Source organism: Microbacterium sp. Marseille-Q6648 (assembly GCF_943181415.1).
Taxonomy (GTDB): Bacteria; Actinomycetota; Actinomycetes; order Actinomycetales; family Microbacteriaceae; genus Microbacterium.
Window position 1 is genome coordinate 1 of record NZ_CALPBZ010000003.1, and the last position, 230,686, is coordinate 230,686.

At 70.6% G+C, this 230,686-nt stretch carries 200 protein-coding genes, 1 tRNA gene, 3 pseudogenes and 1 riboswitch (1 of these 205 cut by a window edge); of the genes and pseudogenes, 86 read left to right on the top strand and 118 right to left on the bottom strand.

All coding sequences use genetic code 11. The features are described 5' to 3' along the window. The 4 genes from NFR93_RS10250 to NFR93_RS10265 all read right to left on the bottom strand — a co-directional run. The coding region (locus tag NFR93_RS10250) for a translation initiation factor IF-2 N-terminal domain-containing protein (RefSeq protein WP_251453061.1) at window positions 1-233 on the bottom strand (233 nt) is incomplete at its 3' end. Between the two features lie 59 nt (window positions 234-292). After that, window positions 293-493, bottom strand: coding sequence for a YlxR family protein (locus tag NFR93_RS10255; RefSeq protein WP_251453063.1), 201 nt, complete (start codon window positions 491-493; stop codon window positions 293-295). 98 nt (window positions 494-591) lie between these two features. Next, window positions 592-1,581 carry a transcription termination factor NusA gene (gene nusA, locus NFR93_RS10260; protein WP_251453074.1) on the bottom strand — a complete coding sequence of 330 codons (990 nt, stop codon included), beginning with the start codon at window positions 1,579-1,581 and terminating at the stop codon, window positions 592-594. 77 nt (window positions 1,582-1,658) lie between these two features. Beyond that, window positions 1,659-3,497 (bottom strand): lipase family protein, encoded by a 1,839-nt coding sequence (locus NFR93_RS10265; RefSeq protein ID WP_251453075.1) that lies wholly within the window; start codon window positions 3,495-3,497, stop codon window positions 1,659-1,661. A 63-nt stretch (window positions 3,498-3,560) separates the two neighbouring features. Between NFR93_RS10265 and NFR93_RS10270 the strand changes: the two genes are divergently transcribed. After that, window positions 3,561-5,072, top strand: coding sequence for an alanine/glycine:cation symporter family protein (locus NFR93_RS10270; protein WP_251453077.1), 1,512 nt, complete (start codon window positions 3,561-3,563; stop codon window positions 5,070-5,072). Between the two features lie 102 nt (window positions 5,073-5,174). Then, window positions 5,175-5,975 (top strand): DUF1206 domain-containing protein, encoded by an 801-nt coding sequence (locus NFR93_RS10275; protein ID WP_251453079.1) that lies wholly within the window; start codon window positions 5,175-5,177, stop codon window positions 5,973-5,975. A 60-nt stretch (window positions 5,976-6,035) separates the two neighbouring features. On the opposite strand, the gene NFR93_RS10280 is transcribed toward NFR93_RS10275, so the two are convergent. Together NFR93_RS10280 and NFR93_RS10285 are read right to left on the bottom strand one after the other, a co-directional pair. Next, a complete protein-coding gene (locus NFR93_RS10280; protein WP_251453579.1) occupies window positions 6,036-8,066 on the bottom strand; it encodes a PhoX family protein in 2,031 nt (676 codons plus the stop codon). A 145-nt stretch (window positions 8,067-8,211) separates the two neighbouring features. Next, window positions 8,212-10,011, bottom strand: coding sequence for a proline--tRNA ligase (locus NFR93_RS10285; RefSeq protein ID WP_251453082.1), 1,800 nt, complete (start codon window positions 10,009-10,011; stop codon window positions 8,212-8,214). Window positions 10,012-10,063: 52 nt separating this feature from the next. On the opposite strand from NFR93_RS10285, the gene pcp reads away from it, so the two are divergent. Then, complete coding sequence (gene pcp, locus NFR93_RS10290) at window positions 10,064-10,699, top strand: pyroglutamyl-peptidase I (protein ID WP_251453083.1); 636 nt, start codon at window positions 10,064-10,066, stop codon at window positions 10,697-10,699. A gap of 2 nt (window positions 10,700-10,701) precedes the next feature. On the opposite strand, the gene NFR93_RS10295 is transcribed toward pcp, so the two are convergent. Then, on the bottom strand, window positions 10,702-11,892 hold the full coding sequence (locus NFR93_RS10295) for a benzoate/H(+) symporter BenE family transporter (RefSeq protein ID WP_502846289.1): 1,191 nt from the start codon (window positions 11,890-11,892) through the stop codon (window positions 10,702-10,704). Between the two features lie 45 nt (window positions 11,893-11,937). After that, complete coding sequence (gene ispG / locus NFR93_RS10300; protein ID WP_251453097.1) at window positions 11,938-13,089, bottom strand: flavodoxin-dependent (E)-4-hydroxy-3-methylbut-2-enyl-diphosphate synthase; 1,152 nt, start codon at window positions 13,087-13,089, stop codon at window positions 11,938-11,940. A gap of 106 nt (window positions 13,090-13,195) precedes the next feature. Here ispG and NFR93_RS10305 point away from each other — a divergent pair, with 106 nt between their 5' ends. After that, window positions 13,196-15,145: a chorismate-binding protein gene (locus tag NFR93_RS10305; RefSeq protein ID WP_251453106.1), complete on the top strand. Its 1,950-nt coding sequence runs from the start codon at window positions 13,196-13,198 to the stop codon at window positions 15,143-15,145. Window positions 15,146-15,159: 14 nt separating this feature from the next. Here the strand turns inward: NFR93_RS10305 and NFR93_RS10310 are convergent, their stop codons facing one another. After that, window positions 15,160-16,494: a M50 family metallopeptidase gene (locus NFR93_RS10310; protein ID WP_251453108.1), complete on the bottom strand. Its 1,335-nt coding sequence runs from the start codon at window positions 16,492-16,494 to the stop codon at window positions 15,160-15,162. Between the two features lie 109 nt (window positions 16,495-16,603). Here NFR93_RS10310 and NFR93_RS10315 point away from each other — a divergent pair, with 109 nt between their 5' ends. Beyond that, a complete protein-coding gene (locus NFR93_RS10315; protein ID WP_251453110.1) occupies window positions 16,604-18,253 on the top strand; it encodes a UDP-N-acetylmuramoyl-L-alanyl-D-glutamate--2,6-diaminopimelate ligase in 1,650 nt (549 codons plus the stop codon). Here the strand turns inward: NFR93_RS10315 and dxr are convergent, their stop codons facing one another. Continuing rightward, a complete protein-coding gene (gene dxr, locus NFR93_RS10320) occupies window positions 18,254-19,339 on the bottom strand; it encodes a 1-deoxy-D-xylulose-5-phosphate reductoisomerase (RefSeq protein WP_251453111.1) in 1,086 nt (361 codons plus the stop codon). It abuts the gene before it with no gap. A 19-nt stretch (window positions 19,340-19,358) separates the two neighbouring features. Then, a complete protein-coding gene (locus tag NFR93_RS10325) occupies window positions 19,359-20,303 on the bottom strand; it encodes an FKBP-type peptidyl-prolyl cis-trans isomerase (protein ID WP_251453112.1) in 945 nt (314 codons plus the stop codon). A 195-nt stretch (window positions 20,304-20,498) separates the two neighbouring features. Here NFR93_RS10325 and NFR93_RS10330 point away from each other — a divergent pair, with 195 nt between their 5' ends. After that, window positions 20,499-21,215 carry a lysophospholipid acyltransferase family protein gene (locus NFR93_RS10330; protein ID WP_251453580.1) on the top strand — a complete coding sequence of 239 codons (717 nt, stop codon included), beginning with the start codon at window positions 20,499-20,501 and terminating at the stop codon, window positions 21,213-21,215. Here NFR93_RS10330 and NFR93_RS10335 read toward each other — a convergent pair. Beyond that, on the bottom strand, window positions 21,184-21,678 hold the full coding sequence (locus NFR93_RS10335) for an OsmC family protein (RefSeq protein ID WP_251453113.1): 495 nt from the start codon (window positions 21,676-21,678) through the stop codon (window positions 21,184-21,186). The two genes, NFR93_RS10330 and NFR93_RS10335, sit on opposite strands and share 32 nt — an antisense overlap. Before the next feature lie 52 nt (window positions 21,679-21,730). On the opposite strand from NFR93_RS10335, the gene NFR93_RS10340 reads away from it, so the two are divergent. Both NFR93_RS10340 and ald read left to right on the top strand, forming a co-directional pair. Then, on the top strand, window positions 21,731-22,720 hold the full coding sequence (locus NFR93_RS10340) for an asparaginase (protein ID WP_251453114.1): 990 nt from the start codon (window positions 21,731-21,733) through the stop codon (window positions 22,718-22,720). A 55-nt stretch (window positions 22,721-22,775) separates the two neighbouring features. Beyond that, window positions 22,776-23,891, top strand: coding sequence for an alanine dehydrogenase (gene ald / locus NFR93_RS10345; RefSeq protein WP_251453115.1), 1,116 nt, complete (start codon window positions 22,776-22,778; stop codon window positions 23,889-23,891). Window positions 23,892-23,918: 27 nt separating this feature from the next. On the opposite strand, the gene NFR93_RS10350 is transcribed toward ald, so the two are convergent. From NFR93_RS10350 to prmC, 19 genes are all read right to left on the bottom strand, one after another. Then, a complete protein-coding gene (locus tag NFR93_RS10350) occupies window positions 23,919-25,148 on the bottom strand; it encodes a saccharopine dehydrogenase family protein (RefSeq protein ID WP_251453121.1) in 1,230 nt (409 codons plus the stop codon). A 55-nt stretch (window positions 25,149-25,203) separates the two neighbouring features. Next, the gene (locus NFR93_RS10355; protein ID WP_251453129.1) at window positions 25,204-28,056 is read right to left on the bottom strand and encodes an FtsK/SpoIIIE domain-containing protein; all 2,853 of its coding nucleotides are present in this window, start codon (window positions 28,054-28,056) and stop codon (window positions 25,204-25,206) included. 66 nt (window positions 28,057-28,122) lie between these two features. Continuing rightward, the gene (locus NFR93_RS10360) at window positions 28,123-28,947 is read right to left on the bottom strand and encodes a PP2C family protein-serine/threonine phosphatase (RefSeq protein ID WP_251453131.1); all 825 of its coding nucleotides are present in this window, start codon (window positions 28,945-28,947) and stop codon (window positions 28,123-28,125) included. A 73-nt stretch (window positions 28,948-29,020) separates the two neighbouring features. Beyond that, window positions 29,021-30,922, bottom strand: coding sequence for an ABC transporter ATP-binding protein (locus NFR93_RS10365; protein ID WP_502846281.1), 1,902 nt, complete (start codon window positions 30,920-30,922; stop codon window positions 29,021-29,023). Continuing rightward, complete coding sequence (locus NFR93_RS10370) at window positions 30,919-32,652, bottom strand: ABC transporter ATP-binding protein (RefSeq protein ID WP_251453139.1); 1,734 nt, start codon at window positions 32,650-32,652, stop codon at window positions 30,919-30,921. Before NFR93_RS10370 ends, NFR93_RS10365 begins: the two co-directional genes overlap by 4 nt. A gap of 4 nt (window positions 32,653-32,656) precedes the next feature. Further along, the gene (locus tag NFR93_RS10375; RefSeq protein WP_251453143.1) at window positions 32,657-33,652 is read right to left on the bottom strand and encodes an aldo/keto reductase; all 996 of its coding nucleotides are present in this window, start codon (window positions 33,650-33,652) and stop codon (window positions 32,657-32,659) included. A gap of 987 nt (window positions 33,653-34,639) precedes the next feature. Then, window positions 34,640-35,386: a YaaA family protein gene (locus NFR93_RS10380; protein ID WP_251453144.1), complete on the bottom strand. Its 747-nt coding sequence runs from the start codon at window positions 35,384-35,386 to the stop codon at window positions 34,640-34,642. A 75-nt stretch (window positions 35,387-35,461) separates the two neighbouring features. Further along, complete coding sequence (locus tag NFR93_RS10385; RefSeq protein ID WP_251453146.1) at window positions 35,462-35,722, bottom strand: F0F1 ATP synthase subunit epsilon; 261 nt, start codon at window positions 35,720-35,722, stop codon at window positions 35,462-35,464. Window positions 35,723-35,756: 34 nt separating this feature from the next. After that, window positions 35,757-37,205, bottom strand: a complete 1,449-nt coding sequence (atpD, locus tag NFR93_RS10390) for a F0F1 ATP synthase subunit beta (RefSeq protein WP_251453151.1) — start codon at window positions 37,203-37,205, stop codon at window positions 35,757-35,759. Window positions 37,206-37,227: 22 nt separating this feature from the next. Then, window positions 37,228-38,124 (bottom strand): F0F1 ATP synthase subunit gamma, encoded by an 897-nt coding sequence (locus NFR93_RS10395; protein ID WP_251453152.1) that lies wholly within the window; start codon window positions 38,122-38,124, stop codon window positions 37,228-37,230. 21 nt (window positions 38,125-38,145) lie between these two features. After that, window positions 38,146-39,783, bottom strand: coding sequence for a F0F1 ATP synthase subunit alpha (gene atpA / locus NFR93_RS10400; protein ID WP_251453155.1), 1,638 nt, complete (start codon window positions 39,781-39,783; stop codon window positions 38,146-38,148). A gap of 77 nt (window positions 39,784-39,860) precedes the next feature. Beyond that, window positions 39,861-40,652, bottom strand: a complete 792-nt coding sequence (locus NFR93_RS10405; protein ID WP_251453156.1) for a F0F1 ATP synthase subunit delta — start codon at window positions 40,650-40,652, stop codon at window positions 39,861-39,863. Continuing rightward, a complete protein-coding gene (locus tag NFR93_RS10410; RefSeq protein ID WP_251453158.1) occupies window positions 40,652-41,212 on the bottom strand; it encodes a F0F1 ATP synthase subunit B in 561 nt (186 codons plus the stop codon). Before NFR93_RS10410 ends, NFR93_RS10405 begins: the two co-directional genes overlap by 1 nt. A gap of 28 nt (window positions 41,213-41,240) precedes the next feature. Next, window positions 41,241-41,474 (bottom strand): ATP synthase F0 subunit C, encoded by a 234-nt coding sequence (gene atpE, locus NFR93_RS10415; protein WP_045274135.1) that lies wholly within the window; start codon window positions 41,472-41,474, stop codon window positions 41,241-41,243. 45 nt (window positions 41,475-41,519) lie between these two features. Beyond that, window positions 41,520-42,311 (bottom strand): F0F1 ATP synthase subunit A, encoded by a 792-nt coding sequence (gene atpB / locus NFR93_RS10420; RefSeq protein WP_251453582.1) that lies wholly within the window; start codon window positions 42,309-42,311, stop codon window positions 41,520-41,522. Window positions 42,312-42,439: 128 nt separating this feature from the next. Next, window positions 42,440-42,919, bottom strand: a complete 480-nt coding sequence (locus NFR93_RS10425; RefSeq protein ID WP_251453160.1) for a Cg1360 family ATP-synthase-associated protein — start codon at window positions 42,917-42,919, stop codon at window positions 42,440-42,442. Continuing rightward, window positions 42,916-44,076 carry an MraY family glycosyltransferase gene (locus NFR93_RS10430; RefSeq protein WP_251453162.1) on the bottom strand — a complete coding sequence of 387 codons (1,161 nt, stop codon included), beginning with the start codon at window positions 44,074-44,076 and terminating at the stop codon, window positions 42,916-42,918. The genes NFR93_RS10425 and NFR93_RS10430 overlap by 4 nt, the downstream gene beginning before the upstream one ends. Beyond that, window positions 44,073-44,858 carry an L-threonylcarbamoyladenylate synthase gene (locus tag NFR93_RS10435; protein WP_251453163.1) on the bottom strand — a complete coding sequence of 262 codons (786 nt, stop codon included), beginning with the start codon at window positions 44,856-44,858 and terminating at the stop codon, window positions 44,073-44,075. The genes NFR93_RS10430 and NFR93_RS10435 overlap by 4 nt, the downstream gene beginning before the upstream one ends. A 12-nt stretch (window positions 44,859-44,870) precedes the next feature. Then, on the bottom strand, window positions 44,871-45,782 hold the full coding sequence (gene prmC / locus NFR93_RS10440) for a peptide chain release factor N(5)-glutamine methyltransferase (protein ID WP_251453164.1): 912 nt from the start codon (window positions 45,780-45,782) through the stop codon (window positions 44,871-44,873). 126 nt (window positions 45,783-45,908) lie between these two features. Between prmC and cysK (NFR93_RS10445) the strand changes: the two genes are divergently transcribed. From cysK (NFR93_RS10445) to epsC, 3 genes are read left to right on the top strand one after another with little or no spacing between them, the layout of a single operon-like run. After that, window positions 45,909-46,847, top strand: coding sequence for a cysteine synthase A (gene cysK, locus NFR93_RS10445; protein ID WP_251453165.1), 939 nt, complete (start codon window positions 45,909-45,911; stop codon window positions 46,845-46,847). Window positions 46,848-46,866: 19 nt separating this feature from the next. Continuing rightward, complete coding sequence (gene cysK, locus NFR93_RS10450; protein ID WP_251453166.1) at window positions 46,867-47,814, top strand: cysteine synthase A; 948 nt, start codon at window positions 46,867-46,869, stop codon at window positions 47,812-47,814. A gap of 4 nt (window positions 47,815-47,818) precedes the next feature. Continuing rightward, window positions 47,819-48,397, top strand: coding sequence for a serine O-acetyltransferase EpsC (gene epsC, locus NFR93_RS10455; RefSeq protein WP_251453167.1), 579 nt, complete (start codon window positions 47,819-47,821; stop codon window positions 48,395-48,397). Between the two features lie 92 nt (window positions 48,398-48,489). On the opposite strand, the gene prfA is transcribed toward epsC, so the two are convergent. The 9 genes from prfA to NFR93_RS10500 form a co-directional block, all read right to left on the bottom strand. Then, a complete protein-coding gene (gene prfA / locus NFR93_RS10460; protein WP_251453583.1) occupies window positions 48,490-49,572 on the bottom strand; it encodes a peptide chain release factor 1 in 1,083 nt (360 codons plus the stop codon). A 29-nt stretch (window positions 49,573-49,601) separates the two neighbouring features. Beyond that, window positions 49,602-51,764, bottom strand: a complete 2,163-nt coding sequence (gene rho, locus NFR93_RS10465) for a transcription termination factor Rho (RefSeq protein ID WP_251453168.1) — start codon at window positions 51,762-51,764, stop codon at window positions 49,602-49,604. A gap of 190 nt (window positions 51,765-51,954) precedes the next feature. Beyond that, window positions 51,955-52,902, bottom strand: a complete 948-nt coding sequence (gene thrB, locus NFR93_RS10470; RefSeq protein ID WP_251453169.1) for a homoserine kinase — start codon at window positions 52,900-52,902, stop codon at window positions 51,955-51,957. Then, a complete protein-coding gene (gene thrC, locus NFR93_RS10475; protein ID WP_251453170.1) occupies window positions 52,899-53,987 on the bottom strand; it encodes a threonine synthase in 1,089 nt (362 codons plus the stop codon). Before thrC ends, thrB begins: the two co-directional genes overlap by 4 nt. 1 nt (window position 53,988) lies before the next feature. Then, window positions 53,989-55,302, bottom strand: a complete 1,314-nt coding sequence (locus NFR93_RS10480; protein WP_251453171.1) for a homoserine dehydrogenase — start codon at window positions 55,300-55,302, stop codon at window positions 53,989-53,991. Continuing rightward, window positions 55,299-56,723: a diaminopimelate decarboxylase gene (gene lysA / locus NFR93_RS10485; protein ID WP_251453172.1), complete on the bottom strand. Its 1,425-nt coding sequence runs from the start codon at window positions 56,721-56,723 to the stop codon at window positions 55,299-55,301. The genes NFR93_RS10480 and lysA overlap by 4 nt, the downstream gene beginning before the upstream one ends. A gap of 154 nt (window positions 56,724-56,877) precedes the next feature. Further along, a complete protein-coding gene (locus NFR93_RS10490; RefSeq protein ID WP_251453173.1) occupies window positions 56,878-57,639 on the bottom strand; it encodes an LmeA family phospholipid-binding protein in 762 nt (253 codons plus the stop codon). Window position 57,640: 1 nt separating this feature from the next. Then, window positions 57,641-59,308 (bottom strand): arginine--tRNA ligase, encoded by a 1,668-nt coding sequence (argS, locus tag NFR93_RS10495; RefSeq protein WP_251453174.1) that lies wholly within the window; start codon window positions 59,306-59,308, stop codon window positions 57,641-57,643. A gap of 56 nt (window positions 59,309-59,364) precedes the next feature. Continuing rightward, on the bottom strand, window positions 59,365-60,222 hold the full coding sequence (locus tag NFR93_RS10500) for a transglutaminase-like domain-containing protein (RefSeq protein ID WP_251453175.1): 858 nt from the start codon (window positions 60,220-60,222) through the stop codon (window positions 59,365-59,367). Window positions 60,223-60,359: 137 nt separating this feature from the next. Between NFR93_RS10500 and NFR93_RS10505 the strand changes: the two genes are divergently transcribed. From NFR93_RS10505 to NFR93_RS10520, 4 genes are all read left to right on the top strand, one after another. Next, window positions 60,360-61,172 carry an SGNH/GDSL hydrolase family protein gene (locus NFR93_RS10505; protein WP_251453176.1) on the top strand — a complete coding sequence of 271 codons (813 nt, stop codon included), beginning with the start codon at window positions 60,360-60,362 and terminating at the stop codon, window positions 61,170-61,172. A 53-nt stretch (window positions 61,173-61,225) separates the two neighbouring features. Beyond that, window positions 61,226-61,301 (top strand) — tRNA-Arg (locus tag NFR93_RS10510). Between the two features lie 143 nt (window positions 61,302-61,444). After that, window positions 61,445-62,719, top strand: coding sequence for an endo-1,4-beta-xylanase (locus NFR93_RS10515; protein WP_251453177.1), 1,275 nt, complete (start codon window positions 61,445-61,447; stop codon window positions 62,717-62,719). Window positions 62,720-62,823: 104 nt separating this feature from the next. Beyond that, the gene (locus NFR93_RS10520) at window positions 62,824-63,261 is read left to right on the top strand and encodes a hypothetical protein (RefSeq protein ID WP_251453178.1); all 438 of its coding nucleotides are present in this window, start codon (window positions 62,824-62,826) and stop codon (window positions 63,259-63,261) included. Between the two features lie 21 nt (window positions 63,262-63,282). On the opposite strand, the gene NFR93_RS10525 is transcribed toward NFR93_RS10520, so the two are convergent. From NFR93_RS10525 to NFR93_RS10535, 3 genes are all read right to left on the bottom strand, one after another. Continuing rightward, window positions 63,283-64,053, bottom strand: coding sequence for a CPBP family intramembrane glutamic endopeptidase (locus tag NFR93_RS10525; protein ID WP_251453584.1), 771 nt, complete (start codon window positions 64,051-64,053; stop codon window positions 63,283-63,285). Between the two features lie 104 nt (window positions 64,054-64,157). Beyond that, on the bottom strand, window positions 64,158-64,817 hold the full coding sequence (trmB, locus tag NFR93_RS10530; protein WP_251453585.1) for a tRNA (guanosine(46)-N7)-methyltransferase TrmB: 660 nt from the start codon (window positions 64,815-64,817) through the stop codon (window positions 64,158-64,160). 149 nt (window positions 64,818-64,966) lie between these two features. Beyond that, on the bottom strand, window positions 64,967-65,806 hold the full coding sequence (locus tag NFR93_RS10535) for a DUF3097 family protein (RefSeq protein WP_251453179.1): 840 nt from the start codon (window positions 65,804-65,806) through the stop codon (window positions 64,967-64,969). Between the two features lie 129 nt (window positions 65,807-65,935). Between NFR93_RS10535 and NFR93_RS10540 the strand changes: the two genes are divergently transcribed. The 4 genes from NFR93_RS10540 to NFR93_RS10555 all read left to right on the top strand — a co-directional run bounded on the left by NFR93_RS10540 (window position 65,936) and on the right by NFR93_RS10555 (window position 70,108). After that, window positions 65,936-67,984 carry a TPM domain-containing protein gene (locus NFR93_RS10540; protein ID WP_251453180.1) on the top strand — a complete coding sequence of 683 codons (2,049 nt, stop codon included), beginning with the start codon at window positions 65,936-65,938 and terminating at the stop codon, window positions 67,982-67,984. Between the two features lie 39 nt (window positions 67,985-68,023). Then, window positions 68,024-68,764: a PspA/IM30 family protein gene (locus NFR93_RS10545; RefSeq protein WP_251453181.1), complete on the top strand. Its 741-nt coding sequence runs from the start codon at window positions 68,024-68,026 to the stop codon at window positions 68,762-68,764. 67 nt (window positions 68,765-68,831) lie between these two features. Beyond that, window positions 68,832-69,653 (top strand): arginase family protein, encoded by an 822-nt coding sequence (locus NFR93_RS10550; protein WP_251453182.1) that lies wholly within the window; start codon window positions 68,832-68,834, stop codon window positions 69,651-69,653. Next, the gene (locus NFR93_RS10555; RefSeq protein ID WP_251453183.1) at window positions 69,650-70,108 is read left to right on the top strand and encodes a Fe-S oxidoreductase; all 459 of its coding nucleotides are present in this window, start codon (window positions 69,650-69,652) and stop codon (window positions 70,106-70,108) included. Before NFR93_RS10550 ends, NFR93_RS10555 begins: the two co-directional genes overlap by 4 nt. Window positions 70,109-70,115: 7 nt before the next feature. Here NFR93_RS10555 and NFR93_RS10560 read toward each other — a convergent pair whose 3' ends face one another. Genes NFR93_RS10560 through NFR93_RS10570 form a run of 3 tightly spaced genes read right to left on the bottom strand, consistent with a single transcriptional unit; the run spans window position 70,116 to window position 71,836 of the window. Further along, window positions 70,116-70,580, bottom strand: a complete 465-nt coding sequence (locus NFR93_RS10560) for an SIP domain-containing protein (protein ID WP_251453184.1) — start codon at window positions 70,578-70,580, stop codon at window positions 70,116-70,118. A gap of 48 nt (window positions 70,581-70,628) precedes the next feature. Beyond that, window positions 70,629-71,351 carry a tyrosine-protein phosphatase gene (locus NFR93_RS10565; RefSeq protein ID WP_251453185.1) on the bottom strand — a complete coding sequence of 241 codons (723 nt, stop codon included), beginning with the start codon at window positions 71,349-71,351 and terminating at the stop codon, window positions 70,629-70,631. Continuing rightward, window positions 71,348-71,836 carry a carboxymuconolactone decarboxylase family protein gene (locus tag NFR93_RS10570; protein WP_251453186.1) on the bottom strand — a complete coding sequence of 163 codons (489 nt, stop codon included), beginning with the start codon at window positions 71,834-71,836 and terminating at the stop codon, window positions 71,348-71,350. The genes NFR93_RS10565 and NFR93_RS10570 overlap by 4 nt, the downstream gene beginning before the upstream one ends. Before the next feature lie 57 nt (window positions 71,837-71,893). On the opposite strand from NFR93_RS10570, the gene NFR93_RS10575 reads away from it, so the two are divergent. The 8 genes from NFR93_RS10575 (at window position 71,894) to NFR93_RS10610 (ending at window position 79,372) form a co-directional block, all read left to right on the top strand. Then, complete coding sequence (locus NFR93_RS10575) at window positions 71,894-72,826, top strand: alpha/beta fold hydrolase (RefSeq protein WP_251453187.1); 933 nt, start codon at window positions 71,894-71,896, stop codon at window positions 72,824-72,826. A 134-nt stretch (window positions 72,827-72,960) separates the two neighbouring features. Further along, on the top strand, window positions 72,961-74,472 hold the full coding sequence (locus tag NFR93_RS10580; RefSeq protein WP_251453188.1) for an ABC transporter substrate-binding protein: 1,512 nt from the start codon (window positions 72,961-72,963) through the stop codon (window positions 74,470-74,472). After that, window positions 74,469-75,419, top strand: a complete 951-nt coding sequence (locus NFR93_RS10585; RefSeq protein ID WP_251453189.1) for an ABC transporter permease — start codon at window positions 74,469-74,471, stop codon at window positions 75,417-75,419. Before NFR93_RS10580 ends, NFR93_RS10585 begins: the two co-directional genes overlap by 4 nt. Then, a complete protein-coding gene (locus NFR93_RS10590) occupies window positions 75,416-76,303 on the top strand; it encodes an ABC transporter permease (RefSeq protein WP_251453190.1) in 888 nt (295 codons plus the stop codon). The genes NFR93_RS10585 and NFR93_RS10590 overlap by 4 nt, the downstream gene beginning before the upstream one ends. Next, window positions 76,300-77,088: an ABC transporter ATP-binding protein gene (locus NFR93_RS10595; protein ID WP_251453191.1), complete on the top strand. Its 789-nt coding sequence runs from the start codon at window positions 76,300-76,302 to the stop codon at window positions 77,086-77,088. Before NFR93_RS10590 ends, NFR93_RS10595 begins: the two co-directional genes overlap by 4 nt. Before the next feature lie 44 nt (window positions 77,089-77,132). After that, window positions 77,133-77,888, top strand: a complete 756-nt coding sequence (locus NFR93_RS10600; RefSeq protein ID WP_251453586.1) for an ABC transporter ATP-binding protein — start codon at window positions 77,133-77,135, stop codon at window positions 77,886-77,888. Window positions 77,889-77,958: 70 nt separating this feature from the next. Continuing rightward, complete coding sequence (locus NFR93_RS10605; protein ID WP_251453192.1) at window positions 77,959-79,032, top strand: M4 family metallopeptidase; 1,074 nt, start codon at window positions 77,959-77,961, stop codon at window positions 79,030-79,032. Between the two features lie 43 nt (window positions 79,033-79,075). Continuing rightward, window positions 79,076-79,372 carry a protealysin inhibitor emfourin gene (locus NFR93_RS10610; protein WP_311287335.1) on the top strand — a complete coding sequence of 99 codons (297 nt, stop codon included), beginning with the start codon at window positions 79,076-79,078 and terminating at the stop codon, window positions 79,370-79,372. Here NFR93_RS10610 and NFR93_RS10615 read toward each other — a convergent pair. From NFR93_RS10615 to NFR93_RS10625, 3 genes are read right to left on the bottom strand one after another with little or no spacing between them, the layout of a single operon-like run. Beyond that, window positions 79,362-79,979 (bottom strand): GNAT family N-acetyltransferase, encoded by a 618-nt coding sequence (locus tag NFR93_RS10615; protein ID WP_251453193.1) that lies wholly within the window; start codon window positions 79,977-79,979, stop codon window positions 79,362-79,364. The two genes, NFR93_RS10610 and NFR93_RS10615, sit on opposite strands and share 11 nt — an antisense overlap. A gap of 23 nt (window positions 79,980-80,002) precedes the next feature. Beyond that, a complete protein-coding gene (locus NFR93_RS10620; protein WP_251453194.1) occupies window positions 80,003-80,704 on the bottom strand; it encodes a uracil-DNA glycosylase in 702 nt (233 codons plus the stop codon). Beyond that, window positions 80,701-81,210, bottom strand: coding sequence for a phosphoribosyltransferase (locus tag NFR93_RS10625; RefSeq protein WP_251453195.1), 510 nt, complete (start codon window positions 81,208-81,210; stop codon window positions 80,701-80,703). The genes NFR93_RS10620 and NFR93_RS10625 overlap by 4 nt, the downstream gene beginning before the upstream one ends. Before the next feature lie 108 nt (window positions 81,211-81,318). Here NFR93_RS10625 and NFR93_RS10630 point away from each other — a divergent pair, with 108 nt between their 5' ends. After that, window positions 81,319-82,767 carry an MFS transporter gene (locus tag NFR93_RS10630; protein ID WP_251453588.1) on the top strand — a complete coding sequence of 483 codons (1,449 nt, stop codon included), beginning with the start codon at window positions 81,319-81,321 and terminating at the stop codon, window positions 82,765-82,767. Here NFR93_RS10630 and NFR93_RS10635 read toward each other — a convergent pair. Beyond that, a complete protein-coding gene (locus tag NFR93_RS10635) occupies window positions 82,760-83,554 on the bottom strand; it encodes an SDR family oxidoreductase (RefSeq protein WP_251453196.1) in 795 nt (264 codons plus the stop codon). The genes NFR93_RS10630 and NFR93_RS10635 overlap by 8 nt on opposite strands. 128 nt (window positions 83,555-83,682) lie before the next feature. Between NFR93_RS10635 and NFR93_RS10640 the strand changes: the two genes are divergently transcribed. Beyond that, complete coding sequence (locus tag NFR93_RS10640) at window positions 83,683-85,005, top strand: bifunctional o-acetylhomoserine/o-acetylserine sulfhydrylase (protein WP_251453197.1); 1,323 nt, start codon at window positions 83,683-83,685, stop codon at window positions 85,003-85,005. A gap of 72 nt (window positions 85,006-85,077) precedes the next feature. On the opposite strand, the gene NFR93_RS10645 is transcribed toward NFR93_RS10640, so the two are convergent. Continuing rightward, complete coding sequence (locus NFR93_RS10645) at window positions 85,078-85,776, bottom strand: SDR family oxidoreductase (protein WP_251453198.1); 699 nt, start codon at window positions 85,774-85,776, stop codon at window positions 85,078-85,080. Between the two features lie 113 nt (window positions 85,777-85,889). Here NFR93_RS10645 and metX point away from each other — a divergent pair, with 113 nt between their 5' ends. Next, complete coding sequence (gene metX / locus NFR93_RS10650) at window positions 85,890-87,095, top strand: homoserine O-acetyltransferase MetX (protein WP_251453199.1); 1,206 nt, start codon at window positions 85,890-85,892, stop codon at window positions 87,093-87,095. Between the two features lies 1 nt (window position 87,096). Here metX and NFR93_RS10655 read toward each other — a convergent pair whose 3' ends face one another. The 5 genes from NFR93_RS10655 to NFR93_RS10675 all read right to left on the bottom strand — a co-directional run bounded on the left by NFR93_RS10655 (window position 87,097) and on the right by NFR93_RS10675 (window position 91,625). After that, window positions 87,097-87,837, bottom strand: a complete 741-nt coding sequence (locus tag NFR93_RS10655; RefSeq protein WP_251453200.1) for an NUDIX hydrolase — start codon at window positions 87,835-87,837, stop codon at window positions 87,097-87,099. 9 nt (window positions 87,838-87,846) lie between these two features. Then, window positions 87,847-89,079: an MFS transporter gene (locus tag NFR93_RS10660; RefSeq protein WP_251453589.1), complete on the bottom strand. Its 1,233-nt coding sequence runs from the start codon at window positions 89,077-89,079 to the stop codon at window positions 87,847-87,849. A 94-nt stretch (window positions 89,080-89,173) separates the two neighbouring features. Next, complete coding sequence (locus NFR93_RS10665) at window positions 89,174-89,503, bottom strand: thiamine-binding protein (RefSeq protein ID WP_251453201.1); 330 nt, start codon at window positions 89,501-89,503, stop codon at window positions 89,174-89,176. A 25-nt stretch (window positions 89,504-89,528) separates the two neighbouring features. Beyond that, window positions 89,529-90,767, bottom strand: coding sequence for a glycosyltransferase 87 family protein (locus tag NFR93_RS10670; protein WP_251453202.1), 1,239 nt, complete (start codon window positions 90,765-90,767; stop codon window positions 89,529-89,531). 9 nt (window positions 90,768-90,776) lie between these two features. After that, the gene (locus tag NFR93_RS10675) at window positions 90,777-91,625 is read right to left on the bottom strand and encodes an ADP-dependent NAD(P)H-hydrate dehydratase (protein WP_251453203.1); all 849 of its coding nucleotides are present in this window, start codon (window positions 91,623-91,625) and stop codon (window positions 90,777-90,779) included. Window positions 91,626-91,660: 35 nt separating this feature from the next. Between NFR93_RS10675 and NFR93_RS10680 the strand changes: the two genes are divergently transcribed. Then, on the top strand, window positions 91,661-92,737 hold the full coding sequence (locus NFR93_RS10680) for an NADH:flavin oxidoreductase/NADH oxidase (protein WP_251453204.1): 1,077 nt from the start codon (window positions 91,661-91,663) through the stop codon (window positions 92,735-92,737). Window positions 92,738-92,796: 59 nt separating this feature from the next. Here the strand turns inward: NFR93_RS10680 and NFR93_RS10685 are convergent, their stop codons facing one another. Both NFR93_RS10685 and NFR93_RS10690 read right to left on the bottom strand, forming a co-directional pair. Continuing rightward, window positions 92,797-93,894, bottom strand: a complete 1,098-nt coding sequence (locus NFR93_RS10685; protein WP_251453205.1) for a hemolysin family protein — start codon at window positions 93,892-93,894, stop codon at window positions 92,797-92,799. After that, complete coding sequence (locus tag NFR93_RS10690; RefSeq protein WP_251453206.1) at window positions 93,891-95,225, bottom strand: hemolysin family protein; 1,335 nt, start codon at window positions 95,223-95,225, stop codon at window positions 93,891-93,893. The genes NFR93_RS10685 and NFR93_RS10690 overlap by 4 nt, the downstream gene beginning before the upstream one ends. Before the next feature lie 589 nt (window positions 95,226-95,814). On the opposite strand from NFR93_RS10690, the gene NFR93_RS10695 reads away from it, so the two are divergent. Further along, entirely contained in the window at window positions 95,815-96,768 is a 954-nt protein-coding gene (locus NFR93_RS10695) for a hypothetical protein (RefSeq protein WP_251453207.1), read from the top strand. A 311-nt stretch (window positions 96,769-97,079) separates the two neighbouring features. On the opposite strand, the gene guaB1 is transcribed toward NFR93_RS10695, so the two are convergent. Next, entirely contained in the window at window positions 97,080-98,546 is a 1,467-nt protein-coding gene (gene guaB1 / locus NFR93_RS10700) for a GMP reductase (RefSeq protein ID WP_251453208.1), read from the bottom strand. A 174-nt stretch (window positions 98,547-98,720) separates the two neighbouring features. Here guaB1 and NFR93_RS10705 point away from each other — a divergent pair, with 174 nt between their 5' ends. Both NFR93_RS10705 and NFR93_RS10710 read left to right on the top strand, forming a co-directional pair. After that, complete coding sequence (locus NFR93_RS10705; protein ID WP_251453209.1) at window positions 98,721-102,506, top strand: multifunctional oxoglutarate decarboxylase/oxoglutarate dehydrogenase thiamine pyrophosphate-binding subunit/dihydrolipoyllysine-residue succinyltransferase subunit; 3,786 nt, start codon at window positions 98,721-98,723, stop codon at window positions 102,504-102,506. Between the two features lie 82 nt (window positions 102,507-102,588). Next, window positions 102,589-103,506: a diacylglycerol kinase family protein gene (locus NFR93_RS10710; RefSeq protein ID WP_251453210.1), complete on the top strand. Its 918-nt coding sequence runs from the start codon at window positions 102,589-102,591 to the stop codon at window positions 103,504-103,506. A 12-nt stretch (window positions 103,507-103,518) separates the two neighbouring features. On the opposite strand, the gene NFR93_RS10715 is transcribed toward NFR93_RS10710, so the two are convergent. After that, window positions 103,519-103,761: a zf-HC2 domain-containing protein gene (locus tag NFR93_RS10715; protein ID WP_251453211.1), complete on the bottom strand. Its 243-nt coding sequence runs from the start codon at window positions 103,759-103,761 to the stop codon at window positions 103,519-103,521. Next, window positions 103,758-104,438: a sigma-70 family RNA polymerase sigma factor gene (locus NFR93_RS10720; protein WP_502846282.1), complete on the bottom strand. Its 681-nt coding sequence runs from the start codon at window positions 104,436-104,438 to the stop codon at window positions 103,758-103,760. The genes NFR93_RS10715 and NFR93_RS10720 overlap by 4 nt, the downstream gene beginning before the upstream one ends. Before the next feature lie 63 nt (window positions 104,439-104,501). Here NFR93_RS10720 and aroA point away from each other — a divergent pair, with 63 nt between their 5' ends. Genes aroA through bcp form a run of 3 tightly spaced genes read left to right on the top strand, consistent with a single transcriptional unit; the run spans window position 104,502 to window position 107,433 of the window. After that, the gene (gene aroA / locus NFR93_RS10725) at window positions 104,502-105,872 is read left to right on the top strand and encodes a 3-phosphoshikimate 1-carboxyvinyltransferase (RefSeq protein ID WP_251453212.1); all 1,371 of its coding nucleotides are present in this window, start codon (window positions 104,502-104,504) and stop codon (window positions 105,870-105,872) included. Then, the gene (gene rsgA, locus NFR93_RS10730) at window positions 105,869-106,936 is read left to right on the top strand and encodes a ribosome small subunit-dependent GTPase A (protein WP_251453213.1); all 1,068 of its coding nucleotides are present in this window, start codon (window positions 105,869-105,871) and stop codon (window positions 106,934-106,936) included. The genes aroA and rsgA overlap by 4 nt, the downstream gene beginning before the upstream one ends. Before the next feature lie 20 nt (window positions 106,937-106,956). Further along, the gene (gene bcp / locus NFR93_RS10735; RefSeq protein ID WP_251453214.1) at window positions 106,957-107,433 is read left to right on the top strand and encodes a thioredoxin-dependent thiol peroxidase; all 477 of its coding nucleotides are present in this window, start codon (window positions 106,957-106,959) and stop codon (window positions 107,431-107,433) included. A 7-nt stretch (window positions 107,434-107,440) separates the two neighbouring features. On the opposite strand, the gene NFR93_RS10740 is transcribed toward bcp, so the two are convergent. Beyond that, complete coding sequence (locus NFR93_RS10740) at window positions 107,441-107,839, bottom strand: histidine kinase (protein WP_251453215.1); 399 nt, start codon at window positions 107,837-107,839, stop codon at window positions 107,441-107,443. A 240-nt stretch (window positions 107,840-108,079) separates the two neighbouring features. On the opposite strand from NFR93_RS10740, the gene NFR93_RS10745 reads away from it, so the two are divergent. Further along, on the top strand, window positions 108,080-108,328 hold the full coding sequence (locus NFR93_RS10745; protein WP_251453216.1) for a WhiB family transcriptional regulator: 249 nt from the start codon (window positions 108,080-108,082) through the stop codon (window positions 108,326-108,328). Between the two features lie 54 nt (window positions 108,329-108,382). Here the strand turns inward: NFR93_RS10745 and NFR93_RS10750 are convergent, their stop codons facing one another. The 3 genes from NFR93_RS10750 to NFR93_RS10760 are packed head-to-tail and all read right to left on the bottom strand — an operon-like array spanning window position 108,383 to window position 111,726. Next, complete coding sequence (locus NFR93_RS10750; RefSeq protein ID WP_251453217.1) at window positions 108,383-109,870, bottom strand: sensor histidine kinase; 1,488 nt, start codon at window positions 109,868-109,870, stop codon at window positions 108,383-108,385. 9 nt (window positions 109,871-109,879) lie between these two features. Beyond that, entirely contained in the window at window positions 109,880-111,100 is a 1,221-nt protein-coding gene (locus NFR93_RS10755) for a CpaE/TadZ family protein (protein WP_251453218.1), read from the bottom strand. Then, window positions 111,097-111,726, bottom strand: coding sequence for an SAF domain-containing protein (locus NFR93_RS10760; RefSeq protein WP_251453219.1), 630 nt, complete (start codon window positions 111,724-111,726; stop codon window positions 111,097-111,099). Before NFR93_RS10760 ends, NFR93_RS10755 begins: the two co-directional genes overlap by 4 nt. Window positions 111,727-111,826: 100 nt before the next feature. On the opposite strand from NFR93_RS10760, the gene NFR93_RS10765 reads away from it, so the two are divergent. Beyond that, on the top strand, window positions 111,827-112,108 hold the full coding sequence (locus tag NFR93_RS10765) for a helix-turn-helix domain-containing protein (RefSeq protein WP_251453220.1): 282 nt from the start codon (window positions 111,827-111,829) through the stop codon (window positions 112,106-112,108). A 12-nt stretch (window positions 112,109-112,120) separates the two neighbouring features. Here NFR93_RS10765 and NFR93_RS10770 read toward each other — a convergent pair whose 3' ends face one another. Next, window positions 112,121-112,726 carry a hypothetical protein gene (locus tag NFR93_RS10770; protein ID WP_251453221.1) on the bottom strand — a complete coding sequence of 202 codons (606 nt, stop codon included), beginning with the start codon at window positions 112,724-112,726 and terminating at the stop codon, window positions 112,121-112,123. 128 nt (window positions 112,727-112,854) lie between these two features. Here NFR93_RS10770 and NFR93_RS10775 point away from each other — a divergent pair, with 128 nt between their 5' ends. After that, a complete protein-coding gene (locus NFR93_RS10775; protein ID WP_251453222.1) occupies window positions 112,855-113,298 on the top strand; it encodes an Rv3235 family protein in 444 nt (147 codons plus the stop codon). 66 nt (window positions 113,299-113,364) lie between these two features. On the opposite strand, the gene NFR93_RS10780 is transcribed toward NFR93_RS10775, so the two are convergent. Together NFR93_RS10780 and secA are read right to left on the bottom strand one after the other, a co-directional pair. Then, window positions 113,365-114,591, bottom strand: a complete 1,227-nt coding sequence (locus NFR93_RS10780) for a pyridoxal phosphate-dependent aminotransferase (RefSeq protein ID WP_285814580.1) — start codon at window positions 114,589-114,591, stop codon at window positions 113,365-113,367. Window positions 114,592-114,680: 89 nt separating this feature from the next. After that, window positions 114,681-117,482 carry a preprotein translocase subunit SecA gene (gene secA, locus NFR93_RS10785; protein ID WP_251453223.1) on the bottom strand — a complete coding sequence of 934 codons (2,802 nt, stop codon included), beginning with the start codon at window positions 117,480-117,482 and terminating at the stop codon, window positions 114,681-114,683. A 229-nt stretch (window positions 117,483-117,711) separates the two neighbouring features. On the opposite strand from secA, the gene NFR93_RS10790 reads away from it, so the two are divergent. From NFR93_RS10790 to NFR93_RS10800, 3 genes are read left to right on the top strand one after another with little or no spacing between them, the layout of a single operon-like run. Continuing rightward, window positions 117,712-118,332, top strand: coding sequence for a PadR family transcriptional regulator (locus tag NFR93_RS10790; protein WP_251453224.1), 621 nt, complete (start codon window positions 117,712-117,714; stop codon window positions 118,330-118,332). Window positions 118,333-118,389: 57 nt separating this feature from the next. Further along, a complete protein-coding gene (locus tag NFR93_RS10795; protein ID WP_251453592.1) occupies window positions 118,390-120,120 on the top strand; it encodes a DEAD/DEAH box helicase in 1,731 nt (576 codons plus the stop codon). A 38-nt stretch (window positions 120,121-120,158) separates the two neighbouring features. Then, entirely contained in the window at window positions 120,159-121,514 is a 1,356-nt protein-coding gene (locus tag NFR93_RS10800; RefSeq protein ID WP_251453225.1) for a hypothetical protein, read from the top strand. Between the two features lie 62 nt (window positions 121,515-121,576). Here the strand turns inward: NFR93_RS10800 and hpf are convergent, their stop codons facing one another. The 5 genes from hpf to mtrA all read right to left on the bottom strand — a co-directional run bounded on the left by hpf (window position 121,577) and on the right by mtrA (window position 127,181). Then, on the bottom strand, window positions 121,577-122,236 hold the full coding sequence (hpf, locus tag NFR93_RS10805) for a ribosome hibernation-promoting factor, HPF/YfiA family (protein ID WP_251453226.1): 660 nt from the start codon (window positions 122,234-122,236) through the stop codon (window positions 121,577-121,579). Between the two features lie 88 nt (window positions 122,237-122,324). Continuing rightward, window positions 122,325-123,026: a ComF family protein gene (locus NFR93_RS10810; protein ID WP_251453227.1), complete on the bottom strand. Its 702-nt coding sequence runs from the start codon at window positions 123,024-123,026 to the stop codon at window positions 122,325-122,327. An 87-nt stretch (window positions 123,027-123,113) separates the two neighbouring features. Further along, window positions 123,114-124,781 (bottom strand): LpqB family beta-propeller domain-containing protein, encoded by a 1,668-nt coding sequence (locus tag NFR93_RS10815; RefSeq protein ID WP_251453228.1) that lies wholly within the window; start codon window positions 124,779-124,781, stop codon window positions 123,114-123,116. Then, window positions 124,778-126,493, bottom strand: coding sequence for an MtrAB system histidine kinase MtrB (gene mtrB / locus NFR93_RS10820; protein WP_251453229.1), 1,716 nt, complete (start codon window positions 126,491-126,493; stop codon window positions 124,778-124,780). Before mtrB ends, NFR93_RS10815 begins: the two co-directional genes overlap by 4 nt. 7 nt (window positions 126,494-126,500) lie before the next feature. Next, window positions 126,501-127,181 carry an MtrAB system response regulator MtrA gene (mtrA, locus tag NFR93_RS10825; protein WP_251453230.1) on the bottom strand — a complete coding sequence of 227 codons (681 nt, stop codon included), beginning with the start codon at window positions 127,179-127,181 and terminating at the stop codon, window positions 126,501-126,503. A 181-nt stretch (window positions 127,182-127,362) separates the two neighbouring features. Between mtrA and NFR93_RS10830 the strand changes: the two genes are divergently transcribed. The 6 genes from NFR93_RS10830 (at window position 127,363) to aqpZ (ending at window position 133,688) form a co-directional block, all read left to right on the top strand. After that, window positions 127,363-128,649, top strand: a complete 1,287-nt coding sequence (locus NFR93_RS10830) for a DUF7847 domain-containing protein (RefSeq protein WP_251453231.1) — start codon at window positions 127,363-127,365, stop codon at window positions 128,647-128,649. After that, entirely contained in the window at window positions 128,646-129,302 is a 657-nt protein-coding gene (locus tag NFR93_RS10835) for a DUF4129 domain-containing protein (protein ID WP_251453232.1), read from the top strand. Before NFR93_RS10830 ends, NFR93_RS10835 begins: the two co-directional genes overlap by 4 nt. Continuing rightward, the gene (locus tag NFR93_RS10840) at window positions 129,299-130,480 is read left to right on the top strand and encodes a DUF4350 domain-containing protein (protein ID WP_251453233.1); all 1,182 of its coding nucleotides are present in this window, start codon (window positions 129,299-129,301) and stop codon (window positions 130,478-130,480) included. Before NFR93_RS10835 ends, NFR93_RS10840 begins: the two co-directional genes overlap by 4 nt. Then, window positions 130,477-131,463 (top strand): AAA family ATPase, encoded by a 987-nt coding sequence (locus tag NFR93_RS10845; RefSeq protein ID WP_251453234.1) that lies wholly within the window; start codon window positions 130,477-130,479, stop codon window positions 131,461-131,463. The genes NFR93_RS10840 and NFR93_RS10845 overlap by 4 nt, the downstream gene beginning before the upstream one ends. A gap of 11 nt (window positions 131,464-131,474) precedes the next feature. Beyond that, window positions 131,475-132,776: a DUF58 domain-containing protein gene (locus NFR93_RS10850; protein ID WP_251453235.1), complete on the top strand. Its 1,302-nt coding sequence runs from the start codon at window positions 131,475-131,477 to the stop codon at window positions 132,774-132,776. Between the two features lie 99 nt (window positions 132,777-132,875). Further along, complete coding sequence (gene aqpZ, locus NFR93_RS10855) at window positions 132,876-133,688, top strand: aquaporin Z (protein WP_251453236.1); 813 nt, start codon at window positions 132,876-132,878, stop codon at window positions 133,686-133,688. A 60-nt stretch (window positions 133,689-133,748) separates the two neighbouring features. On the opposite strand, the gene katG is transcribed toward aqpZ, so the two are convergent. From katG to NFR93_RS10870, 3 genes are read right to left on the bottom strand one after another with little or no spacing between them, the layout of a single operon-like run. After that, the gene (gene katG / locus NFR93_RS10860; protein WP_251453237.1) at window positions 133,749-136,097 is read right to left on the bottom strand and encodes a catalase/peroxidase HPI; all 2,349 of its coding nucleotides are present in this window, start codon (window positions 136,095-136,097) and stop codon (window positions 133,749-133,751) included. A 33-nt stretch (window positions 136,098-136,130) separates the two neighbouring features. Beyond that, window positions 136,131-136,607 (bottom strand): Fur family transcriptional regulator, encoded by a 477-nt coding sequence (locus NFR93_RS10865; protein WP_502846290.1) that lies wholly within the window; start codon window positions 136,605-136,607, stop codon window positions 136,131-136,133. Between the two features lie 27 nt (window positions 136,608-136,634). Next, complete coding sequence (locus NFR93_RS10870; protein ID WP_251453238.1) at window positions 136,635-137,630, bottom strand: stage II sporulation protein M; 996 nt, start codon at window positions 137,628-137,630, stop codon at window positions 136,635-136,637. A gap of 16 nt (window positions 137,631-137,646) precedes the next feature. Here NFR93_RS10870 and NFR93_RS10875 point away from each other — a divergent pair, with 16 nt between their 5' ends. After that, the gene (locus tag NFR93_RS10875) at window positions 137,647-138,513 is read left to right on the top strand and encodes an RDD family protein (RefSeq protein ID WP_251453239.1); all 867 of its coding nucleotides are present in this window, start codon (window positions 137,647-137,649) and stop codon (window positions 138,511-138,513) included. Window positions 138,514-138,522: 9 nt separating this feature from the next. On the opposite strand, the gene ahcY is transcribed toward NFR93_RS10875, so the two are convergent. Further along, entirely contained in the window at window positions 138,523-139,995 is a 1,473-nt protein-coding gene (gene ahcY, locus NFR93_RS10880) for an adenosylhomocysteinase (protein ID WP_251453240.1), read from the bottom strand. Between the two features lie 68 nt (window positions 139,996-140,063). Further along, window positions 140,064-140,270 (bottom strand): DUF3499 family protein, encoded by a 207-nt coding sequence (locus NFR93_RS10885; RefSeq protein ID WP_251453241.1) that lies wholly within the window; start codon window positions 140,268-140,270, stop codon window positions 140,064-140,066. Window positions 140,271-140,341: 71 nt separating this feature from the next. Here NFR93_RS10885 and NFR93_RS10890 point away from each other — a divergent pair, with 71 nt between their 5' ends. Continuing rightward, on the top strand, window positions 140,342-140,797 hold the full coding sequence (locus tag NFR93_RS10890) for a metallopeptidase family protein (RefSeq protein ID WP_251453242.1): 456 nt from the start codon (window positions 140,342-140,344) through the stop codon (window positions 140,795-140,797). A 9-nt stretch (window positions 140,798-140,806) separates the two neighbouring features. Here the strand turns inward: NFR93_RS10890 and NFR93_RS10895 are convergent, their stop codons facing one another. The 3 genes from NFR93_RS10895 to NFR93_RS15985 form a co-directional block, all read right to left on the bottom strand. After that, window positions 140,807-142,216, bottom strand: a complete 1,410-nt coding sequence (locus NFR93_RS10895) for a DUF5719 family protein (RefSeq protein WP_251453243.1) — start codon at window positions 142,214-142,216, stop codon at window positions 140,807-140,809. After that, on the bottom strand, window positions 142,213-145,062 hold the full coding sequence (locus NFR93_RS10900; RefSeq protein WP_251453244.1) for a glycosyltransferase: 2,850 nt from the start codon (window positions 145,060-145,062) through the stop codon (window positions 142,213-142,215). The genes NFR93_RS10895 and NFR93_RS10900 overlap by 4 nt, the downstream gene beginning before the upstream one ends. 74 nt (window positions 145,063-145,136) lie before the next feature. After that, complete coding sequence (locus tag NFR93_RS15985) at window positions 145,137-145,463, bottom strand: WhiB family transcriptional regulator (RefSeq protein WP_285814585.1); 327 nt, start codon at window positions 145,461-145,463, stop codon at window positions 145,137-145,139. A gap of 225 nt (window positions 145,464-145,688) precedes the next feature. Here NFR93_RS15985 and NFR93_RS10910 point away from each other — a divergent pair, with 225 nt between their 5' ends. From NFR93_RS10910 to NFR93_RS10925, 4 genes are all read left to right on the top strand, one after another. Continuing rightward, window positions 145,689-147,089: an O-antigen ligase family protein gene (locus tag NFR93_RS10910; protein ID WP_251453245.1), complete on the top strand. Its 1,401-nt coding sequence runs from the start codon at window positions 145,689-145,691 to the stop codon at window positions 147,087-147,089. Then, window positions 147,086-148,387 (top strand): O-antigen ligase family protein, encoded by a 1,302-nt coding sequence (locus tag NFR93_RS10915; protein WP_251453246.1) that lies wholly within the window; start codon window positions 147,086-147,088, stop codon window positions 148,385-148,387. Before NFR93_RS10910 ends, NFR93_RS10915 begins: the two co-directional genes overlap by 4 nt. A gap of 83 nt (window positions 148,388-148,470) precedes the next feature. After that, window positions 148,471-150,384, top strand: coding sequence for a glycosyltransferase (locus NFR93_RS10920; RefSeq protein ID WP_251453247.1), 1,914 nt, complete (start codon window positions 148,471-148,473; stop codon window positions 150,382-150,384). 2 nt (window positions 150,385-150,386) lie between these two features. Continuing rightward, window positions 150,387-151,352 (top strand): glycosyltransferase, encoded by a 966-nt coding sequence (locus NFR93_RS10925; RefSeq protein ID WP_251453248.1) that lies wholly within the window; start codon window positions 150,387-150,389, stop codon window positions 151,350-151,352. Between the two features lie 15 nt (window positions 151,353-151,367). Here the strand turns inward: NFR93_RS10925 and NFR93_RS10930 are convergent, their stop codons facing one another. The 10 genes from NFR93_RS10930 to NFR93_RS10975 all read right to left on the bottom strand — a co-directional run bounded on the left by NFR93_RS10930 (window position 151,368) and on the right by NFR93_RS10975 (window position 164,147). Beyond that, window positions 151,368-152,570, bottom strand: a complete 1,203-nt coding sequence (locus tag NFR93_RS10930) for a polysaccharide pyruvyl transferase family protein (protein WP_251453249.1) — start codon at window positions 152,568-152,570, stop codon at window positions 151,368-151,370. Between the two features lie 9 nt (window positions 152,571-152,579). Further along, complete coding sequence (locus tag NFR93_RS10935) at window positions 152,580-153,866, bottom strand: glycosyltransferase family 4 protein (RefSeq protein WP_251453250.1); 1,287 nt, start codon at window positions 153,864-153,866, stop codon at window positions 152,580-152,582. Further along, complete coding sequence (locus NFR93_RS10940) at window positions 153,863-154,855, bottom strand: lysylphosphatidylglycerol synthase domain-containing protein (protein ID WP_251453251.1); 993 nt, start codon at window positions 154,853-154,855, stop codon at window positions 153,863-153,865. Before NFR93_RS10940 ends, NFR93_RS10935 begins: the two co-directional genes overlap by 4 nt. Window positions 154,856-154,977: 122 nt before the next feature. Continuing rightward, window positions 154,978-157,077 carry an acyltransferase family protein gene (locus NFR93_RS10945; RefSeq protein WP_251453252.1) on the bottom strand — a complete coding sequence of 700 codons (2,100 nt, stop codon included), beginning with the start codon at window positions 157,075-157,077 and terminating at the stop codon, window positions 154,978-154,980. Next, entirely contained in the window at window positions 157,074-158,216 is a 1,143-nt protein-coding gene (locus tag NFR93_RS10950; RefSeq protein WP_251453253.1) for a polysaccharide pyruvyl transferase family protein, read from the bottom strand. The genes NFR93_RS10945 and NFR93_RS10950 overlap by 4 nt, the downstream gene beginning before the upstream one ends. 1 nt (window position 158,217) lies before the next feature. Continuing rightward, window positions 158,218-160,377, bottom strand: a complete 2,160-nt coding sequence (locus NFR93_RS10955) for an acyltransferase family protein (RefSeq protein ID WP_251453254.1) — start codon at window positions 160,375-160,377, stop codon at window positions 158,218-158,220. Next, on the bottom strand, window positions 160,374-161,129 hold the full coding sequence (locus NFR93_RS10960) for an ABC transporter ATP-binding protein (protein ID WP_251453255.1): 756 nt from the start codon (window positions 161,127-161,129) through the stop codon (window positions 160,374-160,376). The genes NFR93_RS10955 and NFR93_RS10960 overlap by 4 nt, the downstream gene beginning before the upstream one ends. Then, the gene (locus tag NFR93_RS10965; protein WP_251453595.1) at window positions 161,129-161,923 is read right to left on the bottom strand and encodes an ABC transporter permease; all 795 of its coding nucleotides are present in this window, start codon (window positions 161,921-161,923) and stop codon (window positions 161,129-161,131) included. The genes NFR93_RS10960 and NFR93_RS10965 overlap by 1 nt, the downstream gene beginning before the upstream one ends. Window positions 161,924-161,946: 23 nt before the next feature. Continuing rightward, complete coding sequence (gene glf, locus NFR93_RS10970; RefSeq protein ID WP_251453256.1) at window positions 161,947-163,089, bottom strand: UDP-galactopyranose mutase; 1,143 nt, start codon at window positions 163,087-163,089, stop codon at window positions 161,947-161,949. Further along, complete coding sequence (locus NFR93_RS10975) at window positions 163,086-164,147, bottom strand: glycosyltransferase family 2 protein (protein ID WP_251453257.1); 1,062 nt, start codon at window positions 164,145-164,147, stop codon at window positions 163,086-163,088. The genes glf and NFR93_RS10975 overlap by 4 nt, the downstream gene beginning before the upstream one ends. Window positions 164,148-164,378: 231 nt before the next feature. On the opposite strand from NFR93_RS10975, the gene NFR93_RS10980 reads away from it, so the two are divergent. Beyond that, complete coding sequence (locus tag NFR93_RS10980; protein ID WP_251453258.1) at window positions 164,379-166,238, top strand: hypothetical protein; 1,860 nt, start codon at window positions 164,379-164,381, stop codon at window positions 166,236-166,238. Window positions 166,239-166,247: 9 nt separating this feature from the next. Here the strand turns inward: NFR93_RS10980 and NFR93_RS10985 are convergent, their stop codons facing one another. The 3 genes from NFR93_RS10985 to NFR93_RS10995 are packed head-to-tail and all read right to left on the bottom strand — an operon-like array spanning window position 166,248 to window position 170,416. Then, complete coding sequence (locus NFR93_RS10985; RefSeq protein ID WP_251453259.1) at window positions 166,248-166,994, bottom strand: ABC transporter ATP-binding protein; 747 nt, start codon at window positions 166,992-166,994, stop codon at window positions 166,248-166,250. Further along, entirely contained in the window at window positions 166,991-167,899 is a 909-nt protein-coding gene (locus tag NFR93_RS10990; RefSeq protein WP_251453260.1) for an ABC transporter permease, read from the bottom strand. Before NFR93_RS10990 ends, NFR93_RS10985 begins: the two co-directional genes overlap by 4 nt. Window positions 167,900-167,950: 51 nt before the next feature. After that, window positions 167,951-170,416: an SH3 domain-containing protein gene (locus NFR93_RS10995; protein WP_251453261.1), complete on the bottom strand. Its 2,466-nt coding sequence runs from the start codon at window positions 170,414-170,416 to the stop codon at window positions 167,951-167,953. 145 nt (window positions 170,417-170,561) lie between these two features. Here NFR93_RS10995 and rfbA point away from each other — a divergent pair, with 145 nt between their 5' ends. The 3 genes and pseudogenes from rfbA to NFR93_RS11010 all read left to right on the top strand — a co-directional run bounded on the left by rfbA (window position 170,562) and on the right by NFR93_RS11010 (window position 173,857). Next, window positions 170,562-171,431 (top strand): glucose-1-phosphate thymidylyltransferase RfbA, encoded by an 870-nt coding sequence (rfbA, locus tag NFR93_RS11000; protein WP_251453262.1) that lies wholly within the window; start codon window positions 170,562-170,564, stop codon window positions 171,429-171,431. Beyond that, window positions 171,428-172,429 (top strand): dTDP-glucose 4,6-dehydratase, encoded by a 1,002-nt coding sequence (rfbB, locus tag NFR93_RS11005; RefSeq protein WP_251453263.1) that lies wholly within the window; start codon window positions 171,428-171,430, stop codon window positions 172,427-172,429. Before rfbA ends, rfbB begins: the two co-directional genes overlap by 4 nt. Then, a pseudogene (locus NFR93_RS11010) lies at window positions 172,410-173,857 on the top strand (sugar nucleotide-binding protein). The gene rfbB and the pseudogene NFR93_RS11010 overlap by 20 nt, the downstream one beginning before the upstream one ends. Before the next feature lie 32 nt (window positions 173,858-173,889). Here the strand turns inward: NFR93_RS11010 and NFR93_RS11015 are convergent. The 3 genes from NFR93_RS11015 to purE are packed head-to-tail and all read right to left on the bottom strand — an operon-like array spanning window position 173,890 to window position 176,920. Then, a complete protein-coding gene (locus NFR93_RS11015) occupies window positions 173,890-175,008 on the bottom strand; it encodes a glycosyltransferase family 4 protein (protein ID WP_251453264.1) in 1,119 nt (372 codons plus the stop codon). Then, on the bottom strand, window positions 175,005-176,456 hold the full coding sequence (locus tag NFR93_RS11020; protein ID WP_251453265.1) for an LCP family protein: 1,452 nt from the start codon (window positions 176,454-176,456) through the stop codon (window positions 175,005-175,007). Before NFR93_RS11020 ends, NFR93_RS11015 begins: the two co-directional genes overlap by 4 nt. Then, complete coding sequence (purE, locus tag NFR93_RS11025) at window positions 176,453-176,920, bottom strand: 5-(carboxyamino)imidazole ribonucleotide mutase (RefSeq protein WP_251453596.1); 468 nt, start codon at window positions 176,918-176,920, stop codon at window positions 176,453-176,455. Before purE ends, NFR93_RS11020 begins: the two co-directional genes overlap by 4 nt. Before the next feature lie 139 nt (window positions 176,921-177,059). Between purE and NFR93_RS11030 the strand changes: the two genes are divergently transcribed. Next, window positions 177,060-177,896, top strand: coding sequence for a nitroreductase family protein (locus NFR93_RS11030; RefSeq protein ID WP_251453266.1), 837 nt, complete (start codon window positions 177,060-177,062; stop codon window positions 177,894-177,896). A 5-nt stretch (window positions 177,897-177,901) separates the two neighbouring features. Here NFR93_RS11030 and NFR93_RS11035 read toward each other — a convergent pair whose 3' ends face one another. The 3 genes from NFR93_RS11035 to NFR93_RS11045 all read right to left on the bottom strand — a co-directional run bounded on the left by NFR93_RS11035 (window position 177,902) and on the right by NFR93_RS11045 (window position 180,527). Beyond that, window positions 177,902-179,038 (bottom strand): 5-(carboxyamino)imidazole ribonucleotide synthase, encoded by a 1,137-nt coding sequence (locus NFR93_RS11035; protein WP_251453267.1) that lies wholly within the window; start codon window positions 179,036-179,038, stop codon window positions 177,902-177,904. A 66-nt stretch (window positions 179,039-179,104) separates the two neighbouring features. Continuing rightward, window positions 179,105-179,659 (bottom strand): PH domain-containing protein, encoded by a 555-nt coding sequence (locus NFR93_RS11040; RefSeq protein WP_251453268.1) that lies wholly within the window; start codon window positions 179,657-179,659, stop codon window positions 179,105-179,107. A 70-nt stretch (window positions 179,660-179,729) separates the two neighbouring features. Then, a complete protein-coding gene (locus NFR93_RS11045) occupies window positions 179,730-180,527 on the bottom strand; it encodes a biotin--[acetyl-CoA-carboxylase] ligase (protein WP_251453269.1) in 798 nt (265 codons plus the stop codon). An 89-nt stretch (window positions 180,528-180,616) separates the two neighbouring features. Between NFR93_RS11045 and NFR93_RS11050 the strand changes: the two genes are divergently transcribed. Beyond that, entirely contained in the window at window positions 180,617-182,206 is a 1,590-nt protein-coding gene (locus NFR93_RS11050) for an acyl-CoA carboxylase subunit beta (RefSeq protein WP_251453270.1), read from the top strand. Then, complete coding sequence (locus NFR93_RS11055; protein WP_251453271.1) at window positions 182,203-182,439, top strand: acyl-CoA carboxylase subunit epsilon; 237 nt, start codon at window positions 182,203-182,205, stop codon at window positions 182,437-182,439. The genes NFR93_RS11050 and NFR93_RS11055 overlap by 4 nt, the downstream gene beginning before the upstream one ends. 253 nt (window positions 182,440-182,692) lie before the next feature. Here NFR93_RS11055 and NFR93_RS11060 read toward each other — a convergent pair whose 3' ends face one another. From NFR93_RS11060 to NFR93_RS11075, 4 genes are read right to left on the bottom strand one after another with little or no spacing between them, the layout of a single operon-like run. Beyond that, window positions 182,693-183,766 carry a DUF8320 family protein gene (locus NFR93_RS11060; protein ID WP_251453272.1) on the bottom strand — a complete coding sequence of 358 codons (1,074 nt, stop codon included), beginning with the start codon at window positions 183,764-183,766 and terminating at the stop codon, window positions 182,693-182,695. Continuing rightward, window positions 183,763-185,010, bottom strand: a complete 1,248-nt coding sequence (locus NFR93_RS11065) for a sensor histidine kinase (protein WP_251453273.1) — start codon at window positions 185,008-185,010, stop codon at window positions 183,763-183,765. The genes NFR93_RS11060 and NFR93_RS11065 overlap by 4 nt, the downstream gene beginning before the upstream one ends. Continuing rightward, the gene (locus NFR93_RS11070; RefSeq protein WP_251453274.1) at window positions 185,007-185,678 is read right to left on the bottom strand and encodes a response regulator transcription factor; all 672 of its coding nucleotides are present in this window, start codon (window positions 185,676-185,678) and stop codon (window positions 185,007-185,009) included. Before NFR93_RS11070 ends, NFR93_RS11065 begins: the two co-directional genes overlap by 4 nt. Window positions 185,679-185,688: 10 nt before the next feature. Beyond that, the gene (locus NFR93_RS11075) at window positions 185,689-187,008 is read right to left on the bottom strand and encodes a class I SAM-dependent RNA methyltransferase (RefSeq protein WP_251453275.1); all 1,320 of its coding nucleotides are present in this window, start codon (window positions 187,006-187,008) and stop codon (window positions 185,689-185,691) included. A 38-nt stretch (window positions 187,009-187,046) separates the two neighbouring features. Between NFR93_RS11075 and NFR93_RS11080 the strand changes: the two genes are divergently transcribed. After that, entirely contained in the window at window positions 187,047-187,772 is a 726-nt protein-coding gene (locus NFR93_RS11080) for a Maf family protein (protein ID WP_251453276.1), read from the top strand. 75 nt (window positions 187,773-187,847) lie between these two features. Then, window positions 187,848-189,614 carry an acetyl/propionyl/methylcrotonyl-CoA carboxylase subunit alpha gene (locus NFR93_RS11085; protein WP_251453277.1) on the top strand — a complete coding sequence of 589 codons (1,767 nt, stop codon included), beginning with the start codon at window positions 187,848-187,850 and terminating at the stop codon, window positions 189,612-189,614. Window positions 189,615-189,657: 43 nt separating this feature from the next. On the opposite strand, the gene NFR93_RS11090 is transcribed toward NFR93_RS11085, so the two are convergent. Continuing rightward, complete coding sequence (locus NFR93_RS11090; RefSeq protein ID WP_251453278.1) at window positions 189,658-191,106, bottom strand: NAD(P)H-quinone dehydrogenase; 1,449 nt, start codon at window positions 191,104-191,106, stop codon at window positions 189,658-189,660. Window positions 191,107-191,199: 93 nt separating this feature from the next. Here NFR93_RS11090 and NFR93_RS11095 point away from each other — a divergent pair, with 93 nt between their 5' ends. From NFR93_RS11095 to NFR93_RS11110, 4 genes are all read left to right on the top strand, one after another. Beyond that, window positions 191,200-192,033, top strand: coding sequence for a purine-nucleoside phosphorylase (locus tag NFR93_RS11095; protein WP_251453279.1), 834 nt, complete (start codon window positions 191,200-191,202; stop codon window positions 192,031-192,033). Further along, window positions 192,030-193,769 carry a phospho-sugar mutase gene (locus NFR93_RS11100; protein ID WP_251453280.1) on the top strand — a complete coding sequence of 580 codons (1,740 nt, stop codon included), beginning with the start codon at window positions 192,030-192,032 and terminating at the stop codon, window positions 193,767-193,769. Before NFR93_RS11095 ends, NFR93_RS11100 begins: the two co-directional genes overlap by 4 nt. 2 nt (window positions 193,770-193,771) lie before the next feature. After that, the gene (locus NFR93_RS11105) at window positions 193,772-194,356 is read left to right on the top strand and encodes a GNAT family N-acetyltransferase (protein WP_251453597.1); all 585 of its coding nucleotides are present in this window, start codon (window positions 193,772-193,774) and stop codon (window positions 194,354-194,356) included. 226 nt (window positions 194,357-194,582) lie between these two features. Next, a complete protein-coding gene (locus tag NFR93_RS11110; RefSeq protein WP_251453281.1) occupies window positions 194,583-195,539 on the top strand; it encodes a hypothetical protein in 957 nt (318 codons plus the stop codon). A gap of 282 nt (window positions 195,540-195,821) precedes the next feature. Here the strand turns inward: NFR93_RS11110 and NFR93_RS11115 are convergent, their stop codons facing one another. Then, on the bottom strand, window positions 195,822-197,747 hold the full coding sequence (locus NFR93_RS11115; protein ID WP_251453282.1) for a BglG family transcription antiterminator: 1,926 nt from the start codon (window positions 197,745-197,747) through the stop codon (window positions 195,822-195,824). A gap of 181 nt (window positions 197,748-197,928) precedes the next feature. On the opposite strand from NFR93_RS11115, the pseudogene NFR93_RS11120 reads away from it, so the two are divergent. From NFR93_RS11120 to NFR93_RS11150, 7 genes and pseudogenes are all read left to right on the top strand, one after another. After that, window positions 197,929-198,123, top strand: a pseudogene (locus NFR93_RS11120) (PTS sugar transporter subunit IIB); the annotation flags it as partial. Between the two features lie 183 nt (window positions 198,124-198,306). After that, window positions 198,307-198,582: an HPr family phosphocarrier protein gene (locus NFR93_RS11125; RefSeq protein WP_251453598.1), complete on the top strand. Its 276-nt coding sequence runs from the start codon at window positions 198,307-198,309 to the stop codon at window positions 198,580-198,582. A 3-nt stretch (window positions 198,583-198,585) separates the two neighbouring features. Next, window positions 198,586-200,259, top strand: a complete 1,674-nt coding sequence (ptsP, locus tag NFR93_RS11130) for a phosphoenolpyruvate--protein phosphotransferase (RefSeq protein WP_251453283.1) — start codon at window positions 198,586-198,588, stop codon at window positions 200,257-200,259. Beyond that, window positions 200,256-201,812: a PTS mannitol transporter subunit IIBC gene (locus NFR93_RS11135; RefSeq protein ID WP_251453284.1), complete on the top strand. Its 1,557-nt coding sequence runs from the start codon at window positions 200,256-200,258 to the stop codon at window positions 201,810-201,812. Before ptsP ends, NFR93_RS11135 begins: the two co-directional genes overlap by 4 nt. A 100-nt stretch (window positions 201,813-201,912) precedes the next feature. After that, window positions 201,913-202,350, top strand: coding sequence for a PTS mannitol transporter subunit IIA (locus NFR93_RS11140; RefSeq protein ID WP_251453285.1), 438 nt, complete (start codon window positions 201,913-201,915; stop codon window positions 202,348-202,350). Next, window positions 202,350-203,504 (top strand): mannitol-1-phosphate 5-dehydrogenase, encoded by a 1,155-nt coding sequence (locus NFR93_RS11145; RefSeq protein ID WP_251453286.1) that lies wholly within the window; start codon window positions 202,350-202,352, stop codon window positions 203,502-203,504. The genes NFR93_RS11140 and NFR93_RS11145 overlap by 1 nt, the downstream gene beginning before the upstream one ends. A 103-nt stretch (window positions 203,505-203,607) precedes the next feature. After that, a pseudogene (locus NFR93_RS11150) lies at window positions 203,608-203,847 on the top strand (alpha/beta hydrolase); the annotation flags it as partial. Window positions 203,848-203,880: 33 nt separating this feature from the next. Here the strand turns inward: NFR93_RS11150 and NFR93_RS11155 are convergent. The 8 genes from NFR93_RS11155 to NFR93_RS11190 all read right to left on the bottom strand — a co-directional run bounded on the left by NFR93_RS11155 (window position 203,881) and on the right by NFR93_RS11190 (window position 213,409). Further along, window positions 203,881-204,996 carry an adenosine deaminase gene (locus tag NFR93_RS11155; protein ID WP_251453287.1) on the bottom strand — a complete coding sequence of 372 codons (1,116 nt, stop codon included), beginning with the start codon at window positions 204,994-204,996 and terminating at the stop codon, window positions 203,881-203,883. Window positions 204,997-205,043: 47 nt separating this feature from the next. Next, the gene (locus tag NFR93_RS11160; RefSeq protein ID WP_251453288.1) at window positions 205,044-206,330 is read right to left on the bottom strand and encodes a thymidine phosphorylase; all 1,287 of its coding nucleotides are present in this window, start codon (window positions 206,328-206,330) and stop codon (window positions 205,044-205,046) included. Continuing rightward, complete coding sequence (locus NFR93_RS11165) at window positions 206,327-206,728, bottom strand: cytidine deaminase (RefSeq protein ID WP_251453289.1); 402 nt, start codon at window positions 206,726-206,728, stop codon at window positions 206,327-206,329. Before NFR93_RS11165 ends, NFR93_RS11160 begins: the two co-directional genes overlap by 4 nt. 68 nt (window positions 206,729-206,796) lie before the next feature. Further along, complete coding sequence (locus NFR93_RS11170) at window positions 206,797-208,101, bottom strand: ABC transporter permease (RefSeq protein ID WP_502846291.1); 1,305 nt, start codon at window positions 208,099-208,101, stop codon at window positions 206,797-206,799. Then, on the bottom strand, window positions 208,095-209,423 hold the full coding sequence (locus NFR93_RS11175; protein WP_502846283.1) for an ABC transporter permease: 1,329 nt from the start codon (window positions 209,421-209,423) through the stop codon (window positions 208,095-208,097). Before NFR93_RS11175 ends, NFR93_RS11170 begins: the two co-directional genes overlap by 7 nt. Next, window positions 209,420-210,949, bottom strand: a complete 1,530-nt coding sequence (locus tag NFR93_RS11180; RefSeq protein ID WP_251453290.1) for an ABC transporter ATP-binding protein — start codon at window positions 210,947-210,949, stop codon at window positions 209,420-209,422. The genes NFR93_RS11175 and NFR93_RS11180 overlap by 4 nt, the downstream gene beginning before the upstream one ends. Window positions 210,950-211,030: 81 nt before the next feature. Continuing rightward, the gene (locus tag NFR93_RS11185) at window positions 211,031-212,143 is read right to left on the bottom strand and encodes a BMP family lipoprotein (RefSeq protein WP_251453291.1); all 1,113 of its coding nucleotides are present in this window, start codon (window positions 212,141-212,143) and stop codon (window positions 211,031-211,033) included. A gap of 150 nt (window positions 212,144-212,293) precedes the next feature. Then, window positions 212,294-213,409, bottom strand: coding sequence for a mannose-1-phosphate guanylyltransferase (locus NFR93_RS11190; protein ID WP_251453292.1), 1,116 nt, complete (start codon window positions 213,407-213,409; stop codon window positions 212,294-212,296). Between the two features lie 254 nt (window positions 213,410-213,663). Between NFR93_RS11190 and sdhC the strand changes: the two genes are divergently transcribed. The 6 genes from sdhC to NFR93_RS11220 all read left to right on the top strand — a co-directional run bounded on the left by sdhC (window position 213,664) and on the right by NFR93_RS11220 (window position 219,340). Then, window positions 213,664-214,098: a succinate dehydrogenase, cytochrome b556 subunit gene (gene sdhC / locus NFR93_RS11195; RefSeq protein WP_251453293.1), complete on the top strand. Its 435-nt coding sequence runs from the start codon at window positions 213,664-213,666 to the stop codon at window positions 214,096-214,098. Continuing rightward, window positions 214,098-214,547 (top strand): succinate dehydrogenase hydrophobic membrane anchor subunit, encoded by a 450-nt coding sequence (locus NFR93_RS11200; RefSeq protein WP_251453294.1) that lies wholly within the window; start codon window positions 214,098-214,100, stop codon window positions 214,545-214,547. The genes sdhC and NFR93_RS11200 overlap by 1 nt, the downstream gene beginning before the upstream one ends. Window positions 214,548-214,616: 69 nt before the next feature. After that, on the top strand, window positions 214,617-216,443 hold the full coding sequence (sdhA, locus tag NFR93_RS11205) for a succinate dehydrogenase flavoprotein subunit (protein ID WP_251453295.1): 1,827 nt from the start codon (window positions 214,617-214,619) through the stop codon (window positions 216,441-216,443). Continuing rightward, on the top strand, window positions 216,443-217,237 hold the full coding sequence (locus NFR93_RS11210) for a succinate dehydrogenase iron-sulfur subunit (protein ID WP_251453296.1): 795 nt from the start codon (window positions 216,443-216,445) through the stop codon (window positions 217,235-217,237). The genes sdhA and NFR93_RS11210 overlap by 1 nt, the downstream gene beginning before the upstream one ends. A gap of 66 nt (window positions 217,238-217,303) precedes the next feature. After that, the gene (locus tag NFR93_RS11215; protein WP_251453297.1) at window positions 217,304-218,431 is read left to right on the top strand and encodes a YihY/virulence factor BrkB family protein; all 1,128 of its coding nucleotides are present in this window, start codon (window positions 217,304-217,306) and stop codon (window positions 218,429-218,431) included. A 48-nt stretch (window positions 218,432-218,479) separates the two neighbouring features. After that, window positions 218,480-219,340, top strand: coding sequence for an exodeoxyribonuclease III (locus tag NFR93_RS11220; protein ID WP_251453298.1), 861 nt, complete (start codon window positions 218,480-218,482; stop codon window positions 219,338-219,340). Here the strand turns inward: NFR93_RS11220 and ppsA are convergent. After that, window positions 219,325-221,721: a phosphoenolpyruvate synthase gene (ppsA, locus tag NFR93_RS11225; RefSeq protein ID WP_251453299.1), complete on the bottom strand. Its 2,397-nt coding sequence runs from the start codon at window positions 221,719-221,721 to the stop codon at window positions 219,325-219,327. The two genes, NFR93_RS11220 and ppsA, sit on opposite strands and share 16 nt — an antisense overlap. 22 nt (window positions 221,722-221,743) lie before the next feature. After that, window positions 221,744-222,601, bottom strand: a complete 858-nt coding sequence (locus tag NFR93_RS11230; protein ID WP_251453300.1) for a pyruvate, water dikinase regulatory protein — start codon at window positions 222,599-222,601, stop codon at window positions 221,744-221,746. Between the two features lie 166 nt (window positions 222,602-222,767). On the opposite strand from NFR93_RS11230, the gene trpS reads away from it, so the two are divergent. Together trpS and NFR93_RS11240 are read left to right on the top strand one after the other, a co-directional pair. Beyond that, window positions 222,768-223,772 carry a tryptophan--tRNA ligase gene (gene trpS, locus NFR93_RS11235; RefSeq protein WP_251453301.1) on the top strand — a complete coding sequence of 335 codons (1,005 nt, stop codon included), beginning with the start codon at window positions 222,768-222,770 and terminating at the stop codon, window positions 223,770-223,772. A 33-nt stretch (window positions 223,773-223,805) separates the two neighbouring features. Further along, window positions 223,806-224,666, top strand: a complete 861-nt coding sequence (locus tag NFR93_RS11240; RefSeq protein WP_251453302.1) for an Fpg/Nei family DNA glycosylase — start codon at window positions 223,806-223,808, stop codon at window positions 224,664-224,666. A gap of 12 nt (window positions 224,667-224,678) precedes the next feature. On the opposite strand, the gene glpK is transcribed toward NFR93_RS11240, so the two are convergent. Both glpK and NFR93_RS11250 read right to left on the bottom strand, forming a co-directional pair. Next, complete coding sequence (gene glpK, locus NFR93_RS11245; protein WP_251453303.1) at window positions 224,679-226,220, bottom strand: glycerol kinase GlpK; 1,542 nt, start codon at window positions 226,218-226,220, stop codon at window positions 224,679-224,681. Window positions 226,221-226,289: 69 nt separating this feature from the next. Then, window positions 226,290-228,008, bottom strand: a complete 1,719-nt coding sequence (locus tag NFR93_RS11250; RefSeq protein WP_251453304.1) for a glycerol-3-phosphate dehydrogenase/oxidase — start codon at window positions 228,006-228,008, stop codon at window positions 226,290-226,292. A gap of 87 nt (window positions 228,009-228,095) precedes the next feature. Between NFR93_RS11250 and NFR93_RS11255 the strand changes: the two genes are divergently transcribed. The 3 genes from NFR93_RS11255 to NFR93_RS11265 form a co-directional block, all read left to right on the top strand. After that, window positions 228,096-229,067: a sugar-binding transcriptional regulator gene (locus NFR93_RS11255; protein ID WP_251453305.1), complete on the top strand. Its 972-nt coding sequence runs from the start codon at window positions 228,096-228,098 to the stop codon at window positions 229,065-229,067. Window positions 229,068-229,103: 36 nt separating this feature from the next. Further along, window positions 229,104-229,263, top strand: a riboswitch (FMN riboswitch). 76 nt (window positions 229,264-229,339) lie between these two features. Continuing rightward, window positions 229,340-230,362: a bifunctional diaminohydroxyphosphoribosylaminopyrimidine deaminase/5-amino-6-(5-phosphoribosylamino)uracil reductase RibD gene (gene ribD / locus NFR93_RS11260; protein ID WP_251453306.1), complete on the top strand. Its 1,023-nt coding sequence runs from the start codon at window positions 229,340-229,342 to the stop codon at window positions 230,360-230,362. Further along, a protein-coding gene (locus NFR93_RS11265; RefSeq protein ID WP_251453307.1) for a riboflavin synthase crosses the window boundary here: on the top strand, window positions 230,362-230,686 show its 5' portion. It continues 320 nt past the right edge of the window; the window shows 325 of its 645 coding nt (coding positions 1-325); the start codon lies at window positions 230,362-230,364; the stop codon falls past the right edge of the window. Before ribD ends, NFR93_RS11265 begins: the two co-directional genes overlap by 1 nt.

A 230,686-nucleotide genomic window follows, 5' to 3' on the forward strand; every position in this document is an offset into this window, starting at 1 on the left:
GGGCCGGGGCGCGCGCCGGAGCGTGCGGGGGCCGCGGCCTTCTTCTCGGCCGGTGCCGCGGCACCCGCCGTGCCATCGGCTTCGAGGGCCGCGCGCAGCTTGCGGGCCACCGGGGGCTCGATGGTCGATGACGGGCTCTTGACGAACTCGCCGAGTTCCTTCAGCTTGGCCAGAGCGACCTTGCTGTCGACGCCGAGCTCGGAAGCGATCTCGTGTACGCGTGGTTTTGCCACAATTCTCCTGTCTTGGGGGCCTACCCCGGACAGGGCAGACCGTCAGTCGCGGACGGGTCTCATTTCGAGCCGTTCACTTCTTGTCCATAGCCGTTCAGCCGTTTCTCGATGGTCTGCGTGTTCAGCGGGCCCGATACACGCAATGCCCGCACGAACGCGCGGCGCCGCACCGCGGCGTTCACGCATTCGGACGTCTCGTGCACCCACGCGCCCCGCCCCGGCATCGATGCCCGCTCGTCGGGAATGACGGCGGAATCCACGCAGACCACCCTGAGGAGGGCGGATCGGGGGGCACGCGTGCGGCAACCGACGCACGTTCGTACGGGCTCCATGTTACACCCCGGACCCGCGTGGCCGGTCAGCCCTCGTCGAGGATGCTGTCGGGCTGGATGTCGATCTTCGCGCCCGTGAGCTTCGCCGCCAGGCGGGCGTTCTGCCCCTCCTTGCCGATCGCGAGGGAGAGCTGGTAGTCCGGCACGAGGGCGCGGACGGCCTTGGTACCGGCATCCAGGACGAAGCTGGACGTCACCTTCGCCGGTGAGAGCGCGTTCGCGACGAACTTGGGCAGTTCGGGGTCGTAGTCGACGATATCGATCTTCTCGCCGCCGAGCTCCTCGGTGACGGCGCGGACGCGTCGTCCGAGTTCGCCGATGCACGCGCCCTTGGCGTTGATGGCGGGATCGTTGGCCTTGACGGCGATCTTGGTGCGGTGGCCGGCCTCCCGCGCGAGCGAGACGATCTCGACAAGGCCCGCCGGGATCTCGGGCACCTCGAGGGCGAAGAGCTTGCGGACGAGTCCGGGGTGGGTGCGCGACACGGTGATCTGCGGGCCCTTCGTCCCCTTGGAGACACTCGTGACGTAAACACGCAGGCGCGAGCCGTGCGCGTAGTCCTCGCCCGGCACCTGCTCTTCGGGCGGCAGGATCGCCTCGACGGAGCCGAGGTCGACGTGGACCATGCGCGGGTTCGGACCCTGCTGCACGACCCCCGCGACGATGTCGCCCTCCTTGCCGCGGAACTCGCCCAGCACCGCGTCGTCGGCGATGTCTCGCAGCCGCTGGCTGATGACCTGCTTGGCGGCGAATGCGGCGATCCGCCCGAAGTCGTCGGGAGTGGTCTCCTCTTCGCCGATGACCGCACCGGTGTCGTCGACCAGGGGGACGAAGATCGCCACGTGCCCGGTCTTACGATCGACGGAGGCACGGGCGCCGTCGGCGAGTTCTCCGTCGGCGGAGCTGTGCTTCGCGTAGGCGGTCAGGATCGCCTGCTCGATGATCCGCACCAGTTCGTCGAGGGGAATCTCCTTCTCGCGCTCGATGGTCCTGAGAAGTCCGAGATCGATGTCCACGCTTGCCTCCGTATTCAGCTCTCACCGGCACGCCGAGCGCACCGGAACCCTACAACGTTACCCGATGCACGAGCGCCTCACGGCGTGATCCCGTAGCGCCCGCAGTCGTCGATCGGGGCTCCGCCGCCCTCGAACCGGTCCTCGGTCCAGCGCACCAGGAACGGCAGGAAGCGCGAGCCCGGCAGCAGGATCCCCTGATGATCGGTGTCGCGGTAGATGCCCCATGACACCTCCGCTCCGTCCGTGCACGCCCGGTCGACGAAGTCCTGCTGGAGCTGTGGGGGGATGACCTCGTCGGCGGCCCCCCACGCCACCAGGAGCGGTTCGTCGAAGGGGCCCGTCACGGCGTTCTGCGCGAGCCGCGCTCCCAGCGGCCCGCCCGTCAGATCGCCGACGTAGAGCGGCCGATCCTCGGACACGCCGAGCGCGGCCAGCACCGACACGATGACGCCGGGCTCGCTCGGGCAACGCGTGGTCATCTCGCGGACGATGGATCGCGCCCCGGGAGCGACGTAGTCCGTCAGTTCGACGTCCGGATACGTGTCGGCGTAGGGGACGAGCACCCACGAGATGAGCACGGTCAGCAGCGGCGAGGCATCGCCGTCGGTGAGCTCGCCGGCCAGGGCGAGGGGGTCGGTCACCGGGGCCAGCGCCGCGGTGCCGACGATGTCGAGCTCCGGGGTGTATTCGGCGGCGAGCTGCGCGGACCACAGCGCGGCATGGCCGCCCTGCGAATGACCCCACAGCGCGACCCGGTCGCTGAGCCAGACCCCGAAGGCCTCGTCGGCCGCTCTCACGGCATCCAGTGCCGACTGCGCCTCCCCCACTCCGATCAGGTACGGGAAGACGCCGGGTGCCCCCTGGCCTGTGTAGTCCGGGGCCACCACCACCCAGCCGCGTTCGATCGCCTCGTCGAGCGCGGGGATGGCCCAGCGCGTCGCCGAGGCCTCGCGCAGACTCGGCGCGCAGCCGCGCGCGACACCCGTCGTGCCGTGGTTCCACAGCACCACGTCCCGCGGCTGCCACGAGACACCGTCGGGGATGATCACCAGCGCGCTGCCGACGGCCGGCTGACTGCGTGCGTCGATCGTCGTGTACAGGATGCGGCTCACCGTCGCCCCCGGAGGCTGTCGCCCGTCGAAGTCGTCCTCTCGGATGAGCGCTCCGTGCTCTCTGGGAACCTCGGCCGGCGGATCGTAGAAGGAGCCCACGACGGGCGCGCCGTCGGAGAGCCACTCGTTGACCCACCACGCGCCCGACGCGGTCAGGACCAGCACCAGCGAGAGAGCGAACCGCCCGGCATCCGCCCATCTGGTCGCCGCGCGCGTCGGACGTCGTGGTCGTCCCGCGCTGTCGCGCCGGGCGACCAGGCGCCGGCCGCCGCGCACGGCGAGTGAGACGCCGAAGACGAACGTGCGGACCCCGAAGACGACGGCGACGACGAGGACCGTCACATCGGGCCAGGTGAGGGCCAGAACACCGAAGACCAGCTGGGCCGCCCCCCACGTGGCGGCGAGCACGCGCACGCTCGCACGACCGCGCGTGGTCGCGTCGCCGAGGGATGCCAGACCGCCCAGCACCAGGAGCACCGCCAGCGCGGCGGGTGCCAGATCCAGGCTGCGGCCGAACCAGACGATGACGGCGAGACCGACCAGCACCCAGGCCGAGGCGAGGGCGCGGTGCCACCAGGCGCGACCGGTGGGCGCGGCGAACTCCCAGATGCCCGAGACGATGGCGCTGACCCCCACGTACAGCGCGAGCACGAAGAGGGAGGTCAGGGGGCGCAGGGCGATGAGCGCCCCGAGTGTGGCGAGGGCGATGCCCACCAGCAGCACCACGCGGGGATGCGCGCCCTCGACCAGGCGCGGCAGCACGCTCCACCGCATCGGGCGCGAGCGTGGGCTGCGATGTGCCATCCCGCCCATGGTATGTCTCCGACGACGGTGGCCCGCCGACGCGGCCGCCGCCATACTGGGGCGATGGATGCGGCTAACGACTGGCTTCTGCTGTGGGGCGACAACCTGTGGACCTGGGCGGTGCTGCCGGTGGTGGTGCTGCTGGGGCTCTACTTCACGATCCGATCCGGAGTGGTGCAGTTCCGGCTGCTGCCCGAGATGTTCCGGACGCTCACAGACAAGACCCCGCGGACGACCGACGGCAAACCGCAATCGGTGTCGTCGTTCCAGGCCTTCACGATCTCCGCCGCCTCGCGGGTGGGCGTCGGCAACATCGCGGGCGTGGGCACCGCCATCGCCATCGGCGGACCCGGAGCGGTGTTCTGGATGTGGCTCATGGCCTTCATCGGCGGCGCGTCCGCCTTCATCGAGTCCTCGCTCGCGCAGCTCTACAAGACCCGAGACAAGGACGGCTTCCGCGGCGGTCCGGCGTACTACATGCAGCGAGGGCTGGGCGCTCGGTGGATGGGCATCCTCTTCGCGATCATCCTCATCATCTGCTTCCCGATCGCGTTCAGCTCGCTGCAGGCCAACACCATCCAGGCGACGATATCGGGAAGCTTCGGCGATGACGCCGTGGGCTGGCTCCCGTGGGTCATCGGCATCTCGCTCGCGGTGCTCATGGCGCTGGTCATCTTCGGCGGCGTCCGCCGCATCGCCTCGGTCACCCAGACGCTCGTCCCGGCCATGGCGCTGCTCTACCTGCTCCTCGGCCTGGTCATCGTGGCGATCCACATCGAGCGGCTCCCGGAGGTCTTCGCGACGATCTTCACGCAGGCCTTCGGTCCCAACGAGGTCGTCGGCGCGACCCTCGGGTACATCATCCTGACCGGCGTCAAACGGGGCATGTTCTCGAACGAGGCCGGGCTCGGCTCGGCGCCGAACGCCGGAGCCAGCGCCGCGGTCACCCACCCTGTGAAGCAGGGGCTCGTCCAGACGCTCGGCGTGTACTTCGACACGTTCCTGGTGTGCTCGATCACCGCGTTCATCGTGCTGGTGTCGGTGCCCGACCTCGCCGGGGCCGAGCGGGGCATATCGCTGACCCAGGGGGCGATCGTCGGCGCGCTCGGCGAATGGTCGAACGTGCTGCTGAGCATCATCATCTTCCTGCTGGCCTTCAGCTCGATCCTCGGCAACTACTACTACGGCGAGTCGAACATCGAGTTCATCACCCCGCGACCGGGCGTGCTGCTGGGCTACCGGATCCTCGCCGTGGTGGCGGTCCTCGTGGGCTCGATCGTCTCGGCCGACCTGGTGTGGAACTTCGCCGACGGGGCGATGGGCTTCATGGCGCTCGTGAACCTCGTCGCGATCGCCTTGCTCTCGGGTGTCGCCTTCCGCCTGCTGAAGGACTACACCCAGCAGCGGCGCGAGGGCCGCGACCCCGTGTTCACGCGCGACCGGCTGCCCGATGTCCGCAACATCGAGGTGTGGGAGGACGAGCTGTCGGTCACCGGCCCCATCGACCTTCCGGTCAAGCGCCGTCAGGCGGAGAAGCACCGCGACCACCTGCACCACGCGCCCCACCAGGAGTGACGGCGCGCACCTCGAGCCGGCGCCCGTCCCCGGCGAAGCATGCGGCGCGACTCGCGGTCAAGCCCTGTTCCTGTGAACGCCCTGTGCTTCTATCCTGAGCCCATGAACCAGACGCACAAGCAGGTGGCCAGATCGGCCTCCTCCTCCCCCGCCCTGCGTGTCCTCGCCCGGACCGGCTACGCCGCGAACGGCGTCGTCCACATCCTGATCGGCGCGATCGCGCTCACCATCGCCCTCGGGGGCGGCGGGTCGAGCGATCAGTCCGGCGCGATGAAGGCCATCGCCGGCGCACCCGCCGGCTTCGTCCTGCTGTGGATCCTGGCTCTCGGCCTCTTCGCCCTGGCGCTCTGGTACATCATCGAGGGCATCCTCGAGCCCGGCCAGGGCAAGGACAAGTGGACCGACCGTCTCGCCAGCTTCGGACGCGCGGCCGCGTACCTGTTCCTCGGCGGGATCGCCGTCACCTTCGCCCTCGGCGGAAGCGCCAACAGCGAGCAGAGCACCGAGGACGCCACCGCCGGCATCCTCCGCATGCCGGGTGGCGCGTTCATCGTGGGCCTCGGTGGACTCATCGTCCTCGGCATCGGCGGATACTTCGTCTACAAGGGCGTGAAGAAGAAGTTCCTCGAGAACCTCTCGCTCCCCGGCGGCAAGGTCTCGAACGGCATCACCAAGCTCGGCGTGGTCGGCTACGTCGCCAAGGGGATCGCGCTCGGCATCATCGGCATCCTGCTCATCGCCGCGGGGGTGACCTCCGACGCCGAGAAGGCTGCCGGCTTCGATGGTGCGCTCAAGAGCCTCCTCGACCTGCCGTACGGGCCGTGGCTCCTCGGCGCGGTCGGAGTCGGACTCATCGCCTACGGCGTCTTCCAGTTCGCTCGGGCACGCTACACCCGGCTCTGATCGATCCCGACCCTGCGGCGAACGGGGGCCTGCGGCGCGATGCCGCAGGCCCCCGTTCGGTCACACCCGGTGAACCTGCACGACCGAAGGCCGGGGCGCGTTGGGTGCGTCCCCCGGTCCGTCCGCGCCGTAGTCGGGGAACCGCGACCGCGGCTCGGCGAAGGTGCCGTCCTCACCGGGATGCTGCACCGCGACGAGCACGATCCCCTCGGCGTCGTGGATGACCGGACCGCATGTCTCGGCATCCCGGGGAACGGCGAGGAACTGCTGGACGCGTCCCCGCTCGGGACCCTCGAGCGGGACCTTGAACAGCCCGTCGTTGCGACCGATGGTGCTCGGCGCGCCGTCGGTCGAGATCCACAGGTTGCCCTCGGAGTCGAATGCGACGTTGTCGGGGCACGAGATCGGTGACACCTGGTCCTTCGGGAAGCCCGCGAAGTAGGCGTTGTCGAACGTCGCCGGGTCGCCGCACAGCAGCAGGATGCTCCAGCCGAACGTGTCGCCGGACTGCCCCGCCGTCTCAGTGAGCTCGATCACGTGACCGTAGCGGTTGCCGGTGACGGGGTTCGCCTCGTCCAGCGGCGCCGCGGAGCCGCGCTGGGTGTTGTTCGTGAGGGCGACGTACACCTTGCCGGTGAGGGGGTTCGGCTCGACGTCCTCGGGTCGATCCATCTTCGTCGCGCCGACGCGGTCGGCGGCCAGGCGGGTGAAGACCAGCACCTCCTCGATCGTCATCCCCGGCACGGCGCTCGCCCCGTCGCGGGTGAGCGGGATCCACTGGCCGCTGCCGTCGAACGCACCGTCCGAGGGCAGAGCTCCCGAGCCGGTGATCTCGGCTGCGGGCGAGTCGCCGAAGAACTTCGCGACGTACAGGTCCCCCTCGGCGAGGAGATCGAGGTTCTTCTTCCGCGAGCCCGAGATGCGGTTCTTCGAGACGAACTTGTAGAGGTAGTCGTTGCGTTCGTCATCGCCCATGTAAGCGACGACGCGCTTGTCCTCGGCGACGATGACGTTGGCGCCCTCGTGCTTCATCCGGCCCATCGCGGTGTGCTTGCGCGGCGTGGACGTCGGGTCCTCGGGGTCGACCTCGACGATCCAGCCGAACCGGTTGGGCTCGTTGACGTACCCGGGGTCGTGGCTGTTGAAGCGGGGGTCCCACGACTCCCACCCGGTCGAGGTCGAGAAGCTCGACGACCCCTGGTAGCGCCGCTGGCCCTCGGTGGCGGCGTTCCAGGCGAAGTAGCCGTTGAAGTTCTCCTCGCCCGACAGAACAGTGCCCCACGGCGTCGTGCCTCCCGCGCAGTTGCCGAGGGTGCCCTTGACCCGACGGCCGGTGGGGTCGCCCGCCGTCGTCATGAGGGCACTCCCGGCAGCGGGTCCGGTGATCTCGAAGGGCGTCTCGACGGTGATGCGCCGATTGCGGCGTCCGTCGATCTCGTACGTCCACGGGTCGCCCACGCGCGTGCGCCTGACCTCGACCACCGACAGGCCCTGCGCAGCCTTGAAGATCTCGCTGCGCCGACGGATCTCCGCGGGGTCGGACGTGGGAGGGAACATGATGCCGGGATTGACGTACTCGTGGTTCACCACCAGCGTCCCGCGCTTTCCGCTCGGGTCGGCCACGATGTCGAGGTAGTCGCAGTTGTAGCCGAACTGCCCGGCCTGGGCCTCGGGGCTCTGGGCGTCGATGTCGAACAGCGGCGCCGACGAGAAGAGCGGATCGCCCCATCGGATGATCGGACGCCAGGTGTAGCCCTGGGGGACGGTGAACGCATCCACCGAGCTCGCGACCGACTCGATCGGGTCGAAGGCGAGCGAGCCGGTGCCCGGCCGCGCGAACGCCACGCCGGCGCCGCCGGTTCCCGCCGCCACCGGACTCGACGCGGGCGCACCGGCGCGCAGCCCCGACACGGCGACGGCGACGGCGGCCGCGGCACCCATGCCCAGCAGCGCCCGACGGGACAGGGCCGCCGAGGCGACGTCGCGGAAGTGCTCGTTGGCGGAGGTGTTGCACTCGGGGCCGAGGCAGGCGTTCGCGCACTTGTACTGGCACGTGACGGCGGATCGCTTGCCGCGGACGTGGTCGAGCATGGGAAGCGATCGACGACGGTTCTCGATGGAAGACACCGGTCATCCTCTCTCTAGGGGTCGGATCGACCCTTTCGAGAGAGGGCGACGACGACCCCACGCGCAGATGAACGGCGTCCGTCAGCCAGCCGAACGGGTGGCGACGGCGTCAGCGCACCGCGAGCGCCGCCACAGCCTCGTCCACCGACAGCACCTCGCGCTCGCCCGTGCGACGGTTCCACAGCTCAACCTGGCCGTCGGCGGCGCCGCGACCGACGATCAGGATCCGCGGGACGCCGATGAGCTCGGCGTCGCCGAACTTCACCCCGGGCGACACCTTGGGCCGGTCGTCGTAGAGCACGTCGAGGCCCGCCGTCTGGAGGGCGTCGGACACCTCGGTGGCGAGCTCGAACGCCACCGTGTCGCGTCCGGTCGCCACCACGTGCACATCGAACGGCGCGACCGATTCCGGCCATACGAGGCCGCGCTCATCGTTGTTGAGCTCGGCGAGGATCGCCAGGATGCGGGTGACGCCGATCCCGTACGACCCCATGGTGACGGTCACCAGCTTGCCGTTCTCATCAAGGACCTTCAGCCCGAGCTTCTCGGCGAAGAACCGGCCGAGCTGGAAGACGTGACCGATCTCCATTCCGCGCGCGAGCTCGACGGGTCCGGACCCGTCGGGCGCCGGGTCTCCGGCGATCACCTCGGCGACCTCGACCACGCCGTCGGCGACGAAGTCACGGCCGGCGACGAGGCCGTGCACGTGCTTCTGGTCGATGTTCGCTCCGGTCACCCAGGCGGTCCCGTCCACGACCCGAGGGTCGACGAGATAACGGATGCCGGTGGCCGACTCCTCGCCGAGGACAGCACCGTCGGGCGCCCACGGGCCGATGTAGCCCTTCACCAGCGCAGGGTGGCGGGCGAAGTCGGCTTCGGTGGCGGCTTCGACGGCCGCCGGCGCGAAGGCCACCTCGGCCCGCTTGTCATCGACGTCGCGATCCCCGGGCAGGCCCACCACCACCAGCTCGCGCGTGGCGTCGGGGTGGGTCAGGGCGAGGACGACGTTCTTGAGGGTGTGCGCGGCGCTCCATGTGGTCGCGTCGGCCGTCGCCGGACCGGCCACACCGGGCTCCGGCGCGGGGAGGTGGGCCGCGCAGTGAGCCACGAGGGTCTGGATGGTCGGGGTGTCGGGCGAATCGAAGACCACGGGTGCCGGAAGCCCGTCGAACGGGATGGGAGCGGGAGCGGCCGTGGTGAAGGCCTCGACATTGGCGGCGTAGCCTCCGGCCGAGCGGACGAAGGTGTCTTCGCCGACCGTGGTCGGGTGCAGGAACTCCTCGCTGCGGGCGCCTCCCATGAGCCCGTTGTCGGCGGCGACGATCACGTACTCGAGTCCGAGGCGGGTGAAGATGCGCTCGTAGGCGTCGCGCTGGGCCTGGTACGAGGCTTCGAGTCCGGCGTCGGTGTAGTCGAAGGAGTAGGCGTCCTTCATCGTGAACTCGCGTCCGCGCAGGAGCCCCGCGCGGGGACGCGCTTCATCACGGTACTTGTCCTGGATCTGGTAGATCGCCAGCGGCAGATCCTTGTACGAGGCGTAGAGGTCCTTCACGAGGAGCGTGAAAAGCTCCTCGTGGGTCGGCGCGAGCAGATAGTCGGCCTCCTTGCGGTCCTTCAGCCGGAAGATGCCGTTGCCGTAGGCCTCCCAGCGCCCCGACTCGCGGTACGGCTCGGCGGGCACCAGGGCCGGGAAGTGCACCTCATAGGCTCCGGCGTCGGCCATCTCGTCGCGGATGATCGCCTCGATGCGCGCCTTGACCCGCAACCCGAGCGGCAGCCACGTGAAGATTCCGGGCGCGGTGCGGCGGATGTAGCCGGCGCGCACGAGCAGCCGATGACTGGTGACTTCCGCGTCGGCGGGGTCTTCGCGGAGCGTGCGGACGAAGTAGTGCGAGAGACGTGTGACCACGAGGCACAAGTCTAGGGCGGGCGGATGCCGCGTCCGGCCGTAGCCTGAACCGATGACGACTGTGCTTCTGACCGGGTTCGAGCCCTTTGGGGGCGACTCCTTCAATCCGTCGGGCGCGGCCGTGGGGCAGGTGGCGGCGTCGTGGACGGGATCCGCCGAGCTGGTCGTGGACGTGCTGCCGGTCGCGTTCGCGGGGGCGGCGAACCGGATGCGCGAGCTCATCGCCCGCCACTCCCCCGACGTCGTCCTCGCCGCCGGCCTGGCCGGCGGCCGCACCGCGGTCGGCGTGGAACGCATCGCGGTGAACCTTCTCGACGCCCGCATCCCCGACAACGACGGCGAGCAGCCGGTGGACGAGCCGAGCACTCCGGGCGCCCCTGCTGCCCGGTTCGCGTCCCTCCCGGTCAAGCGCATCGTGCAGGAACTCGGTGGTGCGGGAATTCCTGCGGAGCTGTCCCACTCGGCCGGCACCTACGTGTGCAACCACGTCTTCTTCACGGCGCTGGACGCCGCACCGGCCCCTTCCCGGTCAGGGTTCGTGCACGTGCCCTGGTCGCGGGAGCACGCCCCGACCGCCGACGCGGCATCCCTGCCCTTCGCGGACATCGTCCAGGCGATCGGGATCGTCATCGATGCCAGCCTCTCGGACGAGGACGATCTGCGTCTGCCGGGCGGTGCGGTGCACTGAGGTCAGCGCGGAGTCGCGCCCAGACGGAGCACTCCGCGGACGAGAAGTCCCGCCGCGAGCGCCCAGAACGCCGCACCGATGCCGGCGGCCTGCACTCCTGACGCCGCGACGAGCAGCGTCACCACCGCCGGAAGACGTTCACCGGGCTCGTCGACGGCCTGCTGCACCGCCGAGCCGAAGGCGGCGAGGAGCGCCACGCCCGCGACCGCCGGAACGACGCCGGCGGGTGCCACGAGGAGGAGGGCCGTGAGGACGGCGGACAGGCCGCCGAGGGCGATGGCCGTGACCCCGGTCGATACGCCCGCCACCCACCGTCGACGTGGGTCGGGGTCGGCGTCGGGCGCGGCGGCGAGGGCGGCGCTGATCGCCGCCAGGTTGATCGCGTGCCCACCGGCGGGCGCCCCCAGGGCGGTTCCGAGGCCGGTGACGAGCATCGCCGGCCGCCACGGCACGTGGTAGCCGTAGCTGCGCATGATGGCCACGCCCGGCACGTTCTGGGACGCCATCGTGACGAGGAAGAGCGGCAGCGCCAGGCCGAGCACCGAGCCGACCGTCAGAGACGGCGCGGTGAACTCGACGCGGGGCACCAGCGAGGACGACGCCACCGCCGCATCGGTGAGGGCGATGTCGATGCCGATGACCGATGCCGCGGCGACGAAGGCGAGCGGCACCGCCCACCGCGGGGCGAAGCGGACCGCGAGAAGCCATGTCGCCAGCACCGGCGCGACCGCCCACGGTGTCTGCATGAGCCCGCCGATCGGCGCGAGGCACAGCGGCAGCAGGACTCCCGCGAGCATCGCCTGCGCGATCGATGGCGGGATGCGGGCGATGAGGCGACCGAGCTGCGGCCACAGGGCGGTGAGGAGGATGAGGGCTGCCGTCACGAGGAACGCCCCGACCGCCGCCGACCATCCGCCGTCGACGCCGCCGCTCGCCGCGAGGACCGCCGCCCCCGGTGTCGACCACGCGACGGTGACCGGCATCCGCGTCCGCCACGCCAGGATGATCGAGGCGACCCCCATCGTGACGCACAGCACGAGCAGCCCGCTCGCGGCCTGGGCGGACGACGCTCCCACCGCCGCCAGCCCGGTCAGGACCACGGCGAAAGAGCTCGTCACCCCGACGAGCGCTGTCACGATGCCAGCGATGATGGGCCGGGACAGGGGGCCATTCGCCGGCGCGGGATCGGGCAGGGTCACCCGGTCACGGTAGCGCGTCGCCGCCGGGGCGGCGGACGGTCAACTCGTGACGACCTGGGCCGTTCCGATGCCGGCTTCAGGACCCATCTCGGCGGCGAGGCGGTTCGCCTCTTCGATGAGCGTCTGGACGATGTCGGCCTCGGGCACGGTCTTGATGACCTGCCCCTTGACGAAGATCTGGCCCTTGCCGTTGCCCGATGCCACGCCGAGGTCGGCTTCCCGCGCCTCCCCGGGACCGTTCACGACGCAGCCCATCACGGCGACCCGCAGCGGGACGGTCATGTCCTTCAGACCCTCGGTCACATCATCGGCCAGCGTGTACACATCGACCTGCGCGCGCCCGCACGAGGGACACGAGACGATCTCGAGCTTGCGCTCACGCAGGTTGAGCGACTGCAGGATCTGGTGTCCGACCTTGACCTCTTCGGCCGGGGGCGCCGACAGCGATACCCGGATCGTGTCGCCGATCCCCTCGCCGAGCAGGATCCCGAAGGCGGTCGCGCTCTTGATCGTGCCCTGGAAGGCGGGGCCGGCCTCGGTCACACCGAGGTGCAGCGGCCAGTCGCCCATCGCCGCGAGCAGACGGTAGGCCTGCACCATGATCACCGGGTCGTTGTGCTTGACCGAGATCTTGAAGTCGTGGAAGTCGTGCTCCTCGAACAGCGACGCCTCCCAGCGAGCGCTCTCGGCGAGCGCCTCGGGGGTCGCTTTGCCGTACTTCTGCAGCAGCCGCGGGTCGAGCGACCCTGCGTTCACGCCGATGCGCAGCGACACACCGGCATCCGATGCGGCCTTGGCGATCGCGCCGACCTGGTCGTCGAACTTCCGGATGTTCCCCGGATTGACCCGGACAGCGGCGCATCCGGCGTCGATGGCCTGGAAAACGTACTTGGGCTGGAAGTGGATGTCGGCGATGACCGGGATCTGGCTCTTCTTGGCGATGATGTGGAGCACATCGGCGTCGTCCTGCGACGGCACGGCGACGCGCACGATCTCGCAGCCGGAGGCGGTGAGCTCGGCGATCTGCTGCAGCGTCGCGTTGATGTTGGTCGTCGGAGTGGTCGTCATCGACTGGACGCTGACCGGGGCGTCTCCGCCCACCAGGACCTTGCCGACCTTGATCTGTCGGCTCTTGCGACGCGGAGCGAGGGTGTGGGGGACGTTCGGCATTCCGAGGTTCACGGCGGGCACGTCTCCCAGCCTACGCCGCGGCCCGGCGGGCGGCGCCGTCATCCGTCGCCTGCGCGCCCCGGCCCCCGACGGGGGCTTCCCCGCGCTGTGGTAGTTTCGGCGCGACATGACCCGGCCCGATCCCCCTTCCTCCGCCGACCGCGCCGACCTGGCCGCGCTGATCGCCGACGGAGCTCCGTTCGCGCTCATAGCGCGCACCCCCGACACCGTCGAGCTTCTGACCGGCGACGTCGTCGACGTTGAGCTGTTGGCCGACATCCCCCTCCAGGACGCGACCGGGCGTGCGCGCGAGGTGCTCGCCCTCGTTCCCTACCGTCAGGTGCGCGAACGCGGTTTCGCGTGCCACGACGACGGTGCGCCGCTGCGATGCCTCGTCGTGGCCGATCACCGCGAGGTCCCGCGCGCGGAGGTGATGGCGGGACTCCCCGCCCATCCGGTGCCGCTCATCGAGCCCGGGTTCGACATCTCGGACGAGGACTACGCGCAGATCGTGCGGACCGTCATCGCGGACGAGATCGGCCGCGGCGAAGGGGCGAACTTCGTCATCCGACGCGACTTCACCGCCGGGGTCGACGGCGACCCGGTCACGACGGCCCTCACCTGGTTCCGTGCGCTGCTCGAGCACGAACGGGGCGCCTATTGGACCTTCGCCGTGGTGACCGACGGGCACATCGCCGTCGGCGCGAGCCCGGAGGCGCACGTCAGCGCCCAGGACGGTGTGGTGACGATGAACCCCATCTCCGGGACCTTCCGCCACCCGGCCGGCGGCGCGACGGTCGAGACGCTCACCGCGTTCCTCGAGTCGACCAAGGAGACCGAGGAGCTCTTCATGGTCGTCGACGAAGAGCTCAAGATGATGAGCGCCGTGTGCTCGGACGGGGGGCGCATCACCGGGCCGCACCTGAAGGAGATGTCACGGCTCACGCACACCGAGTACGTGCTCCGGGGTCGCAGCCGGCTCGATCCGCGCGACATCCTCCGAGAGACCATGTTCGCCCCGACCGTGACGGGGTCGCCGATGCAGAACGCCTGCACCGTCATCGCCCGGCACGAGGCGACACCGCGCGGCTATTACTCGGGCGTCGCCGCGCTGTTCACGCCGCGGCCCGGGGCCACCGACACCGACGGCGGCGCGTCCCACGACCTCGACGCCCCCATCCTCATCCGAACGGCCTATCTGCAGGACGGTCGTCTGAGGGTCCCCGTCGGCGCCACGCTCGTCCGGCACTCCGACCCCTACGGCGAGGTGGGCGAGACCCACGGCAAGGCGGCGGGAGTCCTCGGCGCGATCGGCGCGATCCCGCGCGAGCTGGTCGCGACCACCGCGTCCGATGCCATCGACGAGGATGCTCCGGCGCCGGAGCCCCGTGCCCTCGCGGACGACCCCGGTATCGCCGCCTTGCTGGCCTCTCGCAACGGGCGCCTGGCGGCCTTCTGGCTGAATCCGCAGGACCCCGGTGAGGTCGGACCCTTCGCCGGCCGGTCGGCGATCGTGATCGACGCCGAGGACCGCTTCACCACGATGCTCGCCCATCAGCTGCGTCACCTCGGCCTGGACGTCGAGATCCTGCCCTGGCAGGACGTCGACGACCGGCGCGTGGACACCGCAGAGCTCGTGGTCGCCGGCCCCGGCCCGGGCGATCCGCGCGACGTCTCCAGCGAGCGGATTCGCCGCATGCGCGACATCGTCCGGCGCCGCACCGCGTCCGGGCGGCCGCTTCTGGCGGTCTGCCTCAGCCACCAGATCCTGGCCGACGCGGTGGGGGTCGGGCTCGCGCCGCTGTCAGCCCCCCATCAGGGTCTGCAGAAGACCGTCGACCTGTTCGGCACCGATGCGTCGATCGGGTTCTACAACACCTTCACCGCACGGGTTGCGCCCGGTGTCACCCGGATCGGCGACACCGAGATCGCGGCGGGACCCGACGGCGACGTCTTCGCTCTGCGCGGCCCCTCGTACGCGTCGGTCCAGGGACACCTCGAGTCGATCCTGTCCCGCGACGGCATGACGACGCTGGAACGCCTCGTCGGCCACGCGCTGGGATACAGCGCAGCCTGAGCCGTCCCGAGAGGTCAGCCGAAGATGGAGATCGGGTTGATCACGTCCGAGACGATCAGCACCGCACCCATCGCGATCAGGGCGATGACGACCACGAAGGTCACGGGGACGAGCTTGGTGGCGTCGACGGGTGCCGGAGCGGCCCTGCCGCGGAGCTTGGCCCACGCACGCTTGATGCCGTCCCACAGCGCTACGGCGACGTGTCCGCCGTCCAAGGGCAGCAGCGGCACGAGGTTGAACACGAAGAGCGCGATGTTCAGCGACGCCAGAAGCGAGAGGAAGCCGGCGACGCGGTTGAGCACGGGCGCGTCCGCCGCGGCGACCTCACCGGCGATGACGCCCGCGCCGACGACGCTGAGCGGGCCGTCGGGGTCGCGCTCCTGACCCGTGACGGTGGCGACCGCGGTCTCCCACACCAGCACCGGGAGCCGCCAGATCACCTGGGTGACCGCGCCGACGTTCTCGATGGCTGCCGCGGGTCCGGCCCAGAGAGGCTCGCGGAGATAGTCGACTTCCTGACGGATGCCGGCGAAGCCCACCTCGGTGATCTGCGGCTCCCCGTCTGGGCCGACGACGGGCCGGCCGCGGTCGTCGACCTCGGTCTGACTCACCGCCACCGGGGTCAGCTCGACGGTCTGCGCGGCGCCATCGCGCTCGAGGACGATCGCCAACTGCCGCCCGGGTGAGCTGCGGATGATCTCGGATGCTTCGGCGAAGGTCTCGACACGCTCGCCGTCGACGCTCACCAGCACGTCCCCGGGCTGCATCCCGGCGGCCGCGGCCGGGGCGACCGGGTCGTCCGCGGTGCACTCGGTGCGGCCGGCATCCGCCGGGATCACGCACTCGCTGACGCTCTGCACCGTGGTGGTGGCGGTCTGCACGCCGATGCCGCTGAGGAGGATGGCGAAGAGGACGATCGCGAAGAGCAGGTTCATGAACGGCCCGCCCAGCATGACCACGACCCGCTTCCACACCGGAAGCCGGTAGAACACGCGGCGATCCTCGACGCCGTCGACGGTCTCGTCGTTGGCGGAACGGGCGTCCTGGACCATCGTGGCGAAGAATCCGCCGCCGGCCCGCCCGCCGCGGTGGGCGTCTCGGTCGGCGGGACTGGGCGGGTACATTCCCGCCATCGAGATGTAGCCACCCAGGGGGATGGCCTTCACGCCGTACTCGGTCTCACCGTAGCGCCGAGACCAGAGGGTCGGGCCGAAGCCGATCATGTACTGCCCCACCCGGACGCCGAAACGCTTGGCGGGGACGAGGTGGCCGATCTCGTGGAGCGCGATCGACAGGGCGAGCCCCACGACCATGAGGGCGATGCCGATGATGAACGCGATCACTTCCACACGCCCCACGCTACCCGCGCGTCGCTTCGAGTTGGCCGCGAAGCGCGTCACCGCTCGGCGACGTCCTCACGCACGTTCCTCGGGCGCCGAGTGAGAGGATGGTCACGCTATGCCGACTGACGCCGCCTCGAATCTGCCTCCCGTGCTCCGCCCGGAGGCACCCCCCGTCCATTCGCTGGGGGATCTCGCCGCCCGCTTCGGCGGTGAGGTGCGCGGGGACGCCGCCGACGTCCGGCTGACCGGCCTCACCCTCGCCACGGCGGACCTGCGCGCCGGCGAAGCGTTCGTGGCCATCCGCGGTGTGAACCGCCACGGCGCCGAGTTCGCGGCGGCGGCAGCCGAGAAGGGCGCCGTCGCCGTCATCACGGATGCCGCCGGAGCGGACATCGCGGCCCGCGCCGGCCTGCCGATCGTCGTCGTGGACGACCCTCGCGCCGCGCTCGGCGATCTGTCGGCCTGGGTGTACGGCACCGGACCGGGCGACGACATCCCGCTGCTGTTCGGCACCACGGGCACGAACGGCAAGACGAGCGTGTCGCACCTGCTCGAGGGCATCCTGAATCAGCTCGGCGTCGTGACCGGACTGTCGTCGACGGCGGAGCGCCACATCGCCGGTGAGGTCATCGTCTCGCGCCTCACGACCCCCGAAGCCTCCGAGTTCCACGCCCTGCTGGCGCTGATGCGGGAACGTGGCGTACAGGCGGTCGCGGTCGAGGTCAGTGCACAGGCGCTCAGCCGTCACCGTGTGGACGGACTGCTGTTCGACGTCGCCGGATTCACCAACCTGTCGCACGACCACCTCGACGACTACGCCGACATGGACGAGTACTTCGAGGCGAAGCTGGCCCTGTTCCGCCCCGATCGCGCCCGCCGTGCCGTCATCTCACTGGACTCCGCCCCCGGCGCCGACGTCGCCGCGCGCAGCGAGATCCCGTTCGTGACCGTCGTGACCCCGGCCATCGCCGCGGATCCGGATGCGGACGCGGACTGGACCGTGGTGATCGACGACGAACGACAGGACGGCACCGCCTTCACCCTCACCGCCCGCGACGGGCGCTCCCTCACCACCGTCGTCCCCGTCATCGGACGGCACATGGCAGCCAATGCGGGACTTGCCATCGTCATGCTCCTCGAGGGCGGATACGCGTGGGACGACCTGTCTGCGGCGCTCGGCGGCGGCCGAATCGACGCGTACCTTCCGGGGCGCACGCAGCGCGTCTCGGGCGACCGCGGGCCGGCCGTGTACGTCGACTTCGGGCACTCCCCCGACGCGTTCGAGAAGACCCTCGCCGCCGTCCGCCATGTCACCCCCGGTCGTGTCCTCATGCTCGTCGGCGCTGACGGCGACCGTGATGCCACCAAGCGTCATGACATGGGCAGGACCGCTGTGGAGGGCAGTGACGTGCTCGTGATCACGGACCACCACCCTCGCTTCGAGGACCCGGACAGCATCCGCGCGACTCTCATCGACGGGGCTCGACGCGCACGCCCCGACGCCGAGATCCACGAGTACTCCCCTCCGGAGCGCGCCATCGTCGAGGCGGTGAAGCTCGTCGGCGACGGCGACGCGATCCTGTGGGCCGGCCCCGGACATCAGGACTATCGCGACGTCCGCGGAACCCGCGCCCCCTACTCCGCGCGAGAGCTGGCACGCCGCGCCCTGGCCGACGCCGGATGGCCGGTGCCGGAGCCGACGTGGCCGGTGCCCTACCCGCCGGACCGCATCATCGCGTCCGACCCCCTGCGCCCGGTCGACTGATCAGGCGGATGCCGCGATCGCGCGGTCCGCGGATTCCCGAGCCCAGCGCTCGGCCTCGATGAGGCTGTCGCGCGTGAGCGCCGCCGGCGCTTCGTGCGCGTCGACGACCCTCTCCACGGTCTCGAGGATCGAGAGGAAGCCGATGCGCCCCTCGTGGAAGGCGTCCACGGCCTGCTCGTTGGCGGCGTTGAACACGGCGGGGTACGTGGCTCCTGCCCGCCCCACACGCTTCGCCAGGCGCACGGAGGGGAAGGCCGCCTCGTCGAGCGGCTCGAACGTCCACGACGTCGCGGCGGTCCAGTCCAGCGGCCGGCCGACGCCGGCGACGCGGTGCGGCCAGTCCAGACCCAGCGAGATGGGCAGGCGCATGTCGGGTGGGGACGCCTGCGCGATGGTGGAGCCGTCGACGAACTCCACCATGGAGTGCACGATCGACTGCGGGTGCACGACGACGTCGATGTCGGCATAGGCGACCCCGAAGAGCAGATGCGCCTCGATGACCTCGAGACCCTTGTTCACCAGAGTGGCGGAGTTCGTCGTGACCACGCGACCCATGTCCCACGTGGGATGGGCGAGCGCTTCGGCGGGTGTGACCCCGGCGAGCGACGCCCGGCTCCGGCCGCGGAACGGGCCGCCGGACGCCGTCAGCACGAGCCGCCGCACTTCGGACCGGTCGCCGGAGCGCAGCGCCTGCGCGATGGCGGAGTGCTCGGAGTCCACGGGAACGATCTGGCCCGGCGCCGCGATCGCCGTCACCAGTTCCCCGCCCACGATGAGCGATTCCTTGTTGGCCAGCGCGAGCGTCCGACCCGACTCCAGCGCCGCGAGCGTCGGGCCCAGTCCCACGGAACCGGTGATGCCGTTGAGCACCACGTCGGCCTCGACGTCGCGCACGAGCTGCTCGGCCTCGGCGGCGCCGAGGGCGGTGTGCTCCACCCCGAACTCCGCCGCCTGGGCGTCGAGGCCCGAACGGTCGCGCCCCGCCGCGAGCCCGACCACCTCGAACCGGCGCGGATTGGCGCGGATGACGTCGAGCGCCTGCGTGCCGATCGAGCCGGTCGAGCCGAGGACGAGGATGCGGCGCATCCCGCCAGCCTAGTCCGCGCTATGCGGCAGGCTGGGTGCCGAGGATGTCGATGACGAACACCAGCGTCTGCCCGGTGAGGTCGCTGTCGTTGATCTCGCCCTCGCCGTACGCGACATCCGGGGGGAGGACGGCGATGACCTGCGAGCCGACGGTCTCTCCGATCACTGCGTCAGAGAAGCCCTGCACGACGCCGCCGCCGGTCGAGAAGGTGAAGGGGGTCTTGCCCCAGCTCTCGTCGAAGACCTCGCCGGTGTCCCATGAGACGCCGTGGTACTGCACCATCACGCCGTCGCCTGCTTCGACGACCTCGCCGTCGCCCTTCTTCAGGGTGGCCTTCTCGAACTCGGTCGGCGCGTCCCCGTCGGGGAGCGTCACCGTGGGCGCGCCGTCTTCGGCCAGCTCGACGGCGGGAAGCCCTTCCGCGGGATCCTGCGGCTCACCCCAGGCGGCGTTGGGCACGATCTCGAGCATGTCGACGACGTAGACCTCGCCCGGCGCGTCGGCCGTCGCCGGGAAGGCCCCGACGACGCGCGTGCCGGGTGCGGCGCAGCCGAGCAGCTGACCCAGAGGGTTGTCGGCCGAGATCTGCTGCGGAAGCACCGTGTTCTCGCCGTAGCCGAACGAACCGAGCAGCTCGCCGGTCTCGGCACTGTAGGCGCTCAGCGCGTAGGTCACCAGGTCGCCGGCCTCGGCGGCCTCGCCGGACCCCTCGGTGAGCACCGTGCTCTGCAGGTCTTCGATCTCGAGGGGCGCCTCGAAGGTGGCGGTGGATTCCTCCCCCACCTCGCCGTCGACCGTGACGGCCTCGGTCGCGGCGCCTGATTCGGCCCCCGCCGCGCACAGGTCGACCGTCGCGGAGCTCGACGGCGTGGGAGCGGCCTCGGTCCCTGAGCCCGTGCAGCCGGCGAGAAGGAACGCCGACACGGCGACGGTGGACAGGGCGACGAGCGGTCGAGAGCGCAAGAGGAATCCTCAGATCGACGAACGGGAGTCTCCCATCCTCCCCCATGTTTGCTCCACCCTCGCTGGGAACCGGCTATGCCATGCGTGGTATGGAAACGGGGGTAGCCTCGACGGGTGACTTCCGAGGAGACGACCGAACCCCGCGAAGATGACGCCACCGTCCCCGCCGTCGACACGCAGGAGCGGGTCACGCGCATGGGCGCGACGTACGTCCTGGGTCGCATGGTCATCACGGCGCTGGCCCGGGTGGTGTACCGACCGCACGTCGAAGGCCGCCACCTCGTCCCCCGGACCGGCCCGGTGATCTTCGCGAGCAACCATCTGTCGTTCATCGACTCGATCGCGATCCCGGTCGCGGCGCCCCGTCCCGTGCACTTCCTCGCCAAGTCGAGCTACTTCGAGGGCACAGGCGCGTCGGGATGGATCTCGCGGGAGTTCTTCACCGCCATCGGAGCGATCCCGGTCAAGCGCGGCGCCGGGCAGGCGGCTCTCGACGCCCTGGAGCAGCAGCGGATGCTCCTGGACCAGGACCGCGCAGTGGCGCTGTATCCGGAGGGCACACGCTCGCTGGACGGGCGGCTCTACAAGGGACGCACCGGGGTCGCCTTCCTCGCTCTGCAGACGGGGGCGCCGGTCGTGCCGGTGGGATTGATCGGCACCGACAAGGTCATGCCGGTCGGTGCCCGGATGCCGTCCACCAAGCACCGCATCACCGTGAAGTTCGGCGAGCCGCTCGAGCTGTCGCACCACGGACCGGCCACCTCGGGCCGTGCGCGGCGACTCGCGACCGACGACATCATGGCCGCCATCCACGCCCTCTCCGGCCAGGAGCTGGCGCACGCCTACAACGAGGCCCCCGCGCACAACCCCATCGATCGCATCAAGCAGGTCCTCCCTCACGAGCGCCGCTGATGACGATCACCGGTTCGTGGCGGACCGGGAAGTTGACGGAATTGGCGATGAAGCACCAGGCGTGAGCCTGCTCGTGCGCCGCCATCGCGGCATCCCGCATCGACTCCTCGGCGACGGTGACACGCGGGCGCAGCACGACCTCGCGGAAGGCGCCGGCGCCCCGTCCGTCCTCGACCATGAGCCCGCTCGCATCGTCCTCGTAGCCGGTGACGACGATGCCCGCCTGCACGCACGCGTGGAGGTACGACAGCAGGTGGCACTCGCTCAGCGCCGCGACCAGCAGATCCTCGGGGTTCCACCTCGCCGCGTCGCCCCGGAAGGGCTTGTCGGCCGACGCGAGCAGATCGGGCTTGCCGTCGATCTGGACCAGGACGGCCCGGTCGTAGTCCCGGTATCCGGTCGTTCCCGAGCCTCGGTTGCCGGTCCAGACCGACCGGACGGAGTATCGATGCTCGCCGAACATGAGCACAGTCTGTCATGGGGGTCGGCGGCGGCCTCCCCGGTAGGCTGACGTGGTGCCCCACACCTTCTCGGTCTCGGACGCCGTCGAACTCGCGGTCGTCGAGCGCAGCGGGTTCGTCGAATCCCGGCACGCGGGCGCGGCGATCGTGCTCGCCCCGGACGGCGCGGTCTCCGCCTCGCTGGGCGATACGTCGGCGCTGATCCTTCCGCGCTCGACGCTGAAGCCGCTGCAGGCACTGGCGATGCTGTCGGCGGGCGCACCCCTGGAGGGCGAGCACCTGGGGCTCGCGACCGCCAGCCACTCGGGCACCGACAGACACGTCGAGGTGGTCCGGCAGATCCTGCACTCCGCGGGTGTGACCGAGGACGCCCTCGGCTGTCCGCCCGCCTGGCCGGGCGACACGGCGACCCGCGACGCCCTCATCCGCGAGCACGGCGCGCCGGCCCGCCTGCGAATGAACTGCTCCGGCAAGCACGCCGCGATGCTCCTGACCTGCGTCGTCAACGGCTGGCCGACGGACGGCTACCTGGATCCCGCACACCCGCTCCAGGTGCATATCCGCGACGTGGTGGAGCGACTCGTCGGCGAGAAGTCCCCCACCGTCGCGGTCGACGGGTGCGGAGCCCCGGTCCTCGCGGTGACCCTCTTCGGCCTGGCCAAGGCGATCCACCGCATCGGAACCGCATCGTCGACGTCCCCGTTCGCGCTCCACCGCAGCGCGGGCGCTCTCGTTCAGGCGGTGCGCGCTCACCCGTGGACCATCGACGGACCCGGCCGTCCCGACACCGTCGCGATCGAGCAGCTCGGCGTCTTCGCCAAGACCGGCGCCGAGGGCGTGCTGGTGATGGTCGCGCCCGACGGCACCACGGTGGTGCTGAAGATGCTCGACGGCAGCACTCGCGCCACCACCGCCGTCGCGTTGCGGCTGCTCGAACGCGCAGGCGCGCTCGACGCCGCGGGCGTCGGCGAGGTCATGGCACGTCTTCCGCTGACCGTCACCGGCGGCGGACACGACGTCGGGGCCATCCGCCCCGCCTTCTGAGGCGCTCCCACGAGGAGCACGAACGCTCCAACGGCGGAGCGGAAAGGATCTGACGATGAGGATCAGCGTCCCCACCGAGGTGAAGAACAACGAGTACCGGGTGGCGCTCACACCCGCCGGCGTGCATGATCTCGTCGCCGCCGGTCACGAGGTGTTCGTGCAGCGCGGTGCCGGCATCGGTTCCTCGATGCCCGACAGCGAGTACGACGACGCCGGGGCCGTCCTGTTGGAGGATGCCGGCGACGTGTGGTCCCGGGCCGAGCTCCTCTTGAAGGTCAAAGAGCCGATCGCCGGCGAGTACGCGAACTTCCGCGACGACCTGGTGGTCTTCACCTACCTCCACCTGGCGGCGGACCGCGCGCTCACCGAACAGCTGGTGTCGGATCGGGTCACCGCGATCGCGTACGAGACGGTTCAGCTCGCCGGCGGCGGTCTGCCCCTTCTCGCGCCGATGAGCGAAGTGGCCGGCCGCCTGGCCCCCATGGTCGGCGCCTCCACGCTGATGAGGTCGGCGGGGGGCCTCGGGCTTCTGATGTCGGGCGTGCCGGGCACCAGGCCTGCGAAGGTCACGGTGATCGGCGGCGGCGTGGCCGGCGCGAACGCGGCGGTGATCGCCGTGGGCATGGGTGCCGACGTCACGGTCTTCGACACGAACGTGCAGCGCCTTCGCTACCTCGACGACCACTTCCAGGGGCGGGTGAAGACCGCCGCATCCAACCCGTTCGACCTCGATCGCGCGGTCGTCGACTCGGACCTCGTGATCGGTTCCGTGCTGATCCCCGGAGCGAAGGCACCCAAACTCGTCACCAACGAGATGGTCGGGCGGATGCGCCCGGGCTCCGTCCTGGTCGACATCGCCGTGGATCAGGGCGGCTGCTTCGAGGACACGCACCCGACCACCCACGCCGAACCCACCTTCCCCGTGCACGGGAGCGTGTTCTACTGCGTCGCCAACATGCCCGGCGCGGTGCCGCACACGTCCACCTCCGCTCTGACGAACGCGACGCTGCCCTACATCCGGCAGATCGCACGCCGGGGATGGAAGGACGCACTGCGGGCCGACGCCGCTCTGGCTGCGGGCCTCAATACGGTTGCGGGCTCCGTGGTGAACCCCGGGGTCGCCACCGCCCACGGACTCGAGGAGACCCCGCTCGCGGACGCGCTGGCCTGACGGGACGCTTTCGCCGAGGGTCGACGGTCAGGACAGCGCCTTCTCCTGGATCCCCCAGGGACTGCCGTAACCGGCCGGTGCGGGGGCGGCGAGCAGGTCGAGGAACGGGCGCGCGTCGAACGCCTCGGGCCCGAGCACGCCGCTCCCCTGCCAGGTGCCGCCGGCGAGGAGCTCCAGCGCGATGACGGGATTGATCGCCGTCTGCCACACCACGGCCTGCGAGTTGTACTCGGCCATCGTGTGCTCGTTGTCGGCGACGTGGTAGAGGTATGTCGAACGGGGGGCACCGTCCTTGCCGCGACCTCTCACCCACACCCCCGCGCAGGTCTTCCCCGACATGCGGTCGCCGAGGGTCGCCGGATCGGGCAGGCACGCGGCGACGACATCGCGCGGCGCGACCTGGACCCCCTTGACCGAGACCTTGTCGGTGCGGTCGAGGCCCAGCTTGTGCAGCACCTTGAGCACCTCGATGAACTCGTCACCGAGTCCGTACTTGAAGGTGACCCGGTCGGCGCCGGTCCATCGCGGCATGAGGAGGACCTCCTCGTGCTCGACGTTGACGCACTCGACCGGTCCGATCCCCTCGGGGAAGTCGAAGATCTCGGGCTCGCTGAAGGGAGCCGTGGTGAACCAGCCCCGGTCCCGCTCGAAGATCACGGGCGGGTTGAGGCACTCCTCGATCGTGGTCCAGATCGAGAACGACGGTGCGAAGTCGTATCCGGCGACGACGAGGTTCGCCCCGTCCCTCACACCGAGTTCGTCGATCTCGCTGAACAGCTCGTCCTCGGCATACCGCGCGAACACATCCGACAGGCCGGGTTCGACGCCGATTCCGACGAGCGCCAGGCGTCCGGCCAGGCGCCAGGCTTCGTCCTGGGCGAACTGCTCGTCGCCGAGCTTCACGCCGGGAAGCTCGAAGGGACGCTCCGGATGCGGTCGCGACAGACTCATCGCCATATCGAGATAGGTGGCGTCCGCAGCGGCGCAGCCGTCGAAGATCGGCATCACGAAACGCGGATCGACGGCGTTCAGCACATGCGTGACCCCGTGCTCACGGATGAGCGCAGCGACCGACTCCGCATCGGACGCGTCGATGCGGGCAGCCGAGAACCGGGCGTCGGCGAGTTCGGCGACGAGGCCCTCGGGCCGGGACGGGTCGTAGTCGGCGATCACCACGTGCTCGAAGAAGTCGCGCCGCGCGGCGATGCGCGCGGCGGCCGAGCCGACACCGCCGGCTCCGACGATGAGGATGCGCATGGGTTCTCCTGCCGATCGGGTGTTCCTGCGACGGTATGAGGACCACCCGGGCGGGTCAAGAACCGGTGCCGGTACGGATCGACCTGAACTGCACCGCCGGAAGGACGATGCGGACGGGGTCATCGCCGCTCGAGAAGAGCCACGCTCTCCCCCGCCCGGGCTCGGCGTAGGGCGGCAGGATGCGGCTTCCGGTGAGCAGGCGAAGGTCGGCGGCGCACGAGGCGTCGATCACGAGGTCGTGCTCGGAGCGCACCTGCGAGAGCACCCGCCAGTGCCGCTGCCATTCCTCCGGGTCGCCGACCACCACCGTCGGGGTCCCCGGATGCACGCCTTCGGCGTACTCGGCGACGGACCACACGTGCATCCCGCACTGCTGCCAGGTGCGCTGCGCCTCCCGCGCTGCCGGCGACCGCCGGGCGACGAACCCCGTGAGCATCGTGCTCGGCATCCATGCCGCCTCGTCCTCGCGCGGCAGGCGGCGGACCTCCGGTACGCGCGCGATCTGGATCGGCACGCCGTCCAGGGTGCCGCGTCCCGGGGGCGCATCGCCACGGAAGGCGACCGGGTCCCCGCCCAAGGCGATGTGCTCGAGGCGCGTGGTCGTGCGGAGAACGAGGCGGCGCGGGAGCAGATCCGCGATGCGGACGACGGGACCGCTGAGGCGCTGCACGGACGCAGCCACGAGGTAGCCCTGCTGCCCCGCACCCCGGCAGAGTGCATCGAGCAGCTCGAAGAACTCCTGCGCGTACTCGGGCGGGAACCTGCCCATCAGCGCGTCGAGATCGTCCGCGACGACGAGACTGCCTGCTCCCGGCGGCGTCCGCTGCAGCTCGATCGCGGCATCCCATGCGCTCTCGGCGTCGTCGGGGATGCGGACGACGTGGCGGGCCTGGGCGGCGAGGGTGTCCAGCGCCGTCGTGCGCCCCGACCCCGGGCCGCCGGCCACGAGCAGCCCGCGTTCGGCGACGGCGATGCACGCGGGCGCCTGGCGCTGCCACTCGGGCTCGTCGAGAAGTCCGAGCACCAGCGCACCGGGTGTCGCGTCGACCGCGGGGAGCTCTGCCAGATCGATGCACGCGGGAAGCTCGGGAAGCCAGGGCCGCCGCGGCTGGGGGCCGGTCGACGCCTCGATGACCGCGGCGACATCGGCAGCAGCCGACAACGCCACGCGGACGCGCAGCGGGAGGGCGTCGGCCGCGCGGCGCACCATGGCGATCCCCCGTCCGTCGTCGCCGCCGGGGATGTCGGCGGCGTCCTCGCTGCCGATGACCGCTCGGCTGTCCGCGCGATCGGTCACCCGCAGGCTCAGCCGGAGCGGACAGTTGGCCAGCAGGACCTCGCGGACGACCCCGGCGATGCGCTGTGTGCCGAGGATGAGGTGCATCCCCAGTGCACGCCCACGGGCGGCGACGTCGGCGAAGACCGCATGCAGCTCGGGCTGCTCCGAGAGCAGGGCGGCGAACTCGTCCACGACGATGACCAGTCGCGGCAGCTGCACCCGCGGATCCGCAACGTCTCGGGCTCCCGCCGCGGCCAGGGCGCCCTCGCGCCACCTCATCTCGGCGCGCAGGCTCTCGATGGCGCGCCGGGCGCCCGATCCGTCGAGATCGGTGAGCACGCCTGTCACGTGCGCGAGTCCGGTGAGGGCGTCGAAGGCGGTGCCGCCCTTGAAGTCGGCGAGCAGAAAGCTGAGCTCCCGCGTGGAGTGCGTGGCGCACAGGGAGAGGATCCAGGTGATGAGCAGTTCGCTCTTGCCCGCACCGGTGACCCCGGCCACGACGGCGTGCGGACCGTCGGCGACGAGATCGACCGTGAGAGGACCGGTGTCGGCCACACCGATGACGGCCGGCAGCCGTCCGGGAGCGCGGACCGGTCGGTGATCGGCCAGCAGCCGTCCCAGGGGAAGCGGTTCGATGCCCTCGCTGCGTCCGAAGGCGGTTCCCGCGCGGCGATCGAGCTGCGCGGCCAGCTCGAGCGCCTGGGCCTCGCCGACGGCCTCGAGCCGAAGGTCGCGCTCGTCCGCGTCCGAGGGCTCGTCCAGCCGTCCGGCGGTCAGTCCTCGCACGTGGATCGTGACGCCGCAGCGCGGCGAGGCGGGCAGGCCCGGCTGCCCGAGGGCCAGCACGAACTCCGCGTCGGCGGGAACCGGATCTCCGGCGTCGATGAGCGCCAGCGCCCGGCCAGAGGCGGCGCGGCGATGCGGGAGCTCCTCAGCCCACGCGTGCACGCCGCGCAGCGGGCCGGTGATCCGCAGCTCGCCCGGAGGAAGAGCGAGGCACAGTTGAAGCGCGAGTCCCCGCAGCACGGCGGCACAAGCCACCTCTCCGGAGCCGATGACCGTGACGCCGAGCGCGGCGGACACCACCACCGGCGCATCGGCGAGGCGGGCCGCGGTGCGGCGGAGGCGGGCGGCCGCGGGATCACCGTGGCCGCCGTTGACCTGCACCTCGCTGACCACATCGCCCGAGCCCACGACGATCACTCCGGCACGGCCCGGAACGCTGCGCCACACCTCGGCGTCGGCCCGGATGAAGCCCGCGACGTCCGGATGCCGCCCCCGGCGCTCTGCTCGCTCGATACCGTGTCTGCGGACGATCTCTTCGTACGCCGCCTCGTGGGCCTCGCGCGCGGCCCGCTCTGCGCGTCGACGATCCCGACGCGTCGTTCGCCCTGCGTCGAGGACGGACGCGCCGGCCAGCAGCGGGCCGAGCACCGCCAGCCACAGCGCGAGGACCGAACCGGTGACCAGCCATATGGCGACGGCGCCGACGACGGGCACGATCGCGGCGAGGACGGGGACGGGCGGCCGCGGCGGCGGCGCCCACGCATCCGGCAGGTTCAGCGGCTCGTCATGATGGAGTCGGTGCGCTGCAGGAGCGCGAAGGGCTGCGGCGACGGAATCGGACACCCCGCCACTGAACCGCACCTCGCCGAGCCCCGCGTCCGCGCGCGGCCACCTGTGGAGGGATCGAGCTCAGTTCGCCGCTGGGGAGGAGTCGGCGTCGGCGCCCGGCGCGTGGGATGCGCCGGCGTCGACGGGGCCGACGTTGAGCACGATGATCGAGATGTTGTCGCGCCCGCCGTTCTCGAGGGCGGCATCCAGCATCGCGTCCACTGCGGCGGCGGGATCGGCGTGCTCGGCCAGGAAGTGCTTGATGCCGTAGTCGGTCAGTTCCTTGGTGAGGCCGTCGGAGCAGATCACGAAACGGTCGCCGGCCGCCAGCTCGATGCGCACGTAGTCCGGTGTCACGCTCTCGCTCGGTCCGACCGCCCGGGTGATCACGTTTCCGTAGGGGTGGCTCTCGGCTTCCTCAGGGCTCAGCCGCCCGGCGGCTACGAGTTCCTGCACGACGGAGTGATCCGTCGTGATCTGGACGATGGTGCCCTCGCGCAGCAGGTACACCCGCGAGTCGCCGATGTTGAGGGTGACCCAGTGAGGCTCGTCACCCGCGGTCTCGAGGTACACGCCGGTGAGCGTCGTCCCGGTGCCCTCGTCGGTCGCCTCGGGGTGGGAGGCGATGTCCTTGACCGCTCGGCCGAGCGCCTTCTCGATGGTCTCGGGGGTGACGGATCCGGCATCCACCACCTCGCGCAGCCGTGTGATCGTGCTCGCGCTGGCGATCTCGCCGCCGATGTGCCCGCCCATGCCGTCGGCGACGACGAAGAGCGGGTAGCCGGCGAACACCGCGTCCTGATTGACATCGCGTCGTCTGCCGGTGTGCGTGACAGCGGCCCATTCCAGCGACAGCGCGCCGTCGGGCATCTCGACGTCGCGCGCCTGCGTGGTTACCTCGGGCACGCCCTGTCCTCCTGTGAGCCGGCGATCGGGGCCGTCCGGCTCGGACCGGTCGGCGTCATCACATCCTAGTGCGTCAAGACCGACCGCCTTCGGACATCGGCGGTGCGCCTGGCACCGCGGCCTCGGCGGTCTCATCCATCGGAGCCTCGAACTGGGCGTTGTACAGCCTCTCGTAGGCGCCGCCCGTCGCGAGGAGCTCCTCATGGCGGCCCTGTTCGACGATCGCGCCGTCCGCCATGACGAGGATGAGATCGGCATCCCGGATGGTCGACAGCCGATGCGCGATGACGAAAGCGGTCCTGTCGCGACGGAGCTTCGACATGGCGCGCTGGATCAGGAGCTCGGTGCGCGTGTCCACCGAGCTCGTGGCCTCGTCGAGGATGAGGATGCGCGGATCTGCGAGGAACGCGCGCGCGATCGTGATCAGCTGACGCTCCCCGACACTGAGGTTGGTGGCGTCGTCGTCGAGGAGCGTCTCGTACCCGTCGGGGAGGGCGTGGACGAAGCGGTCGACGTAGGCGGCGGTGGCGGCGGCGATGATCTCCTCCTCGGATGCCGCGGGTCGGCCGTACGCGATGTTCTCGCGGATCGTCCCCGCGAACAGCCAGGTGTCCTGCAGCACCATCCCGGTGCGGCTGCGCAGATCGTCCCGTGTGATGCGGCGGGTGTCGACGCCGTCGAGGGTGATGGACCCGTCGTCGACGTCGTAGAACCGCATGACGAGGTTGACCAGCGTGGTCTTCCCCGCACCGGTGGGCCCGACGATGGCGACGGTGCTGCCCGGTGCCGCGGCCAGGGACAGTCCCTCGATGAGCGGGACATCCGGCGCGTAGCGGAAGGAGACGTCGTGGAACTCGAGGTGACCGGCGTCCGCCGGCGGCGACTGCGCGGGGTCCTCATCGGGTTCCTGCTCGGGTTCATCGAGCAGCTCGAACACCCGCTCCGCGCTGGCGACCCCCGACTGCAGCAGAGCGGCCATGGAACCCAGCTGGCTGAGCGGCTGGGTGAACTGTCGCGAGTACTGGATGAACGCCTGCACATCGCCGATCGACATCGCCATCGCCGCGACCTGCAGACCGCCGACCACGGCGATGGCGACGTAGACGAGGTTGCCGATGAACATCATCGCCGGCATGATCAGGCCGGAGACGAACTGTGCCCCGAAGCTCGCCCGATACAGCTCCTCATTCTCGGACCGGAAGTCGGCCTCGACCTCGGCCTGGTGCCCGAAGGTCTTCACGAGCGCGTGTCCCGAGAACGTCTCCTCGACCCTCGCGTTGAGGACGCCCGTGGCCTTCCACTGCGCTGCGAAGAGCGTCTGGGACCGCCGAGCGACGAGCACGGTGATGGCGACCGTGAGCGGGATCGTCACCAGCGCGATGACGGCCAGCAGCGGGGAGAGGACGAACATCATCGCCAGCACGCCGATGACCGTCAGCAGCGAGACGACGACCTGCGACAGCGTCTGCTGCATCGTCTGGCCGATGTTGTCGACGTCGTTCGTCACCCGGCTGAGCAGCTCTCCTCGCTGCACACGGTCGAAGTAGGCCAGCGGCAGGCGGTGAATCTTGTCCTCGACCTGCATGCGCAGACGATGCACGGCCCGTTGGACGACGCCGTTCAGGATGCGCCCCTGCAACCAGCCGAAAGCGCTCGCCAGAACGTAGACCGCGAGGACGACGAGCAGGATGGCACCCAGCCGGCGGAAGTCGATACCGACCTGGGGCGCGAGGAACCCGGCGAAGACGACGTTGGTGCCTTCGCCGAGCAGCTTCGGTCCTGCGACGCTGAGGGCGACCGAGAGGGTCCCGAAGAGGAGCACCACGACGAGTCTCCCCCGCTCGCTGCGGAGAGTTCCCAGCAGACGTCGGGCGCTCGGGCCGAACGAGCGGGCCTTCTCCGCGGGCGCCTGGCCCGGTCCCCGACCCATCGGCCCCCGCCCCATCGGTCCTCCGAGCGGGCGTCCGCCGCTCATGCCGCCTCCTCCGCCGCCAGCTGCGACTCGACGATCTCGCGGTAGGTTCCGCAGGACTGAAGCAACGTCTCGTGCGTGCCGAGTCCCACGATGCGGCCGTGCTCGAGTACGACGATCTGATCGGCCCCGCGGATGGTCGACACGCGCTGGGCGACGACCAGCCGCGTCGTGTTCGGGAGTTCGCGGTCGAGAGCACGCCGCAGCGCGGCATCCGTGGCCAGATCCAGGGCGGAGAACGAATCGTCGAAGATGTGGATGGTCGGACGCTTGACCAGGGCGCGAGCGATGGCGAGCCGCTGGCGCTGACCGCCGGATACGTTGGTGCCGCCCTGCGCGATCGGCATCTCGAGTCCTTCGGCGGACGCGTCGACGAAGTCCCGGCCCTGGGCGATGGCGAGGGCGTGCCAGAGCTGCTCGTCGGTGGCCTCGGCGTCGCCGTAGCGCAGGTTGGAGGCGATGGTCCCCGAGAACAGGAAGGCGCGTTGGGGAACGAGCCCGATCCGCCGCCACAGTTCGTCGGGGTCGTACTCGCGCACGTCGATCCCGTCGACCCGGACGACACCCGCCGTCGCGTCGAAGAGTCGCGGGACCAGGCCCACGAGGGTGGTCTTGCCCGCCCCTGTCGAACCGATGATCGCGGTGGTGGTGCCGGGCTCGATCGCGAAGGTGATGTCGCGCAGCACCGGCTCATCCGCACCTGGGTAGGAGAATTCGACGCCGTCGAACTCGATGCGACCCGCCGCCCCGGGTGCGGCGACGGGGACGGCCGGAGGGACGACCGATGGCGCGATGTCGAGGACCTCGCCGATGCGGTCGGCGCACACGGCGGCGCGCGGGATCATGACGAACATGAACGTGGCCATCATGACGCCCATGAGGATCTGCATGAGGTACGTGAGGAAGGCAAAGAGGGTGCCGATCTGGACGTCGCCCGACTGCACCTGGAAAGCTCCGAACCAGATGACCGCGACGCTCGACAGATTGAGCACCAGCATGACCGCCGGGAACATGAGTGCCATGAGGTTCCCGGCACGCAGTGCCGTCGCCATGACGTCCTGGCTGGCTCGGCCGAACCTCTCGCGCTCCTCGCGCTCGCGGACGAACGCCCGCACCACCCGGATCCCCGTGAGCTGCTCGCGGAGGATCTGGTTGACGCGGTCGATGCGCTTCTGCATGAGGGTGAAAGCCGGCACCATGCGCCACACGATGAGACCCACCACGACGAGCAGCACGGGGATCGCGACGCCCATGAGCCACGACAGCCCCGCGTCCTGGCGGATCGCCATGACAACACCGCCGATGGCGAGCATCGGCGCCGAGACCATGAGGGTCGCCGACACCTGCACGAGCATCTGCACCTGCTGGACGTCGTTCGTGTTGCGGGTGATCAGGGATGCCGGACCGAACACCCCCACCTCGCGCTGCGAGAAGGCGACGACACGGTGGAAGAGGTCGGCGCGGAGATCACGTCCCAGGCCCATCGCGAGGCGCGAGCCGAAGTAGACCGCGATGATCGCGCAGACGATCTGCACCAGACTGATCCCCAGCATCACCGCGCCGGTGGACCAGATGAACGGGATGTCGCCGGTCACCACCCCGCGGTCGATGATGTCGGCGTTGAGCGTGGGCAGCAGCAGCGCCGCGACGGACTGCGCCAGCTGGAACACCACGACCGCCGCGGCCAGCGGCCATGCGGGGCGCAGGTAGCGTGCGAGAAGCGTGCCCAGCACCGGGTCAGACCTGCGCGCCGGGGTCCGCCGGGAGCGGGAAGATCTCGTCGATACGCGCGAGGTCGGCGGTGCTCGGCACCCACGCCGTCGCCGCGGCTGCGTTCGCGCGCACCTGGTCGGCGCTGGTGGCGCCGGCGATGACGCTCGACAGAGCCGGCTGGGCGAGAAGCCAGCCGAACGTCGCTTCGAGCATCGTGAGGCCGCGCTCGTCGCAGAAGGCACGGTACTCCTCCAGTGCGTCCCACGGAGCATCCCGCCACACGTGCTGCCGCTGCCGCATGATGCGGGTGTCGGCGGGCGCGTTGTCGCGGCTGAACTTGCCGGTCAGCAGGCCGTTGTGCAGCGGGAAGTACGGCAGGAAGCCGAGGCCGAATCGCCGCACCGCGGGCAGGACCTCCCGTTCGGCCGAACGGGCCAGCAGGCTGTAGTGATTCTGCGCCGAGATGAACGGGATGCCCGCCCGGGCCGCTGCCACGAAATGGGCCTCGGCGATCTGCCATCCCGCGAGGTTCGAGTGACCCACATAGCGGACCTTGCCCTCGCGGACGAGGTCACCGAGCACGTCGAGGGTCTCTTCGATCGGGGTGCCGGGATCAGGGGTGTGCAGCTGGTAGAGGTCGATCCAGTCGGTTCGCAGGCGCTGGAGGGAGCCTTCCACCGCCCGCCGGACGTACGAGCGCGATGCTTTCGCGCCCACCGCGCCGTAGCCGATGTCGCGTCCCGAGTGCCCGAACTTGGTGGCCAGCACGACGCGGTCCCGCCGCCCCTCGAGGGCCTGACCCATGAGCGTCTCGGACTGACCCGGATCGGCGCCGTACATGTCCGCGGTGTCGAGGAAGGTGACGCCGGCGTCGAGGGCGGCATCGAGGACCTCCCGGGTCCCCTCGAGCGACTCGCTGCGCGTGCCGGCCCGGCCGAAATTGTTGCAGCCGAGGCCGACGGCGGATACGAGGAGGCCGGAGTCGCCGAGTCGGCGGAGCGGAACAGTCGTCGTCGTCATGGGACAACGCTAGCCCCCGCGACGTGCTCCCGGACGCACGACGACCCCCTCCGAGGAGGGGGTCGTCGTGGTCGGGCTCAGGGCCGCGGCGGCTCGGGCGAGGCCGGCGGTTCGGTCGGCGGCTGCGTCGCCGCAGGCGGAGTCGTCGGCGGTGTCGCAGGCGGGGGGGGCGGGGGGGCCGCGGGGGGCGGCACCGGGGGGGGCTGGCTGCGGCCGGCGGGGCCGGCTGCGTCGTCCCGGCGGACGGCGCGGGCGGCGGGGCGTACCCGGCCGGAGCCTGGTAGCCGGCGGGCGGGTACGCGGCGGGGGCAGCGCCGGCCGCACCGACGGATCCCGCGGCTTCCGGCTGCACCGGGATGCCCTGCCACACCGTGGTGTCCTTCAGGAAGGTGTTCCGCCAGGGGGACGGCGCGATCGCGGGGTTCCACGTCGTGTTGCCGAAGGCGAGGACGCCGAGCCAGATGAGACCGCCGACGCCGGGGATCAGCCACAGCAGCAGCAGCGGCCAGTCGCGCCCGAGCTTCAGCCCGACGCGCCAGCCGGCCATGACGGCAGCGGCGATCGATACGAGCGACAGCAGCCAGCCGATGACGGGGATCTGTCCGAGGAACGCCGACACCGCGATGGCGCCGAGCATCACCCACGGGGACAGATCTCCGAGCTTCGCGAACACGAGCATGTTGTAGACGGGCACCCAGGCGCGCCACTTGCCCTCCACACCCGCCTTCTCGAAGATCTTCATCAGCAGGAAGGAGCCGATGATGTAGCCCGCCAGCGCGAGGATGAGCAGAATCGGCAGGAGCACCAGCCAGAAGGCCAGCAGAGCTCCGTAGCCGTCGTAGTCGTTGTTCATGAAGCGACCTCCAGAGTGGTGGACGCGGAGACCGCGCCCGCGAGGACCACCCCCCGCTGCGATCATGCTAGCGATGCCGCGTGCGGCATGTCAGTATCCGCGCCGCCGCATCGTCGTCTCCGTCCCCGTCGGCGTCAGGCGAACAGGAGGACCTCGCGGCCGTTCTCCTCGGCGCGCAGGCCCGCCGTCGCCGCCCACGCGACGAAGCCCCGGGCGGAGGCGATGCGGGGCCGGGTGACGGCGAGGCGTCGCACGAGGTCGCCCTTGGCGTGCTTGTTGAAGTGGTTGAGCGCGCGCACTGCACCACCGGCCCCTTCGGTCACCACGCGCACGTAAGCCGATGCCGCTTCCCCGTCGAGGGGGCCCAGCGCGACGTACGCCTCCGAGCGCAGATCCAGGACGAAGCGCTCATCGGCGGCGGCGAGGGCGGCGGTGACCGGTGCCGCCCACACCCGGCGCAGCGGCGCGAGCCCCGGGAGCGAGGCGGTGGCGCCGAGCCGGTAGGCGGGGATCGCATCCAGCGCCCCGACGGGACCGAACGGCGCGGAGTGGATGAGGACGTGCCGACCGAGCCAGCGCCGGGCGGCACTGTCGAGGGATGCCGCGTCCACAGCGTCGTACAGCACACCCGTGTACCGGTCGACGGCCGGAAGGGTCGGCGCCGTGCGGACCGCGGCGTTCACCGCGACCTCGCCCAGCTGCGTGGCCCCGAGCTTCAGCACCCGGGCAGCCGTCGCGGGATCGACGGACAGCGACACCAGCGCGGCTACCACCGCTTCGCGCTGTGGTCGCAGTTCCGGCAGCGCCAGCTCGTCCAGTCGGACCGCCGCGCCGAGGCCACCGGGACGCTTGGTCTCGGACGGGGGCAGCAGGATGAGCATCGCGAGGACTTTCGAGGGGTGGGAAACGCGAATGCGCCGCCCGGCGGACCGGACGGCGCATGTCGCGACGGAGTGTCAGGAGATCAGCGCGGCGTTTCCGGCCACGATCGTCAGGTCGTCGCCCTCCATCGAGAGGAACCCGTCCTGCGCGTTCGCGATGATCTTCGATCCCGAGGTCTGCGTGATCCGCACCTGCCCCTCGGCGAGGATCGCCAGCACGGGTTCGTGTCCCGTCATGAAGCCGATCTCGCCCTCGACGGTCTTCGCGACGACGAGCGATGCTTCACCCGACCACACCTCGGCGTCGGCAGAGACCAGACTCACCTTCAGCGGCACTTCGACCCCCTACGGTCGCTCAGTACGAGCATGATCAGCCGTTCTCCTTCTGGATCTGCGCCCAGCGCTCTTCGACGTCCGAGATGCCGCCGACGTTGAAGAACGCCTGCTCGGCGACGTGGTCGTAGTCGCCCTTGACGATCGCGTCGAACGACTCGATGGTCTCCTTGATCGGAACGGTCGAGCCCTCGACACCGGTGAACTTCTTCGCCATGTAGGTGTTCTGCGACAGGAACTGCTGGATGCGGCGTGCACGCGACACGACGACCTTGTCCTCTTCGGAGAGCTCGTCGACGCCGAGGATCGCGATGATCTCCTGCAGCTCCTTGTTCTTCTGCAGGATCTGCTTCACGGCCGTGGCCACGCGGTAGTGGTCCTCGCCGATGTAGCGCGGGTCGAGGATACGGCTCGTCGAAGCGAGCGGGTCGACGGCCGGGTACAGGCCCTTCGACGCGATCTCTCGGGAGAGCTCGGTGGTGGCGTCGAGGTGGGCGAAGGTGGTCGCCGGCGCCGGGTCGGTGTAGTCGTCGGCGGGCACGTAGATCGCCTGCAGCGAGGTGATCGAGTGACCACGGGTCGAGGTGATGCGCTCCTGGAGGACACCCATCTCGTCGGCGAGGTTCGGCTGGTAGCCGACGGCCGAAGGCATGCGGCCCAGCAGCGTCGAGACCTCGGAACCGGCCTGCGTGAAGCGGAAGATGTTGTCGATGAACAGCAGCACGTCCTGCTTCTGAACGTCGCGGAAGTACTCCGCCATCGTCAGCGCCGACAGCGCCACGCGCAGACGGGTCCCCGGCGGCTCGTCCATCTGGCCGAACACCAGCGCCGTCTTGTCGAAGACTCCGGCCTCCTCCATCTCGTGGATGAGGTCGTTGCCCTCACGGGTGCGCTCTCCGACACCGGCGAACACCGACACACCGCCGTGGTCCTGCGCGACGCGCTGGATCATCTCCTGGATGAGGACGGTCTTGCCGACGCCGGCGCCGCCGAACAGGCCGATCTTCCCACCCTGGACGTACGGGGTCAGCAGGTCGATGACCTTGATGCCGGTCTCGAACATCTGGGTCTTGGACTCCAGCTGATCGAAGTTCGGCGCCTTGCGGTGGATGGGCCAGCGCTCGGTGATCTCGATCTGCTCGCCGGGCTCGGCGTTGAGGATCTCGCCCGTGACGTTGAACACCTTGCCCTTGGTGACATCGCCCACCGGCACGGTGATCTGAGCACCGGTGTCGCGGACTTCCTGACCGCGCACGACGCCGTCCGTCGGCTTGAGCGCAATGGCCCGGACGAGATCGTCACCGAGGTGCTGTGCGACCTCGAGGGTGATCTCGGTCGACTCGCCGTCGATCGTGATCGTCGTCTTGAGCGCGTTGTAGATGTCGGGGATCGAGTCGTGCGGGAACTCGATGTCGACGACCGGGCCCGTGACGCGGGCGACGCGCCCGACGGTCGCGGCTTCCGTCTTCTCAGCGGTGAGGCTCATGGCTTCTTCTCTTTCGTGTGGTCTATTTGCCCGACGCGAGAGCGTCGGCGCCGCCGACGATCTCGGCGATCTGCTGCGTGATCTCGGCCTGGCGCGCGTTGTTGCGCAGGCGGGTGTAGTCGGTGATGAGCTTGTCGGCGTTGTCGCTGGCCGACTTCATCGCCTTCTGGGTCGCGGCGTGCTTGGCCGCCGACGACTGCAGAAGAGCGTTGAAGACACGGCTCTGGATGTACACCGGAAGGAGCGCGTCCAGCACGGTCTCGGCGTCCGGCTCGAACTCGTACAGGGGGTAGACCTGCGCGCTCGAGGACTCCTCGGCCTCGACGACCTCGAGCGGAAGCAGGCGGACCCGCTCCGGCGACTGGGTCATCATGCTGACGAAGCGGTTGTAGACGAGGTGGATCTCGTCGACGCCACCGTCCTCGCCGCCGCGGTCGTACGCGTCGAGCAGCGCCGCCGCGATCTCCTCGGCCGTGTGGAAGTGCGGCGTGTCGGTGTCACCCGTCCACTCCGCCGCGCTCTGCATGCGGCGGAACTGGAAGTAGCCGACGGCCTTGCGGCCGACGAGGTAGTACACCGGCTCCTTGCCCTGACGTCGCAGCAGTTCGCCGACCTCGAGGCCCTCACGGAGGATCTGCGAGTTGAACGCGCCGGCGAGGCCGCGGTCCGACGAGAAGATCACGACGGCGGAGCGGCGGATCGTCTCTCGTTCGACGGTCAGCGGGTGATCCACGTTGGAGTGCGTCGCCACAGCGGAGACGGCCCGCGTCACGGCACGCGCGAAGGGAGACGACGCGCGCACGCGCGCCATCGCCTTCTGGATGCGCGAAGCCGCGATGAGCTCCATCGCCTTCGTGATCTTCTTGGTCGTCTGAGCAGAAGAGATCTTCTGCTTGTAGACCCGCAGTTGTGCGCCCATGGTCCCTGTCCGACCGCGCCGTTAGCGGCGGCCCTTGACGATCTTCTCCTGGTTGACGTCCTCGGCCTCGGCCGCGGCGACCTCCTCGTGCCCGGGCTTGCCGATGGCCTGCCCCTTTCCGGCACGGAATTCCAGGATGAAGTCATCCGTCTTCTTGCTGAGCTCGGCCGCCGTGTCGTCGTCCAGCACGTTGGTCTCGCGCAGCGTGTCGAGGATCGAGGTGTTGCGACGCAGGTAGTCGATGAGCTCGCGCTCGAACGACAGGACGTCCTCCACCTCGATGCTGTCGAGCTTGCCGTTGGTGCCCGCCCAGATCGACACGACCTGCTCCTCCACCGGGTACGGCGAGTACTGCGGCTGCTTGAGCAGCTCGGTCAGCCGCGCTCCACGAGCCAGCTGGCGGCGGGATGCGGCATCCAGGTCGCTGGCGAACATGGCGAACGCCTCGAGCGAGCGGTACTGGGCCAGCTCGAGCTTGAGCGTTCCCGACACCTTCTTGATGGACTTCACCTGGGCGTCACCACCCACGCGCGACACCGAGATGCCGACGTCGACGGCGGGGCGCTGGTTGGCGTTGAACAGATCGGACTGCAGGAAGATCTGGCCGTCCGTGATCGAGATCACGTTCGTGGGGATGTAGGCCGAGACGTCGTTGGCCTTCGTCTCGATGATCGGCAGACCCGTCATCGACCCTGCGCCCAGCTCGTCCGACAGCTTCGCGCAACGCTCGAGCAGACGCGAGTGCAGGTAGAAGACGTCACCCGGGTAGGCCTCGCGGCCCGGCGGGCGGCGCAGCAGGAGCGACACGGCGCGGTAGGCCTCAGCCTGCTTCGACAGGTCGTCGAAGATGATGAGGACGTGCTTGCCGCCGTACATCCAGTGCTGGCCGATGGCCGAACCGGTGTACGGGGCGAGGTACTTGAAGCCCGCGGGGTCGGATGCCGGCGCCGCGACGATCGTGGTGTACTCCATCGCGCCGGCGTCCTCGAGCGCGCCCTTGACGGCGGCGATCGTGGAGCCCTTCTGGCCGATGGCGACGTAGATGCAGCGAACCTGCTTCTCGACGTCGCCGGACTCCCAGTTGGACTTCTGGTTGATGATCGTGTCGATCGCGATCGCGGTCTTGCCGGTCTGACGGTCGCCGATGATGAGCTGACGCTGACCACGGCCGACGGGGATCATGGCGTCGATGGCCTTGATGCCGGTCTGCAGGGGCTCGTGCACGCTCTTGCGCTGCATGACGCCGGGCGCCTGGAGCTCCAGGGCGCGGCGGCCCTCGGTCGCGATCTCACCGAGGCCGTCGATCGGGTTCCCGAGCGGGTCGACCACGCGGCCGAGGTACCCGTCGCCGACGGCGACCGAGAGCACCTCACCCGTGCGGGTGACCTGCTGGCCGGCCTCGACACCCGAGAACTCGCCGAGGACGACGACGCCGATCTCGTGCTCGTCGAGGTTCAGCGCGAGTCCTTCGGTTCCGTCCTGGAACCGCACGAGCTCGTTCGCCATGACGCCGGGCAGACCCTCGACGTGTGCGATGCCGTCCGCGGTGTCGATGACGGTGCCGGTCTCGGTGGCCGCTGCGCCCGTGGGCTCGTAGGCGGCGACGAAGTCCTTCAGCGCGTCACGGATGACGTCGGGGCTGATAGAGAGTTCTGCCATTGTCTTCCCTTTGTATTCAATGCTTCTGGGTGGGGCTTCGGGCCCCGAGATCTCCGCCGTCGGCGGCACGTCTGCTGTCAACCGGCCAGGCGCTGCCGCAGGTCGGCCAGACGCGAGGACACACTCGCGTCGATCACGTCGTCGCCGATCTGCACCCGCAGTCCGCCGACCACGTCCGGGTCGATGACGGTGTTGAGCGAGACGCCGGTGCCGTACCGCTTGGCCAGTGCGCCGACCAGACGGTCGGTCTGCGCGGCGCTGAGCGGCGTGGCCGTGAAGACCGTCGCCACGGTGCGACCGCGCTGGTCGGCGACGATGCCCATCGCACGCGTGAGCAGCTGGCGCACGCGACGCTCGCGCGGCTGCTGCACGAACGAGGACGCGATGAGCGCGGTCGCCGAACTTGTCCGCGAGCCCAGCAGCGACTGGACGAGCTCGGCCTTGATGGCCGGGTCGCCCTGCCGGCTGCCGAGGGCGAGCTCGAGCTCGGGGTTCTGCGACACGGTGCGCGAGAAGCCGAACAGCTCCCCCTCGACGTCGGCGTTCGGCTCGGCGATGGCGGCGGCGCGGACCGCGAGCTCTTCGACACCGTCGACGAGGTCGGACGACGATGACCAGCGATGCGCGACCACGTCGGTCAGCAGCGCGCGGGTGACCGGGCGGACGGCGCCGCCGAACACGTCGGCCACGACCTTCGCCCGGGCCTCGCCCGGCGCGGCCGAGTCCGCCAGCGCGCCGCTCAGCTGCGGCGAGCCGCCGATGGCGCGCGCCGCGGCGAACAGCTCGCGGGCGACATCGAGGTCGACCCCGGACGCCGCAGACAGCGCCGCGGTGGACGCGGCCTGCGCCTGAGTGGTCGCGCTGCCCATCAGTTGGAGGCCTTCTGCGCTTCGGCGGACTCGAGGTCGGCGAGGAAGCGATCCACGACCGCCTGAGCCTTCGCGTCGTCCGAGAGCGTCTCGCCGATCACGTTGCCCGCGAGATCCAGGGCCAGTGTGCCGACCTCGCTGCGCAGCGAGACCAGCGCCGACTGACGCTCGGCCTCGATCTGCGCGTGGGCGGACGCGGTGAGACGTGCTGCCTCGGCGGATGCGGCATCCTTCGCCTCGGCGACGATCTTGCGGCCGTCCTCACGGGCGGCGTCGCGGATCTCACCGGCTTCCTTGCGGGCGTCGGCGAGCTGGGCGGTGTACTCCTCGAGAGCAGCCTCCGCCTTGCGCTGAGCCTCGTCGGCCTTGGCGATGTTGCCCTCGATGGCCGCCGAGCGCTCGTCGAGCATCTTCTTCATCCGCGGAAGGGCGACCTTCCAGAACACGAAGAGGATGACGACGAAGCAGACCGCCGACCAGATGATGTCGTACCACGCGGGGATGAGGGGATTGTAGGTCTCCCCCTCTTCCGCGGCGTACGCGACAAGAGCGTTCAGCATCCTGTCTCCTTAGGGCTGGATGAGGCGATCAGACGAAGATGAAGTAGGTCGCGATGCCGATGAAGGCGAGCGCCTCGGTGAAGGCGATACCGATCCACATGAGCACCTGCAGGCGACCGGCGAGCTCGGGCTGGCGGGCGACGCCCTCGATCGTCTTGCCGACGACGATGCCGACGCCGATGGCCGGGCCGATCGCGGCGAGGCCGTAGCCCATCGTCGCGACGTTTCCGCTGAGCTCGGCGAGAACCGTAGTTGCGTCCACGGGGTGTTTTCCTTTCGGTTGGTGGGCGGCTGGCAGCCGACCCGCTTAGTGCTCTTCCGCCACCGCGAGCTGGATGTAGACCGCGGTGAGGAGGGCGAAGACATAGGCCTGGAGGACGGCCACCAGGATCTCGAACAGGGTGAAGACGAAGCCGAAGGCGAGGCTGCCGGCAGCCAGCGCCGACCACCATCCGCCCAGGTCGAGCAGGAAGAACTGCGTCGCGGCGAAGAAGAGCACGAGCAGCAGGTGACCGACCATCATGTTCATGAGGAGTCGCAGGGTCAGCGTCACCGGGCGGATCACGAAGGTCGAGATGAGCTCGATCGGGGTGACGATGATGTAGATCGGCCACGGCACGCCCGAGGGGAAGAGCGCGTTCTTGAAGAAGTTCTTGGGGCTCTTCTTGAGGCCGGCGTAGATGAAGGTCACGTAGCTGATCACCGCGAGCATGAGCGGGACGGCGACGATCGAGGTGCCGGCGATGTTCATGAACGGGATGATGCCCGTGATGTTCATGAACAGGACCATGAAGAAGATGGTCGTGAGGATCGGCAGGAAGCGGTCGCCGTCCTTCTTGCCGAGCAGGTCGTGCGCGATGTTGACGCGGACGAAGTCCAGGCCCATCTCGACCAGGCTCTGGAACCGACCAGGGACGACCGTCATGCGGCGCGTGCCGAGCCAGAAGATCAGCACGATCGCGAGCGTCGCGATGAACTGGATCAGGTGGATGCGGTTGATGACCAGATCGCCGATCTGGAAGACCGCGGCGGGGAAGAACTCACTGATCGAGGGGCCGTGGAACTCCGGCGGCGCGTCGGCGGCGAGGGGGGCGATCAGGGTCGCAGCTTGAGTAAACAGCGCTGACTCCAGCTTCGGGGCATCGGTGCAGGACCGTTGCGACGATGGTCGGTGAGCGTCACTCCGCAGTGCTCAGGATGCAAGCTGGCGGGCGCTCGGTAAGCCTATCAAACCTGGCGGGGCCCCAAGTCCCCGGCGTCGGGATCGGTCGGCAGCGTCACGTCGCTCGCGTGGGGGATGCGCATGCGCAGCATGACGATGACGTCCACGGCGAGCGAGGCCAGCACGCTCACCACGAGGGCGACGAAGAACACCGTCGGATTCACCCAGGGCTGGTCGCGCAGGATCAGCAGCGCGATGATGAAGATCACGAACTTCAGGATCCAGCCGCCCAGCACGATGCCGAAGAACAGCGGCACGTACAGCGGGTCGCCGTACCAGCGGTTCGCGACCAGGATGCTCGCTCCCGTGATCGCCAGGAACACCGCCGCCACGAGCACGCCGACGAGCGCCGACCACATGCCCTCCGTCCCGCCGACGAGGAAGCCGATCACTCCCCCGAGCACGACGAGCCCGGCCGTGACCGCCCCCGACCAGACGAGCGTGGTGCGCAGCACCGGGTTGCTCGAAACGGGACTCGTGGTCATGGCGTTACCTCCAGGTGGGGCGCGGCGACGGCGGCGCGGCGCGAGGGCATGAGCGTGACGATGAGGCAGGCGGCGACGCCGACGACGCCGAAGACGACGCCGGCGATGTACTGTCCGGGCCAGTCCTCCTGCGTGCCGACGTACATCAGCAGCACGGCGAGTCCGACGACCGCCGTCCAGGCGTAGAAGATCAGGACGGCGTCGCGGTCGCTGTGCCCCATGTCGAGCATCCGGTGATGCAGATGCTTGCGATCGGGCGAGAACGGCGACTTCCCCGCGCGCATGCGCCGGATGACGGCGAGCCCGAAGTCCAGCAGCGGCAGGAACACGATGACGACGGGCAGCAGGATCGGGATGAACGCACCGAGCAGCTGCGAGCGCCCGAACTCGTCGTTGTCGCCGATGATGGCGGGATCGAGCTGACCGGTGATGGCGATGGCCGAGCAGGCCATGAGCAGCCCCAGCATGAGCGCGCCGGAGTCGCCCATGAAGAGCTTCGCCGGGCTCCAGTTCATCGGGAGGAATCCGACGCATGCGCCGATGAGCATCGCGGCGATGAACGAAGCGAGGTTGAAGTAGGTGCTGGCGCCGGTGTCGCGCACGAGCAGGTAGGAGTACGCGAAGAAGATCCCGTTGGCGATCAGGGCGACGCCGGCGACGAGGCCGTCCAGCCCGTCGATGAAGTTCACCGCGTTCATCACGACGACGATGGCGAAGACCGTGAGGATGAAGCTGACCCAGCCCGACCACACCGTCATGCCGCCGATGGGCAGCGCGTAGATCTGCAGCTCGCCGAACCACGCGATGATCCCGGCGGCGAGGAACTGCGCGCCGAGCTTGATCATCCAGTCCAGATCCCACAGGTCATCGGCGACGCCGACGAGCACGATCAGGGACGTGGCGCCCAACAGCGCCAGCGGCTGCTGCGGATTGGTCCAGATGATCGAGAAGAACGGATGCTGCGCCGACACCGCGAATGCCGCGCACACCCCGAGGAACATCGCGATGCCGCCCAGGCGCGGGGTCGGGGTCGTGTGGACATCCCTCTCGCGGATGCCGGGATAGAGCTTGAAGCGCATGCTGAGCCGCCAGATCGCCCAGGCCAGCGCGAGGGTGATCGTCGCGGTGAACAGGACGATGAAGACGTACTGCTTCACGCGCTTCCGCCGGACGCCGCCCGGTCCTCGAGTCCCGGCTCGACCTGGGGCTCCGGCGCACGCTCGGTCTGAGCATCCGGCGCGGGGGTCTGGGGATCCGATTCGGCCGCGGCGGCGCTGTCGTCCTCGAGGAGGTCGCCGAGAACGCGCGCGATCTCCTCGCGGCTGACCGCCCCGTCTCTCAGGATCCGGACGCGTCCGGCCGCGTCGCCGACGAGTCCGGTGGCATCCACGATCGTGGACGAGACCCCGGTCAGCGACGGGCCCCCGTCGAGGTACACCGCGACGCTGTCGCCCAGCATCCCCTCGGCGTCGGGGGCCGTGACGGCGGGCGACTGCCCGGTGAGGTTCGCGCTCGACACGGCGAGCGGACCGGTGTCTTCGAGCAGCTCGAGGGCGATGCGATCGGCCGGCATGCGGACGGCGACGGTGCCGTGCGTCTCGCCCAGGTCCCACGACAGCGACGGCTGCGACGGGAGGATGATGGTGAGCCCCCCGGGCCAGAACTCCTCGACCAGGCGCTCCACGGCTTCGGGCACTTCGGCCACGAGAGCGCGGAGGGTGGTCGCGCCGGCGACGAGCACGGGCGGCGGCGACTGGCGGCCCCGCCCCTTGGCGTCGAGGAGACGCTGCACGGCCTTGGGATCGAAGGCGTCGGCGGCCACACCGTAGACGGTGTCGGTGGGCAGCACGACCAGCTCGCCGCGCCCGATCGCATGGCGAGCCGCGCGCATGGCGGGAAGCAGCTGGGCCTCGTCACGGCAGTCGAAGAGGGATGACATGTCGCCGACAGTCTAGTCGCGGCGCGTGTGCGCATCCGCTTCGGACGGCGGCCTCACGGCGGTGGTGACCCGATCCCGCGTGGTCAGGTCGGCATGCGTCGCCGCGGCGAGCCACCCGTCGGCCGCGAGCAGGTCGCGGATGGGCTCGCCCTGCCACTCGCCGTGCTCGATGGCGATGATCCCCCCGGGATGCGCGAGCCGCATTCCCACGCCGCTGAGGACGCGCACGACGTCCAGGCCGTCTTCTCCGCCGTAGAGGGCGGCGGGCGGGTCGAAGAACCGCACCTCGGGGTCGCGCGGGATCGCGGCGTCGGGCACGTACGGGGGGTTCGACGCCACCACCGACACCGTCCCGTCGAGCTCGGGGAACGCCCGCTCGAGGTCGATGAACGCCAGTCGTGCGTTGCCGGCCCCCACCGCGGCGAAGTTCTCCTTCGCCCACACGAAGGCGTCGACCGAGTTCTCGGCCGCGTACACGCGGGCGTGCGGGACCTCGGTGGCCATCGCGAGGGCGATCGCCCCGCTTCCGGTGCCGAGGTCGACCGCCACGGGCGAGGGTGCGGCCGCCGCGGTGAGCGCGTCGATGGCGATCTGCGCGAGGATCTCCGTCTCCGGCCGGGGCACGAAGACACCGGGACCGACGCGCAGATCCAGGTGGCGGAAGGGCGCGGTGCCGGTGATGTGCTGCAGCGGCTCGCGGCTCGCTCGTCGCCGGACGAGGGCGTCCAGCTGGGCCACCGTCTGCTCGTCTGCGGCATCGCCGCGCACCGCCGCTGCTTGGACGGCACCGCGACCGGTGCCGAGGACGTGGGCGGCCAGCAGCTCGGCGTCGACGGCGGCGTCGGCGATGCCGGCGTGCGACAGCTGCGCGGCGGCACGGCGGAGCACGTCGCCGAGACGCGGAGAGGATGGGGAAGGAGCCATGAGCGGGCACCAGCATAGAGGTACGCACCGCGCACTCCCGTGCCGCACAGCGTCACAATGAGCCCCGGGAATACGCTCTCGCATAGGCTGGTTGGCCGTCAGCACACCCTTTTCGAAAGGCCCGACATGCCCGGTATCTACTCCGACATCACCGCCGCTTTCGGCAACACCCCGCTCGTCCGGCTCAACCGCGTCACCGAAGGCCTGGGCGGCAACGTGCTGGCCAAGCTCGAGTTCTACAACCCCGCGTCGAGCGTCAAGGACCGTCTGGGCATCGCGATCGTCGACGCGGCCGAGGCCTCGGGCGAACTCAAGCCCGGCGGCACGATCGTCGAGGCCACCAGCGGGAACACCGGAATCGCCCTGGCGATGGTCGGCGCCGCACGCGGGTACCGCGTCGTGCTGGCCATGCCCTCCTCGATGAGCGTCGAGCGCCGCCTGCTCCTCAAGGCCTACGGCGCGGAGCTGGTGCTCACCGACCCCGCAGGCGGCATGAAGGGCGCCGTCGCCAAGGCTCAGGAGCTCGTCGCCGACATCCCGGGAGCCGTTCTCGCCCGTCAGTTCGAGAACGAGGCCAACCCTGCGATCCACCGCAAGACCACCGCGGAGGAGATCCTCCGCGACACCGACGGCAAGGTCGACTACTTCGTCGCCGGCATCGGCACCGGCGGCACCATCACCGGTGTCGGGCAGGTCCTGAAGGAGCGCGTGCCCGGCGCCAAGGTCGTCGCGGTCGAGCCCGCCGACTCGCCCCTGCTGACCAAGGGCACCCCCGGCCCGCACAAGATCCAGGGCATCGGCCCGAACTTCATCCCCGAGATCCTCGACCAGGGGGTCATCGACGAGGTCATCGACGTCGAGTTCTCGGACTCGATCACCACCGCCCGCGCGGTCGGCGCGAAGGACGGCATCCTCGTCGGCATCTCGTCCGGTGCGGCGGTGTGGGCGGCGCTGCAGATCGCCGCGCGTCCCGAGGCTGCGGGCAAGAACATCGTCGTGATCATCCCGTCCTTCGGTGAGCGCTACCTCTCGACCGCGCTCTTCGAGGATCTCCGCGAGGACTGATCCGACGGGAAGCTCCGCCGTGCCCGGCATCCACTCCGACATCACCTCCGCGTTCGGCGGCACTCCTCTGGTGCGCCTGAACGCGCTCACCCGCGGGCTGAACGCGGAGGTGCTGGCGAAGCTGGAGTTCTACAACCCTGGCGCGAGCGTCAAGTGCCGTCTCGGCATAGCGCTCGTCGATGCCGCAGAGGCGGCCGGCGCGCTCCAGCCCGGCGGGACGATCGTCGAGAGCACCAGCGGCAACACCGGGATCGCGCTCGCTCTCGTCGGCGCGGCCCGAGGATACCGCGTCGTGCTCACGATGCCGGCGTCGATGTCGAAGGAGCGCCGGACCCTGCTGAAGGCCTATGGCGCGGAGGTCGTCCTGACCGACCCCCGCAAGGGCATGACCGAGGCGGTCGCCACGGCCGAGCGGATCGTCGCCGAGACCCCCGGCGCGGTTTTGGCCCACCAGTTCGACAGCGAGGCCAACCCGCAGATCCACCGCCGCACCACGGCGGAGGAGATCTGGGCCGACACCGACGGTCGGGTCGACTACTTCGTCGCCGGCTCGGGAACAGGAGGCACGATCACCGGTGTCGGGCAGGTGCTCAAGGAGCGGAACCCCGACGTCAGGATCGTCGTCGTGGAGCCCAAGGACTCCCCCATGCTGAGCGAGGGCCGCGCCGGCGGCCACCGCATCCAGGGGATCGGCCCGAACTTCGTCCCGGCCGTTCTGGACAGATCCGTCCTGGACGAGATCATCGACGTGGAGTTCGACGACGCCATCCGCGTCGCACGGGCCCTCGCCACCGATGAAGGGATCCTCGCGGGGATGAGCGCGGGCGCCGCCGTCTGGGCAGCACTCGAGATCGCCCGCCGCCCCGAGGCTGCGGGCACGCGCATCGTCGTCATCGTCCCGGACGCCGGTGAGCGTTATCTCTCCACAGCGCTGTACGCTCATCTGCGCGACCCCCAGGAGGCCTGACCCCGTGACCGAGCTCCACCCGATAGCCCGCATCCGCGAAGATCTCGCGGCGGCGAAGCTGTGCGACCCCGCAGCGAGGTCCTCCCTCGAGATCGCCGTCCTCTACCCGGGCCTGCACGCCATCTGGGCGCACCGCGTATGGCACGCGCTGTGGGTGCGTCGCATCCGTTTCCTCGCCCGTGCCGGGTCGCAGGTGACCCGCTGGCTGACCGGCATCGAGATCCACCCCGGCGCCACCATCGGGCGGCGCTTCTTCATCGACCACGGCATGGGCGTCGTCATCGGCGAGACCGCCGAGATCGGTGACGACGTCATGCTTTACCACGGCGTGACGCTCGGTGGTCGGCAGCGTGAGGGCGGCAAGCGCCACCCCACCCTCGGTGACGGCGTGGCCGTCGGCGCGGGTGCGAAGGTCCTCGGGCCGATCACGATCGGCGCCGGATCGGTCGTCGGCGCCAATGCCGTCGTGACACGCGACGCGCCGCCGGACAGTGTGCTGGTCGGCGTGCCCGCGAAACCGCGGACGCGCCGAGCCGGCGAGGACACCCGCGCCCTGCTCACCGCACCGGAGTACGTGATCTGACCCCGGTGCGGCTGCTCAGGCTGCGTCGCGGCGCGCGTCGGCGCGCCTGCGGATGAGGAGCAGGGAGAGACCCCCGCCGGGCCGGTCGCGGATCAGGCGTCGGGACCGGCGAGGGCGGACAGACGCGCCTCTTCGTCGGCGGCGATCGCCGACTCGACGATCGGCCCGAGGGCGCCGTCCATGACCTGGTCGAGGTTGTACGCCTTGTACCCCGTCCGATGATCGGCGATGCGGTTCTCGGGGAAGTTGTAGGTGCGGATCCGCTCCGAGCGGTCCATGCCGCGGATCTGCGACTTGCGAGCATCGGATGCCGCGGCGTCCAGCTCTTCCTGCTGGCGCGCCAGCAGGCGGGCGCGCAGGACGCGCATGCCGGCCTCGCGGTTCTGCAGCTGCGACTTCTCGTTCTGCATCGACACGACGATGCCGGTCGGGAGGTGCGTGATGCGCACGGCGGAGTCGGTGGTGTTCACCGACTGCCCCCCGGGACCAGAGGAGCGGAACACGTCGATCTTGAGGTCGTTGGGGTTGATCTCGATCTCGTCGGGCTCGTCCACCTCGGGGAAGACCAGCACACCGGTGGTCGAGGTGTGGATGCGACCCTGCGACTCGGTGGCCGGGACGCGCTGGACACGGTGCACGCCGCCCTCGTACTTCAGGTGCGCCCACACGCCCTGCGCGGGGTCGCTGGAGGATCCCTTGATGGCGACCTGGACGTCCTTGTACCCGCCGAGGTCGGACTCGTTGCGCTCGAGCAGCTCCGTCTTCCACCCCTTCGAGGCGGCGTACTGCAGATACATGCGCAGCAGATCGGCGGCGAAGAGGGCGCTTTCGGCGCCGCCCTCCCCCGCCTTGATCTCCATGATCACGTCTCTGGCGTCGTCGGGGTCTCGCGGGATCAGCAGCCTCCGGAGGCGCTCCTGCGTGTCCGAGAGCCGCTCTTCCAGAGCGGGCACCTCGGCCGCGAAGGCCTCATCCTCTTTGGCGAGCTCGCGCGCCGCGACGAGGTCGTCGGATGCCGCCGCCCACGCGTCGTGGGCGGCGACGATCCGCGACAGCTCGGCGTACCGACGGTTCACGCGCTTCGCGCGCGCCGCGTCGGCATGCACCGCCGGGTCGGAGAGCTCTTCCTGGACGGCTCGGTGCTCGTCGATCAGGGTCCTGACCGACTCGAACATCGCAGGCTCGGACACGCGATCCCCGCCGATCAGCGGATGCTGTTGTCGTGCGCGTGTCCGCTGCCGCCGCCGTGCCCGTCGCGCGAGGGCGCCGGGATCGACTTCTGCATCTGCACGAGGAACTCGACGTTGGACTGCGTCTCTTTGAGCTTGCCGAGGACGACTTCGAGCGCCTGCTGCGGATCGAGGCCGGCGAGGGCGCGACGAAGCTTCCAGGTGATCTTCACCTCGTCGGGCGAGAGCAGCATCTCTTCGCGACGCGTGCTCGAGGCGTTGACGTCGACGGCGGGGAAGATGCGCTTGTCGGCGAGCTGGCGCGACAGTCGCAGCTCGCTGTTGCCGGTGCCCTTGAACTCCTCGAAGATGACGTCGTCCATCTTGGACCCGGTCTCGACGAGGGCCGTGGCGAGGATCGTGAGGGATCCGCCGTTCTCGATGTTGCGGGCGGCGCCGAAGAAGCGCTTGGGCGGGTACAGCGCCGAGGCGTCCACCCCACCGGTGAGCACGCGACCGGAGGTGGGTGCCGAGATGTTGTACGCGCGCCCCAGGCGGGTGATCGAGTCGAGCAGCACGACGACGTCGCGGCCGAGCTCGACCAGACGCTTCGCCCGCTCGATGGCGAGCTCCGCGACCGTGGTGTGGTCTTCGGCGGGACGGTCGAAGGTCGACGCGATGACCTCGCCCTTGACGGTGCGCTGCATGTCGGTGACCTCTTCGGGCCGCTCATCGACCAGCACCACCATGAGGTGGACCTCGGGGTTGTTCTGCGCGATCGCGTTCGCGATCTGCTGCAGGACGATCGTCTTGCCGGCCTTGGGGGGCGCGACGATGAGACCGCGCTGACCCTTGCCGATGGGAGCGACCAGATCGATGATGCGCTGGGTCAGCTTCTCGGGCGCCGTCTCGAGCCGCAGGCGCTCCTGCGGGTAGAGCGGGGTGAGCTTGCCGAACTCGACGCGGGTGGCGGCATCCTCGACGGACAGGCCGTTGATGGCGTCGACCTTCACCAGCGCGTTGTACTTCTGGCGGCTGGACTGCTCGCCCTCGCGCGGCTGCTTGATCGCGCCGACGACGGCGTCGCCCTTGCGCAGGTTGTACTTCTTCACCTGGCCGAGCGAGACGTAGACGTCGCTCTGGCCGGGGAGGTAGCCGGTGGTGCGCACGAACGCGTAGTTGTCGAGCACGTCCAGGATGCCGGCGATCGGAATGAGGACGTCGTCCTCGCCGATCTCGGTGTCGAACTCGTCGCCCGGAGTCGTGGTGCGGCGCTTGTTGCGGCCGCGGCCGCGTGCACCCTGGCCTTCGTCATCGTCGGATGCCGCAGCGGCCGCCGGCTGCGGTGCGCCGTTCTGCGCGTTCTGCCCCTGGCCGTTCTGCCCGCCCTGACCGTTCTGCCCGCCCTGGCCGTTCTGGGTGGTGCCCTGGCCGGAGCGGCTGCGGTTGCGGTTGCGGTTGCGGCCACGGCCACGGCCGGTGCCGCCCTCGCCGTCGGCGTTCTGACCGTCGGTGTTCTGACCGTCGGCGTTCTGGCCGTCGGTGTTCTGGCCGTCGGCGCCCGTCGTCTCGCCGGACGAGCCTTCGGCGTTCCGACCGTCGGCGGCGTCACCCGCCGTCGCGTCGGCGGAGGCCGGGGCGTCCTCGACGGCCGGCGCTGCGTCGGCGTTCGGGGAGTCCGCGGGGGTCTGCTCGGCGGAAGCGTCCGCGGGAGCGGCGTCGGCAGCCTTCGCGCCCCGCTTGCTCGTGCGCTTCGGACGCGTCCGTGCGGGCGCCTCCGCGGCGGGAGCGTCGGTCGAGGCGGGCTCGGCGTCCACCGCAGGCGCGTCGGGCGCAGCGGTCTCGGCGTTCTCCGCGGCAGGCGCGGTGGTGTCGGCGTTCTCCGCGGCAGCCGGCACGTCGGTGCTCTTGGCCCGGCGGGGCGCGCGCTTGCGCGGCGCCTTGGCGGGCGCCTCCGCGACGGGCGCCTCTGCCGGAGCGGCGTCCTCAGCGGGCGCCGGCGCATCGGCGACCGGCGCCTCTGCAGCCGGCGCCTCGGCAGCCGGCGCCTCGTCGGCGGGCTGCTCGGGGGCGGGTGCCTGCTCCACCGAGGCGTCCTCGGCGGCGGGGTCGGTGGTCGGAACGCCTTCAGCCTGATCGAGCGCGTCCACGCGCTCTTCGGTCTGGGCGTCGCTGTGGATCTCGGAGATGGACTCCACGAGTTCTCCCTTGTGAAACGAAATGGTTATGCACGATCGCACGGGCGCTGCACGGCAGACGCCTTCCCGGGCTCGCTGCCGATTGAGGAGCGCTGGGCGGCTCGAAGACCGCCTGGATGCTCGAAGTCCCTCAGCAGGAGGGGGCTGTGCGGTGGATTCGCAGAATTGCGACGGAGGCCAGATTCACGGTTTACGTGGAACCCTCCGCGTACTCCCTCACTGTACCACCCTTGACATCGACGGCGAGCATGAGGGATTCCCACGGGGTGTCGACGGCGTCCGACACCAGCGCCGCCGCCTCGAGGCGGCGGCCGGGCCCGTCCGCGAGGACCAGCACGCTCGGCCCGGCGCCTGAGACGACCGCCGCGAACCCGCGGGCGCGGAGGGCCTGCACGAGGCGATCGGTGTCGGGCATCGCCTGCGCGCGGTAGCTCTGGTGGAGCTTGTCCTCGGTCGCCGCCAGGAGCAGCTCCGGGCTCTGCGTGAGAGCGGCGATCAGCAGCGCCGAGCGCGAGACGTTGAAGACCGCGTCCTCGCGAGGGACCTGCAGGGGCTGCAGACTCCGGGCGACGCTGGTGGACATCGTGGACTCGGGGACGAAGACCAGCGGCGACACGCCGCGGTGGACGGTGAGCTTCTTGTGCTGCGGCCCGGTCTCGTCCACCCACGCGATCGTGAGTCCGCCGAACAGCGCCGGCGCGACGTTGTCGGGATGGCCCTCCAGCTCGGTGGCCAGGCGCAGGAGCGTCTCGGGTCCCAACTCGACGTCGCCGGACAGCAGACCCTTCGCGGCGAGCAGCCCCGAGACCACGGCGGCACCGGAGGAGCCCATGCCGCGCCCGTGGGGGATGACGTTGTGCGCCTGCAGCCGGAGACCCGGCATCCGTCGACCCGCCGCCTCGAACGCGTAGGCGATCGAGCGGACCACGAGGTTGGATCCGTCCCGCGGGACGTCGCCCATCCCCTCGCCGTCCACGTCGACCTCGAGCTGCCCGGGGGGAAGAGCCGTGACCACGAGTTCGTCGTAGACGCTGAGCGCCAGGCCGAGCGTGTCGAAGCCGGGACCGAGGTTCGCGCTGGTGGCGGGTACCCGAACCTGGACACTGCGCCCGGGCTCGGGAAGGGGGGCTGCGGTCACGTGGTCGCCTCCACCGGAGCCAGGTCGAGCACGGACGCCACTTCGGACGTGGTGGCGTCGACCACGGTGGGCTCGACCTGCGAGCCGTCCGCATTGCGCAGCGCCCACTGCGGGTCCTTGAGGCCGTGGCCCGTCACGGTCAGGACCACGCGCGAACCGCGCGGGACCACCCCGGCCTCGACGCGATCGAGCAGACCCGCGACGCTGATGGCCGAGGCCGGCTCGACGAAGATGCCGACCGACCCGGCGAGGAGCTTCTGCGCCGCGAGGATGCGCTCGTCGTCGATGGCGCCGAAGTACCCGTCGGTCGCGGCGCGGGCCTCGAGGGCGAGCTCCCACGACGCGGGGTTGCCGATGCGGATCGCGCTGGCGACGGTCTCGGGGTTCTTCACGACCTCGCCGCGCACGAGCGGTGCCGAGCCCTCGGCCTGGAACCCGAACATGCGGGGCACGCGCGTGGAGACGCCGCGATCGGCCTCTTCACGGTAGCCGCGGGAGTAGGCGGTGTAGTTGCCGGCGTTGCCGACGGGGATGAAGTGGAAGTCCGGCGCGTCGCCGAGGACCTCGACGATCTCGTAGGCGGCGGTCTTCTGCCCCTCGATGCGGTCGGGATTGACGGAGTTGACCAGGTGCACCGGATAGTGGTCGGCGAGTTCGCGGGCGATCTCGAGGCAGTCGTCGAAGTTCCCGCGGATCTGGATCAGCCGGCCGTCGTGGGCGACCGCCTGGCTGAGCTTGCCCATCGCGATCTTGCCCTCGGGCACGAGCACCGCGGCGGTGATGCCCGCGTGCGCCGCGTACGCCGCGGCCGAGGCGGAGGTGTTGCCCGTCGACGCGCAGATGACCGCCTTCGCACCGTGCTCGACGGCGCGCGAGAGCGCGACGGTCATGCCGCGGTCCTTGAAGGACCCGGTCGGGTTCATGCCCTCGAACTTGACCCAGACGTCGCAGCCCGTCTGCTGGGACAGCGCGGGCGCCGGCAGCAAGGGCGTCCCGCCCTCACCCAGGGTTACGACCGTGGAGGCGTCGGTGACACCCAGCCGATCGGCGTATTCGCGGAGGACTCCGCGCCAGACATGTGCCATTTCAGTCTCCTTCCACGCGCAGGACGGACACGACGCGTTCGACGACGCCGCTCGCCGCGAGACGCTCGACGGTCTCGCTCAGGTCCTGCTCTCGTGCTTTGTGCGTTCCGATGACCAGACGCGCGATGTCGGCGTCCTCACCGGCGACGGTCTGCTCGACGGTCGCGATCGACACGCGCCCGTCGCTGAGGATGCCGGCGACCGTGGCCAGCACACCGGCCTGGTCGTCCACCTCGAGGGTGATCTGGTAGCGCGTGGTGACGCGCCCGATGTCGACGACCGGCAGGTTGGCACGGGTCGACTCCCCCACTCCGACGCCGCCGGCGATGTGACGGCGTGCGGCCGAGACGACGTCTCCGAGGACCGCCGACGCGGTCTGCACGCCACCGGCCCCGGCTCCGTAGAACATGAGATTTCCGGCGGCTTCGGCCTGGACGAACACGGCGTTGTTGGCACCGTGGACGGTGGCGAGGGGATGCTCGCTGTCCACCAGGGCGGGGTACACCCGCACCGAGATCGCCTCTCCCGCCGCGCCGCCGTTGTCCGCGATGCGTTCGCACACGGCGAGCAGTTTGACGACGTAGCCGGCGTGGCGCGCGGCATCCATCATCGCCTTGTCGATCCGGGTGATGCCCTCGCGGTGGACGGCATCCAGCGGAACGGCGGTGTGGAAGGCGAGGCTGGCGAGGATCGCGGCCTTCTGCGCGGCGTCGTAGCCCTCGACGTCCGCGGTCGGGTCGGCCTCGGCGTAGCCGAGCGCCTGCGCGTCGGCGAGGACGTCGGCGAACTCGGCTCCCTCCTTGTCCATGCGGTCGAGGATGTAGTTGGTCGTGCCGTTGACGATGCCCATGATGCGCTGCACGCGGTCGCCGGCCAGGGAATCGCGCAGCGGGCGGATGATGGGGATCGCTCCCGCCGCCGCGGCCTCGTAGTAGACCTGGGCGCCGACCTGGTCCGCGGCGTCGAAGATCTCGGGGCCGTGGGTGGCCAGCAGCGCCTTGTTCGCGGTCACGACGTCCGCACCGGAGTTGATCGCCTGGAGCAGGTAGGTGCGCGCGGGCTCGATGCCGCCCATGAGCTCGATCACGATGTCGGCGCCCACGATGAGCGACTCCGCATCGGTGGTGAACAGCTCTTTGGGCAGGTCGGTCTCGCGGGGTGCGTCGAGATCGCGCACCGCGATGCCGACGAGCTCGAGGGTGGCACCCGCCCGGTCCGCGAGCTCGTCGCCGTGCCGCCGCAGCAGCGAGGCGACCTGCGAGCCGACGGCTCCGGCGCCCAGGAGGGCGACCCGTAGGCGGCGGTAGTCGGTCACGTCGTCTGTCCTTCCGTCGGGGGTGTGGCAAGACCCGCGTCGCGGGCGAGGAGATCGTCGATCGTCTCGCCCCGCACGATGACGCGGGCCTGTCCCCCGCGCACGGCCACGACGGCCGGACGCGGGAGGAAGTTGTAATTGCTCGAAAGCGAGAAGCAGTAGGCCCCGGTCGCCGGGACGGCGAGCAGGTCGCCGGGGGCGACGTCGGCGGGCAGGTACTCGTGGTCGACGACGATGTCGCCGGACTCGCAGTGCTTGCCCACGACCCGGACGAGCGCTGGACGAGCGGTGCTCGTGCGCGAGGCGATCCGCGCCGAGTACTGCGCGCCGTACAGGGCGGGGCGGGCGTTGTCGCTCATGCCTCCGTCGACGCTCACGTACAGCCGGGTGGCGCCGCCGTCGAGGCGGACCGGCTTGGTGGTGCCGACCTCGTACAGCGTGACCCCTGCGGGTCCGACGACGGATCGTCCCGGCTCGAAGGCGAGGATCGGCAGGCGGATGCCGCGCTCACGGCACTCGCGGGCAACCGCGTCGACGATTCCGGCGGCCAGCTCTTCGATCGGGGTGGGGTCATCGGCCGCGGTGTAGGCGATCCCGAAGCCTCCCCCGAGGTTGAGGACCGGGATGTCGCCGCCGGCGAGCAGTTCCGCGTGAAGCGCGACGACGCGCGCTGCCGACTCGGCGAAGCCTGCGGTGCCGAAGATCTGCGAGCCGATATGGCAGTGCAGCCCCGCGAAGACGAGACCGGGAAGCTCGCGGATGCGCGCCACCGCGGCAGCAGCGGCGCTGAGCGCGAAGCCGAACTTCTGATCCTCGTGGGCGGTGGCCAGGAAGTCGTGCGTCTCGGCGTGAACGCCGCTGTTGACCCTCACGAGCACCGACTGGGTCCCGCCGCGACGGGCGACGATCCCGGCGAGACGCTCGATCTCGATCAGGCTGTCGACGACGATCGACCCGACGCCCGCGGCCACGGCGCTCTCGAGCTCGCCGACGCTCTTGTTGTTGCCGTGGAACCCCAGACGTGCAGGGTCGGCCCCCGCGGCGAGGGCGACGGCGAGCTCGCCGCCGGACGCGACGTCGACCGACAGCCCCTCGGCGGTCACCCATCTCACGATCTCGGTGCTGAGGAAGGCCTTGCCCGCGTAGTAGACGCGGGCGGTCGTGCCATGGCGCTCCGCGGCGACGGCGAAGGCGTCGCGCGCCCGACGAGCCCGCGTGCGGACCTCGTCCTCGTCGAGGATGTAGAGGGGTGTGCCGAACTGCTCGCGCAGCGCGGTGACCGGGACTCCCGCGAGCGCCAGCACGCCGGCCGCGTCGCGCGCGGCATCCGTCGGCCACACGCCGTCGACGAGGGCGTTGGCGTCCTCGGGCTCGACGAGCCAGGCCGGGGCCGGCGGGCGGGACTGCGAGGCGGCGGACACGGGTGGGACCAATCGGTGGGGATCAAGACGCGTGGCCGGCCGGACGACGCCGGGCGGCTCATGCCGCGGCCGGTGCACTCACGTGCCGGGCAGTGATTGCAGTCTAGGGCACCGGGCCTCAGCGCCCCGTCGACATGTCACGCGAGGACGCGGATCACTCGCACGTGCCGTTCTCGAGCAGTGCGGGATCCACCGCGATCGCTCCGTCGACGTCGACGTCGGCGACGAGGGTGTCGCCGTCGATGGCCACATCGGCGAGGGTCAGCCCCGCCGGAAGGTACTGCGCGATGCAGACCGGCCAGTCGCGGGCCACGCTGTCTGCGAGCCCGCCGAAGCGCGCGCGCAGTTCGTCGGCACCCACCTCGGCCCCGGCGATCTGCAGCGCGGAAGGAGTCAGGACGAGGTCGCCGTCCACCGCCGAAGGAGTGAGCGCCACCCCCACCGGAACCGCCGCGCCGAACACCGACAGCTCCACGGTCATGGTGACGTCGGGAGCATCGAAGGCGAGGCTGTCGACCGGGAAGTCCTCGACCGCGGCCAGCAGGCCGCGCACCTGCTCCACGTCCATACGGACGGTCCCCTCCGCCGCCTCGAGCGGCGCCTCGCCGCGCAGGGGGATCCCCTGGGCCTGCACGGTGACGTCACCGGCGAACACATCGACGACGACGTCCTCGGACGAGATGGTCACGTCGTTTAGGCGCCCTGCGACGAGCTGCGGGAGGACGAGACCCTCGACCTGGACGTCGACGGGCTGGTCGGCAGGCAGATCCAGGCTGCTCACCACGCGATCGCGGATGCCGGAGACGACCAGATCACGCGAGACGGCCTCGGCGATGACCACGGCGCCCGCCAGAAGTCCTCCGACCGCGACCATCGCGATGATCCACGGCCAGACCCGGCGGCGCGAACCGGCCACGCTACATCCGCTCCGGAGCGTCGACGCCCAGCAGGTCCAGGCCGTTGCGCAGCACCTGGCCGGTGGCGTCGTTGAGCCACAGTCGCGTGCGGTGCACGGACTCGACCGGGTCGTCGCCCTGCGGGATGACGCGGCAGTTGTCGTACCACCGGTGGTAGAGCGCTGCGAGCTCTTCGAGGTAACGGGCCACGCGGTGGGGCTCGCGCACTTCGGCGGCGAAGGCGACCGTGCGGGGGAACTCCTGCAGCGCGCCGAGAAGAGCGGACTCGGTGTCGTGCTGCAGCAGCGCCGGCTCGAACTCCGACCGGTCGACTCCGCTGTCCGCGGCATTGCGCGCGACGTTGTGGGTTCGCGCGTGGGCGTACTGCACGTAGAACACGGGGTTGTCGTTCGTGCGCTTGCGCAGCAGCTCGGGATCCAGCGTGAGCGGCGAGTCCGCGGGGTACCGGGCGAGCGAGTACCGCAGCGCGTCGGTGCCGAGCCACTCGCGCAGGTCGTCCATCTCGATGATGTTGCCCGCGCGCTTGCTCAGCCGGGCGCCGTTGATCGAGACGAGCTGGCCGATGAGCACCTCGATGTCCTTGTCCGGGTCGTCGCCGGCCGCGCCCGCGAGCGCCTTGAGGCGGTGGACGTAGCCGTGATGGTCGGCGCCCAGAAGGTAGATCTTGTGGGCGAACCCGCGATCGCCCTTGTTGAGGTAGTAGGCGGCGTCGGCGGCGAAGTAGGTGTACTCCCCGTTGGAGCGCCGGATGACCCGGTCCTTGTCGTCACCGAAGTCGGTCGTGCGCACCCACACCGCGTCGTCCTCGTCGAACACGTGACCCTGGGCGCGCAGGCGCTCGACGGCCTCGTCGACCAGGCTCGGCTCGCCGTCGGATCCGGGGGCGTGCAGCGCCCGCTCCGAGAACCACACGTCGAAGGCGACGTTGAACTTCGCCAGCGACGCCTGGATCTCGCCCAGCTGGAAGCCGTAGGCGAGGTCGCGCGTGACGATCACCTGCTCGTCGGGGTCGAGGTCGACGATGTCCGGCCGGGTATCGCGCACGCGGCGGGCGAGCTCGTCGATGTAGGAGCCGACGTACCCGTCCTCGGGGGTGGGCTCGTCCTTCACCGCCGCGAGCACCGAGCGGCCGAAGCGCTCCATCTGGGCGCCGGCGTCGTTGATGTAGAACTCGCGGGCGACGGTGGCGCCGCTGGCCTGCAGGAGGCGGGCGATCGAGTCGCCGAGCGCGGCCCACCGGGTGTGGCCGATGTGCAGCGGCCCGGTGGGGTTGGCGCTGACGAACTCCACATTGATCGTCCGGCCCTGCTGCGACTCGTTCGACCCGAACGCGGCGCCCGCCTCGACGATGGCCCGCGCCAGCGCCCCGGCGGCGGCGGCTTCGAGACGGATGTTGATGAAGCCGGGCCCGGCCACCTCGACGGCGGCGATCCCGTCGACCGCCTCGAGACCGGCGGCGATCTCACCGGCGAACTCTCGCGGATTCGCTCCGACCGCCTTCGCGAGCTTGAGGGCCGCATTCGAGGCCCAGTCGCCGTGGTCGCGGTTGCGCGGGCGCTCCAGCGGCAGGTCCGCGGGGGTGAGCCCCTCGGCGGCGCCGGCGCGTCGCGCCTCGGCGAGCGGGGCGATGACGGCGAGCAGGGCGGCGGAAAGGGCGTCGGGGTTCATAACCCGTCGATTCTAGTTGTCCGTCGTCAGCGCCTCACGCCGTCACGAGGGACCGATCAGGCGATCTGCACCAGCTCGGTGAAATCGTCCGCCGCCGGGTGAGCGGCAGGATCCGCGGATGCCGCGCTCCCGGCATCCGTCGATGTGAACTCCTGCGCCTCGGGCATGAGCCATGCGTCCACCCGCATGCGCTGCAGCCCGACATAGCCGCCGTGGTAGCTCAGGAATGCGCAGTCGGCCGCATCGCGACCGGTCGCAATGCGCACGAGCGACCGGCGGTTGGCGAGCCGGGTGGCGTCGATGACGTACCACGCGCCGTCGTGGTACGCCTCGGCGACGGCGTGGAAGTCCATCGGCTGCAGACCCGGCGCGTAGCAGGCGGCGTAGCGGGCGGGCATGTCCATGGCCCGCAGGAGGGCGATCACGACGTGGGCGTAGTCGCGGCAGACGCCCTGCCCGGTCATGAGGGTCGTCACGGCGCTGTCGGTGCCGTGGCTGAGGCCCGGGGTATAGGTGGTGCTGGTGGCGACGAAGTCCGAGACGGCCGCGATGAGCTCGGTGCCGTGAAGGCCCTTGAACTGCCGGCGCGCCTGCTGGAAGACCTCGTCGGACTGGCAGTAGCGGCTCGGGCGCAGGTAGGTGATGGCCTCGAGGTCGCTGGTGCGTCCCATCGGAGTGGGACCGTCGATGCGGGCCTCGTAGCGGATCTCGAGGACGCCCGCCTCGCCGGTGAAGCGGTGAAGACGACTGCCGGACTGGTCGATGATCTCGGTCGGCGTGTAGACGCGGTCGCCCTGCGTGAAGGTCAGCTGCTCGTCCGCGACCGGCACCTGCTGGGCGGCGGCGACCTGCAGGATGAGGTCGACGGAGGACCCCAGTTCAAGGTCGAGTTCGGCGGTCACGAGGCGTTGCACCGAAGTATCCTCGCACGCCCGGACGACCCCTCGGCTCGGGCCGTGGGAGCAGAGGAAGCGGCGTCCCCCCGCGCATGTGCGGCATGCGGCATCCGGCCCGTGCAGGCGCAGCCGGGATGATGACGTACCCTCTATCCATGCCCGCGTCAGGACGCCGTCGTCCACGGCGTTCGTGGGCGGCACTGGGGGCCGTCGCACTCGCCGTGGCGCTCGTGTGCGCCCTCGCCGCATGGCGGCCCTGGATCACCCCGACGGTGGATGCCGCCTCGCCCACCCAGGCCCCGATCGCCGCCGTGGCTCCTGCCGCTCTGGCGCTGCCCGAGAACGCCCGCGTGCTCATCTTCGGCGACTCGTGGGTGTACGGGTCGGCGGCGATCGTGCCCACCCTGGGCTTCGCGTACCGGCTGGGCCCGATGCTGGACGCCGACGTCGTCGTCGACGGCGTGCGCGGCAGCGGTTACCTCAAGCCGGGGATCGACGGTCCCGCCTACGGCGAGCGCGTCGCGGCGCTGGACCCCGCGCTGGATCCCGACCTCGTGATCATCGAGGGCACGATCAACGATCGACGACTGCCCGCAGAGGGGTACCGCGACGCGGTCACGGCGGTGTGGGATGCCCTGGCAGCGCTGTACCCCGAGGCGACGATCGTGGTGATGGGCCCTGCGCCGCACGTCCTGCCTGTCGAGGACGCGATCGCCCGCATCGACGCCGACCTCGCCGAGCTCGCCGCCGCGCGCGGCTGGTGGTACATCTCCCCCCTCGCCGAGAACTGGATCGTGGCGGAGAACTACCTGTCGGTGATCGACACGGGTCTCGGACGCAATCACCCCTCCACCGAGGGTCACCGCTACCTCGCCGCGCGGGTCGCGGAGTCGCTCGCCGCGATGAGCCAGGGCACGGACGTCGCCGCGGACGCACCGGTGGGCACCGAGGTCGGCGTCGAGCGCTGACCGCCCGGCACGGCACGGGGAGCCCCGCCGGCAGTGGTAATCTCGACCGGTACGCCTCCGTAGCTCAGGGGATAGAGCGTTGGTTTCCGGTACCAAAGGTCGCAGGTTCGATTCCTGTCGGGGGCACCAGTCGGGACAAGGGATCGCGGGCCATTCAGGCCTTGCGGTCCCTTTCTTGTACAACGGCGTGCTTCAGACGCGGGATGGCAGACGTGCATGCGAATATGTCGGGAAGAGAAACAAATCGCATCGCCCTATCTGAAGGAGAGCGGATGTCGGCACCCGACCTCTCGCATCGGTTCCAGGAGATCTCCCTCAAGCTGATCGCCCCCGACGGCACCCCCCTCACCGACGGACCCGTCACCGTGGAGCAGACACGGCACGCGTTCGGCTTCGGGAACATCGGTTTCGACTTCGTCGAGCTGCTCGGTGGGCCGCCTCAAGGTGAACGTGGCGCTTCACGGGTCTTCGGTGGCGCAGACGCCGACCGGGCGGTGCCGCTCCTGGACGCCTGGCTCGATCTGTTCGACAGCGTCACCCTCCCGTTCTACTGGCGAGGCTTCGAGCCGCAGCCAGGGCATCCCGACACCGCTCGGCTCCTCACAACGGCTCGCTGGTTCGCGGACCGAGGCGTTCGGGTCAAGGGGCATCCGCTCGTCTGGCACACGCTCGCCCCGCGCTGGCTGCAGGAGCGGACCGATGCGGAGGTCGAGGCCACGATCCGCGACCGCATCACCCGGGAGGTCACTGCCTTCGCCGGGGTCATCGACCTGTGGGACGCGATCAACGAGGCGGTGATCCTGCCGGTTTTCACGGCGGAGGACAACGCGGTGACCCGACTCGCTCAGGTGAAGGGTCGCGTGGGGATGGTGCGCCTGGCGTTCGAGACGGCGCGTGAAGCGAATCCGTCCGCCCGGCTCGTGCTGAACGACTTCGACCTCAGCGCGGACTACGAGCGGCTGATCGAGGAATGCCTCGACGCCGGGGTGCAGATCGACGCCATCGGTCTGCAGACACATATGCACCAGGGCTTCCGAGGCGAGGAGAACATCTGGAACATCCTCGAGCGATTCGCCCGCTTCGGCCTGCCGCTCCAGCTCACCGAGACGACATTGCTCTCGGGCGACCTCATGCCGGCGGAGATCGTCGACCTGAACGACTATGTCATCGACTCATGGCCCTCCACGCCCGACGGTGAGGCCCGACAGGCCGACGAGCTCGTGCGGCACTACCGCACCGTCGTGGCGCACCCCGCCGTGGAGTCGCTCACCTATTGGGGGCTGACCGACGAGGGGTCATGGCTGGGGGCACCGTCGGGGCTCCTCCGTTCCGACGCATCGCCCAAGCCGGCCTACGGTGCCCTGCGCGGCCTCATCCGCGGGGACTGGTGGCACGCTCCCCGGACGCTGCGTCCCGACGCGGACGGGCTCGTCCGGGTGCGCGGGTTCGCGGGAGATTATCGCGTGACGACACCCCAGGGCTCCGCGCACTTCGCGGTTCCGGGCGCGGCCGACGGCTCTCCCGTGGAGACTCGCCTGCGCGGCTGACACGCCACGAGATCCGGCATACCGCGAGCCGTCACGTGTGTCCGTCCGGATGCCGCCATGCGGACATCCGTGACGTCTCGACGCCCGCGTGGCACCATCGAGGCATGAGCGAGAACACCGACGGATTCAGCGACGCCGAGCGCGCGGCCATGAAGCAGCGCGCGGCCGAGCTCCGGGCGCAGAAGGGCGTCAAGGGCGCCGCGAAGAAGGAGAAGGAGCTCGCGGCCTGCCTCGAGGCCATCCAGGAGCTCACCGGGACGGATCGCACCATCGCCGAGCGGTTCCACGTCGTGGTGAGCGAGGAGGCGCCGCAGCTGGACCCGAAGACCTGGTACGGCTTCCCTTCCTACGCCCGCGACGGCAAGGTCGTGACCTTCGTGCAGCCGGCCGCGAAGTTCGACACCCGCTACGCCTCGATCGGCTTCAACGAAGATGCCCTCCTCGACGACGGGGCAATGTGGCCGACCGCGTTCGCCGTCGTGGAATGGACGGATGCGGTCGAGGCGACCCTCCGCGACGTCGTGCGCCGCGCCGCCGGCTGACCCTCCCCGCTCACCCGCGCGTCACACCAGGAACAGCCCGTCCAGCACGCCGGGGTTGTGGGCGTGGACGAGAACCAGGAAGACCACGGCGTCGAACAGCAGGTGCACCGTCACGACGTAGGTGAGCGACCGGGTGCGCATGAAGATGAAGCCCTGCAGCAGCGCGAACGGGATCGTCAGCAGCGGGCCCCAGGCCTGGTAGCCCAGCTCCCACAGGAACGACACGAACACGATCGCCTGCAGCAGATTGGCCTGCCAGAAGGGGAAGTGGCGCCGCAGCAGCGCCAGGCAGGTGCAGATGAAGAACAGCTCGTCCCAGATGCCCACGGCGCCGACGCCGACGAAGAGTCGCGCGATGAGGTCGGGGGTGTCCACGACCGGCCAGTTCTGATAGACCCCCGAGGTGATGAAGTAGAACGGCAGGATCAGCCACCCGAGCACCAGCACGGCCACCAGCCACGTCCACTGGAAGGTCGTCCAGCGTCCTCCCCCGCGCCACGGGAACCGGATGGCGTGGTCGCGGTACACCCAGCGTGAGATCGCGTAGGGCACGACGACCGCGCCGCCGAGGGCGAGGGCGAAGCGGAGGATGGCGAGGTTGTCGAGCTCGGCCTTCAGCGGGATGACGCTGACGATCAGCAGGCCGACCGCGACGAGCGAGAGGTCGCGTACGAGTGACGGGGCACGCCGCCCTGTCTCATCGGGGTCGGATGCGGGACGACCGCGCTCGATCAGCCACGCGGTGACGAGGCCGGCCGCCAGCAGGCCCCAGCCGAGCCACGGCAGCAGCATGACGAAGAACGCGGGCGCGGCCAGGCACACCAGGATCGCGGGAGCGAGGTCCCACGACCACGCCGGGACGGTGCGGGTGGGAGCGAGGGCGGGGGGCGGGCATGTCAGGCCACCCGTCGGTAGGCGAGGTCGCGGATGTCACGGCCGGCGCGGGAGCCCTTTCGCTCGAAGGCCGTGAGCACGCGGCCGTCGAACCGCGGCGCCCAGTCCCCTTCGAACGCACGCTCGAACCCGTCCGCCTCGTCGAGCACGTCGCGCATCTGCAGCGCGTAGTCCTGCCAATCGGTCGCCAGGCGCAGTATCCCGCGCTCGCGCAGTGCCGTTCGGGCGGTTTCGGCGAACTCCGCCGTGACCAGACGGCGCTTGGTGTGCTTCTTCTTGTGCCACGGGTCGGGGAAGAAGACCCAGAGCTCGTCGAGGGATGCCGCCGGCAGAAGATGCTGCAGGACTTCGGGCGCGTTGGCCTCGACCAGCCGCAGGTTGCCGACCCCCGCGCGCTCGGCATCGAGCATCGTCCGCGCCAGTCCCGCCCGGAAGACCTCGATGGCGAGGAAGTCGGTGTCGGGGGCGCCGGACGCGGCGTGCACGATGGCATGCCCCTGTCCCGATCCGATCTCGGCGATCAGCGGCGCGTGCCGACCCCACACCTGGTGCGGGTCGATGGCTGCGCCCGGGCGGATGCTGGTGGCGGCGGCATCCCTCGGCGCAGCGATCACGAAGCGCGGGGCCAGCTCGCTCCACGCGCGCTCCTGCGCCTCGGACATGCGGCCGCTTCTGCGGACGAACGAGACGGGCCGCTCGCGAAAGCGGGGATGGGCCTCGCGGGCGGGAGTGTCGGTCACTCCCCCAGGCTACCCAGCCGCCGTCTTCTCCCGGCCCGGTCGAGGCCGTTCGGCCCGGTTCACGGCCCGGTTCACGGCTCGGTGACGAAGTCGATGAGCTCTTCCACCCGGCCCAGAAGAGCAGGTTCCAGGTCGCGGTAGCTCTTCACGGACGCCAGGATCCGCTGCCATGCTCGTGCGAGGTCGGCCTGGTCGCGGGCCGGCCACCCCAGGGCCCGGCACACCCCGGTCTTGTAGTCGATTCCCCGCGGCACGTCCGGCCACCGCGGGATCCCGACCGCGCGCGGTGTGACGCACTGCCAGACATCCACCCACGGGTGCCCCACGATCCGCACGTGCGCGCCGTGGGGCCCCCGGGCGACGGCATCGGAGATGCGCGACTCCTTGGACCCGGCGACGAGGTGGTCGACGAGCACACCGTAGCGGCGCTCCCGCGACGGGGGCTCGGCGTCGAGGGTCTCCGCGAGCAGGTCGATCCCCTGCAGGTACTCCACGACGACGCCTTCTGCCCGCAGATCGTCTCCCCACACCTTCTCGACGAGCTCGGCGTCGTGCCGCCCCTCGACGAGGATGCGGCTGGCGCGCGCCACCCGTGCGCGCGCGTCGGGCGCGGCGAACGAGCCCGAGGCGGTGCGTCTGGGGGCGGCGGGCGCGGCCCGCTTCTCGGGGGGATCGAGGATCACGTCGCGCCCGTCGATCAGGAAGCCGGGTCCGAGGGGGAACAATCGCCGCCTGCCGCGCCGGTCCTCGAGTTCGACCAGGCCCGCTGCGACGCCCACGACGGCGCCGCAGAAGCCGTCGTCGGCGACCTCAACGACCAGGTCGACGGATGCCGCAACCCGCGGCACCTGCTTCGCCGACCGCTCGCGCCACCCTGCTGCCAGCACGTCCGTTCCGTACCGATCGTCCATGTGTGCCTCCGGGTCGGAAAGGCTACCTTCCCGCCCCGGCCTGCCGGCGCAGACCCGCCGCCCCTACCCGTGGGCGACCGTGGCTGAATAGACTCGCCAGGGGCGGGAACGCCGCGAAGGGGGAGACGGATGCGCAAAGGGTGGACGACCGCGTTGACCCTGAGCGCGTGCGCGCTCATCGCGGGCGTCGGTGCAAGCGCGGCGGCGGCGACCGCACCCGTCCAGCTCGGCGCCGGGTACATCCTCGATGACGCCGGCGTCATGGACTCTTCGGGCGCGGCCGAGGCTCAGGAGCGCCTCGAGCAGCTGTACGCCGACACCGGCGTCGACCTCTACGCCGTGTTCGTCGACGAGTTCACCGACCCGGCTGACAGCGAGTCGTGGGCGAACACCGTGGCCGAGCAGAACGGGCTCGGTCCTTCCCAGTATCTGCTCGCGGTGGCCGTCGACTCCCGCCAGTACTACCTCTCGGCCGACAGCGCCGGTCCCCTCGCCGAGGACCAGGTCGTCCGGATCGAGGCGGACATCCGACCCGACCTGAGTGCGGAGGACTATTCGGGCGCCGTCATCGCCGCCGCCGACAGCATGTCGGCGGCGCTCGGAGACGACGCCGGAGCGCCCGGCGCGGCGCCGGGCGGGGGGTCCGGTTTCGGGACCGTCCTCATCCTCGCCGTGGTGCTCGGCGGCATCGCCCTCGTGGCATGGCTGTTCATCCGCCGTCGCCGGGCGAAGGCTGCTCCGGCCCCCGGCGGGCCCGGGCAGGCTCCTGTCGAGCAGGTGCCGACCGAGGAACTGCGTCGCCGCGCCGCGTCCGCCCTCGTCGAGACCGACGACGCCATCAAGACCAGCGAGCAGGAGCTCGGCTTCGCCCGCGCCCAGTTCGGCGACGAAGCCACCGCCGCCTTCGTGGAGGCCCTGGCAGCCGCGCGGACCGACCTTGACGAGGCGTTCTCGCTGCAGCAGAAGCTCGATGACGGCGAGCCCGACACCGAGGAGCAGGTGCGGGCGTGGAACAGCCGCATCGTCGAGCTGTGCGAGCGCGCCAATACCCGCCTCGACGAGCGGGCCGCGGAGTTCGACGAGCTGCGCAAGCTCGAGCAGAACGCTCCCGAGGCCCTCGCGCGGGTCCAGGAGGCGCGGCAGCGAGCCGCGGCGACGGTCGAGCCGGCGCGCGAGCGCCTGGCGGGCCTGACGGAGCAGTACGCCCCGGAAGCGCTCGTCACCGTCGCCGACAACCCCGACCAGGCCGCCGACAGGCTGGAGTTCGCCGCCGCCGAACTCGCCGAGGCACAGCAGGCGCTCGGCGGTGGGGATGGCGGAGAGGCCGCCGTCAGCATCCGCGCGGCCGAGGATGCCGTCGCGCAGGCAGAGCAGCTGAGCGCTGCCGTCGACACGCTGGCGGTCGATCTCGCTCTGGCCGAGAAGAACGCCACGGCGCTCATCGCCGAACTCGAGCAGGACGTCGCCGCCGCGAACGCGCTCCCCGACGCCGACGGGCGGCTCGCCGCCGCGGTGACCGCCGCCCGCCAGCAGATCGACACCGCGCGCGGACAGCTCACCGGCGCCAAGCGGCCGCTCGCCGCACTCCAAGGTCTGGAAGCCGTCGACGACCAGATCGACGCCCTCATCCGCGCCGTGCGCGATGAGCAGTCCCAGGCTCAGCGAGCACGCCAGCTGCTCGCTCAGGTCATGACCCAGGCCCACGCCCAGGTGCGCGCGGCGGAGGACTTCATCACCGCGCGCCGCGGTGCCGTCGGCGCCGAGGCCCGCACTCGGCTGGCCGAGGCCGGCGCGAGCCTGGTGCGCGCACGGCAGCTCGAGGCCTCCGACCCGCAGCAGGCGCTCGCACAGGCGCAGCGGGCCGAGCAGCTGGCCGCACAGGCGATCCAGTCCGCACAGAACGACGTCGGCGCCTTCGGAGGAATGGGAGGCGGCGGGATGTCCGGAGGAGGATCAGGCGGCATGCTGGGCGCGGTCTTCGGAGGCATCGTCTTGAACTCCGTCCTCGGCGGCGGCCGATCCTCCGGCGGAATGGGCGGGCTGGGCGGGCTCGGCGGGCTCGCGGGAGGCATGGGCGGGTTCGGCAGCACCGGCGGCGGTCGAAGCCGCGGCCGCATCAGCCCCGGCTCGTTCGGCGGCGGCGGCACGCGTGGCCGCCGCGGCGGCGGCAGGTTCTGAAACGGTCACAATCACTTCTCGGAAAGGAAGGGAAACCCGATGGCAAAACAGTCCATCTTCGGTCGCATCTCCACACTCATCAAGGCGAACGTCAACGCCCTGATCGACCAAGCCGAAGACCCGCAGAAGATGCTCGACCAACTGGTTCGGGACTACACCAACAGCATCGCCGACGCCGAGGCGGCGATCGCCGAGACGATCGGCAACCTCCGCCTGCTCGAGCGGGACCACCAGGAGGACGTGCGTGCGGCCGCCGAGTGGGGCAACAAGGCGCTCGCCGCCAGCCGTCGCGCCGATCAGCTGCGCGCGTCCGGCGACGCCGTCGACGCCGACAAGTTCGACAATCTCGCCAAGATCGCGCTGCAGCGTCAGATCAGCGAGGAGAACGAGGCGCGTGCGATTGCTCCGACGATCGCCACGCAGACCGAGGTCGTCGAGAAGCTCAAGGACGGCCTCAACGGCATGAAGCAGAAGCTCGAGCAGCTGCGTTCCAAGCGCAGCGAACTGCTCGCGCGCGCCAAGACCGCCGAAGCGCAGGTCAAGGTGCACGACGCGGTCAAGTCGATCGACGTCCTCGACCCCACGAGCGAACTCGGCCGTTTCGAAGACAAGGTCCGTCGCCAGGAGGCACTGGCCGCGGGCAAGCAGGAACTGGCCGCCTCCTCGCTGGATGCCCAGTTCAATCAGCTCGAGGACATGGGGGAGCTCACCGAGGTGGAGGCGCGCCTGGCCGCGCTGAAGTCCGGCGGCACCGGCTCCGCCGGGCAGCTGACGTCCTGATCCTGTCGACCTCCCGCGTCACGCTCGACGGGCGCGGGAGGTCGCCGTCTGCCGAGAGGTGTCGCGCATGACCCGGTTCATCGTCGTTCCGCAGTGGCAGGGGTCGCCCTCCTCCCGTGCGATGCAGCTGGTCGACGGCGCCGAGGCGATCGCAGGCGATCTGCCCCGATCCGCCTGCACACGGGTCGCGGTTCCGCTCGAAGCCGGGGAATCCCTCGACACGCGCGTGAACCGATACAGCGCGCTTCGACGCACCAGCGAGCTGCTCGCGCTCGAACTGGCTCCGCCCGGCGAGCCGGCCCTCGTGGTGGGCGGCGACTGCGGTGTCGGCGTGGCCGCGGTCGCGCACTCCCTCGCCCGTGAACCCGACCTCGCGGTGGTGTGGCTCGACGCCCATCCCGACCTGCACACGCCGGACTCGAGCGAGTCCGGGGCGTTCGCGGGGATGGCCCTGCGAGCCGTGCTCGGCGAAGGTGCGCCTGGCCTGTCGCTGACCCCCGACGCCGTGCCGGCCGCACGGGTGGTCCTCGCCGGGGCGCGATCCTTCGACCCCGCTGAAGAGGGGGTCGTGGAGCAGCTGGGGATCACGTGGCTCACCATCGACGCGCTCGCAGACGTCGAGGCCCTGGCCGACGCGGTCGTCGCCACCGGCGCGGCGGGGGTGCACATCCACGTCGACCTCGACGTCCTCGACCCCAGCGCCCTCTCGCACGTCACCTCGGCGGAGCCGTTCGGCGTCGACGTGGCGTCACTGGTCTCCCTCATCGGGGCCGTGCGTGCACGGGTGCCTCTCGCCGGCGCGAGCCTTGCGGGCTTCGCCCCGTCATCCCCCGACGCCGCCGTGGACGACCTGGGCGCCATCCTGCGCATCATCGGCGCCCTCGCATGAGGTCCGGCTCCTCAGGGCACCGCGAGACGGTCCCCGCCATCGGGGCGGCCGATCGGCTCGACCGTTTCATCCCCGGCATCCTCCTGGACTCCCCGGTGAGCCATGCGGGCTACCTGTACGGCACTGCCGTGGGCTGGGTATGGGGCTCGCTGTGGAGCACCGGCCGCATCGAACGACGACAGGGTCTGTGGGTCTTCCGCGGCATGCCGTCCTGGACGTATCCACGGGGCGGCGTGTGCGCCGGCGGCTGCTTCCTCACCGGCGACGGGGAGATCGACGACCGCCTGCTGCGCCATGAGGCCATCCATCGCCGGCAGTGGCGACGGTACGGCCTGCTCATGCCGATCCTGTACTGGGCCGCCGGACGCGACCCGCTCCGCAACCGCTTCGAGATCGAGGCCGGACTCGAAGACGGCAACTACCTGCCGCGCCGGCGGTCGCGCGCCCCGCGATGACGACGGGTCAGCGGGCGGAGGTGATGCCGAACCGCGTCGGGGCCTGGATGCGATCGGTCGCGACTCCGAGTCGCGATGCGAGGTGATCGACGATGTCTGCGGTCCCGAGGTAGCCGCCCAGCAGGTGGATCCGCGTCTCGTCGTCGTCGGCGCAGAGCATCTCGTCCGCCCAGGCGGTCACCGCGCGCGACAGCGCCTGGCCCGGGGCGCACGCGCGTCCGGTGCCCGGATCGCCCGAGCGTGACGCGCGGTCGAGCCAGGTCAGCACCATGCGCGCCGGAATGCCGAGCTCGACGACCCACGTCGCGTCGGGAACTTCGATGAACACACGGCCGGTCGAGCAGATCGGAAGCGTCGCCAGCAGCGCCTCGAGGTCGGCGAGAGACGTCTCGTCGGCCGTGATCAGGTGCTGCACCCGCGTATGCCGCGAAGAGCGGCAGGCCGCCGCGTTGTGCTCGAGGGAAGTGCTCATGACGATCCCACTATACCTCGCACCAAGGGTTGCCTAACCTCACTCCCGTCATTCGGGGGTGGTGAGGAGCACCCGCCGCAGCTCGGCGACCTCGTCGTCGGTCATGCCGTGCGCGAGGAGGTAGTCGGCAGCTGAGCCGTAACGGGCATCGACGTCGTCGAGCAGCTCCCGCATGACCGACGCGGGCGATCGGGTCGCGAGGTCCTCCAGATGCCGGGCCTCGGGGTGAAGCGACCGCAAGTAGGCGACGACCTGTCGATTCCGCTCGACCGGAAGAAGGCTCTCGGTGCGCGCGTAGTCGGCGACGACGGCATCGCGCTCCACACCCGCCGCGGCGAGCGCGACCGCGACCGTCACCCCCGTGCGGTCCTTGCCGACGGTGCAGTGGACGAGGACCGGCTGATCCGTGATCACGCCCCGCACCACGTCGACGAGACCGGCGGCAGAGTGCTCGATGATCCTGCGGTACATCTCTGCAAGTCCGATGTCCTCGGCGAAGAACGAGGCGACGGACCCGAGGAAGAGCGGCACCCGCGTGGTCCGCACCTGCGACGGGACCCGGCTGGGCTCGTGCATCACCTCGTCGTCGGCGCGCAGATCGATGATCCGCCGGATGCCGAGGGCGCTCAGTGCCGCCACGCCCGTGTCATCGAGCCGGGCCAGATTCCCGGATCGGTACAGCATGCCGGGCCGCGTCCGCGCCGCCCCGGCGAGAAGGCCACCGGTATCGCGGAAGTTCAGCGCGCCCGGGACGAGCGGCGACCCGGTCACGCGCCGTCGCCCGCGTCCTCACCGGTGCGCGGCGGGACCGGGTAGCGCCCCGCGATGGCGACGCGGTTGAAGGCGTTGATGGACACGAGCACCCAGCTGAGTGCGACGTACTCCGCCTCGCTGAGGATGGCCCCCACGCGGTCGTACACGTCGTCGGGTATGCCGTCCTCGTGGATGAAGGTGAAGCACTCCGCCAGTTCCAGGCCCGCGCGCTCGCGCTCGCTGAAGACGCCGGAGTCGCGCCACGTCGCCAGCTGCGCGATGGTGTCGGCGTCGATGCCCGCGGTCACCGCGCGGTCGACGTGGACGCGGACGCAGTAGGCGCAGCCGTTGAGCTGCGAGACGTGGATCTGCACCAGCTCCTTGAGCCGGTCGTCGATTCCGGCCCCGTCCGAGATGCCGCCGACGGCCTTCGAGAACGCGGCGAGCGCCTGATACGCCGGCGGCGCCGACCGCGAGAGGTGGACGCGTCGTTCTTCGGTCATGCGCTTCAGCGTATCGAGTCGCCGGGCGCCCTCGATCGGATGCGTGAGAATGGGCGCGTGAGCGACATCACCGACGAGTTCTCGTTCCTTCCCGACCAGGCGGCCGACATCGGCGTCGAGGGCCCCCTCCCCCCGGTCGAACGCCTGCGGCTGCGGCTGGAGGACGGTCGGACCGTGAGCGCGCTGCGCTACGGCGAGGGTGAGCCGCGGGTGACGTTCCTGCACGGAGCCGGGCTCAACGCCCACACATGGGACACCACCGTGCTCGCTCTGGGCCTGGATGCGCTCGCCGTCGACCTTCCCGGTCACGGCGAATCGTCCTGGCGGGACGACGCCGCCTACGTGGCACGGACCCTCGCCCCCGACGTCCATGCGGCCATGGCCGCATGGACCGATCGCCCGCAGCTCCTCGTGGGGCAGTCTCTCGGCGGCCTGACGGCAGCGGCCGTCGCTGCCCGCGATCCGGACCTGGTCCACGCGCTCATCGTCATCGACATCACGCCGGGGATCGACCCCGCGGCCGGGCCCTCGCAGATCCGGGAGTTCTTCGCCGGCCCCACGCACTGGGCCAGCCGCGACGAGATGGTCGATCGCGCCCTCGCCTTCGGTCTCGGCGGATCTCGGTCGGCCGCCGAGCGGGGGGTCTTCCTGAATTCGCGCGAGCGGCCCGACGGACGCTTCGAGTGGCGTCATCACTTCGCCCACCTCGCCGCCCGCGCCGCGGCCGCGCCGCCCGGATCGGGCGACGGCGACCGGGACGCGGTCTCGAGCGTGCTGGCCGCATCCGGCTGGGAGGACCTCGCAGCCGTGCGCGTCCCGGTGACCCTGGTGCGCGGCACGCGGGGTTATGTCACCCCCGGGGATGCCGCAGATTTCACCCGCCGTCTGCCGGCGGCATCCGTGATCGAACTCGACAGCGGCCACAATGTGCACGAGGAGCAGCCCCGCGGGCTCGCCGAGCTCATCCGCGCCCGCGCCGGGAACGATTGACCACGCGACGACGTTGCAGACGGGGAGTTCGTCGCCGACCGCCCCGAATCTCTAGAGTTGACTGCGCACCGGCCGATCGCATCCCCCCGCTTCCGGCCCGCGCGCGTGACGCGCCTCCCGCCGAAAGGACCCCCATGCCCCGCCGCACCGCCCTCGCCGCGACCGCGCTGCTCGCCGCCGGCGTCCTCGCGCTGACGTCGTGCACCGCCGCTGATGCCCCCACCCCGACGGTCACCGGCGAACCGGACCCCGACGCCTCGGTGGGGATCCGGCTGGTGCTCGAGCCGGGCAACCTGGACATCCGCGAGACGGCGGGCGCCGCGCTGGATCAGATCCTCGTCGACAACGTCTATCAGGGGCTGATCTCGCGAACAGCCGAGCAGGACATCGAGCCGGCGCTCGCGAGCGACTACGACGTGTCGCCGGACGGGCTCACCTACACGTTCACCCTGCGGGAGGGCGTCGTCTTCCATGACGGCCAGGAGCTCACCCCGGAAGACGTCGTGTGGTCGCTGCAGACCCGCAAGGACACCCCCGCGTGGCGCGATTCGGCCCGCCTCTCCGCCGTCGAGACGATCGAGGCGGACGGCCAGACGATCACGCTCGGCCTCAGCCGGCCCGACTCCAGCCTGCTGTGGAATCTCACCGGCCGCGCCGGGATCATCCTCAAAGAGGACGACGGCGTGGACTACGCCACCGCGGCCAACGGCACAGGACCGTTCGTGCTGTCCGACTGGCGTCAGGGCGACAGCATCCTCTTCACGCGTTTCGACGACTACTGGGGCGATCCCGCTCAGGTCGCCGAGGTGGTCTTCTCGTACATCCCCGACAACCAGGCCGCACTCGGCGCGGCCCTCGCCGGCGAAGTCGACGTGCTGACGGGATTCGACGCGAACCTGCAGGAGCAGGTCGAGGCCGGCGGCGACTTCGCCCTCGTCCTCGGCGAATCGACCGACAAGGGCACTCTGGCGTTCAACCAGAACGAGGGAAGCCCCCTTGCCGACGAGCGCGTGCGACAGGCGATCCGGCAGGCGATCGATCACCAGGCCTTCATCGACGCCGCCTCCTCGGGCCAGACCCAGTACGGCCCGATCCCCTCGCTCGACCCCGGCTACGAGGACCTGTCCGATGTCGCCCCGTACGACCCCGAAGCGGCGCGGGCGCTCCTGGAGGAGGCCGGCGCCGACGACCTCGAGCTGACCCTCACCATTCCGAGCTTCTACTCCACCACGATCCCGCAGATCCTGGTGTCGGACCTCAACGAGGTCGGCATCTCGCTCGAGGTCGAGTCCGTGGACTTCTCGACCTGGCTGAACGACGTCTACGTCAACCAGGACTACGAGCTGAGCTTCGTGCTGCACACCGAGGCGCGGGACTTCGAGAACTGGGCTGATCCGGAGTACTACTTCACCTACGACAACCCCGAGGTGCAGGAGCTCCACCAGCAGGCTCTCGCCGCCACCGACGAGGATGCCGCCGCCGAACTGCTGGCCGAGGCCGCCCGCATCGTCTCCGAAGACCACGCCGCGGACTGGCTCTACAACGGCGCTTCCGTGCTGGCGGTCGCCACGAGCGTCACGGGGATGCCGTCGGTCAACGTCAACGAACGTCTCGACCTCGCCGAGCTGGCCAAGAGCGACGGGTGATCCGGTACGCGCTGACGCGACTGGCCCTGCTGCTGCTCGGCCTGTTCGTCGCCAGTGCGCTCATCTTCGTCACACTCCGGGTGCTCCCCGGCGACGTCGCGCAGCTGATCGCGGGAGTCAACTCCACCCCCGCACAGGTCGCGGCCATCCGGGAGCGCCTCGGCTTGGACCAGCCGCTGCCGGCGCAGTACGCCGAGTGGATCGGGGGCGTCCTCCGCGGCGATCTCGGATCCTCGCTGCTGACCGGATCCACGGTCGCCTCGGAACTTGCCGAGAAGGCCGAGGTCACGATCCCGCTCGGGCTGATGTCGCTCACGATCGCCATCGTGCTGAGCGTTCCGCTCGGGGTGCTGTCGGCACTTCGCCGCGGCCGAGCGGACGGCACCGCCCTGAACGTGGGCGCGCAGGCGCTCGCCGCCGTCCCGGTGGTCTGGGCGGGCATGATGCTGGTCGTCGTGTTCGCCGTGTGGCTGGGCTGGCTGCCCGCGCAGGGTTTCCCGCGGGCGGGCTGGGGCGATCCCGGGGCCGCCTTCCGCGCCCTCCTCCTCCCCGCTCTCACGATCGGCGTCGTGGAGGGCGCGATGCTGCTGCGGTTCGTCCGCAGCGCGACCCTGCAGGCGGTGGGTCAGGACTACGTCCGCACCGCGGCGGCGAAGGGCCTCACCCGCACCGCCGCCCTCATCCGCCACGGTCTCCCCAACGTCGGGCTGTCCGTCATCACCGTGCTGGGGCTCCAGGTCGCGGGCATCATCGTCGGCGCGGTCGTGATCGAGCAGCTGTTCACCCTGCCGGGCATCGGCCGGATGCTGGTGGCCGACGTGGGCGCCCGGGATCTGCCGAAGGTGCAGGGCGAACTCCTGGTGCTGACCGGCTTCGTCCTCATCGTCGGATTCGTCGTCGACCTCGTCCACCGGGTCATCGATCCGCGGCAGAGGGAGGCGTCGTGAGCCGGCGGGGCACGTGGCTGCGACGCCTGTGGCAGCTGTCGACGGGACGCTTCGGGGTCATCGTGGTGATCGTCGTGCTCACGACCGCCCTGGTGTCGATCGTGTGGACGCCGTTCGACCCCCGACAGGTCGAGATCTCGCAGCGCTGGGCACCTCCGGGCTGGCCGCACGTCCTCGGCACCGACGGCTCGGGGCGCGACATCCTCTCTCTTGTCATGGCGGGGGCGCGCACGACCGTGCTCGTCGCCGTCGGGGCCGGCGTCGTGGCGACCGCGGTCGGCATCCTCCTGGCGTCCCTCGGCGCCCTGACAGCGCGCTGGGTGCGCGAGTCGGTCGCGGTGCTGGTGGACATCCTCATCGCCTTCCCCGTGCTCATCATCGCCATGATGATCTCGGCGGTGTGGGGCGGTTCGCTGTGGGTGGTGATCTGGTCGGTGGGCATCGGCTTCGGCGTCAACATCGCCCGCGTCGCGCGGCCGGAGCTCAGGCGGGTGCTGCACAGCGACTTCGTGCTGGCCGGCCGCGCGTACGGACTCACCCCCGCGCAGAACCTGTGGCGCCACCTGCTGCCCAACGTCGCCCCCGTCTTCATCGTGCAGCTGTCGTGGGGCATGGCGGTGGCGGTCCTCGCCGAAGCGGGTCTGTCGTATCTCGGGTTCGGGGCGCCGGTGACCGAGCCGTCGTGGGGGCTGGTGCTGGACGAGCTGCAGCAGTTCATCACGGTGCATCCGCTGTCGGTGCTGTGGCCCGGGCTGGCCATCACCCTCACCGTCCTCGGCCTGAACCTCCTCGGCGACGCGTTGCGCGAGGCGACCGATCCGACACTCGGCCGTCGTGCCCGCAGCGCCCCGGCCCGCACGCACGTGCCCGAGGTCGTCGCATGAGCCTGGTGGTGCGCGACCTCGTCGTCGAGATCGCCGGACGCCGGGTGGTGGACGGCGTGTCGTTCGACGTGCCGGACGGCGCCCGCGTCGGACTCATCGGCGAGTCCGGGTCGGGAAAGTCGCTCACGGCCCTGGCCGTCCTCGGACTCCTCCCGGACGGCGCCACCGCGACCGGCAGCATCCGGTGGGACGACCGCGAACTCGTCGGTATGGACGACCGCGAGCTGGCTCGACTGCGCGGCGACGAGATCGGCATCGTCTTCCAGGAGCCCCGCACCGCGCTCAACCCCATCCGCACCGTCGGCCGGCAGATCGCCGAATCGATCCGCATCCACCAGACCGCGACCAGGAAGGATGCCGCTCACCGCGCCGTCGAAGAGGCGCGCCGCGTCTCGCTTCCCGACCCCGAGTTCATCGTCGATCGCTACCCGCACCAGCTCTCCGGCGGCCAGCGTCAGCGCGTGGCCATCGCGATGGCGCTGGCCTGCCGCCCCCGCCTGCTGATCGCCGATGAGCCCACGACGGCCCTGGACGTCACGATCCAGGCCGAGATCCTGGCGCTGCTGCGCGCGCTGGTGCAGGACGCCGGCATGGGCCTGGTCTTCATCACCCACGACCTGGCGGTGCTCTCGCAGATCGCCACCCACGGGATCGTGCTCGAAGGCGGTCGCGTCGTCGAGCAGGCACCCGTCCCCACACTGCTGACATCGCCGGCGTCGCCCGTGACGCGGGGACTGCTGCGCGACGCGACGGCGACCCTCTGGCGGCCGGGTGGTGACGAGTGAGCGACGTGCTGCTGAGCGGTCGCGGTCTCGGACGCCGCTTCCCGATGCCCCGACGGACCCTCTTCGAGCGAGCGGGCCACACCGTGGCGCTCGACGACGTCGACGTCGACGTGCGCGAGGGCAGCGCGCTGGGCATCATCGGCGAGTCCGGTTCGGGCAAGTCGACCCTCGTTCGCCTGCTGCTGGCACTGGATGCCCCGACGTCGGGGACGGTCGAGTTCGCGGGCCGCGGGGTGGACGCGCGGGCGTCCGCCCGCGACCTGCACTGGCTGCGCCGCGAGACGGGCATCGTCTTCCAGGACCCGTATGCATCGCTGGACCCCCGCATGAGCGTGGGGCGCATCGTGGGCGAGCCGCTGTGGGCGCTGGGGGTCGATGGGGATCGCCGCGCGCGGGTGCGGGAGGTGCTCGCCGAGGTCGGGCTGGAGCCGGACATGGCCGAGCGCTTCCCGCACGAGTTCTCGGGCGGTCAGCGCCAGCGGATCGCCCTGGCACGGGCGATCGTGCATCGTCCGCGGCTGCTGGTCGGCGACGAGCCGCTGTCGGCGCTCGATGTGACCGTCCGTTCCCAGATCCTCGAACTGCTGACCACCCTGCGCGCGCGCGACGGTCTCACGCTCGTGATGGTCTCGCATGACATCGGCGTGGTGCAGAACCTGTGCGACGAGGTCGTGGTGATGAAGGACGGCCGCATCGTCGAGGAGGGGCCGACGGAGAAGGTGCTGCAGCAGCCGCAGGTGGCCTACACCCGCCGGCTGCTCGCCTCGATCCCGGCGATCGACCCCGACACGAGCCGATGACGCCCCGGCCGTGACCTCCCCCCGGGTGTCCCGGGCGGGCGTTAGCCTCGGAGTCCGACCGAGGAGACCCATGGCCCACGCGATCATCCCCCCGTACCTGCTGGCACGCATCGCCTCCGTGCAGGAGCCCGCGTGGGCGCGCGCGGCGCATGCGGCCCGCGCCACCCTCGCCGCACCACGCGACTACCGCCCGGGGCGGACCCGCATCCGCCTGTCCGTGGAGGAGTCCGGCACCCTCGTGGCCGAGTCGGCCCCCGGTCCCGAACGGATCGTGTGGGACGCCCAGCAGCGCGAGGAGCTGCCGGGGATGCGCGTCCGCGGCGAAGACGACGCGGTGACCGGCGACGCCGCCGTGGACGAGGCGTTCGACGGGCTGGGGGTGACGTTCGACTTCCTGTGGGACGCCTTCGGCCGGACGTCGCTGGACGGCGCCGGCGGCGAGCTCCGGGCGACGGTGCATTACGGGCTGGACTACGACAACGCCTTCTGGAACGGCGAGCGCATGGTCTTCGGCGATGGCGACGGCGAGATCTTCACCGGTTTCACGCGCTCGCTCAGTGTCATCGCCCATGAGCTCGCCCACGGGGTCATCGAAGACGAGGGCGGCTTGGTCTACCGCGACCAGTCCGGGGCCCTGAACGAGTCGATCGCCGACGTGCTGGGCGCGCTGGCCGAGCAGCACCACCTCGGACAGCGCGCCGACGAGGCGTCATGGCTCATCGGCGAGGGCATCTTCACCGATCAGGTGCAGGGCTCGGCGCTGCGGTCGCTCGAGGCTCCCGGCACGGCCTACGACGACGACGTGCTCGGCCGCGATCCGCAACCGGCGCACATGCGCGACTTCGTGCGCACGATCGACGACAACGGCGGAGTGCACATCAACTCCGGCATCCCCAATCACGCGTTCTACCTGGTCGCGACCGCCCTGGGCGGCCGCGCTTGGGAGCGCGCCGGCCTCATCTGGTACCGCACCCTCACCGCCGGGACGCTGTCGCCCACCGCGGATTTCGCCGCGTTCGCACGGGCGACGCGCTTCGCCGCCGAGTCGGAGTACGGTGAGGGATCGGAGGAGGTCGCCGCGGTCCGCTCCGCATGGGAGGGCGTCGGCGTGCACGAGGATGGACGCGAACGACCCGGGGCCTGACGTCCCCGTCCCACCCCCGTCCGCTGCGCCCCCGCGGGTGGAAGTGGCGGTCATCCGCTCCGGCGGGTTCGCCGGCCTGCAGCGCGAGTGGCGGGTCGAACCGGATCCCGTCGACGTCCCGCACTGGACCGAACTCATCGAGAAGTGCCCGTGGGACGAGCCGGTCGACGGACGGGCGCCGGAGGCGGACCGCTTCACCTGGCGCATCCGCGCCCGCTGCGAGCCGGGACCGACCCGCCGGGCGGAGCTGCCCGAGAGCAGTCTCATCGGCGCCTGGCGCCGGCTGGTCGACGAGGCCCGCGCGTGGAGCCCGCCGGCATCCGACGACGTCAGCGGGTGAAGAGCCCGCGCTTGGCCTTCTTGGCCGGTTTCAGCGACTTCTGCAGGTAGATCGTCCCGAGCCAGCGTCCGAACTTGAACCCGACCCGCCCCATGCGTCCGACCTCGGTGAAGCCGAGCTTCTCGTGGAGGGCGACCGAGGACTCGGCGCCCTTGTCGCTGATCACCGCGACGATCTCGCGGATGCCCTTCTCCTCGCACGCGGCGATGAGCGCTTCGAGCAGAGCGCGCCCCAGCCCTTTGCCGGCGGCTGCTTGCCCGAGGTAGATGGAGTTCTCGACGGTGTAGCGGTAGCTGGACTTGCCCGACCACGGCGACACGTACGCGTAGCCGAGCACCTGCCCGCTCGGAGACTCCGCGACCAGGAACGGCAGGTCGAGCTTCCGCAGGTGGGCGAGCTTGTCACGCCACTGCGCGACGGTCCACTTCTTCTCGTCGAAGGTCACCACCGAGTTGGTGACGTAGTAGTTGTAGATCTCGCGGATGTCGGGGACGTCCCGCTCCTCGACCGGGCGGATGGAGTACGAGAACGGCCGCTCCGGCTCGGGACGCCGCCGCAGATGACGCGGCAGACGCCGGCGGTCGCGGTCGTACTCCTCCTCCAGCATGCGCCCAGCCTAGAGGCTGATGATCACCCCGCTTCCGGCACGCGCCAGTCCACGGGCGCGGCGCCCTGCGCGCGCAGCAGGTCGTTCGTGCGCGAGAAGGGGCGGGATCCGAAGAACCCCCTGGCGGCCGACAACGGCGACGGATGCGGCGACGCCACGACGGGCGTGTCGCCGAGCAGCGGCGCAAGGCCCGCGGCGTCCTTGCCCCACAGCACGGCGACCAGCGGCCGGCCGCGGGCGGCCAGCACGCGGATCGCGTGCTCGGTGACCGTTTCCCAGCCCCAGCGCCGATGCGAGCCGGGCACGCCGGGCGCGACGGTGAGGACGCGGTTGAGCAGCATCACGCCCTGTGCGGCCCACGCCGACAGATCGCCGTGAGCGACGGGCTCGAAGCCGAGGTCGGTCTCGAGCTCGCGGTAGATGTTCGCCAGGCTTCGGGGCAGCGGGCGCACGTGCGCGTCCACGGCGAAGGACAGTCCGATCGGATGCCCCGGGGTCGGGTAGGGGTCCTGTCCCACGATCAGCACGCGCACCTCATCGAGAGGGCGTGCGAAGGCGCGGAGGACCAGCTCGCCGGCGGGAAGGTAGCCCCGACCGGCGGCCGTCTCGTGACGGAGGCGCTCCCCCAGCCGGGCGATGTCGTCGGCCACGGGCTCCAGCGCCACGGCCCACCCCGGGTCCAGGCGGCCGGTGGCGGCGAGCTCGGGCAGCGACAGCGGGCTCATGCGCTCGGTGCCAGCCCCGAGTCCTGCTCGATGACCGAGCCCTGCGCCGACCACGGGAAATCGATCCACAGGTCGGTGTCCTTGAACGCGTAGTCCGGCTGGATGATGGTCGTCGGCTTGGTGTAGATGGTTGCCGAGCGGACGTCCGCGCCCCGGTCCCGCAGCAGTGCGACAGCCAGCGCGAGCGTGCGGCCGCTGTCGGCGACGTCGTCGACCAGCAGCACACGGCGGCCGTCGAGGTAGGTCATGTCGAGCTCGGGAGGAAGCACGGCCGGAGCGTCCAGGACCGTGCCGACTCCGGTGTAGAACTCGACGTTGATCGCGCCGCAGTTCTTCACGCCCAGACCGTATGCGATGGCCCCCGCGGGCAGCAGCCCGCCGCGCGCGATCGCCACGACCACCTCGGGGACGAACCCGTCCGCCAGGACGGCGCGGGCTATCTCGCGCGATGCCTCACCGAACCCGTCCCACGTGAGAGTCTCCCGCCGACCGCCCGCATCGCCCACGGCGCCTCCTTCTGCTCGGGAATCCACCCTACGGGCGCGAGCGTGCGCCTGTAGTCTCACCACGTGTCACGCCTCTCCTCCGGCCGTCGGCGCCTGAGCGGCTCCGCGATGGGAATCACCGCCGGCCTCATCGGGTGGTTCGTCCTGGTCGAGGTCGCCAGCGGCATCCTGCAGGGGTACTACGTCCCCCTGTTCAGCGACATCGTCGAGCACCTCGGCATCCGCGACGCCGACGTCAACTGGTTCGAGGCGGCCCAGCTGCTGCTGTCGTCCCTCGTGGTGCCGGTCCTCGCGAAGCTCGGCGACATGTACGGCCACAAGCGCATCCTGCTGATCGCCGCCGTCCTCACCGCGGGCGCCAGCTGGTGGCTGGCTTTCGCGGGATCGTTCTGGACCTTCCTGCTGGCATGGGCGCTGCAGGGCTTCTACGTGGTGTGGCTCCCTCTCGAGATCGCCCTCATCTTCGAGCGCGGTCGCCGGCAGAACCGGGGCGTGTCGACCACGCGGCGCGCGGCCGGCCTTCTGGTCGTCGGGTTGCAGGTCGGCGCCATCGCCGGCGCGCTCGCAGCCGGACGGATCTTCGCCGCCACCGGCGGCGATCTGACCCTCACGCTGATCGTCCCGGCGATCGCCGTGTCGCTCGTGGCCGTGGTCATCTGGCTCGCCGTTCCCGAGTCCGAGCCGACACCCGACCGCTCTCTCGACACGGGAGGCTTCGTGATCCTGGCGCTGGGGCTGCTGCTGGTCACCAGCGCGCTGACCTTCCTGCGGCTGAACGGGCCGGACTTCGTCGTGGTCTGGCTGCTGCTGTCGCTCGGCGTGGGCGCGTTCGCGTGGTTCGTCCGCTACGAGCTCGGCCAGGACGATCCCGCGATCGACATCCGGGTGCTCCGCCGGCCCGAGATGTGGCCGGTCCAGGCGACCGCTTTTCTGATCGGGATCAGTCTTCTGGGTGCCCAGGGGCCGCTGTCCACCTACGCCGGCACCGACACGTCGCTGGGGTACGGCCTCGGCCTCGACGCGACCGGAAGGTCCAATGTCATCGGGGTCTACCTCGTGTCCCTCATCGTCGGGGCGGTGCTCTTCGCCGTCACGAGTCGCCGGGCGCCTCCTCGCGCGATCCTGATCGTCGCCGCAGGACTGGTCGGGGTGGGATACGCCCTGTTCGTGCCGTTCCACCAGGAGCTCTGGCAGGTGCTCCTCAACCTCTCGATCGCAGGCCTCGGCTCCGGCGCCCTCGTAGGTGCCATGCCGGCGGCGGCTGCCGCCGCAGCCCCCCGGGGCCAGACGGGAGTCGCCTCGGCGCTGACCAACACCACGAAGACCATCGGCGGCACGTTCGCCTCGGCGCTGTTCGGCGTCGTGCTGGCGGTCGGGGCAGGCACGCTCGCCAGCGAGACGGCCGCATCGCTCGGCGGCTACCAGCTGGTGTGGGCGGTGTGCGCGGCCGGCGGCTTCCTCGCGGCGGCGCTCCTGTTCGTCGTGCCGAAGGTCGCCTTCGCGGACGACGCGCCCGCGCCGGCGGACGCGGCCGCAGGAGAGTCTCAGATCATCTGACGGGGCCGTCGAGCACGCGCGCCCGCAGCGGTCCGCGCGCGAGCAGATGCTGTGCCGACTGCGCCACCGGGCGCATCGTGACCAGGTCGAGGTTGACGTGTCCGGGCGCGTCCAGCGCGTAGGCGATCACGTCCGCGACATCCTCAGCGACCAGCGGTGCCGGCACATCGTCGTAGACCCGCTCGGCGGCGTTGCGGTCCCCGCCCAGCCGGTTGAGGGTGAACTCCTCGGTGTGCACCATTCCGGGAGCGATCTCGACCACCCGGATCGGCTCGCCGTTGAGCTCCAGCCGCAGCGCGTGCGCCAGCATCGCCTCGCCCGCTTTGGCGGCGTTGTATCCCGCGCCGCCCGGGTAGGCCGTCTGGGCTGCGGTCGAGGTGACGAACAGGGTGTCGGCGTGGCCGTCCACGGCGGCGGCTTCGCGGAGCAGCGGCAGCAGCGCGGCGACGAGACGCTGGCCCGACAGGACGTTGACCTCGAACATCCAGCGCCAGTCCTCCGGATCGCCGTCCTCCACGCGATCGGCACCGCGCGCGCCTCCGGCGACATGGACGAGGGCATGGACAGGCCCGGTCTCGGCGAGCCACTCGGCGAGGGCATCGACGTCGACGCCGCTCGTCAGGTCGGCGGCGTAGGCCACCGCGCCCGTCTCGGCCTGCAGCTGCTCCAGCCGTGCGGCGCGCCGAGCTACGGCGACGACCCCCCAGCCGCGCTGTCGCAGCAGCCGCACCGTCGCCGCTCCGATCCCCGAGCTCGCACCTGTCACCACTGCACGCCGCGTCGTCATGAGCTCCACGCTACCCCCGCGAACACGTTACGCCGCGTGTCCCCGTCGTTGAGCGGAAGAGGGGGTGTCCGTAGCCTCGAACCGGCCGGTCGCATTCGCTCCGGCCCGAAGACCCACAGGAGTGAGCCATGTCCGCACCCGAGAACTGGCGTTTCGAGACCAAGCAGGTCCATTCGGGCGCCCAGCCCGACCCGGTCACCAAGGCCCGTGCGACGCCGATCTATCAGACGACGTCCTACGTCTTCGACAGCACGACCCACGCGGCGAACCTGTTCGCCCTGTCGGAGTTCGGCAACATCTACACCCGCATCCAGAACCCCACCCAGGATGTCCTCGAACAGCGCATAGCGGCGCTCGAGGGCGGCACGGGGGCACTCGTGGTCGCCAGTGGCCAGGCGGCCGAGACGTTCGCGGTGCTCAACATCGCGCAAGCCGGCGACCACATCGTGTCGTCGAGCTCGATCTACGGCGGCACCTACAACCTCTTCAAGTACACGCTCGCCAAGCTCGGCATCGAAACCACGTTCGTCGAGAACCAGGACGACGCCGACGAGTGGCGCGCCGCGGTCCGCCCGAACACCAAGCTGTTCTTCGCCGAGACGATCGGCAACCCCAAGATCAACGTGCTCGACATCCGCACGGTCGCCGACGTCGCCCACGATTCCGGAGTCCCGCTCATCGTCGACAACACCATCGCGACGCCCTACCTCATCCGCCCGTTCGAGCACGGCGCCGACATCGTCATCCACTCCGCCACGAAGTTCCTCGGCGGCCACGGCACGACCATCGGCGGCGTGATCGTCGACGGCGGCTCGTTCGCGTGGTCGAAGAACGTCGACCGCTTCCCCGGCCTCACCGAGCCCGACCCCTCGTACCACGGTGCGAGCTACACGACCGCGGTCGGCGACGGGCTCGCCTACATCATCAAGGCGCGCGTCCAGCTGCTCCGCGACCTCGGCTCGGCCATCTCGCCGCAGAGCGCGTGGCTGCTCATCCAGGGCGTCGAGACGCTCTCGCTGCGCATGGAGCGTCACGTTCAGAACGCACAGGAGATCGCGGAGTGGCTCGAGAACCACGATGACGTCGCCGCCGTCAACTACTCGGGACTGCCCACCTCGCCGTGGTACGCCGCCGCCAACACCTACGCGCCGAAGGGCGTGGGAGCCGTGCTCTCGTTCGAGCTGAAGGGCGGAGTCGAGGCAGGACGCGAGTTCGTCAACTCGCTCGCCCTCTTCAGCCACCTCGCCAACATCGGCGACGTCCGCTCGCTGGTCATCCACCCGGCCTCCACGACGCACTCGCAGCTGACCCCCGAGCAGCAGCTGACCGCGGGCGTCACGCCCGGCCTGGTGCGCCTCTCGGTGGGTATCGAGAACGTCGACGACCTCAAGGGCGACCTCGCCCAGGCTCTGGCCGCCGCGCGTCGCGTCTCGGAGGCCGCCCGCGCCTGATCGACCTCGTGCAAGGGGAAAGCGATGCCCCCGGCCGCATGGCCGGGGGCATCCGTCGTCATCGGGAGCCGATCAGCCGCGCGCCTTCGGACGGACGTGACCGAGACCGCCGTCGACTCCGAGCACCTGCCCGGTGATCCAATCGTTCTCGGGGTCGAGGAGGAAGGCGACCGCGCGGGCGACGTCGTCGGGCTCCCCCAGCCGGCCGAGGGCGTGCATCGACTCCGACACCTTCCGCGACGTCTCGGAGGCTGTGAGCGATGCCGTCAGCGGCGTGCGCGTCAGGCCCGGGGCCACGGCATTGACACGCAGGTTCTGCGAGGCGTAGCTCGCGGCGGCGGAGAGGGTCAGCCCGATCACGCCGGCCTTGGCCGCGGCGATCGCGTCGTGATTCGACAGCCCGGCGAGGGCCGCTGCGGAGGACACGAGCACCACCGACCCGCCGCGGCGCATGTGTCGCCCGGCGGCGCGCACCGTCGCGAAGGCTGTCGTCAGCGACGCGGCGATGACGTCGTCGAACTGCTCGCGCGAGGTGAGGTGCGCGGGTTTGAGGAGCATCGACCCGGCGAACGCCGCGACCCCGTCGAGATCGCCCGCCTGCGAGAAGACCTGATCGACCGCTGCGAAGTCCGTCGCATCGAGAGAGAAGTCCGTGCCGCCCGCAGCATCGCGGCGCCCGGTCGTCACGACCTCGTGACCGGCGGCCCGCAAGCGCGAGGTCGTCGCCGCGCCGATCGCACTGGTTGCCGCGATCACCAGGTATCTCGCCATGCGCACCATTGTGGCCCCGGCAACCCGAGGTGAGGGCCGTCCTGGCGAGCTTTCCGGCGAGACAGCGCGTAACACGCGTCCGCATCCCTCACCGGGATGGAGAGAATGGTCCGATGGACTGGCAGACCTCCGAAGACACCGTGCCCTCGGCACCGGTGACGGAGGCCGACGCGCGCCTGCTGCTCGGCCGCCCGCCCGCCACCGGCGGATGGCGCGACGGAGATCCGGTCGGAGAACGGCACTTCGCCGCGTTCGGCGCCTTCCACACCGAGGGTGGGCGGGAGCTTCCCGGCTACCGCCTGGCGTACGAGACGTGGGGCGAGCTGAATCCGGCGCGCGACAACGCCGTCCTGATCCTCCACGCCCTCACCGGCGACAGCCACGTCCGCGGTCCCGCGGGCCCCGGGCACCCGACGTCGGGTTGGTGGGACGACATCGTCGGGCCCGGCGCTCCCATCGACACCGACCGCTGGTTCGTGATCGCCCCCAACATGCTCGGCGGCTGCCAGGGCTCGACGGGCCCGGCGAGCATCGGACCCGACGGATACGAATGGGCATCCCGTTTCCCCTACCTCACGATCCGCGATCAGGTGGCCGCCCAGGTCCGCCTCGCCGACGCACTCGGGATCGATGTGTGGGCCGCTGTCGTCGGCGGCTCGATGGGCGGTATGCATGCACTGGAGTGGGCGGTCGGGTTCCCCGAGAGGGTGGCCCGTGTGGGCATCCTGTCCTCACCGCCCACCAACACCGCCGACCAGATCGCCCTCAACTCGGTGCAGATAGAAGCGATCCGCATCGATCCGCGCTTCGCCGGCGGCGAGTACTACGACGCGCCGGACGGCGACGGTCCCACGCGCGGTCTCGCCCTCGCACGGCGCATGGCCCTGCTGAACTACCGCTCCCCCACCGAGCTGAACCAGCGCTTCCAGCGCTCATGGCAGTCGGGTGTGAGCCCCCTCGGCCGCGGCGGACGCTTCGCGGTGGAGTCGTATCTGGACTTCCACGGCAACAAGTTCACGCGGCGCTTCGACGCCAACAGCTACATCGCCCTGGTCGAGGCGATGAACTCCCACGACGTGGGCCGCGACCGCGGCGGTGTCGAGGAGGCGCTCCGGCGGGTCTCGGCGACGGCGCTCGTCCTCGGCGTCGACAGCGACCGCCTGTTCCCCATCGACGGCCAGCACCGTATCGCCCGCAGCATCCCGACGACGCTCGACGGAGACCGCGCAGTCGTGCTCTCGAGCGACTTCGGGCATGACGGATTCCTCATCGAGACCGCCGTCGTCGGCGGGCACGTGCGCCGTCTGCTGGAGACCTGACTCAGAACTCCCGCTCGTAGACCCACGGCAGCGCGCCCGTGCGGAGGCGATGGCGACGACCGTCGCTGCCCGCGTCGTCGGCCCGCGCAGCTGCCGCGACCCCGGCATCCGCGCCATAGTCCGCGTCCTCGCGCCACAGCATGACCGGGCCCCCGGCACCCGCCAGCACGCGTGTCTCGAAGAGCTCGACGCCGCGCCGATCGGCGAACGCGAGAAGAGAGCGCGCGTCGCTGTGACCGCGGAGGCCGTGGAGGGTCACCCACGTCGGCGGGAACAGCGTCCGCTCGCCGCGACCGTGCTCGGCCAGTGCCTGCGCGGGCGTCCGCCACTGCGCGGCCGCGATCTCGTCGGGCGCGAGCACCAGGTCGCCCCGGGGCGCCGGGGCCAGGAAGAACCACGTCCGGATACGCACGGGGATTCCGGGCGGCGGGTGCCATCGCGACAGCGCGACGAGCGCACGCGGGTCCACGGCGAGCCCGGTCTCCTCCGACGTCTCGCGCACCGCCGCCCGGCGCGCGGCGCGCTCCTCATCCTCGGCGGGCGCACCGTCGACGGGCTCGAGCCTGCCGCCGGGGAAGACCCACGCGCCCGGGAACGAGCCCGTCTTGGGCCGCTCGACCAGTAGCACCTCGGGACCGGGGGTCCCGTCGCGGACCAGGACGACCGTCGCCGCGATCGGGAGGCCCTCGTCCGTGTGCTCCGCAGGGGGCGGATCGTCGCGGGCGGCGGTGCGGTCGGACACCCCGCCAGCCTAGGCGGCGGACACCTCTTGCGGCTCGCGCGCGGCCGGGGCGTCCGCGGCGTCCGCCCGGGAAGTCCGGCGCCGCTCGAGTGCGAGGCTGGCTCCGGCGATCGCCAGGCCGGCGAGGGCGAGCGCGACTCCCGCCCACGCGGGCGCGACGAATCCCCATCCGGCGGCGATGACGGCACCTCCCAGGATCGCCCCGACGCTGTTGCCGATGTTCAGGGCCGAGTGGTTCAGCGCTGCGGCGATGGACTGGTTGTCACCCGCGACGTCCATCAGCCGGGTCTGGATCGTGGGGCTCAGCACCGACGCGACGACGCCGGTGGCGAAGACGAGGAGCGCGAGGGCCCACACCGACGCCGCGGTCACGGCGAGCAGGGCGAGGACGCCGGCGAGCGCGATCAACCCGCCGATGAGGGTGCGTCGCAGGTCGAGGTCGGCGAGGTAGCCGCCGGCGATGTTCCCCGCGGTCATTCCGACACCCATCACGACGAGGACGATCGGCACCGCCCAGGCGGGGCTTCCGGCGACCTCGGTGACCATCGGGGCGACATAGCTGTACACCGCGAAGAATCCGCCGAAACCGACCGCTCCGATGCCGAGGGTCAGCCACACCTGGCCGATGCGGAAGACCGCGAGTTCGGCACGGAGGGTGCGCCCGGCGTCGCCGGGATGGGCGGGCACCGACGTGAAGATCGCCAGCGCCGCCAGGGCGAAGATCCCGACCACGACGAGGTACGCGGCGCGCCAGCCGAACTGCTGCCCGAGGAAGGTGCCGAGCGGCACGCCGATCACGTTGGCGATGGTGAGGCCGGTGAGGACGAAGGCGACGCCCTTCGCGCGCTTGCCCGGCCCGAGCACGTCGGCGGCGACGAGGGCGCCGATGCCGAAGTAGGCCCCGTGCGGCAGTCCGGCCAGCAGCCGCGACAGCGCGACCGTCTCGAACGTGGGCATGACCAGGGTGAGCGCGTTGAAGAGGGTCAGCGCCAGGGCGAGGGCGACCATCACGCGGTGCCGCGGGAATCGGGCGACCGCGCCGGCGATCGTCGGTGCGCCGATCACGACGCCCAGCGCGTACAAGCTGATGAGCCAGCCCGCCTGGGCGATGGCGTCCTCGGGCCTGGTCGCCCAGGCCTGCGGCAGCAGGTCCTGTGCGATGTCGGGGAGCAGGCCCATGACGACGAACTCGGTCATGCCGATGCCGAAGCTGCCGATGGCGAGCGAGAGGAGCGCCCTCATCGCCGCACCCCTCGACGAGGTCGAGGTGGTCACGCGGTCATGCTAGCGCGCGGCGCGGCATCCGTCGAATCGATTCGGATGCCGCGACCGCGCCTCACGCCGGATCGGCCTCGTCGACCGCACCCTCGCCGAGGGCCGACTCGAGCCGGTCGATCTTCGCTTCCAGTTCGCCGGTGTAGCCGGGCCGGATGTCAGCCTTCAGCACGAGCGAGACTCGGGACCCGAAGGGCATGACCGCCTCGGTGGCGCGGCGGACGACGTCGAAGACCTCGTCCCACTCCCCCTCGATCTCGGTGAACATCGAGGTGGTGCGGTGCGGCAGTCCGCTGTCGCGGACGATGCGCACAGCGGCGGCGACGGCGTCGTGGACCGAGCCGTCCGAACGGCCGGTGCCGCTGGGAGCGACGGAGAAGGCGACGAGCATGGAACCCTCCAGTGGTAGGTGCGGATCAGGGTGTCGAGGGGTCGACGAGGGAAGGACGAAGGCGGCGCGCAGACCGGCGCGCGCCGGCGCGGGCGACGCCGACGAGGCGGACGACGGCCCACAGCAGCAGGGCGGCCAGGGCCGCGTTGCGCAGCGTCAGGACGACGACCATCGCCGGCGAAAGCGCGAGCAGAGCGTCGTAGAACCAGGGGAAGATCACCTGCGTCGTCGCCAGCAGCACGGCGACCACGATCGCCGGTGTCCGCCACCGCCGGCGATCGACGACCAGGCCGACCACCACGGGCGGGATGAGCCACGTCATGTACTGCGGCGACCCCACCTTGTTGAGGACGACGAACGCCAGCACGAGGGCCAGTGACAGCATCGGGAAGAGGCGGACGAACCCCGCGGCCCGCCACGCGGCGACGGCCCCCACCCCGGCGATGACCGCCATCGCGACGGCCATGAGCGGCGTCATCGCCGCGATCACGGTGTCGACCCCAGGGCCTGTGACCTGGAACGTGATCATGTCCTGGTCGTAGTAGACCCACGCGTCGGGATCTCCGAGGACGGCGAGCCAGAGGTACACCGTGCTGACGGGGGCTTCGATCTGGAGCCCCCGTGCGGTCTGGTCGCCGACGAACGAAAACAGATACGCGCCGCCGCCGAGCGCGATGACCGCCAGCATTATCACGAGCGAGACGCCCACCGCTCCCCCGACCACCGCCCAGCGCCGGCGGACCGCGACGAAAGCGGCCACCAGCATGGCGGCGGGCCACACCTTGAGCCACGCGGCGGCGGCCAGGAGCCCGGCGCCCAGCCACGGGCGTCCCACCAGCCACAGTCCGCCGGCGATCCCCGCCGGCACGGTGAGCGCGTCGAGTCGGAACATCCCCACACCGCCGAGCGCGGCCGCACCGGCCAGCCAGAACCAGGCTGCGGCCAGGCGGCCTCGCGATCGGCCCCGGCCCAGGAGCATGGCGAACGCGAGCGCGTCGACGGCGGTGACCAGCAGTCCCCACGACAGGGTGTAGTCGACGAACGGGATGACGCGCGCGAGAAGCATCGGCACGAGAGCGAAGGCCGGGTACACCCACTCCTGGGTGACTCCGGGCACGCCGGCACCCACGATGACGGTGTCGGCCCACCACCGGTACATCTGATCCACATCCCACGATGCGGCTTTGCCGAAGACGAACTCCCCCGCGATCAGCAGCACATGGACGACGACGAACGCGACCCACGACCACGCCCGCTTCGACACGGTCCCATGCTAGGTGCGCGCGGCCGATGCGACCGCGCCGGCGACAGCGTGGGGCAGGGCGGCGGCCACATCCATCGCCGTGATGGGCCCGCCGGCGGCTCCGAGGTCGCCGGCGGCGAGCGAGGCCGCACGCCCGTGCAGCCAGACGCCCGTCGCGACCGCGTGGGCCAGGGGCGCGCCGTGTTCGGCGGTCGCCGCCACCACGGCCCCGATGGCGCCCGCCAGCACATCGCCCGTGCCCGCCGTCGCCAACCACGGCGTGCCCGAGCCGACCTGCGCACACCACCCGTCGGGGGCGGCGACGATCGTCGGCGAGCCCTTGAGCACGACGACGCCGCCGAGGGCGCGCGCCGTCTCGGCTGCGGCGGCCGAACGGGCCTCGACATCGGTGAGCTCGGCGACCGGCGCCAGCCGCAGCAGGCTTCGCAGACGGTCGTGCTCACGGGCGTGCGGGGTCACCACCAGCCGAGCGGCGGCTCCGTGGACCAGGTCGAGGGCGCCGGCGTCCACGACGACGGGATGATCCCCCGACAGCACTTCGCGCAGCGCCGCGGTCTCGGCATCCGATCGATCGGACGGGTCCGTACCCGAGCCGATCACCCACGCCTGCACCCGACCCGCCGCGGCGACGGTTTCGGGGCGTGCCGCGAGGACCAGCGCGGTGGGGCGATCGTCGCCGACGTAGCGCACCATGCCGATGCCGGTGCGCCACGCCGCCTCGACGCCCAGCACCGCCGCCCCGGGGTACCGATCGGACCCCGTGCGCATCCCGACGACACCGCGGGAATACTTGTCGTCGGCGGCGGTTGGCACCCGCAGGACACCCAAGGCGTCCGCCGCCGTCCATGTCACCGGCATGGCGCCACCCTATCCGTCAGGAGCGACACCACACGATGAGCCTGCTGTTCGAACCCCTGTCCATCCGCGGGATCACCGCCCGGAACCGGCTGTGGGTGGCGCCGATGTGCCAGTACAGCGCCGTCGACGGCGTGCCGCAGGAGTGGCACCACACGCATCTGGCGCAGTTCGCGTCCGGTGGCGCGGGCATCGTCATCGCCGAGGCGACCGCGGTCACTCCCGAGGGACGGATCTCGCCCGAGGACACGGGCCTGTGGAACGACGCCCAGCGCGACGCGTGGAGTCCGATCGTCGCCGCCGTCCACGCGCGCGGAGCCCTCGCGGGGGTGCAGCTCGCGCATGCCGGACGCAAGGCGTCGACGTGGTCGCCGCTCACCGGGCGACGCGGGTCGGTGCCGCACGACCGGGGCGGGTGGACGACCGTCGCCCCGTCGGCGGTGGCGTTCGACGGGTTCGCCGATCCGGTCGCCTTGGACACCCCCGGCATCGAGCGCACCGTGTCGGCCTTCGCCGACGCGGCCGTCCGCGCCGTCGCGGCCGGCTTCGACGTCCTCGAGGTGCACGCCGCGCACGGGTATCTGCTGCACCAGTTCCTCTCGCCGCTGTCGAACCGACGCGACGACGAGTACGGCGGTGAGCTCGAAGGCCGCGCGCGCCTGCTGCTGCGCGTCGTGACGGCGATCCGGGATGCCGCGCCCGACACCGCGGTCTTCGTGCGCTTCTCGGCCACAGACTGGGCCGACGGCGGGCTGAGCGTCGACAAGGTGGCCACGGTCGCCGCCTGGGCCGCCGAGCGCGGCGCCGACCTCTTCGACATCTCCAGCGGCGGGCTCGTCGCGCACCAGTCGATCACGGTGGGTCCGGGCTACCAGGTCCCGCTCGCCGCCCACGTACGCCGCACCACCGGGGCGCTCGTCAACGCCGTGGGGATGATCGACGACGCCGCACAGGCCGAGGCGGTCCTGGCCGACGGCGCCGCCGACGCCGTCATGGCCGGGCGCGAGTGGCTGCGCGACCCGCACTACGCGTTGCGGGCGGCGTGGGAGCTCGGCCACGACATCGACTACTGGCCGGCGCAGTACGTCCGGGCGCGGCCGCACGCCCGCAGCTGAGCACCAGGGGGTGCGCCCGATCGGGCGCACCCCCTGGTGTCTTGGGCTCTGTGTCCTCCTCAGCGCAGACCGCGTCGGGTGGCGTCCTGCACCTCGCCGACGAGCTCCTCGAGGATGTCCTCGAGGAACAGCACCGCCGTGACCCGGCCGGTCTCGTCGCGCACCTGCGCGAGGTGCCGGCCGGCGCGGCGCATGAGCGCAAGCGCGTCCTCGAGGTCGGTCGTCTCCTGCACGGGCACCATGTGGTGGATGCGCTTGGCGGCGATGCGACGCGACCACACCGGCTCGACCGGCGCGCCACCGCTTCCCGCCGCGGCCGCCGCATCGGCATCCGGGTCCTCCGCCGCGCGCAGCACGTCCTTCAGGTGGACGTAACCGGCTGGGAGGCCCTCGTCGTCGACGATCACGTACCGCGAGAAGCCGTGCTTCGCGACGGCGCGCTCGATGCGGTGCGGCGTGGTCGTGGCGGGCAGGGTCACCAGGTCGGCGAGCGGCACGGCGATGTCGGCCGCCTTCTTGTCGGTGAACTCCATCACCGCCGCCACCGTTCCGGCGCTGTCGTCCAGCACGCCCTCGATGCGAGACTGGTTCACGATCGTCGCCACCTCTTCGAGGGTGAACGTCGACGCGGCCTCATCCTTCGGCTCCACGCGGAACAGACGGACGATGTGGTTCGCGATCCAGTTGAGCGTCACGATCACCGGGTGGAACAGCTTCGACACCCATACCAGCGGCGTGGCGAGCATGAGCACCGAGCGGTCGGGGAGCGAGAACGCCAGGTTCTTCGGCACCATCTCGCCGAACACCACGTGCAGGTACGACACGATCAGCAGCGCGATGACGAAGGCGATCGTGTCGACCGCTCCCTCGCCGAGTCCGGTCAGCTTGAGCGGCTCGGCGAGCAGGTGGTGGATCGCCGGCTCCGAGACGTTCAGGATCAGCAGCGAGCAGATCGTGATGCCCAGCTGCGAGGTCGCGAGCATGAGCGTGGCGTGCTCCATGGCGTACAGCGCCGTCTTGGCCGACTTCATCCCCCGTTCCGCCAGGGGCTCGATCTGAGATCGGCGAGCCGAGATCACGGCGAACTCGGCGCCGACGAAGAATGCGTTCGCGACGAGGAGCACGAACAGCCAGGCCAGTCCTGCCCAATCGTTCATCGCGCACCCCCCTTCTGAGCGGCGGCCGCGTCGTCCTGGTGCACCATCGTCGGAGTGAATCGGACGCGGTCGACGCGGCGACCGTCCATGCGCTGGACTTCGATGGTGCCGTCCTCGATCTCGACGGTGTCGCCCACCACGGGGATGCGCTCGAGCACGCTCATGACGAATCCGCCCACCGTGTCGTACACCTCGTCTTCGGGGATGCGGATGCCGGTGCGGTCGCGCACCTCGTCCGGGCGCAGGTCGCCGGGGAACAGCACGCTGTCCTGCGCGCGCACGATTCCCGCGCGACGCCGGTCGTGCTCGTCGAGCACCTCGCCGACGATCTCCTCGACGAGGTCTTCGAGCGTCACCACGCCTGCGGTCCCGCCGTACTCGTCGACGACGACCGCCATCTGGTAGCCGCGAGCGCGCAGCTCCTCCATGAGCGAGTCGAGGTGGACCGCCTCGGGGAACCGCAGAGGCTCGGTCGCGAGGGCTCCGGCCGGAACGTCGGCGCGACGGTTGCGGGGAACACTGACGGCGGCTTTGAGGTGGACGATGCCGGTTATGTCGTCCATCGACTCGTCGTAGACGGGGAACCGGCTGTGTCCGGTGCGCCGTGCGAGCTGGATGACGTCCTCGGCGCTGTCGGACGCGGCGAGCGCGTGCACGCTCGGGCGCGGCGTCATGACATCGGCGGCGGTGAGGCGTGAGAACGTGAGGCTGCGATCGAGCAGCGACGCGGTGTCCTTCTCCAGAACGCCCGCGCTGGCGGAGCGGCGGACCAGGCTCGACAGCTCCTCGGCCGTGCGGGCGCCAGAGAGCTCCTCCTTAGGCTCGACGCCCATCGCCCGCAGCACGCCGTTGGCGCTGCCGTTGAGCACCGAGATGGCGGGGCGGAAGACGGTGGTGAACGCGACCTGGAAGGGCATGACGAGCTTGGCGGTCTGGCGGGGCACCGCGAGGGCGAAGTTCTTGGGCACGAGTTCGCCCAGGATCATCGAGAAGATCGTGGCGACGGTGATGCCGATGACGGCCGACACCGGAGAAACCAGCCCTGTCGGCATCCCCCACCCCTCGAACACCGGACGCAGCAGGTTCGAGATGGCCGGCTCCATCGTGTAGCCGGTGAGGAGCGTGGTCAGGGTGATGCCCAGCTGCGCGCTCGAGAGGTGGGTCGAGGTGATGCGCAGCGCGCTGATGGTGAGGGACAGCCGCGATTCGCCCGCGGCCATCCGCGATTCCAGGTCGGCCCGGTCCAGGTTCACCAGCGCGAACTCGCTGGCGACGAACAGGCCGGTGCCGATCGTGAGCAGAAGCCCCACGCCCAACATGACGTAATCCATCACACGTCACCCCCGATCACACGGGAGGAGGGTCGGTGGGGCGAGCGTCTGCAACTGGGAGGGTCGTCCATCGTGCGAAACAGTGTACGGCAGGCGGCCTCGCGCGCGGCCGTGGGCCCTGTCCCGAGAGCCCGCTTGGTCCGACCCGGGGTCCCTGTCGCCCTACCGCGCCATGTCGCGGCATCCGCGCCAGGTTGCGGCATCCGCGCCACCTTCCGATACAGCGGATGCCGGAACGGGCCGCGGTCCGACACGTTCGCCCCACCACCGCACCACCTCGCGGCATCCGCGCCACCGGTCGATACAGCGGATGCCGGAACGTGCCGCGGTCCGACACGTTCGCCCCACCACCGCGCCACCTCGCGGCATCCGCGCCACCCTCCGACACGTTCGCCACACCACCGCGCCATGTCGCGGCATCCGCGCCGTCAATCGGTACAGCGGATGCCGGAACGTGCCGCGGCGGAGTGACGGGACCGCCCTCCGGCCCTTGCACGCCGGCTCCTCCCCAGGAGGGATGCCTGGGGCAACCACCCACCGACCGGTCACCGAGCGCACAACACGGCCGTGTCGCGGCGAGAGTGTCGGGGTGGCCCCGAACGACGCCCTTCCCCTCGAGGTGATCCGCCGATGCGAGCGCGACGATCCGATCGACGACCGAAGGCTCCGTGCGCTTCTGGCGGCCGGCGCGTGGGCGAAGATCGCGCCCGGATCGTTCGCCGTCTCGAGCGACTGGGACGGGCTGGCGCCGATCGAGCAACACCGGGTCCGGGTGCTCGAGGCGTGCCGGCGCATGCGACCCGGTGCCGTGGTCTCGCATCTCGCCGCCGCTGCCGTCTGGGGGATGGACATCCTCGGCGCGTGGCCGTCGACGGTGGATGTGACCGTCGCCCCCGCCCGGGGAGGGCGTTCGAGTGGACTGATCCGGCGCCATCCCGCATCGTCCGTGACGCCGCACACCGTGGATCTCGGCGCACACCGCATCACCACGCCTGCGCAGACGGCCCTCGATCTCGCGCGTGTGCTCCCTTTCGCTCAGGGCGTCGCGGTCGTGGACCAGGCGATCTGGCAGGACCGCGACGGCGGTCGGCTGACCACGCGCGACGACATCCTGGCCCGGCTGGACGGCCCCGGACATCGACGCGACCCTCGCGCGCTCCGCGCCATCGGGTTCGCCGGTGGCCGGTCGGAGAACCCCCGCGAGTCGCAGAGCCTCGTTGTGCTCGTCCGGCTCGGCTTCCCGCGCCCCCGCCAGCAGGAGCGCCGGGTCCTCCGGAGCGGCCGCCTCGTCTTCGGGGACTTCTACTTCCCCGAGCACGACCACTGGTGCGAGCTCGACGGAAGGGGGAAGTACCTGAGCCCGCAGTTCGGCACGGACCGCACGGCGGCCGAGATCGTCATCGACGAGAAGAACCGCGAGAACGAGATTCGCCGCGAGGTGCGCGGCTTCTCGCGCTGGGAGCCGGCCGACGCCGACCACCCGCGACGCCTCTACGACATCCTGACCTCGGACGGCCTGCCCAGTTCTCTCCCCCGTCCGTAGCCACCCTCGACGCCGCCGTCGCCCTCCCGCGGCAGATCGCGGTGTCCGCGCCAGGTCGCGGCATCCGCGCCACCTTCCGACGCGTTCACCACATGGCCGCGCCACCTTCCGACGTTCGTCGCCCATCCGCGCCAGCTCGCGGCATCCGCGCCACCTTCCGACGCGTTCACCACATGGCCGCGCCACGTTTGCGGCATCCGCGCCACCTTCCGACGCGTTCGCCACACTGCCGCGCCAGGTTGCGGCATCCGCGGCGCCGATCGATACCGCGGATGCCGCGATGTGCCGCGCCGGTGTGAAACCGCCACGGGTCACCAGCTGACGGGGAGCGCCTTCCCCTCCTCGTAGCCGGCGGCCGACTGAAGTCCGACGCGGGCGCGCTCGCGGAACTCGGGCACGGACGCGGCCCCGGCGTAGGTGAACGACGAGCGGACGCCCGAGGTGATCATGTCGATCAGGTCCTCGATGCCGGGGCGCAGCGGGTCGAGGTAGATGCGCGACGACGAGATCCCCTCGGCGAACAGCTCTTTGCGGGCCAGCTCGTACGGGTCGAGGCGCCCGAACCGGTCGTGCACCGCCTTCGTCGAGGCCATCCCCCACGACTCCTTGTATGCCCGGCCGTCCGCGTCGAGCTGCAGCTCGCCGGGAGCTTCGATGGTTCCGGCGAACCACGACCCGATCATGACGGATGCCGCACCCGCCGCCAGGGCCAGAGCGACGTCGCGGGGGTAGCGGACTCCCCCGTCCGCCCAGACGTGCGCACCATGGCCGCGCGCGGCCTCGGCGGTCTCGAGGACGGCGGAGAACTGGGGACGCCCGACAGCCGTCATCATGCGGGTCGTGCACATCGCGCCCGGGCCCACACCGACCTTGAGGATGCCGGCCCCGGCGGCCACGAGGTCGTCGACGCCGTCGGCGGTGACGATGTTGCCCGCGGCGACGGGTATGTCCAGGCCCGCGCCGGCGACGGCCTGGAGCGCGCGCAGCATCCCCTCCTGGTGACCGTGCGCGGTGTCGACCACGAGGACATCGACGCCGGCCGCGGCGAGCGCGGTCGCCTTGGCCGCGACATCGCCGTTGATCCCGACCGCAGCGGCGACGATGAGGCGACCCGACGCGTCGACCGCGGGCCGGTAGAGGGTGGAGCGCAGGGCGCTGCGGCGCGAGAGCGTGCCGACGAGGTGGCCGCGGTGGAGCACGCACACGGTGTCGGCGCCGGTGGCGACGATGAGGTCGAATGCCGTGCGCGCACTGTCGACGTCGTCGGCGTCGATCGAGGCCGACCTGCCGCGGGCGAGATCCCCGAGGCGGGCGTCGGGGAGTGCTGTGCCGAGGCGCAGCGCGGGGACGATGCCGAGGATGTCGTCGACGGCGATGCCCTCGGCGGGTGCGTGCGACGCGTCGGCGACGACGATGCCGTGCCCCTCCGTGGCGGGCAGGAGGCGGGCGGCGTCGGCCACCGTCGCCTCGGGAGGAAGCACGAGGGCGGTGTCCCATGTGACGGGCTGGGACTTGACCCATCGGATGGCCGCATCGAGCTCTTGGAGGGGCATGTCCTGCGGCAGCACGCCGAGTCCGCCGCGTCGGGCGAGGGTGGCGGCGAGCCGCGCCCCGGTGACCGAGTTCATGTTCGCCGAGACCAGCGGGATCGTCGCCGCCGTGCCGTCTCGAGGCGACAGGTCGACGTCCAGGCGGCTGGCGACGCCGGAGCGTCGCGGCACCAGGAAGACGTCCGAGTAGGTCAGGTCGACGACGGGCCGCTCTCCGTAGAACTCCACCCATCAAGATTAGTGATTCTTTCCCCCACGGATGATGATGGCGATCCGACGGCTCGCGGCCCCGCGTTTCCGAAACCCCGAGACGCAGTCTGGGATACGCTTAACCTTCGTGCGTGCCGGCGCGAAGCGCCCCGCACTTTCTTGATCTTCACCGATGAAAGCAGGCGATCGAGCGTGTCGAGCCAGGTGACGGGCGTCGGGGTTTCGAACGAAGGCGAGTTCGGAGCGAACGAGTGGCTCGTCGACGAGTTGTACGAGCAGTTCCAGAAAGACAAGAACTCCGTCGACAAGGCGTGGTGGCCGATCCTCGAGTCCTACCACCCGGTGGACTCGTCGGCTTCGCGCGTGCCGTCGGCTCCGACGCAGCCCGCGTCCGAGGCCGCGAAGCCCAGCGCCGCGGCGCCGGCGACGCGGATGCCCGCAGTGCCCGCCGCTGACGCGCCCGCGGCGGCCGCCCCCGCAGCCGGGGCCGCCCCGGCATCCGCCCCGACGACCGATCCCAACGGGAACGGCAACGGCTCGCAGCCCGTGGCTCGAACGACGGCGCGCCCGGCGTCGCCGCAGCCCATCCCCGCGCAGGCGCCCAAGGTCGCTCCGCCGACGTCCGAGGAGGCCGCGGAGGACAAGGTCACGGTCCTCAAGGGCATGACGAAGGCCCTCGCGGCGAACATGGACGAGTCGCTCACGGTGCCCACCGCGACGAGCGTTCGCACCGTCCCGGCGAAGCTCATGATCGACAACCGCATCGTGGTCAACAACCACATGTCGCGCACGCGCGGCGGCAAGGTGAGCTTCACCCACCTCATCGGGTGGGCGATCATCCGGGCGCTCAAGGAGTTCCCGAGCCAGAACGTCTTCTACGCCGAGATGGACGGCAAGCCGTCCGTCGTGGCACCGGCCCACGTGAACCTGGGCATCGCCATCGACCTCCCGAAGCCCGACGGCACCCGGGCGCTCATGGTCCCCAGCATCAAGCGCGCCGACACGCTCAGCTTCGGCGAGTACCTCGCCGCGTACGAGGATCTCGTCACCCGCGCCCGCGGCGGCAAGCTGACCGCCACGGACTTCCAGGGCACGACCATCTCGCTGACCAACCCCGGCGGCATCGGCACGGTCCACTCCGTGCCCCGTCTCATGAAGGGGCAGGGCTGCATCGTCGGAGCGGGGGCGCTGGAGTACCCGGCGGAGTTCCAGGGCGCGAGCGACAAGACCCTGCACGAGCTGGCGATCGGCAAGACGATCACCCTCACCAGCACCTACGACCACCGCGTCATCCAGGGTGCGGGCTCGGGCGAGTTCCTCAAGAAGGTCCACGAGCTCCTCATCGGCGAGCGCGGCTTCTACGACGACATCTTCTCGGCGCTGCGCATTCCGTACGCCCCGATCCACTGGGCCAACGACATCAACGTCGATCTGGCAGAGCGCGTCGACAAGACCGCTCGCGTCCAGGAGCTCATCAACTCGTTCCGCGTCCGCGGGCACCTGATGGCCGACACCGATCCGCTGGAGTACATGCAGCGGACGCATCCCGACCTCGAGATCGAGAACCACGGCCTGTCGTTCTGGGACCTCGACCGCGAATTCGTCACCGGCGGGTTCGGGGGCAAGCGCCTGATGAAGCTGCGCGACATCCTGGGCGTCCTGCGCGACTCGTACTGCCGCACGATCGGCATCGAGTACATGCACATCCAGGACCCGGGCCAGCGCGCCTGGTTCCAGCAGAACGTCGAGGTCAAGTACCAGAAGCCCAGCCACGACGAGCAGCTGCGGATCCTCGAGAAGCTCAACCAGGCCGAGGCGTTCGAGACCTTCCTGCAGACCAAGTACGTGGGCCAGAAGCGATTCAGCCTGGAAGGCGGAGAATCGCTGATCCCGCTCCTCGACGAGATCCTGCAGGGCGCAGCGGAGGCCGGTCTCGACGGCGCCGCGATCGGCATGGCCCACCGCGGGCGCCTCAACGTGCTGACCAACATCGCCGGGAAGACGTACGGACAGGTCTTCCGCGAGTTCGAGGGATCCGTCGCCATCGGATCGAAGAGCGGGTCCGGCGACGTGAAGTACCACCTCGGCACCGAGGGCACCTTCATCGCCGACGGCGGCGAAGAGCTGCCGGTCTACCTCGCCGCCAACCCCTCCCACCTCGAGACCGTCGACGGCGTGCTCGAGGGGATCGTGCGCGCCAAGCAGGATCGGATGCCGATCGGCTCGTTCTCGTGGCTGCCGGTCCTGGTGCACGGCGACGCCGCGTTCGCCGGCCAGGGGGTCGTCGTCGAGACCCTCCAGATGTCGCAGCTGCGCGGCTACCGCACCGGCGGCACGGTCCACGTGGTGGTCAACAACCAGGTCGGCTTCACCACGACGCCGCAGGACGGCCGCTCGTCGGTGTACGCCACCGATGTCGCCAAGACCATCCAGGCGCCGATCTTCCACGTCAACGGCGACGACCCCGAAGCGGTGACCCGGGTCGCGCAGCTGGCTTTCGCCTACCGCGAGCGCTTCCACCGCGATGTCGTGATCGACCTGATCTGCTACCGCCGTCGCGGTCACAACGAGGGCGACGACCCGTCGATGACGCAGCCGCTCATGACCAACCTCATCGAGGCGAAGCGATCGGTGCGCCGGCTCTACACGGAGGCCCTCGTCGGTCGCGGCGACATCACCGAGGAAGAGTACGAGCAGGCCAAACGCGACTTCCAGGACCGCCTCGAGATCGCCTTCGCCGAGACGCACGCCGCCGAGACCGGTGCGTCGGCGGTCGTGGAGCCCGACGACGACGCGGCCGAGCCCGCCGTCGGCGAGCCCGAGACCACCGGCGTGTCCCGCGACGTCGTCGAGGCCATCGGCGACGCCTTCGTCAACAAGCCCGAGGGCTTCACCGTCCACACCAAGCTCCAGCAGCTGCTCGACAAGCGGCATGACATGAGCCGTAAGGGCGGTATCGACTGGGCGTTCGGCGAGCTGCTGGCGTTCGGATCGCTCCTCCTCGAGAAGACCAACGTCCGCCTCGCCGGGCAGGACTCCCGGCGCGGCACCTTCGTGCAGCGCCACTCGGTGCTGCACGATCGCGCGAACGGCCAGGAGTGGATCCCGCTCACCAACCTCAGCGAGGATCAGGGCCGCTTCTGGGTCTACGACTCGCTGCTGAGCGAGTACGCGACCATGGCCTTCGAGTACGGGTACTCGGTCGAGCGGCCCGACGCCCTCGTGCTGTGGGAGGCGCAGTTCGGCGACTTCGCCAACGGCGCCCAGTCGGTGGTGGACGAGTTCATCTCCTCCGCGGAACAGAAGTGGAGCCAGCAGTCCAGCCTCACGCTCCTGCTCCCCCACGGCTACGAAGGCCAGGGGCCGGACCACTCCTCGGCCCGCATCGAGCGATACCTGCAGATGTGCGCGCAGGACAACATGACCGTCGCGCGTCCTTCCACGCCCGCGTCGTACTTCCACCTGCTGCGCCGTCAGGCCTACCAGCGCCCGCGGCGACCGCTCATCGTCTTCACGCCCAAGGCCATGCTGCGCCTGCGCGGTGCGACGAGCCCCGTCGAGGACTTCGTCGAGGGCCGGTTCCAGCCGGTGCTCGATGACACGCGATCGCTCGACAGGAACGCGGTGAAGCGGGTGCTGCTGCACTCCGGCAAGATTCACTGGGATCTGAAGGCGGAGCTGGAGAAGAACCCGAACCCCGAGGTCGCGCTGGTCCGGGTGGAGCAGTTCTACCCCGCGCCGATCGACGAGCTCAACGCCGTGATCGACACCTACCCGAACGCACACCTGGTCTGGGTTCAGGACGAGCCCGAGAACCAGGGCGCCTGGCCGTTCATCGCGCTCGAGGTCGTCAAGCACCTGCACGGGCGCACGATCCGCCGCGTCTCGCGCCCGGCTGCCGCGTCCACAGCCACGGGCTCGCCCAAGGTGCACGCGCTGGAGCAGGCCACCATCATGCAGAAGGCCCTCACGCTGTAATCTCGGACCACGACAGCGCGATGGCGGCGGGGCTCCGGCTCCGCCGCCATCGCGCTTCCTCCCTTTCGCGAACGGAGCGCGCGTGGATCTGCTGCTGCTGGTCAACCCGACCGCCCGCTCCGGGACCGCCCGCCAGATCGCCGCACACGCGGCGCGGCTGCTCCGCGAGCGCGGCGTCGCCACCAGGGTGGTCGCAGGCGGGGACGCCGACGAGTCCCGCGCCCTCTTGCGCGAGGCTCTCTCCTCCGGCGCGGACGCCATCGCCGTGTGCGGTGGCGACGGCACGGTGCGGCTGGCGATCGAGCAGATGGCCGGCAGCGGCATCCCTCTCGGGATCATCCCCGCAGGGACCGGCAACGATGTCGCGGCCTGCCTCGGAATCCCCCACCGGGATGCCGCAGCCGCCGTCTCGGCGATCGTCGACGGCACCACCCGGCACATCGATCTCGGCGTCGTGACGTCCACGCCGGCCGGGAGCGACCGGGTGTCGCGGACGCTGTACGCGAGCGTCCTGGCCTGCGGCTTCGATGCGCGGGTCAACGACCGCGCGAATCGCATGCGGTGGCCGAGGGGACCCGCTCGCTACACCCTGGCGATCCTCCGCGAGTTCCTGACGCTGCGCGCCACGCGGTTCGCCCTCGACCTCGAACTGCCCGACGGCACGTGGGAACGCCGGGAAGAGGAGCTGCTGATGGCGACCGTCGCGAACGGTCCGACGTACGGAGGCGGCATCCCCATCTGCCCGGTCGCCGATGTCGGCGACGGGCTGCTGGACGTCGTGCTGATCCGTCCGATGACGAGGATCCGGCTGCTGCGACTGCTTCCCCGCCTGTACGCCGGAAGACACCTCGATGCGCCCGAGGTGCGGATGACGCGTGTGCGCTCGGTTCGCGTGTCCGCCGAGGGCCAGCGCGCCTATGCCGACGGTGACATCGCCGGTGAGCTGCCGGTCACCGTGACCGCGATGCCGAGGGCGGTGGAGGTCTTCGTCGCGACGTGACGCCCGCGCCGATCAGTGGGCGGGGTGCGCCTCGCGCAGCTTCGCGAGCACCTGTGCGCGCAGCTCTTCGGGAGCCGTCTCTTTGCACGCGCGCGCCAGCACGTCGGTCAGCGTGCGGGCCACGAGCGCCTCGTCACGGCATCCCGGACAGTTGTCCAGGTGCTCGGTGATGTCGGAGTGCTTCGTCTTGCAGACCTCGTCGCGCAGGTACTCCTCGAGGTCGCGGCGCGCCTTCTCACAGCCGCAGTCGGTCATTTCTTGCTCCTCGTGGCGGCGGTGAAGCCGCGCTCAGTGGCGTAATCGGCGAGCAGTTCGCGAAGCATCCGTCTGCCGCGGTGCAGCCGGCTCATCACGGTGCCGATCGGGGTTTTCATGATGTCGGCGATCTCCTGGTACGCGAAGCCCTCCACGTCCGCCAGGTACACCGCCAGACGGAAGTCCTCGGGGATCGCCTGGAGGGCGTCCTTCACTGCGGATGCCGGCATGTGGTCGATCGCCTCGGCCTCAGCGGAACGGCTGCTCGAAGCGGTCGTGGACTCCGCCCCGCCCAGCTGCCAGTCCTCGAGCTCGTCGATCGTGCCCTGGAAGGGCTCGCGCTGCTTCTTGCGGTACGTGTTGATGTAGGTGTTGGTGAGGATCCGGTACAGCCACGCCTTCAGATTCGTCCCCTGCGTGAAGGTCGCCCATGAGGCGAACGCCTTCACGAACGTCTCCTGGACGAGGTCGGCGGCGTCGGCGGGGTTGCGGGTCATGCGCATCGCCGCGGCGTACAGCTGGTCCATGAAGGGCAGAGCCTGCTCTTCGAACTGCGCGCTCGCGTCCTGCTCCTGCTGGGGCTGCTCGATCATCACGCGCCAGTCTACGGCGGGCTGTGTCGAATACCCGAGGACGGGATCGTCGACGGTGTTGGCACGCTCCAGGGTGGCGATCATGCGGCTCCGTTCACGGCGAGTATGCGAGGGCCCGGACTTCCGGGTTCAGTAGGGTAGGAACCGATGACAGTCAACGGGTATTCCCCCGCACGCGCACACGACTCGCGCCCGGCGTGGCGTGCGCCGCGCGCGGAGCGTCCGGTGCACGCCACCGTGACCGTCCCCGGCTCGAAGTCGCTCACGAATCGCGAGCTGATCCTGGCGGCGCTGGCCGACGGTCCGAGCCGGCTGACCGCTCCCCTCCACTCCGACGATTCCGCGCGGATGCTGGCCGCCCTGAAGGCACTGGGCGTCGAGATCACCCGCGAACCCGGCTCCGGCCCGTTCGGCGACGACCTCCACATCACCCCGCACTTCCCGCTCCGCGGCTCGACCGAGGTCGACTGCGGTCAGGCCGGAACGGTCATGCGCTTCGTCGCCGCCCTGGGCGGCTTCGCCGCGGGCGATGTGACCCTGACCGCTCACGAGAGCGCCCTGCACCGCCCCATGGGTGCGATGATCTCGGCGCTGCGGGATGTCGGTGTCGACATCGACGACGGCGGGCACTGGTCGCTGCCGTTCACGGTGCGCGGGCACGGTCATGTCCGTGGCGGCGAGGTCACGATCGACGCCAGCGCGTCGAGCCAGTTCGTCTCCGGCCTCCTCCTCGCGGCACCGCGCTTCGACGTGGGGCTGCACCTGGTGCACCGGGGCGCACGACTGCCCAGCATGCCGCACATCGACATGACCGTCGAGGCCCTCGCCCACCGGGGCGTGCACGTGGAGCGGCCGCGGGTCGGGGAATGGATCGTCCCGGCCGGGCCCCTCCGAGGCAAGGACGTCGCGATCGAACCCGATCTGTCCAACGCCGCGCCGTTCCTGGCGGCGGCCATGGTCACCGGCGGCGCCGTGACCGTGACAGGCTGGCCGGCCCGCTCGACCCAGCCGGGGGCGATGCTCAGCGACATCCTCTCGCTCATGGGCGCCAAGGTCTCCCGGCGCGGCGGCGCCCTCACCGTCACGGCGGGTTCCGGCATCCACGGGGTGGATCTCGATCTCTCGGCGGCGGGCGAGCTCACGCCGACGATCTTCGCGCTGGCCGCTCTGGCGGACGCCCCGACCACGCTCTACGGCATCGGTCACATCCGCGGTCACGAGACCGACCGGATCGCCGCGCTCGCGGGCGAGCTGCGGCGTCTGGGCGGCGAGGCGCACGAGCTCGAGGACGGCATCCGGATCGTTCCCCGCGACCTGAGCGGCGGACTCTGGCGCGCCCACCACGATCACCGCATGGCCACCACCGGGGCGCTGCTCGGACTCGTCGTCCCGGACATCCTCGTCGACGACATCGGCACGACCGCCAAGACGATGCCCGAGTTCCCCCAGCTGTGGCAGGCCATGCTCGACGGCTCCCCCGAACACGGCCCGGCGCCGGAGGCCCTGCACGCATCGTGAGCTGGCTCGACGATCTGGACGACGACGACGAACCCGAGTTCGACGAGGCCGACGTGCGGGTGAGACCCAATCCGAAGGCGAACCGCCCGCGCACCAAGCGGCGCCCCGCACACGCCGACGCCCGCACGGCCCGCGTCCTGGGCGTGGACCGCGGCCGCTACACCGTGCTGGTCGACGAGGACGGCCCCGACGAGCACTCGGTGCTGGCGGTCCGTGCGAGAGAGCTGCGGAAGATGCCCATCGTGACGGGCGACCGGGCCCGCGTCGTCGGCGACTCCTCCGGCGACCAGGGCACCCTCGCTCGACTTATCGGCATCGAGGATCGCACGTCGCTGCTGCGCCGCAGCGCCGACGACACCGATCAGGTCGAGCGCATCGTCGTCGCCAACGCCGATCAGATGCTCGTGGTCGTCGCCGCTGCGGACCCCGAGCCGAGGGCGCGGCTCGTCGACCGCTATCTCATCGCCGCCCTGGATGCCGGCATCCGCCCCCTCCTCGTGGTGACCAAGACCGACCTCGCCGACCCGGCACGCTTCCTCACCCACTTCGAGGGCCTCGATCTCCAGGTGTTCACCAGTGCCCGCGAAGACATGCCCGTCGATCGCATCGGCGCCGCCCTGGTCGGTCACTCCACCGTCTTCGTCGGCCACTCCGGCGTCGGCAAGTCCACCCTCGTCAACGCCCTCGTCCCGAGCGCGCAGCGCGCGACAGGCCACGTCAACGTCGTCACGGGCCGCGGGCGCCACACGTCCAGCTCGACGGTTTCGCTGCGCTACCACGGTCACGGGGGCCGCGGATGGGTGATCGACACGCCCGGCGTGCGCTCGTTCGGTCTCGGTCACGTCGACCCGGCGAACATCCTTCGCGCGTACACGGACCTCGCCGAGATCGCCGAGGAGTGCCCGCGCGGCTGCACGCACCTGCCGGACGCGCCGGACTGCGCGATCGCCGACGCACTCCAGCAGGGGCGCCTGGGCCCGCGCGGAGCCGAGCGGCTGGACTCGCTCCAGCGACTGCTCGGGACCTTCGCCGACCGCCCCGCAACCCGCGGATCGGACACGTGACCGGCCGTTAGGGTGGTCGGATGAGCGATGTGAAACTCGAGCCCGGCGACACCGCCCCCGCCTTCTCTCTGCGCAACCAGGACGATCAGCTCGTCGAGCTGTCGTCGTTGCGCGGACGGAACGTCATCGTCTTCTTCTACCCTGCGGCGATGACCCCGGGGTGCACGACCGAAGCGTGCGACTTCCGGGACAGCCTCGCCCCGCTGCAGTCCGCCGGGTACGAGGTCGTCGGCATCTCGCGAGACGACACCGCGAAGCTGCGCGAGTTCCGCGAGCGCGACGCGCTCACCTACGACCTGCTGAGCGACCCCGACCACGCCGTCCACGACGCGTACGGCGCGTGGGGCGAGAAGACCAACTACGGCAAGGTGGTCGAGGGCGTCCTGCGTTCGACCTTCGTCATCGACGGTGACGGCCGCGTGGCCCACGCGCTGTACAACGTCAAGGCCACCGGGCACGTCGCGCGCATCCGCAAGCTCGTCGGACTGGACGCCTGACGCGGGCTCAGCCGTCGGCGCTTGGGCGCTCGCGCGCCGGAGCGGCACGTCGGACGGCGAGCACCAGCAGAGCCAGGACGACGAGGGCGGGCACGGCGAGGGCCACCGCTGTCGTCGGGGCCGCGTAGGCGCCTGTCGCAGCCCCGAGCGCGACCGCCAGGATCAGCAGCTGCGTCACGATCCCGCCCGATCTCCCCCACGAGAGTCCGCGCCACACCGCGACAGCGAAGGCGAGGATCGCCACCCCTCCCAGGGCGGTGAGCACGAGCAACGCGATCGCGCTGCTGAGCGACCCGGTGTCACCGGCCGCCAGCGCGGCGATCTCCCACGCCGCCAGTCCCAGCACTCCCAGGCCTTCGGCGGCGAGGAGCACCGCTGCCAGCCGGCTGACGACATCCGTGGCCATCGATCACCGATCCCTTTCGTTCCAGGCCCGATCGCGTCTCGGCGCGGGGGCGGAAGCACGCGAATCCCGCACGCGAGTGGCGATTCGCCCTTGATCCAGGTAAACGGCTGTGGGACGATGGGTGAAGCCGTGTGCTCCCACAGTGCCGTGGGGCGAGCAGAAGCTCGCACATCCCACCAGGGTATCGGACCCGAACCGGGCCCTCGACACTCGATCATCATCGTCACAAGGAGCATCACCATGGATTGGCGCGACAAGGCAGCCTGCCTGACCGTCGACCCGGAACTCTTCTTCCCCGTGGGGAATACAGGGCCGGCCGTCGACCAGATCGAGAAGGCGAAGGCCGTGTGCGCCACGTGCACCGTCACCGAGGTCTGCTTGCAGTACGCCCTGGAGTCCGGTCAGGATTCGGGCGTGTGGGGCGGCCTGTCCGAGGACGAGCGCCGCGCGCTCAAGCGTCGCGCAGCCCGCGCACGCCGCGCTTCCTGAGCATCGCCGACGAAGCCTGAGCGGATGCCGGGGCCCGAGGCCCCGTCGATCCGCTCAGGCTTCTCCGCGTCCGATGTAGCGCATCGGGATCTCGATCGTCACTTCTGTTCCGCTGCCCATGATGGTGTGCCAGTCGATGGTGCCGCCCAGTTCACCCTGGATGAGCGTCCGGACGATCTGGGTGCCCAGGCCCCGGCCCACCTGCCCTTCGGGCAGACCCGAGCCGGTGTCGCGCACGCGCACCTCGAGGCGCTCGTCGGAGCGGTCGGCGACGATCTCGACGTCCCCCTCCTGACCCGCCAGGCCGTGTTCGACGGCATTGGTGACGAGTTCGGTCAGGGCGAGCGCGAGAGGCGTCGCGTACTCGCTCGGGAGGGTGCCGAAGCGCCCGGTCGAGCGCGTTCGCGCGCGGGTGTTGGGAGCGGCCGCGACCTCGGCGACGAGCTTGAGCACGCGGGCGAAGACGTCGTCGAAGTCGACGTTCTGCGCCAGTCCCTCCGACAGGGTGTCGTGGACGACGGCGATGGCCGACACGCGTCGCATCGCCTGGGTCAGCGCCTCACGCGCCTCGTCGGAGTGGGAGCGCCGCGCCTGGATGCGCAGCAGCGACGCCACCGTCTGCAGATTGTTCTTGACGCGATGGTGGATCTCGCGGATCGTGGCGTCCTTGGTGATGAGCTCCTGCTCCTGATGGCGGATCTCCGTCACGTCGCGGCAGAGCACGAGCGCACCGATGCGGCGACCGTGATCGCGCAGGGGGATGGTGCGCAGCGACACCGTGACGCCGCGGGACTCCAGATCGGCCCGCCAGGGCGCACGTCCGGTGACGACGACGGGAAGCGACTCGTCGAACTGGCGTTTGACGGGGAGGATCGAGGTCACCACCTCGACCAGGGACTCCCCCTCGAGCTCGTCCTCGAATCCCAGGCGGTTGAACGCCGAGAGCGCGTTGGGGCTGGCGAACGTCGCCACGCCGTCGACGTCCAGCCGGATGAGACCGTCCGACGCGCGCGGCGCACCCCTTCGAGGAGACGTCGGTGCGGTCATGTCCGGGAACTCCCCCGACGCCATCATCGCGAACAGATCGTCGGCGCACTCGTTGAAGGTCGTCTGCTGACGGGAGGGGATGCGGGCCTCGCCGAGATTGGTGTGACGGGTCACGACACCGATCGTCTGGGAGGCCTCGCCGTTGCCGGATCGGACGATCGGCACCGCGCGCACCCGAGTGGGGGTCTCTTCGAACCAGTCCGGCGACGCCGAGTCCACGATGCGGGCCGACATGAACGCGTCCCGCACCTGGGTCCGCCACTGCGGACGCACCCGATCGCCGACGATGTCGCGATAGAACAGCGTGGCGGCGCCGCTGGGCCGGGTGTGTGCGATCGCGATGAAGGAGTCGTCCTCCGTCGGCACCCAGATGACGATGTCGGCGAAGGCCAGATCGGCCAGGAGCTGGCCGTCCCCCGCGAGGCGGTGGAGCCATTCCACATCGGCCGCGCTGGAGCGGCCCTGGGCGTAGACGAGATCGCTGAGGGTCGACACCCGTCAAGGCTAGCGGCGTGACGGGACGGGAACGACCGCGTCGCCGACGAACCGCCGCACCGCGGTCGTCAGCGCGGACCGCGGTGCGACGTCCGCGACCGGGCGGGCCGCCAGCAGCGCGGCGTCCACGGCCCGCAGATCGTGGGGCACGAACCAGACGTCCTCGATCCCCCCGAACCGGTCGAGCGTGCGTCGGATCTGGCCGCGTGCGTCGATGCCCAGGGAGCCGGGACGGAGCGAGTTGGCCACGACCGCCACGGGGGTGGAGCCGATGGTCGCACGAAGCTCGGGGTAGGCGCGCAGGAACCTGCTCACCCCGAGCGGGTCCGCCCGCACGACGGCGACCACGAGCTCCGCCGAGCGCAGGGCGGCCAGCGTCGCGGCGTTGCGTCGCGGACCGGCGAGGTCGCTGACGATCTCCTCATCCCGTTCGAGGGATGCCGCCACGTCGACGACGGTGTAGTCGACCCACTCCCGGCACACCTCGAGCGCCGCTCCGACGCGGGCGTCGGAGAGCTCGGGCCACCGCGACGGGCGGTTGAGACCGGTCAGCACGTCCACACCGGTGCGGGCCAGCGGCAGGCTGATGCGGTGGAGCTCGCGCACGTCCAGGCCGCCGAGTTCGGCCTGCCGGCAGGCGGCGGCGAAGCCCGGCCCCTCGTCGGGGAGCCCGAGCGCCAGCGCGATCGACGGCGCGTGCGTGTCGGCATCGACGAGTCCGACGTGGCGTCCGCCTCGGGCCAGCTCCACGGCGAGCTCGACGGCGACGGTGGAACGGCCGGGCGAGCCCTGCGCGCCCCACACCGCGATCGTGCGCGGGCCGAGACCCTCGGGCGCGAGCGGTGCGGCCATCGGGCGGGGCGGCTCGGCGAGTACTTCCACGATGCGCCAGGGCTCGGTTCCGTCGGCCAGCGGCCGCTCGAGCCCGAACGACGCCGCCAGGCGCACGTCCTCGGGCGTCGACGCCCACGGCACGATGCGCGCACCCGCTCGGTCGCACAGCGCCACAGCGGACGCCGTGAGCGACGACCGCGAGACCCCGAGGACGACGGCATCGCTCTCGATCAGCGCACGCACCACGAGGTCGGCGTCGTCTCCCGGCACGTCGTCCGCTGCCGCGGCGGCGATCGCGTCCGGGGCGATGACCGCGGGCACGACGACACCCTCGCGCTCGAGACCGGCCGCGACGGACGTCGCACGTGCGCCCTCCAGTGCGACGACGACGTTCATCGGCCGGACCCCGCGGCAGGAACCACCGACAGCGCTGAGCCGTCGGCCATGGCCGCCAGCGTCGCGGCGACATCGGCCCGCGGAATGACGATCTCGAGCGCCGCCGCTCCCCCGCCCATCATCGTGTCGTCGCGCTCCACCGCGACGACCGTCGCGTCTGCGACCAGGATGCGCGGTGCGTCGTACTCGCCGGCTTCGATGAGCGGCGCCGACCACACCTCCACCACGGCGCCGGCTCCCACCGACGCCGGCACGTCGATGGAGCTGCGCACGACCAACGTGGTCGTGCGCACCTTGCGATCGTCCCCGAGTGCGCTCCGGGCGACGAGCTCCCCGGCCTCGATGGTGCGGGTCGCCACCGCGCCCGACTCCAGCTCATCGGCGGCGAGGTACACCTCGGCGACGGTCCCGAGCCCGACGTCCACCGTTCGCAGGTCGGCGGCGGTCACGGCCTCGCCCGGGACGATCGTGCGGGAAGCGGCGTAGACCGGCTCGGTCTGCCGCGATGCGGCGACGACGAGCCACACGCCGGCGACCGACCCGACCACGAGCGCGATGCCGAGGAGGAACCGGAGGTCGCCCCAGAACGGACGGCGGGAGGAGCGGACGGCGGCGGAGGCGGTCATGCCACCATGGTGGCGCACGGCGCGCGAGGCCTCCGTTCGTTATCCACAGCACGCCGCGCGCCCCGCGCGACACCGCCCACCCGGGTCGATAATGGAGTCCATGCCCGATTCCCCGACGTCGGACCTCCGGCTCCTCGCACCCTCCCAGGTGGGTGAGATCCTCGGCGTGAGCGTCGACGAGGTCATGAGCCTGGTCGGCGAGGGGCGCCTTCGCGGCGTGCGAGTGGGATCCCCGGCATCCTGGCGGGTGGACGAGGCGAGTGTGGCCGACTACTTGGACGATCAGGCCGAAGAGGCGCGGCGCATGGCGCTGTGGCGTCAGTCGAACGCCGCCAGCTTCCCGGAGCTGTGGGGCACCGGGGTCGTTCGCCGACCCGATTGACCGATCCTGGTCTCACAGGACCGGCGGACGACCGTCCACACGGATGCGGGAGACGGCGGCGAACGCGATGACCCGGTACCCCGAGACCGCTTCCGCCCGACGGGGCGCACCCTGCTCGTGGACGGCCAGATCGAAGTGGTCGGCGCCGGCTCGATCGATCGTCCCCGACAGCGCGCGTCCGTTCGAGAGGTGCACCATCACCGGAGAGCGGCGCCGCACGAGGTCGCGCAGGGCGAATCCGAACGTCAGACGCTCGGCCAGGGGCGACCGCGCGGGAGCAGGGCGAGCACTCCGCAGCAGATCGGCGTGCGGCATCCCCACCCCGGCGATGCCGGTGAAGGGCGCGACGACGGCGGCCCGAGGCTGCGACGGCGCGTCGAGGGCCACCCAGTCGGCCCCGACACCGGTCACCTCCGCGGCGAGCGTGCCGCCGTCGGTGAAGTCGAACGTCGGCGCGGACATCCCCCGTTCGCGCTCGGCGAGCATGAGGAGCCGCTCGCGCAGCGACACCCTCGACAGGCGCAGTCGCTCCGCCTCGGTGTCGAGTGCGGCGCGCTCGGCCTCCCACTCGGACGCGAGCTGATCTTCGAGATCGTCGAAGAACCGTTCCCACCGCATCCCGCGAGCGTAGGACATGGGTGCCGTCCGTCCGGCGAACTTATCCACAGTCCGCGGAGCGGCTTCTCCTGGGAGTTGGCTGTGTGCTGTACTGGCAGGAGGAAGACACCTACCAGAGAGGGCTCCTCATGGCAGCGAAGCCCGCGGGCGCGACCCGCGCGTATTCCTCGGCGATCGAGGCGGAAGAGGAGCTGTCGGCGCTCTTCGCGCCTCAGCGGACCTCCTCCCACGCGCTGCCGGACCCCGAGCCGCTGCTGCGCAACCTCACCCTCGGCGTGCTGGAGGTCTTCGCCGGCGTCCGCGAGGTCGATCAACTCGCACGATGGCTCACCGAGGAGCCGTACCGCAAGCTGGTGGTCCGCGCCAATCTGGCCGCCCGGGCGCGCAGCGCCCGCGGACTCCCCGCCAAGCGACCGGTCCACGCCATCCTGTCGCTGCGTCACTCGTCACCTGCGGACGGCGTCGTCGAGGGGGTCGTCGTGGTGCAGGGCCCGGCCCGCACCCGCGCGATCGCGCTCCGACTCGAAGGCATGGACGGACGGTGGCGCGCGACGTCGCTCGCGTTGCTCTGACCCACCTCGCCTCACCAGGCTCGGGCCGTCCCCGACGATGTGGTCGGCCCGATCAACCCACCGGCGTCACTGCGAATACGACGCCAGGAAGTTGCCGAGCCGCTCGACCGCCTCGGACAGAACGCGCGCTTCGGGCAGGGTCACGATACGCACGTGATCGGGCGTCGCCCAGTTGAACCCGGTCCCCTGCACGAGCAGCACGTGCTCGGCCACGAGGAAGTCGTACACGAACTTCGCGTCGTCCCGGATGTCGTACACCTCGGGATCGAACCGGGGGAAGGCGTAGAGCGCGCCCGCCGGCTTGACACACGTCACCCCGGGGATCGCCAGCAGACCCTCCCATGCGGCGTCCCGCTGCTCGTGCAGGCGACCCGCGGGGCCGATGAGGGCGTCGATGGACTGCACACCCGACAGCGCCGCCTGCACCGCGTGCTGCGCGGGGACGTTCGGGCACAGCCGCGTCGAGGCCAGGAGCGTGATGCCCTCGAGGAAGCCCGAGGCGTGCGACTTCGGGCCGGTGATCACGAGCCACCCGGACCGGTAGCCGGCCACCCGATAGGTCTTCGACAGCCCGTTGAAGGTCAGGCACAGCAGGTCGGGGGCGACCGAGGCCATCGGGATGTGCTGCGCGTCGTCGAACAGGATGCGGTCGTAGATCTCGTCGGAGAGCAGCAGCAGCGAGTGCTCGCGCGCGATCGCGGCGATCCCCTCGAGCACGTCGCGCGAATAGACCGCGCCGGTGGGGTTGTTCGGGTTGATCACGACGATCGCCTTGGTGCGCGGAGTCACCTTCGCCCGGATGTCCTCGAGGTCGGGCTGCCATCCGTTCTGCTCGTCGCACACGTAGTGCACGGGCGTCCCGCCGCCGAGGCTGGTCATCGCCGTCCACAGCGGGTAGTCGGGAGCGGGGATCAGCACTTCGTCGCCGTCGTCGAGCAGAGCCTGCATCACCATCGTGATGAGCTCGGACACTCCGTTGCCGAGGTAGACGTCGTCCGGCTCGAACGCGGGGAACGACTCGTCCTGCTCGTACCGGTAGACCACGGCGCGACGGGCCGACATGATGCCGCGGCTGTCGCTGTAGCCGTGGGCGTGCGGCACCGCCTCGATCATGTCCCGCACGATCTGATACGGAGCCTCGAATCCGAACGCGGCGGGGTTGCCGGTGTTGAGCTTCAGGATCGTGTGACCCTCGGCCTCGAGCCGATCGGCCTCGACGAGTGCCTTCCCCCGGATCTCGTAGAGGACGTCCTTCAGCTTCGTGGACTGGTCGAGGGGGCGCAGCGGGCTCATCGGATCAGGATATCCGGGGGTCGGCAGAGCCAATGGCGCATGCGTGGCCCGCTACCGCCCGACTGCGCATCCCGACGCGCTCGTCGGCGTCACTTGCGCTTGTCGGCCGCCCGGCGCTCGGCCCGGTTGGATGCCGGAGCGGAAGGGGCGGCATCATGCCGCTGGCCGAAAGCCCCGCGCGGAGCCTCTGCCCCGGCCGGCTCCTCGCCGGCGGATGCCGCGGCCGCAGCCTGCCGCAGCTTCGACGTGGCCGCCTGCTGCACCTGACCGCGTTCGTTGCGGACTTCGACCTCGCCGGCGTCGTTGGGGGCGGTGTACTGCAGTCGCTGCCCCTCGACGGCGGGGGTCGACAGGCCCTTGGCCTCGACCTCGGCCTGGTCGCCGTCCGCACGGCGGACCTCGACTTCGAGGTTGTAGAGGTACCCGACGGTCTCTTCCTTGATCTGACCCATCATCGACTGGAACATCTGGTAGCCCTCGCGCTGGTACTCGATCAGCGGATCGCGCTGGGCCATCGCGCGCAGGCCGATGCCGTCCTTCAGGTAGTCCATCTCGTAGAGGTGGTCGCGCCAGCGGCGGTCGAGCACCTGCAGCACGACGCGGCGCTCCAGCTCGCGCATGGCCGGCGAGCCGAGCGACTCCTCGCGCTTCTGATACGCGATGCGCGCGTCCGAGAGGATCTCGCGCTTGAGACCCTCGGCGGTGATCCGTCCCTTCGTGCCCGCATCGGCCACGACCTCGTCGATCGTGACGCCGACCGGGTAGAGCGTCTTGAGCTCGGTCCAGAGCGCGTCGAAGTCCCAGCTCTCGTTGTGACCCGACCCGGTGTGGTCGTCGATGACGGCCTCGATGGCGTCCTCGACGAAGTGCTGCACCCGGTCGGCGATGTCATCGCCGTGCAGGATGTGGCGGCGGTCGGAGTAGATCGCCTCGCGCTGGCGGTTGAGGACGTCGTCGTACTTCAGCACGTTCTTGCGGATCTCGGCGTTGCGCGCCTCGACCTGGCTCTGCGCGCTCTTGATCGCGCGCGACACCATGCCCGACTCGATCGCGACGTCGTCGGGGAAGTTGGTGCGGGCGAGGATCGCCTCGGCCGCGCCCGACTGGAACAGGCGCATCAGGTCGTCGGTGAGCGACAGGTAGAAGCGGCTCTCGCCGGGGTCGCCCTGGCGGCCGGAGCGGCCGCGCAGCTGGTTGTCGATGCGACGCGACTCGTGCCGCTCGGTGCCGAGGACGTAGAGGCCTCCGGCGGCGATGACCTTCTCGGCCTCCTCGTTCACCACGTCCCTGGTGGACTGGTAGACGTCGTCCCACGCGGCTTCGTAGTCGTCCGGCGTCTCGACCGGATCCAGACCCTTGGCCTTCATCTCCTGGACGGCCAGGAACTCGGCGTTGCCGCCGAGCATGATGTCGGTACCGCGGCCTGCCATGTTGGTGGCGACGGTGACGGCGCCCACGCGCCCCGCGCGTGCGACGATCTCTGCTTCTCGCGCGTGGTTCTTGGCGTTGAGGACCTCGTGCTTGATGCCCTTCTTGGCCAGCAGCCGCGAGAGGTACTCGCTCTTCTCCACGCTCACCGTGCCCACGAGCACGGGCTGGCCCGCTCTGTTGCGCTCCACGATGTCTTCGACGACCTGCGCGAACTTCGCCTGCTCGTTCTTGTAGACCAGATCGGACTGGTCCTTGCGGACCATCGGCTTGTTCGTCGGGATCGGGACGACGCCCAGCTGATAGGTCGACATGAACTCGGCGGCCTCGGTCTCGGCCGTGCCGGTCATGCCCGAGAGCTTGTCGTACAGGCGGAAGTAGTTCTGCAGCGTCACCGTGGCGAGGGTCTGGTTCTCGGCTTTGACCGGCACCGCCTCTTTGGCCTCGATGGCCTGGTGGATGCCCTCGTTGTAGCGCCGGCCGACGAGGATGCGGCCGGTGTGCTCGTCGACGATCATCACCTCGTCGTTCATCACGACGTAGTCGGTGTCGCGCTTGAACAACGCGAGCGCCTTGATCGAGTTGTTGAGGAAGGAGATGAGCGGAGTGTTGGCCGACTCGTAGAGGTTGTCGATGCCGAGGTAGTCCTCGACCTTCTCGATGCCGGGCTCGAGGACGCCGATCGTGCGCTTCTTCTCATCGACCTCGTAGTCGACGCCGGGCTCGAGCGTCCGGGCGACCTTCGCGAACTCGACGAACCAGCGGTTCGCCTCCCCCGAGGACGGGCCCGAGATGATGAGGGGGGTGCGGGCCTCGTCGATGAGGATCGAGTCCACCTCGTCGACGATGGCGAAGAAGTGGCCGCGCTGGACGAGATCCTCGCGGCGCCAGGCCATGTTGTCGCGCAGGTAGTCGAACCCGAACTCGTTGTTCGTGCCGTACGTGATGTCGCACTCGTACTGGGCGCGGCGGACCTCGGGCGTCTGCCCCGACACGATGGTGCCGGTGGTCATGCCGAGGGCCCGGTAGATGCGGCCCATGAGCTCGGACTGGTAGGACGCCAGGAAGTCGTTGACCGTGACGATGTGGACCCCCTCGCCGGCGATGGCGTTGAGGTAGGCGGGGAAGGCCGCGGTGAGGGTCTTGCCCTCACCGGTCTTCATCTCGGCGATGTTGCCGAGATGAAGTGCGGCACCGCCCATGATCTGCACGTCGTAGGGGCGCTGGCCGAGTGTGCGCTTGGCGGCTTCGCGAACGGCTGCGAACGCCTCGGGCATCAGGCGTTCCAGCGTCTCGCCGCCCACGTGCCGCGCCCGCAGTTCGGCGGTCTCGCTGCGCAGTTCCTCGTCGGTGAGCTGCGCGTAGTCCTCTTCGAGCGCGTTGACGGCCTTCACGACCTGCTGCAGCCGTCGCAGGATGCGCCCCTCGCCGGCACGAAGCAGTTTCTCGAGAGGGTTTGCCACGAAGTGTCTCCATCTGTCGGATCCGGCGCGGGCCGCGCCGCCGCGCACGGGCGACCTGCGCCCGGGCATACCTGCCCCATGTTATCGGGCTGTGACCTCGGCGTGCGCTGGGTGGGATGCTGCGACGTGCGGATCGGACACGCCGAGAGTCGGCATCCGAGGGCCCCTGCCGGGTATGCATATGCTCGGAATCCACATACCGGGTATGCAGAAACAGGGCGGAGAGCACATGTCGGTGAGGCAGAGCCTGCTGGCCATCCTCGACCAGGGGCCGTGCTACGGCTACCAGCTCCGGGCGGAATTCGAGCGTCGCACAGGCTCGACCTGGCCGCTGAACGTCGGCCAGATCTACAACACGCTCGACCGGCTGGAGCGAGACGGGCTCGTCGTGAAGGGTGCGACCGACGACCACGGTCACGTCTATTACGAGATCACGGATGCCGGGACCGCGGAGGCCCGGCGCTGGCTCGCCTCCCCCGTGGACCGACCGTCCGGCACCCGGGACGAGCTCGCGATCAAGCTCGCCCTCGCCGCCACTCTTCCCGGAGCCGATGCGGGCGCCATCCTCTCGGCACAACGCCGCGCAGGCACCGAGCGACTGGCGCGGCTGCGCGCGTCGGCTCCGATGGACCCCGAGGGGCCCGAGGCCCTCGCCCGGGCCATCGTGATCGACGGCCTGGTGCTTGCCGCCGAGTCGGAGCTGCGGTGGCTCGATCGGATCGCCGAACGCCTGTCGCGGCATCCGGGTGAGCGCTCCGGGCTCGAGCTCTCGGCGGCGCGGCCGCGCCGCGGACGCCCCGCCCGGGCGCGGGGCGCTCTGGCTCCTCCCAGCCCCGTCGCACTACCCTGAACTGTGTCCACTGACGAGAACCCGATCGAGGCCGAGGCTCCCGCCGAGCCCGCCGCGATGACATTCGCCGACCTGGGGCTGGGCGACGCCGTCCTGAAGGCCCTGCGCGACGTCGGATACGAGACCCCGTCGGCGATCCAGGCCGCCACCATCCCGACCCTCCTCCAGGGGCGCGACGTCGTCGGCCTGGCGCAGACCGGAACGGGCAAGACCGCAGCCTTCGCCCTGCCGATCCTCGACCGGCTGGACGTGTCGCAGAAGACGCCGCAGGCCCTCGTGCTCGCCCCCACGCGCGAGCTCGCGCTTCAGGTGTGCGAGGCCTTCGAGAAGTACGCCTCCCACGTCAAGGGCGTCCACGTCCTGCCCGTGTACGGCGGCCAGGGCTACGGCGTCCAGCTGTCGGCGCTGCGGCGCGGCGTCCACATCGTCGTGGGAACCCCCGGCCGCATCATGGACCATCTCGACAAGGGCACGCTCGATCTGTCTCAGCTGACGTACCTCGTGCTGGACGAGGCCGACGAGATGCTGAAGATGGGCTTCGCAGAGGACGTCGAGACGATCCTCGCCGAGACGCCCGACACCAAGCAGGTCGCCCTCTTCTCAGCAACCATGCCGGCCGCGATCCGCCGGATGTCGCAGCAGTACCTGCACGACCCCGAAGAGATCACCGTCAAGACCAAGACGACCACGTCGGCCACGATCACCCAGCGCTACCTGATCGTGTCGTTCCAGCAGAAGATGGACGCCCTGACCCGCATCCTCGAGGTCGAGAACTTCGACGGGATGATCGTGTTCGGTCGCACCAAGAGCGTGACCGAGGAGATCGCCGAGAAGCTGCGCGCCCGGGGTTACTCGGCCGCGGCCATCAACGGCGACGTCGCCCAGCCCGTCCGCGAGAAGACCGTGAACCAGCTGAAGTCCGGCAAGCTCGACATCCTCGTCGCGACCGACGTCGCCGCGCGGGGCCTGGATGTCGAGCGGATCTCGCACGTGGTCAACTTCGACATCCCCACCGACACCGAGTCCTACGTCCACCGCATCGGCCGCACCGGCCGGGCCGGCCGCAGCGGCGACGCGATCAGCTTCGTCACCCCCCGCGAGCGCGGCCTCGTCCGCGCGATCGAACGGGCGACGCGCCAGGATCTCACCGAGATGCGCCTGCCGAGCGTCGACGAGGTGAACGTGACGCGCCTCTCGCGCTTCGACGACCGCATCACCGCCGCACTGGCCGAGACGGAGCGCATCGACGGCTTCCGCGACATCGTCGCCCACTACGTGCGCAACCACGACGTGCCCGAGGTCGACGTCGCTGCCGCTCTCGCGGTCGTCGCCCAGGGCGAGTCGCCGCTGCTGCTGGAGCCCGAGCCCGAACGTCCCGTCCGCGAGCACCGCGACCGTGACGACCGCGACCGCGGCCGCGACGACCGGGGCACGCGACCGGAGCGTCGCCCGCGCGAGGGCATGGCCACGTATCGCATCGCTGTCGGCAAGCGCCATCGCGTCGAGCCCCGGCAGATCGTGGGAGCCCTCGCCAACGAGGGGGGCCTGCGCCGCGACGACTTCGGTGCGATCCAGATCCGCCCCGACTTCTCGCTCGTCGAGCTGCCCGCAGACCTGCCGCGCGGCACGATGGAGCGCCTCTCGGACACGCGCATCTCGGGACGCCTCATCGAACTGCGACCGGACACCGGCGGACCGGGCAGACGACGCGAGAGCGACCGCGGACCCCGCGAGGAGCGCCCCGCACGAGATGCGCGACGGCCGCGCCATTCGCGCGGCGACGGCTGACGCGGTCCTCGGGCGGAGTCGACGCATAGGATCGGTTCATGGCCGGTTTCTGGGGCAAGCGCAAGCGCGACGATGAACAGCTGCAGGCGCAGGACGCCGATCTGGCGCGTCGTGCGCGGACGGCGCTGGTCGCGGCCGATGAGCGCATCCGACTGACCACGGACGAGCTCGCGTTCGCCGAGGCGGAGCTCGGCTCCGGCGCAACCGGCGACCTGCGCGAGGCACTGGACGCCGTCCGCACGCACCTCGCCGAGGCGTTCCACCTCCATCAGCTGAACCACGACGAGATCCCCGACACCCCCGAAGAGCTGCGCACCCGCAACGCGCGCATCGTGCAGCTGTGCGAGTGGGCCGAAGACCTGCTCGACGACCGCACGTCGACCCTCGCCGAGGCCATCGAACGCGCACGGCGCGCACCCGAGATCATCGCCGGCGTCCGACGCGATGCCGACCTGCTGCGGTCGCGTCTGCCCCAGGCTCGTGAGACCGTGCAGCGCCTCGCAGCCCGGTACTCGCCGCACGCCCTGTCGCAGATCGAGTCCAATCCGGGCGAAGCCGACCAGCTGCTCGGCTTCGCCGAGCACAGCGCCGGGATCGCGGAACGGCGACGGGACGCCGGTCACCGCGAGCAGGCGAACCTCGCCCTCGAAGCCGCGACGGAATCCGTGCGGCGCGCCGAGACGCTCATCGACGCCGTCGAGACGTTCGAGATCGAGGCCCTGCGCGCCGAGTCGACGCTGGCCGCCGTCGTCGAGGACTCGCGCGACGATCTCGTGGTCGCGCTGCGCGAGCCCCACACCCCTGCCGTCAGCGCCGCGATCGCAGACCTGCAGCACGCGCTGGCCGCCCTTCCCGCCGCGGGGGTCAACACCGATCCTTTCGCGCAGCTCACACGGCTGCGCGAGGCCAACGCCGCACTGGATGCCGCGATCGCCAAGGCGCGGGAACGAGCGGCGCGCCCGATCCCCGACCTCGCGCACGTCCGGCACGCGATAGACGACGCCGACCGGCAGCTCGCCGTCGCGCGGGACGTCATCGCCGGACACCGCGGGTGGATCGGCGCCGACGCCCGCACGCGTCTGGCCGAGGCCGAGCGGACGCGCCTGGACATCGACCGCTACGTGGGCACCTCGGCTGCCGCGGCGGCGACGATCGAGGAGGACCATCGCGAGCAGGTGTTCGCCCTCGCCCGCCGCGCCGCCTTCCTCGCCAGCGAAGCGCTGCAGCTCGCGCAGCGCGACATCGACCGCTCCCGCCCGCAGGGCGGACCTGATCAGTGGGGCGGCCCGCAGCAGGGCTGGGGCGGCGGACGACGCGGCGGCGGCGGCGATGTCATGGGCGGCATCCTCGGTGGCCTCGTCATCGGCGGCCTCCTCGACGGCATGTTCGACTGACGTCTCGCTCCGACGACGACGATGCCCCGGATCCGCGGATCCGGGGCATCGTCGTCAATTCGTCAGGAAGCCAGCTCGGCGGGGGCCGCCTGGGTCGTCAGGGAGATGACACCGTAGTCCCACCCCTTGCGCCGGTAGACGACGCTCGGGTGATCGGTGCGCGCGTCCACGAAGAGGAAGAAGTCGTGCCCGACCAGCTCCATGCGGTCGACCGCCTCCTCGACGGTCATCCATTCGGGATCGAACTCCTTCGTGCGGATGACGACGGGGGTGTAATCCTCCTCCTCATCCGCGGCGGAGACGATCGGCACCTCGCCCGTGGCCAGTGCACGCAGCACCTCGACCGAAGCCGGCTCGACGTCGATGCCCTCGAGCGTGCCCTTCTCCTTCTCGAACTTCGCCCCCCGCGGGTGATTGCGGGCGTCGACGCGCTTGTCCTTCGCCCTGCGGAGCTGCTCGCACAGCTTGTCGACGGCGAGGTCGAGCGCGGTGAACTTGTCACCGTCCGTGGCCTCGGCCCGCACGATGGGGCCCTTGCCGTTGACGGTCAGTTCGACGGTCTCGTCCTCCATGCGACCGTTGTGGTAGGTGCGATGCGTCACCTTCACGTCGACCCGCTGCGCGCGCGGGGCGAGGTGCTCGATGCGAATGGCCTTCTCTTCGACAACCGAGCGGAATCGATCGGTGATCCCCACTCCCACGCCGACGATGCTGGTTTCCATCCTTGACCTCCTTGTTCCGGTCCGCCCGGTCAAGGGCGGACCATCAGTCGCCTTGTACCCCCCACGCTAGCCCGGTGACAGACGCCTGTCACGCATGAAAACGGGTTGTGTCCGGCGGGTGTACGCTGTGCGCGAAGCGACGCCCGGTCGCGGCGATCGTGACCGCTCCGACGACCTCCGCGCCACCCTCACGCAGGGCGCGTGCCGCTTCCGCGAGGGTGGCCCCGGTGGTCACCACGTCATCCAGGAGGAGCACCCGCAGCCCTTGGGCGCGGGACGCGCGCATGCTCCCCGCGACGTTGCGCCGTCTGCCGTCGCGATCGAGCCCGCGCTGGTCGGCCGTACGTCGCGTGAGCCGCAGCAGCCGTGCGACCGGGATGCCGGCGCGAGCCGCCACCGTCTCGGGAACGCGGTACCCGCGGCGCCGGTAGGCCGCCCGAGAGGTGGGCACCGGCACGACGACCGCGCCGCTGTGCCCGAACGCCGCGACGGCAGCGGTCAGCGCGGGGGCCAGCGCGTTCGCCAGTGAGGTGCGGCCGTCCTCCTTCAGGGCGCGGATCACGCGCGCGGCGACTCCGTCGAAGTCCAGCCCGCTGACGATGACGATGTCGTCCGTCATCGTCCGTCGCGGACGCGGGCGCAGCGCGCTCCGGCAGGACGCGCACAACGCGCGGTCGGGTTCATCGCACCCGGCGCAGGCCACCGGAAGAAGCAGCGCCACCGCGTCTGCGAGGGCGTCGGCGACACGCTCTCGGATCCAGCGGGGCCAGGGCACGGAGGAGGCGCTCATGTCGTCAGCGTGCCGGACGCCCGGTCACCGGCGCCGTCGCGCGGCCCGGCTGTGGACCGTTGCGACGGGGCGACGGGGTGGGGAGGGCTACTGCGGAGCGCCCTGCTGCGTGGCCAGCACGGCGATCCCGGTCGCCGACTCCTGCCAGTTCGCGCCACGACGGACCAGGAGGGTGCCGTCCTCGGTTCGGAGGCGGACATTGGACACCGTGGCTCCCCCGGCGATGTCGGCGACGTCGACCGGCGCCGAGGTGGTCGACGCCGGCCCCCCGACGACCTGCTCGTAGACCGTGCTCGCATCGTCCTCGGCGGTGAGGACGCCGACAGCGGCCTCGTCGAGCCACGCGAGTCCGCCGGGCACGCCGGTCACGGCGCCGAGGATGCGCGGCTCGGCCAGCCGGACGGGTATCCCCTCGTCGCGGACGACACCGGCTGCCCAGATCTCGAATCGCGCACCGGTCGTCACGACGGCCGCCATCCGGGTGCCGTCCCTCGACACCGACAGGGCGGCGATGCGGCTCGCACCGGGGAACGCATCGGCGACCTGCGCGACCGCGCCGTCGGGCATCACCGCCACCAGCGCCGAAGGATCGGTGGCCGGGACGCTCCATACCGCCCCGTACCCGTCGATCGTGGGATCCACCAGTCGGTCCCGCTCGTCGACCGGAACGGCGGTGTCGTCCGCCACCCGGTAGACCCTGCCGTCGTCCGCGTGCACGGCGGCGGCGTCGCGGTCGGGGCCCACCTGCACGGCCCGCGGCGCGAGTGCGGGGATGACCGACGACAGCCCCTCCAGGGCGGTGAGCTCGTCGCCGCTGAGGAAGCCGAAGCCCTCTTCGACGAGGACGAGCGGCGGTCCCGACACCCGGGCGGAGCGTGTGGAGACGGCATCCGCGTCGATCGGCGCCTGCGCGACCGACATCTCCACGCGCGTCACCCCGGCGGTGGCGAGACTCGCCTGGAGCTGGGTGTACATGCGGTCGAGGGTGTCGGCGTCCACGTCGAGCGCCTCGGCGCTCAGTTCAACCTGGGCGATCCCCGACTCGACGGGGACGGCGGCGCGAACGGTCACCTCCTCCGGGAAGGACGTGACGACGGAATCAGCCAGCCATTCGGCCACGGGCCGGTTCACGAGGGCGTCGGCCACGCGGGTGGCGGCGTTCGTCGTCGGGAACCACCGCAGATCCGGGACGAGGTACTGCCACGTCGGGTCGAAGTAGGCGACCGAGTACCGCTGGTACACGCTCGGGAAGACGTCGCGGTCCAGCACGATCCCGTCGGGCGCGTCGGTGATGCGCCACTCGCCGTCGGACTGCTGAGCCAGCCGGTACGACAGCACGGTGGTGCCGGCCGCCACCGGCTCGTAGGCCCCACCGTCATCGACCGTCGCGATCGCGACGACCGACAGGGTCACGGTGCCGTCCTCCCCCACGTCGTAGATGCGGTCTCCCGGAAGGACCACGGTGACGCCCGCCTCGGGACGCCAGTCGGTGAACTCGGGTGCAAGGAACTCTCGGGCTCGCGCCCAGCTGTCGGTGGGCCCGGAACCGGCGCGGATGAATCCCTCCACGATGTCCTCGGGCGCAGCGCCGGGCTGCGGACGATCGGGCAGGAAGATCGTGTCCTGCGGGGCACCGGTGTCCTCCGCCTCCTGGCCCGGATAGACCGGACCGCTCGTGGGCAGGCCGGCGCATGCGGCGAGCGCGACTGCGAGGATCATGGCGAGCAGGGCGGCGAGGCCGCGACGAACCGTCATGCGGAGCCTCCTGCCGGGGCGGCCCGGCGCGCGTCCTGAGCGAGATCGGCCGGCGGCACCTCGATCGGCTGGGTCAGTCCGAGGGCGTCGATCCCGGCGGCGGCGTCGTCGGCGGGATGCACGTCGATGGGGGACGTCACCTCGCCTGTGCCGCTTCCTCTCGGGAGCGTCAGGACGAAATGGGTGCCGCGGCCGGGTTCGCTCCACACCGCCAGCTCGCCGCCGTGCAGGCGCGCGTCGCCGAGGGCGATGGACAGTCCGAGCCCGGTGCCGCCGATCGTTCTGGTGCGTGACGGGTCCGCACGCCAGAAGCGGTCGAACACCCGCTCAGCGTCCTCCGGTCGCATCCCCAGACCGTAGTCCCGCACGCCGATAGCGACGGCCTGCTGGCTGCTGTCGACCGTGACCACGATCGGTCGTCCCTCGCCGTGCTCGATGGCGTTGCCCAGCAGATTGCGCACGATCCGCCGCACGCGCCGCGGGTCCATGTCGACCGGAGAATACCCGCCCGGGGCCACCAATCTCACGTCCGTGCCGTGCTGCTCGGCGAGCTGGTGCATCGAGGCGATGACATCCTCGGCGAGGTGGGCGAGGCTCGTCGGCTCGAGCTCGAGCTGCACCGAGCCGGCGTCGTAGCGGCTGATCTCCAACAGGTCGGTCAGCAGGGTCTCGAATCGCTGCACCTGCGCGTTGAGGAGTTCCGCGGCGCGTCCGGTGGTCGGATCGAAGTCCTCGCGCTGGTCGTAGATCATGTCGGCGGCGAGGCGGATCGTGGTCAACGGGGTGCGCAGCTCGTGCGACACGTCCGACACGAAGCGCTGCTGGACGAGCGACAGGTCCGCAAGTTCTTTGATCTGCGACTCGATGCTGTCGGCCATGGCGTTGAAGGATCGACCGAGGGTGGCCAGCTCATCCTCTCCCCGCACCGGGAGACGGACGCCCAGACGACCCGCGGCGAGCTTCGCGCTCGTCTCCGCCGCCTCGGCGATCGGGATCGTCACCGAGCGCAGCACGAACCACGAGATGCCGCCGATGAGAACGACCAGGGCGATACCCGAGAACCACAGCGTGCCGTGCACGAAGCCGAGCGTCTGAGCGGCGCCGGCCAGGTCGTAGGCGAAGTACAGCTCGTACGGACCCACATCCGGCACCTGCAGCTGCTGCCCGATCATGATGCCCGGCACCTCGCCGCCCTCGGCGGGGAGGGCGACGGACTGCCACCACTGCTGGTCCGCGCCGAGCTGAACCCGATCGCGCAGCCCGTCCGAGATGATCTCCTCCGCCCACGGGGCGGTGGCGAAATCCTGGGGGGCGTTGTCGGTCGGCGGTCCGATGCGGAAGACGGCGAACATATCCGCGGCCGACTGCTGACGCAGCTCGGTGTTGACCGCGGTCATGACGTTCTGCAGCCGCACCTGATCTCCCTGCGGCGCCGCACTGTCGAGGGTCGTCTGAGCTGTCGCGGTCGCCCGCTGGGCATCGGTGAGGACTTGGCGCAGCCGTGAGTCGAACAGGTCGTTCTGAATCGCCAGCGCCATCCACACGCACGCGACGGCGACCGCGAGCGAGGTCAGGCCGAGCGTCACCACGAGCGTCCGGAACCGCAGCGACCGCCGCCAGAGGCTGGCGACCCGCCGCGGCCACGTGCGCCACTCGCGCCAGGTGTCCAGCGACGCCGTCGTCGCCGTCACGCCCGTGCCGGTGGAGACCACAGCAGGCTCACACGACGGCGCCGGCGCGGTACCCGACGCCGCGGACCGTCGTGACGATCTTGGGGTTGTCGGGGTCGCGCTCGACCTTCGCCCGCAGCCGCTGCACGTGCACGTTCACCAGCCGCGTGTCCGCCTTGTAGTGGTAGCCCCACACCTGCTCGAGGAGCATCTCGCGCGAGAACACCTGCTGCGGTTTGGACGCCAGGGCGACCAGGAGCTCGAACTCCAGCGGCGTCAGCCCGATCGGCGCGTCCCCGCGGCGGACCTCGTGGGCCGAGACGTCGACGATGAGGTCCCCGATGCGCAGGACGTCGCCCGTGGGGCTGCCCGCGGGGCGCAAGCGCGTCTTGATGCGGGCGACGAGCTCTTTCGGGTTGAAGGGCTTGACGATGTAGTCATCGGCCCCCGACTCCAGTCCCTTGACGACGTCGGCGGTGTCCGTGCGGGCCGTGAGCATGATGATCGGGATGCCGGACTCGGCGCGCACGCGGGTGCAGATCTCGATCCCGTCCATCCCCGGCAGCATGAGGTCGAGCAGGATGAGGTCGGGCCTCTCGGAACGCCAGGTCTCGACCGCCTGCGCGCCGTCGGCGCAGAAGACCGTGTCGAACCCCTCGGTGCGCAGGACGATGCCGATCATCTCAGCCAGGGCGGTGTCGTCATCGACCACCAGGATGCGTGATGTCATCTGCCGCGTCGTCCTTTGCGTCGGGATGGGGGCACGGCGATGAGTGCACCGGTCCCCGTGCGCTTCCCACAGAGTAGTCGACCTCACGCGCGGTGCCGCCCAGCGCGCGCCGTGGGTTCGCCCAGCATCGCCCGCCCTGTGTGCCACGATAGGGATGGCCACGACGCACGAGGGGGAAACCGTGACCGCCTATCCCGCCTGGACGCCGGCATCCCGGCCGGGCATCATCCCGCTGCATCCGCTGTCGTTCGGGACGATCCTCGGCCGCTCGTTCGCCGCGCTGCGGCAGAATCCTCGCGTCCTGCTCGGCTTCGCGCTCCTCGTCCAGACCGTGGGATACCTGGTGGTGCTCGCCGCCGTGGGCGGGATCGCCATCGCGTCGTTCTCGCGACTGGACACGGTGCGTCCGGGCACCGAGGAGTTCGATCAGATCACCGCGGGTTCCGTGGCGATCACCCTCGTGGCGGGGCTGGTGCTCGGCCTCGCCGCCGGCGCGCTCGGGGTCATCGTCCAGGGCATCGTGGTCACCGAGGTCTCGCACGCCGCTGTCGCCGAGAAGCTGTCGCTCGGGGCCCTGTGGCGTCGAGTCAGGCCGGTCGCCCTGCGTCTGATCGGCTACGCGTTCCTCGTGGCGCTCGCCGTCCTGGCGGTGATCGCGATCGTCGTCGCGCTGCTGTTCGCGATAGGGATGGCCGCGCCCCCCGCCGCCATCGGGCTGGCGGTGCTGGTCTTCTTCGCGGCGCTGCCCCTCAGCCTGTGGCTGTCGACGAAGCTGCTGCTGGCCCCCGCGGCGATCATCATCGAGCGCGCGACGATCCGCGCAGCCGTGGTCCGGGCGTGGACCCTCGTGCGCGGACGCTTCTGGTCCACACTCGGGATCATCGTCGTGATCTCCCTGGTCTTCGGCGCCGTAGCCCAGGTCGTCACGCTCCCCTTCTCCTTCCTCTCGGCAGGACTGTCCTCCATCATCGCCCCGACCGGCGCCCCCGACGCGGCGGCGGTGATCGGGATGATCGTGACCCTCCTGCTCGCGCAGGCGGTGACGCTCCTCATCCAGTCGGTCGCCGTCGTGGTGCAGTCCACGGCGACGGCCATCGTGTACATCGACTGCCGCATGCGGCGCGAGGGCCTCGATCTGGACCTGCTCTCGTACGTCGAGAAGAGGGATGCCGGGACAGCGGATCTCCCCGATCCCTACCTCGTCGGCATCGGCCGCCTCGCCGCCCCGCGCTTCCCCGCTCCGTACGGCGCCCCGCCCTACCCCGGGGTGCCGTCGTACCCGGCCGCGTCCCACGGCGCGCCACCACGCTATGCGCCGCCTCCGACCGCGCCCCGTCGCACCCCGGCCGCGCCGCCGAGCGTTCCGCCCTACGCCGGCGGGCCGGGCGTCCCGCCCGCTCCGCCGCATCCGACGCAGTGGGCCGCGCCGGGTGCCGCTCCTGACGACCGCGGCGCATCGGCGTCGTGACCGCGACGCCGGCCGCAGCCCCGCCGCTCATCCCCGACGGGGAAGAAGGGCGCGAGTGGGCGCGGCGCGAGCTCGCCGATCCCGCGTACGACGCCGCCGAGCCGACGTTCCTCGACCGTGCGGCGAGCGCCGTCGGCGAATTCTTCGCCGATCTCTTCTCCGCGGATGTGCCCCCCGCGATCGGGTCCACTTTCGCGCTGGTGGCGGCGGTCGTCGTCGCGGCGGTCATCCTCGCCGCCTTCCTCATCTGGGGGCTCCCGCGCGCCACTCATCGAGCGCACGGCACGACGCGGACCCTCTTCGACGAGGACGATGAGCGGACGGCGGATGAGCTCCGCCGCGACGCCGCCGTTCACGCCGATCGCGGTGAGTGGGCCGCCGCGATCGTCCTGCGGTTCCGGGCACTGGCGCGCGGCACGGTAGAGCGCGGGGTCGTCCACACGCCGCCCGGCACGACGGTGCACGGCTTCGCGCGCGCCGCCGCTCGCGCCTTCCCGGGCTGTGCTGGCGCACTCGAAGACGCCGCCGCCGCCTTCGACGACGTCCGCTACCTGCGCCGACCGGGCACCGAGGCCCTGTACCGGGTCGTCGTGACGGCCGACGAGGCGGTCGTCTCCCAGCGTGTGGCGACCGCCTCGGCGGTGCCGGCGTGACGCCGGCGGCGACCGACGCGGTCGCGGCGACGCCGTCGCGTCGTCGCCGCATCGCGGCGTGGACGGCGATCGGCATCGTGCTCCTGGTGGTCGGCGGCGCAGGAGCGTGGATCTCGGGCCTCGGCGACTGGACTCAGCGCGGTGCGCTCGATCCCGAGTCGGCCGGCCCCGCAGGCACCCGCGCCATCGCCCGGATCCTCGAGCAGAACGGCGTGGAGGTCATGGTGACCCGGGATCGACTCGCCGCCGCCGAAGCCCTCGCACAGCGCTCCGCCACCCTCGCCCTGCCCGATGCGCCGGCGCTCTCGGACGACGGTCTGCGCGCGCTGACGGCCGGCGCCGCGGACGTCGTGCTCCTGGACCCGCGCTCCCGCACTCTCGAACTTCTCCTGCCGGGGTCGTCCCCCGCCGGCGAGGCGGACGGCGCACTCGTCGATCCGGCCTGCCCGCGGGACGAGGCGCAGCGCGCGGGCGCGGTGATGCCGGGAGCGGTCTACCTCGCCGGCGACGAGGTCACCGCGTGCTACCCGTCGGGGGCGGGAGCCGGCCTGCTCGTGGCCGAAGACGGCGGCACGCGTGTCTCCGCGCTGGACGCGCGTGCGCTCCTCGCCAACGACGTCCTCGCCGATGAGGGCAACGCCGCACTCGGTCTGAACCTGCTGGGGCGCCACGCCGTCGTCGTCTGGTATCTGCCCACCCTGGCCGACAGCGACATCGAGGACACCGACGTCACCCTCGGCGAACTGACACCGCCGTGGGTGAGCCCGGCCATCGTGCTGCTGCTCGCGGCAGGCGTCGCCGCCGGCGTCTGGCGCGGCCGCCGATTCGGGCCCCTGGTGGCCGAGCGCCTTCCCGTGACCGTCCGTGCGGCCGAGACGGCGGAGGGCCGCGCGCGCCTGTACTCACGGGCGCGCGACGCGGGGCACGCCGCCGATCAGCTGCGGCTGGACACGCTCGATCGGCTGGCGCGGCTCGTCGGACTCGGCCCGAGCGCGAGCGCGCTCGAGGTGTCGGATGCCGCGGCAGCGGTCTCGGGACGGGATCCCCGTGCGGTGCGCGCCGTCCTCGTCGACGGGGTCCCCGCCTCCGACGCCGACCTCGTCGCCCTCAGCGTGACTCTTCGCGATCTGGAGCGGGCCGTGCACGCGGCCGCCCGACAGGAAAGGACCAACCGATGACCGACTCCCCCGCGCGCCCCGGCGCCCCGGACGATGCCGCCCTGCGCGACGCGATGAACCGCGTCCGCGTCGAGGTGGGGAAGGCGGTCGTCGGACAGGACGGAACGGTGACCGGGCTCCTCATCGCGCTGCTCGCCCGTGGCCACGTGCTGCTGGAAGGTGTGCCGGGGGTCGCCAAGACTCTCCTCGTGCGCGCGCTCAGCACCGCCCTGGGACTCGAGACGCGGCGCGTGCAGTTCACGCCCGATCTCATGCCCGGGGACGTCTCCGGGTCGCTCGTGTACGACGCGCGGACGGGTGAGTTCGAGTTCCGCGAGGGCCCGGTGTTCACGCACGTGCTGCTCGCCGACGAGATCAATCGCACCCCGCCGAAGACCCAGGCCGCCCTGCTCGAGGCGATGGAGGAGCGGCAGGTCTCGACGGACGGCGTCACGCGCCCGCTCCCGGATCCGTTCCTGGTAGCCGCGACCCAGAACCCCATCGAGCACGAGGGCACGTACACGCTGCCCGAGGCGCAGCTCGACCGCTTCCTGCTGAAGCTCGTCGTCGATCTTCCGGCGCGCGACGCCGAGTTCGCGGTCCTTCGTCGCCACGCCGCCGGCTTCGACCCCCGCGATCTGGCGGCCGCGGGCCTGGGACGGGTCGTCACCGCGGACGAGATCCGCGCAGCACAGCGCGCCGCGGCATCCGTCACCGTGTCGGACGACGTGCTCGGCTACGTCGTCGACCTCGCCCACGCGACGCGGCGGAGCCCCTCGGTGCAGTTGGGGGTGAGCCCGCGCGCTTCGACCGCGCTGCTGGCGGCGGCGAAGGCGTGGGCCTGGCTCGGCGGCTATCCGGCGATCACACCCGACCATGTCCAGACGATGGTGGTGCCCACGTGGCGGCACCGCATCCGGCTGCGCCCCGATGCGGAACTCGAGGGCGTCTCGGTCGACGCCGTGCTCGGCTCGGTCCTGCAGCAGACGCGCGTGCCGATCTGACCCCGCACCGCATGTTCCTCTCCGCTCGTTCCCCGCTCCTGGTCGCCGCCGGCGTCGTTCCGGTGGTGCTGCTCTCGCTCGCGGGCATCGACGCGTGGCTTGCCGCGGCCGGCTGGCTCGGGCTGTGTCTCGTCGTGATCGCTGCCGACGTCGCACTCGCCGCCGACCCGCGCCGCGTCGAGATCACCCGCGACGTGCCCCGGCGGGTGCGCCGCGGCGAGCCGGCACGGGCGAGCGTCACCGTGCGGAACACCGGAACGCGTCTGCTGCGCGGGCGCGTGCGCGATGCATGGCAGCCCACGGCGGGAGCCGATCCGTCGCGACCCCGCGTCCTCATCCCCCCGGGCGAGGCGCGCACGGTCGGCGTCGCCCTCCTCCCCCGACGTCGCGGCGAGCTGTCCAGCGAGTTCGTGGTCGTGCGCTCGCTCGGGCCCCTCGGCTTCGCGGGCCGGCAGGCGTCGATCCCCTCGCGTGGCGCCGTGCGCGTCCTGCCCCCGTTCACCTCGCGGCGCCACCTCCCTTCCCGGCTCGCCAGGCTGCGAGAGCTCGACGGCAACACCAGCCTGCAGGTGCGGGGGCAGGGCACCGAGTTCGACAGCCTGCGCGAGTACGTGCGGGGCGACGACGTGCGCTCCATCGATTGGCGGGCCACCGCCCGCTCGGCCACCACGATGCTGCGAACCTGGCGTCCCGAGCGGGACCGGCATGTCGTGATCGTCATCGACACCGGCCGGACGGCCGCCGCGCGCGTCGGCGACGGGGTGAGACTGGATGCCGCGATGGAGGCGGCGCTGCTGCTGGCGGCACTGGCCTCTCGCGCCGGCGACCACACCCACCTGCTCATGTTCGACCGCGTCGTGCGCGCCCGGGTCACGCGCGTGGACGGGCCCGGCCTCCTCCCCGCGCTGGTCGACGCGATGGCGCCCGTCGAAGCCCAGCTGATCGACACCGACTGGACTGCGGGGTTCGCCGCCGCACGCGCCCTGACATCGCGACCCTCGCTCGTGGTGCTGCTCACGGCCCAGGACGCACCCGACGCCGCCCGGAGTTTCCTCGGGTCCCTCCCCTCGCTGGCTGCGCGGACCCGCGTCCTCGTCGGCACGGTCACCGACGAGACGCCCGAGCTCCCCGACCGGCCCGAAGCCGAGGACGTCTATCGCGCCGCCGCCTACGCACGCAGCGCCCGCGACGCCGACGCGGTCGCCCGCGCCATCGGTCGCGCCGGAGGCGAGGCGATCGCCGCCGGTCCGGACGACCTGCCACCGCGCATCGCGGACCGCTACCTGGCGCTCAAGGCGGCCGGGCGTCTGTGAACCCCCTCCCGCGCCGCGCGGACACGCCGGCCCCCGGGTCGTGATCCTGCGCGCGGACCCCGAGCGGCGATATCCTCACCGCGAGAGAAGGAGCTCGCCATGCCCTCGTCCAAAACCCCGCGCGACACCGTCGCCTCCGCCCCCGCCTACACCACCACCGAACGCCTCGTCGCTGAAGCGCTCGGCACCTTCCTGCTCGTCTTCGGCTCGATCGGCACGGCGCTGTTCGCCGCCGACTTCGGCGCGAGCGACGCCGGCACGTCTCTGGGCGTCGGCTTCGTCGGCGTCGCCCTCGCCTTCGGTCTCACCCTCTTGGCCGGCATCTACACGTGGGGCCCGATCTCGGGCGGCCATTTCAACCCCGCCGTCACGGTGGGCCTCGCCGCGTCCGGGCGCTTCGCGTGGAAGGACGCACCGGGCTACATCGCCGCCCAGCTCGTCGGTGGCGCGGTCGGAACGACGCTGATCGTGCTCATCGGCATCTTCGGCCCCGGAACCTGGCTGAGCGATGCGCAGAACGCCGGCTTCGCAAGCAACGGCTGGGACGAGCTGTCGCCGGGCGGCTTCGGATTCGGCGCCGCGGTCATCGCAGAGATCCTCTTCACGGCGATCTTCCTCATGGTGATCCTGGGCGTCACCCATCCCCAGCGCGGTACCGCGGGCTTCGCGGGGATCTCGATCGGGCTCACACTGACGTTCATCCACCTGGCCTCGATTCCCATCGACAACACCTCGGTCAACCCCGCACGCTCGATCGCCACGGCGATCTACGGCGGGGGCATGGCGCTGGGGCAGCTGTGGGTGTTCATCGTGTTCCCGCTCGTGGGCGGTCTGCTCGGTGGCCTCATCCACCGCGCCCTGTTCGAGCGCGGCGGCGTGGCCCCGGCTCCGAAGGTCGCGCGCGTGCGCTGAACCGCCGTCGCGACGGCAGAAGGCCCGCCCCCGGACGGGGACGGGCCTTCTGCCGTGTCGTCAGACGAGATCGAAGCGGTCCAGCTCCGTGACCTTGCCCCACGCCGCGGCGAAGTCGCGCACGAACTTCTCCCGGGCATCGTCCGCCGCGTACACCTCGGCGAGGGCGCGCAGTTCGGAGTTCGACCCGAACAGCAGATCGACGCGGGTGCCGACGCCGACCCGCTCGCCCGAGCCGTCCTTGGTGCCGAGGAAGGCGTGCGAACCCGGGTCGACCGGCTTCCAGGTGGTGCCGAGGTCGAGCAGGTTCACGAAGAAGTCGTTCGTCAGCACGCCCTTCCGGTCGGTGAACACCCCGTGGTCCGACTCGTCCCAGTTCGCACCGAGCACCCGCAGGCCTCCCACGAGCACCGTCATCTCGGGCGCGCTGAGGGTCAGCAGGTTCGCCTTATCGATGAGGTGGTGCTCCTGGGGCAGCGTGGCGTCCGGTCCGTAGTAGTTCCGGAAGCCGTCCGCGACCGGCTCGAGGTACGAGAACGACAGCTCGTCGGTCTGCTCCTGCGTGGCGTCGGTGCGCCCGGGGTGGAAGACCACCTCGACGTCGTGACCGGCATCCTTCGCCGCCTTCTCGACCGCGGCGTTGCCGGCGAGCACGATGAGATCGGCCAGCGACACCTTCTTGCCGTCCGCGCGTCCCTCGTTGAACTCGGCCTGGATCTTCTCGAGCTCTGCGAGGACGGTCGCCAGACGTGCGGGGTTGTTGGCCTGCCAGTCCTTCTGCGGCGCCAGGCGGATACGCGCGCCGTTGACTCCGCCGCGCTTGTCGCTGCCGCGGAAAGAGGATGCCGCGGCCCACGTGGTGGCCACCAGCTGCGACACCGTGAGACCGCTGTCGAGGACCCGGGCCTTCAGCGCTGCGGCATCCGCGGGGTCGATGAGGTCGTGGTCGACAGCCGGCACGGGATCCTGCCAGATGAGCTCCTCGGCCGGTACCTCGGGCCCGAGGTACCGATCGATCGGTCCCATGTCGCGGTGGGTCAGCTTGAACCATGCCCGGGCGAACGCGTCGCCGAAGGCCACCGGGTCGTCCTTGAAGCGGCGCGAGACCCGGTCGTAGTCGGGATCGACGCGCAGGGCGAGGTCGCTCGTGAGCATGCGGGGCTCGCGACGGCCGTCGGAGTGGGCCAGCGGCACCATGTCGGCGCCCGCGCCGTTGACCGGCCGCCACTGGTGGCCGCCGCCCGGGCTGCGCATGAGCTCCCACTCGTAGGCGTAGAGGATGTGGAAGTACTCGTTGTCCCAGCGGGTGGGGTGGTAGGTCCACGTGACCTCGAGCCCGGAGGTGATGGTGTCGTCGCCCTTGCCCGTGCCGAAGTTGTTCTTCCAGCCGAGCCCCTGCATCTCGAGACCGGCGGCTTCGGGGTTGTTCTCGAGGTGGGTGTCGGGAGCGGCGCCGTGGGTCTTGCCGAAGGTGTGGCCGCCCGCGATGAGCGCGACCGTCTCTTCGTCGTTCATGCCCATGCGACCGAACGTCTCGCGGATGTCGCGTGCCGACGCGAGCGGGTCGGGGTTGCCGTTGGGTCCCTCGGGGTTGACGTAGATGAGACCCATCTGGACCGCCGCGAGCGGGCGCTCCAGCTCACGGTCGCCGGTGTAGCGCTCGTCGCCCAGCCACGTGGTCTCGGGGCCCCAGTACACGTCGTCGTCGGGCTCCCACACGTCGGGGCGCCCGCCGCCGAAGCCGAAGGTGTTGAACCCCATCGACTCCAGCGCGACGTTGCCCGCGAGGATCATGAGGTCCGCCCACGACAGGCTCTGGCCGTACTTCTTCTTCACCGGCCACAGCAGACGGCGGGCCTTGTCGAGACTGACGTTGTCGGGCCAGCTGTTGAGGGGCGCGAAGCGCTGCATGCCGGCTCCGCCGCCGCCCCGGCCGTCGGTCACGCGATAGGTGCCCGCACTGTGCCACGCCATCCGGATCATGAAGGGTCCGTAGTGGCCGAAGTCGGCCGGCCACCAGTCCTGCGAGTCGGTCATGAGCGACTCGATGTCGCGCTTGACCTCGGCCAGATCCAGGCTCTCGAAGGCGGCCTTGTAGTCGAAACCCTCTCCCAGGGGGTTGGAAACGGCCGGGTTCTTGGCCAGGACCTTCAGGTTGAGCTGGTTGGGCCACCACACGCGATTGGCCGACCCCACGGTCGGGTGCGGCTGCGGACCGGTCCAGGTGGCCGCCGCCGGGCGGGACTCGCCGTGGATGACGGGGCACGAGCCGGCGTCGTCGGGGTTGGACCGGGGGCGGTCCTCGCCGTCGAGACGCTCGTCGACAGGCGTGTCGATGTCGGTGACGGACTGGTCGATGCCGGTCGGGTTCTCACCGATCTCGGGCACGACGTTCTCTTTGTCGGTCATGGATGTCCTTCCATTCGGGCGGTCAGGGGTGGTTCAGGCGATGCGGGAGGGCTGGTCGACGGCGCACGCGGCGCAGACGCCCCAGAAGGTGACCTCGGCAGTGGCGACGCGGAAGCCGTGATCGTCGGACGGGGCCAGGCAGGGAGCCGCGCCGACGGCGCAGTCGACGTCCTCGACCCGGCCGCACGTCGTGCACACCAGGTGGTGATGGTTGTCGTCGACGCGCAGCTCGAAGAGACCCGGGCGGCCGGCGGGCTCGATGCGCCGGACGAGCCCCGCGTCGGCGAAGTCGGTGAGCGCGTTGTACACCGACTGCAGGCTCGTGGCGGGGAGCACCGACGCCACCCTGCGGTAGACGTCGTCCGCGCTCGCGTGGGGAGCCGCCGCGAGCGCATCGAGGACCGCGCGACGGGAGTCCGTCACCCGCAGCCCGGCGGACCGCAGCACCGCTGCGGTGTCGACCGCGTCGGCTGACGCGCGGGTGCGGGCGGGGCTGGTCACGCCGGCCAGTCTAGCCTTGTTTTGATCGGATCAAAACTACCCGGAGACGACCGTCGGCGTGCCGGCTTCGTACTCGGTCAGGTCTCCGGTCTCGCCCAGCCGGTGGGCTCGGCGACCGACCACCAGCATGTAGACGAGGAAGAGCGCGAGCGCGAGCGCGCCGATGCCGATCTTCACCGGCCACGGCCAGGGCTGGCCGGTGACGAACCCCTCGATCGCGCCCGCGACGGCGAGGACGAGCACGAGGCCGATCGCCACAGCCGCCAGCGCGCGGCCCTCCGTCGCGAGGGCCTCGCCGCGACGGCGTGGTCCCGGCGCCACCCACGCCCAGAAGATGTGGAGGCCGGCCGCAGCCGCGACGAAGATGCTCGTGAGCTCCAGCAGGCCGTGCGGGAGGATGTAGAGGACGAAGACGTCCCCGCGGTCGAACGCGAGCATGACAGCCGCCGCCGTCCCCACGCCGACGGCGTTCTGCACGAGGACCATGAGCGGCCAGATGCCCGTGATCCCGAACATCACGCACTGCGCCGCGATCCACGCGTTGTTCGTCCAGACCGTGCCGGCGAAGACGGCGGCCGGGTTCTCGCTGTAGTACTGCGTGAAGTCGTTCTCGGCGTACTGCTCGAGCTGCGCCTGCGGACCGAGGCTCGCCACGAGCGCGTCATCGCCCGAGATCCACATCGCCACGAGCACCAGCACCAGCAGGAAGCCGGCGGCGACCGCGCCGGTGGTCCACCGGATGCGGTACAGGGCGGCGGGGAGTTGCAGCGCGAAGAAGCGCGGGATCTGCCGCAGCACGTTCTCGGGCGCGCCGGTCAGCTGCAGCCGGGCCCGTCCGAGCATGGTGGAGACGTGATCACCATGGGGCGTCCGGCCGGCCGCGGTCTTCATGCCCGCCAGGTCCGCAGAGGCGGCTCGGTAGCGCGTCACGAGCTCGTCGACGTCGGATCCGCTCAGCCGTCGTGCACGGCTGAGGTCGTCCAGCCGCTGCCATTCCTCGCGCCGGGCGGCGGCGAGCGCGTCGAGATCCATTTGCTTTACTGTACCCATGCCCCGCCCCGCAGCACCCGTCGCGACGCCGGCGCGCGCGGTCGTCGAGATCCACCAGGACGAGGTCCTCACCGGCGAGGCGGTCGCCCTCGACGTCCAGCCACTCGGCTTCTTCCTGCGCGGGCTCGGCGCTCTCATCGACTTCGCCCTGGGGGTGGCGGCCCTCGTCCTCTTCGCCTACGTCGCCATCAACCTGGTGGCCGCCGGCCTGCTGGACGAAGCCGTCGCCCCCATCCTCACCATCGTCGTGCTCGTCCTCATCACGGTCGTCATCCCGACCGTGATCGAGACCGTGACGCGCGGGCGCAGCCTCGGGCGGCTCGCGGTCGGCGGCCGGATCGTCCGCGTCGACGGCGGAGCGGCCGGGTTCCGGCACGCCTTCATCCGCGCACTGGTGGGGGTTTTCGAGCTGTGGTTCACGCTGGGTGCGGTGGCCGCGCTCGTGGGCGCCTTCACCCCCCGCTCGCAGCGGCTGGGGGATCTCGTCGCCGGAACGTATTCAGAGCGCACGCGAACCCCGCGGCTGCCCGCACCCGCTCCGGGCGTTCCGGCGGCGCTGCACGCCTGGTCTCAGACGGCGGACGTCGCGCGGCTCCCCGACCCGCTCGCCCGTCGTCTCGCCCAGTTCACCGCCAGCGCGGAGCGGATGGAGCCCTCGGCACGCATCCGGCTCGCGGCGTCGCTGGCCCGCGAGGCGTCGGACTTCGTCTCGCCGACCCCGGCCTCGGACCCCGAGACCTTCGTGCGCGCGGTCGTCGCCGTCCGGCGTGACCGAGAACTGCAGGCGCTCACGCTCGAAGAGCAGCGCGTCGCAGCCCTCGTCGGTGCGCGCGCCGATCGGCGCCGAGGCTTCCCGGAGCGCTGACCAGAAGGATCAGTAGCGGTAGTGGTCCAGCTTGTACGGGCCTTCGACCGGCACACCGAGGTATCCCGCCTGCTCGTCGGTCAGCGTCGTCAGCTCCACACCGAGCGCACCCAGGTGCAGGCGAGCCACCTTCTCGTCCAGCGTCTTGGGCAGGGTGTAGACCCCGGTCGGGTACTCCGAGGTGCGGGTGAACAGTTCGATCTGTGCGAGGACCTGGTTCGAGAACGACGCACTCATGACGAACGAGGGGTGACCCGTGGCGTTGCCGAGATTCATCAGGCGACCCTCGCTGAGCACCAGGACGCTCCGCCCCGTGGGCAGCCGCCATTCGTGCACCTGCGGCTTGATCTCGATGCGCTCGGCACCCGGGATCGCCGCGAGCCCCGCCATGTCGATCTCATCGTCGAAGTGGCCGACGTTCGCCACGATCGCCAGGTGCTTGAGGCCGAGGAGGTGCTCCGCGGTGACGACGCGGGTGTTGCCGGTGCCGGTGATGACGATGTCGACGTCGCCGATCACCGACTCCAGCCGTGCGACCTGGAAACCATCCATCGCGGCCTGCAGAGCGCAGATGGGGTCGACCTCGCCGACGATCACACGGGCGCCCTGTCCGCGCAGCGCCTCGGCGGCGCCCTTGCCGACATCGCCGTAGCCTGCGACGAACGCGACCTTGCCGCCCATCAGCACGTCCGTGGCGCGGTTGATGCCGTCGGGAAGGGAGTGGCGGATGCCGTAGATGTTGTCGAACTTGGACTTCGTGACCGAGTCGTTGACGTTGATCGCCGGGAACAGCAGGCGTTCGGATGCCGCGAGCTCGTACAGGCGGTGGACACCGGTCGTGGTCTCTTCGGTGACGCCGATCAGGCCGTCCGCGATGCGCGTGAAGCGCTGCGGATCCCGGGCGAGGCTCTCGCGAAGGGTGTCCAGCACGATGCGGTACTCGGCCGAGGTGCTCGCGTCAGCCGCCGGCACCGCACCGTCCCGCTCGAACTCGACGCCGCGGTGGACCAGCAGTGTCGCGTCCCCGCCGTCGTCGAGGATGAGGTTGGGGCCGTCGAAGCCCTCGGCGGACCAGTCGAAGATGCGATCGGCCAGGCGCCAGTACTCCTCGAGCGTCTCGCCCTTCCACGCGAACACCGGGACTCCGGCGGGCGCATCGGGCGAGCCGTGGGGACCGACCACGACGGCGGCGGCCGCCTCGTCCTGCGTGGAGAAGATGTTGCAGCTCGCCCACCGCACCTGCGCACCGAGAGCGGTGAGGGTCTCGATGAGCACCGCGGTCTGCACCGTCATGTGCAGCGACCCCGCGATCCGCGCGCCGCGCAGCGGCTGGGTGGGGCCGTACTCCTCACGGAGGGCCATGAGTCCCGGCATCTCGTTCTCGGCGAGGCGGATCTGGTGACGCCCGACGGCGGCGAGGGTCAGGTCGGCGACCTCGTGGTCGAGCGTGCGCGGGCGTGCGTCGGCGGTATCGATCGGCATCCGGCCATTCTTCCACCTCAGCCCGGAGCGGGGCTCCCCGACGACTTCGGACGACTCGCGGGACGTCCTCAGGCGCGCATCGTCTCGTGCCGGACCACGACCCAGCCGCGCGGCACCGACAGGCGGTCGGTGTGGATCGCGCAGAGGTCGTGGGCGTGCGGGTCCGCCGCCCGGCCGAGCGGGCCGAGCGCAGCCATCTGGTCGCCGTAGTCGTACGTCAGGGTCGACACCGCCTCGCGGGCGCACCCGACCTTGGAGCAGAGTCTCTCGCGCATTGCCCCAACGCTACTCACCACCGGGTGATGCGCCGCGGTGCCGCGCCGAAGCGAGCGCCTAGGATGGGCCCATGGCGTGGCGTCGGACCAAGACCTCCCCGAGCGAGCCTGCGGCGGCGCGCCCGCCACGGCCGGGACGACACGGCCGCCACGGCCGCGAGGGCCGCAGTCCCGTCGTCCGGCCTCCGCTGCCGCCGCTGGAGACACGAATCGATCGCTTCGATCTCGCGGTCGGAACGGCGGCGGAGTTCCTGCGATCGGCGTGGCCCGAGCTGCGCGACGTGAGCTTCGAGATCGCCGACATGCCGCCCGGGACCGGCGCCGACGGCATCCCTCGGTGGACGGTCATGTCCGAGACCCGCCGGATCGTCCTGTATCGGCTGCCGATCGAGCGCCTGAGCCATCTGCACCGCAACGACGATCTGCACCGGCGCATGATGGTCGAGAGCTCGGTGTTCCGCGCAGCCGCCGAGTACCTCGACCGCGACCCCTGGGACCTCGGACCGGAGCGGTTCCGGTTCCTCTGAGCCGGCGGACTACGGATAGACCGTGATCGGGGGCGCCGCCGCGTCGGCGGGCCACACCGGGTAGCCGGCGAGCGCGCCGTCTTCGGCGAGCGAGACGCCCGCGCGGACACTCGCCTCTCCCGGGTCGAGGAGGTACAGGGCCTGCGTCCGCAGACGCACGGCGGCGCTCCCGCCGCCGGGCACGGCCACCTCGCGCGCGTCGCCGCCGATCCGCTCGAGGGTGACGACGATGTCCTCGTCCGAGAGGTTGCTGAGCACCAACGAGGCGGGCGCACCCGCGGGCACGGCGAACAGGCTGGGAGACGCGACCGCCGGGGCGGGCGCGTACCACGCGAAGTCGTCCCCGGCGTCGAAGCCGGTGACCTGCCACGCGCCCGACACGACCGGCGCATCGGCCTCGATCCGCACGGTGTAGAGCCCCTCCGGCAGATCGCCCAGTGCAACCTCGGTGGGGACGCCCGCCGTGAGCGGGACGTCCTGCGCCGAGTGCGCGGCGACGGTCTCCCCCACCGCGGTCACGGTGACGGCGGCGACGGCGTCGCGGGAGGGCGAGACGACGCGCACCACTCCGGCGGCGTCCGTCCCGGCTTCGGAGGCGGCGGTCACGCGCAGGCCCTCGACGACCTGCACGGTCTCGGGCCCGACCACCGGGCCCACCTGGTCGGCACCCCCGGGCTCGAGCACCCGCGTGATGCTGGCCTGCAGGGACGCCTGCACCGGCGCACCTGCGGCTGTCACCCGCAGCACGGGCCTCTCCTCGCCGAGCGCCAGGCCCGAGAGCGGGATCACCCTCTGGGTGCCGGGCGCGACCACGACCGCCTCGCCCCCGGCCGGCACCGCGGCGCCCTCGGCGCCGTAGACGGTGATCTGCACGGTCGCAGCCACCGAACCGGGGTTGGCGAGGACGACCAGATCCGCCGCCCCGGTCGCCCCCGACCCGCCCACCAGCCATGACTCCAGCAGCGGCGGGCGGCACGCCGACGCGGCATAGCCGGCGATGTCGTCGGCGCGCACGCTCGACGAACCGGCGGCGGCGACGTCCGTGCGAGATCGCCCGTCCGGCGCAGCGGTGAGAGCCACGGGGCCCTCCCCTTCGTCGACGGATGCCGCCACGAGGCGCACCTCGTCGGGCTGCGGTGCCCCGTCAACGACCCCGGACACGACGCTCTGCTGCGTGGCCGAGGCGATGCCGGCGGCGTCTTCGAGATCGCGTCCGATGATCATGAGCCCACCGGTGCAGGCCAGGACCGACGCCGACGGCGCGGGCACGGCCGACACGCTGAGAGGCTCGCGCTCGAGGGTCGGCCAGGGCACCGAGATGGAGGTGACCGTCGCGATCACCGCGACCGCCGACACCACCGTGCCGGCCAGCATCCGGGTGCTCGTCGGCGCCCAGCGGAATCCGCGTCCCTCGCTCATCGGACCTCCCTCCAGTGCGGCCCGACGATGCGCGGCGTGCGCCGCGCCACCCGGCGCGTCGCGGCCGTCGGAACGGCGAGCAGCAGCGCGATCGCGACCACGGCGACCTGCAGCGTGGCGATGAGGCCGGCGACGTCGTGCACCCAACCGGGCACCGCCGGTCGCGGGGACAGGTCGTCGTCCACCCGCCACAGCGTCCCCTTGTCGGTGTCGCCCACCGAGTCCAGCTGTTCGCGCTGATCGAGCGCGTTGGCCGCCGTGATGCGCAGGGTCCGCGCGGCGTCGGACTCCGGGGTCGCGGCGGGCGCGAGCAGCACGAACCCGATGCCCGTCCGGGCGAGGTCCGCCACCACGTCGTCCGCGGCTGGGGTGAGGAGGTCCGCCGCTAGTTCGGCGACGGCGACATCGTCGGCGGTGGGCTCGGGCCGGGTCGATACCACCGTGGACTGCGCGCCGATCGTCTCGCTTCCGCCCCACACGACCTCGGCGGCGACCCCTCCCGCGTTCTGCGGCGTGAGGACGACGGTGCCGAGGTCCGGATCGTCCCGGCCCTCGGCGGCGACGTAGGCCGGCAGAGTACTCGCCGGCCCGTTGGTCAGCATCGCGGTGCCGCGCGTCATCGCCGTGAGCGACGGCACCGCCAGCACGACCATCGCGGCGCACAGGACGACGGCGGCGACGGTGCGGAGAGGCTCCAGCCGGGGGGCGAGGCCCGCGTCCAGCGCCACCAGCGCGCCGCCCATCGCACCCAGCCATGCCAGGCTGAGCCCGGCGCCCGGCCAGAGCGCGATCGACTCCGAGCCGGCCGCTGCCACGCTCACGCCCACCGCCGCGGTGGCCGTCGCCAGGCCCGTCGCGGTCACGATGAGAAGCACGATGCCCGCCGCCCACCGCTGGGTGACCGGTGCGACCACGGCCAGGAGCGCGAGCGGCGCGGCCAGCAGCGGCACCCACCACACCGGTCCGGCCGGCAGCAGCGTCGCCCACCCGCCGATGTCGGGAGTGGGGATGCCGGAGGTGAGCAGGGCACGGCCGGCGGAGTCGGGCCCGACCTGCGGACCGGGCCACGGCACACCGGGGTCGGCCAGGAGCGCCCACGGGGTGCCCCGGAAGAGGTGGTGCCACAGCAGCGGCGCCGCCATCACGAGGGTCGGGACGAGGGTCCACACCAGCCGGCTGACGCCGCGCCCGGCGCGGACGACGATCGCGATCACGATGGCGGCGAACCAGAGCACGATCATCGCGGGTGTCAAGGACGGCGAACACGCCAGAACCGCCGCCAGGAGGAGGGACGCCGCGCCGGCACCGGACCACGAGCGATGCGCCACGGACCCGGCGTAGAGGAGCCACGGAAGGAGGAGGTGCACGAGCACCCCGGTCACCCGACCGTCCACCAACGAGACCAGGAACGTCGGGGCCAGCGCCCAGACCGCGCCGCCCGTGATCCGCAGCAGCGACCGGTCGGTCACGCGCGTCGCGGCGAACCAGCCGCCGAGGGCGGCCAGCGGCAGGGCCAGCACCCACACGACGACGATGATGCGCGAGGGATCCCACGGCGTCAGGGTCCCGAGCACCGCCACGACAGCGGCGAACGGATCCGCGGGACCGACGGTGTCCAGCCCCAGCGCCCGTCTGCCGAACGACGCATCCGCCCACAGCTGGCCCACACCCGCGCGCAGCGGTGCGAGCGCACCGCCGCCCAGCACGGGCCACGCCAGAAGCGCGGTGAAAGCAGCGATCGAGGCCAGCAGCGCGGCCAGGACGAGCCACGCACCGCCGCCGGCGAAGAAGCGGAGCTCGCCGCGATGATGCCGCCCGCCGGCGTCGTCGTCGGTCTCATCGTCGAGGTGCTCCCGCTCCTCGGCACGGGTGACCCGCAGCGGAGCCAGCTGAGCCCACCCCGCGCGACGGCTTGACGAGATGCGCCGACGCGCACGGATCACGGCGAGAACCCTGACGGCCACGACGACCGCCGCCCCCCACTCCGGCATGATGAGGCTCGGCCGCTTCCGCAGCAGGTGCAGCACTGTTCGCCCCGCGGCCGCCGGGAGGATGGTCAGCCACATCAGCGGGACCGCCCACGCCGGCGCGTACACGAGGCGCCGGTGCAGTCGCGCCACCCGTGACGCATAGGCGATGCGGCGGCGGCGACCGGCGTGCAGCGGCGCAGGCAGGCCCGCGACGCCGTCCCCGGAGACGGCCACGAGTGCGGCGGGCGCCAGCACGACGCGGGCGCCGGCGAGCCGGGCACGCACCCCCAGGTCCAGACCTTCGTCCGCGCCGGAGAGCGCGGGGTCGAGGCCGCCGAGCGAGTGCCACGCATCCGCGCGGACAAGCAGACCTCGGACATCGGCGCCCAGCACGTCGTCTCGGCCGTCGTGCTGACCCTGATCGAACTCGCCGTCTGCGAGGCCGACGGTGCGGCCGTACCTGTTGGCCGACACCCCCAGCGAGACGATGACGGTGCGGTCGTCCCAGCGCACCAGCTTCGGAGCGGAGAAGGCGACCGACGGTGCCACTTCGAGGGCGCCCGCCAGGTGCCCCAGCGCTTCGGGCTCCGGGGCGGTGTCCTGAGCGAGCAGCCACACCGCATCCGCGGCGGGATCGACCTCGACACGGGCGGCGGCCGCCGCATAGGACGTCGAGGCCGGCGCGCGCACGATGGTCGCCGACGCGGAGGCCGCGACCTCGGCCACGCCGGGGTCGTCCCCGCACACCACGATCGTGAGCGCGTCGACCGGTCGCGTCTGGGTTCCGACGGCCGCGAGCGTGCGTCGGAGGTGGAACGCCGCGGGAGTGCGACCGTCGGGACGCACGACGACGAGGGCGTGTACTCGGGCGGGCATGACCAGGTCAGCCTAGGCGGAGCGCCGCGTCATCCTCGCGGCACGCGCCGGTGCGCGCCGGATCCCGCGAATCCTCAGCTCGCGCGCCGCTTGAGCTTCCGGCGCTCGCGCTCGGAGAGCCCGCCCCAGATGCCGAAGCGCTCGTCGTTCTGCAGCGCGTACTCCAGGCACTCGCCACGGACGTCGCACGTGCCGCAGACGCGCTTGGCGTCGCGGGTGGAGCCGCCCTTCTCCGGGAAGAACGCCTCCGGATCCGTCTGCGCGCACAGCGCATCGGTCTGCCATGCGAGAGGATTGTCGTCCTCCCCGTCGACCGGGCGACGGACGCCCGGGACCCCCAACTGAACTGGATCGACGAACCAATTGTCGGGAACGCCGGAACGGTATTGCGAAGCCGTCATCTCGTCCTCCCCCTGTGTTCCCCCCACCACGCCGGTCCGCGTGTAGGAGTAATTACACCCGTGTAGTTCCCCGCGGTCAAGTCGCAGATACTAAAACCTCAAGCCCGCGTTTAACCTTCACGACTCGCCGTCGGCGTGTCGCAACCGGATAACGGTCCCCTGCCCGCACCGGTCGACACGGCATCCATCGATCGCGTGCGCGCGACCGGAGTAGCCTGTGTGTCGATGGCCGTCCAGACGAAGCACCCGGTGTCGGCCCCGCCGGCTCCCCCGGTCCGAGAGAAGACGGGACACCTGCTGCTGCGGGGCTGGTGCATCTTCGTGCTGTTCAGCGCTTTCGCCGGGGCGGGGTGGGTCCACGCATTCGGCGAGGTCGGCGGCGGGATCGTGGCCCTCGGCGGCGGCGCGGTGTCGCTCGTGCTGTGGAGCGTGATCCGCCCCCCGATCCACTGGCAGCGCCTGCCGTGGATCGCCCTCGGCTATGTGGCGTGGGCCACCGCTTCGCTGCTGTGGTCGGCATGGCCGTCGGCCACCGCCCTCACCCTCGCGCTGCTGTACGTGACGACGCTCCAGGGACTGTTCGTCGCCGGCGTCCTGACGTGGCGCGAGCTCGTGCGGGCCATCGCCTCGGCGCTCAAGTGGGCGCTGGGCCTCTCGCTCGTCTTCGAGCTGTGGGTCGCCCTGCTGGTGGGGGTGCCGGTGCTGCCGGGATTCGTGCCCCGCACCGAGCCGGTCGACCCGATCCTTTACTGGTCGCGCAGCAATCTGCTCGACGGCGGGCGCATCCAGGGGATCATGGGCAACGCCAACCTGCTCGCGCCCGTCGCGCTGCTGGCGATCATCGTCTTCGCGATCCGCTACGCCGCACGGGCACCGCGGCGCACCCTCCTGCTCGGCTGGATCGCACTGTCGGGGTACCTCTTCATCCGCGCCGCCTCGGCGACGGCGTTCCTCGCGGCGTTGGCGGTAGCCGTCGTGCTCGTCACCGTCCTGCTCATGCGCACCGCCCGCAGACCGGGCGAGCGGACGCGGTACTACCTCGCGTACGCGGCCGTGGGCGTCGGCGGTGGGGCAGCGCTGTGGTTCGGGCGCGAGGCCCTCTTCGCCGCCGTGGGGCGCAGCTCCGACCTCACCGGACGCGAAGACATCTGGCGGGACGTCCTCGCCCGCGCAGCCGAGCGCCCCGTCGCCGGCTGGGGGTTCAGCACCCCGTGGCTGCCGTGGGTGCCCGAGTTCGACGGGTGGATCGTCGACCACGGCGAGACCGTCCTGCAGGCGCACAACGTGTGGGTGGACGTGTACCTGCAGCTCGGAGTCATCGGCGTCGCCCTTCTGGTGCTCACCTATGCGGCCTACATCTGGCGCTCGTGGTTCTTCGCCGTCGACCGCCCGCGGTGGGACCTCCGCGACGACCGGCCGTTCTCGCCGCTCAGCCTGCTGCCGACGCTCGTGGGCGCCGTCCTGCTCGTGCAGGGCTTCGCCGAGTCGACGCCGCTGCTGCTGTGGGGCTGGATGCTGGTGGTGATGCTCGGAGGCAAGATCAAGCAGTCGCCGCACATCGGCGTCGGCCCGGCCGAGCAGAGCGCGGCGATCGAGCGGGGCGAGCCGGCGAGTCCGCTCCCGTGACCTCGACCGCGCATCGCGAGCCGGGCCGGCTCGCCGCAGTGCTGGCCTCCGCGGCGTTCGCGCGTGCGTACACGAGCGTCGTGCTCGGCGCGATCTTCGGCTCGTACGCCATCGAGCGCCTCACCAGCCACATCACCTACATCACGATCGTCGTGGGCCTGTGCGTCATCGGCGCGGGGGTGCTGGGCGCGCGCCGCGAGGAGATCTCCCTCATCAGGCTGGTGCCGACCACGCTCGTCGTCTTCCTCGGGTGGACGCTGTCGAGCGTGTTCTGGAGCACCGATCGCGGGCTGTCGTTCACCAGCTGGATCTCCACAGCGGGGATCGCCTTCCTGGCCATCGTGCTCGGCCATGTGCGCGACACCCTGCAGACGGCCCGCGCCCTCGGCGATGTGCTGCGCGTGCTGCTGTCGGTGTCGCTGGGGATCGAGATCCTGTCGGGCGTGCTGCTGGACATGCCGTTCCGCTTCCTCGGCGTGCGAGGCGACATCGCGCAGCTGGGACCGATCCAGGGGATCTTCGGCACCCGCAATCTGCTCGGCTTCGTCGCGGTGCTCGCCCTCATCACGTTCCTCATCGAGTACCGCACGCAGTCGGTGCGGGTCGGCACCTCGGTGGCCTCGGTCGCCCTCGCCGGCTCGCTCGCCGCGCTCAGCGACTCACCCACGGTCCTCGTGCTCGCCGTCGGCGTCGGTGCGGCCACGGGGGCGCTGGCGCTCGTGCGGCACACGTCCGCGTCGGGTCGCACCACCCTCCAGTGGGCGCTGGCCGTCCTGGTTGTGCTCTCGATCATCGTCGGCTATGTCGCCCGGCATCCGATCATCGCCTTCATCAACGCGGGGCAGGATTTCTCGCTGCGGGTGGACCTCTGGAACGCGATCGTCGACTTCGTGCGCGCCCGACCCGTGCAGGGATGGGGCTGGTTCGGGCCGTGGGTCGCGGACGAACTGCCGTTCAACGTGATCAACTTCCGGCTGGACAGCACCCACGCGACGGCGCTGAACGCGTACTTCGACGTCCTGCTGCAGGTCGGGTGGGTGGGCCTCCTCGCCTTCGGCGCGTTCGCCGGCGTCGCGCTGGTGCGCTCGTGGCTCGATGCCGGCGAGCGCCACAGCGTCGTCTACGCGTGGACGCCGCTCATGCTGATCGCCATCCTCATCGACGCCTTCTTCGAGAGCTTCGCTCTGGCAGGTCTCGGCTGGCTGATGCTGGTGCTGTGCGCCGTGCGTGCGGGCCAGTCCTCGCGCGCCTGGCGGGAGAGGCTGGACCGCCGGCCGCCCTCGTCGGGGCTGCTGTAGGGCTCCCGGGGGTCGTCCAACCTGTCGCGCTAGGATGCACTCTTGGTCGCGCCCGGCCCATTCCGCTGAACCCCGGAGCTGTTTTGACTCACGTTCTCCAGAAAGTCGTCCTCCCCCAGGAGCGCGACCCGGACCTCCTCCCCCTCTACGTCGACCCCGAGACGTGGTCGATCATCGACGAGGAGCACGTCCGCGTCTCGAACCGCGCACACATCGGCAACGTCCTCGGTCGCCACCGCTCGCGCATCCAGCCGGGTCGTCGGGTGTCGTTCGGCACGTACTTCAACGCCTTCCCCGCGTCGTACTGGCAGCACTGGACCTCGGTCCGTGAGATCCAGCTGACCGTGCGCACCTCGGGACCGGCGACGATCCTGGTCTACCGCTCCAACGGCGGCGGCACCCCGCAGCGCATGGACACGCGGGAGGTGACGGGGCAGTCGAGCACGACCTTCGATCTGACCCTCACGCAGTACAGCGACGGCGGGTGGATGTGGTTCGACATCGTCTCGGACGACGAGGTGGCCATCTTCGAGGGCGCCGAGTGGACGACGGAGGAGGAGCCCGCGCGCCACGGCAAGGCGTCGGTCGGGATCACCACGTTCAACAAGCCGGACTACTGCATCGCGACGCTGCAGGCCATCGCCGCCAACCCCGACGTCGTGGAACTTCTCGACCGCATCTTCGTGGTCGACCAGGGCACGCAGCGAGTCGACGCCGAGGCGCAGTACCCCGAGGTCGCGTCAGCGCTCGGCGAGACGCTGCAGATCATCACCCAGCCGAACCTCGGCGGGTCGGGAGGTTTCGCCCGGGCCATGCTCGAGACCCTCGACAGGCCGGAGAGCGACTTCGTCCAGCTGCTCGACGACGACGTGCTCATCGAGCCGGAGTCGCTGCGTCGTTCTGTCGTCTTCGGCCGCTTCACGACGGATCCCACCCTGGTGGGCGGGCACATGTTCGACCTTCTCGACCGGCCGAAGCTGCACGCCTGGGCCGAGGTCGTCGACGACAAGCCCTTCATGTGGCGGAACCTCTTCCAGGAGAAGATGCCGCACTACTTCGGCGAGACGAACCTTCGCCAGACCGGCATCCTCCACATGCGCATGGACGCCGACTACAACGGCTGGTGGATGTGCCTCATCCCGAAGCAGGTCATCCGAGAGATCGGACTCTCGCTGCCGGCCTTCATCAAGTGGGACGACGCGGAGTTCTGCGTGCGCGCCGGCAAGGCCGGGTATCCCACGGTATCCATGCCGGGCGTCGCCCTGTGGCACGTGTCGTGGCTGGGCAAGGACGACGCCATCGACTGGCAGGCCTATTTCCACGGCCGCAACCGTCTCGTGGCCGCTCTGCTGCACTCGACGCAGAAGCACGGCGGCACGCTCATCCGTCACAGCCGTCGCATCGACATCAAGCACCTGCTGATGATGCAGTACTACCCCGTGGCGCTGCGCAATCGCGCGCTCCGCGACGTGCTGCGCGGTCCCGAGCACATGACGAAGAACCTCGCGACCGCCATGCCCGCCGCCCGGGCGCTGGCCAAGAAGTTCCCCGAGACCGTCGTGCACAAGGACGTCGACAAGATCCTGCGCGCCCGCAAGGGCCGCCAGACCTTCGGGCGGCTGAAGCGGAACGTCTTCGACAGCCCCACGGGCTTCTGGCTGCGCTGGTTCACCGCGACGACGCTCGTCACCCATTGGTTCCACGCCCCCAAGCCGGAGAACGTCGAGATGCCCGAGGTCGAGTTCGGCAAGGGCGACGCGAACTGGTGGCGCCTGCCGCTGCACGACAGCGCGCTCGTGAGCGCGGCGGACGGATCGGGCAAGAACATCTACGTCCGCAATCGCGCCTTCTTCCGGCGCGCGATCGTGGAGTCGGTGTTGCTGCACTGGCAGCTGCAGTGGTCGTGGCCGCGCCTGGCGAAGCGCTACCGCGCGCACCTGGGCGACATGACCTCGCCGGAGTCGTGGGCGCGCATCTTCGGCGAGAGCGGCCGCTGACGATGGCGGATGCCGCGGATCGCCGCGACTTCGACCCGGCCACGGCGACGATCGCGATCGTCACCTTCAACCGCTCCCACCTGCTCGCCCGGCTGCTGACGAGTCTGACCCGGATGGATCCGCAACCCGGCCACGTCGTCGTGATCGACAACGCCTCCACCGACGACACCACCGAGGTGGTGGAGTCTTTCCGGGCGCGTCTCACGGCGGACCTGGTCTACCGGCGCCTCGACACCAACACCGGCGGCTCCGGCGGGTTCAGCGAGGGCATGCGCGTGGCCTACGAGCTCGGCTCGGAGTGGATCTGGCTCATGGACGACGACGTCGAGGTCATTCCCGATGGGCTGGCGAAGATGGGTCGGTGGGCCCCGCGCTTCCAGAGCATCCAGGGTCGTCGCTACGACTACGACGGCAGCGAGTTCTACTGGCAGTACCGCATCGCCGAGCGGATGGGCATTCCGATTCCCTTCGCCCCGGCCGGCTTCGACGAATCCGGATTCAAGCCGATGAATTCCGGATGCTTCGAGGGCATGTTCATCCATCGCGACATCGTCCGGCAGATCGGACTCCCCGACCCCCGCTTCTTCATCTACTGGGACGACCAGCTGTACGGCTGGCTGGCCTCACGCCGGACCACGTCGGTGATCGTGGACGAGTTCGTCCTCCGCCGCACGCGCGAGATCAAGCAGTGGGACATGGGGGTGCGCCACATGAACGCCTCGAGCAACGCGTACCGCTACTACATCATGCGCAACCGCGCGATCATCAAGCAGTACTACCGCGCCCTGGGCGTCTACAGCCCGGTGCTGTTCGGTCTCGGCACCGCGCTCACCTTCGCCAAGGAGCTCGTCAGGCTGCTGTTCGTGGAGCGGACCGTCCGCGGCACCTCGAACCTGTTCCGGGGTCTGCGTGACGGCCGTGCGATCGCCCGCGACCGCTCCTGGCGGCCGATGCCCGCGCTCGACTGACCGCGGGGGCGCGGCTCAGGTCGGCCACCCGCTCCGGGCATCCGCCACGAGCCGGTCGGCCATCTCGCCGACGCGGCGGTCGACCGTCGCGATGACCCCTTCACGGTCGGTGGTCAGCCGCGCCGCGAGCGCCATGACCTCGTCGACGGCGTCGGCGTCCAGCATCCGTTCGATCGGCCGCGAGAGCTCGGGAAGACCGAGCTGCTCGTAGAAAAGTCGTCCCTTGTCGACGTAATACAGCACGAGGGCAGGCACGCGCGCGCATGCGGCGAGGATCGCCGAGTGCAGGCGTGAGGCGACGAAGTACTCGCACCGCCGGATCACCGCGGACAGCTCCGCAGGAGAGAAGTCGTCATCATCGAGCACGCGAGCACGCTGCGGCTCGCGCATGCGAGAGATGATGTCGTGGGCGAGGGCGTCGTCACCTTCGGATGCCGCCATGTGCATGGGGAAGAACACGATGTTCGCGTCTGTTTCCGCCGTGATTCGGTCCACCAGTTCGACCAGGTGATCGCGGTACGCCGTGAACTCGGTGGTGTCGGGGCTCTCGCCGCGCAGGGCGAAGGGCAGCCAACCGCCCTTGCGGTAATGGAACCACCGTCGGACGCCCATGCCCACTGCGCTGTCCAGGAAGCGCGGCTCGACCTGGAGGGAGGACTGAACGCGCTGCGCGAGTTCCTCCGTCCACTCCGCCACCGGCGCGAGGATCGCGGGATCGTACGACGGGGTGACCGGCACCCGAGCTCCCCACGCGCGCAGCTTCTCGGCTGACTCGTCATCGCGGACGACGAACCCGCGGGTGCGATTGATGGTGTACGCGATGATGCGTCGACTGCTCGGCGCTGCAGTCGGCCCGATGCCCTGGAACGCCCCGTAGAGCCGGCGGTTCACGAGCGAGACGCCGGTGATCTTGAGAGCCCAGTAGACCAGCCCGAGCCGGTTGGTGTAGTCCTTCAGGATCTCTCCGCCTCCCCACAGGACCACGTCTGCGGTGCGGGCATGTCGAAGCAGTCGCAGGTAGTCCATGGGACGGATGCTGTAAGGAGACTGCGGCAGGAAGCGGATGCCGAACCAGCGCTCGTCGCGCTCGTCGAACTGCGAGAGCGCGTGGATGTCTGCATCGGGCCACCGTCGGCGGACGACTTCGATGAGGCCGGCGAGGATCGCCCGGTCGCCCCGGTTCTTGGGGGAATCACTGTTCAGGATGAGCACGCGCATCGGGTTCTCCTACTCGGCTGAGGTGTCGGGTGCGCGGTGGCCACCCAGAAATGGATCCAGGAGGAACTGCGCCGTCTGTTCGGCGACGTGGTTCCAGTCGAAACGCTGCGCGGTGCGGCGCGCCGCGGTCGACATCGCCGCCCGGCGTTCCGCCGGCCACGACAACATGTCTTCGAGGGCACGGCCCAGAGCGGCTGCGTCGCCCGCCGGGCAGACGACGGCATCCACCCCGGAATCGACCACTTCGCCGGCGTTGCTCGCCTCACTGGCGATCGTCGGCACACCATAGGCGAGCGCTTCGAGGAGGGCGACGGGGAGCCCCTCGGCGTCTCCGTCGTCGGTGACGATCGAGGGCAGCACGCAGACGTCGGCCCGCCGATAGAGCTCGTCTTTGGCGGGCCCAGACCGGTAGCCCACGAAAGAAACCCTGTCCTGCAGGCCTAGGCGACGTGAACGCGCCTCGAGATCGGCACGCAGGGGTCCGTCCCCGGCGACCACCAGGTCCACGTCCGGCATCGAGGCCTGCACGGTCGCGAAGGCCTCCAAGAGAAACCTCACGCCCTTCTTCTCGGCGAGACGCCCCATGAAAAGCACTGTTCGCCGACCACGCGAGGCGCGACCGAGATCATCCGCGACCGTTCCGGTCGTCAGTTCCACGCCCATCGGGATGACCTGAGCTCGCTCGCGCACCCGCGCCCACCCCGCCTCGTCGAAAAAGGGCTTCATGCGGAGCATCGATGTCTCGCTGACGGCCGTGAAGCGGCCGGCTCGCCGGGTCACAGCCGACACCAACGCTCGCCCGAAGCCGCCGAATCGACCCCAGACGGCGACGTCGGACGCATGGGTGGTGAAGACGAGCGGGATGCGGGCCCGAGCGGCCACCGGGGCGGCGCACAGCGCCTGCGGCGTGAACCAGTGCGCGTAGACGATATCGGGGCGCTCCTGACGCACAATGCTCCGAATCGCACGATACTCCCCCCACAGCAACGCGGGCACGGCGAGGATCTGAAGGGGGTTGCTGCGGATGGCCGGCATGATCCCGTGGCCTGCGAGGGACTGCCAACGACGCGGCCGCAAATAGTGGAAGCGCCGTTCGGTGAACGCGTCGTGCTCGGTGCGGTCGGCGGTGACGCTGCGGCCGTCATGGGGGGCCAGGACTGTGAAGCGCCACTGCGGTCGTACCCGCGCCAGAGCGATCACCTGGTCGTACACGAAGCGGGGAACGGTGTCATCGGGGCCGGCAGGGAAGGTGGAGGCCACCACGAGAACGTGGGGCCCGGACGAAGCTGCGGTCATGGGGTTTCGGCTCCGATCGCGGCCGGGCGACGCCTCCCGCGGGAAAGCCAGGCGATCGCGTAGAACAGCAGGTCGACCACGATGCTCCATAGGCGCAACACGATCACGAGGACGAGGGCGACGGCACCGGGCATCACCACCGCCAGCAACAGGCCGAGCGTGCCTTCGCGCACTCCGAGCCCTCCGGGCGCGAAGACCGCCAGCATGCTCACGGCCGACGACAGGCTTGCAGCACCGATGACGAAGAGCGCGTCCGAGATCGGCAGGTCGGGGTAAACGGCCACCGCCACGAGGTAATAGCTGGCCCCCGTGATCAGGGCACCCCCGACATACAGCGCGGTCGCCTCGAGCATGGCACCCCACCCGGGGTACAGGCTGGCGTCGGGCGCTCCGCGGCGCAGCACTCGGAACGCGAGCGACAGCAGTCGGTGGAACACCGGCGGGATGAGCGCGATCACACCCGCGACCAGCGCGGCCACCATCGCCCATCTCACCCAGGGAGCGAGGGCTGCCGCACGCGCGTCGAGCATCACCAGTGCGATGCCCACGATCAACGTCGCCACGATCTGAAGCGCACCTTCGAGCACCCCGCTGACGGCGAGCTTGGAGCGGGGTACCCCATGCCGACCGGCGAAGTAGACCTTGCCGAGTATCCAGGTGGCAGCCCCGGGGACGTAGCGACCCAGCCATGATTTCGCGTAGATGTAGGTGAGCTCGATGTAGTGCCCGCGCAGCCCGCGACCGCCGAGGCGATACAGCAGGCGCAGCCAGATGAAGACACCCAGGTAACGGAAGAGGATGCTGAGCACGGTGGCCGCGATCAACGGCCACCACGAAAGGCTCAGGCCGTCGAGCGCCGCCCAGTCGATGGTGACGATCGCGACCACCAGGAAGACCCCGAGTAGGGCATAGAAGACGATCGGGATCGCCCGTCGCAGCAAGGTGCGACGCCGACGTTTCGCTTCGGGGGGCTGCTGGTCATCGCTCATCCGTCATTCCTCCCCGCGGGCACGGCGGGACCGTGCGCGAGATCGGGGACGTGGGAGACGGACGGGGCTGGCACCGAGCGAGTCTACCAACCGGCGCCTGGGCGCTCCGGCGGGGGGGCCGGTCAGCCACCCAGGACCCCGCTGATCTCACGGTCCAGGTAGGGCGCGAGGCTGCGCGCGTACGTGGCCGTCAGATGCGCACCGTCACGGGTGGTGATGACGCCTCCCACCACCATCGAGCAGGTCTCCTCGTCGCACATGAAGTGATTGAGGTCGATCATATGGGCGTAGGGGTCGAGCGCGACGGCGTCGCTCAGCCCGTCGTCGAGGATCACCGTATCCCGGGGTCTCGTACACTCGCCTGCGGCGACGTCATCCGCGCTCAGCACGCACTCCAGCGCCTCGCTCCCGAAGACGGGATTGTCGCGGATCGCGATGACCGGGGTTGCGGGATTGGCGCGCTCCGCCCAGGCGGAGGCGTACCCTCTCGCCCGCGCATCGGCGACGTCCTCGCCGGGTGCCACCGTGTACTCGGCTTTGCTCGAGTTCGTCACCAGGATGCCGTCCAACGGAGTCGTCGCGACATAGCGGTCCACCGCCGCGTTCCAGTTCTCGCATCGTCGGGCCAAGGCACGGTTGTGCTGATCACGGGGGGTATCGGTCCAATGGCAGGCCGCCCGCCCGGCGATGTCGATCCGCCACCCGTGCGCGAGCGCGATCTGCTCGTAGACGCCCAGAAGGGTGTTGCTGTGCGAATCACCCACGGCCACGAGGCGCTTCGTGTACCCCTCTTCCCTGCCCACCGTGCACATCGCGAAGTCCTCGGAAGAGGGACGGGCCCAGCACTCGGGACGGTTGTCGTCATCGGTCCGCAGGGCGTCCAAGGCGGGGAGCAGCGGCGCCGCCGGATCGATGGCGTCTGCGCACTCGGGTCGCTGCGGATCAACCGCTGCTGCGCCGTGACAGCCACCCGCCTCGACGGCGGGCCGCGAAGCGTGACTCAGCCAGAGCGCGCCGAGCGCGAAAGCCGGCACCGCGAGCATCGCAACGAGAGCGGGAACCGCGCCCCGGTATCGGCCGGGGTGCGACAGCAGACGCGCCAGCGGACGCTCGAGACCCCACCATGTCGCCGAGGCGAGCGCGAGCGACACGATGAGGACCAGGCCCGCCCCGCGCCAGCCGATCGCTCCGTCCACACGCTCGCGGACGGCGAGGTAGCCGATGAGCACGGGCCAGTGCCACAGGTAGAGCGCGTAAGAGATCTTGATGACGGGTGAGAAGATGCGGGAGCTCAGCAGACGCCCCGCGCTCATCGGGCCCGAAGCGCCGATCGACAGGACGACGAGGGCCGCTCCCCCGACAGGCAGAAGGGCTCCGGCCGCGGGGTACGCGGTGGCCCCGTCCAGCACGAACCCGCTGCTGAGGATCATGGCGAGGCCGATCCAGCCGAGGATGGCGGGAATCGGCATCCGTCTGGCCGCGCCGATGCTGAGCAGCCCCCCGATTACGAGGCCCGCGCCGAACTCCCAGGCCCGCGCGAAAGTGTCGAAGTATGCCGCCGCCGGATCATTTGCGTGGGCGACGAGTGCGTATACGAAGGATGCGGCCGTCGCCACGACGGCGAACGTCCAGATCACGGCGCCCGGACGCACGACGAACCGCCGGGCGAGGAACACGAGCGCGACGAGCACCGGCACGATGACGAACAGCTGCCCTTGAATGGACAGAGACCAGAAGTGCTGGACCGGGCTCGTGAGAGGGCCCGCTGCGCCGTACGCCAACTGCGAGTCGATCAGCTGCCAGTTCTCGACGTAGACGGCGGCCGACACCACCTCGGCGACCACCTGCGTGCGTGTCCACGGCGGGAGGATCGTGAAAGCCATGACGACGATCGCTGCGAGAACGACGGCGGCGGGAGGGGCGAGTCGCCCGAACGTCCGCGCCCATCGCTCCAGCACCCTGCGCTCGGTCCCCTTCCGCACGCTGGAGCGGAGCGAGAGCGCCAGCACCACGCCGGAGACGAACAGGAACACATCCACCCCGCCGGACACGCGCCCCTGACCGAAGAGGTGGAACAGGACCACCAACAGCAGTGCGACGGCCCGCAGGCCGTCGATCTCGACGATCCGCGCGTGCCCCCCGTGTCGACGCGTCGATCGTGCGTGCCGTCTGGTGCCCGGCCGGGCGGCGGGAGCGGCCGGGCTGAGGACCGTAGCGTTCATCGTCGCGGGTACAGCCGGTCCGCGAGGGCGAGCTTGCGAGCAGCCAGATCCTTCGCGCGCGCGGGGAAGTCGGGGTTGGCGGAGGCGTCGTCGGCGGTCACGTCGTCTCCCGCATGGATGCGAGTCCAGCCCGTGCCCAGCGCAAGCAGAGACGCGTGCTTGACGTCGTAGTAGCCCTTGGCGCCCTCCACCACGAGCCCCGCGGCCCCGGCAGCGGCGGCAAGGAGGTGCGCGTGGAATCGACTCGTGAGCCACTTCTGACCAGCGGACGCCGGCAGCCCGTCGTGCCAGATATGACCGAACGCGTACACCCGCTCACCTGTTCCCGATGCGCCCGCGTAGCGCACGTCATCGGGCGGTATAGCCTCGACGAGCCCGATCTCTCGCGACCCGGCCGCATGCGCCCGGATGGCCGCACGGGCCTCTTCGTCGTCCCACGCGCGCAGGTCCCCCTGGACGAGGACCATGCGCTCGGGTGCCGGGGACGCGTCGAACAGCGGTCTCGGCAGCGCCAGGGCCAGAAACGCGTCGTCGAGTCCGACATCGGTCTGCGCGACCACTGCGCTTTCGGCGTCCCGCACCTCGAGGTCATCGAACGACGAGAGCCCACGGCGCAGCCACGTCGACTGCGCGTCGGTCAGCGGCATGAGGCCCTGCCCGGTGGCGATCAGCCGTACGCCGAAGCTCTCACGCAGCTCGAGCACCGCCGAAACGAGACCGAGGTTGTCCTGCCACAGCGCATTCAGGTATCCGCCGCCGAGCAGGTGGACGGATTCAACGTCGCGAAGTGCGAGGAGGCCGGCGTCGAACCGAGGGGAGCCGAGGTCGCGCACGAGCGTGCGGACGCGATCGTCGTCGGTGATCGGGTCATGCGTGGCGCTGCCCATCGCCAGCTCCCACAAGGTGTTCGTCACGCGTAGACGCGGATGCGTTCCCGCGAACAGATGGGAGGCGCGACCCGGATGAGGGCAATCGAGCCACACATCGCGGTGAGGGTGACGCAGGGCGAGGTGATCCAGCCATGCGCGAGCTATCACCTCGTCGCCGTAGTTGGGATGACCGGCCGTCGAGATGAGGTAGATCGGCTTGTCGCTCGATCCGACGGGCCGGCCGCGGCGCGGCAAGCGTGGAATCTTCATGTCAACGCCCCCGTGCTCGATCGATCTCCGACGCGAGGTACGGCGCGATCGTCTCAGCGAACGTGGCGGAGAGGTGACTGCGGTCGTAGTGGGTGATGACTCCACCGACGACGAAGTGGCACGTCTCATCGTCGCACTGAGTGGTGTTGAGATCGGCGGTCGTCACTCCGGGCGGCAGTGGCTGCGCCAACGCCACGTCGATCGCATCCTCCGGCAGCACATCTTCACGGGGTAACGCGCACGGATCCGTGCTCTCCCCAGCCGACGCGACACAGTCGGGGACGCTTCGAGGGGCGAGCGGGCCATCGCGCAGCACGAGCACCGGAGCGCCCCCCTCAGCGAGCTGCGCCCACATCCCGCGAAACCCCTCCGCGATGCGGGAAGTCGACGCCGAATCAGTGACGACGTCGGTCATCGGGCGCGACCCGCTGGTGGTCACGATGACGTCGACGTCCGGGTCGCCCGCAGCGACCCCGCCGACGCGTTCCTTCCACGCTCCGCAGGCTTCGCTCTGCTCGATCTGCAGCTCATCGCCGAATGTGGCCACGACGTCGTCGTACGTCGGCAGCGCAGCCCTGCACCCCGCGTACCACATGAGCTTGACCTGCCAGTCCCGTTGCTCGGCGATGGCGGCGATGGCCGGCAGGTAGTGCTCCACATGCGAGTCTCCGACGACCGCAACCGTGGTTTCCGAATCCTCGGGGCCCCACACGCACTGCGGCACACCGGGGGCGGCCTCGCGGCAATCCTGGTAATCCACGCCCGCCCACCTCACGGGCGTGTCCTGCCGGGCGAACGGGGCGCCGATGCGCTCAGTGACCTGGTGACCGCCGTCGCAGCCCGCCTGGAGCATCGCCGCCGCCCCGAAGCACTCGCCCTCGCGCAGCTGAACGAGCTCGGCACGAGCGCGCTGGTCCTGAGCGTCGAGGGCGGCAAGCGGAGTCAGCCCGATCGCCGCGACGACCACGGTCGCCGCTCCCAGCGCCGCGGCGGTACGCACCTTGGCACGACCGCTCAGGGAGTGACCGCCCCGGAACCGATCCTCGACGAAGGTCTTCGTCACCGCCGCGAGAAGGAAGGAACCGATGAGGATCGCCAGTTTCTCCGGAACACCCAGGGGTGAACCCGAGATGATCGGAACGAGGACGATCGGCGGCCAGTGCCACAGATAGAGGGAATACGACACGTCGCCCACCCACTGGACGGGTCGTCGCGCGGCGAGCCAGTCCGGACCCCACCGGCCCTCGACAGTACCGGCGGCGATCACGGCGAGCGTTCCCGCGACGGGGATCAACGCGGCCGCCCCTGGGAACGGGGTCTGACCCGAGTAGGCGAAGATCGACCATCCGATGAGTGCATAGCCCGCCCACGCGATGAGACTTCCCGTCCACCGCCACCGCGAGGAGAACCGGGACACCGACGCGGCGAATACGCCCAACAGCGCTCCGGCCGCGAACTCCCACGCGTGCGTGAAGGTCGAGAAGTACCCGTATGCCTCGTGACGGACGAGAACGGAGTAAGCCAGCGACACCACGACGATCAGAGAGATCGCTCCGACCACAGCGGACCGCTGCGTACGCCCCGCGCGACCGCGGGCGGCGAGGATGACCAAGGTCAAGAGCAACGGCCACACCAGATAGAACTGCTCTTCGACAGACAGCGACCAGTAATGCTGCACCGGCGACGCGCCCTGGTCTTCTGCGAAGTAGTCGACGGCACTCGACGCCAGGAGCCAGTTCTCGATGTACACGGCGCTGGCGACGATCTCGGACAGGAACTGCCGCCAGAGAACGTCCGGCACGGCGATGAGCGTGGTGAGCGTCGTCGCCAACAGCACCACGAACGCTGCAGGGATGAGGCGCCGCACGCGCCTCATCCAGAAGGTCGTCAGCACGGGACGACCCGTGCGCGAAGCGTCGCGCAGGAGGTGCGAGGTGATGAGGAAACCCGAGATCACGAAGAAGACATCGACTCCGATGAACCCGCCGGGGACGAGGCCCGGGGCGAGGTGGAACGCCACCACTGCCAAGACGGCGATCGTGCGCAGCGCCTGGATCTCGGGACGGAACCGCGGACCGTCCTCGAACCAGTCGAATCCACCGGTCGCCTCCCTCTTCCTGGGTGGCGCCGGCTTCGCACCGGCGGTCGTCAGCGCGCTCACGATCCGACCCTCCCGTCGGTGTCGGCGTTATAACGATCCAGCACCTCGCCGATGGGCGCGTCCAAGGTCAGCCGATGCTTGTCCAGATACAGTCCGCGCGTGCAGAAGCGCCGGAGATCCCGCTCGTTATGGCTGACGAAGAAAAGCGTTCGCCCCTCCGACAGGAGTTCGTCGATACGTCGGTAGCACTTCTCGCGGAACGCGCGATCGCCGACGGCGAGGACCTCGTCCACCAGCAGGACCGGCTCCTCCAGCTGCGAGACCACGGCGAATGCCAGGCGCACCTTCATCCCGTTCGACAAGTGCTTGTACGGGGTGTCTTGGAAGTCCCCGAGCTCGGCGAAGTCGATGATCCCGTCGTAACGCCTCGTCACCTCGGCACGCGACATGCCGTGAAGGCCGGCCGTGAGTCGGACATTCTCGCGCACGGTCAGATCGCCGACGAACCCACCGGTTATCTCGATCAGCGGGGCGACGCCGCCATGCACCTTCACGGATCCTTCGTCCGGGAGCATGACGCCCGCCACGAGCTTGAGCAGCGTGGACTTGCCCTGCCCGTTGCGGCCGACGACGCCGATGGCCTCGCCGGTGCGCACGGTGAAGCTGACACCGCGCAGCGCCCAGAACTCGTCCGGGCGGGTGCGCCTCTTCGCCCCCGCGAAGAGGTCCTTGAGCGTCCGCTTTCCCCGACGGTTCCGGCGGAACCGGACGCCCAGGTCAGCGACCTCGATGGCGACGTCACGCGCTGTCATCACAGCTCCTTCAGCAGCGGCCGCTCGAGGCGCCGGAAGGTCATTATGCCGATCAGGAGAACCGCCACCGCGATGACTGCTCCGAGACCCACGCTCAACGGATTCCACTGGTCAGGGAAGAATCCGACCCGGTAGAGCGTGAAAATCCCCGCCAGCGGGTTCAACGCCGCGATGTCGGCGAACACGCCGGGAAGATCAGAGATGCCGTAGATGATGGGAGTGGCGTAGAACAGGGCGCGCAACACCAGCCTCGTCGTCCGCTCCAAGTCGCTCCACAGCACGCAAAGCGGCGCGATCAGCAGGCCGAGCCCCGTGAGCAAGGTCACCTGGAGGAGCATGCCTACGGGAAACAGGAGGATTCCCCAACCCACGGTTGCCCCCGAGATCACGGCGAAACCCACGAGCACGGGCAGCGAGAGCAGGAACTCCACGCCCTTGCTGAGAGTGACGCGGTTGACCCAGATCGATCGCGGAATCGCCGTGGACCTCACCAGTCGGGCATCTTTGCTGAACGCCTTGGTGTAGTCCGTGACCGCCGAGTTGAACCATACCCATGGGAGCAGCGCGGTGATGAGGAAGACGATGTACGGCGCCTCACCTACTTCGCTCCGGTGGAACACCTGGGTGAAGACGAACCAGTAGATCGCGCTCATGACGAGCGGATCGAGAACCGACCACAGGTAGCCGAGCGCACTCGTGGCGTATCGCACGCGGAGGTCCCGAGCCGAGAGCAGCCACAGGGAGTGGAGGTAACGCCGCACCGACCCGGGCGCCCCGACGGCGCCCGGGCTCACGGCGTCCGCTGCCCGACGCGAGATCACGCGAGCTGGTTGTTCCACATCGACAGCGCGGCGCCGATCGCCATGTGCATGTCGAGGTACTGGTAGGTGCCGAGACGACCGCCGAAGTACACGTCCTTCTCCCCCTTGGCCAGGTCGCGGTAGGCGAGCAGGCCGGTCCGGTCCTCGGGTGTGTTCACCGGGTAGTAGGGCTCGTCCTCGCGGGCGGCGAAGCGGGAGTACTCCCGCATGATGACGGTCTTGTCGGCGGGGTAGCTCTCGGCACGCTCGGGGTGGAAGTGCTTGAACTCGTGGATGCGCGTGTAGGGGATGCCGGCATCGGCATAGTTCATGACCGGTGTGCCCTGGTAGTCGCCGACCTCGAGCACTTCTTCCTCGAAGTCGAGGGTGCGCCAGCTCAACTCGCCTTCGGCGAAGTCGAAGTAGCGGTCCACGGGGCCGGTGTACACGACGGGCACCTGTCCCACGGTGGCGCGCTTGTTCAGAGGCTGCGACTCGTCGAAGTAGTCGGTGTCGAGCTTCACGTCGATGTTCGGGTGATCGGCCATGCGCTCCAGCCACGCCGTGTACCCATCTGTGGGCAGGCCTTCCCACGTGTCGTTGAAGTAGCGGTTGTCGTACGTGTAACGCACCGGAAGCCGGCTGATCACCTCGGCGGGCAGGTCCTTCGGGTCTGTCTGCCACTGCTTCGCGGTGTAGTCGCGGATGAACGCTTCGTACAGCGGACGGCCGATGAGGGCGATGCCCTTCTCCTCGAGGTTCGCGGCGTTCTTGACGTCGAATTCCCCCGCCTGCTCGAGGACGAGCGCACGGGCCTCGTCGGGCGTGTAAGCGGCCTGGAAGAACTGGTTGATCGTGCCCAGGTTGATCGGCATCGGGTACACGACGCCCTTGTGGTTGGTGTACACGCGGTGCACGTAGTCGGTGAACGTCGTGAAGCGGTTGACGTACTCCCACACGGTCGCATTCGAGGTGTGGAACAGGTGCGCGCCGTACCTGTGCACCTCGATGCCGGTCTGCGGTTCGTTCTCGCTGTAGGCGTTGCCGCCGATGTGGTGGCGTCGATCGATCACGGTCACGCGGCGACCGGCGTCCGCCGCGCGCTCGGCGATCGTGAGGCCGAAGAATCCGGAGCCGACGACCAGGAGGTCGGTGTTCATTGGGGTCCAATCTGCGCGTCGGCATCGTGCGGGGTCAGATGACGCGGCATCGCCACGGGCATCGACGGGTGGTGCGTCGCGTCCGACACGTCGGCGCGGTTGGGATCGATGGTGTTCTCAGGCGCGTACTGGATGAGCTTGATGCGCTCGAGAGCATCCTCCATCAGCGTCCGGTTGGTGCGAAGCATGTCCGAGATGACCAAGAGGGCGATGCTCAGGAGCGAACCCACCAGCAGAGCGCTGCCGAGAATGAGCGATTGGATGTGATCACCGGCTGCGCCGATCCATGACAGGACGAGGAAGCGTCCGAACGGAATGAGCGCACCCAGGAAGAAAAGAGCCGCCAGGGTGAGGAAGACCACGTGCGGCTTGAACATCACGTAGCTGCGCATGATGGCCTGACCTGACCGGCCCATGTGCTGGAAGATGTTCTTGAACAGCCGCGATTCGCGCGTCTTGGGGTTGGTCTTGATGGGGATGCTGGCGATACGCAGGCGCTTGTTGCCGGCCTGGATGATCGTCTCCATGCAGTAGCTGAACTGGGTCACGACGTTCAACCTGACCAGGCTCTCGCGGGAGTACGCCCGGAACCCGCTGGCGGCGTCGGGCAGATCGGTCTCGGCTGCGAAGTTGACGACGTTCGACCCGATACCCTGCATCAGCTTCTTGAACGGGGAGAAGTGCTCGATGGTCTTCGTCTGGCGGTCGCCGATGACGATGTCCGCCTCGCCCGCGATGATCGGCTGAACAAGATCGGCGATTCGATCCTGCGGGTACTGGTTGTCGCCGTCGGTATTGACGACGATGTCGGCTCCGTGCTGCATCGCGTAGTCGACCCCGTCGCGGAAGGACCGCGCCAGGCCCATGTTGCGGGTGTGGAAGACGAAGTGCTCTACACCGAGCGAGCGCGCCACCTCGACAGTGCGATCCGTCGAGCCGTCGTCGACGACCAGGATGTGGATCTCGTCGACGCCCGGTATCTCCTTCGGGATCGTCGAAAGCACCGAGGGGAGGGTCTGTTCCTCGTTGAGGCACGGAATCTGTACGAACAATCGCATACGGTGAGCGGGTCCTTCAGGGTCTAGTGGCGACGCGGCCGCGGGCACGCCTCCGGTCCGCCGCAGGACATTGTATCGATGGCCCCCTGTGCGACTGCTTCACGGCGCGCGCCCTGAGATGCACCGGCGCTGAAAGCTCTCAGGCAGCAGCGACTACACTGGCCCGCGCACCGGTCGACTGCTCGAAGCCGTCCGACTCCCGCTTTCCGTCGCCAGTGAGGACCAGACTCCTTGTCGATCGCCGATGTAACGATCCCTGCCACGCTCCGTCGCCGGAGCGATGGTCCCCGCACGCAGCCGGTCGCGCACTCGGCCTGGTGGTGGGTGCTCGCCGTGGCGGTCGTCGTTGCCGCGATCGTCTTGCACGTGTTCTCGGCATGGGATGCAAACGCGCCCCGAACACCCTGGGACGAGAACCACGTGCTGCAGATGGCCCGGTGGATCTCGGGCGACCGCAACGTCACGCCGCTTTCCGGCGCCGGATACTATCCGGGCTGGTCGTTCATGATGGCGCCCATCTGGTGGTTCACGCACGACGCCGCAACGGTGTACGCGGCGGCGATCGCTCTGGGGAACGTCGTGGCCATCGCCACGGTCATCCCGCTCTCCATGACCGCGCACCGCCTGGGGCTCACGTGGCCGCAGTCGATCGCCGTCGGGGGTCTGGTGATGTGCCTGCCCGCACGGGTCGTCAACGCCGACTACGTTCTTGCAGAGAAGCCGCTCATGTTCTTCATGGCGTGGGCACTTCTGGCCGCGGTCACACTCTGGCTCCGCCCGACGTGGTGGCGCATGACCCTCTTCGCCCTGGCGATCGTCGCGACGTACTTCGTCCATGCCCGAGCGCTCACCCTGGTCATCGTCGCCGCCATCTGGATCGTGCTGTTCGCCCGGCGCCGGTGGATCCTCGTTCCGCTCGGACTCGCGGTCCTCGCCGTCGGTTCCTTCGCGGTACGCGAAGTCTCCTCCGCCATCCACGAGCACGTCTTGCTGACCGGCTTCTCGCAGGGCAGCAGCGTCTGGACGAAGCTCATGGCCGCACCGGCGAGCGACGTCGTCAAAGTCTTCGTCACCCAGATGTGGGCGCAATTCGTGGGGACCGCGGGTCTGATGGCCGTAGGGCTCGTCCTGCTGGTGGTCTGGGTGTGGCGCGAGCTCCGCCGACTCCACGTGGGCGTGGGGGGCTTCATCTTCGGGGTGACGCTCTCGACCATCGCCATGAGCGTCATCTCCTGGGCCGGCTCCCCCGATCTCGAGCCGACGCCCGGCGCCCGCTTCGACGCCTCGATCTACACGCGGTACATCGACCCTGTCGCCGCCCTGATCAGCCTCATCGCGCTGGTCGCACTGGTCCGGGTGCTGAGTCGAGGCGTGATCGCCGTCAGCCTCGCCCTGGCCACGGTCGCGTCCCTGCTGGTGGTTCTCTGGATCGCCCCGTCCGTGCCGACCTGGGGGAACCTCAATGGCCCTGCGAACTCGGCAGCGATCTTGAGCTGGGACCGCTTTTTCCCGACAGGGGCACCGTACGAAGTGCCGATGATCCCCTGGTTCACCAACCCGAACAAGTGGTGGCTTCTGGCGTCCATCTTCGTGGTGGCCGCTCTCGTCGGCTGCCTGCTGCTGCGCACCCGCCCGCATGTCCTCGTAACGGTGGGGGCGCTGGCGTTGATGCCCCTGTCGATCGCGGCGAACCAGACGCAGTCCCGGGATTACCCGAACGACATCGCAGCGGCCGTCGAGGAGATCGAGGAGGTATCGAGCACCGAGACCGACATCGCGATCAATCGCGACTGCCGGGATTCGTCTCTCGCGATCCATCAGGCGGTGAACTGGCTGCCGTACTGGCTCGCACCACGCGAGGTGACCCTCGTGAGCATCGAGCGCGGCGAGTCCTTCGATTCCGAACTCGTCGTGGCCTGCGGCTGGTGGCCGGAGGCCGAGGAGTTCGGGGCACTCCCCTACGATGCGGACACCGATTACGGCTACCGCCTCTGGGTCCTCGAGGGCGACCTGCAGGACGAACTCGCGTCGCAGGGTCGCCTGCTCAGCTTGGACGATGTGGGCGCGGGCGCGGGCGCGTCGGCGGACTGACGAGGACCGCTACGCGGCGTTCATCGCCGCGATGGCGTCTTCGACCGCACCGTCGAAGGCCAGCTCGCCCTTGCGGATCACGACGGCGCGGGTGCAGAGCTCCCGCACCATCTCCATGTCATGACTGACGATGACCAGCGTCTTCCCGGCTGAGATCAGCTCGTCGAACTTCGCGCGGCACTTGGCACGGAAGGGCGCATCCCCCACCGAGAGGATCTCATCGACGAGGAGGACGTCGACGTCGACATGGATGGCGACCGAGAATGCCAGACGCATGAACATGCCCGACGAATAGTGCTTGACCTCCTGGTCGATGAACTCCTCGATCTCGCTGAAGGCGACGATCTCGTCGTAGCGCGCCTCGATCTCCTTCTGCTGCATCCCGAGGATCGCTGCGTTGAGGAACACGTTCTCGCGGCCCGAGAGCTCAGGATGGAAACCGGCCCCCACTTCGATGAGGCCGGCGACCCGGCCGCGCGTGAGGACTTCTCCGGCGTCGGGTTTCATGACGCCGGAGAGCAGCTTGAGCAGGGTCGACTTGCCTGACCCGTTGTAGCCGAGGATGGCGACGGACTCGCCCTCGTTGATGACGAGGTCGAGTCCGCGCAGCGCGTGGAACGGCGTCGCGATCTTGCGTCGACGTATCCAGCTCACGACGGTGTCCTTGAACGAATGCGCGTGGTTGAGCAGGAAGGTCTTGCGGACGTCGTCGACGATGATGCTGGGCCGAGGGGCCGTGAGGGTGGAGTCGCTCATAGGTCTTGCGCGAACCTTCCTTCGAGCCGGCGGAAGACGATCTGACCAATCGCGATGACCACCACCGAGAGGGCGAGCGCGGAGGCGGTCCCCCACCCCAGCGTCGGTGGCAGCGACAGTCCGTTCTGCGCCATCTGAGAGAGGGTGACGGGCTGCCAGAAGGCATAGTGGAACAGTTCGACGGCCTGGGTGATCGGGTTGAGGAGATAGAGCTGGGTCAGCCACGGCACATCGGCGAACGCATCCCGCACCATGGTCCAGAAGTACAGCACCGGCGACGCCCAGGTCACCAGCATGAGGAGGAGTTCGACGATGTTCTCGGCGTCGCGAAAGCGGACGTTCAGTGCTCCAAAGAGCAAACCCGCCCCGAACGCGAACAGCATGAGGATCAGCATCCCGGCGAGCATGGCGAGGATGGTCAGGACCGTCACGTTCACGACCCACCCGAGCAGAACGCAGACCACCAGCAGCAGCGCGAGTTGCGGCAGGAAGTGGATGAAGGCGACGAACACGGACGACACCGCGAACAGCTGTCGTGGAAGGTAGACCTTGCGCACCAGCGGTGCGTTGCCCACGATCGAGGTGGTGGCGTTCTTGAAGGCCTCGGAGAAGAGATTGATGCCGATGATCCCCGAGAAGAGGTACACGGCGTAGTTGGGGATGCCGCGCTCGAGCTGCAGGAACACGCCCATCACGAGCCAGAACACCAGGAACTGCGCGGCCGGCCGGACGTAGGACCAGGTCCAGCCCAATGCCGAGTTGCGGTAGCGCGTGGTGACACCCGTGCGCACGAGCAGTCGCAACAGGTACCGCCACCGTACGACGTCCAGCAGCCCGCGGCTGGTGCCCGGCACGCTGAACTCCGCGCGGGGCACCGCCGCAAAGTAATCTCGCTTGATCGCCACGATCTGCCATCCTAGGCGAGCGGCGCTGATCGCCCGCTGAGGGCGGGCCGGTCACTTCAGATAGTCGCTGTGGACCCACCCCTGCCTGGTTCCCGCAGTCACCTCTCGCCATGCCCCGGAGGACCCCACGATCACCACGGTGGTCCCCTTCGCCAACGTCGCCAGCGAGGTCGCCGACGTACTCGGGGAAGTGCGCAGATTCACCGAGGCGGTGGTCGTCGTCCGCACATGCGAGATGTCCGCCATGAGGATCCAACGGTCTCCCGTCGCTGTCTGCAGCAGGCGCCAGGCACCGTCCGCGGAAGCAGCTATCGCCTTGGCGATCGTTCCCGCGGGGAGCGAAACCGCACCCTCTGCGCAGAGCGCGTTCGGTGCCGTTCGAGCTGTCGTGGCTCGGCTCGTCACATAGGTCCACGTAGCCGACGTCGTCCCGACGGCGGGCGTGCAGGCGGTATCGGCGGCGGTCGCTCGGCGCAGGTCGGCGACCGGCACCCATACGTCACCGGTGTCGGTCCGCAGTAGGCGCCAGGCGAGGTCGTCCGACGCCCCGATCGCCGTCGCGAGCGTCCCGGCAGGCAAGGCTGTCTCCCCGGCCGCGCAATCGTGGCTCGGCACCGAGCGTCCGGTTGTCGCGACGGTCGCCACGAAGGTCCAGGACGCCGATCGGGTCGACGTCGGCACGGCGCACGCGATGTCCTGGGCCGTGGCCTGGCGAAGATCGGCGAGAGCGAGCCAGCGCGCGGTCCCCGCGATCGTCAGCTTGCGCCACTCCCCGTCCGCAGAGGTCGCCACGGCGACGCCCACGGCGCCGGCCGGAACGGTCGTCGCCCCGAGCGAGCACGCGGAGTCGGGTGCGGATCGGGCTACGGCCTCCTGCTGAGTCACATAGGTCCAAGAGGCGGGCGCCGTTCCGATCGGTGCGGCGCACGCCGCCTCGTCGGCAGTGGCGCGACGCAGGTCGGCTACCAGCGCCCACCTGCGACCCTCGGTGGTCTCCAGCAGGCGCCAGAGCCCATCGGCCGACGTCGCCACCGCCTTGGCGGTCGTTCCGGTCGAGAGGGACACGGCACCTTCTGCGCAACCACCGGCCGGCGCGGTGCGTCCGGTCGTTCCAACCGCCACGGTGTACGTCCAGGACGCAGGGCCGGTGCCCGTCGGCGTGATGCAGGCGAGCTCTCCCGAGGTCGATGCGCGAAGGTCTGCCAGCGGAACCCAGACGTCGCCGTCGACGGTCCGCAGCTGTCGCCATTGACCGTCCTTCGACGTCGCGACCGCCTTGGCCACAGCACCTGCGGGAAGCTCCACCGTGGCCGCGCAGGCGGTGGTCGGGGCCGCCCGCCCCTGGGTGGCGGTGGTCACCGTATAGGTCCACGACGCGGATCCGATACCCGCAGGATGAGCGCACGGCGACTCCTGGGAGGTGGCCTGCCGGAGCGCATCCCGCGGCACCCAGAGATCGCCCTCCGTCGTCCGCACTTTACGCCACTGGTCATCCGCGGTCGTGGCGAGGGCCTTCACGATCGCCCCGGTCTCGATCGCTGCGGCGCCGGTCGTGCACGAGCTGTTGGGTGCTGTGCGCGCGGTCGTGGCAGAGACGGTGACATACGTCCAGCTCGCCGAACCGGTTCCCGCCGGGACGGCACATGGCGAGCTCGACTGCGTCGAGCCGAACCAGTCGGTGAAGTAGTTGAAGAAGTTCCTGTTCCCATACGCGGAGCAGCCGTCGCCCTCGCCGTAGCCCGCTCGGATGGCCGCCGCGTTGGGCTGATAGGGCGTGTAGTAGTAGAGGTTGGAGGTCGCCTGGTTCTGCACGTAGACCGGCGAGGTCCCGCAGCCGTGGTTGGGGTTGAAGAGGATGTTCCAGGTCTTGCCCGGCGCGTACCAGGTGAAGAACTGACTCGTCCCGGGCGGGTTGGCGTAGCGCTTCATCTGCCACGCCGCACCGTAGACCTGATTGAAGAAGCCGTAGTAGCGCGTGTCGCACGCCGCGGTGTCGGGGCAGCCCTGACCCATCGCGATCGTGTAGCGCCAGTCGCTCGGCCACGTGTGGGTGACCAGGCCCTGCTCCTTCTGCAGAGTGACCAGAATGACCTGCGGGTTGATGCCGCAGGCCTGCGCAACCTTGAAGATGATGCGGGCGGCGCGTTCGCGGGTGCCCCCGCTGTACGCGCCGCACATCGCATCGGCAGTGGTCGTGCGCGACGTGTCGTACCAGTCCTTGAGGCACGTGTAGCCGGCCTGGCAGGAGGGCACTCGCTTCTCGAGGAAGGCCTGAATCTGCGCCTCCGACATCGTGCTCTTGTTGAAGAAGACCGCATCGCTGACGATGTTGCCCGGATTGAACTTCGACAGATCGGCAGCTTTCACGATGTCCGTCGGCGCCGCGGGCCCGGCCGCGACGGCGGCAGGAGCCTCCGTCGCGATGGGCTCGGCAGCGGACGCAGACCCTGCTCCGACAAGGGAGATGACCACCGTCAGGGCGGCCGTCATCGCCGCGATCTTCGTCCGGACGGTCACGACATCGCTCGCTCAAGGATCTGCTTCACGTGACCAGTGTGACGGATGTGACTGGTGCGATACAACAATCGTTCGAATTCCGGCGCTGAGACACGCGGAGATCGGCGAACTCCCGGGGAGGACCGGCGAGTGCGAGGATGACGGGATGAGGGGGATCATTCTTGCGGGTGGGTCGGGGACGCGGTTGCATCCGATCACGTTGGGTGTGTCGAAGCAGTTGGTGCCGGTGTATGACAAGCCGATGGTTTATTACCCGTTGTCGACGTTGATGTTGGCGGGGATCGACGAGATTCTGGTGGTCACGACGCCGCATGATGCGCCGTTCTTTCAGCGGTTGCTGGGTGATGGGTCGCAGTTCGGGGTGTCGTTGTCGTTCGCGGTGCAGCCGTCTCCGGATGGGTTGGCGCAGGCGTTCACGATCGGTGCGGATTTCATCGGGTCCGAGAAGGTCGCGTTGGTGTTGGGTGACAACTTGCTGTACGGGCCGGGGTTGGGGACGCAGCTGGCCCGGTTCCGGGATGTGTCGGGTGGGGCGATCTTCGCGTATTGGGTTGCGGAGCCGTCGGCGTACGGGGTGGTGGAGTTCGACGGGTCGGGGCGCGCGGTGTCGTTGGAGGAGAAGCCGGTGGCGCCGAAGTCGAATTACGCGGTCCCGGGGTTGTATTTCTATGACAACGATGTGGTGGGTATCGCTGCGGGGTTGGTGCCGTCGGCGCGGGGTGAGTACGAGATCACGGATGTGAACCGGGCGTATCTGGAGCGGGGTGATCTGCAGGTGGAGGTGCTGCCGCGGGGTACGGCGTGGTTGGACACGGGAACGTTCGATCAGATGACCGACGCGGCGGAGTATGTCCGCACGATGCAGCGGCGCACGGGTATGTCGATCGGGGTGCCGGAAGAGGTCGCGTGGCGGCAGGGGTTCCTGGACGATGAGGGGTTGCGGGTGCGGGCGGAGAAGCTGGTGAAGTCGGGGTACGGCAGGTATCTGCTGCAGATCCTGGAGCACGGGCGATGAGCCGCCGGCTGCTGGTCACCGGCGGGGCGGGGTTCATCGGCTCCAACTTCGTCCACCACGTCCTCGAGCACACCGATGACCACGTGACGGTGCTGGACAAACTCACCTACGCCGGAAACCTGATGTCCCTGGACGGGCTCCCGCAGGACCGGTTCCGTTTCGTGCGGGGCGACATCTGCGACGCAGCCCTGGTGGATGAGCTGTTCGCGGGGGTGGACGCCGTGGTGCATTACGCCGCGGAGTCCCATAACGACAACTCCCTGGATGACCCGCGACCGTTTCTGGATACCAACATCGTCGGCACGTACACGCTGCTGGAAGCGGCCCGCCGCCATCACCGGCGGTTTCATCACATCTCCACCGACGAGGTCTACGGTGATCTGGAACTGGATGACCCGGCACGGTTCACCGAGACCACCCCCTACAGCCCCTCCTCCCCCTACAGCAGCACGAAGGCAGGGTCGGATCTGCTGGTGCGGGCATGGGTGCGTTCGTTCGGGGTGCCCGCCACCATCTCGAACTGCTCCAACAACTACGGCCCGTACCAGCACGTGGAGAAGTTCATCCCCCGCCAGATCACCAACATCCTCCGCGGCATCCGACCCAAGCTCTACGGCACCGGCGAGAACGTGCGGGACTGGATCCACGCCGACGACCACTCCTCCGCCGTCCTCACCATTTTGGACACCGGCCGGATCGGGGAAACGTACCTGATCGGCGCGGACGGGGAGAAAAGCAACAAAGACGTCGTGGAACTCATCCTCACCCTGATGGGCCAGCCCGCCGACGCGTACGACCACGTCACCGACCGGGCAGGCCACGACCTGAGGTACGCGATCGACTCCACCCGGCTGCGCACCGAACTCGGCTGGCAGCCCCGGTACGCCGACTTCGAGGCCGGGCTGGCCGCGACCATCCACTGGTACCGGCACCACGAACCCTGGTGGGCACCCACCAAAACCGGTGTCGAAGCGTTCTATGCCTCGAAAGGGCAGTGATCCGGTGTCGATCGAGTTCGGTAAACCCCTCACCCCCACCCCCACCCCCATCCCCGGGCTGGTGGTCTGGGACCTGCCCGTCCACGGCGATACCCGCGGCTGGTTCAAAGAGAACTGGCAACGGCAGAAGATGCTGCCCCTGGGGCTGCCGGATTTCGGGCCGGTGCAGAACAACATCTCCTTCAACGACCAGGTCGGCACCACCCGCGGCATCCACGCCGAACCCTGGGACAAATACGTCTCCGTCGCCACCGGCCGCATCTTCGGCGCCTGGGTCGACCTACGCCAAGGCCCCACCTTCGGCGCCGTCTACACCACCGAACTCGACCCCTCCCGTGCGATCTTCGTCCCCCGCGGCGTCGGCAACGCCTACCAGACCCTCCACCCCGACACCGCCTACACCTACCTCGTCAACGACCACTGGACCCCCACCGCCCCCTACCTTCCTCAACCTCGCCGACGAAACCGCCGACATCCCCTGGCCCATCCTCCACCAGGCCGAGATCTCCGACAAAGACCGCACCCACCCACGCCTGGCCGACGTCACCCCCTGCCACCGCGCAAAACCCCCATCACCGGCGCGAACGGGCAACTCCGGCCGCGCACCTCCGCGCCGAATACGGCGAGCACCCTGGATCGAATACACCACCGTCACACCCTCGACCTCACCCACCCCGACCTGCCAACCGCGCGGCACTGGCGCGACTACGACACCATCATCAACGCCGCCGCCTACACCGCCGTCGACACCGCCGAAACCCCACCGGCCGCCGCGACCTGGGCCGCCAACGCCACCGCCGTCGCCGCGCTGGCCCGCATCGCCACCGAGAACAACATCACCCTCGTCCACATCTCCAGCGACTACGTCTACGACGGCACCAAACCCACCCCCTACACCGAAACCGACCCCAGCCCCCTCAACGTCTACGGACACACCAAAGCCGCCGGCGACGCCATCACCGCCACCGTCCCCCGCCACTACATCATCCGCACCAGCTGGGTCATCGGCGACGGCCACAACTTCGTCCGCACCATGACCACCCTCGCCGCCCGCGGCATCAACCCCACCGTCGTCGACGACCAAACCGGACGCCCCACCTTCACCACCGACCTCGCCACCGGCATCCACCACCTCACCCGCACCCACGCACCCCACGGCACCTACAACCTCACCAACACCGGCCCACCCACCACCTGGGCAGACCTCGCCCGCACCATCTACCACCTCACCGGACACGACCCCCACCGCATCACCCCCACCACCACACACGACTACTACGCCAACACCCCCACCCCGTCGCCCCACGACCCACCAACAGCGTCCTCGACCTCACCAAGATCCGCGCCACCGGATACACCCCCACCGACCACACCGAGGCACTCCAGACGTACCTGAGCCTGCGCGGTGGCGGGAGCCCGAGAACCTGACCCTCAGCGGTCGGCGTGCAGCTGCCAGACCCTCAGAGGTCGGCGTGCAGCTGCCAGACGCGCTCCGCGGCACCGTGCCACGAGAACACGCGGCCCCGGTCTCCGGCCATCACCCCGAGCCGCTCCGCAGCCGATGTCGTGGCGAGGGCCCGCGCCAGGGCGTTGCCGAGCCCTTCGATCAGGGATGCCGCATCCGTCGCCGCGATGAGATCGCCGCCGTCGACGATCACCTCGCGGTGGGTCGGGGTGTCGTGGGCGATGACGGGGACGCCCAGCGCGAGAGCCTCGACTGCCCGCCACGGGAAGGCGGTCCGCGCGGAGGGCGCGAGGTAGGCCAGCGCCGCGCCGAACACGGCAGCCCGGTCCGCGCACTCGAGAGCGCCCCGGACATGGACGCGCCGCTCGGGGACGCCGACGGACTCGGCGAGTTCGGCCACGGCCGGCTCGCGTCCCTCATCGACGTCCAGCACCACGACAGGCAGGTCGAGTCCCGATGCCGCGACGGCGGCCAGTCCCGCGTCGACCGCGTCGGAGGGCGCCGCGCCGCTGAGCAGGACGAAGCCCTCGGGCACACCCAGGTGTCGACGGCGGCCGACTTCGTCGGACGGGACGGCGAAGTCCAGCGGCGCCGCGCCCGAGATCACCCGGGTACGGTCGCCGACCTTCGCGCGCTCGGCCAGACGCTCGCCCAGCTCATGGGTGGGTACCACGATCGCATCGGCGTGCTTGGCCGCGCGCTTGAGCATGGCGCGCTGCCACGCCGCCTGCCCGCGGGGCAGTTCGTCGGGGGCCTCCCAGGCGCGCAGGTCCCAGACCGTCACCACCGTCTGGTCGTGGTCGTGCAGACGGTCGTGCTTGACGAGGGGCGCCATGAGCGTCGGAGAGTGGATCATGCCACCGCCGATCCCCGTCGCGACGCCGAGCTGCAGCGCGGCCGCCAGCTCGCGGCGTGCCAGCGCGGTGCGCCGCACGCTCGAGAGTCCGGGCACGCGGCGAAGATCGTCGGCCCCCGCGGGCACGATGCCCTCGACGTCGCACCCGTCGGGCGCGCCGGCGACGAGGGCGCGAGCGAGGTCGCGCGAGGCCTCGGCGAGTATCGGATCCGTGGGCGCGGCGACCTGGTCGAGCAGCACCCGCAGGGTGGCCGTCATGGCGCCGGCGTGGCGGTCGGCGTCGGCGGGTGCAGTGCCTGCTGCACGAGCTCGTGGACGTAGGCGTAGTCCGGCGCGGACTCCTCCACCCCGTTGGCGGGCGTGAGTTCGATCGTCGTCAGGGGCTCCTCCCGCGCGTCGACGGCGAGGTCCGCGAGGAAGGGGATGAGCGACTGGGGCAGATCGGTCTCGACGAGATCGGTGCCCGCGGCGGCGATGTCCTGGAAGCGGGTCAGGACGGTCTGCGGCGTGAACTGCTCGAGGATCGCCTGCTGAAGCACCCGCTGGCGCTTCATGCGGTCGTAGTCGCTGGTCGTGTAGCGCGACCGCGCATACCACTGGGCCGTGTCGCCGTCCATCCGCTGCGGTCCGGCTTCGATCCAGCCGGTGGCCCACTCCTCGGCGGGCTGGCCGTCGTATGCGGGACCGCCTCCCTCGGGCAGGCGCTCCTCGACCGTGATCTGGACTCCCCCCAGCGCGTCGATGAGCGCGGCGAATCCGTGCATGTCGATGAAGACGTAGTACGGGATCTCGATCCCCAGGATGCCTTCGGCGGCGTCCTTGGTCGCCTCTACGCCGGGCGAGGAGCCCGTCGAGGCGGCATCCGGATAGAGGGCGTCGCCGTCGCGGCACACCTCGACCTCGGTGCGGAGCTGGTTGATGCCGCTGCCCCAGCCGCACGTCGCGTTCGCGAAACCCTCGTGCACGTCGGGGTACAGGTCTTTCATGGGGCCGTCCGCGAACGGGAAGTTCGGCATGTCGCGGGGGATGCCGGTGATGGTGGTCGCCCCCGTGTCGGCGTTGACCGAGACCACCGAGATGCTGTCGAACCGCATCGAATCGCGGCCCTCCCCGCTGTCGGCACCCAGCAGCAGGATGTTGTAGTAGCCGTCCGAGGGCGGGACGGCAGGACCGCTCTCTCCGAAGATCGCGCCCAGGGTGTCGCGGGTCGTTCCCGCGACGGTCGCGCCATAGGCGGCGGTGCCGCCCGAGACCACGGTGAGCGCGACGGCGAGCAGGGCGATGCCGAAGCGCGCGAGGCGTCCGGTGCGCACCAGCCGCACGAGGCGCAGCGTGTCGACAGTGAGCACGACCCACAGCACGCCGTAGGCCACGAGGGCCAGCTGCGCTGCGGTGAGGAAGAACCAGTTGGTCGCGACGGCGAGCACGACCGGTCGCCACAGCGCGAGCGCGAGCAGCCCGATCGCGCCGAAGAGCCACAGGCTGAGCGTCGCTCCGAGACCGAGGCGCCCGAGACGCCGGTTGCCGGCGAGGGCCTGCGCCGACCCGGGGACGAGGAAGTTCAGCACGACCAGCCACCAGCCCCGGCGGGTCATCAGCGCGCGCGAGGTCGCGTCCGGGTAGCGCAGCGGGCGCTCCTGGACGACGGAGCGCGGGACGGCCCGGGGAGCCGCCGTGCGGTGGCGCGGTGGGGCGGCCACACTCACAGGGACTCCTTGAGACGCCGGTTCTTCTCATCGACCTGCGCCTCGAGGGCGCGCGCGTAGTCCTCGATCCGGTCACCCAGGTCGGTGTCGGAGGTGCCGAGGATGCGAGCGGCGAGCAGGCCCGCGTTCTTCGCGCCGTTGATCGACACCGTCGCGACGGGGATGCCGGCGGGCATCTGCACGATGCTCAGGAGCGAGTCCAGCCCGTCGAGGGTCGCCAGCTGCACCGGAACGCCGACGACCGGCAGCGCCGTGAGCGAGGCGAGCATGCCGGGCAGGTGGGCGGCGCCCCCGGCACCGGCGATGATCACCCGGATGCCGCGCCCGCGCGCCTCGCGCCCATAGCGCAGCAGCTTGTCGGGCGTGCGGTGGGCCGAGACGACCTCGACCTCGTGCGGGACGCCGAGGTCGCTGAGGATCTGCGAGGCGTCGCTCATCACGCGCCAGTCCGAGTCGGAGCCCATGACGACGCCGACCAGGGGCGCCTCGGAAGAATGCAGCGGCGTGGTCACCCGACAAGGCTAGGGCGCGACGCTGGACAAACCCCGCAACGGCGCGGTCGTTCCGGCCCCGCCGGTGTTGGGGCTTCCTAGGCTGGAGAGCATGACCGCCCCCACCGACCTGGACGTCAACGCCGCACTGCGCGAACGCTACGGTGCGGCCGCGCCGCAGCTGAGCGATCCCGCGCTGCTCGGAAGCGAGATGCTCGCGACCATGCTGCGGCACCGGTCCGTGCGACGATTCACGGGACAACCCGTCGAGCCTGAGACGATCACCGCTCTGATCGCGGCGGCGCAGTCGGCGGCGACCAGCTCGAACAACCAGGTGTGGAGTGTCGTCGAGGTCCGCGACGACGCCGCTCGGCAGCGACTGGTGGCACAGGCGGGCGCGAGCGCCTTCGTCGCCGAAGCGCCCGTCGTGCTGCTGTTCGTGGCGGACTGGGCGCGCGCGTCGGCGATCGCCGGCGGACGGGGCGAAGCCGACGAGGCCGCCGAGTACCTGGAGTCGACTCTGGTCGGTTTCGTCGATGCGGCGCTGGCTGCGCAGAACGCGGTGGTCGCCGCCGAGAGCCTGGGCCTGGGCACCTGCTACCTGGGGTCCCTGCGCAACGATCCGGCCGCCGCGGCGACGCTGGCGGGGCTCCCGGCGCGCGCCGTCGTCGCCTTCGGCGTCGCGCTCGGCTGGCCGCATCCCGACGAGACGGCCGGGGTCAAACCGCGCCTCGCACCGGAGGTGGTGCACTCCCTCGAGACGTACCGCCCGGTGTCACCGCGAGACATCGAGGCGTACGAGAGCACCCTCGCGGCGTACAACGCGGCGCAGGGGCGACCCTCCGGATGGATCCGCCAGATCGTCGCTCGGGTGCGCGACATCCGCGGGCTCCACGGACGCGAGCGGATGCGCGAATGGCTGACGGATCGGGGCCTGCCCTCGCGCTGACCCGGTCAGTCGGTGAAGAACGCCGCCGCCGCGCGCGCCTGATAGGCGACCTCGTCCAGGTCGGATCCCGCGGCGTTGACATGTCCCACCTTGCGGCCCGGCCGCGGGGCCTTTCCGTAGGTGTGCACTTTGGCGGCGGGGTGCTCGGCCATGGCCGCGGCGAAGCGCTCGTCCAGACCGCCGCTCTCGGGCCCCCCGAGGATGTTCACCATCACCGACCACGCCTCCCGCGGCTGCGGGTCTCCGAGCGGAAGGTCGAGCACGGCGCGCAGGTGCTGCTCGAACTGGCTCGTGACCGCGCCGTCCTGAGACCAGTGCCCGCTGTTGTGGGGGCGCATCGCGAGCTCGTTGACCAGGATGCGCTCGTCGGTGGTCTCGAACAGCTCCACCGCCAGCATCCCGGTCACCCCGAGTCCTTCGGCGATCGCGGTACCGACTCCCGCCGCCACCTCGGCCAGCCGCTCCGGCGCGTGCGGGGCGGGAGCGACGACCTCGGCGCACACGCCGTCGCGCTGCACGGTCTCGACCACCGGGTACACCGTCATCTCGCCGGACGGCCGGCGCGCGACCTGCTGTGCGAGCTCCCGCGTGAAGTCGACGAGCTCCTCCACCAGCAGGTCGCCGCCGCGGGCATCCTCGGCGAGCGCCGCGAACCAGTCGTCGGCCTCGGTCGCGGCCGACACGACGCGCACGCCCTTGCCGTCGTAGCCGCCGCGCGGGGTCTTGACCACGGCACGACCGCCGTGTGCGTCGAGGAAGGCCTGCAGGCCCTCGGCGTCCGACACCGCGGCCCAGTCCGGCTGCGGCATCCCGAGCTCGGACAGCCGCGCACGCATGTGCAGCTTGTCCTGCGCATAGAGCAGCGCGTCCGGACCGGGGTGCACCGCGATCCCCGCGTCGACCATCGCGCGCAGGACGTCCTGGGGCACGTGTTCATGGTCGAACGTGACGACGTCGACGTCGCGCGCGAACGCCAGGACGGTCTCGGTGTCGCGGTAGTCCCCCACCGCCGTGGCCGCCAGCGCGGCCGCCATCCCCTCGTCCTCGGCGAGCACCCGCAGCTCCACACCGAGTTCGACCGCGGGTGCGATCATCATGCGGGCCAGCTGCCCGCCCCCGACGACTCCGACTCGCAGCGCCATGCCGCTCCTTCCGACTCCCCCATCTTCGCGCACCTCGGGTCCGCGTAGGGGACGAGGGCAGCCCGCTCAGACCGAGCGCACGCCGGGGGGCAGCGGCTGGGCGTCGCGGTGGGCGAGGATCTGACTGACCTCGATCTGGTCGACGAGCACCTCGTGCACGAGCGATGCGCTCGGAACGTCCACGAGCCGCAGCGGAGCGTCGACGCCGTCCGACAGCACCAGTGTTCCCGCGCCCCAGAGCCGCTGCACCGGGCCGCGTCGCACCTGGATCGCATACCCGCGAACGTGGCCGAGCTCGCGGCGGCGGACCGCGAGCAGACCCGCCCGCTCGATCACGCGGCGGGTCGTGATGGTGTAGACGTGCGACGCCCACGACGCATAGGGCAGCACCACGAGCAGCAGCACGACCGCGGCGGCCGCGGTGAACAGCATCCAGTCCTCGAAGGGCGCCGGGAGGTTGCCGGAGAAGTAGCCCACCGCTCCCGCCACGCCTATGAGGACGAGCGCCGACCAGACGAGGCGACGCGCGTGGGGCCGGAACCGGGCGACCCTCAACTCAGGCGTGGCGGCGCCCGGGGCCGGCATCAGCGGCCGGCCACCGTACGGTGTCGGCTGGGTCATGCCTCCATTGTGCGCGGGAGCGCGACATCGCCGCGCCGGGCGCGCCATGGCGCGTCATACTCGCGCGCTCTCAGCGCACGTGCACAATGTCGCCCGCGCCCACGACGGTCTCGCCGCCGGAGTCGCCGTGCACGACCAGGCGCCCTTCGCCGTCGATCCGGGCCCCCGTTCCCGAGAGGGTGGTGCCGTCCGGGAGCGACACCACGACGGACGTGCCGATGGTGTCGCACAGGGTCTCGACCTCGGCGCGCACGCCGGCTGCGGCGGCATCGCCTCCGCTGGCGATGAGCGACTGCAGCTGTTCGTCGAGGGAGGTCAGATAGTCGGCCAGGAGGCGGTCGGCGTCCGCCTCGACCCCGGCGGTGCGCAGCGACGTCGCCGACGGGACGGGGAGCGCCTCCGCCGGCATGTCGGTGTTGACCCCCGCGCCGACCACGACCGCTCCGGCATCGGCGGGGACCACCTGCGCCAGGATGCCGCAGAGCTTGCGCCCGTCCAGCAGCACGTCGTTCGGCCATTTCAGCCGCGCGGAGTGACCGGTGCCGACCAGCTGGGCGGACACCGCCCGCGTCATCGCCGCGCCGGCCATGAGCGGGATCCAGCCGCGTGCGGACACCGGAAGGGCGTCGACGCGCAGCACGGTGGAGATCGCCAGGGCCATGCCCGGGGGCGCGACCCATTCGCGATCGAGCCGGCCGCGCCCCGCCCGCTGATCGTCGGTCAGGAGAACCGAGAGGTGAGGCCATGCCGACGGGTCGTCGATGAGGTGGTCGACGAGGTCGGCGTTGGTCGAGCCGGTCTCGGTGACCACCTGCACGCGGGGGCTCACCGCCGCCGCGAGGGGGAAGCCTTCGGAGGGGATGCTCATACCGTCACCCTACGGGGAACAGCGGATCGCCGAACCCCTTGTGCGAACCCTCCAACCGTTGGGCCAGACCGCTCGATAGGGTGGAACGCGTGACCGAACAGCCCGATCTTTCCACGACCGCCGGCAAGATCGCCGACCTGCGCGCGCGCTTCCAAGAGGCCGTCCTCGACGCCGAGAAGACGGCGCAGGACAAGCAGCACGCGAAGGGCAAGCTCACCGCCCGCGAGCGCATCGACCTGCTCGTGGACCCCGGCAGCTTCGTCGAGCTCGACGAGTACGTCCGACACCGCACGTCGGCGTTCGGCATGGACAAGGCCCGGCCCTACGGCGACTCGGTCGTCACCGGGGTGGGGACGATCCACGGCCGCACGACCGCCGTCTACGCGCAGGACTTCTCGACCTTCGGCGGTTCGCTGGGCGAGGTCGCGGGCGACAAGATCATCAAGGTCATGGAGTTCGCCATGCGCAGCGGCATCCCCATCGTGGGGATGCTGGATTCCGGCGGCGCGCGCATCCAGGAAGGCGTGGTCGCCCTCGGCAAGTACGGTGAGATCTTCCGCCTGAACACCGCGGCATCCGGGGTCATCCCGCAGATCTCGATCATCATGGGCCCGGCAGCGGGTGGAGCGGTGTACTCCCCGGCGCTCACGGACTTCGTGGTCATGGTCGACAAGACCAGCCAGATGTTCGTCACCGGCCCCGACGTCATCAAGACCGTGACCGGCGAGGACGTCGGGATGGAGGAGCTCGGCGGTGCGCACACGCACAACACGCGGTCCGGCGTGGCGCACTACCTCGCCGAGGACGAGGACGACGCGATCGACTACGTGCGGACGCTTCTGAGCTACCTCCCCGACAACAACATGTCCGAGATCCCTGTGTACGAGACCGGTTTCGAGTTCGAGACGACGGATGCCGATCGCGCACTGAACGCGATCATCCCCGACTCCCCCAACCAGCCCTACGACATCCACGAGGTGATCCGTCACATCGTCGATGCCGAGGACTTCCTCGAGGTGCAGCCCCTCTTCGCCCCGAACATCGTGATCGGCTTCGGCCGCGTCGAGGGGCGCTCGGTGGGCATCATCGCGAACCAGCCGTCGCAGATGGCCGGCACCCTCAACATCGAAGCGGGAGAGAAGGCGAGCCGCTTCGTGCGCTTCTGCGACGCGTTCTCGATCCCGATCGTCACGCTCGTCGACGTCCCCGGCTACCTCCCCGGCACCGACCAGGAGTGGACCGGGGTCATCCGCCGCGGCGCGAAGCTGTTGTACGCCTACGCCGAGGCGACGGTGCCGCTGGTGACCGTCATCCTCCGCAAGGCCTACGGCGGCGCCTACATCGTCATGGGCTCCAAGCAGCTCGGCGCCGACGTGAACCTCGCGTGGCCGACGGCCGAGATCGCGGTGATGGGCGGCCAGGGCGCGGTGAACATCCTCTACCGCGGCGAGATCAAGCGTGCCGAGGCGGCGGGCGAGGACGTCGCGGCCGTGCGGACCCGGCTCGCGAACGAGTACACCTACAACGTCGCGTCGCCGTTCCTCGCCGCCGAGCGCGGCGAGCTCGACGGCATCATCGAACCGGCCGCCACGCGCGTGTCGATCGCCAAGGCGCTGCGGGCCCTGCGCGGCAAGCGGGCGAGCCTGCCGCCCAAGAAGCACGGGAACATCCCGCTGTGACGCCGACCAGCGACAACCTGCCCGAGGACGGCGTCGCGATCGACGTCCGTCGCGGAGCGCCGACCGAGGAAGAGCTGGCGGCCCTCATCGCGGTCGTGAGCGAGGCGTACACGACCGAGGCGGAGCACGCGGTGGTCGACGACGCCCCGTCGCGCAGCGCGTGGGACGTGTCGGCGCGCAACCTCCGGCGCCCGCTCGACCGAGCCCTCGGATGGCGGCACGGCGGCTGCTGATCGGCTCCGGTACGCGGGACATGTCCCCCGAAATACCTACAGACGCCCCTATCGGCAACCGGAATACTGGTTCTCGCTGGAACGCTTCTGCGTTCGGCTGACCTGCTCTCCTCCGGGACAGCACAGGTTCGGCCCCGCGGACGGTTTTCGGGTATCCGTCCGCATGGCGAGGGGCGGGCGGCTTCGCCGCCCCTCGCCTCTTCCTCATCACTCCCCGCCCCGGCATCCCTCCCCCGCCGAGACGGGGAGTGTGTCAGTTGCGGGCGCCCGCCGGGTGGTCGATCTCCATCCACAGGTCCACGGAGTCCTCGTCGCTCAGGCCCGCACCCGAGTCGGAGCGCCCCACGACCGTCACGGCGACCCGCTCGTGCGGCGAGGTGCGGATGTAGAGCCGGTCGGATCTGGCCGTGCGCAGCGTCTCGGCGAGCTGGGAGCGGATCTGCCCGAGTGCGGCGTCGGCGAGCCCCTCGAGCCCGCCCTCGTCGAGGACGGTGACGGTCGCCCCGCGACGCCGGGCGCGCTCGAGCTCGGCGCGGACGTCGTCGTCGAGCAGGCGGGGCCCGCGCAGCTCGTCGCGCAGCCGGCCTTCGGCCAGGCGCGCCTCGAGCCGCTCCTCCTCGGCGAGCTCGCCGCCGGTGGCGATCACCCGGGTGAGCACGGGACCGGCGACCGACAGTGCGCTCTGAACCTGTACGCGCCGCTCCCGCTGGCGCACCACGTGCGAGGCCTGCCAGGCGGATGCCGCCCGCTGCAGCTGGGCCAGGCGCGCGGTGTCGCGCGCCGCGCGGTCCATCGACCGCAGCAGCAGCTGCGCGCACGAGACCCACACGATGGAGCCGACGAGCCCGAGCTGCAGAGCCTGCGCGGGCCCCATCCAGGCCATGGACGCGACGATGAGCATGACCAGGCCGGACCACGCGAACCAGGGTCGGCGCCGCACCATGACGATCACCATGAGGGCTCCGATGCCGCCCAGATACCACGTCGCGTACGGGTCGTCGCGGACGTCCTGCGCGAACGCCCACGACACCGCGGTCGGCACGAGCGCGGCGCTGACGATCGCCAGCAGCGCAGCCGGCAGGGGGAGCTTCTCGGGCCCGCGCGGAGCGGGGACGCCCGTCTCGTCGTCCCGGCCGGCACCCGCGGCCCGGCCGAAGGGGGCGGGCTCCCAGAACAGGCACAGCCACGTGGTGGTGAGGTACAGCGCCAGCGCGCCGACGATGACGAGCGGGTGCTCGGCAGGGGCCAGCCCCGACAGTCCCCGGGCGGCGAGGTAGGCCGTGAATGCGAGGGCCAGCGAGACGAGCACCCTCCGGACGCTGATCACTCGCTCGCCTCCCGCCAGACCAGGCGCACGCGCGTGCCCTCGCGGCCGGTCGTGACCCGCCCGACCCCGCCGACCGACGCCATGCGCGCCACGATGGAGCCGCGGATGCCGAGACGATCGGCCGGCACGGCGTCGAGGTCGAAGCCAGGACCGGCGTCGGCGACGTCGATCCGGATGCCCCCGCGCGCGCACTCGACGGTCGCGGAGAGCCCCTCCGCGCCGGCGTGCTGCACCGAGTTGGCCACGGCCTGCGTCGCCGCCAGGCACAGCGCCTCGGCAACGCGACCGGGGAGCAGCGTCGTCCCCGCCTCGATGCGGCGATCGACCCGCAGCCGCACGCCCATCTCGCGCGCGGCCTCTTCGATGTCATCGGCGAGGGATGCCGCGTCGCGCGGTTCGTCGCTGCCCGACCCGCCTGCCTGTTCGGTCGACGCCAGGCCCGCCAGCGCCTCGCGCGCCATCGCGACGGCCAGGGTGCGGGCGCGCGGGGAGTCCGCGCGTTCGGCGGCGATGAGCGCGGCGAGGACGCTGTCGTGCATGAGCGCGGCGACGGTGACCCGTTCCTGCTCCGCGGCGTCGGTGGCCGCCGCCCGGGCGTACAGGTCGACGGCCTGGGCGCGCGTCTCGTCGACGTTCGCGGCGACCGAGCGGAACAGCCAGCCGAGGGTGAGGAGCACGCCGCCGAGGATGATCGCGAACGACACGTCCAGCAGCAGGCGGAAGCCCAGCTCGGGGGTGAACCCGCTGACCACCAGCCGCACGAGGCCGTACAGGATCGGGGCGAGCACCGTCCAGGCGATCTGCAGCGGGAAGGGGAAGGCGAGGACGGCGGCGAGCGTGGCGATGTTCACCAGGAACCAGATCCACGGGTCCTGATCGGTCGGGGTCGACGCCGCCTTCGGCGTGAGCGGCCACACCGCCAGCGCCAGGACGAACACCACGGCGAACGCGCCGGCGGTGGCTCGTACGCCGCGGCCGAACATGCACGCCATCACCATGACCGCGAGCGGGATGAAGGCGACCGGCAGCAGCGGGTCGGTGTACCACGGGTCGTAGGCGGCGCTGAGCACCGCGGTGGCGAGCGCCTGCACGCCGAGGACGAGAGAGCCGAGCGCGGCCGCGACGGTGATGATGCGCTCGACCCGGGTGCGCGTGAACGACCCGATGGCCGGGCGCCCGTCCCGGGCCGGGGCGATGTGCGTCCAAGCGCGGTCGAGGACGACGCCGGAGCCGTCGGCGCTCATCGCTGTCCTCCGCCGCTCTCCCCGGCGGCATCGCTGAGGATGCCGTCCTCCATCGCCCGGCGCAGCAGATCGACCTTGGTCGGCGCGGGACGCCCCACCTCGACGTACTTCACCCGCACCCGCGTGATGTTCTCCTTCGCGGTCGAGTACGCCACGCCCAGACGGTCGGCGACGACCTTCAGCGGCAGGCCCGCCGCGTACAGGCGCAGCACGTCCCGCTCACGGGCGGACAGCTGCGCGTCGGCGAACTCCCGGTCGCCTTCGACCGCGCTCGCCCACTCCACGTTGTTGAGCGGCTCGCCGCGCGCGACCGTGCGCACCGCGGCGGTGACGTCGTCGATGGGCGATGCCTTGCTCACCACACCGGCGGCACCGGCCGAGAGCGCCTCGCGCACCGCCGCGGGGCGGTCGGCGACGCTGTGGATGATGACGCTCGAGCCGTCGCCGACGAGGCGATGGACGTTATCGGTGACGGTCGTGCCGTCGCCGAGCGTGAGATCGAGCACCACGACGTCGGCCGGACCGGCGTCGGAGGATGCGCGCCAGCGGAGGTACTCGCGCACGGTGCTGCCCGAGAACACGACGTCCTCTGTTCCCGAGCGCAGGCACGCGGCCTCGAGCCCGAGCCGGACGGACTCGTGGTCGTCGATCAGGGCGACCCGCGTCATGAGGGCCACTCTAGCGACGCCCGCCGGTGCGGATGAGCGTGGTGACGGCTTCGACGTGGTGCGAGTGAGGGAAGAGGTCGATGCCCTGGACGCCGGCCGCCTCGTATCCCTCGTCGCGGAAGGTCGCCATGTCGCGTGCCAGCGCGACGGGATCGCACGCGATGTAGACCACGGCCGCGGGGTTCAGCGCGGCGATCCCCCGCACCACGGCTGCCCGCGCCCCGGCGCGCGGCGGATCCAGCACGACGACCCCGCGCGAGAGCCGTTCCCGCTCGGCGTCGGACGCGCGGGCCGCCAGCTGCGCCACCCAGCGGTCCACGCGCGCCGTCTCGGCCCGCGCGCCCAGCCACTGCGCCAGATTCGTCCCGGCGTGCTCGGTGGCGCGCGCATCGGCCTCGACGCTCGTGACGCGCGCGCCCGATCCGGCGGCGTCGGCCAGCGTCGCCGCGAACAGCCCCACTCCGCCGTAGAGGTCCAGGTGCCAGCCGTCCGGGTCCAGGCCCGCGCCGGCGAGCTCCCGCGCCAGGACCGTCGTCAGCGCGTCGGCGGCGAGACGGTGCACCTGCCAGAATCCGCCGGCGTCGACGCGGAAGTCCCGTCCTCCGGCGCGCTCGACGACCACCTCCCGGGCGGGATCCAGAGTCTTCTTCTGCCCCCGCGGCCGGGCGTCCGGCCGCCCCAGGACGCGGACCCGCCCGTCGGCGGGCTGCACCAGGTCGATGCGCCCCTCCGCGGCGGCGCCCAGACCGGCGGCGACCTGCGCGATCCCGGGAACGGCCAGCGGCAGGTCGTCCACCTCGATGACGCGGTGGCTGCGGGCGGCGAACGGACCCACGCGTCCGGCGGCATCGACGTGCAGACTGACCCGCGTGCGCCACCCGGCGTCCTCGCGCTCGGGCTCATCCGCGCCACCCGCGGCCTCGGTCGCGGTGATGAGGGATGCCGGGACGTCGAGTCGCCCGATGCGCGCGAGGGCGTCCTGGAGCACCCGGAGCTTCAGCGCGCGCTGCTCGTCAAGGGCGATGTGTCCGAAGTCGGCACCGCCCGGGCGGTCCTCCGGGGCGGTGTCCACGTCCGCCGCACGCCAGATGTGCGGCCGACGGGCCGGCGCGGCGTCGAGCACCTCGAGAACCTCCGCCCGCCAGAAGCGGCGCGTGTCGCCGTCCGCTGCGGCATCGGCATCCAGACGCACGCGCACGCGCTCGCCGGGAATGGTGTCGGGGACGAACACGACCCGCCCCTCGTGACGTCCGACGAAGACGCCGCCGTGGGCGACGTCGGTGATGTCGAGGTCGATGATCGGCCCTGCGGCATCGGTGGTTTCCGTCACCGGGCGAGTCTAGTCGCGGCGGCCTCTACGGTGGACGCATGCGCGTGTGCCTGGCCTCGACCTCCCCCGCCCGACGGATGCTGCTGCGGCAGTTCGGCATACACCCGCTCACCGTGGCGCCGGCCGTGGACGAAGAGGCGGTCATCGCCGCCGTCGAGGACGCCGAGGGGCGGGTGCTGCCCCCTGCGGAGCACGTCCTCCTCCTCGCGCGCCGGAAGGCCGCGGACGCCGTGGCGCAGCTGGCCGCTCGGATGCCGGACTTCGACGGCATCGTCATCGGCGGCGACTCCATGTTCGACATCGACGGGCGGGTGCTCGGCAAGCCCGGTACGCCCGAGAACGCGCTCGCGCGCTGGCACGACATGCGGGGGCGGACGGGCGTGCTGCACTCCGGCCACGCGGTCTTCCGGGTGCGGCCGGGCGAGGAAGCGCTGGAGGCGCACGACGTCGCCGAGGCGTCGGTGACGTTCGCCGCCGACGTGACCGACGCCGAGATCTCGGCGTACGTCGCCTCGGGCGAGCCCCTCCACGTCGCCGGTGCCTTCACGGTCGACAGCCTCGGCGGGGCGTTCATCACCCGCGTCGAGGGGGATCCGTCCACGGTGATCGGCATGTCGTTGTCGACGCTGCGCCGCCTCGTCCGCGACCTGGGCGTGGAATGGACCTCCCTCTGGAACTCGGTGGACCCGTCCGTTCGCGAGGACCCCGCGGCAGACGGTGACGCGCGCGGCGACGCGCCGGTCGGGACCCCCGGTTTGTCGTAGGAATCCCACGTTTCCGGCCGGTTCTTGTAGCAAGCGCTCAAAAAGGGGCCGGAACGCGTCGGTAGGCTGACATCCATGCCTGATATCGCCAAGGTGCTCATCGCGAACCGCGGCGAGATCGCCGTCCGTGTCATCCGAGCCGCGCGCGACGCCGGCAAGTCCTCCGTCGCCGTCTACGCCGACCAGGACCGCGATGCCCTCCACGCCCGCCTCGCCGACGAGGCGTACGCCCTCGAGGGAGCCACGAGCGCCGAGACCTACCTGTCGATCGACAAGATCCTGTCGGTCGCGCGCCGCTCGGGCGCGGACGCCGTGCACCCCGGCTACGGCTTCCTCGCCGAGAACGCCGACTTCGCCCGCGCGGTCATCGCGGCGGGCCTGGTGTGGATCGGTCCGAGTCCCGACGCGATCGAGGCCCTCGGCGACAAGGTGACCGCCCGGCACGTGGCGGAGAAGGTCGGCGCTCCGCTGGCCCCGGGAACCCCCGGACCCGTCGACGGCGCGGAGGAGGTCATCGCCTTCGCCCGCGAGTTCGGGCTGCCGATCGCCATCAAGGCGGCCTACGGCGGCGGCGGACGCGGACTGAAGGTCGCCCGCGAGTTCGACGAGGTCGCCGAGCTGTTCGAGTCGGCCACCCGTGAGGCGATCACGGCCTTCGGCCGCGGCGAGTGCTTCGTCGAGAAGTACCTCGACAAGCCGCGCCACGTCGAGACCCAGTGCCTGGCGGACGCCGCGGGCAACGTCGTCGTCGTCTCGACGCGCGACTGCTCGCTGCAGCGTCGCCACCAGAAGCTGGTCGAAGAGGCGCCCGCCCCCTTCCTGTCCGACGCGCAGAACGAGGTGCTCTACACCGCGTCCAAGGCCATCCTCCGCGAAGTGGGCTACGTGGGCGCCGGCACGTGCGAGTTCCTGATCGGCGCGGACGGGACGATCTCCTTCCTCGAGGTCAACACCCGCCTGCAGGTCGAGCATCCCGTATCCGAAGAGGTCACCGGCATCGACCTCGTCCGCGAGCAGTTCCGCCTCGCGGAGGGCGGCATCCTGGACTACGACGACCCGAAGCCCGAGGGCCACTCGATCGAGTTCCGCATCAACGGCGAGGACCCCGGTCGCGGGTTCCTCCCCCAGCCCGGGCCGATCCATGTCTTCAAGACGTTCGGCGGGCCCGGCATCCGCCTGGATTCGGGCGTCACCGCCGGCGATGCCGTCAGCGGCGCCTTCGACTCGCTCCTCGGCAAGATCATCGTCACCGGCCGCGATCGCGCCGAGGCGCTCGAGCGCTCGCGGCGTGCGCTGGACGAGTTCGAGGTGGCCGGGCTTCCCACCGTGCTGCCCTTCCACCGGAAGGTCGTGCGCGACCCCGCCTTCACGGCGGAGGACGGCGCGTTCGGCGTGTTCACGCGCTGGATCGAGACGGAGTTCGACAACGACATCCCGCCGTGGGACGGCGAGCTCGAGGCTCCGACATCCGCGGCGCCGCGCCACACGGTGGTCGTCGAGGTCGCCGGCAAGCGCCTCGAGGTGAGCCTCCCCGACCGTGTCGTCGCCAGCCCCGCCGTCGTCGGGCGCCCGGCCGCCGTGCCGCCGTCGCGGCGCTCGCACGCGCCCAACGCCGTGGCCGCGGCATCCGGAGACGCCGTGAAATCCCCCATGCAGGCGACGATCGTCAAGGTCGCCGTCGCCGACGGGCAGGAGGTCGTCAAGGGCGATCTCGTCGTCGTGCTCGAGGCCATGAAGATGGAGCAGCCCATCCAGGCGCACAAGGACGGCGTCGTCGGCGCGATCAACGCCGACCCCGGCACCACCGTCTCGGCCGGCCACCAGCTGCTGACGATCTCCTGACGCGATCGTGCGCGGATGCCGGGTCGGCCGGCATCCGCGGCGGTCACTCCTCGGGCGCGTCCCGATCGACGATGTGCATCGCCCGCGCGGCGTCGGTGATGCTGCCCGCCAGCGACGGATAGACCGCGAACACGCGCGAGACCTGGTCGACGGTGAGCCGGCGCTCGACCGCGATGGCGATCGGGTAGATGAGCTCGGACGCGCGGGGCGCCACGATCACGCCGCCGACGACGGTTCCGCTGCCGTGCCGGGCGATGATCTTCACGAAGCCGTCGGTGATGCCCATCATCTTCGCCCGCGGGTTGGACGCGAGCGGCAGCTTGTGGACCACGCCGCGCAGCTCGCCGTCCTCGATGTCCTGCTCCTGCCAGCCGACGGCGGCGATCTCGGGCGCGGTGAAGATGTTCGACGTGATCCGGCGGCGCTCGAGCGGGATCACGACGTCGCCGAGAGCGTGGAAGACGGCCGTCCGGCCCTGCATCGCGGCGACCGAGGCCAGCGGGAAGAAGGTCGTGCAGTCACCGGCGGCGTAGATGTTCGGCACCGAGGTGCGCGCGACGCGGTTGACCTGGATGTGCCCGGACTCGGTCATCTGCACCCCGGCCTCCTCGAGGCCGATGCCGGCGGTGTTGGGGATGGAGCCGACCGCCATCAGGCAGTGGCTGCCCTCGAGGGTCCGGCCGTCGCTGAGCGTCACGACGACGCCGTCACCCTGTCGCTCGACCTTCTCGGCGCGGCACTTCGACAGCACGGTCATGCCGCCGCGCTTGAAGACCTTCTCGAGCACCGCCGCGGCATCCTTGTCCTCACCCGGCAGGACCTGGTCGCGGCTCGAGACGAGCGTGACCTTGGCGCCGAGGTTCATGTAGGCGCCGGCGAACTCGGCACCGGTGACGCCCGAACCCACGACGATGAGGTGCTCCGGGAGCGCGGGCATGTCGTACAGCTGCGTCCACGTGAGGATCCGCTCGCCGTCCGGACGCGCGGACGGCAGCTCGCGCGGCGACGCTCCCACCGAGACGACGAGGGTGTCGGCCTCGATGCGATCGAAGTCGGTGCCGCCGGCGCCGGTCGAGACCACGACCGCGCCGGGGCCCTCCAGGCGCCCATGTCCGGAGATGATCCGCACGCCGGCCTCGACCAGCGAGGCGCGCATGTCGTCGGACTGCTGACGGGCGAGCGAGAGCAGGCGCTTGTTGACGGCCGCGAGGTTGATCGCGATCTCGGGCTTGAGGGGCTTGCCCTCCTTGCCGCGCGCGAACAGCTGCACCCCGAGGTCGCTGGCGCCGGCGATCGCGACGGCGGCGTCGGCGGTGGCGATGAGGGTCTTCGACGGGACGACGTCGGTGATGACAGCCGAGCCGCCCACGCCGGCGCGCTCCACGAGCGTCACCTCCGCTCCCAGCTGCGCGGCCGCGAGCGCCGCCTCGTACCCGCCGGGTCCTCCGCCGATGATCGCGACGGTCTGGGTGCGCTCGAAGCTCAAAGACATGAGCACCATTCTCCCCCGCATCCGCCGGGCCCGCACGCGCGGCCGACGGGCGCGTCTCTGGCTCTGCGGCGCGCGTGTTTCTAGAGTGGGGGGATGTCCGACACGCACGACCACCCGCTCGACGACCCCGCCGCCGATCCGTTCGAGATCGCCGCGGCGGCCGCCGCCGACATCGCCCGACTCACCGGCGTCGACCGGCACGACATCGCCCTCACCCTCGGCAGCGGATGGGGCAGGGCCGCCGAGCTGATCGGCGAGACCACGGCCGCCCTCCCCGCCACCGAGGTCACCGGGTTCAGCAGACCCGCTCTCGAAGGGCACGTCGGAACGCTCCGCAGCGTCGTGACCCCGCGCGGACGCCGCGTGCTGGTCATCGGCGCGCGGACGCACTTCTACGAAGGACACGGCGTCCGCCGCGTCGTGCACAGCGTGCGGACGGCTGCGGCGACGGGCGCGAAGACCATGGTCCTCACCAACGGCGCCGGGGGCATCAAGCACACGTGGCGCCCCGGACAGCCGGTGCTCATCAGCGATCACATCAACCTCACGGGCGCCTCGCCGCTCGAGGGGGCGACGTTCATCGACCTCACCGACCTGTACTCGATGCGCCTGCGCGATGTCGCGCGCTCGGTCGACCCGTCGCTGGACGAGGGGGTGTACTGCCAGTTCCGCGGACCCCAGTACGAGACGCCCGCCGAGGTGCACATGGCCAAGACCATCGGCGGTCACATCGTGGGCATGTCCACCGCCCTCGAGGCGATCGCGGCACGTCAGGCGGGTATGGAGATCCTCGGCTTCTCGCTCATCACGAACATGGCGGCCGGCATCCAGACCACCCCGCTCAGCCATCAGGAGGTCATCGAGGCGGGCCGCGAGGCCGAGCCGGTGATCTCGTCGCTGCTCGCGCGCGTCATCGGAGCACTGTGAACGGCGCCGGCGGCCCGCTCCCGGAGGGCGAGATCCTCGATCGTGCACGCGCGTGGCTCGCGCAGGACCCCGACCCCGAGACCCGCGACGAGCTGCGCGCCCTCATCGAGGCGGCCGAGGGCGGCGTGTCCGACGCGGGCGATGTGCTCGCCGATCGCTTCTCGACACGCCTGGCCTTCGGCACGGCGGGACTGCGCGGCGCGCTCGGCGCCGGCAGCAACCGCATGAACCGGGTGCTCGTCGCCCAGGCCGCCGCCGGGCTCGCCGCCTTCCTTCGCGAGAAGTCCGGGCTCGGGGCGAGTACCGGCGACGAGATCGACCCGGATGCCGCACCCACCGTCGTGGTCGGCTACGACGGCCGCCGCAACTCCGACGTGTTCGCCCGCGACTCGGCCGAGCTGTTCGCCGGGGCGGGGCTCCGCGCGATCCTCCTCCCCCGGATGCTGCCGACCCCCGTTCTCGCCTTCGCCGTCCGCCACCTCGGCGCCGACGCGGGTGTCATGGTGACCGCCAGCCACAACCCGCCCGACGACAACGGCTACAAGGTGTACCTGGGGGGTCCCGACGACGGCGCGCAGATCGTGCCGCCCGTCGACGCCGAGATCGCCGCGCACATCCAGCGGATCGCGGATGCCGGCGACATCGCCGCCCTCCCCCGCTCGCTCGGCTACGAAACGGCCTCGGACGCGGTCGTGGACGCCTACGTCGCCGCCACGGCGGCCGTGGCCCCCGCCTCGCCCGCCGCCGAGGGCCTCGCCTGGGTCTACACCGCGATGCACGGCGTCGGCTGGGAGACCTTCCGCGCGGTCATCGCCGCCGCCGGCTACCCCGAGCCCACGCCCGTGACCGAGCAGATCGAGCCGGACGGCACGTTCCCGACGGTCGCCTTCCCCAACCCCGAGGAACCCGGCGCGATGGACCTGGCCTTCGCCGCCGCGACCGCCGCCGACGCCGACCTGGTGATCGCGAACGACCCCGACGCGGACCGCCTCGCCGTCGCCGTGCCCGACGCCGACAGCCCCGGCGGCTGGCGGCGCCTCACCGGCAACCAGATCGGCCTGCTTCTGGGCTGGCGGGCGGCCCGGCTCGTGGCGGAGTCGCCGGAGCGGCCGTCGCACGCCTCGCTGGCGTGCTCGCTGGTGTCCTCGCCCGGTCTCGCCGCGATCGCCGAGCACTACGGTCTGGGTTTCCACGCCACCCTCACCGGGTTCAAGTGGATCTCGCGCGCACCCGGCATGGTGTACGGGTTCGAGGAGGCGCTCGGCTACCTCGTCAACCCCGAGACCGTGCGCGACAAGGACGGCATCTCGGCCACGGTGGCGATGCTCGGACTCGTGTGCGAGGCACGCGAGCACGGCCGGACGCTGCAGGACCTGCTCGACGAGTTCGACCGGACGTTCGGCGCGTTCGCCAGCGATCAGATCTCGATCCGCGTCGACGATCTCGCCCGCATCGGCCACCTCACGGCGGCGCTGCGGGCGCGGCATCCGGATCGCATCGGCGACACCGCGGTGGACCGGGTCGACGACCTGCTCTCGGGCACGGACGACCTGCCGCCCGGTGACGTGCTGCGGTACTGGCTGACGGACGGCTCCCGAGTGATCGTGCGTCCGAGCGGCACCGAGCCGAAGCTCAAGGTGTACCTGGACGTGCGCGGCGACGACGCGGCCGACGCCGCCGCGCGGGTGGCGGCGCTCGCCGACGGGGTGCGCGCGCTGCTGGATGCGATCGAGTGACCGTGCTGCTGATCGAGCCCGTCACCCTCGCCAACGACGTCGTCCGTCTCGAGCCGTTGACCCCGCAGCACGCCGGCGAGCTCGGCGACGCCACCGCGGGGCTCGAGCACGCCTGGTACACCTCGGTGCCGACGGCGGAGGACGTGCCCGGCGAGATCGCAGCCCGGCACGAGGCGCACCTGGCGGGGACGATGAACCCGTGGGCGATCCGTCGGCTCGATACAGGTGAGGCCGTCGGGATGACGACCTTCTGCAACATCGACCAGCCCAACCGGCATGTCGAGATCGGCTACACGTGGATCGCGGTCGACGCCCAGCGCACGGCCGTGAACTCCGCAGCCAAGCTGCTGCTGCTCGGCCACGCCTTCGAGGATTGCGACGCGATCGCGGTCGAGTTCCGCACCCACTGGCACAACCGGCAGTCGCGGGCGGCGATCGAGCGGCTGGGCGCGAAGCTGGACGGGGTGCTGCGCAACCACCGGCTGGGGCCCGACGGAACGCTCCGCGACACCGTGGTGTACTCGATCCTCCCGCACGAGTGGCCCGCCGTGAAGCGCGGCCTGCAGGCCCGCCTCTCCCGCCCCTGACTCTCCCGTCCACGGCTGGGGGCGCGTGCGCACGTGCCCCCAGCGTGCGGGGTGATCACGCACGCTGGTGATGCGTGCGCACGCGCCCCGGCGCGGGTGGGCGGGCGGGAGGCGAGGCGGGTGGCGGGAGGCGCCAGGCTCTCTCCCCGGCGGGGCGCCGAGGGAGTTCGTCCACATCCGAGGCCGGTCGCGCGGCTCGGTGGCCGCTGCCCACGAGGATGCCGGGATGAACGTACGCGAACCCCTCGCGCTCATGCGACGTGACGAGCTGCTGTCGGATGGCACCGGGTGGCGCGCGCTCGCGGCATCCGTCACCTCGGGCGACCTCGTGGCCGTACGCCCCGGCGTCTTCGCGTTCGGTGCGGACTGGCGACGGCAGCGCTCCGAACAGGAAGCGGTCACCCGTGCTCATGCGTACGCCCTGATGGCCCGGCACGAGCCGGTGTTCTCCGGTCCGAGCGCGGCCGCGCTGCACGGCCTGCCGCTCTTCCGCGTCCCCGCGGACAACGTCCACGTGCTGGCCGGCGACATGCGCGCCGGCGCCGCCCGCGGCGTCGTGCGGCACGACGGGCCGATCATCGACGACGATGTCGTCGAGGTCGGCGGGCTTCGGTGCACGTCACTCGCGCGCACCCTGGCCGACCTCGCCAGATCGGCGTCCGAGGAAACGACCGTCGCCGCTGCCGATGCCGCACTCCACCGCTACGTCGACCGCGACGATTACGACGAGGATGCCGCCGCCTCACTCATCGACGCCGCGCGTGGCCATCTCGGCGGGTTCGCTCGGCGGGTCGACGTCGCGCACCGGGCTCTGGAATTCGCCGACGGCCGCGCCCAACTGCCCGGAGAGAGCGTCAGCCGCGTGTACTTCCACCGGCTGGGCTTCCCCATCCCCCGTCTGCAGGTCCCGGTGCCCGGACCCAAGGGGACCCCTTACGCCGTGGACTTCGGGTTCGAAGGGATGCGGCTGTTCGGGGAGTTCGACGGCGAGGCGAAGTACACCGATCCGGAGTTCCTGCAGGGGCGCACCGCTCAGCAGGCGATCATGGACGAGAAAAGACGAGAAGACTGGATTCGCGCCACCACCGGATGGCAGCTCGTCCGCTGGATGATGCCCAACCTGCAGTCGACGTCCGTCTTCGGCAGCCTTCTCCGCGGAATGGGCGTGCGGCCACCGGCCTGAGGCCCCGGCATCCGATCGTCGCTCGTGTGCTCTCTCGGATCGTGCAGCGCCTCTCGTCGGAGACGGGTGCGCACGCGTCACACGCGGGCGGGATTCCCACGCACGCCGGGGATACGTGCGCACGCGTCCCAACCAGGGCTTCCGCACGCCGGGGGTACGTGCGCACGCGGCCCCAACCAGGGCTTCCGCACGCGCAGGGCGGCGTGCGCACGCGTCACACGCGGGCGGGATTCCCACGCACGCGGGGGATACGTGCGCACGCGTCCCCGGGCGCGGGGGGACTCAGCCGTCGATGACGGCGACGAGCTCGTCGAGGAAGCCACTGAAGTCCGTCGCACGGCGGACGATGCGCTGCACGCTCTCGCGCTCGCTGAACACCTCGACGAACTGCTCGAACACCGTCTGGAAGGCCTCGCGGTCGGCCTGAGAGAAGGCCACGAGCGCGACGACCTGCACGCGGCCGTCGCCCCACGGCAGCGACGGCTCGGCGATGCCGATCGCGATCGAGGTGCGCGTCGCCGTCATCCCCATCGCGTGCGGCACCGCCAGCGCGTCGGTGAAGGCCGTCGACGACAGCCGCTCGCGCTCGATCGCGCGCTCGACGTAGTCCTGATCGATGACCCCCTGCGCGATGAGCAGGTCGCCGAGGCGCCGGATGGTCCCCTCCACGCCGGTCGCGGCATCCAAGCCCCTCACGAACGCGGATGCCGCGAAGTAGCGCTCCAGCTCGGTCCGCAGCCGCGCCAGCCGGCGCGTGCGACGGATGCGGCCGCCCGCCTGGTGCACCCGCTCGATGTCGGCATCGGTGAGGAAGGGCTGGATGCGGACCACCCGATCGCCCGAGATCGCCGGATCGATGGTGGTGAGGACGAGGTCGGTGTCGATGCCCGCCCAATCCGGGTCGACGCGCGTCTCGACGCCAACGACCTCGACCTCGCGTCCGAGGGAGCGGTCCACGCTCGATCGAAGCAGCTCGTGCAGCTCGTAGTACCCGGGGCACACGATGGTCGCCGTCAGCAGCTGGTCGGCACGGCGGCTGCGCTCGAGGCGACCCCCGACGTGCATGGCGATGTAGGCGATCTCATCGTCCAGCAGCGGGATGTCCAGACGTCGGTGCAGCCCGCTGGCGACGAAGACGGCCACGTCGAAGATCATCGGGTAGGTCGATTTCAGGGAGCGCGTGAGCGGATTGCGCGACCACGCCTGCTCCCGTGCGCGCTGGCGAAGGTTCTGGACGTGCAGCGCGAGACGCAGGATGAAGTCCTCGTGGACGATGTCGACGAGGAACTCGGCGGCCGCCTGCTCGACCACCTCGCGCACCACGGTCTCGACCTCCGGATCGAGACTCGCGCGCGTGTGCTCGTGACGCGACGCGTCTCCGGGGGCCACGATCCGGGTCAGCACGAGCGTCGCCAGGTGGCGCAGGTCGGCGCTTCCCAGGCGCACCCCGAGGTGCTGCTCCACGAGGTCGGCGAGGACGGCGACGACTTCGCCCTGGGCGCCGGTAGCGTCGGGTCCGCCCGCCTCGAGCGGCCGGTCGCGGGCGACGCGGTCCGCGGCGATCGCGATGTGCATCACCACGTCGGCGATGCCGATCTCGTTGACGAAGTATCCCAGCGCCCCGAGCCGGGCGACGAGGTCGGCCTTGAACGGACCGAACGCCTGGGCGCCCACCGACTCGTCGCCGAGCGTGCGGCGGAGGGCCGCGAGGTCGAACGATCCGGCATCCATCTCGTCGTGCGCGAGTCGGGACAGCAGCCGGCGCTGGGCGACCTCGGTGCCGTGCAGGCGCGCGGTGGCCGCGGACCGCTCGAGCGTCAGCTCGGTGCCGCCCAGCAGCGCCCGCACCCGCCCGAGGTCCGCGTCCAGCGTCGCGGTGCTCACGAACAGCTCATCCGCGGTGGCGTACACGTCGATGCCGTCCGGGGCGTCCAGCAGTCGGCGGACCAGGGTATGCAGTCGATCCCGCGGTGTTCCGGTCTCGGCGGTGCCCGCGCGCAGCGCGACGGTGGCCTCGGGTCCGGCGCGGTAGCCGTGCGGCCCGGACTCGACGGCCGTGCCCGCCGGCACGCGCGCGTTGAGGGCGGTGACGTAGGAGCGGATGCTGCGCGGTGTCACTCCGACCGCATCGGCCAGCGAGGCCGCTGTCGCCCAATCGCCTTCTCGCACGAGCAGGCCCAGCAGGCGGTCCTGTCTGGCTCGGGTCACGGTGCTCCTCGGGCGACGTCGCGGGAAGGGGTGGGTCGGCGAGCGCCGCACCGTGCCAGTCAACCACGAGTCGCGGCCGCCCAGCCCGCCGCACCGCAGCGCCTTTCCGCCCCCGCGGAAACGAGAGTGGTTGTCCCCTCCCAGCGTTCTCACAAGAATGGCCACAAGAGGAGGCGGGTCGATGAGGATCCTTGTGGTGTGCGGCGCCGGTGCGTCCAGCACCTTCGTCGCGCAGCGCGTGCGCCACGCGGCGCAGGCCCACGGGCTCGCCTACTCCGCGTTCGCGGGCACCGAGCAGTCGCTCCCGATCGACCTCGATTCCGCCGACGTGGTCCTGGTCGGGCCGCACATGTCGCACGCGATCGAGACGATCGAGCGGGATGCCGCGGCGCGAGGGACCGCGGTGGTGCTGCTTCCCGGCGACATCTTCCAGGACCTCGACGGCTCGCGGACGCTCGAGCTGGTGCGCGCCGCACGCCCCGCCGCGCCGCCCGCTGACCCCGCGCAGAGCACGACACCGACACCGACAGAGAACACGACACAGACAGAGAGGTCGCCCATGCCCGCCATCTCGAGGACGGTCCACATCGGATCGTCGCACGGTCTGCACGCCCGGCCCGCGAAGCTGTTCGCCCAGGCGGCGAAGGACGCCGGGATCCCGGTCACGATCGCGAAGGGCTCCGGCGCGCCGGTGAACGCCGCCAGCATCCTCGGTGTGATCGCCCTGGGCGTGGAGCACGGCGACTACGTGACCCTGACGGCCGACGGCGAACGCGCCGACGACGTCCTCGACCAGCTGAGCGAACTGCTCACGACCGATCACGACGCGGAGTAGGACATGGCAGAACTCAGAGGAGTCGGAATCGGACTGGGCGTCGCACAGGGACCCGTCGCACGGATGGCCGAGCCGCTGCCGGCGCCGGCCGACGAGCCGAGCACCCGCAGCGCCGACGAAGAGAAGGCCCGGGTCGCCGAGGCCGTCGCCGCGGTCGCACGCGAACTCGAGGCCCGCGGCGCGCAGGCCGGAGGGGCCGCCCGCGACGTGCTCGAAGCGCAGGCGATGATGGCCGAAGACCCCACTCTGCAGTCCGAGGTCGAGACCCGGCTCGCGCAGGGCAAGACGGGCGAGTTCGCCGTCTTCGACGCGTTCGCCTCGTTCCGCGAGCAGCTCACCGCTCTCGGCGGCTACCTGGGCGAGCGTGCCGCCGACCTCGACGACGTCGCCCAGCGGGTCATCGCCCGCCTCCGCGGCGTCGCCGCCCCGGGGGTGCCCGACCCCGGGCATCCGTTCATCCTCGTCGCCAAGGACCTGGCGCCGGCCGACACGGCTCTGCTCGACCTCGACAAGGTGCTCGCGCTGGTGACAACCGAAGGCGGTCCGACGTCGCACACGGCGATCCTCGCCCGCGAGAAGGCCATCGTGGCGGTCGTCGGCGCGACGACGGCGACCGCCCTCGCCGACGGCGAGACCGTGATCGTGGATGCCGCAGCCGGCGTCGTGACGACGAACCCCTCCGCCGAGGAACTCGATCGGGCCCGCAACCGCGCCGCCGATCGCGCGGCCGCGGCGAGCGCCCCCGTCACCCCCGGCGCCCTCGCGGACGGAACCGCCGTGCCGCTGCTGGCCAACCTCGGAAACGCCAAGGGCGCACCCGAGGCGGTCGAACTCGGCGCCGAGGGCGTCGGACTCTTCCGCACCGAGTTCCTCTTCCTCAGCTCCAGCAACGCCCCCACGGTCGAGCAGCAGCGCGAGGCGTACATCGCCCTGCTGAAGGAGTTCCCCGGCAAGAAGGTCGTCGTGCGGGTGCTGGATGCCGGTGCCGACAAGCCGCTGCCCTTCCTCAACGACGCGCACGAGGAGAATCCGGCCCTGGGTCTGCGGGGCCTGCGGGCGCTCCGCGCGAGCGAGGACATCCTGCGCGAGCAGCTGACCGCGCTCGCCCAGGCGGATGCCGCGACGCAGGCGGAGCTGTGGGTGATGGCCCCGATGGTCTCGACGGTGGAGGAGACGGAGTACTTCGTGGGCATCGCCCGCGAGTACGGGGTCAAGACCGCCGGTGTCATGGTGGAGGTGCCCTCGTCGGCGCTGCTGGCCGACCGGGTGCTCGCCCACGCCGACTTCGCGTCGATCGGGACCAACGACCTCACGCAGTACACCCTCGCCGCCGATCGCCTGCTCGGATCGGTGGCGGCGTTCCAGGACCCGTGGCACCCGGCCGTGCTCACCCTGATCCGGCAGGTCGGCGAGGCCGGCCGCGCGTCCGGCAAGCCCGTCGGGATCTGCGGCGAGGCCGCCGCGGATCCGCTGCTGGCGGTCGTGCTGGTGGGGCTCGGGGCGACGAGCCTGTCGATGGCCCCCACCGCCCTCGCCGACGTGCGCGCCACCCTGCTGCAGTACACCCTCGACGATGCCCGCCGCATCGCCGAGGCCACCCTCGCCGCCAGCGATGCGGCATCCGCTCGAATCGCGGCCCAGGAGGCCGCGACCCGTATGAAGGAGACAGTGCAATGACGACGACGTCCGCCACGGGAGGCAGGAAGGCGCAGGTTCACGTCCAGCGCTTCGGGACCTTCCTTTCCGGCATGATCATGCCGAACATCCCCGCGCTGATCGCGTGGGGCATCTTCACCGCGTTCTTCATCGATGTGGGCTGGACCCCCAACGCGGATCTGGCGACCATCGTCGGACCGTTCATCCACTACCTGCTGCCGATCCTGATCGCCTACACCGCGGGCTACATGGTCTACCAGGTGCGCGGCGCCGTCGTGGGCTCGATCGCCGTCATGGGCGCCATCGCCGGCTCCGACCTGCTCATCGCGCAGTTCAACGCCACGCTGCCCGAGGGCGAGGCCCCGCTCGGCCAGATCCACATGTTCATCGGCGCGATGATCATGGGCCCCCTCGCGGCGTACACCATGAAGTGGCTCGACCGGCTGTGGGACGGCAAGGTCAAGGCCGGCTTCGAGATGCTGGTGAACATGTTCTCGGCGGGCATCTGGGGCTTCGTCATGGCGATCGTCGGGTTCTACCCGGTGGCATGGCTGGTCAACGGCCTGATGACGGTGCTCGGCAACGCCGTGAACTGGCTGGTCGAGACCGGGCTGCTGCCGCTGACGAGCATCATCATCGAGCCGGCGAAGGTGTTCTTCCTGAACAACGCCATCAACCACGGCGTCCTCACCCCGCTCGGCATCGCCCAGGCCGACCAGGACGGCAAGTCCATCCTGTTCCTGCTGGAGGCCAACCCCGGCCCCGGCGTCGGACTGCTGCTGGCCTTCACGTTCTTCGGCATCGGCGCCGCACGCGCCTCGGCGCCGGGTGCTGCAGTCATCCAGTTCTTCGGCGGCATCCACGAGGTGTACTTCCCGTTCGCGCTGATGAAGCCCGTCCTGATCGTCGCGCTCATCGCCGGCGGCATGACCGGTGTCACCACGAACATGCTGTTCGACGCGGGGCTTCGAGCGCCCGCCGCGCCGGGATCGATCTTCGCGGTCCTGGCCCAGACGGCGAGCGACAGCTACGTCGGCGTGATCCTGTCGGTGATCCTCTCCGCGGCTGTCACCTTCGTCATCGCGGCGATCATCCTGCGGGCCTCCCGCAAGCGCGACCTCGCGGCAGAGGGCGACCAGTTCGCCACGGCCGTGTCGCGGACCGCCGAGAACAAGGGCAAGTCGTCTGCGGCCCTCGACGGACTGCGCACCTCGGGTGCGGCCGCCGCCGGCACCGCGGCGGGCACCGCCGCGGCGGAGGCACCGGTGGCCACCCGCCAGATCAAGAGCATCGTGTTCGCGTGCGACGCGGGCATGGGCTCGTCGGCCATGGGCGCGAGCGTGCTGCGCAACAAGATCAAGAAGGCGGGCATCGAGGATGTCACGGTCGTCAACAAGGCGATCGCGAACCTCGACTCCTCGGCCGACCTGGTCATCACGCAGAACCAGCTCACCGACCGGGCGCGTCACCAGACACCGGGGGCGATGCACGTCTCGGTCGACAACTTCATGAACTCGCCGAAGTACGACGAGGTCGTGGACCTGGTGCGCGACCAGCACAAAGATGGTGCGTAGCCGTTGAGACGACTGCGGGGTCGGGCGGCGCGACGCCCCCGGCCCCGTGGTCCTCTGCGGGACCGCCCCACCGGCATCCGTGAAACAGAAAGGCGAGACCATGGCACGTGACGTCCTCAGCATCGGACAGGTGCGCATCCACTCCGGCAGCGCGACCCGCGAGGAGGCGATGAAGGAGGCCGCCGACATCCTCGAGGCAGCCGGCGCGGTCACCTCGCGCTACTTCGACGCGATGCAGCAGCGGGAGGAGACGGTCTCGACCTACATGGGCAACGAGCTGGCGATCCCCCACGGCACCAATGAGACCAAGGGCGAGATCCTGGACTCGGCGCTGTCGGTCGTGCGCTACGACGGCGGCGTGGACTGGGGCGGCGAGCCGGTCACGTTCGTAGTGGGGATCGCGGGCAAGGGCGACGAGCACCTCGAGATCCTGTCGCAGATCGCGATCCTCTTCTCGGACGAGGATGACGTGGCGCGGCTGAAGGCCGCCGACACCCCCGAAGACCTGTACCGGATCGTCGCGGCGACGGGAGTGTGATGAAGGCCGTCCACTTCGGCGCCGGGAACATCGGACGCGGCTTCGTCGGCCTGCTGCTTCACGAAGGCGGCTACGAACTGGTGTTCTCGGACGTCGCGGCCGGCCTCGTCGACGCCATCAACGCCGCCGACGCGTACACCGTGCACGAGGTCGGCGACGGCGGGCGCGACACGGTCGTCACCGGATTCCGCGCCATCAACAGCGCCGAGGACCCGCAGGCCGTGGCCGACGAGATCGCCACGGCGAACGTCGTCACCACGGCGGTCGGCCCGACGATCCTGCGGTTCGTCGCCCCGCACATCATCGCCGGCCTCGCCCTGCGCGAGCCCGGCACTCCCCCGCTGCAGATCATGGCGTGCGAGAACGCCATCAACGCCACCGACCTGCTCCGCGACGAGATCGCCGCGCAGGCGGGCGAAGCGTGGGACGCCCTGTCGGGCAGCGCGGTGTTCGCCAACACCGCCGTCGACCGCATCGTTCCCGGCCAGCCCGAAGGCGGCGGTGTGGACGTCACGGTGGAGCCCTTCTACGAATGGGCCATCGAACGCGGGCCGTTCGGCGGGAACCCGCCGAACATCCCCGGCGCGCACTTCGTCGACGACCTCGCCCCCTACATCGAGCGGAAGCTCTTCACCGTCAACACCGGTCATGCCACGACCGCCTACTTCGGTGCGGCCGCCGGCGTGGAGCGCATCTCGGACGCGCTGGCGGATGAGCGCATCGCGCGGCAGGTGGAGGCGGTGCTCGAAGAGACCTCGGCGCTTCTGATCGCCACACACGGACTGGACCCCGACGCGCAGGCGGAGTACCGCCGCACGATCCTCGGCCGCTTCCGCAACCCCGCCCTCCCCGACACGGTGTGGCGGGTAGGCCGTCAGCCGCTGCGCAAGCTCTCCCGGCACGAGCGCTTCATCGGCCCCGCCGCGTCTGCCGCCGAGCGCGGACTCGCGGTGGACGCGCTGGTGGCCGCCGTGGGCGCCGCCCTGCGTTTCGACGACGCCGAGGACGCCCAGTCCGTCGACATGCAGCGGATACTGCGCGAGCAGGACGCCGCGACATTCACCGCCGAGGTGACAGGGCTCGATCCGCAGCATCCGCTCTTCGACCGCGTGGTCGCCGTCGTCGCCGCCAGGCAGGCCGAGCTGGGTCGCTGAGCCCCTGCGCTCGATCCGTGAGCGAACGCGCGGCGACCGATCCCTCCGGCTCCTCCCCGACGGCCGCGGCGCCGTCGCGTCGTCGGATGGGTAGTGGGCGGACTCGGGGATGCCGGTGCTGAGCATCGCCGGCAGCGATGACGGCCTCTCGACGCCCGAGAAGATCGCCGACGCGCGACCGCTCCTTCCCGCCGACGCCGAGATGGTGGAGATCCCGGGCGCCGCGCACGCGTCGTTCGGGGACTACGGCCCGCAGGCCGGCGACGGCGAGCCCACCATCTCGGACGAGGAGATGACCGCCCGCCTCACCGAGCTGCTCGGGGCATTCGCCACCGACCGGTGAGTCCGGGCAGGCCGGGGCGGGCGGAGGGTCGGGTCAGCGGTCGAAGCCCTCGCCGATGACCTCGATGAGCTCCTCGCGCTCCTCGACGGCGAGGAAGGCGCCGGCCGCGGCATTCAGCTGGAAGACCTCGAGGTCGTCCAGGTCGTACTCGAACGTCTCTGCCAGGAGCGCCAGCTCGCGGGTGAGCGACGTGCGGCTCATCGTGCGGTTGTCGACGTTCACCGTGACGGCGAAGCCCAGCTGGTAGAGCAGGTCGAAGGGGTGGTCTTCCATCGCGTTGCCCCACGCCTCGATGGCACCGGTCTGCAGGTTCGACGACGGCGACAGCTCGAGCGGGATCTCGCGGTCGCGCACCCACCGCGCCAGGTCGCCGAACTGCACGAACACCTCTTCGCCTTCGCGCGAGACGACCTCCAGGTCGGATGCGAGGCGCACGCCGTGTCCGAGGCGCAGCGCCCGCCCGTCGATGAGGGCGGAGCGGATCGAGGCCAGGCCCGCCGCTTCTCCCGCGTGCACAGTCACGGGGAAGAACTCCGACGCCAGATAGTCGAACGCCGCACGGTGCCGCGACGGCGGGAACCCGTCCTCCGGTCCGGCGATGTCGAACCCGACCGCGCCGCGTCGACGCCAGCGCACGGCCAGCTCGGCGATCTCGAGCGAACGGTCGGTGTGCCGCATCGCGGTGATCAGCTGCCCGACGCGGATGTCGCCCCCGGCGTCGCCGACGGCATCCTCACCCTCCTCGATGCCGTCCTGGACCGCTTCGACGACCTCGTCCAGGCTCAGCCCGCCGCCCAGGTGCTGCTCGGGCGCCCAGCGCACCTCGCCGTACACGACGCCGTCGGCGGCCAGGTCCTCGACGAACTCCCGCGCGACCCGCGTGAGGCCCTCGCGCGTCTGCATGACCGAGGTGGTGAGGTCGAACGTCTTCAGGTACTCCACCAGCGAGCCGGAGTCGCTGCGCTCGGCGAACCAGTCCGCGAGCGCTGCGGCATCCGACTCGGGCACCTCCACCCCGGCGTCGTCAGCCAGCTCGAGGATCGTGGCGGGACGGACGGCCCCGTCGAGGTGGTCGTGCAGCGAGACCTTGGGCAGGCTCCGGATCGAAACGCCCTGCAGGACGGCGTCGCCGTGCTGATCGATGGCCATGGGGGCTCTCCTCGGATGCTGGGGATGAAGGGGCGGAAGGACGAAGACTACGCGGTGATGCGCTCGCGGACGAGGGGCGCGGACGGCGGGGCGTCGGGCCCCACCTCCCATGCTCCCTCGAGCGCGTCGAGCGCGCGCTCGAAGCGGGAGTCATCGTCGCCGAGCAGGGTGAACAGCGGCTGTCCGGCGGACACCCGGTCGCCCGGCTTGACGTGAAGGTCGATGCCCGCGGCGTGCAGCACGGGGTCCTCGGCGCGCGCCCGGCCGGCACCCAGGCGCCACGCCGCGATGCCGAAGGGGAGCGCCTCGGTGCGCGTGACGTGGCCGGCCGCCGTCGCGGCGACGGTGTGGGTCTCGCGCGCCGTCGGCAGTGCGGCATCCGGATCGCCGTCCTGGGCGCGGATCATGGAGCGCCAGACGTCCATCGCACGTCCGTCGGCCAGGGCCTTCTCGACGTCGGCGTCGGGCTGCCCCGCCAGGGTCAGCATCTCGCGGGCGAGGGCGACGGTGAGCTCGACCACGTCGGCCGGACCACCGCCGGCGAGCACCTCGACCGATTCGCGCACCTCGTTGGCGTTGCCGATCGCGAGCCCGAGCGGGGTGTTCATGTCGGTCAGCAGCGCGGTGGTGGCCACGCCCGAGTCCGTGCCGAGCTCGACCATGGTGCGGGCCAGTTCGCGGGCGCGGTCGATGTCCTTCATGAAGGCCCCCGAGCCGAACTTCACGTCCAGGACGAGAGAGTCCGTGCCCTCGGCGATCTTCTTCGACATGATGCTCGAGGCGATGAGCGGGATGGCCTCGACCGTGCCCGTGACGTCGCGCAGGGCGTAGAGCTTCTTGTCGGCGGGTGCCAGCCCCGATCCGGCGGCGCAGATCACGGCCCCGACGTCGCGCAGCTGGGCGAACATCTCGTCGTTGGACAGAGCCGCCCGCCACCCGGGGATCGACTCCAGCTTGTCGAGCGTGCCCCCGGTGTGGCCGAGGCCGCGGCCCGACAGCTGCGGCACGGCGACGCCGAAGACCGCGACCAGCGGCGCGAGCGGGAGGGTGATCTTGTCGCCCACTCCACCTGTGGAGTGCTTGTCGGCGGTCGTCTTCCCGAGGTCGGCGAAGCTCATCCGCTCCCCCGAGGCGATCATCGCGTCGGTCATGACGCGGATCTCGTCGCGCTGCATGCCGTTGAGGAGCACCGCCATCGCGAAGGCCGCCATCTGCGAGTCGGCGACGTACCCGCGGGTGTAGGCGTCCACCATCCACCGCAGGGCGTCCTCGCCGACGACGCCCCCGTCGCGCTTGGCGCGGATGACGTCGACCGCGTCGAAGGGCTCGGTCATCGGGCCGCCTCCTCGAGATCGCGGGGTCCGAAGGCGTCGGGCAGCACCTCATCGATGGTCCGGATGCCCGACACCGTCTCGAGCAGCATCCCGGGCAGGGCGAATTCGTACAGCAGCTGACGGCACCGGCCGCACGGCATGATCGTCTCGCCGTTGCCGTTGACGCACACGAAAGCGACGAGCTGTCCGCCGCCGGACATGTGCAGGTCGGAGACGAGACCGCACTCGGCGCACAGGCCCACGCCGTACGAGGCGTTCTCGACGTTGCAGCCGGTCACCACCCGCCCGTCCGACACGAGGGCGGCGGCGCCCACCTTGTAGTGCGAGTACGGGGCGTACGCGCGATGCATGGCCTCGGTGGCCGCCGCGCGCAGCTCATCCCAGTCGATGTCGGTCACGGACGGCTCTCTTTCAGGTGGATGTCGGGAGGGTCGGATGCTGCGGAGCACACGGCTGCGCCCACGGGTCAGCCCTTGATGTAGGGCTTGCCCGCGGCAGCCGGCCCGCGCACCTGGCCGGCGAAGCCGACGACGGCGAGGATCGTCACGATGTAGGGCAGCATCGCCATGAACTCGGACGGGATCGGCGAGCCGAGGTTGGTCAGCAGCGTCTCGAGGTTCGTGGTGAAGCCGAACAGGAGCGCGGCGAGGGTGGCCCGCACCGGATCCCAGCCGCCGAAGATCACGGCCGCCAGGGCGATGAAGCCGAGTCCGCCCGTCATCTCCTTGTCGAAGGAGCCGACTGATCCGAGCGTGAAGTACGCCCCGCCGATGCCGGCGATGGCCCCTGCCAGCAGCACGTTCCAGAACCGCGTGGGGTTGACCCGGATGCCGACGGTGTCGGCCGCCTGGGGGTGCTCCCCCACCGCGCGCAGCCGCAGACCCCAGCGGGTCTTGTAGAGCCCCCATGCCACCAGCGGCACAGCGATGTACATGAGGTACACGATGAGCGTCTGGTTGAACACGACGGGACCGATGATCGGGATCTCGGACAGCCCGGGGATCGCCCACCTCGGGAAGCGGGGCGGGGAGTTCAGGGCCTCCGCGTTCGGGTTCAGCAGCGCGCCGTGCAGGAAGCTCGTCAGGCCCGTGATCAGGACGTTCAGCACGACGCCGACGATGACCTGGTCGACGAGGTACTTGATCGAGAACACCGCCAGGACCGAGCCGACCAGGGCTCCCGCGAGCATGGCCGCGATGAGCCCGAGGACGAACGATCCGGTCATCGACGCGACGATCGCGGACGTGAACGCGGCGAACAGGAACTGCGCCTCGATGGCGACGTTGACCACGCCGACCCGCTCGCCGATGACGCCGCCCAGGGCGCCGAAGACGAGCGGAACCGACAGCGACACCGCGCCGAAGAGCAGGCCGGTGACCGGGACGAGTCCGCCCGCGGCCGACCACGTGAGGAAGGCGAACACCGCCACGAACGCGAACACGATGGACAGCCACAGTCCCACGCGACGGTAGGTCGCCACCGCCCAGAATGCGTACGCGGTCATGAGGGCGAGGAGGATCGCGCACACCGTCACGGTGGCCGCGGTCGGCACGCCGATGTCGCCCAGGTCGATGGCCGACGTGCGGTCGCCGAGCCGGTAGGTGCTGGTGCCGTCGCGCCCGAAGGCGAAGGCCATGATCCAGATCAGGATCGTGCCGACGGCCAGGGTGATCGGCAGCTTCCAGTGCCGCTGACGCACCTTCTCGCGGGTGATCGCGCCGCCGGCGCCCGGCGCCGGGGTCAGGGGTGCTGCCACGTCGGTGCTCACGATGCCGCTCCCGCCTTCGCCGCGCGCTTGGCTCTCTTCTTGGCCGAGAGCTCGTGCTCCTCCTTGGGCAGGAAGAAGATCGTCCGCACGAGCGGCGGCGCCGCGATGAACAGCACGATGAGCGCCTGCACGACGACCACGATGTCGACGGGGATGTCTTCGGCGACCTGCATCGTGAAGCTTCCGGCTTTGAGCGCTCCGAACAGGATGCCGGCGGCGAAGACGCCCCACGCACGGCTGCGGCCGAGGAGCGCGACCGTGATCGCGTCGAAGCCGATGCCGGCGTCGATGTGGCTGCCGAAGCCGCTGGTGATGGTGCCCGAGATCTGGTTGACCCCGGCCAGACCGGCCAGGGCGCCCGCGAACGCCATCGCGTAGAAGATGATGCGTTCGACGTTGACGCCCGCCGCACGCGCGGCGAAGGGGTTCTCGCCCACCGCGCGCATGCGGAAGCCGAGACTCGACCGCTCGATGAGCCACCACACGAAGGCGGTGGCGCCGATGGCGACGATGAAGCCCCAGTTCACGGTGAGCGGGGCGGGGAACAGCGACGGGAACTGCGCCGTCTCGGGCGTCGCCGGCGAGATCGGCTGGGTGCCGCCGGGCCGCTGCAGGAGGCCCGGCGTGGCGAGCAGCCACGCGACGAAGTAGAAGGCGACGAAGTTCAGCATGATCGTCAGGATCACCTCGTGCGCGCCGGTGCGGGCCTTGAGGAAGCCGACGAGCCCGCCCCAGATCGCACCGCCGATCATGCCCGCCGCGATCGTCAGCGGCAGGTGGATCAGCAGGGGCGCCTGCACGTTGAACGACACGAAGGCCGCGGCGGCGATGCCCATGAGCATCTGGCCGCGCGCGCCGATGTTGAACAGTCCGACGCGGAACGCCAGGCCCACTCCGAGGCCGGCCGCGATGAGCGGGGTGGCGAAGTTCAGGGTGTCGGTGATCGGTTTGATGCCGCGCACGAACGAATCCGCGTTGTAGTTGTAGATGGCGCCGCGGAACAGTGCCGAGTAGGCGCCGGCGACGGCATCCCAGATGGCGATCAGGGTGTCCTGCGGGCGGGCGAAGAAATACCCCGCGGCCTGCTGGACCCGCGCGTCGGTGAGGGCCACGAGGATGCCGCCGATGAGCATGGCCAGCACGATCGCGAGGATCGTCGTGGTGACGCTGCCGCGGAGCACCTCCCGGATGAGCTGGTTCTGGCGGGGCGGCGGCGGCACCGTGGCCGTGGGGAGCACCGGCGACGGCTCGCCCGTGGCCGACGGGGCCAGCAGCGGGTCGATGCCGGGGCCGAGGTCGGAGCTCTCGGGACTCTGGCCGCTCACGCGGGAACCTCCTCGGCCGTCGTGTCGGACGGCTTCTCGCCGGCCATCATGAGGCCGAGCATCTCTCTGGGTGCGTCGCCCGGAACGATCCCCACGATCTTGCCGCGGTACATCACGGCGATGCGGTCGGCGAGGGCCGAGACCTCGTCGAGCTCGGTCGAGACGACGATCACGGGCACGCCGGCGTCGCGGGTGGCGACGATGCGCTTGTGGACGAACTCGATCGAGCCGACGTCGATGCCGCGGGTGGGCTGGGAGGCGACGAACAGCTTGAGGTCGCGGCTGAGCTCGCGCGCCAGGACGACCTTCTGCTGGTTGCCGCCCGAGAGGCGCCCGGCGGCCAGGTCCGGCCCCTGCGTGCGGATGTCGAACTCGGTGATCTTCTCTTCGGCGAACTCCCTCAGGATGCCGCGTCGCAGCGTGCCGAACGAGAAGAAGTCCGGGTCGTCGGAACGGTTCAGGATGAGGTTGTCCGCCACGCTGAACTCGCCGACGAGACCCTCGACCTTGCGGTCCTCGGGGACGAATCCGACGCCGTGGTCGATGATCTGGCGGACCGTCTTGCCGACGAGCTGCTCTCCGTCCAGGACGATGGAGCCGGTGGTCTTGCGCTGCAGCCCGATGATGGCCTCGGTGAGCTCGGTCTGGCCGTTGCCCTGCACTCCGGCGATCGCGAGGATCTCGCCGGGCTGCACGGTGAAGCTGACGCCGTCCACGACGATCTGGTCGGATTCGTCGACGACGCGCAGGTTCTCGACGACGAGTCCGCCCTCGCGCGGCTGCGGCGGGTCCTTGTGGACGGTGAGCTCGACGGCGCGACCGACCATGAGCGAGGCGAGCTCGGCGTTGGTCGCGGTCGGCGCGGCTTCGCCGACGACCTTGCCCAGCCGGATGACGGTGATGCGGTCGGCGACTTCGCGGACCTCGCGGAGCTTGTGGGTGATGAAGACGATGGCAGTGCCCTCGTCGCGCAGCTGCCGCATGATGCCCATGAGCTCGTCGGTCTCCTGCGGCGTCAGCACCGCGGTGGGCTCGTCGAACACGAGGATCTTGGCGTCGCGGGAAAGCGCCTTGATGATCTCGACGCGCTGCTGGACGCCGACCGGCAGATCGCCGACGAGCGCGTCGGGGTCGATCTGGAACCCGAAGCGCGCCGCGACCTCGCGGACGTGGGCTCGGGCCTTCTCGAGGTCGAGCGCGCCGAGGGCCTTGGTCTCCTCGTGCCCGAGCATCACGTTCTCGGCGACGGTGAAGACGGGGATGAGCATGAAGTGCTGGTGGACCATGCCGATGCCGGCCGCCATGGCGTCGCCGGGTCCGTTGAAGGACTGGACCTCGTCGTCGATGACGATGTCGCCTTCGTCGGCGGTGTACAGGCCGTACAGGACGTTCATGAGCGTGGACTTGCCTGCGCCGTTCTCGCCCAGAAGGGAGTGGATCTCGCCCGGCTTCACGACGAGGTCGATGTGGTCGTTCGCCACCAGGGAGCCGAAGCGCTTGGTGATACCCCGCAGCTCGAGCGTCATAGTCGCCAATCTAATCGAGTCGAACGGCGGCCGGAGAGGTGCGCGCATCGGGCGGGCCGCCGGTGTGGCCTTGCGGGCCGATTACGGGGAGGCGGGCGACTCGACCGGGATCGAACCGTCGATGATGCCCTGACGCACCGTCTCGAGCTCGTCGGTCAGGCCCTCGTCGACCAGCGACTCGAAGTCGTGGAACTCCGAGATGCCGACGCCGTCGTTCTCGAGGGTGCCGACGAACGGGGTCACGTCGAACTCGTCGTTGGCGGCCGAGACGGCAGCCTCGTACACCGCGACGTCCATGCCCTTGAGGATCGACACGAGCAGCAGGTCGGCCACGCTCGGGTCGGTCTCGTAGACATCCGCGTCCACGCCCATGAGGGCGATCTCGCCGCCGGAGTCGCGGATGGCCTCAGCGGCCGACTGGTAGATCGGGCCGCCCACGGGCAGCAGCACGTCGACGTCCTGGTCGATGATGCCCTGAGCGACCTGCTTGGCGCGGTCGTTCGCGGCGAACTCGTCCGTGAACTGGCCCTCCTGCGACTCGACGTCCCAGCCCACGACCTGGACGTCGGCGTCGTTCTGCTCGTTGAAGTACTCCACGCCGAGCTGGAAGCCGTCCATGAAGATCGTCACGGGCGGGATCTTGGCGCCGCCGAAGGTGCCGACCTTGCCGGTCTCGCTGTACGAGGCCGCGGCGTAGCCGCCGAGGAAGGCCGCCTGGGCGGTGTCGAAGACGAGGGGCTTGATGTTGGGTGCGTCGGTCTCGCCGTTGAAGTCGTTGTCGGCGTAGTCGTCGATGATGGCGTAGTCGATGTCGGGGTTGGCCAGGGCCGCCTCGACGGTCGGCGCGCTCAGCAGGAAGCCGACCGAGACGATGAGGTTGCAGCCCTCCGACGCGAGGTTGTCGAGGTTGGCCGCGTAATCGCTCGCGGACTGCGACTCGGTGGTCGCGATCTCGAAGCCGAGCTCGTCGGCCGCCATCTCGAGGCCCGCGAGGCCCAGCTGGTTGAACGACTTGTCGTTGAAGCCGCCCTCGTCCGAGACCATGCAGGCCTTGAAGTCGGTCATGGCCGCGCCGTCGTCGGGCTCGGTGGTCGAGCCGGCGCCTTCCGGAGCGGTGCCGCAGCCGGCAAGGGCCACGAGCAGGCCCGCGGCAGCGGTGGCGCCTGCGAGCTTCTTGGTGCGTGAGATGGTCAACTCAGCCTCCCCATCAATGCCCCGAGTCCGTCACGGGGACTGCATAAAGTTACCCACTGTGACGCGCGTCTTGCATTCGTGCGCGGCTCGCCGAGCCGAATGGTTACAAAGACGCAATGAAGCCGCAACGGGGCGGGCTCGCGACCGGCCTCACAGCACGTCGCCGCGACCGGTCAGCTTGAGCGCGTCCACGACGCCCTTCACCCGCTGAGCGTGCTCGCTGGTGGTGACCAGGAGCGCGTCGGGGGTGTCGACGACGACGATGTCGCGGACGCCGATCAGGCTGATCACCCGCTGCGTCTGACTTACCACGATGCCGCTGGCGGCATCGGAGAGGATGCGGGCGTTCTCGCCGAGTATCGCCAGGTCGTTCTTGCGGCCGTGCGAGTTGAGCTTGGCCAGGCTGGCGAAGTCGCCGACGTCGTCCCAGTCGAAGTGTCCGGGGATGACGGCGAGGCGACCCTTCTCGGCGGCCGGCTCGGCGACGGCGTAGTCGATGGCGATCTTCTTCAGCGTCGGCCAGACGCGGTCGACGACGGGTCCCCGCTCATCCCGGTCGTCCCACGCCTCGGCGAGATCCATGAGACCGGCGTAGAGCTGCGGCTCCTGCTCCGCGATCTCGCCCAGCAGCACGTCGGCCCGGGAGATGAACATGCCGGCGTTCCACAGGTAGGACCGGTCGGCGAAGTACTCCTTGGCGGTGTCGAGGTCGGGCTTCTCCACGAAGTGGTCGACCATCGCCGCCTCGGGGGCCCCGTCCACGATCAGCTCCCCCGCCTTCTTGATGTAGCCGAACCCGACGGACGGCTCGGTCGGCGGGATGCCGATCGTGCAGATGTAGCCTTCGCGCGCCACGGCGATCGCCTGGCGGACCGCCCAGTCGAACAGGTGGGGCACGCGGATGACGTGGTCGGCGGCGAACGACCCGATGATGACGTCGGGCTCGCGCTTGGACAGGATGGCCGCGGCGAGGCCGATCGCCGCGGTGGAGTCCCGCGGCTCGGATTCGAGGAAGACGTTCATGTCGGCGATGCCGGGCAGTTCGCGCTCCACGGCGGCGCGGTGCGCGCGACCGGTCACCACGGCGATGCGATCGGGACCCGAGAGGGGCTCGAGACGATTCCAGGTGTCGCGCAGCAGTGTGTGGCCCGACCCGGTGAGGTCATGCAGGAACTTGGGTGCATCGGCGCGCGACAGCGGCCACAGTCTGCTCCCGATGCCGCCCGCGGGTATGACGGCGTAGAAGTCCTCGATCGGTTCAGGCATGGGCTCAGCGTATCCGGGTGATGTGGTCGGTCATGTGGCCGCCCCATATCGGGCGTGTGACGGCCACCGCGGGCCCATCGGTCTCGTTTATCTCGACATCGAGATACTTAGGCCCGCCTAAGCGGCGCCTGCGTCCGAACCGGGAATAGGATGACAGGAGCGCCCGCGTGACGCCGGCGACCCGATCGACCAGAGCGGGCCGCCCTGAGGGGCATCGACCCGCCCCCACCGTGATCGATCCAGGGAGGACGGCCGTGTCTGCACCAGCACGCGTCACACCGTCGGTATCCGAGACCACTTCGAAGGTCCCGCGTGGCACGCTCTACCGCGGCAACGAGGGCATGTGGTCATGGGTGCTGCACCGCATCACCGGCATCGCCATCTTCTTCTTCCTGCTCGTGCACGTGCTCGACACGGCGCTCATCCGCGTCGCGCCCGAGGCCTACGACGCGGTGATGGCCTCGTACAAGAACCCGGTCATGGGGCTCGGCGAGGTCGCGCTCGTCGGCGCCGTCGTGTACCACGCCTACAACGGGCTGCGGATCATCCTCGTCGACTTCTGGTCGTGGGCCACGCGGCACCAGCGGCAGCTGTGGTGGGGCGTGCTGGGCCTGTGGGTGGTGACGATGGTGCCGTTCACCATCCGACACCTCATGAACGTCTTCGGCGACTTCGGAGGGGGTAACTGATGTCCGCGGCGACCATCGCCGACCCGCGCACCCCGGCGGCACCCCGCCGGAAGGGTCCGAATCTCGAGAAGGCCGGCTGGATCTACATGCGCGTGTCGGGGGTCGTCCTCGTCGTGCTGATCTTCGGCCACCTCTTCGTCAACCTCATGCTGGGCGAGGGCATCCACGGCATCGACTTCGCGTTCGTGGCGGGCAAGTTCGCCACACCGTTCTGGCAGTGGTGGGACGTCCTGATGCTCTGGCTCGCGCTGATCCACGGCGCGAACGGGATGCGCACGATCGTCAACGACTACGTCGCGGGCGAGACGACCCGGCGCATCCTCGTGGCCGCCCTCTGGGTTTCGGCCGCCTTCCTCATCCTCCTCGGCACCCTGGTCGTGTTCACCTTCGACCCGTGCCTGGGCCTCAGCCAGACCAGCCCCGAATGGCTCCAGGAGGTCTGCGCGTAGGCGCGGACCGCCCACCCACTCGACGATCCCCATCTCTGCCGAGCAGCATCCGGACGGAAAGCATCCAGCGTGACCACTGACACCCCCGACAGCTACGTCAAGGACGGCGTCCACTACCACCAGTTCGACATCGTCATCGTCGGCGCCGGAGGCGCGGGCATGCGCGCGGCCATCGAGGCCGGGCCCGGTGCCCGGACCGCGGTCATCAGCAAGCTCTACCCCACGCGCTCGCACACCGGCGCGGCGCAGGGAGGTATGGCCGCGGCGCTGGCCAACGTCGAAGAGGACTCGTGGGAGTGGCACACCTTCGACACGGTCAAGGGCGGGGACTACCTCGTCGATCAGGATGCCGCCGAGATCCTCGCCAAGGAGGCGATCGACGCGGTCATCGACCTCGAGAACATGGGTCTGCCCTTCAACCGGACTCCCGAGGGCAAGATCGATCAGCGCCGCTTCGGCGGGCACACCGCCGACCACGGCAAGAGCCCCGTGCGTCGCGCCTGCTATGCCGCCGACCGCACCGGCCACATGATCCTGCAGACACTGTTCCAGAACTGCGTGAAGCTGGGCATCAACTTCTTCAACGAGTTCTACGTGCTCGACCTGATCACCGTGAAGGGCGAGGACGGCGCCACCGGCGTCGCCGGGGTCGTGGCCTACGAGCTGGCCACCGGCGACCTGCACGTCTTCCACTCGAAGGCCGTGGTGTTCGCCACGGGCGGCTTCGGCAAGATCTTCAAGACCACCTCCAACGCCCACACCCTCACCGGGGACGGCGTGGGAATCGTCTGGCGCAAGGGCCTGCCGCTGGAGGACATGGAGTTCTTCCAGTTCCACCCCACCGGCCTGGCCGGTCTCGGCATCCTGCTCACCGAGGGCGCGCGAGGAGAAGGCGCGATCCTGCGCAACGTCTCGGGCGAGCGCTTCATGGAGCGCTACGCGCCGACCATCAAGGACCTCGCCCCGCGCGACATCGTCAGCCGCTGCATGGTGCAGGAAGTCGCCGAAGGCCGCGGTGCGGGCCCCCATCGGGACTACGTCCTGCTGGACTGCACGCACCTGGGCGCCGAGGTGCTCGAGACGAAGCTTCCCGACATCACCGAGTTCGCCCGCACCTACCTCGGCGTCGACCCCGTGGTCGAGCCGGTCCCCGTGATGCCGACCGCGCACTACGCGATGGGCGGGATCCCCACGAACATCAAGGCCGAGGTCCTCAGCGACAACGACACGGTCGTCCCCGGCCTGTACGCCGCCGGCGAGTGCGCGTGCGTGTCGGTGCACGGCTCGAACCGCCTCGGCACCAACTCGCTGCTCGACATCAACGTCTTCGGCAAGCGCGCCGGGCGCTACGCCGTGGAGTACGTCCAGACCGCGGACTACGTTCCGCTGCCCGAGGACCCCGCCAAGGAGGTCCGCGACATGATCGAGGGCCTGCGATCGAACCCGGGAACCGAGCGGATCGCGGTGCTGCGCAAGACGCTGCAGGACGAGATGGACCGCAAAGCCCAGGTCTTCCGCACCGAGGAGTCCCTCGGCGAGGTGCTCGAGGTGATCGCCGAGCTGCGCGAGCGCTTCAAGAACATCCACGTCGACGACAAGGGCAAGCGGTTCAACACCGACCTGCTCGAGGCGGTCGAGCTCGGCTTCCTGCTCGACATCGCCGAGGTCGTCGTCGTCACCGCCCGCAACCGCAAGGAGAGTCGCGGCGGTCACATGCGCGACGACTTCCCCACGCGCGACGACGAGCAGTACATGCAGCACACCATGGCGTATCTCTCCGGCGATGCCGGGTCTTCGCACGCCGAGGACCACATCCGCCTCGACTGGAAGCCGGTCGTCTTCACGAAGAACGACGCCGGCGAGTTGCGCTACCCGCCGTTGGAGAGGAAGTACTGATGGCCACCTCGGCAACCGACGTCATCGAGCGCACCGACGCCGATGCCCCCGCACGCGCGGACGAGGCGGCGAACGACACCGGCATCCAGTCGTTCCTCGTGACCTTCATCATCCGCCGTTTCGACCCCGAGGTCGACGACGAGCCGCGCTGGGTCGACTACGACGTCGAGCTCTACTCCACCGACCGCGTGCTCGACGCCCTCCACAAGATCAAGTGGGAGGTGGACGGGTCACTGACCTTCCGCCGGTCCTGCGCGCACGGCATCTGCGGGTCCGACGCGATGCGCATCAACGGCCGGAACCGCCTGGCATGCAAGACGCTCATCAAGGATCTCGACATCTCGCAGCCCATCTACGTCGAGGCGATCAAGGGCCTGCCGCTCGAGAAGGACCTCGTCGTCGACATGGAGCCGTTCTTCGCGTCGTACCGCGAAGTGCAGCCGTTCCTGATCTCGAGCACGAAGCCCGAGCCGGGCAAGGAGCGGATCCAGTCGATCGTCGACCGTGAGGTCTTCGACGACACGACCAAGTGCATCCTGTGCGCCGCGTGCACCTCGTCGTGCCCGGTCTTCTGGACCGACGGTCAGTACTTCGGTCCCGCGGCCATCGTCAACGCGCACCGCTTCATCTTCGACTCGCGCGACGACGCCGGAGACGTGCGCCTCGACATCCTCAACGACAAAGAGGGCGTCTGGCGTTGCCGCACGACCTTCAACTGCACCGAGGCCTGCCCGCGCGGCATCGAGGTCACGAAGGCGATCGCCGAGGTCAAGCAGGCGGTGCTGCGGGGCTGACTCCCCCGCCCGGGCACGAGCGATCTCGCGGTCATCGATCGTCGCGCTGATCGATAGTGTGGCGTGGTGAGCGAAACGGGGGCCCGGGCACTGCAGCGTGCCACCGCGGTGACCCGGCGCACGCTGGAGTGGTTCCCGATCCGCGTGTGGCGTCACTTCCTTCAGCACAACGGCTTCCTGCTGTCGGCCGGGGTGAGCTATCAGACCCTGTTCGCCGCGTTCGCGACGGTCTACGTCGTCTTCGCGAGCGTCGGCCTGTGGCTCGGCGGCAGCCAAGAGGCCGTCAACGGGCTCATCGACCTCATCAACAGCTACATCCCCGGCATCATCTCCAACAGCGGCGGTCTGTTCACCCCCGCGCAGGTGACGCGGATCGCCACCGGCAGCAGCGGCGTGCTGAGCATCACCGGTGCGATCGCCGCAGGCGCGCTGATCTGGACCGCCATCGGCTCGATCACCTTCTCCCGCCGCGCCGTCCGCGACATCTTCGGCATCCCGCCCGACCCGCGCTCCTACCTGCTGCTCAAAGCGACCGACTTCCTCGCGGCGGCCGCGTTCGGAACGGCGCTGCTGGTGGGATGGGCGCTGACGTCCGCCGGCACGTGGGCGCTGGACGTGCTCTTCACGTTCCTCGGCTGGAGCACCGGCTCGGTCTGGTTCAGCCTCGGGGTGAGCGCGATCGCGCTGGTCCTGCTGTTCGCCCTCAACACCGCCGTGCTGGCCGTGCTGGTGAAGTTCCTCACCGGAACGGCTCTGCGGTGGCGGCGCGTGTGGCCGGGCGCGATCCTCGGGGGCACCGCCACGGCGATCCTGCAGATCGGAGCGGGCCTGGCGTTCACCTATACCCCGACGAACGTGCTGCTGGCGACCTTCGCCGTCTTCATCGGCCTGCTCCTGTGGTTCCGGCTCGTCGGGATCGTGGTCCTGGTGGCGGCCTCATGGATGGCCGTGTCGACGATCGACGCCGATATGCCGCTGGTGGAATGGACCGAGGAGGAGCGGCGCGCCTCGGAGCACCGCGCCCTCGCGGTGGCGGCCAAGGTCCGCCTCCGCGATGCCCGCGAGCGCCTCGAGCACGCGTCGTGGTACTCCCGGTGGGGCGCGCGACGCGAGGTGGCCGCAGCCGAGCGCGCCCTGTCGGAACTCGAGGCGTCGGCGCCCCCGCCGCCGAAACGGGGCGCTCTGCTGGAGTGACCGGGCCCCGGGGCGCCGCTGTCGGTGGCCCCGGTTAGGCTGTGCGTCGTGTCTTCCCGCCTTCGCATCGCCTCCATCAACGTCAACGGCATCCGGGCCGCGGTCCGCAAGGGGATGAGCGACTGGCTCGAGACCGCCGGCGTCGACATCATGGCGCTGCAGGAGGTGCGGGCCACGGCCGATGACCTCGCGACCGCCCTGCCGGGATGGCACATCGTCAACGACGAAGCCGCCGCGAAGGGGCGCGCGGGCGTGGCGATCGCCAGCCGGATGCCGGCGGGCGAGGTCCGCCGCGTCCTGCGGGACGACGACCCCGACCTCGAGCCGCTGGACGCCGCGGGCCGGTGGATCGAGGCGGACTTCGACATCGCGGGCACGGCGCTCACCGTCGTGAGCGCCTACGTCCACACGGGCGAGGCCGGCACCGCGCGACAGGATCCGAAGTGGGCGTTCCTCGACGCGATGGAGATCCGTCTGCCGCAGCTGGCCGTGCACGCACGGCACGCGCTCGTGATGGGCGATCTGAACGTCGGCCACCGCGAACCCGACATCCGAAACTGGAAGGGCAACGTCAAGAAGTCGGGGTTCCTGCCGCGCGAGCGGGCGTACTTCGACCGCTTCCTCGGCGAGGCCGGCGCCGAGATCGCCTGCGTCGACGGCACGCGCGGCACCGGGCTCGGCTGGGTCGACGTGGGGCGGCGCGCGGCGGGCGATGTCGACGGGCCCTACACGTGGTGGTCCATGCGCGGACGCGCCTTCGACAACGACACCGGCTGGCGGATCGACTACCACCTCGCCACGCCCGCACTGGCGGACGGGGCGCTCGGCTACCACGTCGACCGCGCGCCGTCGTGGGACACCCGCTGGAGCGACCACGCCCCGGTCATCGCGGACTACGAGATCGGCTGAGCCGCCCCCACCGTCCTGCGCGCGAGCCGCATCCAGGTCTCGACGACCGTGTCGGGGTTCAGCGACATGGATCCGATCCCCCGGTCGACGAGCCAATCGGCGAGGTCCGGATGGTCCGAGGGACCCTGTCCGCAGATCCCGATGTACTTGCCACGTCGCGTGGCCGCCTCGATCGCCATCGCGAGCACCTTCAGTACCGCCGGGTCCCGCTCGTCGAAGGTCGAGGCGACCAGGGACGAATCCCGGTCCAGGCCCAGCACGAGCTGGGTCATGTCGTTGGAGCCGATCGAGAAGCCGTCGAAATGATCGAGGAACTCGTCCGCCAGCAGCGTGTTGGAGGGCACCTCGCACATCATGATGACCTCGAGCCCGTTCTCGCCGCGGCGCAGTCCGTTCTCGGCGAGGAGCCCGACGACACCGGCGCCCTCGGCGACGGTGCGGACGAACGGCACCATCACCTTGACGTTGGTGAGACCCATCTCGTCCCGCACGAACCGCAGCGCGTCGCACTCCATGTCGAAGCACGCCCGGAAGTCCGGCGAGACGTACCGCGAAGCGCCCCGCCAGCCGAGCATCGGATTCTCCTCGTGTGGCTCGTACCGATCCCCGCCCAGCAGGTTCGCGTACTCGTTGGATTTGAAGTCGCTCATGCGCACGATGACCGGCTCGGGGGCGAAGGCTGCGGCGATCATCGACACCCCCTCGGCGATGCGCTCCACGAAGTAGTCCCGGGGTGACGGATACGCGGCGATCCGCTCCGAGATCTCGTCCCGCAGCTCCGCCGGGAGCGTGTCGTGCTCCAGCAGCGCCCGCGGGTGGATGCCGATCTGCCGGTTGATGATGAACTCCAGCCGTGCGAGTCCGACTCCGGCGTGCGGGAGCTTCGAGAACGAGAAGGCCTGGTCGGGAGTCCCCACGTTCATCATGATCTTCACCGGCACCTCCGGCATCCGGTCGAGCTCGGTGAGCTCTTCGGCGAAGTCGAGGATCCCGCGGTAGACGAAGCCCTCGTCGCCCTCGGCGCACGAGACCGTGACGTCGTCGCCTCCGACCAGCACGCGCGTGGCGTCCCCGGTGCCGACGACGGCGGGGATGCCCAGCTCCCGCGCGATGATCGCCGCATGGCACGTGCGCCCACCGCGGTCGGTGACGATCGCGGCGGCCTTCTTCATGATCGGCTCCCAGTCGGGATCGGTCATATCGGCCACCAGGACGTCGCCGACGGCGAAGCCGTCCATCTGCGAGAGGTCGGTCAGCACCCGCACCGGGCCGGCGCCGATCTTCTGCCCGATAGCGCGACCGACGACGGCGACCTCGCCGCGGGCGGCGAGGGAGAACCGGCGCATCACGTTGCCGTCCTCGCGCGAGACGACGGTCTCCGGCCGCGCCTGCAGGATGTACAGGCGACCGTCGACGCCGTCCTTGGCCCACTCGATGTCCATCGCGCGGCCGTAGTGCTCCTCGATGGTGACCGCCTGGCGGGCGAGCTCCGTCACGTCGGCGTCGTCGATGCTGAACCGCCGACGATCCTCGATGCCGACGTCGGCGAACACGGTGCTCCCGCCGACGTGGGTGCCGGCGGTGTAGCGCATGGCGATGGCCTTCTCGCCGACCGAACGCTTCAGGATCGCCGGCCGACCGGCGGCGAGCGCCGGCTTGTAGACGTAGAACTCGTCGGGGTTCACCGCTCCCTGCACGACCGCCTCGCCCAGCCCGTACGCACTGGTGATGAAGACCGCCCGGTCGAATCCCGACTCGGTGTCGACGGTGAACATCACCCCCGACGCGCCCACGTCCGAGCGGACCATCCGCTGGATGCCGGCGGAGAGGGCCACGTCGTGGTGGTCGAAGCCGTTGTGCACGCGGTAGGCGATCGCGCGGTCGTTGTACAGCGAGGCGTAGACGGCGCGCACGGCGTGCAGGATGTTCTCGACGCCGCCGATGTTGAGGAAGGTCTCCTGCTGGCCGGCGAACGAGGCGTCGGGAAGGTCCTCGGCGGTGGCGCTGGAGCGCACCGCCCACGTGGCCGCGTCGGGGTCGGGGTCACCGGCGAGCAGCCGCCCGTACGCTTCGCGGATGTCGCGCTCGAGGTCCGCCGGCAGCGGCTGCTGCTCGATCCACGCCCGCACCGAGGCCCCCACCCGCGACAGCGCGGCGACGTCGTCGATGTCGATCGCCTCGACGGCCGTGCGGATGCGGTCGACCAGCCCGTCCGCCGCGAGGAACGAGCGATAGGCATCGGCGGTGGTGGCGAAGCCGCCGGGCACGGTCACTCCGGCATCGGCGAGGTGGGACACCATCTCGCCGAGCGACGCGTTCTTGCCGCCCACCTGCGGCAGGTCGGCCATGCCGATCTCATGGAACCAGAGGATGTTGGTCATCGGGGTGCCTTTCGCGGGGCGGTCACGCACGCAGCTTCATGGTCTGCATGATCACCGCGGACATCTCCTCCACGCTCTTCGTGGCGGAGTTGAGGAAGGGGACGCGGGTGCGCCGGTACAGGTCCTCGGCGCGACGCAGCTCTCTCGTGCACTGCTCGAGGCTGGCGTACCGGGAGTTCGGGCGCCGTTCGTGACGCACCTGGCTGAGGCGCAGCGGCGTCGTCGTCAGCCCGAAGCAGCGCGCGGCGTAGGGTGCGACGGTGCGGGGCAGGCCCTCGGACGGGAAGTCGTCCTCGGTGAGCGGGTAATTGGCCACCAGCAGTCCGTACTGCAGCGCCAGGTACATCGTCGTGGGCGTCTTGCCGCATCGCGACGGGGCGATGATGATCACGTCGGCGATGTCGAGCGCGCGCATGCTCTGCCCGTCGTCGTGCTCGATGGCGTACTCCACCGCCCGCATGCGGGCGTGATAGCGCTCCATGTCGCCCACGCCGTGGAACTGTCCGCGCTGCTCGGACGCGTCCGTGCCGAAGGCCTCCTCCAGCTCGGTCAGGTGTCCGGCGAGGAGGTCGACGATGACCGCGCGCGCCCGGCCGAGGACGGCCCGCAGGTCCGCCTGCTTCACGGTGGTGAAGACCACGGGCGCCTTACCGGCATCCGCGCTCCGGTCGATCTGCTCCACCACGCGACGCGCACCGTCTTCGGTGTCGACGAACGGGATGGTGTGGTGGTCGAAGCGGATCGCGGGGAAGTTGACCAGCAGAGCGCTGCCGAGGGTCTCGGCCGTGATGCCGGTGCTGTCCGACACGAAGAACGCCGCGCGATGGGCCACCGGCACCGGGGCCGTGGTGGTCGCGACGGGGACGGACGGATCGATCATGGAGCGCTTTCGATGAGGATGCCGGGCCCGGCGGCCCCGCACTCCTCACGGTAGGGCGGGCTCACGGCGGGCTCTAGGGCCATTGGGCCCGCAAGAAGTGCGGTTCCTTCCCGTGGGGCAATCACGGCGACCGAGGCGGGCGGCATCCGCTCTCTAGGATGGAGGGATGACCAAACCGCGCCTCTACTCCGGCATGCAGCCCTCGGCCGACTCGCTTCAGGTCGGCAACTACATCGGGGCTCTCATGCAGTGGCGCGACCTGCAGGCCACGTACGACGCGTTCTTCTCGGTCGTCGACCTGCATGCCCTGACCCAGCCGAACGACCCGGCCGAGCTGCGCGAGAAGACGCGGCGGACGGCGGCCCAGTACATCGCCGCCGGCATCGAGCCCTCTCGCTCGACGCTGTACGTGCAGTCGCACGTGCCCGCCCACGCCGAGCTGGCGTGGGTGCTGTCGACCCTCACCGGCTTCGGCGAGGCGGGGAGAATGACGCAGTTCAAGGACAAGTCCACGCGCTACGGCGCCGACGCGACCTCGGTGGGACTGTTCACCTACCCGGTGCTGATGGCCGCCGACATCCTGCTCTACCAGACCGACATCGTCCCGGTCGGCGACGACCAGAAGCAGCACGTCGAGCTCACCCGCGACCTCGCCGAGCGGTTCAACAGCCGTTACGGGCAGACCTTCCGCGTGCCGATGCCCGTGATCCAGCAGGACACCGCGCGCATCTACGATCTGCAGAATCCGACGGCGAAGATGTCCAAGTCGGCCGAGACCGACGCCGGCGTGCTGTGGCTCCTGGACGACCCGGCGAAATCAGCGAAGAAGATCATGCGCGCCGTCACCGACAGCGAGGGGTCGGTGCGCTACGACCGCGAGGGCAAGCCCGGAGTGTCGAACCTGCTCGTGATCTACGCCGCGCTGACGGGTCGCCAGATCCCCTCGATCGAGGACGAGTACGCCGGCCGCGGATACGGGGACTTCAAGAAGGGGCTCGCGGAGGTCGTCGTCGACGAGTTCGGACCCGTGCGCCAGCGCGCGCTCGAGCTGCTGGACGACCCCGCCGAGCTCGATCGGGTCCTCGCCGCCAACGCCGACCGCGCCGCCGAGGTGGCCGGGCGGACGCTGTCGGACGTGTACGAGAAGGTCGGGCTGCTCCGCCGCGCCTGACCCGATCCCCCGGGGGCGTGCCAGGATGGGCGCATGCCCGAGATGCCCGAGGTGCAGGGGCTCGTGGACTTCCTCCGCGAGCGGGTGACCGGTGTGCGGATCGAGCGCATCACGGTGGCGAACATCGCGGCGCTCAAGACGTACGATCCGCCGACGACCGCCCTCCATGACGCCGAGGTGACCGGCGCGCAGCGGCACGGCAAGTTCGTCGATCTCGCCACGGGCTCGGGACACCTCGTGTTCCACCTCGCCAAGGCCGGGTGGCTGCGGTGGTACGACGAGCTGCCGAAGACCGTCATCCGCCCCGGGAAGACGCCCATCGCGCTCCGCGTCGCGCTCGCCGACGGCGCGGGGTTCGACCTGACCGAGGCCGGCACCAAGAAGTCCCTCGCGGTCTACGTGGTGCGCGAGCCCGGTGACGTCCCCGGCATCGCCCGCCTCGGTCCCGACCCGTTGGATCCCGACTTCGACCGCGACACCCTCGCCGGTCTCATCGCCGGCCGCCGCACGCAGATCAAAGGGGTGCTGCGCGACCAGTCCGTGATCGCCGGCGTCGGCAACGCCTACAGCGACGAGATCCTGCACGTGGCGAAGATGTCGCCGTACGCGCTGGCCGCGACGCTCGACGACGCCGACATCGACCGGCTCCACATCGCGTTGACCGACACTCTGGCGGATGCCGTCGCCACGGCGTCCGGCAAGCCGCCGGCCGACCTCAAGGACGCCAAGCGCCGCGGGATGCGCGTGCACGGCCGACGCGGCGAAGCGTGCCCGGTGTGCGGCGACGAGGTGCGGAGCGTGTTCTTCGCCGACAACTCGCTGGAGTACTGCGCGACGTGTCAGACGGGTGGCAAGATCCTCGCCGACCGCCGACTGTCGCGCCTGCTCAAGTGAGGACCGGCGGCGTCAGGGCCCGGTGGTGCCCATGAGCGTCCGGGCGTCGTCGTCGACCCAGTCGAGGGACTTCGTGACCGCCTTCTTCCACATGCGGTAGCGCCGCGCGCGCTCTTCCTCCTCCATCCGCGGCTCGAACCGGGCGTCCTCGCGCCAGTGCGCGCGCAGTTCGTCGAGGCTCCCCCACACGCCCGTGGCGAGACCGGCGGCGTACGCCGCTCCCAGCGCCGTCGTCTCGACGACGGTCGGGCGCACCACGGGGATGCCGAGGATGTCGGCCTGGAACTGCATGAGCATGTCGTTGCGGGTCATGCCGCCGTCCACGCGCAGCTCGGCCAGCTGCTGCCCGCTGTCGGCGATCACGGCCTCGATCACGTCACGGGTCTGGAATGCCGCCGACTCCAGCGCCGCGCGGGCGATGTGCCCCTTGTTGACGTAGCGGGTGAGCCCCACCAGCGCGCCACGGGCGTCCGGGCGCCAGTACGGGGCGAACAGACCGGAGAAGGCCGGGACGAAGTACGCCCCGCCGTTGTCGTCGACGGTGCCGGCGAGGCTCTCGACGTCTTCGGAGCGCTGGATGATGCCGAGATTGTCGCGCAGCCACTGCACGAGCGAACCCGTCACGGCGATCGAGCCCTCCAGGGCGTAATGCGCCGGCTCGTCGCCGATCCGGTACGCCACGGTCGTGATGAGCCCGCGCTCGGAGCGCACGATCTCGGTGCCGGTCCCCACGAGCAGGAAGTTGCCGGTCCCGTAGGTGTTCTTCGACTCGCCCGCGTCGAACGCAGCCTGCCCGAAGGTGGCCGCCTGCTGGTCGCCGAGGATCCCCGCGATGGGCACGCCGGTGGCGACGCCGGGCAGCAGCGTCTCGCCGAGCACGGCGCTGGACGAGCGGATCTCGGGCATCATCGCGCGCGGGATCCCCCACACCTCGAGCAGGTCGTCGGCCCAGTCCAGCGTGGTGAGGTCCATCAGCAGGGTGCGGCTGGCGTTGGTGACGTCGGTGATGTGGATGCCGCCCCGCCGGCCTCCGGTGAGGTTCCACACGATCCACGTGTCGGGGGTGCCGAAGAGCAGGTCGCCGCGCTCGGCCGCCGCGCGCGCCCCCGGGACGTGGTCGAGGATCCAGGCGATCTTCGACGCGGAGAAGTAGGTGGCCAGCGGCAGACCGGTGCGCGCGGCGAAGCGGAACGTGCCCTGCTCCCCCGAGGCGAGCTCGTCGATCCGAGGCTGCGTTCGGGTGTCCTGCCATACGAGGGCGTTGTGCACGGGGCGTCCGGTGGTGCGATCCCACACGATGGCGGTCTCGCGCTGATTGGTCACGCCGATCCCCGCGAGGTCGGCCGCGGCGATGTCCGCCCGGTCCAGCGCCGCCGAGACCACCCATTCGGTGTTGGTCCAGATCTCGACCGGATCGTGCTCCACCCATCCGGCGCGCGGCATGATCTGCTCGTGCTCCCGCTGCGCCGTCGCACGGGGGACGCCGTGGTCGTCGAACACGATCGCTCGCGTCGAGGTGGTCCCCTGGTCGATGGCCATCACGTGCCCGGGCACGGCGTCTCCTTCCCGACGGCGGCTGCGCGCGTCGTGGTCGGCCCGCGGCGTCACGGGCTGCGGGTGGGGTCAGGCTATCGCGGTCGCCGCGGAACCCCACGAGGGGTCGGCCGCGTGTACGCGCTGCAGCGCCCGCGCCACCTCGGTGCTGCGCGCGGCGGCATCCCACCCCATCGTCTCGGCGACGACGTCGGCGATCTCGGCGACGGTCGCCTCGGTCGCCGCTCCCGTGAAGGCGATACTGGTGCGGCGCAGCAGCAGGTCATCGAGGTGCACGACGTCCTCGTCGCCGGCGAGGTACGCCAGTTCGGCGGTGCTGTAGTCCGGCAGCGTCGACAGCGGCGCGTCGTCGGGGTCGTCGGCGAGCGCGCGGATGAGGGACTCGGCGTGGGTGCCGTACCGGTCAAGCAGCACGGCCGCACGCTCGCGGCCGACATCGGACGAATGCACGCTCAGCCACCGCTCCCGGCCGCGGTCGGTGACGGGATAGCCGCGGCCGCCTCCGATCGGCACGCCTCGGGTGGTGCGGGCGCGGGGGCGACCGAGCAGCTCGAGAGCCCGATCGGCGAGGCTCTCAGCCGACGCGCGGAAGGTCGTCCACTTGCCGCCGACGAGACTCAGCACCGGCACGCCCGACCCGCCGAGCGTCGCGGACTCGATGCGGTAGTCGCGAGAGACGAAACCGGGAGCTACGTCGTCGTGCCCCGGCAGCGGCCGCACTCCCGAGAATCGGTAGACGATCTGCGAGCGGTCCACCGGAATCCCCGGCAGGACGTGCCCGATGAGGTCGATGAAGTAGTCGACCTCGGCCTCGGTGCACACGATCGGGTCGGCCATGTCGTGGGGCAGGTCGGTGGTGCCCACGAGCACGCGCCCCTTGAGGGGGTAGATGAGGACGATGCGGCCGTCCTTGTGCTCGAAGAACAGTTCACGCCCCGCCGTCGCCGCCAGCAGCTCGGGGTGATCGAGCACGATGTGCGAGCCCTTGGTGCCCCCCATGAAGCGGGTGGGCGCCCCGAGGGCGCGATTGGTGACATCGGTCCACGGGCCCGAGGCGTTGATGACGACGGATGCCGCGAACGGCACCCGCGCGCCCGTCACGGTGTCTTCGAGGACGACGCTCCCGTCCTCCCCTGCGACGGCCGCGGTGTAGTTGGCGGCGCGGGCGCGGTCTCCCCCGGCGGCGCGCGCGTCGCGGACCAGGTCGATCGCCAGGCGCTCCGGGTCGTGCAGCGAGGCGTCCCAGTAGGTGGCGGTGTACTTCACGCCGGGGTTCAGCGCCGGAAGCTCCTGCAGCGACCGGCGGCGACCGTGGAACGAGTGGCGCGGTACACGCCCGCCCCCGCGCGAGAACGCGTCGTAGATCACCAGGCCGATCTTGATGAGGACCGCCCCGCGCTCGCGGCGCGCGCCCTTGCCGTGGCGGAGGAACCGCAGCGGGGCGCTGAGGATCCCCGAGAAGGTCGTGTAGATCGGGATGGTCGTCCGCAGCGGCCGGACGTAGTGGGCCGCGGTGCGCAGCAGCGCGTTGCGCTCGCTGACCGCCTCGGCCACGAGTCGGAACTCGCCGTTCTCGAGATAGCGGATGCCGCCGTGGATCATGTGCGATGAGGCGGCCGAGGCACCCGAGACGAAGTCGTCGCGCTCGACGAGGACGACGTCCACGCCCTGGAGCGCGAGGTCGCGGAAGGTGGCGATGCCGTTGATCCCGCCGCCGATGATGAGCACGTCGGCGTGCGGGCGGTCGAAGACGGCGCGGGAGGCGCGGGCGTTGCTCGTGCGGGGCATCTCGGGGCCTTTCGGTTCGCGACTGCCCCATTCTCTCAAGAATGACCGTTGTTGCAGGCCATCTGCACAAACGTGCAGACTAGGCACGTGCCCGACGCCCGTGATGAACAGCAGTTGCAGCGCGCCTTCACCGCGGCGCACCTCTACTACATCCAGAACCGCACGATGGAAGCCGTCGCGCACGAGCTGGCGACCTCGCGCTCGACGGTGTCGCGTCTGCTGGCGCTGGCCCGCTCCGCCGGCATCGTCGACATCCGCATCACCTCTCCGCGCGAGGCGCCGGCGCAGCTCGAGGCGCGGTTGAGCGAGGTCTACGACATCCGCGCCTTCGTCGTCCCCGTCGCCGGCGACCTCAGCGAAGAAGAGCGCCAGGAGCGCGTCGCGATCGCGGCCGCCCACACCCTCAACGACATGATCGGCCCGGGGATGACCGTCGGCGTGGCGTGGGGCTCGACGGTGGCGGCACTCAGCCGGCATCTGGTCCCCCGCCACGCCCCCGACACGGTCTTCGTCCAGCTGAACGGCTCGGGGAACACCCGCGCCGCAGGGCTGGTGTACGCCACCGAGATCCTCCACCGCTTCGGCGCGGCCTACGGCGGGGCGGTGGAGCAGTTCCCTGTGCCGGCGTTCTTCGACGACCCGGCCACGCGTCTGGCGATGTGGCGCGAGCGCAGCACGCGCCGCATCCTCGACCTCCAGGCGCGCATGGATCTGGTCGTCTTCAGCGTGGGATCGGCGGGGGCGCCCGTGCCGAGCCACGTCTACTCCGGCGGATACCTCGAGGCCGCCGACATCGAGGCCCTCCGCCGCGACCGCGTGGTCGGCGACGTCGCCACCGTGTTCTTCCGTGCCGACGGCTCGAGCGAGGGCATCGCCCTCAACGAGCGCGCGACGGGACCCCGCTTGGCCGACCTCCGTCGCGTCCAGACCCGCATGTGCGTGGTGTCGGGGGTCTCGAAGCTCGCGAGTCTGCGCGGAGCGCTCGCGGCAGGGCTCGTCACCGACCTCGTCATCGACGAGGTCGCCGCGCGCTCCCTCGACCCCGACTCCGCGGAATGAAACCCCGACCGGGGCGTTGAGTACACTCGGAGCAACAACGTGCTCCGGGGTCGGTGTGAATCCGAACCGGCGGTGACAGTCCGCGAGCGGTGGCCGTGCATCCCTGGGATGCCGCCACCGCCGATCCGGTGGAAATCCGGAACCGACGGTGATGCGACGGAAGATCGTCGCTAGTCCGGATGGGAGGCAGCACGGGCGGCGCCGCGCGCGCCGTCGCTGTCCTGCCTGCCCCGGAGCGCCGATGACGGCTCTCGACAGAGACAGGACGGCACATGACAGCGAGCGGGATCGAGCGCGATGCGATGCATCGTGCCCTCGCGCTCGCCGCGCGGGGCCCCCGCGGCGTCAACCCCCAGGTCGGTGCGGTGATCCTGGCACCCGACGGCACGGTCCTCGCCGAGGGCTGGCACCGCGGCGCGGGCACCCCGCACGCCGAGGTCGACGCCCTCTCCCGGCTCGCCCCCGGCGGGGCGCGCGGGGCCACCGCCGTGGTGACGCTGGAGCCCTGCAATCACACCGGACGCACCGGCCCGTGCTCCGAGGCGCTCATCGCCGCCGGTGTCGCGCGCGTCGTGTACGCCGCCTCCGACCCGGGCCCGCACTCCGCCGGTGGAGCGGAGCGCCTGCGCGCGGCCGGCGTCGACGTCGACGCCGGCGTCCGCGCCGAAGACGCCGAGCAGCTCATCGCGTCCTGGTTGACGGTGCAGCGCCTGGGCCGGCCCCACGTCACCGTGAAGTGGGCGCAGAGCCTGGACGGCCGGGCCGCGGCATCCGACGGGTCGAGCCAGTGGATCACCGGGCCCGACGCGCGCGCCGACGTCCACCGCAGACGAGCCAGTGCGGACGCGATCGTGGCCGGCACGGGCACCGTGCTGGCAGACGATCCCGCCCTCACGGCGCGCGACGACGCCGGCGGGCTCCTGCCCGATCAGCCCGTCCCCGTGGTGATCGGACGCCGCCCGATCCCCGAGACGGCCGCCGTGCGCCGCCACCCGAAGCCGCTCCGGCAGTTCGACGACCTCAGCACCGCGCTCGCCGAGCTGGGCGCCCAGGGCGTTCACCGCGTCTTCGTCGAGGGCGGACCCACCCTCGCCAGCGCCTTCCTGCGTGCCGGGCTCGCCGACGAGGTTCTCGTCTACGTCGCCCCCGTCCTCCTGGGCGGCGATCGCCTCGCCCTCACCGACATCGGGGTCGGCACCATCGGCGAGGCGCTGCGTCTGCAGACGTCCCGCATCGACAGACTCGGCGACGACCTCCTCGTCGTCGCGCACCCCTCCCCCGAAGGAGTCCACTGATGTTCACCGGAATCGTCGAAGAGATCGGCGAGATCACCGAGGTCGCCGCCGCCGGAGACGGTGTGCGGGTGACCGTCCGCGCACCCAGGGCGGTGTCGGATGCCGCACACGGCGACTCGATCGCCGTCAGCGGCGTGTGCCTCACCGTCGTCGACCGCGGGGACGACTGGTTCGCGGCGGACGTCATGCGCCAGACGCTCGACATGTCCACGCTGGCCGGCGTCGCGCCGGGCCGTGCGGTGAACCTGGAGCGGGCCACCGTCGCCCACGGACGGCTCGGCGGGCACATCGTGCAGGGGCACATCGACGGCACCGGCGAGGTGC

What these genes read in the sequence shown, in the direction of transcription:
- NFR93_RS10265 (WP_251453075.1), bottom strand. Translation starts at nt 3,497, where the DNA reads ATGGCACATCGCAGCCCACGCTCGCGCCCGATGCGGTGGAGCGTGCTG.
- NFR93_RS10270 (WP_251453077.1), top strand. Translation starts at nt 3,561, where the DNA reads ATGGATGCGGCTAACGACTGGCTTCTGCTGTGGGGCGACAACCTGTGG.
- NFR93_RS10275 (WP_251453079.1), top strand. Translation starts at nt 5,175, where the DNA reads ATGAACCAGACGCACAAGCAGGTGGCCAGATCGGCCTCCTCCTCCCCC.
- NFR93_RS10280 (WP_251453579.1), bottom strand. Translation starts at nt 8,066, where the DNA reads ATGCTCGACCACGTCCGCGGCAAGCGATCCGCCGTCACGTGCCAGTAC.
- pcp (WP_251453083.1), top strand. Translation starts at nt 10,064, where the DNA reads ATGACGACTGTGCTTCTGACCGGGTTCGAGCCCTTTGGGGGCGACTCC.
- NFR93_RS10305 (WP_251453106.1), top strand. Translation starts at nt 13,196, where the DNA reads ATGACCCGGCCCGATCCCCCTTCCTCCGCCGACCGCGCCGACCTGGCC.
- NFR93_RS10315 (WP_251453110.1), top strand. Translation starts at nt 16,604, where the DNA reads ATGCCGACTGACGCCGCCTCGAATCTGCCTCCCGTGCTCCGCCCGGAG.
- dxr (WP_251453111.1), bottom strand. Translation starts at nt 19,339, where the DNA reads ATGCGCCGCATCCTCGTCCTCGGCTCGACCGGCTCGATCGGCACGCAG.
- NFR93_RS10330 (WP_251453580.1), top strand. Translation starts at nt 20,499, where the DNA reads ATGGGCGCGACGTACGTCCTGGGTCGCATGGTCATCACGGCGCTGGCC.
- NFR93_RS10335 (WP_251453113.1), bottom strand. Translation starts at nt 21,678, where the DNA reads ATGTTCGGCGAGCATCGATACTCCGTCCGGTCGGTCTGGACCGGCAAC.
- ald (WP_251453115.1), top strand. Translation starts at nt 22,776, where the DNA reads ATGAGGATCAGCGTCCCCACCGAGGTGAAGAACAACGAGTACCGGGTG.
- NFR93_RS10350 (WP_251453121.1), bottom strand. Translation starts at nt 25,148, where the DNA reads ATGCGCATCCTCATCGTCGGAGCCGGCGGTGTCGGCTCGGCCGCCGCG.
- NFR93_RS10365 (WP_502846281.1), bottom strand. Translation starts at nt 30,922, where the DNA reads ATGAGCGGCGGACGCCCGCTCGGAGGACCGATGGGGCGGGGGCCGATG.
- NFR93_RS10375 (WP_251453143.1), bottom strand. Translation starts at nt 33,652, where the DNA reads ATGACGACGACGACTGTTCCGCTCCGCCGACTCGGCGACTCCGGCCTC.
- NFR93_RS10380 (WP_251453144.1), bottom strand. Translation starts at nt 35,386, where the DNA reads ATGCTCATCCTGCTGCCCCCGTCCGAGACCAAGCGTCCCGGTGGCCTC.
- atpD (WP_251453151.1), bottom strand. Translation starts at nt 37,205, where the DNA reads ATGAGCCTCACCGCTGAGAAGACGGAAGCCGCGACCGTCGGGCGCGTC.
- NFR93_RS10395 (WP_251453152.1), bottom strand. Translation starts at nt 38,124, where the DNA reads ATGGGCGCACAACTGCGGGTCTACAAGCAGAAGATCTCTTCTGCTCAG.
- atpA (WP_251453155.1), bottom strand. Translation starts at nt 39,783, where the DNA reads ATGGCAGAACTCTCTATCAGCCCCGACGTCATCCGTGACGCGCTGAAG.
- NFR93_RS10405 (WP_251453156.1), bottom strand. Translation starts at nt 40,652, where the DNA reads ATGGGCAGCGCGACCACTCAGGCGCAGGCCGCGTCCACCGCGGCGCTG.
- NFR93_RS10410 (WP_251453158.1), bottom strand. Translation starts at nt 41,212, where the DNA reads ATGCTGAACGCTCTTGTCGCGTACGCCGCGGAAGAGGGGGAGACCTAC.
- NFR93_RS10425 (WP_251453160.1), bottom strand. Translation starts at nt 42,919, where the DNA reads ATGACCACGAGTCCCGTTTCGAGCAACCCGGTGCTGCGCACCACGCTC.
- NFR93_RS10435 (WP_251453163.1), bottom strand. Translation starts at nt 44,858, where the DNA reads ATGTCATCCCTCTTCGACTGCCGTGACGAGGCCCAGCTGCTTCCCGCC.
- prmC (WP_251453164.1), bottom strand. Translation starts at nt 45,782, where the DNA reads ATGGCTCCTTCCCCATCCTCTCCGCGTCTCGGCGACGTGCTCCGCCGT.
- cysK (WP_251453165.1), top strand. Translation starts at nt 45,909, where the DNA reads ATGCCCGGTATCTACTCCGACATCACCGCCGCTTTCGGCAACACCCCG.
- prfA (WP_251453583.1), bottom strand. Translation starts at nt 49,572, where the DNA reads ATGTTCGAGTCGGTCAGGACCCTGATCGACGAGCACCGAGCCGTCCAG.
- thrC (WP_251453170.1), bottom strand. Translation starts at nt 53,987, where the DNA reads ATGGCACATGTCTGGCGCGGAGTCCTCCGCGAATACGCCGATCGGCTG.
- argS (WP_251453174.1), bottom strand. Translation starts at nt 59,308, where the DNA reads ATGAACCCCGACGCCCTTTCCGCCGCCCTGCTCGCCGTCATCGCCCCG.
- NFR93_RS10505 (WP_251453176.1), top strand. Translation starts at nt 60,360, where the DNA reads ATGCCCGCGTCAGGACGCCGTCGTCCACGGCGTTCGTGGGCGGCACTG.
- NFR93_RS10515 (WP_251453177.1), top strand. Translation starts at nt 61,445, where the DNA reads ATGTCGGCACCCGACCTCTCGCATCGGTTCCAGGAGATCTCCCTCAAG.
- NFR93_RS10520 (WP_251453178.1), top strand. Translation starts at nt 62,824, where the DNA reads ATGAGCGAGAACACCGACGGATTCAGCGACGCCGAGCGCGCGGCCATG.
- NFR93_RS10525 (WP_251453584.1), bottom strand. Translation starts at nt 64,053, where the DNA reads ATGCTGCTGCCGTGGCTCGGCTGGGGCCTGCTGGCGGCCGGCCTCGTC.
- trmB (WP_251453585.1), bottom strand. Translation starts at nt 64,817, where the DNA reads ATGTCCGAGGCGCAGGAGCGCGCGTGGAGCGAGCTGGCCCCGCGCTTC.
- NFR93_RS10535 (WP_251453179.1), bottom strand. Translation starts at nt 65,806, where the DNA reads ATGGACGATCGGTACGGAACGGACGTGCTGGCAGCAGGGTGGCGCGAG.
- NFR93_RS10540 (WP_251453180.1), top strand. Translation starts at nt 65,936, where the DNA reads ATGCGCAAAGGGTGGACGACCGCGTTGACCCTGAGCGCGTGCGCGCTC.
- NFR93_RS10545 (WP_251453181.1), top strand. Translation starts at nt 68,024, where the DNA reads ATGGCAAAACAGTCCATCTTCGGTCGCATCTCCACACTCATCAAGGCG.
- NFR93_RS10550 (WP_251453182.1), top strand. Translation starts at nt 68,832, where the DNA reads ATGACCCGGTTCATCGTCGTTCCGCAGTGGCAGGGGTCGCCCTCCTCC.
- NFR93_RS10555 (WP_251453183.1), top strand. Translation starts at nt 69,650, where the DNA reads ATGAGGTCCGGCTCCTCAGGGCACCGCGAGACGGTCCCCGCCATCGGG.
- NFR93_RS10560 (WP_251453184.1), bottom strand. Translation starts at nt 70,580, where the DNA reads ATGAGCACTTCCCTCGAGCACAACGCGGCGGCCTGCCGCTCTTCGCGG.
- NFR93_RS10570 (WP_251453186.1), bottom strand. Translation starts at nt 71,836, where the DNA reads ATGACCGAAGAACGACGCGTCCACCTCTCGCGGTCGGCGCCGCCGGCG.
- NFR93_RS10580 (WP_251453188.1), top strand. Translation starts at nt 72,961, where the DNA reads ATGCCCCGCCGCACCGCCCTCGCCGCGACCGCGCTGCTCGCCGCCGGC.
- NFR93_RS10595 (WP_251453191.1), top strand. Translation starts at nt 76,300, where the DNA reads ATGAGCCTGGTGGTGCGCGACCTCGTCGTCGAGATCGCCGGACGCCGG.
- NFR93_RS10600 (WP_251453586.1), top strand. Translation starts at nt 77,133, where the DNA reads ATGCCCCGACGGACCCTCTTCGAGCGAGCGGGCCACACCGTGGCGCTC.
- NFR93_RS10605 (WP_251453192.1), top strand. Translation starts at nt 77,959, where the DNA reads ATGGCCCACGCGATCATCCCCCCGTACCTGCTGGCACGCATCGCCTCC.
- NFR93_RS10615 (WP_251453193.1), bottom strand. Translation starts at nt 79,979, where the DNA reads ATGCTGGAGGAGGAGTACGACCGCGACCGCCGGCGTCTGCCGCGTCAT.
- NFR93_RS10620 (WP_251453194.1), bottom strand. Translation starts at nt 80,704, where the DNA reads ATGAGCCCGCTGTCGCTGCCCGAGCTCGCCGCCACCGGCCGCCTGGAC.
- NFR93_RS10630 (WP_251453588.1), top strand. Translation starts at nt 81,319, where the DNA reads ATGGGAATCACCGCCGGCCTCATCGGGTGGTTCGTCCTGGTCGAGGTC.
- NFR93_RS10635 (WP_251453196.1), bottom strand. Translation starts at nt 83,554, where the DNA reads ATGACGACGCGGCGTGCAGTGGTGACAGGTGCGAGCTCGGGGATCGGA.
- NFR93_RS10640 (WP_251453197.1), top strand. Translation starts at nt 83,683, where the DNA reads ATGTCCGCACCCGAGAACTGGCGTTTCGAGACCAAGCAGGTCCATTCG.
- NFR93_RS10645 (WP_251453198.1), bottom strand. Translation starts at nt 85,776, where the DNA reads ATGGCGAGATACCTGGTGATCGCGGCAACCAGTGCGATCGGCGCGGCG.
- metX (WP_251453199.1), top strand. Translation starts at nt 85,890, where the DNA reads ATGGACTGGCAGACCTCCGAAGACACCGTGCCCTCGGCACCGGTGACG.
- NFR93_RS10660 (WP_251453589.1), bottom strand. Translation starts at nt 89,079, where the DNA reads ATGAGGGCGCTCCTCTCGCTCGCCATCGGCAGCTTCGGCATCGGCATG.
- NFR93_RS10665 (WP_251453201.1), bottom strand. Translation starts at nt 89,503, where the DNA reads ATGCTCGTCGCCTTCTCCGTCGCTCCCAGCGGCACCGGCCGTTCGGAC.
- NFR93_RS10675 (WP_251453203.1), bottom strand. Translation starts at nt 91,625, where the DNA reads ATGCCGGTGACATGGACGGCGGCGGACGCCTTGGGTGTCCTGCGGGTG.
- NFR93_RS10680 (WP_251453204.1), top strand. Translation starts at nt 91,661, where the DNA reads ATGAGCCTGCTGTTCGAACCCCTGTCCATCCGCGGGATCACCGCCCGG.
- NFR93_RS10685 (WP_251453205.1), bottom strand. Translation starts at nt 93,894, where the DNA reads ATGAACGATTGGGCAGGACTGGCCTGGCTGTTCGTGCTCCTCGTCGCG.
- NFR93_RS10690 (WP_251453206.1), bottom strand. Translation starts at nt 95,225, where the DNA reads ATGGATTACGTCATGTTGGGCGTGGGGCTTCTGCTCACGATCGGCACC.
- NFR93_RS10715 (WP_251453211.1), bottom strand. Translation starts at nt 103,761, where the DNA reads ATGACCGACTGCGGCTGTGAGAAGGCGCGCCGCGACCTCGAGGAGTAC.
- NFR93_RS10720 (WP_502846282.1), bottom strand. Translation starts at nt 104,438, where the DNA reads ATGATCGCCACCCTGGAGCGTGCCAACACCGTCGACGATCCCGTCCTC.
- aroA (WP_251453212.1), top strand. Translation starts at nt 104,502, where the DNA reads ATGACAGTCAACGGGTATTCCCCCGCACGCGCACACGACTCGCGCCCG.
- bcp (WP_251453214.1), top strand. Translation starts at nt 106,957, where the DNA reads ATGAGCGATGTGAAACTCGAGCCCGGCGACACCGCCCCCGCCTTCTCT.
- NFR93_RS10740 (WP_251453215.1), bottom strand. Translation starts at nt 107,839, where the DNA reads ATGGCCACGGATGTCGTCAGCCGGCTGGCAGCGGTGCTCCTCGCCGCC.
- NFR93_RS10745 (WP_251453216.1), top strand. Translation starts at nt 108,080, where the DNA reads ATGGATTGGCGCGACAAGGCAGCCTGCCTGACCGTCGACCCGGAACTC.
- NFR93_RS10755 (WP_251453218.1), bottom strand. Translation starts at nt 111,100, where the DNA reads ATGAACGTCGTCGTCGCACTGGAGGGCGCACGTGCGACGTCCGTCGCG.
- NFR93_RS10760 (WP_251453219.1), bottom strand. Translation starts at nt 111,726, where the DNA reads ATGACCGCCTCCGCCGCCGTCCGCTCCTCCCGCCGTCCGTTCTGGGGC.
- NFR93_RS10765 (WP_251453220.1), top strand. Translation starts at nt 111,827, where the DNA reads ATGCCCGATTCCCCGACGTCGGACCTCCGGCTCCTCGCACCCTCCCAG.
- NFR93_RS10770 (WP_251453221.1), bottom strand. Translation starts at nt 112,726, where the DNA reads ATGCGGTGGGAACGGTTCTTCGACGATCTCGAAGATCAGCTCGCGTCC.
- NFR93_RS10775 (WP_251453222.1), top strand. Translation starts at nt 112,855, where the DNA reads ATGGCAGCGAAGCCCGCGGGCGCGACCCGCGCGTATTCCTCGGCGATC.
- NFR93_RS10780 (WP_285814580.1), bottom strand. Translation starts at nt 114,591, where the DNA reads ATGAGCCCGCTGCGCCCCCTCGACCAGTCCACGAAGCTGAAGGACGTC.
- NFR93_RS10790 (WP_251453224.1), top strand. Translation starts at nt 117,712, where the DNA reads ATGTCGGTGAGGCAGAGCCTGCTGGCCATCCTCGACCAGGGGCCGTGC.
- NFR93_RS10795 (WP_251453592.1), top strand. Translation starts at nt 118,390, where the DNA reads ATGACATTCGCCGACCTGGGGCTGGGCGACGCCGTCCTGAAGGCCCTG.
- NFR93_RS10800 (WP_251453225.1), top strand. Translation starts at nt 120,159, where the DNA reads ATGGCCGGTTTCTGGGGCAAGCGCAAGCGCGACGATGAACAGCTGCAG.
- hpf (WP_251453226.1), bottom strand. Translation starts at nt 122,236, where the DNA reads ATGGAAACCAGCATCGTCGGCGTGGGAGTGGGGATCACCGATCGATTC.
- NFR93_RS10810 (WP_251453227.1), bottom strand. Translation starts at nt 123,026, where the DNA reads ATGAGCGCCTCCTCCGTGCCCTGGCCCCGCTGGATCCGAGAGCGTGTC.
- NFR93_RS10815 (WP_251453228.1), bottom strand. Translation starts at nt 124,781, where the DNA reads ATGACGGTTCGTCGCGGCCTCGCCGCCCTGCTCGCCATGATCCTCGCA.
- mtrA (WP_251453230.1), bottom strand. Translation starts at nt 127,181, where the DNA reads ATGACATCACGCATCCTGGTGGTCGATGACGACACCGCCCTGGCTGAG.
- NFR93_RS10845 (WP_251453234.1), top strand. Translation starts at nt 130,477, where the DNA reads ATGACCGACTCCCCCGCGCGCCCCGGCGCCCCGGACGATGCCGCCCTG.
- NFR93_RS10850 (WP_251453235.1), top strand. Translation starts at nt 131,475, where the DNA reads ATGTTCCTCTCCGCTCGTTCCCCGCTCCTGGTCGCCGCCGGCGTCGTT.
- aqpZ (WP_251453236.1), top strand. Translation starts at nt 132,876, where the DNA reads ATGCCCTCGTCCAAAACCCCGCGCGACACCGTCGCCTCCGCCCCCGCC.
- katG (WP_251453237.1), bottom strand. Translation starts at nt 136,097, where the DNA reads ATGACCGACAAAGAGAACGTCGTGCCCGAGATCGGTGAGAACCCGACC.
- NFR93_RS10870 (WP_251453238.1), bottom strand. Translation starts at nt 137,630, where the DNA reads ATGGATCTCGACGCGCTCGCCGCCGCCCGGCGCGAGGAATGGCAGCGG.
- NFR93_RS10875 (WP_251453239.1), top strand. Translation starts at nt 137,647, where the DNA reads ATGCCCCGCCCCGCAGCACCCGTCGCGACGCCGGCGCGCGCGGTCGTC.
- ahcY (WP_251453240.1), bottom strand. Translation starts at nt 139,995, where the DNA reads ATGCCGATCGATACCGCCGACGCACGCCCGCGCACGCTCGACCACGAG.
- NFR93_RS10885 (WP_251453241.1), bottom strand. Translation starts at nt 140,270, where the DNA reads ATGCGCGAGAGACTCTGCTCCAAGGTCGGGTGCGCCCGCGAGGCGGTG.
- NFR93_RS10890 (WP_251453242.1), top strand. Translation starts at nt 140,342, where the DNA reads ATGGCGTGGCGTCGGACCAAGACCTCCCCGAGCGAGCCTGCGGCGGCG.
- NFR93_RS10895 (WP_251453243.1), bottom strand. Translation starts at nt 142,216, where the DNA reads ATGAGCGAGGGACGCGGATTCCGCTGGGCGCCGACGAGCACCCGGATG.
- NFR93_RS10900 (WP_251453244.1), bottom strand. Translation starts at nt 145,062, where the DNA reads ATGCCCGCCCGAGTACACGCCCTCGTCGTCGTGCGTCCCGACGGTCGC.
- NFR93_RS15985 (WP_285814585.1), bottom strand. Translation starts at nt 145,463, where the DNA reads ATGACGGCTTCGCAATACCGTTCCGGCGTTCCCGACAATTGGTTCGTC.
- NFR93_RS10910 (WP_251453245.1), top strand. Translation starts at nt 145,689, where the DNA reads ATGGCCGTCCAGACGAAGCACCCGGTGTCGGCCCCGCCGGCTCCCCCG.
- NFR93_RS10925 (WP_251453248.1), top strand. Translation starts at nt 150,387, where the DNA reads ATGGCGGATGCCGCGGATCGCCGCGACTTCGACCCGGCCACGGCGACG.
- NFR93_RS10930 (WP_251453249.1), bottom strand. Translation starts at nt 152,570, where the DNA reads ATGCGCGTGCTCATCCTGAACAGTGATTCCCCCAAGAACCGGGGCGAC.
- NFR93_RS10935 (WP_251453250.1), bottom strand. Translation starts at nt 153,866, where the DNA reads ATGACCGCAGCTTCGTCCGGGCCCCACGTTCTCGTGGTGGCCTCCACC.
- NFR93_RS10940 (WP_251453251.1), bottom strand. Translation starts at nt 154,855, where the DNA reads ATGAGCGATGACCAGCAGCCCCCCGAAGCGAAACGTCGGCGTCGCACC.
- NFR93_RS10945 (WP_251453252.1), bottom strand. Translation starts at nt 157,077, where the DNA reads ATGAACGCTACGGTCCTCAGCCCGGCCGCTCCCGCCGCCCGGCCGGGC.
- NFR93_RS10950 (WP_251453253.1), bottom strand. Translation starts at nt 158,216, where the DNA reads ATGAAGATTCCACGCTTGCCGCGCCGCGGCCGGCCCGTCGGATCGAGC.
- NFR93_RS10960 (WP_251453255.1), bottom strand. Translation starts at nt 161,129, where the DNA reads ATGACAGCGCGTGACGTCGCCATCGAGGTCGCTGACCTGGGCGTCCGG.
- glf (WP_251453256.1), bottom strand. Translation starts at nt 163,089, where the DNA reads ATGAACACCGACCTCCTGGTCGTCGGCTCCGGATTCTTCGGCCTCACG.
- NFR93_RS10975 (WP_251453257.1), bottom strand. Translation starts at nt 164,147, where the DNA reads ATGCGATTGTTCGTACAGATTCCGTGCCTCAACGAGGAACAGACCCTC.
- NFR93_RS10985 (WP_251453259.1), bottom strand. Translation starts at nt 166,994, where the DNA reads ATGAGCGACTCCACCCTCACGGCCCCTCGGCCCAGCATCATCGTCGAC.
- rfbA (WP_251453262.1), top strand. Translation starts at nt 170,562, where the DNA reads ATGAGGGGGATCATTCTTGCGGGTGGGTCGGGGACGCGGTTGCATCCG.
- rfbB (WP_251453263.1), top strand. Translation starts at nt 171,428, where the DNA reads ATGAGCCGCCGGCTGCTGGTCACCGGCGGGGCGGGGTTCATCGGCTCC.
- NFR93_RS11015 (WP_251453264.1), bottom strand. Translation starts at nt 175,008, where the DNA reads ATGACGGCCACCCTGCGGGTGCTGCTCGACCAGGTCGCCGCGCCCACG.
- purE (WP_251453596.1), bottom strand. Translation starts at nt 176,920, where the DNA reads ATGGGCTCCGACTCGGACTGGCGCGTGATGAGCGACGCCTCGCAGATC.
- NFR93_RS11030 (WP_251453266.1), top strand. Translation starts at nt 177,060, where the DNA reads ATGACCGCCCCCACCGACCTGGACGTCAACGCCGCACTGCGCGAACGC.
- NFR93_RS11035 (WP_251453267.1), bottom strand. Translation starts at nt 179,038, where the DNA reads ATGGCGCTGCGAGTCGGAGTCGTCGGGGGCGGGCAGCTGGCCCGCATG.
- NFR93_RS11040 (WP_251453268.1), bottom strand. Translation starts at nt 179,659, where the DNA reads ATGACCCAGCCGACACCGTACGGTGGCCGGCCGCTGATGCCGGCCCCG.
- NFR93_RS11045 (WP_251453269.1), bottom strand. Translation starts at nt 180,527, where the DNA reads ATGAGCATCCCCTCCGAAGGCTTCCCCCTCGCGGCGGCGGTGAGCCCC.
- NFR93_RS11065 (WP_251453273.1), bottom strand. Translation starts at nt 185,010, where the DNA reads ATGAGCGCCGACGGCTCCGGCGTCGTCCTCGACCGCGCTTGGACGCAC.
- NFR93_RS11070 (WP_251453274.1), bottom strand. Translation starts at nt 185,678, where the DNA reads ATGACGCGGGTCGCCCTGATCGACGACCACGAGTCCGTCCGGCTCGGG.
- NFR93_RS11080 (WP_251453276.1), top strand. Translation starts at nt 187,047, where the DNA reads ATGCGCGTGTGCCTGGCCTCGACCTCCCCCGCCCGACGGATGCTGCTG.
- NFR93_RS11085 (WP_251453277.1), top strand. Translation starts at nt 187,848, where the DNA reads ATGCCTGATATCGCCAAGGTGCTCATCGCGAACCGCGGCGAGATCGCC.
- NFR93_RS11090 (WP_251453278.1), bottom strand. Translation starts at nt 191,106, where the DNA reads ATGTCTTTGAGCTTCGAGCGCACCCAGACCGTCGCGATCATCGGCGGA.
- NFR93_RS11095 (WP_251453279.1), top strand. Translation starts at nt 191,200, where the DNA reads ATGTCCGACACGCACGACCACCCGCTCGACGACCCCGCCGCCGATCCG.
- NFR93_RS11110 (WP_251453281.1), top strand. Translation starts at nt 194,583, where the DNA reads ATGAACGTACGCGAACCCCTCGCGCTCATGCGACGTGACGAGCTGCTG.
- NFR93_RS11125 (WP_251453598.1), top strand. Translation starts at nt 198,307, where the DNA reads ATGCCCGCCATCTCGAGGACGGTCCACATCGGATCGTCGCACGGTCTG.
- ptsP (WP_251453283.1), top strand. Translation starts at nt 198,586, where the DNA reads ATGGCAGAACTCAGAGGAGTCGGAATCGGACTGGGCGTCGCACAGGGA.
- NFR93_RS11135 (WP_251453284.1), top strand. Translation starts at nt 200,256, where the DNA reads ATGACGACGACGTCCGCCACGGGAGGCAGGAAGGCGCAGGTTCACGTC.
- NFR93_RS11140 (WP_251453285.1), top strand. Translation starts at nt 201,913, where the DNA reads ATGGCACGTGACGTCCTCAGCATCGGACAGGTGCGCATCCACTCCGGC.
- NFR93_RS11145 (WP_251453286.1), top strand. Translation starts at nt 202,350, where the DNA reads ATGAAGGCCGTCCACTTCGGCGCCGGGAACATCGGACGCGGCTTCGTC.
- NFR93_RS11155 (WP_251453287.1), bottom strand. Translation starts at nt 204,996, where the DNA reads ATGGCCATCGATCAGCACGGCGACGCCGTCCTGCAGGGCGTTTCGATC.
- NFR93_RS11160 (WP_251453288.1), bottom strand. Translation starts at nt 206,330, where the DNA reads ATGACCGAGCCCTTCGACGCGGTCGACGTCATCCGCGCCAAGCGCGAC.
- NFR93_RS11180 (WP_251453290.1), bottom strand. Translation starts at nt 210,949, where the DNA reads ATGACGCTCGAGCTGCGGGGTATCACCAAGCGCTTCGGCTCCCTGGTG.
- NFR93_RS11190 (WP_251453292.1), bottom strand. Translation starts at nt 213,409, where the DNA reads ATGCCTGAACCGATCGAGGACTTCTACGCCGTCATACCCGCGGGCGGC.
- NFR93_RS11200 (WP_251453294.1), top strand. Translation starts at nt 214,098, where the DNA reads ATGTCCGCGGCGACCATCGCCGACCCGCGCACCCCGGCGGCACCCCGC.
- NFR93_RS11210 (WP_251453296.1), top strand. Translation starts at nt 216,443, where the DNA reads ATGGCCACCTCGGCAACCGACGTCATCGAGCGCACCGACGCCGATGCC.
- ppsA (WP_251453299.1), bottom strand. Translation starts at nt 221,721, where the DNA reads ATGACCAACATCCTCTGGTTCCATGAGATCGGCATGGCCGACCTGCCG.
- NFR93_RS11230 (WP_251453300.1), bottom strand. Translation starts at nt 222,601, where the DNA reads ATGATCGATCCGTCCGTCCCCGTCGCGACCACCACGGCCCCGGTGCCG.
- trpS (WP_251453301.1), top strand. Translation starts at nt 222,768, where the DNA reads ATGACCAAACCGCGCCTCTACTCCGGCATGCAGCCCTCGGCCGACTCG.
- NFR93_RS11240 (WP_251453302.1), top strand. Translation starts at nt 223,806, where the DNA reads ATGCCCGAGATGCCCGAGGTGCAGGGGCTCGTGGACTTCCTCCGCGAG.
- NFR93_RS11250 (WP_251453304.1), bottom strand. Translation starts at nt 228,008, where the DNA reads ATGCCCCGCACGAGCAACGCCCGCGCCTCCCGCGCCGTCTTCGACCGC.
- ribD (WP_251453306.1), top strand. Translation starts at nt 229,340, where the DNA reads ATGACAGCGAGCGGGATCGAGCGCGATGCGATGCATCGTGCCCTCGCG.